Origin of the sequence: Nonomuraea sp. NPDC050022 (genome assembly GCF_044460705.1) — a bacterium.
Lineage (GTDB): Bacteria > Actinomycetota > Actinomycetes > Streptosporangiales > Streptosporangiaceae > Nonomuraea.
Window position 1 is genome coordinate 972155 of sequence record NZ_JBITKE010000001.1, and the last position, 230686, is coordinate 1202840.

General features: G+C 69.7%; 201 protein-coding genes and 1 pseudogene (2 of these 202 cut by a window edge). 99 read left to right on the forward strand and 103 right to left on the reverse strand.

Annotation, left to right across the window (positions count from 1 at the left end; genetic code table 11):
• Nucleotides 1-565: the 5' portion of a TetR/AcrR family transcriptional regulator gene (locus ACIBO2_RS04195; RefSeq protein ID WP_358536744.1), read on the reverse strand. The gene continues 53 nt to the left of window position 1, outside the view; only the first 565 of its 618 coding nucleotides appear in the window; its start codon is at nt 563-565; its stop codon lies off the left edge, out of view.
• A 75-nt stretch (nt 566-640) separates the two neighbouring features.
• Here ACIBO2_RS04195 and ACIBO2_RS04200 point away from each other — a divergent pair, with 75 nt between their 5' ends.
• Entirely contained in the window at nt 641-1063 is a 423-nt protein-coding gene (locus ACIBO2_RS04200; RefSeq protein ID WP_397295285.1) for a hypothetical protein, read from the forward strand.
• Nucleotides 1064-1065: 2 nt separating this feature from the next.
• Here the strand turns inward: ACIBO2_RS04200 and ACIBO2_RS04205 are convergent, their stop codons facing one another.
• Together ACIBO2_RS04205 and ACIBO2_RS04210 are read right to left on the reverse strand one after the other, a co-directional pair.
• On the reverse strand, nt 1066-2235 hold the full coding sequence (locus tag ACIBO2_RS04205) for an FAD-dependent monooxygenase (RefSeq protein WP_397295287.1): 1170 nt from the start codon (nt 2233-2235) through the stop codon (nt 1066-1068).
• Nucleotides 2236-2249: 14 nt separating this feature from the next.
• Nucleotides 2250-2714, reverse strand: coding sequence for an SAM-dependent methyltransferase (locus ACIBO2_RS04210; RefSeq protein WP_358536751.1), 465 nt, complete (start codon nt 2712-2714; stop codon nt 2250-2252).
• A gap of 109 nt (nt 2715-2823) precedes the next feature.
• Between ACIBO2_RS04210 and ACIBO2_RS04215 the strand changes: the two genes are divergently transcribed.
• The 3 genes from ACIBO2_RS04215 (at nt 2824) to ACIBO2_RS04225 (ending at nt 7601) form a co-directional block, all read left to right on the forward strand.
• A complete protein-coding gene (locus tag ACIBO2_RS04215; protein WP_397295290.1) occupies nt 2824-5694 on the forward strand; it encodes a helix-turn-helix transcriptional regulator in 2871 nt (956 codons plus the stop codon).
• 265 nt (nt 5695-5959) lie between these two features.
• A complete protein-coding gene (locus tag ACIBO2_RS04220) occupies nt 5960-6331 on the forward strand; it encodes a YciI family protein (RefSeq protein WP_358536755.1) in 372 nt (123 codons plus the stop codon).
• A 43-nt stretch (nt 6332-6374) separates the two neighbouring features.
• On the forward strand, nt 6375-7601 hold the full coding sequence (locus ACIBO2_RS04225) for an RNA polymerase sigma factor (RefSeq protein ID WP_397295292.1): 1227 nt from the start codon (nt 6375-6377) through the stop codon (nt 7599-7601).
• A 5-nt stretch (nt 7602-7606) separates the two neighbouring features.
• Here ACIBO2_RS04225 and ACIBO2_RS04230 read toward each other — a convergent pair whose 3' ends face one another.
• Complete coding sequence (locus ACIBO2_RS04230) at nt 7607-9124, reverse strand: MFS transporter (RefSeq protein ID WP_397295294.1); 1518 nt, start codon at nt 9122-9124, stop codon at nt 7607-7609.
• Between the two features lie 59 nt (nt 9125-9183).
• Between ACIBO2_RS04230 and ACIBO2_RS04235 the strand changes: the two genes are divergently transcribed.
• Nucleotides 9184-12489, forward strand: coding sequence for a BTAD domain-containing putative transcriptional regulator (locus tag ACIBO2_RS04235; protein WP_397295296.1), 3306 nt, complete (start codon nt 9184-9186; stop codon nt 12487-12489).
• Nucleotides 12490-12600: 111 nt separating this feature from the next.
• Here ACIBO2_RS04235 and ACIBO2_RS04240 read toward each other — a convergent pair whose 3' ends face one another.
• From ACIBO2_RS04240 to ACIBO2_RS04255, 4 genes are all read right to left on the reverse strand, one after another.
• Complete coding sequence (locus ACIBO2_RS04240; RefSeq protein ID WP_397295298.1) at nt 12601-13779, reverse strand: sensor histidine kinase; 1179 nt, start codon at nt 13777-13779, stop codon at nt 12601-12603.
• A 91-nt stretch (nt 13780-13870) separates the two neighbouring features.
• Nucleotides 13871-14905 carry an alpha/beta hydrolase-fold protein gene (locus ACIBO2_RS04245; protein WP_358536768.1) on the reverse strand — a complete coding sequence of 345 codons (1035 nt, stop codon included), beginning with the start codon at nt 14903-14905 and terminating at the stop codon, nt 13871-13873.
• 101 nt (nt 14906-15006) lie between these two features.
• Complete coding sequence (locus ACIBO2_RS04250; protein ID WP_397295301.1) at nt 15007-16815, reverse strand: zinc ribbon domain-containing protein; 1809 nt, start codon at nt 16813-16815, stop codon at nt 15007-15009.
• A 61-nt stretch (nt 16816-16876) separates the two neighbouring features.
• The gene (locus ACIBO2_RS04255; protein WP_397295303.1) at nt 16877-17044 is read right to left on the reverse strand and encodes a hypothetical protein; all 168 of its coding nucleotides are present in this window, start codon (nt 17042-17044) and stop codon (nt 16877-16879) included.
• Nucleotides 17045-17667: 623 nt separating this feature from the next.
• On the opposite strand from ACIBO2_RS04255, the gene ACIBO2_RS04260 reads away from it, so the two are divergent.
• Nucleotides 17668-18360 carry a helix-turn-helix domain-containing protein gene (locus tag ACIBO2_RS04260; RefSeq protein ID WP_358536773.1) on the forward strand — a complete coding sequence of 231 codons (693 nt, stop codon included), beginning with the start codon at nt 17668-17670 and terminating at the stop codon, nt 18358-18360.
• Nucleotides 18361-18577: 217 nt separating this feature from the next.
• The gene (locus tag ACIBO2_RS04265; RefSeq protein WP_397295716.1) at nt 18578-19633 is read left to right on the forward strand and encodes a serine hydrolase domain-containing protein; all 1056 of its coding nucleotides are present in this window, start codon (nt 18578-18580) and stop codon (nt 19631-19633) included.
• 6 nt (nt 19634-19639) lie between these two features.
• On the opposite strand, the gene ACIBO2_RS04270 is transcribed toward ACIBO2_RS04265, so the two are convergent.
• The 11 genes from ACIBO2_RS04270 to ACIBO2_RS04320 form a co-directional block, all read right to left on the reverse strand.
• The gene (locus ACIBO2_RS04270) at nt 19640-20395 is read right to left on the reverse strand and encodes a (2Fe-2S)-binding protein (RefSeq protein WP_358536778.1); all 756 of its coding nucleotides are present in this window, start codon (nt 20393-20395) and stop codon (nt 19640-19642) included.
• A 33-nt stretch (nt 20396-20428) separates the two neighbouring features.
• Entirely contained in the window at nt 20429-22156 is a 1728-nt protein-coding gene (locus ACIBO2_RS04275; RefSeq protein WP_397295305.1) for an ABC transporter ATP-binding protein, read from the reverse strand.
• Complete coding sequence (locus ACIBO2_RS04280) at nt 22153-23004, reverse strand: ABC transporter permease (RefSeq protein WP_397295307.1); 852 nt, start codon at nt 23002-23004, stop codon at nt 22153-22155. Before ACIBO2_RS04280 ends, ACIBO2_RS04275 begins: the two co-directional genes overlap by 4 nt.
• Nucleotides 23001-23960 carry an ABC transporter permease gene (locus ACIBO2_RS04285; RefSeq protein WP_358536786.1) on the reverse strand — a complete coding sequence of 320 codons (960 nt, stop codon included), beginning with the start codon at nt 23958-23960 and terminating at the stop codon, nt 23001-23003. The genes ACIBO2_RS04280 and ACIBO2_RS04285 overlap by 4 nt, the downstream gene beginning before the upstream one ends.
• A complete protein-coding gene (locus ACIBO2_RS04290; protein ID WP_397295309.1) occupies nt 23957-25534 on the reverse strand; it encodes an ABC transporter substrate-binding protein in 1578 nt (525 codons plus the stop codon). Before ACIBO2_RS04290 ends, ACIBO2_RS04285 begins: the two co-directional genes overlap by 4 nt.
• A 320-nt stretch (nt 25535-25854) precedes the next feature.
• Nucleotides 25855-27372 (reverse strand): multicopper oxidase family protein, encoded by a 1518-nt coding sequence (locus ACIBO2_RS04295; protein WP_397295311.1) that lies wholly within the window; start codon nt 27370-27372, stop codon nt 25855-25857.
• A gap of 60 nt (nt 27373-27432) precedes the next feature.
• Nucleotides 27433-27792 (reverse strand): hypothetical protein, encoded by a 360-nt coding sequence (locus ACIBO2_RS04300; protein ID WP_358536793.1) that lies wholly within the window; start codon nt 27790-27792, stop codon nt 27433-27435.
• A 32-nt stretch (nt 27793-27824) separates the two neighbouring features.
• On the reverse strand, nt 27825-29543 hold the full coding sequence (locus ACIBO2_RS04305; protein WP_397295313.1) for a VanW family protein: 1719 nt from the start codon (nt 29541-29543) through the stop codon (nt 27825-27827).
• Between the two features lie 147 nt (nt 29544-29690).
• On the reverse strand, nt 29691-31064 hold the full coding sequence (locus tag ACIBO2_RS04310; protein ID WP_358536798.1) for an MFS transporter: 1374 nt from the start codon (nt 31062-31064) through the stop codon (nt 29691-29693).
• 195 nt (nt 31065-31259) lie between these two features.
• Nucleotides 31260-32132 (reverse strand): F510_1955 family glycosylhydrolase, encoded by an 873-nt coding sequence (locus tag ACIBO2_RS04315; RefSeq protein ID WP_397295315.1) that lies wholly within the window; start codon nt 32130-32132, stop codon nt 31260-31262.
• A 42-nt stretch (nt 32133-32174) separates the two neighbouring features.
• Complete coding sequence (locus tag ACIBO2_RS04320) at nt 32175-33347, reverse strand: NAD(P)/FAD-dependent oxidoreductase (RefSeq protein ID WP_397295318.1); 1173 nt, start codon at nt 33345-33347, stop codon at nt 32175-32177.
• Between the two features lie 77 nt (nt 33348-33424).
• On the opposite strand from ACIBO2_RS04320, the gene ACIBO2_RS04325 reads away from it, so the two are divergent.
• Complete coding sequence (locus tag ACIBO2_RS04325; protein ID WP_358536805.1) at nt 33425-33625, forward strand: heavy metal-associated domain-containing protein; 201 nt, start codon at nt 33425-33427, stop codon at nt 33623-33625.
• Nucleotides 33626-33701: 76 nt separating this feature from the next.
• On the opposite strand, the gene ACIBO2_RS04330 is transcribed toward ACIBO2_RS04325, so the two are convergent.
• Nucleotides 33702-34079, reverse strand: coding sequence for a hypothetical protein (locus ACIBO2_RS04330; protein ID WP_358536807.1), 378 nt, complete (start codon nt 34077-34079; stop codon nt 33702-33704).
• Nucleotides 34080-34333: 254 nt separating this feature from the next.
• On the opposite strand from ACIBO2_RS04330, the gene ACIBO2_RS04335 reads away from it, so the two are divergent.
• A complete protein-coding gene (locus tag ACIBO2_RS04335; protein WP_358536809.1) occupies nt 34334-34474 on the forward strand; it encodes a hypothetical protein in 141 nt (46 codons plus the stop codon).
• Nucleotides 34475-34629: 155 nt separating this feature from the next.
• Here the strand turns inward: ACIBO2_RS04335 and ACIBO2_RS04340 are convergent, their stop codons facing one another.
• A complete protein-coding gene (locus ACIBO2_RS04340) occupies nt 34630-34752 on the reverse strand; it encodes a hypothetical protein (RefSeq protein WP_358536811.1) in 123 nt (40 codons plus the stop codon).
• Between the two features lie 254 nt (nt 34753-35006).
• Between ACIBO2_RS04340 and ACIBO2_RS04345 the strand changes: the two genes are divergently transcribed.
• Both ACIBO2_RS04345 and ACIBO2_RS04350 read left to right on the forward strand, forming a co-directional pair.
• Complete coding sequence (locus ACIBO2_RS04345) at nt 35007-35696, forward strand: helix-turn-helix transcriptional regulator (RefSeq protein WP_358536814.1); 690 nt, start codon at nt 35007-35009, stop codon at nt 35694-35696.
• A gap of 54 nt (nt 35697-35750) precedes the next feature.
• Nucleotides 35751-37163: a hypothetical protein gene (locus ACIBO2_RS04350; protein ID WP_397295322.1), complete on the forward strand. Its 1413-nt coding sequence runs from the start codon at nt 35751-35753 to the stop codon at nt 37161-37163.
• Here ACIBO2_RS04350 and ACIBO2_RS04355 read toward each other — a convergent pair.
• The 6 genes from ACIBO2_RS04355 to ACIBO2_RS04380 form a co-directional block, all read right to left on the reverse strand.
• A complete protein-coding gene (locus tag ACIBO2_RS04355) occupies nt 37125-37826 on the reverse strand; it encodes a HoxN/HupN/NixA family nickel/cobalt transporter (RefSeq protein WP_397295324.1) in 702 nt (233 codons plus the stop codon). The genes ACIBO2_RS04350 and ACIBO2_RS04355 overlap by 39 nt on opposite strands.
• 94 nt (nt 37827-37920) lie before the next feature.
• Nucleotides 37921-38733, reverse strand: a complete 813-nt coding sequence (locus ACIBO2_RS04360) for an amino acid ABC transporter ATP-binding protein (protein WP_397295326.1) — start codon at nt 38731-38733, stop codon at nt 37921-37923.
• Nucleotides 38730-39377, reverse strand: coding sequence for an amino acid ABC transporter permease (locus tag ACIBO2_RS04365; protein WP_358536821.1), 648 nt, complete (start codon nt 39375-39377; stop codon nt 38730-38732). The genes ACIBO2_RS04360 and ACIBO2_RS04365 overlap by 4 nt, the downstream gene beginning before the upstream one ends.
• A 15-nt stretch (nt 39378-39392) precedes the next feature.
• Nucleotides 39393-40229, reverse strand: a complete 837-nt coding sequence (locus tag ACIBO2_RS04370) for a transporter substrate-binding domain-containing protein (RefSeq protein WP_358536824.1) — start codon at nt 40227-40229, stop codon at nt 39393-39395.
• A 250-nt stretch (nt 40230-40479) separates the two neighbouring features.
• Nucleotides 40480-41109 carry a methyltransferase domain-containing protein gene (locus ACIBO2_RS04375; RefSeq protein WP_358536826.1) on the reverse strand — a complete coding sequence of 210 codons (630 nt, stop codon included), beginning with the start codon at nt 41107-41109 and terminating at the stop codon, nt 40480-40482.
• A gap of 35 nt (nt 41110-41144) precedes the next feature.
• Nucleotides 41145-42008, reverse strand: coding sequence for a class I SAM-dependent methyltransferase (locus tag ACIBO2_RS04380; protein WP_397295329.1), 864 nt, complete (start codon nt 42006-42008; stop codon nt 41145-41147).
• Between the two features lie 68 nt (nt 42009-42076).
• On the opposite strand from ACIBO2_RS04380, the gene ACIBO2_RS04385 reads away from it, so the two are divergent.
• From ACIBO2_RS04385 to ACIBO2_RS04400, 4 genes are all read left to right on the forward strand, one after another.
• On the forward strand, nt 42077-42463 hold the full coding sequence (locus tag ACIBO2_RS04385) for a BlaI/MecI/CopY family transcriptional regulator (RefSeq protein WP_358536832.1): 387 nt from the start codon (nt 42077-42079) through the stop codon (nt 42461-42463).
• The gene (locus ACIBO2_RS04390; RefSeq protein ID WP_397295331.1) at nt 42460-43257 is read left to right on the forward strand and encodes a M56 family metallopeptidase; all 798 of its coding nucleotides are present in this window, start codon (nt 42460-42462) and stop codon (nt 43255-43257) included. The genes ACIBO2_RS04385 and ACIBO2_RS04390 overlap by 4 nt, the downstream gene beginning before the upstream one ends.
• Nucleotides 43258-43388: 131 nt before the next feature.
• On the forward strand, nt 43389-44291 hold the full coding sequence (locus ACIBO2_RS04395; RefSeq protein ID WP_397295333.1) for a CAP domain-containing protein: 903 nt from the start codon (nt 43389-43391) through the stop codon (nt 44289-44291).
• 58 nt (nt 44292-44349) lie between these two features.
• Nucleotides 44350-45294 carry a LysR substrate-binding domain-containing protein gene (locus tag ACIBO2_RS04400; RefSeq protein WP_397295335.1) on the forward strand — a complete coding sequence of 315 codons (945 nt, stop codon included), beginning with the start codon at nt 44350-44352 and terminating at the stop codon, nt 45292-45294.
• On the opposite strand, the gene ACIBO2_RS04405 is transcribed toward ACIBO2_RS04400, so the two are convergent.
• Together ACIBO2_RS04405 and ACIBO2_RS04410 are read right to left on the reverse strand one after the other, a co-directional pair.
• Nucleotides 45246-46364, reverse strand: a complete 1119-nt coding sequence (locus ACIBO2_RS04405; protein WP_397295337.1) for a methyltransferase domain-containing protein — start codon at nt 46362-46364, stop codon at nt 45246-45248. The genes ACIBO2_RS04400 and ACIBO2_RS04405 overlap by 49 nt on opposite strands.
• 332 nt (nt 46365-46696) lie before the next feature.
• On the reverse strand, nt 46697-48157 hold the full coding sequence (locus ACIBO2_RS04410; RefSeq protein ID WP_358536846.1) for an Ig-like domain-containing protein: 1461 nt from the start codon (nt 48155-48157) through the stop codon (nt 46697-46699).
• Between the two features lie 230 nt (nt 48158-48387).
• Here ACIBO2_RS04410 and ACIBO2_RS04415 point away from each other — a divergent pair, with 230 nt between their 5' ends.
• Complete coding sequence (locus ACIBO2_RS04415) at nt 48388-48858, forward strand: hypothetical protein (RefSeq protein WP_358536848.1); 471 nt, start codon at nt 48388-48390, stop codon at nt 48856-48858.
• 33 nt (nt 48859-48891) lie between these two features.
• Here the strand turns inward: ACIBO2_RS04415 and ACIBO2_RS04420 are convergent, their stop codons facing one another.
• The 4 genes from ACIBO2_RS04420 to ACIBO2_RS04435 are packed head-to-tail and all read right to left on the reverse strand — an operon-like array spanning nt 48892 to nt 51528.
• Complete coding sequence (locus ACIBO2_RS04420; protein ID WP_397295340.1) at nt 48892-49530, reverse strand: alpha-ketoglutarate-dependent dioxygenase AlkB family protein; 639 nt, start codon at nt 49528-49530, stop codon at nt 48892-48894.
• A complete protein-coding gene (locus ACIBO2_RS04425) occupies nt 49527-50357 on the reverse strand; it encodes a hypothetical protein (protein ID WP_397295342.1) in 831 nt (276 codons plus the stop codon). Before ACIBO2_RS04425 ends, ACIBO2_RS04420 begins: the two co-directional genes overlap by 4 nt.
• On the reverse strand, nt 50354-51040 hold the full coding sequence (locus ACIBO2_RS04430; protein WP_358177807.1) for a 2OG-Fe(II) oxygenase: 687 nt from the start codon (nt 51038-51040) through the stop codon (nt 50354-50356). The genes ACIBO2_RS04425 and ACIBO2_RS04430 overlap by 4 nt, the downstream gene beginning before the upstream one ends.
• 14 nt (nt 51041-51054) lie before the next feature.
• Nucleotides 51055-51528 carry a methylated-DNA--[protein]-cysteine S-methyltransferase gene (locus tag ACIBO2_RS04435; RefSeq protein WP_358536857.1) on the reverse strand — a complete coding sequence of 158 codons (474 nt, stop codon included), beginning with the start codon at nt 51526-51528 and terminating at the stop codon, nt 51055-51057.
• A gap of 106 nt (nt 51529-51634) precedes the next feature.
• Here ACIBO2_RS04435 and ACIBO2_RS04440 point away from each other — a divergent pair, with 106 nt between their 5' ends.
• The gene (locus tag ACIBO2_RS04440) at nt 51635-52036 is read left to right on the forward strand and encodes a hypothetical protein (RefSeq protein ID WP_358536859.1); all 402 of its coding nucleotides are present in this window, start codon (nt 51635-51637) and stop codon (nt 52034-52036) included.
• Nucleotides 52037-52047: 11 nt separating this feature from the next.
• On the opposite strand, the gene ACIBO2_RS04445 is transcribed toward ACIBO2_RS04440, so the two are convergent.
• Nucleotides 52048-52611 carry a TetR/AcrR family transcriptional regulator gene (locus ACIBO2_RS04445; protein WP_397295345.1) on the reverse strand — a complete coding sequence of 188 codons (564 nt, stop codon included), beginning with the start codon at nt 52609-52611 and terminating at the stop codon, nt 52048-52050.
• 68 nt (nt 52612-52679) lie between these two features.
• Here ACIBO2_RS04445 and ACIBO2_RS04450 point away from each other — a divergent pair, with 68 nt between their 5' ends.
• The 4 genes from ACIBO2_RS04450 (at nt 52680) to ACIBO2_RS04465 (ending at nt 57056) form a co-directional block, all read left to right on the forward strand.
• Nucleotides 52680-53849, forward strand: coding sequence for an FAD-dependent monooxygenase (locus tag ACIBO2_RS04450; protein WP_397295347.1), 1170 nt, complete (start codon nt 52680-52682; stop codon nt 53847-53849).
• Between the two features lie 171 nt (nt 53850-54020).
• Nucleotides 54021-54944 carry a thiamine pyrophosphate-dependent dehydrogenase E1 component subunit alpha gene (locus ACIBO2_RS04455; RefSeq protein WP_358536866.1) on the forward strand — a complete coding sequence of 308 codons (924 nt, stop codon included), beginning with the start codon at nt 54021-54023 and terminating at the stop codon, nt 54942-54944.
• The gene (locus ACIBO2_RS04460) at nt 54941-55921 is read left to right on the forward strand and encodes an alpha-ketoacid dehydrogenase subunit beta (RefSeq protein WP_397295349.1); all 981 of its coding nucleotides are present in this window, start codon (nt 54941-54943) and stop codon (nt 55919-55921) included. Before ACIBO2_RS04455 ends, ACIBO2_RS04460 begins: the two co-directional genes overlap by 4 nt.
• Nucleotides 55914-57056, forward strand: a complete 1143-nt coding sequence (locus ACIBO2_RS04465; protein WP_358536870.1) for a 2-oxo acid dehydrogenase subunit E2 — start codon at nt 55914-55916, stop codon at nt 57054-57056. The genes ACIBO2_RS04460 and ACIBO2_RS04465 overlap by 8 nt, the downstream gene beginning before the upstream one ends.
• Here the strand turns inward: ACIBO2_RS04465 and ACIBO2_RS04470 are convergent.
• The 4 genes from ACIBO2_RS04470 to ACIBO2_RS04485 are packed head-to-tail and all read right to left on the reverse strand — an operon-like array spanning nt 57030 to nt 71714.
• Complete coding sequence (locus tag ACIBO2_RS04470) at nt 57030-62555, reverse strand: amino acid adenylation domain-containing protein (RefSeq protein ID WP_397295351.1); 5526 nt, start codon at nt 62553-62555, stop codon at nt 57030-57032. The genes ACIBO2_RS04465 and ACIBO2_RS04470 overlap by 27 nt on opposite strands.
• Nucleotides 62552-68821 (reverse strand): amino acid adenylation domain-containing protein, encoded by a 6270-nt coding sequence (locus ACIBO2_RS04475; protein WP_397295353.1) that lies wholly within the window; start codon nt 68819-68821, stop codon nt 62552-62554. Before ACIBO2_RS04475 ends, ACIBO2_RS04470 begins: the two co-directional genes overlap by 4 nt.
• Complete coding sequence (locus ACIBO2_RS04480; protein WP_397295355.1) at nt 68818-70302, reverse strand: condensation domain-containing protein; 1485 nt, start codon at nt 70300-70302, stop codon at nt 68818-68820. The genes ACIBO2_RS04475 and ACIBO2_RS04480 overlap by 4 nt, the downstream gene beginning before the upstream one ends.
• Nucleotides 70303-70304: 2 nt before the next feature.
• On the reverse strand, nt 70305-71714 hold the full coding sequence (locus tag ACIBO2_RS04485; protein ID WP_397295357.1) for a class I adenylate-forming enzyme family protein: 1410 nt from the start codon (nt 71712-71714) through the stop codon (nt 70305-70307).
• A gap of 145 nt (nt 71715-71859) precedes the next feature.
• On the opposite strand from ACIBO2_RS04485, the gene ACIBO2_RS04490 reads away from it, so the two are divergent.
• From ACIBO2_RS04490 to ACIBO2_RS04500, 3 genes are read left to right on the forward strand one after another with little or no spacing between them, the layout of a single operon-like run.
• Entirely contained in the window at nt 71860-72099 is a 240-nt protein-coding gene (locus tag ACIBO2_RS04490) for an acyl carrier protein (protein WP_358536879.1), read from the forward strand.
• Nucleotides 72092-73336 carry a condensation domain-containing protein gene (locus ACIBO2_RS04495; RefSeq protein ID WP_397295359.1) on the forward strand — a complete coding sequence of 415 codons (1245 nt, stop codon included), beginning with the start codon at nt 72092-72094 and terminating at the stop codon, nt 73334-73336. The genes ACIBO2_RS04490 and ACIBO2_RS04495 overlap by 8 nt, the downstream gene beginning before the upstream one ends.
• Nucleotides 73333-75234 carry a N,N-dimethylformamidase beta subunit family domain-containing protein gene (locus tag ACIBO2_RS04500; RefSeq protein ID WP_397295361.1) on the forward strand — a complete coding sequence of 634 codons (1902 nt, stop codon included), beginning with the start codon at nt 73333-73335 and terminating at the stop codon, nt 75232-75234. The genes ACIBO2_RS04495 and ACIBO2_RS04500 overlap by 4 nt, the downstream gene beginning before the upstream one ends.
• A gap of 8 nt (nt 75235-75242) precedes the next feature.
• Here the strand turns inward: ACIBO2_RS04500 and ACIBO2_RS04505 are convergent, their stop codons facing one another.
• The 3 genes from ACIBO2_RS04505 to ACIBO2_RS04515 all read right to left on the reverse strand — a co-directional run bounded on the left by ACIBO2_RS04505 (nt 75243) and on the right by ACIBO2_RS04515 (nt 78737).
• Nucleotides 75243-75650 (reverse strand): ester cyclase, encoded by a 408-nt coding sequence (locus ACIBO2_RS04505; protein ID WP_358536884.1) that lies wholly within the window; start codon nt 75648-75650, stop codon nt 75243-75245.
• A gap of 208 nt (nt 75651-75858) precedes the next feature.
• Entirely contained in the window at nt 75859-77766 is a 1908-nt protein-coding gene (locus ACIBO2_RS04510; protein WP_397295364.1) for an NAD-dependent epimerase/dehydratase family protein, read from the reverse strand.
• Between the two features lie 38 nt (nt 77767-77804).
• Nucleotides 77805-78737 (reverse strand): methionyl-tRNA formyltransferase, encoded by a 933-nt coding sequence (locus ACIBO2_RS04515; RefSeq protein WP_358536889.1) that lies wholly within the window; start codon nt 78735-78737, stop codon nt 77805-77807.
• Nucleotides 78738-78874: 137 nt separating this feature from the next.
• On the opposite strand from ACIBO2_RS04515, the gene ACIBO2_RS04520 reads away from it, so the two are divergent.
• Nucleotides 78875-80104 carry an RNA-guided endonuclease InsQ/TnpB family protein gene (locus ACIBO2_RS04520; protein ID WP_397295366.1) on the forward strand — a complete coding sequence of 410 codons (1230 nt, stop codon included), beginning with the start codon at nt 78875-78877 and terminating at the stop codon, nt 80102-80104.
• Here ACIBO2_RS04520 and ACIBO2_RS04525 read toward each other — a convergent pair.
• Nucleotides 80087-80791, reverse strand: coding sequence for a PIG-L family deacetylase (locus tag ACIBO2_RS04525; RefSeq protein WP_358536893.1), 705 nt, complete (start codon nt 80789-80791; stop codon nt 80087-80089). The two genes, ACIBO2_RS04520 and ACIBO2_RS04525, sit on opposite strands and share 18 nt — an antisense overlap.
• Complete coding sequence (locus tag ACIBO2_RS04530; RefSeq protein ID WP_358536896.1) at nt 80778-81914, reverse strand: NAD-dependent epimerase/dehydratase family protein; 1137 nt, start codon at nt 81912-81914, stop codon at nt 80778-80780. Before ACIBO2_RS04530 ends, ACIBO2_RS04525 begins: the two co-directional genes overlap by 14 nt.
• Before the next feature lie 75 nt (nt 81915-81989).
• On the opposite strand from ACIBO2_RS04530, the gene ACIBO2_RS04535 reads away from it, so the two are divergent.
• Nucleotides 81990-82799: a lysophospholipase gene (locus ACIBO2_RS04535; protein WP_358536898.1), complete on the forward strand. Its 810-nt coding sequence runs from the start codon at nt 81990-81992 to the stop codon at nt 82797-82799.
• 30 nt (nt 82800-82829) lie between these two features.
• Here the strand turns inward: ACIBO2_RS04535 and ACIBO2_RS04540 are convergent, their stop codons facing one another.
• The 5 genes from ACIBO2_RS04540 to ACIBO2_RS04560 form a co-directional block, all read right to left on the reverse strand.
• The gene (locus ACIBO2_RS04540) at nt 82830-83336 is read right to left on the reverse strand and encodes a hypothetical protein (protein WP_358536901.1); all 507 of its coding nucleotides are present in this window, start codon (nt 83334-83336) and stop codon (nt 82830-82832) included.
• A gap of 195 nt (nt 83337-83531) precedes the next feature.
• Nucleotides 83532-83861, reverse strand: a complete 330-nt coding sequence (locus tag ACIBO2_RS04545) for a hypothetical protein (protein ID WP_358536903.1) — start codon at nt 83859-83861, stop codon at nt 83532-83534.
• 126 nt (nt 83862-83987) lie between these two features.
• Nucleotides 83988-84470, reverse strand: coding sequence for a hypothetical protein (locus tag ACIBO2_RS04550; protein WP_397295370.1), 483 nt, complete (start codon nt 84468-84470; stop codon nt 83988-83990).
• A 250-nt stretch (nt 84471-84720) separates the two neighbouring features.
• Nucleotides 84721-84867: a hypothetical protein gene (locus ACIBO2_RS04555; RefSeq protein WP_358536907.1), complete on the reverse strand. Its 147-nt coding sequence runs from the start codon at nt 84865-84867 to the stop codon at nt 84721-84723.
• A gap of 69 nt (nt 84868-84936) precedes the next feature.
• Nucleotides 84937-86565 carry a CocE/NonD family hydrolase gene (locus ACIBO2_RS04560; RefSeq protein ID WP_397295372.1) on the reverse strand — a complete coding sequence of 543 codons (1629 nt, stop codon included), beginning with the start codon at nt 86563-86565 and terminating at the stop codon, nt 84937-84939.
• Between the two features lie 224 nt (nt 86566-86789).
• On the opposite strand from ACIBO2_RS04560, the gene ACIBO2_RS04565 reads away from it, so the two are divergent.
• Together ACIBO2_RS04565 and ACIBO2_RS04570 are read left to right on the forward strand one after the other, a co-directional pair.
• On the forward strand, nt 86790-87548 hold the full coding sequence (locus ACIBO2_RS04565; protein WP_397295374.1) for a maleylpyruvate isomerase N-terminal domain-containing protein: 759 nt from the start codon (nt 86790-86792) through the stop codon (nt 87546-87548).
• A 36-nt stretch (nt 87549-87584) separates the two neighbouring features.
• The gene (locus ACIBO2_RS04570; protein WP_357942381.1) at nt 87585-88181 is read left to right on the forward strand and encodes a helix-turn-helix domain-containing protein; all 597 of its coding nucleotides are present in this window, start codon (nt 87585-87587) and stop codon (nt 88179-88181) included.
• An 8-nt stretch (nt 88182-88189) separates the two neighbouring features.
• Here ACIBO2_RS04570 and ACIBO2_RS04575 read toward each other — a convergent pair whose 3' ends face one another.
• The 3 genes from ACIBO2_RS04575 to ACIBO2_RS04585 form a co-directional block, all read right to left on the reverse strand.
• Entirely contained in the window at nt 88190-88396 is a 207-nt protein-coding gene (locus tag ACIBO2_RS04575; RefSeq protein ID WP_358536913.1) for a hypothetical protein, read from the reverse strand.
• Between the two features lie 117 nt (nt 88397-88513).
• Nucleotides 88514-90322, reverse strand: a complete 1809-nt coding sequence (gene recQ, locus ACIBO2_RS04580) for a DNA helicase RecQ (RefSeq protein WP_358536915.1) — start codon at nt 90320-90322, stop codon at nt 88514-88516.
• Nucleotides 90323-90326: 4 nt separating this feature from the next.
• On the reverse strand, nt 90327-91499 hold the full coding sequence (locus ACIBO2_RS04585) for an MFS transporter (protein ID WP_397295377.1): 1173 nt from the start codon (nt 91497-91499) through the stop codon (nt 90327-90329).
• Nucleotides 91500-91562: 63 nt separating this feature from the next.
• Between ACIBO2_RS04585 and ACIBO2_RS04590 the strand changes: the two genes are divergently transcribed.
• The 3 genes from ACIBO2_RS04590 (at nt 91563) to ACIBO2_RS04600 (ending at nt 92917) form a co-directional block, all read left to right on the forward strand.
• Nucleotides 91563-92324, forward strand: coding sequence for an SDR family NAD(P)-dependent oxidoreductase (locus tag ACIBO2_RS04590; protein WP_397295379.1), 762 nt, complete (start codon nt 91563-91565; stop codon nt 92322-92324).
• A gap of 28 nt (nt 92325-92352) precedes the next feature.
• Entirely contained in the window at nt 92353-92598 is a 246-nt protein-coding gene (locus ACIBO2_RS04595; protein WP_219526926.1) for a type B 50S ribosomal protein L31, read from the forward strand.
• A gap of 85 nt (nt 92599-92683) precedes the next feature.
• Entirely contained in the window at nt 92684-92917 is a 234-nt protein-coding gene (locus ACIBO2_RS04600) for a DUF3040 domain-containing protein (RefSeq protein ID WP_358536923.1), read from the forward strand.
• Nucleotides 92918-92935: 18 nt separating this feature from the next.
• Here ACIBO2_RS04600 and ACIBO2_RS04605 read toward each other — a convergent pair whose 3' ends face one another.
• Together ACIBO2_RS04605 and ACIBO2_RS04610 are read right to left on the reverse strand one after the other, a co-directional pair.
• Entirely contained in the window at nt 92936-93643 is a 708-nt protein-coding gene (locus ACIBO2_RS04605; protein ID WP_358536925.1) for a maleylpyruvate isomerase family mycothiol-dependent enzyme, read from the reverse strand.
• A gap of 153 nt (nt 93644-93796) precedes the next feature.
• Complete coding sequence (locus ACIBO2_RS04610; protein ID WP_358536927.1) at nt 93797-94402, reverse strand: hypothetical protein; 606 nt, start codon at nt 94400-94402, stop codon at nt 93797-93799.
• A 324-nt stretch (nt 94403-94726) separates the two neighbouring features.
• On the opposite strand from ACIBO2_RS04610, the gene ACIBO2_RS04615 reads away from it, so the two are divergent.
• Complete coding sequence (locus tag ACIBO2_RS04615) at nt 94727-95599, forward strand: sugar kinase (RefSeq protein WP_358536929.1); 873 nt, start codon at nt 94727-94729, stop codon at nt 95597-95599.
• A 161-nt stretch (nt 95600-95760) separates the two neighbouring features.
• Here the strand turns inward: ACIBO2_RS04615 and ACIBO2_RS04620 are convergent, their stop codons facing one another.
• Entirely contained in the window at nt 95761-99024 is a 3264-nt protein-coding gene (locus ACIBO2_RS04620) for a discoidin domain-containing protein (RefSeq protein ID WP_397295383.1), read from the reverse strand.
• A gap of 236 nt (nt 99025-99260) precedes the next feature.
• Here ACIBO2_RS04620 and ACIBO2_RS04625 point away from each other — a divergent pair, with 236 nt between their 5' ends.
• The 7 genes from ACIBO2_RS04625 to ACIBO2_RS04655 all read left to right on the forward strand — a co-directional run bounded on the left by ACIBO2_RS04625 (nt 99261) and on the right by ACIBO2_RS04655 (nt 105962).
• Nucleotides 99261-100247, forward strand: a complete 987-nt coding sequence (locus tag ACIBO2_RS04625) for a LacI family DNA-binding transcriptional regulator (protein ID WP_358536934.1) — start codon at nt 99261-99263, stop codon at nt 100245-100247.
• A gap of 93 nt (nt 100248-100340) precedes the next feature.
• Nucleotides 100341-101690: an extracellular solute-binding protein gene (locus ACIBO2_RS04630; RefSeq protein ID WP_358536936.1), complete on the forward strand. Its 1350-nt coding sequence runs from the start codon at nt 100341-100343 to the stop codon at nt 101688-101690.
• Between the two features lie 5 nt (nt 101691-101695).
• Nucleotides 101696-102562: a sugar ABC transporter permease gene (locus ACIBO2_RS04635; protein WP_357646875.1), complete on the forward strand. Its 867-nt coding sequence runs from the start codon at nt 101696-101698 to the stop codon at nt 102560-102562.
• The gene (locus ACIBO2_RS04640) at nt 102559-103488 is read left to right on the forward strand and encodes a carbohydrate ABC transporter permease (RefSeq protein WP_358536938.1); all 930 of its coding nucleotides are present in this window, start codon (nt 102559-102561) and stop codon (nt 103486-103488) included. The genes ACIBO2_RS04635 and ACIBO2_RS04640 overlap by 4 nt, the downstream gene beginning before the upstream one ends.
• Before the next feature lie 3 nt (nt 103489-103491).
• Nucleotides 103492-105006, forward strand: coding sequence for a glycoside hydrolase family 13 protein (locus ACIBO2_RS04645; protein WP_358536940.1), 1515 nt, complete (start codon nt 103492-103494; stop codon nt 105004-105006).
• A complete protein-coding gene (locus ACIBO2_RS04650; RefSeq protein ID WP_358536942.1) occupies nt 105003-105530 on the forward strand; it encodes a carboxymuconolactone decarboxylase family protein in 528 nt (175 codons plus the stop codon). The genes ACIBO2_RS04645 and ACIBO2_RS04650 overlap by 4 nt, the downstream gene beginning before the upstream one ends.
• A gap of 48 nt (nt 105531-105578) precedes the next feature.
• Nucleotides 105579-105962, forward strand: a complete 384-nt coding sequence (locus ACIBO2_RS04655) for a hypothetical protein (RefSeq protein WP_358536944.1) — start codon at nt 105579-105581, stop codon at nt 105960-105962.
• 31 nt (nt 105963-105993) lie between these two features.
• On the opposite strand, the gene ACIBO2_RS04660 is transcribed toward ACIBO2_RS04655, so the two are convergent.
• Complete coding sequence (locus ACIBO2_RS04660) at nt 105994-108006, reverse strand: hypothetical protein (RefSeq protein ID WP_358536946.1); 2013 nt, start codon at nt 108004-108006, stop codon at nt 105994-105996.
• Between the two features lie 211 nt (nt 108007-108217).
• On the opposite strand from ACIBO2_RS04660, the gene ACIBO2_RS04665 reads away from it, so the two are divergent.
• Nucleotides 108218-108583: a hypothetical protein gene (locus ACIBO2_RS04665; protein WP_397295387.1), complete on the forward strand. Its 366-nt coding sequence runs from the start codon at nt 108218-108220 to the stop codon at nt 108581-108583.
• Between the two features lie 269 nt (nt 108584-108852).
• Here the strand turns inward: ACIBO2_RS04665 and ACIBO2_RS04670 are convergent, their stop codons facing one another.
• Complete coding sequence (locus tag ACIBO2_RS04670) at nt 108853-109377, reverse strand: PadR family transcriptional regulator (RefSeq protein ID WP_358536950.1); 525 nt, start codon at nt 109375-109377, stop codon at nt 108853-108855.
• Nucleotides 109378-109436: 59 nt separating this feature from the next.
• Between ACIBO2_RS04670 and ACIBO2_RS04675 the strand changes: the two genes are divergently transcribed.
• The 3 genes from ACIBO2_RS04675 (at nt 109437) to ACIBO2_RS04685 (ending at nt 112882) form a co-directional block, all read left to right on the forward strand.
• Entirely contained in the window at nt 109437-110195 is a 759-nt protein-coding gene (locus tag ACIBO2_RS04675) for an alpha/beta hydrolase (protein WP_358536952.1), read from the forward strand.
• Nucleotides 110196-110450: 255 nt separating this feature from the next.
• On the forward strand, nt 110451-111644 hold the full coding sequence (locus ACIBO2_RS04680) for a right-handed parallel beta-helix repeat-containing protein (RefSeq protein ID WP_358536954.1): 1194 nt from the start codon (nt 110451-110453) through the stop codon (nt 111642-111644).
• Nucleotides 111645-112120: 476 nt separating this feature from the next.
• Nucleotides 112121-112882 (forward strand): hypothetical protein, encoded by a 762-nt coding sequence (locus ACIBO2_RS04685; protein ID WP_358536957.1) that lies wholly within the window; start codon nt 112121-112123, stop codon nt 112880-112882.
• Between the two features lie 6 nt (nt 112883-112888).
• On the opposite strand, the gene ACIBO2_RS04690 is transcribed toward ACIBO2_RS04685, so the two are convergent.
• A complete protein-coding gene (locus ACIBO2_RS04690; protein ID WP_358536959.1) occupies nt 112889-113707 on the reverse strand; it encodes an NAD(P)H-binding protein in 819 nt (272 codons plus the stop codon).
• Nucleotides 113704-114600 (reverse strand): RNA polymerase sigma factor SigJ, encoded by an 897-nt coding sequence (gene sigJ / locus ACIBO2_RS04695; RefSeq protein WP_397295391.1) that lies wholly within the window; start codon nt 114598-114600, stop codon nt 113704-113706. Before sigJ ends, ACIBO2_RS04690 begins: the two co-directional genes overlap by 4 nt.
• A 199-nt stretch (nt 114601-114799) precedes the next feature.
• On the opposite strand from sigJ, the gene ACIBO2_RS04700 reads away from it, so the two are divergent.
• The 3 genes from ACIBO2_RS04700 (at nt 114800) to ACIBO2_RS04710 (ending at nt 116366) form a co-directional block, all read left to right on the forward strand.
• Entirely contained in the window at nt 114800-115399 is a 600-nt protein-coding gene (locus tag ACIBO2_RS04700; protein WP_397295393.1) for a dihydrofolate reductase family protein, read from the forward strand.
• Nucleotides 115400-115446: 47 nt separating this feature from the next.
• The gene (locus ACIBO2_RS04705) at nt 115447-115800 is read left to right on the forward strand and encodes a hypothetical protein (RefSeq protein WP_358536966.1); all 354 of its coding nucleotides are present in this window, start codon (nt 115447-115449) and stop codon (nt 115798-115800) included.
• A gap of 80 nt (nt 115801-115880) precedes the next feature.
• A complete protein-coding gene (locus ACIBO2_RS04710; RefSeq protein WP_358536968.1) occupies nt 115881-116366 on the forward strand; it encodes a MerR family transcriptional regulator in 486 nt (161 codons plus the stop codon).
• A 238-nt stretch (nt 116367-116604) separates the two neighbouring features.
• Here the strand turns inward: ACIBO2_RS04710 and ACIBO2_RS04715 are convergent, their stop codons facing one another.
• From ACIBO2_RS04715 to ACIBO2_RS04730, 4 genes are all read right to left on the reverse strand, one after another.
• Nucleotides 116605-117600, reverse strand: coding sequence for a LacI family DNA-binding transcriptional regulator (locus ACIBO2_RS04715; RefSeq protein ID WP_397295395.1), 996 nt, complete (start codon nt 117598-117600; stop codon nt 116605-116607).
• A 133-nt stretch (nt 117601-117733) separates the two neighbouring features.
• Nucleotides 117734-120589 (reverse strand): BTAD domain-containing putative transcriptional regulator, encoded by a 2856-nt coding sequence (locus tag ACIBO2_RS04720; RefSeq protein WP_358536972.1) that lies wholly within the window; start codon nt 120587-120589, stop codon nt 117734-117736.
• A gap of 87 nt (nt 120590-120676) precedes the next feature.
• Nucleotides 120677-121567 (reverse strand): serine/threonine-protein kinase, encoded by an 891-nt coding sequence (locus ACIBO2_RS04725; RefSeq protein WP_358536974.1) that lies wholly within the window; start codon nt 121565-121567, stop codon nt 120677-120679.
• Between the two features lie 43 nt (nt 121568-121610).
• Nucleotides 121611-123359 (reverse strand): N-6 DNA methylase, encoded by a 1749-nt coding sequence (locus ACIBO2_RS04730; RefSeq protein WP_358536976.1) that lies wholly within the window; start codon nt 123357-123359, stop codon nt 121611-121613.
• A 76-nt stretch (nt 123360-123435) separates the two neighbouring features.
• On the opposite strand from ACIBO2_RS04730, the gene ACIBO2_RS04735 reads away from it, so the two are divergent.
• The 3 genes from ACIBO2_RS04735 (at nt 123436) to ACIBO2_RS04745 (ending at nt 128747) form a co-directional block, all read left to right on the forward strand.
• The gene (locus tag ACIBO2_RS04735) at nt 123436-124206 is read left to right on the forward strand and encodes a PP2C family serine/threonine-protein phosphatase (protein WP_225290266.1); all 771 of its coding nucleotides are present in this window, start codon (nt 123436-123438) and stop codon (nt 124204-124206) included.
• A 191-nt stretch (nt 124207-124397) separates the two neighbouring features.
• A complete protein-coding gene (locus ACIBO2_RS04740; protein ID WP_397295399.1) occupies nt 124398-125288 on the forward strand; it encodes a CHAP domain-containing protein in 891 nt (296 codons plus the stop codon).
• A gap of 141 nt (nt 125289-125429) precedes the next feature.
• Nucleotides 125430-128747, forward strand: a complete 3318-nt coding sequence (locus tag ACIBO2_RS04745; protein ID WP_397295401.1) for a methylmalonyl-CoA mutase family protein — start codon at nt 125430-125432, stop codon at nt 128745-128747.
• A 55-nt stretch (nt 128748-128802) separates the two neighbouring features.
• Here ACIBO2_RS04745 and ACIBO2_RS04750 read toward each other — a convergent pair whose 3' ends face one another.
• Nucleotides 128803-129114 carry a hypothetical protein gene (locus ACIBO2_RS04750; RefSeq protein ID WP_358536983.1) on the reverse strand — a complete coding sequence of 104 codons (312 nt, stop codon included), beginning with the start codon at nt 129112-129114 and terminating at the stop codon, nt 128803-128805.
• A gap of 137 nt (nt 129115-129251) precedes the next feature.
• Here ACIBO2_RS04750 and tpx point away from each other — a divergent pair, with 137 nt between their 5' ends.
• A complete protein-coding gene (tpx, locus tag ACIBO2_RS04755; protein WP_358536986.1) occupies nt 129252-129752 on the forward strand; it encodes a thiol peroxidase in 501 nt (166 codons plus the stop codon).
• A 102-nt stretch (nt 129753-129854) separates the two neighbouring features.
• Here tpx and ACIBO2_RS04760 read toward each other — a convergent pair whose 3' ends face one another.
• On the reverse strand, nt 129855-130658 hold the full coding sequence (locus tag ACIBO2_RS04760) for an SAM-dependent methyltransferase (protein WP_397295403.1): 804 nt from the start codon (nt 130656-130658) through the stop codon (nt 129855-129857).
• A gap of 165 nt (nt 130659-130823) precedes the next feature.
• On the opposite strand from ACIBO2_RS04760, the gene ACIBO2_RS04765 reads away from it, so the two are divergent.
• A complete protein-coding gene (locus ACIBO2_RS04765) occupies nt 130824-131552 on the forward strand; it encodes a helical backbone metal receptor (RefSeq protein ID WP_358537557.1) in 729 nt (242 codons plus the stop codon).
• A 160-nt stretch (nt 131553-131712) separates the two neighbouring features.
• On the opposite strand, the gene ACIBO2_RS04770 is transcribed toward ACIBO2_RS04765, so the two are convergent.
• The 4 genes from ACIBO2_RS04770 to ACIBO2_RS04785 are packed head-to-tail and all read right to left on the reverse strand — an operon-like array spanning nt 131713 to nt 135994.
• Nucleotides 131713-132873 carry an ROK family transcriptional regulator gene (locus ACIBO2_RS04770; RefSeq protein ID WP_358536988.1) on the reverse strand — a complete coding sequence of 387 codons (1161 nt, stop codon included), beginning with the start codon at nt 132871-132873 and terminating at the stop codon, nt 131713-131715.
• A 3-nt stretch (nt 132874-132876) separates the two neighbouring features.
• Entirely contained in the window at nt 132877-133722 is an 846-nt protein-coding gene (locus ACIBO2_RS04775) for a carbohydrate ABC transporter permease (protein ID WP_397295406.1), read from the reverse strand.
• Entirely contained in the window at nt 133722-134636 is a 915-nt protein-coding gene (locus tag ACIBO2_RS04780; protein ID WP_358536992.1) for a sugar ABC transporter permease, read from the reverse strand. Before ACIBO2_RS04780 ends, ACIBO2_RS04775 begins: the two co-directional genes overlap by 1 nt.
• Nucleotides 134633-135994, reverse strand: a complete 1362-nt coding sequence (locus ACIBO2_RS04785) for an ABC transporter substrate-binding protein (RefSeq protein WP_397295408.1) — start codon at nt 135992-135994, stop codon at nt 134633-134635. Before ACIBO2_RS04785 ends, ACIBO2_RS04780 begins: the two co-directional genes overlap by 4 nt.
• A gap of 397 nt (nt 135995-136391) precedes the next feature.
• Here ACIBO2_RS04785 and ACIBO2_RS04790 point away from each other — a divergent pair, with 397 nt between their 5' ends.
• The 3 genes and pseudogenes from ACIBO2_RS04790 to ACIBO2_RS04800 form a co-directional block, all read left to right on the forward strand.
• A complete protein-coding gene (locus ACIBO2_RS04790; RefSeq protein ID WP_358536996.1) occupies nt 136392-137399 on the forward strand; it encodes a zinc-binding alcohol dehydrogenase in 1008 nt (335 codons plus the stop codon).
• A complete protein-coding gene (locus tag ACIBO2_RS04795; protein ID WP_358177923.1) occupies nt 137396-138181 on the forward strand; it encodes a sugar phosphate isomerase/epimerase family protein in 786 nt (261 codons plus the stop codon). Before ACIBO2_RS04790 ends, ACIBO2_RS04795 begins: the two co-directional genes overlap by 4 nt.
• Nucleotides 138112-139356, forward strand: a pseudogene (locus ACIBO2_RS04800) (MGH1-like glycoside hydrolase domain-containing protein); the annotation flags it as partial. The gene ACIBO2_RS04795 and the pseudogene ACIBO2_RS04800, both read left to right, overlap by 70 nt.
• A gap of 9 nt (nt 139357-139365) precedes the next feature.
• Here ACIBO2_RS04800 and ACIBO2_RS04805 read toward each other — a convergent pair.
• The gene (locus ACIBO2_RS04805) at nt 139366-140469 is read right to left on the reverse strand and encodes a zinc-binding alcohol dehydrogenase (RefSeq protein WP_358536998.1); all 1104 of its coding nucleotides are present in this window, start codon (nt 140467-140469) and stop codon (nt 139366-139368) included.
• A complete protein-coding gene (locus tag ACIBO2_RS04810) occupies nt 140462-141415 on the reverse strand; it encodes a Gfo/Idh/MocA family oxidoreductase (protein ID WP_358537000.1) in 954 nt (317 codons plus the stop codon). The genes ACIBO2_RS04805 and ACIBO2_RS04810 overlap by 8 nt, the downstream gene beginning before the upstream one ends.
• A 105-nt stretch (nt 141416-141520) precedes the next feature.
• Between ACIBO2_RS04810 and ACIBO2_RS04815 the strand changes: the two genes are divergently transcribed.
• Together ACIBO2_RS04815 and ACIBO2_RS04820 are read left to right on the forward strand one after the other, a co-directional pair.
• Entirely contained in the window at nt 141521-142492 is a 972-nt protein-coding gene (locus ACIBO2_RS04815; protein WP_358537002.1) for a glucosyl-3-phosphoglycerate synthase, read from the forward strand.
• Nucleotides 142489-143619, forward strand: a complete 1131-nt coding sequence (locus ACIBO2_RS04820) for a glycosyltransferase (RefSeq protein WP_358537004.1) — start codon at nt 142489-142491, stop codon at nt 143617-143619. The genes ACIBO2_RS04815 and ACIBO2_RS04820 overlap by 4 nt, the downstream gene beginning before the upstream one ends.
• Here the strand turns inward: ACIBO2_RS04820 and ACIBO2_RS04825 are convergent.
• Nucleotides 143591-144385: a universal stress protein gene (locus tag ACIBO2_RS04825; protein ID WP_397295412.1), complete on the reverse strand. Its 795-nt coding sequence runs from the start codon at nt 144383-144385 to the stop codon at nt 143591-143593. The two genes, ACIBO2_RS04820 and ACIBO2_RS04825, sit on opposite strands and share 29 nt — an antisense overlap.
• Nucleotides 144386-144547: 162 nt before the next feature.
• Between ACIBO2_RS04825 and ACIBO2_RS04830 the strand changes: the two genes are divergently transcribed.
• Nucleotides 144548-145105 carry a phosphatase PAP2 family protein gene (locus ACIBO2_RS04830; protein WP_358537008.1) on the forward strand — a complete coding sequence of 186 codons (558 nt, stop codon included), beginning with the start codon at nt 144548-144550 and terminating at the stop codon, nt 145103-145105.
• Here the strand turns inward: ACIBO2_RS04830 and pip are convergent.
• Entirely contained in the window at nt 145050-146021 is a 972-nt protein-coding gene (pip, locus tag ACIBO2_RS04835) for a prolyl aminopeptidase (RefSeq protein WP_397295414.1), read from the reverse strand. The genes ACIBO2_RS04830 and pip overlap by 56 nt on opposite strands.
• An 88-nt stretch (nt 146022-146109) precedes the next feature.
• Between pip and ACIBO2_RS04840 the strand changes: the two genes are divergently transcribed.
• The gene (locus ACIBO2_RS04840) at nt 146110-147021 is read left to right on the forward strand and encodes a threonine/serine dehydratase (protein WP_358537012.1); all 912 of its coding nucleotides are present in this window, start codon (nt 146110-146112) and stop codon (nt 147019-147021) included.
• A 13-nt stretch (nt 147022-147034) separates the two neighbouring features.
• On the opposite strand, the gene ACIBO2_RS04845 is transcribed toward ACIBO2_RS04840, so the two are convergent.
• Both ACIBO2_RS04845 and mscL read right to left on the reverse strand, forming a co-directional pair.
• Nucleotides 147035-147610 (reverse strand): hypothetical protein, encoded by a 576-nt coding sequence (locus tag ACIBO2_RS04845; RefSeq protein WP_397295416.1) that lies wholly within the window; start codon nt 147608-147610, stop codon nt 147035-147037.
• Nucleotides 147611-147690: 80 nt separating this feature from the next.
• Nucleotides 147691-148110, reverse strand: a complete 420-nt coding sequence (gene mscL, locus ACIBO2_RS04850; RefSeq protein ID WP_397295418.1) for a large conductance mechanosensitive channel protein MscL — start codon at nt 148108-148110, stop codon at nt 147691-147693.
• A 224-nt stretch (nt 148111-148334) separates the two neighbouring features.
• Between mscL and glgX the strand changes: the two genes are divergently transcribed.
• From glgX to ACIBO2_RS04875, 5 genes are all read left to right on the forward strand, one after another.
• Nucleotides 148335-150428 (forward strand): glycogen debranching protein GlgX, encoded by a 2094-nt coding sequence (glgX, locus tag ACIBO2_RS04855; RefSeq protein ID WP_358537019.1) that lies wholly within the window; start codon nt 148335-148337, stop codon nt 150426-150428.
• On the forward strand, nt 150421-152643 hold the full coding sequence (gene treY / locus ACIBO2_RS04860; protein WP_397295421.1) for a malto-oligosyltrehalose synthase: 2223 nt from the start codon (nt 150421-150423) through the stop codon (nt 152641-152643). The genes glgX and treY overlap by 8 nt, the downstream gene beginning before the upstream one ends.
• A gap of 1 nt (nt 152644) precedes the next feature.
• A complete protein-coding gene (gene treZ / locus ACIBO2_RS04865) occupies nt 152645-154384 on the forward strand; it encodes a malto-oligosyltrehalose trehalohydrolase (RefSeq protein WP_358537023.1) in 1740 nt (579 codons plus the stop codon).
• A gap of 189 nt (nt 154385-154573) precedes the next feature.
• Nucleotides 154574-155899 (forward strand): hypothetical protein, encoded by a 1326-nt coding sequence (locus ACIBO2_RS04870; protein WP_358537026.1) that lies wholly within the window; start codon nt 154574-154576, stop codon nt 155897-155899.
• Nucleotides 155900-156146: 247 nt separating this feature from the next.
• Nucleotides 156147-157097 (forward strand): hypothetical protein, encoded by a 951-nt coding sequence (locus ACIBO2_RS04875; protein WP_358537029.1) that lies wholly within the window; start codon nt 156147-156149, stop codon nt 157095-157097.
• 225 nt (nt 157098-157322) lie between these two features.
• On the opposite strand, the gene ACIBO2_RS04880 is transcribed toward ACIBO2_RS04875, so the two are convergent.
• Complete coding sequence (locus ACIBO2_RS04880; protein ID WP_397295424.1) at nt 157323-158471, reverse strand: winged helix-turn-helix transcriptional regulator; 1149 nt, start codon at nt 158469-158471, stop codon at nt 157323-157325.
• Nucleotides 158472-158533: 62 nt separating this feature from the next.
• On the opposite strand from ACIBO2_RS04880, the gene ACIBO2_RS04885 reads away from it, so the two are divergent.
• From ACIBO2_RS04885 to ACIBO2_RS04895, 3 genes are all read left to right on the forward strand, one after another.
• The gene (locus ACIBO2_RS04885; protein WP_397295426.1) at nt 158534-159331 is read left to right on the forward strand and encodes an ABC transporter permease; all 798 of its coding nucleotides are present in this window, start codon (nt 158534-158536) and stop codon (nt 159329-159331) included.
• Complete coding sequence (locus tag ACIBO2_RS04890) at nt 159331-160260, forward strand: ABC transporter ATP-binding protein (RefSeq protein WP_397295428.1); 930 nt, start codon at nt 159331-159333, stop codon at nt 160258-160260. The genes ACIBO2_RS04885 and ACIBO2_RS04890 overlap by 1 nt, the downstream gene beginning before the upstream one ends.
• Nucleotides 160261-160462: 202 nt before the next feature.
• Nucleotides 160463-161284, forward strand: coding sequence for an ABC transporter permease (locus ACIBO2_RS04895; protein WP_358537040.1), 822 nt, complete (start codon nt 160463-160465; stop codon nt 161282-161284).
• Between the two features lie 15 nt (nt 161285-161299).
• Here the strand turns inward: ACIBO2_RS04895 and ACIBO2_RS04900 are convergent, their stop codons facing one another.
• The 3 genes from ACIBO2_RS04900 to ACIBO2_RS04910 form a co-directional block, all read right to left on the reverse strand.
• Nucleotides 161300-162895, reverse strand: a complete 1596-nt coding sequence (locus tag ACIBO2_RS04900; protein WP_397295430.1) for an FAD-dependent monooxygenase — start codon at nt 162893-162895, stop codon at nt 161300-161302.
• 400 nt (nt 162896-163295) lie between these two features.
• Nucleotides 163296-164117, reverse strand: a complete 822-nt coding sequence (locus ACIBO2_RS04905) for an oxidoreductase (protein ID WP_358537045.1) — start codon at nt 164115-164117, stop codon at nt 163296-163298.
• A gap of 3 nt (nt 164118-164120) precedes the next feature.
• Complete coding sequence (locus ACIBO2_RS04910; protein WP_397295432.1) at nt 164121-165302, reverse strand: cytochrome P450; 1182 nt, start codon at nt 165300-165302, stop codon at nt 164121-164123.
• A gap of 173 nt (nt 165303-165475) precedes the next feature.
• Between ACIBO2_RS04910 and ACIBO2_RS04915 the strand changes: the two genes are divergently transcribed.
• Complete coding sequence (locus ACIBO2_RS04915) at nt 165476-166180, forward strand: helix-turn-helix domain-containing protein (RefSeq protein WP_397295434.1); 705 nt, start codon at nt 165476-165478, stop codon at nt 166178-166180.
• Nucleotides 166181-166215: 35 nt separating this feature from the next.
• On the opposite strand, the gene ACIBO2_RS04920 is transcribed toward ACIBO2_RS04915, so the two are convergent.
• The 8 genes from ACIBO2_RS04920 to ACIBO2_RS04955 all read right to left on the reverse strand — a co-directional run bounded on the left by ACIBO2_RS04920 (nt 166216) and on the right by ACIBO2_RS04955 (nt 174038).
• Nucleotides 166216-166506, reverse strand: a complete 291-nt coding sequence (locus tag ACIBO2_RS04920) for an MTH1187 family thiamine-binding protein (RefSeq protein ID WP_358537053.1) — start codon at nt 166504-166506, stop codon at nt 166216-166218.
• A 93-nt stretch (nt 166507-166599) separates the two neighbouring features.
• Nucleotides 166600-166923, reverse strand: coding sequence for a hypothetical protein (locus ACIBO2_RS04925; protein WP_357646772.1), 324 nt, complete (start codon nt 166921-166923; stop codon nt 166600-166602).
• Between the two features lie 10 nt (nt 166924-166933).
• Entirely contained in the window at nt 166934-167611 is a 678-nt protein-coding gene (locus ACIBO2_RS04930) for a uracil-DNA glycosylase (RefSeq protein WP_225290308.1), read from the reverse strand.
• A gap of 69 nt (nt 167612-167680) precedes the next feature.
• On the reverse strand, nt 167681-169069 hold the full coding sequence (locus ACIBO2_RS04935; protein ID WP_397295437.1) for a M1 family metallopeptidase: 1389 nt from the start codon (nt 169067-169069) through the stop codon (nt 167681-167683).
• 101 nt (nt 169070-169170) lie between these two features.
• Nucleotides 169171-170070 (reverse strand): carbohydrate ABC transporter permease, encoded by a 900-nt coding sequence (locus ACIBO2_RS04940; RefSeq protein WP_358537057.1) that lies wholly within the window; start codon nt 170068-170070, stop codon nt 169171-169173.
• The gene (locus ACIBO2_RS04945; RefSeq protein WP_358537060.1) at nt 170067-171446 is read right to left on the reverse strand and encodes an ABC transporter permease subunit; all 1380 of its coding nucleotides are present in this window, start codon (nt 171444-171446) and stop codon (nt 170067-170069) included. Before ACIBO2_RS04945 ends, ACIBO2_RS04940 begins: the two co-directional genes overlap by 4 nt.
• Nucleotides 171447-171457: 11 nt before the next feature.
• A complete protein-coding gene (locus tag ACIBO2_RS04950; RefSeq protein WP_358537062.1) occupies nt 171458-172783 on the reverse strand; it encodes an ABC transporter substrate-binding protein in 1326 nt (441 codons plus the stop codon).
• A 7-nt stretch (nt 172784-172790) separates the two neighbouring features.
• The gene (locus tag ACIBO2_RS04955) at nt 172791-174038 is read right to left on the reverse strand and encodes an ABC transporter substrate-binding protein (protein ID WP_358537064.1); all 1248 of its coding nucleotides are present in this window, start codon (nt 174036-174038) and stop codon (nt 172791-172793) included.
• A gap of 128 nt (nt 174039-174166) precedes the next feature.
• Between ACIBO2_RS04955 and ACIBO2_RS04960 the strand changes: the two genes are divergently transcribed.
• Genes ACIBO2_RS04960 through ACIBO2_RS04970 form a run of 3 tightly spaced genes read left to right on the forward strand, consistent with a single transcriptional unit; the run spans nt 174167 to nt 177703 of the window.
• Nucleotides 174167-174673: a PadR family transcriptional regulator gene (locus ACIBO2_RS04960; protein ID WP_358177959.1), complete on the forward strand. Its 507-nt coding sequence runs from the start codon at nt 174167-174169 to the stop codon at nt 174671-174673.
• Nucleotides 174670-175395, forward strand: coding sequence for an ABC transporter ATP-binding protein (locus tag ACIBO2_RS04965; protein WP_397295441.1), 726 nt, complete (start codon nt 174670-174672; stop codon nt 175393-175395). The genes ACIBO2_RS04960 and ACIBO2_RS04965 overlap by 4 nt, the downstream gene beginning before the upstream one ends.
• Before the next feature lie 40 nt (nt 175396-175435).
• Nucleotides 175436-177703, forward strand: a complete 2268-nt coding sequence (locus tag ACIBO2_RS04970) for an FtsX-like permease family protein (RefSeq protein WP_397295443.1) — start codon at nt 175436-175438, stop codon at nt 177701-177703.
• Here the strand turns inward: ACIBO2_RS04970 and treS are convergent.
• Together treS and ACIBO2_RS04980 are read right to left on the reverse strand one after the other, a co-directional pair.
• Nucleotides 177695-179410 (reverse strand): maltose alpha-D-glucosyltransferase, encoded by a 1716-nt coding sequence (treS, locus tag ACIBO2_RS04975; RefSeq protein ID WP_358537071.1) that lies wholly within the window; start codon nt 179408-179410, stop codon nt 177695-177697. The two genes, ACIBO2_RS04970 and treS, sit on opposite strands and share 9 nt — an antisense overlap.
• A gap of 261 nt (nt 179411-179671) precedes the next feature.
• Nucleotides 179672-181306: an asparagine synthetase B family protein gene (locus ACIBO2_RS04980; RefSeq protein ID WP_397295445.1), complete on the reverse strand. Its 1635-nt coding sequence runs from the start codon at nt 181304-181306 to the stop codon at nt 179672-179674.
• 70 nt (nt 181307-181376) lie between these two features.
• Between ACIBO2_RS04980 and ACIBO2_RS04985 the strand changes: the two genes are divergently transcribed.
• The 7 genes from ACIBO2_RS04985 to ACIBO2_RS05015 all read left to right on the forward strand — a co-directional run bounded on the left by ACIBO2_RS04985 (nt 181377) and on the right by ACIBO2_RS05015 (nt 189147).
• Nucleotides 181377-183224 carry a hypothetical protein gene (locus tag ACIBO2_RS04985; protein WP_358537076.1) on the forward strand — a complete coding sequence of 616 codons (1848 nt, stop codon included), beginning with the start codon at nt 181377-181379 and terminating at the stop codon, nt 183222-183224.
• Nucleotides 183225-183240: 16 nt separating this feature from the next.
• Nucleotides 183241-183843, forward strand: a complete 603-nt coding sequence (locus tag ACIBO2_RS04990) for an anticodon-binding protein (RefSeq protein WP_358537079.1) — start codon at nt 183241-183243, stop codon at nt 183841-183843.
• Between the two features lie 121 nt (nt 183844-183964).
• Entirely contained in the window at nt 183965-185347 is a 1383-nt protein-coding gene (gene lysA / locus ACIBO2_RS04995; RefSeq protein ID WP_358537081.1) for a diaminopimelate decarboxylase, read from the forward strand.
• Entirely contained in the window at nt 185344-186633 is a 1290-nt protein-coding gene (locus ACIBO2_RS05000) for a homoserine dehydrogenase (RefSeq protein WP_397295448.1), read from the forward strand. Before lysA ends, ACIBO2_RS05000 begins: the two co-directional genes overlap by 4 nt.
• A 248-nt stretch (nt 186634-186881) precedes the next feature.
• Entirely contained in the window at nt 186882-187343 is a 462-nt protein-coding gene (locus ACIBO2_RS05005; RefSeq protein ID WP_397295450.1) for a hypothetical protein, read from the forward strand.
• Between the two features lie 170 nt (nt 187344-187513).
• Entirely contained in the window at nt 187514-188116 is a 603-nt protein-coding gene (locus ACIBO2_RS05010; RefSeq protein ID WP_397295452.1) for a hypothetical protein, read from the forward strand.
• Between the two features lie 257 nt (nt 188117-188373).
• Nucleotides 188374-189147, forward strand: coding sequence for a TIGR03084 family metal-binding protein (locus ACIBO2_RS05015; protein WP_397295454.1), 774 nt, complete (start codon nt 188374-188376; stop codon nt 189145-189147).
• Nucleotides 189148-189236: 89 nt separating this feature from the next.
• Here ACIBO2_RS05015 and ACIBO2_RS05020 read toward each other — a convergent pair whose 3' ends face one another.
• Nucleotides 189237-190172 (reverse strand): SDR family oxidoreductase, encoded by a 936-nt coding sequence (locus ACIBO2_RS05020; RefSeq protein WP_397295456.1) that lies wholly within the window; start codon nt 190170-190172, stop codon nt 189237-189239.
• Between the two features lie 103 nt (nt 190173-190275).
• Between ACIBO2_RS05020 and ACIBO2_RS05025 the strand changes: the two genes are divergently transcribed.
• Both ACIBO2_RS05025 and ACIBO2_RS05030 read left to right on the forward strand, forming a co-directional pair.
• Complete coding sequence (locus tag ACIBO2_RS05025; protein ID WP_397295458.1) at nt 190276-190848, forward strand: TetR/AcrR family transcriptional regulator; 573 nt, start codon at nt 190276-190278, stop codon at nt 190846-190848.
• A 70-nt stretch (nt 190849-190918) separates the two neighbouring features.
• A complete protein-coding gene (locus ACIBO2_RS05030; RefSeq protein WP_397295718.1) occupies nt 190919-191209 on the forward strand; it encodes a MarR family winged helix-turn-helix transcriptional regulator in 291 nt (96 codons plus the stop codon).
• 48 nt (nt 191210-191257) lie between these two features.
• Here ACIBO2_RS05030 and ACIBO2_RS05035 read toward each other — a convergent pair whose 3' ends face one another.
• Both ACIBO2_RS05035 and ACIBO2_RS05040 read right to left on the reverse strand, forming a co-directional pair.
• Entirely contained in the window at nt 191258-191617 is a 360-nt protein-coding gene (locus ACIBO2_RS05035; RefSeq protein ID WP_358537099.1) for a nuclear transport factor 2 family protein, read from the reverse strand.
• Nucleotides 191618-191716: 99 nt separating this feature from the next.
• Nucleotides 191717-192337 carry a helix-turn-helix domain-containing protein gene (locus ACIBO2_RS05040; RefSeq protein ID WP_358537102.1) on the reverse strand — a complete coding sequence of 207 codons (621 nt, stop codon included), beginning with the start codon at nt 192335-192337 and terminating at the stop codon, nt 191717-191719.
• Nucleotides 192338-192385: 48 nt separating this feature from the next.
• Here ACIBO2_RS05040 and ACIBO2_RS05045 point away from each other — a divergent pair, with 48 nt between their 5' ends.
• The 4 genes from ACIBO2_RS05045 (at nt 192386) to ACIBO2_RS05060 (ending at nt 196205) form a co-directional block, all read left to right on the forward strand.
• Nucleotides 192386-193336 carry an NADP-dependent oxidoreductase gene (locus tag ACIBO2_RS05045; protein ID WP_358537105.1) on the forward strand — a complete coding sequence of 317 codons (951 nt, stop codon included), beginning with the start codon at nt 192386-192388 and terminating at the stop codon, nt 193334-193336.
• 191 nt (nt 193337-193527) lie between these two features.
• On the forward strand, nt 193528-194049 hold the full coding sequence (locus ACIBO2_RS05050) for a hypothetical protein (RefSeq protein WP_358537107.1): 522 nt from the start codon (nt 193528-193530) through the stop codon (nt 194047-194049).
• 102 nt (nt 194050-194151) lie between these two features.
• Nucleotides 194152-195447: a sensor histidine kinase gene (locus ACIBO2_RS05055; RefSeq protein WP_397295461.1), complete on the forward strand. Its 1296-nt coding sequence runs from the start codon at nt 194152-194154 to the stop codon at nt 195445-195447.
• The gene (locus tag ACIBO2_RS05060) at nt 195447-196205 is read left to right on the forward strand and encodes a response regulator (protein WP_397295463.1); all 759 of its coding nucleotides are present in this window, start codon (nt 195447-195449) and stop codon (nt 196203-196205) included. Before ACIBO2_RS05055 ends, ACIBO2_RS05060 begins: the two co-directional genes overlap by 1 nt.
• Here ACIBO2_RS05060 and ACIBO2_RS05065 read toward each other — a convergent pair.
• Nucleotides 196153-196965: a CPBP family intramembrane glutamic endopeptidase gene (locus ACIBO2_RS05065; protein ID WP_358537114.1), complete on the reverse strand. Its 813-nt coding sequence runs from the start codon at nt 196963-196965 to the stop codon at nt 196153-196155. The genes ACIBO2_RS05060 and ACIBO2_RS05065 overlap by 53 nt on opposite strands.
• A gap of 105 nt (nt 196966-197070) precedes the next feature.
• Entirely contained in the window at nt 197071-197487 is a 417-nt protein-coding gene (locus tag ACIBO2_RS05070; RefSeq protein ID WP_358537117.1) for an ATP-binding protein, read from the reverse strand.
• A 233-nt stretch (nt 197488-197720) separates the two neighbouring features.
• On the opposite strand from ACIBO2_RS05070, the gene ACIBO2_RS05075 reads away from it, so the two are divergent.
• Both ACIBO2_RS05075 and ACIBO2_RS05080 read left to right on the forward strand, forming a co-directional pair.
• A complete protein-coding gene (locus tag ACIBO2_RS05075; RefSeq protein ID WP_358537119.1) occupies nt 197721-198542 on the forward strand; it encodes a helix-turn-helix transcriptional regulator in 822 nt (273 codons plus the stop codon).
• Nucleotides 198533-198745: a DUF397 domain-containing protein gene (locus ACIBO2_RS05080; protein WP_357942597.1), complete on the forward strand. Its 213-nt coding sequence runs from the start codon at nt 198533-198535 to the stop codon at nt 198743-198745. The genes ACIBO2_RS05075 and ACIBO2_RS05080 overlap by 10 nt, the downstream gene beginning before the upstream one ends.
• Here ACIBO2_RS05080 and ACIBO2_RS05085 read toward each other — a convergent pair.
• Nucleotides 198742-202110, reverse strand: a complete 3369-nt coding sequence (locus ACIBO2_RS05085; protein WP_397295467.1) for a WD40 repeat domain-containing serine/threonine-protein kinase — start codon at nt 202108-202110, stop codon at nt 198742-198744. The two genes, ACIBO2_RS05080 and ACIBO2_RS05085, sit on opposite strands and share 4 nt — an antisense overlap.
• An 80-nt stretch (nt 202111-202190) precedes the next feature.
• On the opposite strand from ACIBO2_RS05085, the gene ACIBO2_RS05090 reads away from it, so the two are divergent.
• Nucleotides 202191-202628, forward strand: coding sequence for a nitroreductase family deazaflavin-dependent oxidoreductase (locus tag ACIBO2_RS05090; RefSeq protein ID WP_358537124.1), 438 nt, complete (start codon nt 202191-202193; stop codon nt 202626-202628).
• Between the two features lie 147 nt (nt 202629-202775).
• On the opposite strand, the gene ACIBO2_RS05095 is transcribed toward ACIBO2_RS05090, so the two are convergent.
• Together ACIBO2_RS05095 and ACIBO2_RS05100 are read right to left on the reverse strand one after the other, a co-directional pair.
• The gene (locus ACIBO2_RS05095; protein ID WP_397295470.1) at nt 202776-205025 is read right to left on the reverse strand and encodes a hypothetical protein; all 2250 of its coding nucleotides are present in this window, start codon (nt 205023-205025) and stop codon (nt 202776-202778) included.
• Nucleotides 205026-205125: 100 nt separating this feature from the next.
• A complete protein-coding gene (locus tag ACIBO2_RS05100; RefSeq protein WP_397295472.1) occupies nt 205126-206100 on the reverse strand; it encodes a helix-turn-helix transcriptional regulator in 975 nt (324 codons plus the stop codon).
• A 126-nt stretch (nt 206101-206226) separates the two neighbouring features.
• On the opposite strand from ACIBO2_RS05100, the gene ACIBO2_RS05105 reads away from it, so the two are divergent.
• Nucleotides 206227-206622: a RidA family protein gene (locus ACIBO2_RS05105; protein WP_358537134.1), complete on the forward strand. Its 396-nt coding sequence runs from the start codon at nt 206227-206229 to the stop codon at nt 206620-206622.
• A 209-nt stretch (nt 206623-206831) separates the two neighbouring features.
• On the opposite strand, the gene ACIBO2_RS05110 is transcribed toward ACIBO2_RS05105, so the two are convergent.
• The 5 genes from ACIBO2_RS05110 to ACIBO2_RS05130 form a co-directional block, all read right to left on the reverse strand.
• The gene (locus ACIBO2_RS05110; RefSeq protein ID WP_358537137.1) at nt 206832-207047 is read right to left on the reverse strand and encodes a hypothetical protein; all 216 of its coding nucleotides are present in this window, start codon (nt 207045-207047) and stop codon (nt 206832-206834) included.
• A gap of 222 nt (nt 207048-207269) precedes the next feature.
• Entirely contained in the window at nt 207270-208940 is a 1671-nt protein-coding gene (locus ACIBO2_RS05115; protein WP_358537140.1) for a glycosyltransferase, read from the reverse strand.
• Complete coding sequence (locus tag ACIBO2_RS05120) at nt 208937-210895, reverse strand: glycosyltransferase (protein WP_397295475.1); 1959 nt, start codon at nt 210893-210895, stop codon at nt 208937-208939. The genes ACIBO2_RS05115 and ACIBO2_RS05120 overlap by 4 nt, the downstream gene beginning before the upstream one ends.
• Nucleotides 210892-212388, reverse strand: a complete 1497-nt coding sequence (locus ACIBO2_RS05125; RefSeq protein WP_397295477.1) for a glycosyltransferase — start codon at nt 212386-212388, stop codon at nt 210892-210894. The genes ACIBO2_RS05120 and ACIBO2_RS05125 overlap by 4 nt, the downstream gene beginning before the upstream one ends.
• Nucleotides 212385-212822: a hypothetical protein gene (locus ACIBO2_RS05130; protein ID WP_397295479.1), complete on the reverse strand. Its 438-nt coding sequence runs from the start codon at nt 212820-212822 to the stop codon at nt 212385-212387. Before ACIBO2_RS05130 ends, ACIBO2_RS05125 begins: the two co-directional genes overlap by 4 nt.
• A 236-nt stretch (nt 212823-213058) precedes the next feature.
• On the opposite strand from ACIBO2_RS05130, the gene ACIBO2_RS05135 reads away from it, so the two are divergent.
• Together ACIBO2_RS05135 and ACIBO2_RS05140 are read left to right on the forward strand one after the other, a co-directional pair.
• Entirely contained in the window at nt 213059-214168 is a 1110-nt protein-coding gene (locus tag ACIBO2_RS05135; protein ID WP_397295481.1) for a glycosyltransferase family 2 protein, read from the forward strand.
• Nucleotides 214165-215814 carry a glycosyltransferase gene (locus ACIBO2_RS05140; RefSeq protein ID WP_358537152.1) on the forward strand — a complete coding sequence of 550 codons (1650 nt, stop codon included), beginning with the start codon at nt 214165-214167 and terminating at the stop codon, nt 215812-215814. The genes ACIBO2_RS05135 and ACIBO2_RS05140 overlap by 4 nt, the downstream gene beginning before the upstream one ends.
• Nucleotides 215815-215869: 55 nt before the next feature.
• On the opposite strand, the gene ACIBO2_RS05145 is transcribed toward ACIBO2_RS05140, so the two are convergent.
• Nucleotides 215870-217384 carry a glycosyltransferase gene (locus ACIBO2_RS05145; RefSeq protein WP_397295483.1) on the reverse strand — a complete coding sequence of 505 codons (1515 nt, stop codon included), beginning with the start codon at nt 217382-217384 and terminating at the stop codon, nt 215870-215872.
• A gap of 158 nt (nt 217385-217542) precedes the next feature.
• Here ACIBO2_RS05145 and thrC point away from each other — a divergent pair, with 158 nt between their 5' ends.
• The 5 genes from thrC (at nt 217543) to ACIBO2_RS05170 (ending at nt 224827) form a co-directional block, all read left to right on the forward strand.
• Entirely contained in the window at nt 217543-218601 is a 1059-nt protein-coding gene (thrC, locus tag ACIBO2_RS05150) for a threonine synthase (protein ID WP_358537157.1), read from the forward strand.
• Between the two features lie 176 nt (nt 218602-218777).
• Nucleotides 218778-219749 (forward strand): homoserine kinase, encoded by a 972-nt coding sequence (locus ACIBO2_RS05155; RefSeq protein ID WP_358537159.1) that lies wholly within the window; start codon nt 218778-218780, stop codon nt 219747-219749.
• Between the two features lie 456 nt (nt 219750-220205).
• Nucleotides 220206-222320 carry a transcription termination factor Rho gene (gene rho, locus ACIBO2_RS05160; RefSeq protein WP_358537161.1) on the forward strand — a complete coding sequence of 705 codons (2115 nt, stop codon included), beginning with the start codon at nt 220206-220208 and terminating at the stop codon, nt 222318-222320.
• Nucleotides 222321-222970: 650 nt separating this feature from the next.
• The gene (locus ACIBO2_RS05165) at nt 222971-224182 is read left to right on the forward strand and encodes a sensor domain-containing protein (protein ID WP_358537163.1); all 1212 of its coding nucleotides are present in this window, start codon (nt 222971-222973) and stop codon (nt 224180-224182) included.
• 9 nt (nt 224183-224191) lie between these two features.
• On the forward strand, nt 224192-224827 hold the full coding sequence (locus ACIBO2_RS05170; protein ID WP_358537165.1) for a response regulator transcription factor: 636 nt from the start codon (nt 224192-224194) through the stop codon (nt 224825-224827).
• Here ACIBO2_RS05170 and ACIBO2_RS05175 read toward each other — a convergent pair whose 3' ends face one another.
• On the reverse strand, nt 224828-225802 hold the full coding sequence (locus ACIBO2_RS05175) for a hypothetical protein (RefSeq protein WP_358537168.1): 975 nt from the start codon (nt 225800-225802) through the stop codon (nt 224828-224830).
• Between the two features lie 277 nt (nt 225803-226079).
• Here ACIBO2_RS05175 and rpmE point away from each other — a divergent pair, with 277 nt between their 5' ends.
• From rpmE to ACIBO2_RS05200, 5 genes are all read left to right on the forward strand, one after another.
• A complete protein-coding gene (gene rpmE / locus ACIBO2_RS05180) occupies nt 226080-226298 on the forward strand; it encodes a 50S ribosomal protein L31 (RefSeq protein ID WP_225290356.1) in 219 nt (72 codons plus the stop codon).
• 89 nt (nt 226299-226387) lie between these two features.
• Nucleotides 226388-227440 (forward strand): peptide chain release factor 1, encoded by a 1053-nt coding sequence (gene prfA, locus ACIBO2_RS05185; RefSeq protein ID WP_358537171.1) that lies wholly within the window; start codon nt 226388-226390, stop codon nt 227438-227440.
• A complete protein-coding gene (gene prmC, locus ACIBO2_RS05190) occupies nt 227437-228291 on the forward strand; it encodes a peptide chain release factor N(5)-glutamine methyltransferase (RefSeq protein WP_397295488.1) in 855 nt (284 codons plus the stop codon). The genes prfA and prmC overlap by 4 nt, the downstream gene beginning before the upstream one ends.
• A 133-nt stretch (nt 228292-228424) precedes the next feature.
• Complete coding sequence (locus tag ACIBO2_RS05195; protein WP_363998857.1) at nt 228425-229072, forward strand: L-threonylcarbamoyladenylate synthase; 648 nt, start codon at nt 228425-228427, stop codon at nt 229070-229072.
• 452 nt (nt 229073-229524) lie between these two features.
• A protein-coding gene (locus ACIBO2_RS05200; protein ID WP_397295490.1) for a hypothetical protein crosses the window boundary here: on the forward strand, nt 229525-230686 show its 5' portion. 827 nt of this gene lie beyond the right edge of the window; the window shows 1162 of its 1989 coding nt (coding positions 1-1162); its start codon is at nt 229525-229527; the stop codon falls past the right edge of the window.

Sequence of the window (230686 nt, forward strand, 5' to 3'; positions counted from 1 at the left end):
TGGCGTCGGCGACGGTCGTGGCGAAGGCGGGCAGGTCGGATCGGTCTTCGAGCAGCAGGAACAGCCAGGCGAACACCGGCCCGAGCAGCAGCGCGTGCACCACCGCCGGTTCGGGCCGCCGCGCCAGCTCGCCTCGCCCGACCGCCCGGTCGAGGATCTCGACCAGGCAGCGACGTTCGGCGGCGACGAACGTGGCGGCGAACTTGGCCGCCAGAGCCGGATCCGCGTGCACGTCGGCCAGCAGGCCGGGCACCACGCCGGGCGGCGGCGCGGCCAGCTGGTCCACCATGAGGTGGGTCAGAGTGGCGAGGTCGGCGCGGAGTGAGCCCGCGTCGGGAGGCGTGTCGAGCTCCAGGTCGTGCAGCGCCACCGCGAAGATCATCTCCTGCTTGGTGGCATACCGCCGGTAGATGGCGGCCTTGCCCACGCCTGCCCTGGTCGCGACCGTGTCGACCGTCAGCTGCGCGTAGCCGTGCTCGGCGATCAGCTCGCGCGCGGCGGTGGCGATGGCCTTGTCCACCCGGTCGTCCCGGGGGCGGCCCAGGGGCTGCTTTCGTTCCGGCATGCCGGCGAGTATACGGAACTCATAGTTCCGGAAAAGGCTTGCGCGAAGGCGGAAGGAGATCCATTATACGGAACTATGAGTTCCGAAACTGATGTTTCCGTAAGAGGGGTGGTGTGGGCGGGCGGGATCATCATGTTCCTGGCCGCCGCACACCTGCTGATCACCGGGGTGATCAGTGCCCAGCACCTGCCGGACTGGTTCAGCGGTGCGCTGTGGCTGGGCGCGGACGGGCTCGACAGCCTTCGCGATCCGGCACCGGCGGCGGGCGCCTTCTGGATGGTGTGGGGCAGCTTCGCCGTGCCGCTCGGGCTGGTGGGGGCGCTGGTGCTCCGGTTCGGGCGGCTCGGACAGGTGCCGCCACCGTACATCGCGATCGGGGTGGCCGTGTGGGGCCTGGTCGCGGCCGTGGTGCTGGAGCCCACGCCGTTCATACTCGTGGTGATCCCGGCGGGCATGCTGCTCGCCGCCCAGCGCGGGCACCGGGCGGCGACCGCGTGAGCTCAGTGCCTGTCGGCCGTGGCCAGCTCGGACAGGTTCATCGCCATCGTGTGGTGGACCGCCGGAATCCAGTCCAGGGCGCGCAGGGCCGTGTTGCGCAGGACCCGTAGCGGCGAGTTGCCCACCGTCGCGATCTTCGTCATCTTGTGCGTGAAGGCCACCACCTCCTCGGCGACCGGGCGGCGCTCCGCTTCGTACTCGTCCAGGACCGTCTCCGGAGCGCCGTCGCGCAGCACCGCGGTGAGCTTCCCGGCCAGATTCAGCGCGTCCTGGATGCCGGTGTTCATGCCCTGACCGCCGGCCGGGCTGTGGACGTGGGCGGCGTCTCCGGCCAGGAAGAGCCGGCCCGCCCGGTAGTGGTCGGCCAGCCGGTGGTGGACCCGGAAGCGGGAGCTCCAGACCAGGCCGGTGACCATGGACCGGTGAGCGTGGGGACCGCGGGCGTCGAGCAGCGCCTGGATGTCGGCGACAGTGGGATGCTCGGGAGCCTCGTCGACCGTCGCGACGATCCGGTGACGGCCGCCCGGCAGCGGCGCGACCACCGTCACCCCCTCCGGGGCGAAGTACAGCGCCACCTCGTCGGCCGGTCCCGTCCAGTCGAGATGGACGTCGGCCAGGATGAACGACTGGGCATAGGTGTCGCCCGTGAAGGAGATCCCGCTCTGCTCGCGGATCGTGCTGTGCATGCCGTCGGTGCCGACGACGTACGAGGCGCGGATCAGCTCGCCGTCGGAGGTCTTGGCGGTGACGCCGGTGGGCTGCTGCTCGACGATCGAGATCTCGTGCGGGCGATGGACCGTGCCGCCCTGGCTGAGCAGCCGGTTCAGCAGGACCTGCTCGGTGATGTTCTGGGGGACCAGCAGGGTGTACGGGAAGTCGGTCGGCAGCTTGTCGAAGCCCACCGTCAGCAGCACCCGGTCACGGTCGCGGACGGTGAAGCGGGGCACGGTGACACCGGCGGCCACCAGTTCGTCGCTCACGTCTATCGCGCGCAGCACCTCCAGGGTGCGGGCGTGCACGACCGCCGCCCGCGAGGTGTTCGCGCCTTCCGGCGCCTTGTCCACGAGTACGGCGTCCACCCCCTGCCCGGCCAGCGCCGTGGCCAAGGAGAGACCGGCCGGGCCCGCGCCGACGATCAGGACATCCGTACTGGCGGGAAGCTTGGCATTCATGACGTGGAGTCCCCTCAGTAGTAGTTACGCATGAGTTCGGTCGACCAGTGCGGCTGTACGACCTCGCCCTGCGGGCCGAACTCCGCCATGTAGGGCTTGAGATCGAGGACCGGGCTGCCGTCGATGGCGTCCAGACCGCGTACGCGTACGTCGAGGCCGTCGACGCCGAGCAGGCGGCAGCGGGAGACGCCCAGCCGGTTCGGGCGGTTCTTGCCACGCTGGGCGAAGATGCCCACCAGCGGCCAGTCCGGGTTGCCTCTGGGACGGCGGGCCGAGGTGTTCACCGAGGCCGGGTCCACGAGGTGGAACTGGAAGACCACCTCCAGGTGCGAGAACGCCTCCAAACCGGCCAGGGAGTCCGGCGCGAAGCGGCTCCCGTCGAGCCGGATCACGGCCTCCTCGGTGTTCCAGTCGTCGTCGAACGCCTCGGTACGCCCGCCGACGACGGTCCCCACCGGCTGCAGGCTTACATGTTCCATAACTCAGGACCGTAAGGGCCGCGCCGCCCCGGCCGAATCCGTCACGGTGACCGGTACCTGGGAGGGCGGCTCACGGGATTCGGTCGCCGGTTAGGTAGGGTCGGGCAGCATGATCGGCCGACATGCGGAGATCGCCCTCCTGCGGGAGATGATCGCCGAGTCCGGGGCCGGCCAGGGCAACGCCATCGTGGTGTACGGCCAGGCCGGAATCGGCAAATCGGCGCTGCTGGCGGAGATCGCCCGGACAGCCGGCGGGGACCCGCTGGTGCTCCGCGTCACCGGCGTCGAGGCCGAGGCCGAGCTGCCCTTCGCCGCCCTGCACATGCTGCTGGGGCCGGCCCGGCAGCTCATCACGGAGCTCCCGGCCGCCCAGCGGGACGCCTTGCGCGGCGCGTTCGGCCAGAGCGAGGGCGGGGCCCAGGACCGGTTCCTGGTCGGCCTCGCGGTGCTGACCCTGCTCGCCGACCTCGCCGGCGAACGCCCCCTGCTGTGCCTCGTGGACGACGTGCAGTGGCTGGACCGTGCCTCGGTGGACGCGCTGGTGTTCGCGGCCCGCCGGCTGGGCGCCGAGCGGATCACCATGATCCTGGCCGCTCGCGACGACGGTACGGAGCGGCCCGTCGACGGGGTACCCGAGCTGCGGCTCGCCGGTCTCGCCCGGCCCGACTGCGAGGCGCTGCTGGCCGAGGTGGCGGCCGATCTGGTGCCCGAGGCGCGGGACCGGGTGATCGAGGAGGCCGAGGGGAATCCCTTGGCGCTGCTGGAGTTCGCCGGGACCCTCACTCCCGAGCAGCGGGCCGGCCGGCTGAGCCCGCTGCCCCTGCAACCACCCCGGCTCTCCCTGGCCGGCCGCCTCGAACAGTCGCTGCGTGCCGCGATCCGGCTGCTCCCCGAACGCACCCAGCGGCTGCTCCTGATCGCCGCGGCCGAGGACACCGGCGACCTGGACCTCGTCCTGCGGGCGGCACAGAGCTTCGAGGCGGCGGAGGGGTTCGGGGCCGGGGCGGCGGAGGGCTTTGGACCTCGGATGGCGGAGGGTTCCGGGGGTCGGGCGGCTGGCTTCGGGGCCGCGGCAGCGGTGGGCTTCGGGGCCGGGTTGGCCGATCTGGAACCGGCCGAGCGCCGCCAGCTGGTGCGGGTCTCGGAGGATCGGCTGCGGTTCCGCCACCCGCTGGTCAAGACCGCCGCGTATCGCGAGGCGCCGCTCGCCCATCGGGTGGCCGCCCATCACGCGCTGGCGCGGGTCCTCGACGGCGACGAGCAGGCCGACCGCCGGGCCTGGCATCTGTCCGCCGCCGCGGTCGGGCCGGACGAGGAGACGTCGGCCGTACTGGCCGCGACCGGGGACCGTGCCCGGCAACGCGGCAGCCACGCCTCGGCCGCCACCGCGTACGAGCGGGCCGCGCAGCTGACCGTCGACCGGCGGCTGCGCGCTCAGTGGCTGGCCGCGGCCGCCGAGGCGGCGATCGGCACCGGGCAGCTGGCCCGCGCGGGCGCCGCCGCCGATCGGGGACGGCGCCTGACCGGGGATCCCGCGGTGCTGGCCCGGCTGGCCGCCGTACGGGCCGCGGTCGACGCCGAACACGGCGGACCGACGCCGGCCGCGCACACCCTGATCGAGGCCGCGGCGGGCATCGCCGGGAACGCGCCGGACGACGCGGCCTCCCTCCTCGCCACCGCCGCCGGTGAGGCCTGGTTCGCGGGCGACCGCGCCGCGCTCGGGCAGATCACGGAGCTCCTGGCCGCTCTCGGCCCGGGGATCGACGACTCCCTCGCGACGGTGGCCGGAGCGGTACGCGGCATGGAACGGGTGGCCGCGGGAGACCCGGCCGCCGGACTCCCACTCCTGCGCGCCGCCATCGTGCCGCTACGCGCGAGCCTTCCTACGCCCGCCGCCGGCCGGGTCATCGGGACGTACGCCGTGTTCAGCGCCCTGATGACCGGCGACGACGACGCCGCCTGCGAGATGGCGGCCGCGCAGGTGGACACCTACCGCGAACAGGGCCTGATCGGCGCTCTGCCGCACGCCCTCCAACTCCTCACCCAGGCGCAAATCCTCCACGGCCGGCACGCGGAGGCGGCGGCGTCAGGTGCCGAGGCGTGGCAGATCGCGCATGACACCGGGCAGGCCGGGCGGCTGCGCCACCTGCACGGCATCCTGGCCCGCCTCGCCGCCATAGAAGGCGATGACGAGAGGTGCGTACGGCTCGCTCAGCAGGCCGAGGGCGCCGCCCAGGAACGCAACGGATCCGGCTGGGGCGGCTGCGCGTTGACCCTGCTCGACCTCGTACGCGCTCGCCACGAAGCGGTGGCCGAGCGGATGGCGCGGGTCCTCGATGGACCGCTCGGCCACACTGTGATCGTCACCTTCGCCATAGCCGACTACGTCGAGGCCTGCGCCCGCCTGGGCGAGCCGTCACTGGCCACCGAGGCGTTCGCCCGGTTCGACGCCTGGGCGGCGGCCAGTGCCCAGCCGTGGGCCGCCGCCGTCGCGTACCGTTGCCGGGCCCTGCTCGCCCCACCCGGCGAGGCCGAGGCGCACTACACCGCGGCGCTCCAGCGGCACGCCCAGGGCGGGCGGCCGTTCGAGCGGGCCAGGACGGAGTTGCTGTACGGCGAGTGGCTGCGGCGGGGCCGCCGGCGGTCCGATGCCGGAGTGCGGCTGCGTGCCGCGATGGACCGGTTCGCCGCGCTGGGCGCGACCCCCTGGGCCGAACGCGCCCGTACGGAACTGGCCGCCACCGGCGCCCGCGCCGACCTGCCGGAGCCCGGCGGCCAAGCCAGACCACTCGACACGCTGACCCCTCAGGAACTGCAGGTCGTCCGGCTCGCCGCGACGGGCGCCACGAACCGGCAGATCGCCGCCCAGCTCTTCCTCAGCCCGCGGACGGTGGGGTTCCACCTGTACAAGGCGTACCCGAAGCTGGGCGTCTCCTCGCGCACGGACCTGGCGGGAATCGACCTGGGCTGGCCCGCCTGACGGAAACACCACGTGCCGCCTTTCCGCGGTGTGGAGAGGGCGGGATTTGTCGCCTTCCAGAGCTGCGACGTTAAGCTTTCTGATCGGCATGGCGTCCGCGCGTCGGCCACCGCTCAGGGGCCGATCTGATGGGCGAAACGCGGGTTGGAGGGATCGGCGACGTCGCGGCGAGAGATTTCTCCGGGACCGTGTCGATCCGCGGGCAGCTCGTTCGACATGTGGGTGTGAGGGCCGAGAGGCGGCCCCGCCGGATGAGGAGAACGCGATGTCGAAGTACATGCTGATCATGCGGGGCACCGATGAGTCGAACGCGGCCATGATGGCCGACATCGACGAGATGATGGCCACGACCCGCCAGTTCATCGAGGAGATGGTCAAGGCCGGCGTTCTCCTCGCGGCGGAGGGGCTGGATGATCCGGCCCGGGGCGTCGTGGTCGACTTCAGCGGTGAGGCCCCGGTGGTCACGGACGGGCCTTACGGAGAGACCAAGGAACTGTTCGGGGGCTACTTCCTGCTCGATGTCGCCTCGAAGCAGGAGGCGATCGAGTGGGCCAAGCGGGTCCCGGCGGCCCCCGGGTCCAAGATCGAGGTCCGGCGGGTGGCCGGGAGCGACGAGGTCCCGCAGGTCGACCAGTGATCGTCAACGACTGGGCCGGGTGCGAGAGCAACGGCCAGATCTGATGGGTGCGGCTGATGTCGAGGCCGTCTGGCGGATCGAGTCGGCGCGGATCGTCGCCGCGCTGACCCGGTTCACCGGCGATTTCGGGCTGGCCGAGGACGCGGCCCAGGAGGCGGTGGCCGAGGCGCTGGTGTCGTGGCCGCTCGCCTCTCCGGCCAATCCGGTCGGCTGGCTGATGGCCACGGCCCGGCGGCGGGCGATCGACGCGATCCGCCGCCGGACCGCCCTGCAGGACCGATACGCCCTGCTGGCGGCCGACCTGGCGGCCGACTCGGTGGTTGACGACGACATCGATCCCGACAAGATCGATGACGACGTGCTGGCGCTGATGTTCGTCAGCTGTCACCCGGTGCTCTCCCCGGAGGCTCGGGTGGCGCTGACCCTGCGCGTGGTCGGCGGCCTGTCCAGCGAGGAGATCGCCCGCGCGTTCCTCGTACCCGTGCCGACCGTGCAGGCCCGTATCACCCGGGGCAAGAAGACGATCGCGGCGGCCGGGGTGCCGTTCGAGCTGCCGCCGGCCGCCGAGCGCCGGGAACGGCTGGGCGGCGTGCTCAGCGTCCTCTACGTGATCTTCACCGAGGGGTCGACGGCCACGTCGGGCGACCGGTTGTTGCGCCCCGACGTCGCCTACGAGGCGATCCGGCTGGCCCGCACGCTGGCCGCGCTGCAGCCGGACGAACCGGAGGTGCATGGCCTGCTGGCGCTGTGCGAGCTGACGGCCGCGCGTTTCCCGGCCCGGACCGGCCCGGACGGTTCACCGATCCTGCTGGAGGATCAGGATCGGCGGCTGTGGGACTTCTCGGCGATCCGCCGTGGGCTGGCCGCGCTGGCCAAGGCATCGACGCGCGGCCTCGGCCCCTACGGCCTGCAGGCCGCGATCGCCGCCACCCACGCGTCGGCGCCCTCGGTCGAGGCGACCGACTGGGACCGGATCGTGGTGCTCTACGAGGCACTCGGCCGGGTCGCGCCCTCGCCGGTGGTCGAACTCAACCGGGCCGTCGCCGTGGCCATGGCCTCAGGCCCGGCGCGAGCCCTGGCCATCGTGGACGAGCTGATCGCCTCGGACCGGCTCCCCGGCTCGCATTTGGTCCCGACCGTACGCGGCGAGCTGCTGGCCCGGCTCGGACGGCAACCGGAAGCACGCGCCGAACTGGAGCTGGCGGCCCGGCTGTGCGCCAACCAGCGCGAACGCTCAGTGCTGCTGCGCAAGGCGGCCGAGCTGGGCTGAGGGCGTCATGCGGCGGCGAGTACCTCCGACTTGTCCGCCCGCGCGGCGCGGTCGTGGTGGCGGAGCACGGCGATCGTGACGGCGGCGAGGACGAGGAAGACCACCACGCCGACCGCCGCGACCGCGTTCAGCCCGGTGGTGAAGGCGTCCCTGGCGACCTCCAGTACGCCGGGCAGATCCTTGGCGACCGTCACCGCCGCGGTGATGCTGTCACGGGCATCCTCCACCGGCAGCGTGTCCGGCAGCCGGCCACGGTAGACGGCGGTGCCGAGGCTGCCCAGCACGGCCACGCCCACGGCCACCCCGAACTCACCGGAGGTCTCGCCGAGCGCCGCCGCCGATCCGGCCTTCTCCACCGGGGCGGCCGTCATGATCAGGCCGTTGCCCGCGCCCATCGGCACCGCGATCCCGGCGGAGGCGAGGATCAGGCCGGCCACGACCAGCCACGTACCGCCGACGCTGGGCACCTGGGTGTGCGCGAACAGCCCCACGGCGCCGACCACCAGCCCGCCCGCCATCGCGTACGCCGTCCCGAACCGGCGGGCGAGGACCGGGGCGAGCGTCAGCGCGGCGATCATCACGATGTTCTGCGGCACCAGCCACAGCCCGGCGCTCAGGGGCGACAACCCGGCGACCGTCTGCAGGTACGTCGTGGACATCAGCGTGGTGCCCGCCATGACCACGCCGCCGAGCAGCATGATCCCGAGGGTGGCGGCGAACGCGCGGTTGCCGAACAGGCGCAGGTCGAGCAGCGGACTGGCCAGACGGCGCTGGCGGCGGACGAACACCACGCCGACGCCCACACCGATCATGAGCGCGGCGACGGCCGGCGGGTTGACGCCGTTCCTGGCGACGTCCTTGAGCCCGTAGATGAACGGCAGGATGGCGGTCAGCGACAGCGCGACGCTGGCCGGGTCGAGCCGCCCGGCGGCCGGGTCGCGATACTCGGGCAGCAGCGCCCGCCCGGTGGCCAGCAGCAGCACCATGAACGGCACGCCGAGCAGGAACGCCGAACCCCACCAGAAGTGCTCCAGCAGCAGGCCGCCGACCAGCGGGCCGAGCGCCATGCCGACCATGAAGCAGCTGAACCAGATCCCGATCGCGGCGCCCATCTGCTTCGGATCCCGGAACATGTTGCGCAGCAACGCCATCGACGACGGCATCAGGGTGGCCCCCGCGACGCCCAGCAGGGCCCGGGTGGCGATGAGCATCTCGGCGCTGACCGAGAAGGCGGCCAGCACGGACGCGGCGCCGAAGCAGGCGGCGCCGATCATCAGGAGCCGGCGGCGGCCGATCCTGTCGCCCAGTGTTCCCATCGTGACCAGGAACCCGGCCAGCATGAACGAATAGATGTCCAGGATCCACAGCTGCTGCGGCGCGCTCGCGCCCAGACCGGCGCTCAGCCGCGGCAGCGCCAGGTAGAGGACGCTCCCGTCAAGGGAGAGAAGCAGGGCCACCGAGGCCAGGACGCCCAGCCCGAGCCATTCCCGTCGTCCGGCGAGGTTGTTGATCGTGTTTCCCATGCCTTCACGGTGCTGGAGCGGCCTTCAGATCCACTTCTCGTCCGCTTAAGGTGGCCCTTATGCGCTTTGGGGTGCTCGGGCCGCTGGCCGTATGGACCGACCAGGGGGAGCCCGTCACGATCCCCGGGCTGAAGGTCCGCGCGCTACTCGCCGACCTGCTGGTGGAGGAGGGCCGGCCGGTGTCGACCGACCGGCTCGTGGACGACCTGTGGGCGGGCGAACCGCCGGCCAAGTCCGCGGGCGCGCTCCAGGTGCGGGTCTCGCAGCTGCGGCGCGCGCTGGAGGAGGCCGAGCCGGGCGGCAAGAACCTGATCGTCTCGCGCGCGCCCGGCTACCTGCTCAAGGCCGCCGAGGGTACGGTCGACGCGGCGCGGTTCGCCGACCTGCTGGCCCGCGCCGAGACGGCCGAGAGCCCGCGGACCAGGGCGGAGCTGCTGTCCGACGCGCTGGCGCTGTGGCGCGGCCCGGCGTTCGCCGACTTCGCCGACGAGGAGTACACCAGGTCCGCGATCCTCCGGCTGGAGGAGCAGCGGCTGTCCGCCCTGGAACAGCAGGCCGAGGCGCGGCTGGAGCTGGGCGAGCACGGCCTGCTCGTGGGCGAGCTCGGTGACCTGGTGGCCCGCAATCCGCTGAGGGAGCGGCTGCGGGCCGTACACATGCGGGCCCTGTACCGCGCGGGACGGCAGAGCGAGGCGCTGGCCAGCTACGCCGACCTGCGCGAGCGGCTGGCCGAGGAGCTCGGCCTCGACCCCGGGCCCGAGCTGGCCGCGCTGCACCAGGCCATACTCGGCCAGGACCCGGCGCTGAGCAGCCCGGCCGACCGGCCCGTCACGAACCTGCCCGCCTCGCTCAGCGACCTGATCGGCCGGGACGGAGCGCTGGCGGAGGTCCGTACCCTGCTGGAGAGCAACCGGCTCGTCACCCTGACCGGCAGCGGCGGTGTCGGCAAGACCCGGCTGGCGCTGGAGAGCGCCACCCGGCTCGCCGACGCGTACGCGGACGGCGCGTGGCTGGTCGAGCTGGCCCCCCTCGACCGGGGGACGCGCGCTCCGGACCTCGACGGGCGACCCTCGGACCTCGCCGTGCGGGCACCGATTGACGGGCGGGCGGTCGCGGAGAATGCGGCGGCGGCGCTCGACGTCCAGGCGGTGGCGGAGACCGTCGCGGCGGCGCTGGACATCCGGGAGGAGTCCGACGGGACGCCCCTGGTCGACCGGCTGGCCGACGCGCTTCGCTCCCGGAAACTCCTGCTCGTCCTCGACAACTGCGAGCACGTGATCGAGCGGGTCGCCGAGCTGACCGGCCGGTTGCTGCGGGCCGCTCCCGGGCTGCGCGTGCTGGCCACCAGCCGGGAACCGCTGGCGGTGGCCGGTGAGGTGCTGTGGAGCGTGCCGCCGTTGAACGTACCGGCCGGCGCCGACCCCGATGAGGTGGCGCGGTCCGAGGCGGCCCAGCTGTTCGTGGCGCGGGCCGCCGCCTCCGCCCGCGGCTTCACGCTCGACGAGGGCAACGCCGGGGCGGTCGCGCAGCTCTGCCGGCGGCTCGACGGCATCCCGCTGGCTCTGGAGCTGGCCGCGACGCGGGTACGCGCGCTCGGCGTGCACGGGGTGGTGGCCAGGCTCGATGACCGCTTCCGGCTGCTCGCCTCCGGGCAGCGCGGCGCGCCGCCGCGTCAGCAGACACTGATGGCGGTGATCGACTGGAGCTGGCAGCTGCTCACGGAGCCCGAACGCGCCGTCCTGCGCCGCCTGGCCGTCCACGCCGACGGCTGCACGCTGGAGGCCGCGGAGGAGACCTGCGCGGAGGACGGGCTCGACGTGCTCGACCTGCTCGCGCGGCTGGTCGACCGCTCGCTGGTGGTCGTGGCCGACGGTACGGGGGGCATGCGGTACCGGCTGCTGGAGTCGGTGGCCGAATACTGCCTGGAGCGGCTGGCCGAGGCGGGTGAGCTGGATCGGGTACGGCAGGCGCACTCGGCCTACTACACGGCGCTGGCCGTACAGGCTGAGCCGTTTCTCTACGGGCACGCCCAGCGGGAGTGGCTGCTGCGGCTGGACGCGGAGGCCGCGAACATGCGGGCGGCGCTCGACGCGGCCGCGGCGGCGGGGGACGCGGCCGGTGCGCTGACGCTGGTGAACGCGCTGGCCTGGTACTGGGTGCTGCGCGGCCGGCTGGCCGAGGGGCGCCGGTCCCTGGAGTCAGCCCTGGCCATCGGGGACGGCGGCGCTGTTCCTGAGGTGGGGGCTGTTGGTGACGGTGGCGCTGTTCAGGACTTCGGTGTGTCGAGCTCGGCTCGGGCCAGGGCGGGGGCGTGGCGGGCCGGGTTCGCCGTCATGCGGGGGGAGGACATCGACTGGCGGTCCGCCGTGGATCGGGTGGCGGATCCGGGCGTACGGGCCAGGGCCGAGTGGTTTATCGGCTCGTCGGCGCTCGACATGGTGACCGGGCAGGAGCTGGTGACGAGCGCGCTGGCGACGTTCCGGGCCATGGGCGATGAGTGGGGGATCGCCGCGGCCCTGAGCTGCCGGGCGCGGGACGCCTTCACGCGACGGGACTTCGTGGCCCTCGAACGCGACGGTGAGGAGAGCGCCCGGCTGTTCCGGCAGCTCGGCGACCGGTGGGGAGTGCTCCAGGCCACGGAGTGGCTCGGCGGGCTGGCCGAGATGGGGGGCGACGCGGAACGGGCCAGGCGGCTGTTCGCCGACGGGCTGCGGATGGCGGAGGACCTCGGGCTCTGGCCGGAGGTGGCCGGGCGCACCGCGTGGCTGGGCTGGATGGAGCTGGGGGCGGGCGAGTTCGAGCGGGCCATGGAGCTGTGCGGGCGGGCCCTGCACATCGCCTCCGGGCAGGGCCATCAAGAGACCACGATCATGGCCGAGATGGGGCTCGCCTATGCCGAGCGCCGGGCCGGCCACCTCGACCTGGCGGAGCAGCGCCTGAACCACCTGCTCGAAGGGATCGCCAGGGGTCCCGGCGTCGAGCCCGCCCTGCACCTGCCGGACACACTCGTCGAGCTCGGCTTCCTCATCGAGCGGCGCGGCGACGTCGCGACCGCCAGGGACCTGCACCTGGAGGCGCTCACGGCGGCGCAGCGCATCGGCGACCCGCGCTCGGCGACGTGGGCCGTGGAGGGCCTGGCCTCCGCCGTGGCCGCCGGGGGCGGCCACGAACGGGCCGCCCGGTTGCTGGGGCTGGCGGCGGGCGTCCGCGAGCACAACCAGACGCCCGCCGCGCCGTCGGAGGCGGCCGAGATCACGCGGGTCACCGAGGCGGTCGTGGAGGCGTTGGGGGAGGCGGCGTTCGGCATCGCGTACGAGCAGGGCGGCAGGCTGAAACTCGAGGACGCGGCCGACCGGAGCCCGTAAGGCCATCAAGAGCCGGTGAAAGCCATCAGGCCCAGCACCAGGAGCCTGCGAAGCCGTCGAGCCCAGCGCCCGGAGCCTGCGAAGCCATCAAGCCCAGCGCCCGGATCGCGCTCAGCGCAGGCCCATCGGGATCCGGGCCCGAACCGTGAACCCGCCGCCGGACCGTACCCCGGCGCTCAGCTCACCACCGACCACACTGACGCGCTCCCGTAACCCGACCAGCCCCCGCCCGCCACCACGCCCCAGTCCGGGACGGCTGGGTCCGTCCGTGGTGATCTCCACCTCCATCCACTCCTCGCCATGGCGCACATGGACCAGCGTGCGTTCGCCCGCGGCGTGCTTCACCGCGTTGGTGAGCGCCTCCTGGACGACCCGGTAGGCGGCCACCTCCGCGGCCTTCTCCATAGCGCCCGGCTGTCCGTCCTCGACCAGTTCCACCGGCTGCCCGGCGCCCCGGGTCCGCGCCACCAGATCGGGCAGCCGGCTCACTGACGGCTCGCGGCCTTCTCCGTCCGCGTCCGGCGTACCGTCCAGCGCGCCGAGCAGGTAGCGCAGGTCGGTCAGCGCGTGGCGGCCCGTCTCGCTGATCGCCTCCAGGCCGGTCGTGACCCGCTCGGGCTGCCCGGCCAGGAACTGCGCCGCGTCGGCCTGGACCACCATCGCCGTCACGTGGTGGGTGACCACGTCGTGCAGCTCCCGCGCGATCCGCGCGCGCTCCGCCGCGACGACCGCCGCCTCGGCCAGCCGTACCCGCTCCGCCTCTGCGGCGCTCCGCTCCCGTACGACGACACCAGTGGCCCAGCACGCCACCAGGAACAGCAGGAAGGTCGTGTAGTCCAGCGGACGTTCCGGCGACCCCAACTCGTGCAGGGCGACAGCGAGCCCCACGTACGCCACCACCGCGACCACGGCCACGGTGAACGACCGACGCCGCAGGTGGGCGCCCACGCTGTACAACGCGACGATCAGCCCGAGCGCCGCGAACGCCGTGGGATAGCGCAGCAGCTGAAACGCCATGAACGCCCCGCCGACCACCGCCAGACACCCGGCGGGCCACCGCCGCCGCATGACCAACGGCAGGCTCTGCGCCAGAATCAGCAGCACTCCCACCGCGTCCAGCGGCAGGTCCGGCAGGTCCGCCAGATCGACGCCCTGATGAGCGATCCCGGGCACGAACGACAACCCGGCCAACGTCCCCGCCAGCACGACATCCGCCAGCACGACATCCGTCCGTCGACTCCACGGCGCCGCCATCGCCATCAGCCGGAAAGAGGCCGCCAGTCGAGACACGCCCGCCAGCCTAACGGGACCCCGTCCGGCCTGACGCTGTCGCCGACCTCAGGGCGAGAGGCGGGGACCTCAAGACGGGAGGCAGGGGGCCTCAGGGCGAGAGGCGGCGGCTCAGCCAGGCCAGGGCGAGCGGGTAGCGATACTCGATGGCGCCGTGCCCGGCGTCGAAGAGCTCGAAGTAGATCCGCTCATCGGGCACTCCCGCCACCTCCAGCGCCCGCCGGAACGCGGTGGCGCCGAAGTCCAGGAAGTACTCGTCCTTGTTGCCCGCATCCACCCAGATCGCCCGCATCGACCGCAGCGCCTCGGCGTACTCGGGCCGCGCCGCCATGAGCACCGGGTCGCGGGCCAGCCAGCGCTCCCACACCTCGGGTATGACGGCGCCCGTGTCGTCGAACGGCAGGCGGACCGTGCCGTCCTCGTCGGCCGAGTACGCCGCCGCGTAGGCGTACATCTCCAGCAGTTCGAGGTCGCTGTCCCTGGTCCCGGCGATTCTGCTCCGGAAGTCGGACAGGAACTTGTCGTACGAACCGCCGTACATGTCGCGTAGCTGCCGCGCGACGACCGGCAGCCCGGACCGGAAACTGACCTCGAACAGCGCGTCGCCCGCATGAGTGGCCAGCGCCCCGAACACGTCCGGCCGCAGCATGGCGGTGACCATCGCCCCGCCGCCCCCACTGGACTTGCCGGTGACCGCGCGGTGGTCGCGGCCGGCCAGCGTACGGTAGTGGGCGTCCACCCACGGTACGACCTCGTCGCACAGGTAGGAGTGGTAGCGGCCGGTGGCGGGCGAGTCGAGAAACTGGCTGCCGCCCAGCGAGGTCCACGCGTCGACGTAGACGACGATCGCGGGCGGCACGTCACCGGCCGAGAACACGCCGTCGGCCAGCTCCGGGTACGTCCGCCGGAACGGCGTCCGGTTGAACCACATGGCGACATGCGCGGTATAGCCCTGCAGCACATAGATGGTCGGATAACGCCGCTCGGGGTGATCGTCGTACCCCGGGGGGACGTACACGTACAGGGGCCGCTCATGCGGATCCCCAAGGGGGTTGCCGCGCAGCAGCACGCTGTCGATGACGTTGTGGTCGAGGCGACCGGCCAGCTCGTCGGACCAGGGCAGCATGGGCTTCCTCTCGTTGGCCGGTGTCAGCCGGCCGAGATGTCGATCCCCGATGGGCACTTGGAGATCAGCGTCTTGAATTCCCTGTTAGTTCCCTGAAGGGATCAGGCAACTCGGACAGGCGTAGCCTGCTTTGGGCCGCTCCCGTGCTTGGCAAGCGTGAGCACGGGGGTGGCTTTGGCGTGGTGGAAGCCGGTCCGATGGTGGGAGTTCCTGACATGCCCTGTCCGGTACGGCTGGTGCCGTCCCGGCTTGGGTGCATGGCCCGCCGGACGCTGTCCACCGCTGGTGGGCGGTGGGGCGGGCACCGTGCGCCGGTCGGGCACACGGCTGGAGGTCATTGCTTGGTCGGCCGGGTTGTTCGCTGAGTGGCCGGCCGAGGTGTCGTTCAGGTTGTTGATCGGGTTGTTGAGGGTGCGGGTGGGTCGTTTCGGGGTGGGGCGGTTCTTGGCTCTGTCGCGTGCCGCTGGGCGGGGGTGCAGGTCTGCTCGGGTGCGGCGGGCGCGCCGGGCCGCACGGGTGGGCCTGCGGGTGCGGCGGGCGCGGGCGACGTTGCCCTCCACGACGGCGTGGATGGTGCGCACGCCGGTGGAGCGGTGGGTGCGGGTGGCGTTTTGGCCGAGCAGGCCGCGTGCGAGGATCCGCTCGGCCGCTGCCCAGTCCCGGTCACCCGACAGGCCACAGGCCGGGCAGGAGGCCCACCTCCATCCCCGCTCACCGACCCGATCCGGAGCAGGGCCATGCGTGAGCACCGACGTGCCGGCTCCGCAGCGGGGGCAGTATCGGGAGGTGCCACGCGCCGGGACGGTGACCACCGCGATGGAGTGTCTGGCCGCCAGGTGCCGGATCGCCTCGACGATCTTCCCGCGCATCTGCCCCGACAGCCGCGCGTTCACGCTCCCCCGGCGCCCGCGCGCCTCCAGGGTCGCCAGGTCCTCCAGGTAGATGATCGTCGCCCCGGCGCTCACGGCGTGGTCGACCGCCCAGCGTGCCGCCGACCAGGCCAGCGCCTTGTTCAGGTTCCGGATGCGGGCGCACAACCGCTCATGCTCAACCCCGATGCGCTGCCAGGCCGTACGCAACGCGGCGTAGCGGGAATCGGCGGGCGTGATGCCCGCCAGAAGCCTTTCCAGGTGCCGGTGTTTGGCGGCCAGGTGCTCACGCTCGGCCCGCAACCGGTGCAACTTGGCCGACACACCGCTCGCGTCGTAGGTGAACGGCCGCCCATCACTGATCACCCGGCCATCAACCAACTGCCCTGTCACGCCGGCCAGCAGAGTGTTCAGGCCCCAGTCAAAGCCGTACCCGACCGTATGGCCGGCAGCGGGGGCGAAACCGATCGGGATCCGGAACGGCAGGTCAACGCGCACCCGACCCTTGCTCACTCGCGCAGTGGGCGTCAACAACGTCGCCTCCGGCGTGACGGTCGGCGGCAACGCGACCGGCAGCACATGCCACGCCCAGTCCCTGCCGGAGGCGGGAAACTCGACCAGCGGAAGCCGCACCCGCAGTCGGGCGCTACGACTGCCAGAACGCTCCAAGGTCACCAACTGCCGGTCGGCCGCCGCCAAGACCACCTGCGCCGCAACGTCCGGCGGCCCCTCCAACTCGATCAGATCAGCCGGGAACGCGCCATACTCGTCGTGATAAGCGCGAACCTGCCGGGTCCGGTTCCGGATGTCCGCTGCCGTCACCCCGTCCGGCAGCAGCGCGCGCAGCGCGTCCCATTCCGCGCCGGTGCGCGCACCCGTAGCCTGCGGCCAGGTCGCCACGATCGCCGCCACCAGCCGGCGCCGGTACAGCGCCAGCCGCAAGGCACGGGCGGCCTGCTCTTGGGCGCACCGCAGCACCCGATCGCACACATGTACGCCCGAGGGCGGACCCACGCCCCAGCCCAGCCGACGCAGGGCCATCCAGCCCTTCGACGGCAACACCCGCCCATCCGGCCCCACCCCGGACGCCAAAGCGTCCAGATCAACCGGATTCCACCCGGGCGGCCACCAGGCGGGCGGTCAGGTCGCTGGCCAGAGCGGCCAGCCAGGCCACCCGCCGCGCCACAAGCGGCTGAGGAACGACCTCACCACTCGCCTCCACCACCGCCGCATAGGCGGTGCACGAGGCAGTAGCGGTCAGTTCACTCATGCATCGCTCCGTCTCGGGGCAGGCGGAAGGCAAGACGGGCGGAAGGCGGGGTGGGCGGACGGTGACGCCCGCGCTCGGATCGGCCGCCCAGTGAGCACTGCCCGACAGTCGGCGACCACGTGCGGGCGAGGGCGCCGGCCGGGCGGCGGTCGCGACAACGGCCGGGTGGCGGTCGTGGCAACGGCCGCACCGCATGGTCGGCGCGGCCCGATCGCAGGAGAGCTGGTATGCCCCCATGTCTGTCTGCACCCCCGCCCCCCGGAACACAACATCACGATCGGCAACCGAAAGATTACCATCGGTTGGCCCTGGCGGATAGAACAAGTGAACGACAACACTCCGATCTGCCCGCCCGCCAGGCCAGAACCAGCCGCAGCCATCGCATCGCAAGCCTGCAGACTCAGCAACACCGCAGACAACCGAGCCGACGAGAACCCCGCCAACCCACGACGCGCCCTGCGAACCGATCATCGGCCCGGCCGCCGCCGACCAAGAGGAAACCTCGACAGATCATGGCGGATGTTCAGGTTTCCTAGCGAATATGCGCAGCGGTTCATACCCTGCCACCTCCGCTTTGCCGTTGCGCGGACGTCCGGGGCGCCGGGGGTCGCTAGGCTTCCTCCGTGGACAGCGCAGAACTGAAGGACCGGGTACGCGAGCTGCGAGCCGAAGGCAGGTCTCCCAAGGAGATCGCCCGCACGCTGGGGGTTTCGCCGTCGGTGGTGGCCCCGCTCGTCCGGGCCGTGGCGGCCGAGGGCAGCGCGGCGGCGGGGGAGCCCGAGGTGGCCGGCTGCTGGATCAACGTCGGCTGGAGCAACGGCCTGACCGTCGACCCCGCCCGAGGCTGGATCGACGAGAAGCCGGATGCCGACGGGCTGGACGGCAAGGTGTGCGTGCTGGTGGCCCGGCGGCACAAGTGGGACCGGATGACGGTCTGCGGCTACCTCGCCGACGTCTACTGCACGGGCGTCAAGGACCTGATCGGGCCGGACGTCATTGACGGCCGGCAGCTCAGCAGGTTCCGCGAGTACTTCTTCAGCGACTACGCGGGCTGGCAGGAGGCGCCGATCGAGCTGGCTCAGCATCTCGTCTTCGGTTCGGTCGACTATGCCCGCACGCTGGGCCTGGAGCCGTTCGTGACCTTCGACTCGGCCTCCCACGTCCTGGGCACCTGGGAGGGTGGCCCGTCGGCGATCACTTTCGGCCGCGACGGAAGGCCGTTCTACGTCCCGGGCGAGAATGACGAGGCCGGCAAGATCGTCAGAATCTTGGAGCGCGAAGTAGGCCCGACGGGCTTCGACTCTTCCGTTGGATGATCCGGTGGTCTGGAGAGCCGACCCGGCGTGCTGACTCCGGCCTCGCCCAGCCGTAGCCGAACAGCCGCAGTTTGAAAGCTCCCTCCCTCGTGGAGGGGGCTTTCTTCTGTCTAGCTGTCCTCGATATACCCTCCATGGGTATATTTGGGAGAAAACTCGTACAGGGGTGAGCGAAGCGGTGTCGGTCGAAGGGTTCGTTGCGGACGGGTACGAAAGGGTGCGCGAGGTCTTCCAGGACTTGGTGCGCGATGGCCGGGAGACAGGAGCCGGAGTGTCGGTCTGGCGGGACGGTCGCGAGGTCGTCCGGCTGAGCGGGGGCTGGGCCGACGCTGTTCAGGGCCGTCCATGGCGGGCCGACACCCTGGTGCAGCCGTACTCCCTGTCGAAGTCGTTCGTGACGCTCGCCGCCCTGGTGGCGGTGCGTGACGGCGCGTTGGCCCTGGACGAGCCGGTATCCCGGTATTGGCCGGAGTGCGGGGTCAGCGGTAAGGAGCGCACCACGTTGCGTCAGGTGCTCACGCACCGGTCGGGGCAGCCGCGGTTCCCGGCCGAAGCCGCGGGCCTGGACCTGCTGGACGACGCCGGGCTGCGGGACAGCCTGGCGAGGGCGGCGCCGGAGTACGTCCCCGGGACGTCGCTTGGCGAGCATGCGCTGACCTACGGACATCTCGTGGACGGCATCCTGCGCGCCGGCGCCGGGACCACGCTGGGGGAGGTGTTCAACGAGAGGGTGCGGCCCGCGTTGGGGCTGGACGCCTGGTTCGGGGTGCCGGATGACGCGCTGGAGCGCGTCGCCGACCTGGAGTACGCCGACCCGGAATGGCCCCGCCAGTTGCACGCGGCGCCGTGGCTGCGGATCCCCGACGGGACCCTGGACGTCGAGCGGGCGAACTCGCGACCGTGGCGGCAGGCGGTATTCGGCGCCGTCAACCTGCACACCACGGCGACCGCCATGGCCAGGTTCTTCTCCGAGCTGACCAGCGCGGACGGCCCCGTACGCACGCTGCTCGGACCGCGGTTGCACGCCGACCTGCTGGCTTCCCAGGTCACCGACTTCGATGAGGTCTTCGGCACCAGGATCACCTGGACATTGGGCTTCGTACGAGACCGCGGCAAGATCGCCAAGGGTGGGATCGGTGGTTCGGCCGCGTGGTGGTCGCTCAAGCACGGGCACGGCTGTGCCTACCTGACGCGCCGGCTGGACGATCATTCCCGCGCCGCCGCGATCGCCGCGGCGCTGGACGACGACCTGACCGTGGTAGGCGAGGACTGACCTTCCCTAGTGCGGGACGACGCCCTCGACCAGAACCCGCCGATAGTTGGCGATGCGCTGGTCCACGCTGTCCAGGCAGCAACTGGAGCACTTCGTCTCCTCCGCGGAGGTGTAGTACAGGCAGCACGTGTCGCGCAGGTAGAACAGTCCCTTCCGGTCGTCTGCCGTGAGCCGGACGACCTTGCCCAGGCGGTCGAGGTCGATGGTGGACGCGGCCGAGAAGGTCTTGTAGGCGCTCTCCAGCTGATCGACGTCCCCGCCGCGTCTGCTGGCGATGCAGAGGGCCGCCGCGCAGCCGTGCGCCACGCCGCCATGAAGCTGCCGGAGTCCGGCTCGGGTACGAACCCGCATGGCCTGCGCGAGCGGCAGAAGATGGTCGTCCAGGACCCATTCCACCAGGGTGGTCACGGGGGCTTCCGCGACACGGGGCTCGCGCAGCCCGACCGCCTCGAAGCCGTGGTGGGGAGACAGCCGGATGGCGACGTTCCCGGGGCGCATGTCGATCACCACGCCCTCGACGGCCCAGGCCAGCACCGCGGCCGCCGTCACGGTGCCGGCGTACACCGCCATGACCGTGAGCGCGGTCGCGTGATCGGAAATCTGGCCGCTCGCCTGGCGCTCGGCTTCGAGAACCCGGCCCAGCTCCGCCGACCGCGGATCCAGCAGCCGGTCACAGGCGATCCAGTCCTCTCCTGGCGCGAGCCCCTGTTCGAGCCGGAAACGTTCGCCGAAGGACTCCAGTCGCGTGAAGACGTCTGTCACTTGCCGTCCTTGTCTTTCATGTCTGAGCGTCTTTCATGTCTGAGCCGCTTCGAGCAACCGCACGGTGTACGGGTGGGAAGGGGCGCGGGAGACGTCCTCCGAGGCGCCGTCCTCGACGACGATGCCGTTGCGCAGCACGACGATCCGGTCACAGGACTGCACCGCCTCACCGAGGTCATGGGTGACGAACAGGACCGCCAAGCCGCGCTCCGTGGCCAGAGCGCGCAGCGTGGTGGCGATGCCCGCTCGGGTGGAGACGTCCAGCATCGAGGTGGCTTCGTCGGCGATGAGGAGGATGGGGTCGGCGGCGAGCGCTCGCGCGATGGAAACGCGTTGCCGCTGTCCGCCGGACAGCTGACCCGGGAAGCGCTGCAGGAACTCGGCGGTTTCGGGCACTCCGGCAGCGGTGATGGCGTCCCGCACCCTTTGCTCTACTTTCCCGCCTTGCTCCACTTTCACGCCTTGCTCCACTTTCCCGCCGGCCAGCACCAGCGGTTCGGCTACGAGGCTCGCGACCCGCATGCCGGGATGGAGCGCGTCGTATGGGTCCTGGTGCACGAAGCCGATCCGCCGCTGGAGACGGCGCAGCGCCCGGCCGCGTCGTGCGGTCAGGTCTTCGCCGGCGATCTCGACCTGGCCCTCGGAGGGGTGGAGCAGGCCGAGGATGATCCTGGCCAGGGTGCTCTTGCCGGATCCGCTCTCGCCGACCAAGCCGACGATCTCCCCGGCGTGGATGTCGAGGTCCACGCCGCGCAGCGCTTCCACCGTTCTCGAACGGGTCCTGTACGCGTGCCGCACCTGGGTGACGCGCACCACCGGCGGTCCCTGGGCATGCTCGGCCCGCGGCACCACCGGATAGGTCGCTTCGTCCGGGTGATGGCAGGCGACCTGCGCCTCGCCGTACGGACGAAGGCGCGGTTGTTCTGAGGTGCAGCGGTCGGTGGCGAGCGGGCAGCGCGGGGCGAACCCGCAGCCGTCCGGCAGCAGGTCGAGCGCGGGTGCCGAGCCGGGGATGCTGCCCCACGGCACCTGCCGGTCGGCGACCGGTGTGGCGGTGAGCAGGCCGGTGGTGTACGGGTGGGCACGCTCGCGGGACAGTGTGCCGGCGGAGCGGACCTCGGCCAGCCGTCCCGCGTACATCACCGCGGCCCGGTCCGCGTACGGCATGAGCCCGGCCAGGTCGTGCGAGACGATCAGCGTGCTGATGCCGAGCCCGGACAACAGCGCGAGGACCTGCCGCTGGGTGATCGCGTCCAGCCCGGTGGTGGGCTCGTCGGCGATCAGCAGGCGGGGCTCGCCGGCCAGGGCCAGAGCGATCGCGACCCGCTGCCTCTGCCCGCCGGACAGTTCGTGTGGGTAGCGGCGCAGCATGCCGTGCTGGAGGCCGACGCGTTCGAGCAGGTCACCGGGCCGCGCCTGGCCGCCGTGCAAGGTGAGCATCTCGGTCAGCTGTGCTTCGATCCGGTGGACGGGGCTCAGACCGGTCATCGCGCCCTGTGGCACGATCGCCACTTGGCTGCCGCGTATGCCTCGCCAGTCGACGCGGCCGGTCAGCTCGTGCTCGCCGTCGAGCAGGGCGGAGCCGGTCACCGTGGCGGTGCGGGGGAGCAGCCCGAGGAGCGCGCGGACGAGCGAGGTCTTGCCGCAGCCGCTCTCGCCCACCAGCGCCACGATCTCGCTGTCCGCGACGTCGAGGTTGATCCCGTCCACCGCGATCAGGCCGCCGTAGCCGACTGTGAGCTCGTTCAGCGCCAGGGTCATCGGGCGGCCTCTCTCAGCGCGGGGTTGAGACGCTCCTCGACGGCGGTGCCGATGAGGGCGAGGGCGAGAACGGTGAGCGAGATCGCGGCGCCGGGCGGGAGCGCCCACCACAGCCACGCGTCCGACAGGAACACGCCGTTGGTCTGTACCCAGTACAGCGTGGTGCCCCAGCTCGGCGCCGTTGGGTCGCCGAGCCCGAGGAAGGACAGGGTGGCGTCGTAGATGACGGCCCGCATCGCCGTACGCACGAAAACGGGGATGAGCAGCGGGCCGATCAGGTAGGAGCCGTGCCGCAGGAGGAGCCACCAGCGCGGCGCTCCCATGGCGCGGGCCACCTCCAGATGTCCTCGTGACCACGCCGTCAGTACGGCGGCGCGCAGCACCCGGGCGGGGACCGGCCAGAGAATCAGTGCCAAGATCGCCACCCGCATGCCGAACGACTGGCCGAGGAAGGCCGCCGCGAGGATGTAGAGGATCAGCTCGGGCAGCACCAGCATGATGTCGGTGCCGCGCATCAGCGTGGCCGACAGCCAACGTGGCCCGATCCCGGCGGCGCCGCCGACCAGCGCGGCGAGCAGTGTGGTGGCCGCGGCGACGATGAACGCCAGGCTCAACGAGGTGCCCGCGCCCACGATGAGCTGGTCGAGCAGGTTCCTGCCCAGGTCGTCCGTGCCCAGGAGCAGCCCGCCCCCGGGAGGGGCGTACGGCTCCGCGACCCGGGCCCGGCCCGCGTCGTCGGGAAGGGTCATCCCGAACAGGGCGACCCCGAGGACGACCGTGAGGATCCCCGCTCCGATCAGGCCCTGGACTCCGAGTAGCCGGCGGCGTGGTGCGCGTAGGAACATCATCGGCGGGCCCGGGGGTCGAGGAACGGGTACGTGGCGTCGGCCAGCGCGTTCATGAGCACGACCAGCAGCGTCAGTACCAGGAACGCGCCCTGCATCAGCGGGTAGTCACGGGCCGAGATCGCGCCGAACGTCAGCCGCCCGAGCCCGGGATAGGCGAAGACCGTCTCCACCACGATCGAGCCCGCGGCCAGGAAGCCGATCTCCATCATGAGAATCGTGTGCACGGGAAGCAGCGCCGGACGCAGCGCGTGCCGCCGGACGAGCCGCCCGTACGGTACGCCCCGGGCCTGCGCGTGCTGGATGGGTTCGCTGGTCAGCACGGTCAGCAGAGAAGAGCGGGTGTACAGGAACAGGTAACCGAGGCCGGTCAGCGTCAGCGTACTGACCGGCAGGATCAGGTGCAGCAGCACACCCTGGACGGTCACACCCTCGATTCCCGACACGCCGAAGGTCGGCAGCCACTGGAGCTGAACCCCGAACAGGACGATGAGCAACATGCCCAGCCAGAACTGGGGGAGCGAATCCAGCACGATCGCGGTGCTCAGCAGGCCGGAGCCCTTGCCTTCGCGCCTGCGCAGCGCGCCCACCACACCGAGGGTGACCCCGAGCAGCGCGGTCACCACGGTGCTGGTGCCGACCAGCAGCAGCGTCCAGGGGAGCGCCTCACCGAGCGCTTCGGTGACCGGGCGGCCGTCGGACAGCGAGGTGCCCAGGTCGAGGGTGAAGACGCCGGTGAGGTAGTCGAGGAACTGTTCGGGCAGGGGCTTGCCGAAGCCGTACTGGGTGGCGAGCTGAGCGCGTTCGTCGGCGGTGAGCCGGGCCAGCGCCTCAGGGCTGCCGAACAGCTTCAGCGGCCCGCCGGGCAGGGCCCGAGGCAGCGCGAAGTTGAGCGTGAGCGCCACCCCGAGCACCGCCGCGTACTCGCCGAACCGGCCTGCGGTGTATCTCCAGCTCATGAGAGCTGGAAATCGACGAGCGAGAACTTGTTGAGCGCCGCGGAGCCGTTCTGCCACGTCCAGCCGCTGTAGACGTCCTTGCGGAAGGCGTAGGCGCCATTGCGGTAGTACAGGGTGAGGAACGGCAGCTGCTCAGCGATCTGGGCCTGAAGCTGCTTGGCCGCCGCCGTTCTGCCTTCCATGGTGGGGGCCGAGGTCAGCGTCCGGATGACCTCGTCCACCTTGTCGTTCTTGAACCCGACCACGTTGAGCGAGCCGTCCTCCGGATCGGAGGCGAGAAGCTGGGCGATCGATCCGCTGCTCAGCATGACCGGCGCGGACCAGCCCCACATCGACATGTCATAGTTGCGGCCCTTGCTCACGTCGTAGTCGGGCCACACCTTGGCGTCCAGCGAGTCGGGGTCGAGCGCGGTCACCTTCACCGCGACGCCCACCGCCTTGAGCATGTCCCGGATCAGCTCCGCGCTGCGCAGCCGGTCGGTGGAGGTGCTCTGGACCAGCAGCTCGTACGACATCGGCTTGCCGCCGAGCACCCGGATCCCGTCGGCGCCCGGCTTGGCGCCCAGGGCGTCGAGCTCCCGTTCGGCCGCCTCGACGTCGTAGAGGGGAGCGAGCTGATCGGGCTTGACGGGCGAATCCGCGTGAATGAAGCCGGGGTTGCCGGGCGTGCCCTGACCCAGCAGCGCGGTTTTGACCAGGTCGGTCACGTCGATCGCCTTGGCCAGCGCGCGGCGTACCTCGGGCTTGTCGAACGGAGCCCGGCCGGTGTTGAAGGCCAGCAGCGTAGAGGCGAACTCGGTGCCCTTCACCACGCCGATGTTCGGCTGCTTCTCCAGCGCGGAGAGCTGTTGCGGCGGGACGATCTTGGTGGACATGTGCACTTCACCGGTCCGCAGGGCCGCGAACTGCGTTGACTCCTCCGGAATGACCACGATCTTCACGGTGTCGGCCTTCGCCTTGCCCATGGGGTAGGAGGCGTTGGCCGTCAGGGTGTAGCCGCGGGCGTTGTCATACTTGGTCAGCTTGTACGGACCCGTGCCGATCGCCTTGTCAGTCCCGGCCTCGCTGACCTTCGCCACCGATGACCACACGTGTTCGGGCAGGATCGCCATATCGGCCAAGATCCGCCGCGGGAACTCCGGGTCGGGCGCCTTGAGCGTCATCGTCACCGTGTCGCCGGACACGGTTACCTTCTCGATCGGGCGTAGGTCGATCGACGAGTCGCCCTCCATGTGCTTCTTGTAGAAGTCGACGCTGAACGCGACGTCTTCGGCGGTCAGCGGTTTGCCGTCGTGCCAGGTGACGCCCTGGCGGAGCGGCATCGTGAACACCTTGTTGTCGGTGGTCCGCAGCTCCCTGGCCAGCAGCGGCGTCACCCCGTCACCTTGGACGACGACCAGCGTGTCGAAGATCAGCTTCACCAGGTTGTTGCCCGGGTAGCCGGTCTGGTTGGTGAACGGGGTCAAGGTGCCTTCGTCGGACGAGATGGCGATGGTGAGGCTCTTCGCCGCTGCCGGGGCCTTTGCGCCGGGGGGCGGCTGGCTGCCGGTGCCGCAGCCGGCCAGCGCCGTCAAGGCTGCCGCTGTAACGATCAAACTCAGAAAGCGGCGATGCACAGAAACCTCCGGGGGGTATGAGAGGTCGAGACGTCCTCGGTGTCAGGGGCGGCGTTTCAAGCGACTCTATAGGCATTTTCCGTAGATACAAGTGCCAGTTATGTAAACACCGTAATTCGCCGCAGGGGACACCCTTAGTCAGCTGACCTGCGAATATCGAGGGCCGGATGCCGATGCGGCCGCCTGCCAGGCGGCCGCATCGATGTCCACCGTCGCGCAGCGGCTCGCTGACTACGAAGGTTCGTCGTAAGTTGCCCGGAGTCCGATCAGCGGCTCGGTCAGGTCTGCTGGTAGCCGAGCAGCGTCATCATGCCGGACTCGGCGTGATAGACGTTATGGCAATGGATCATCCAGATGCCCGGGTTGCCGGCCTGGAAGTCGACGTCGAGGGTGCTGTTCGGCAGGACGATCGCCGTGTCCTTGCGGGCGCCGCTCGGCAGGGCGAAGGTGTGGCCGTGCAGGTGCATGGGGTGCCACATCATGGTGCGATTGACGAACGACAGGCGAACCCGTTCCCCGGACCGAATCGGCATGATGGTCTTGGGGTCGTACTTGCGGCCGTTGATCGCCCAGTCGTAGGCCATCATGCTGCCGGTGAGCTCCAGCTTGACGGTGCGGTCCGGCTGCTTGGCCGGCAGCCGCGCGGAATCGTCCGCCTGGAGGCCGTCATAGCGGATCACCGTGCCGTCGAGCTCGCGAGGGCGCTGGTCCGCGCGTGGAGTCGAGGACTGCTTGCTGGTACGGATCAGGGCGCGAGCGATGGCGTTCTTGCCTTCGGCCAGCGCGACAAGGGGGAAGACGCCGTCCTTGAGGGTGACGAGCACGTCGTAGCGCTCTCCCATGCCGATGAGCAGCGCATCCGTGTCGGTGTGCCGTACGGGGAAGCCGTCGGTGTGGGTGACGGTCAGGCGGTGTTCGGCCAGGGCGACGCGGAAGGCGGTGTCGCCGCCGGCGTTGATCAGGCGGATACGCAGCCGGGTGCCGGGCTTGGTGGAGAAGGTCGCCGGTTGGGTGGGGACGCGGCCGTTGAGCAGGAAGTGCGGGTAGCGGACGTCGCCCGCGTCGCCGCCGAGCAGCGGGCTCGTCGCGCCCATCAGCATGTGGCCGCCCTTGCCCGGCGAAGGGCTGGACGAGGGATCGCCGCCCATGCCGCCGTGGTTCATACCGCCCATGCCTCGGGAGAGCTCGGCCAGGACGTCCTCCGGGGTTCCGGTGACGCCGTCGAGCCAGTCGTCGAGGACGACGACCCACTCCTCGTCGTAGGCGAGCGGCTCGCGCGGGTCCTCGACGATCATCGGTGCGTACAGGCCGCGGTCGAGCTGGGTGCCGGAGTGCGGGTGGAACCAGTACGTGCCCGGGTCGGGCGCGGTGAACTCATAGACGTACTCCGTGCCCGTTTTGACCGGCTGCTGCGTGACACCCGGAACTCCGTCGGCGTCGTTGCGCAGCGCCAGGCCGTGCCAGTGGATGCTGGTGTCGGCGGGAAGCTGGTTGACCAGGCGGGCGCGTACCGTCTCGCCCGCGTTCACCCGGATCGGGGTGGCGGGGATGCGGCCGTCGTACGCCCAGGTCTGTACGGTCAGGCCGCCGAGGTCGGCCTGGGTTTCGGCGGCGACCAGGCGGAAATCCCTGACAGCGCCCGGGCGGCGGGCCTGCTCGGCGGCGCGCACCTGCGGCCCGGCCGGGGTGACGAAGGAGGTGGAGGGGGCACGGCTCGTGCCGCTACAGGCTGTGAGGACGGCCCCGCCGAGCAGGCCGAGGCCGGTTTTGAGCATGGTGCGTCGATCGATGGTCATGGTGATGCCTCGCTTGGAAGGTCGTACAGGGAAGGGATCGAGAGCTGGTCCGGGGACGCTCTAGATCCGCAACACGACCGTGCGAGTCGGCGGCGGGCCGCGCGGAACCTGTGACCAGAGCCGCAACCAGCGGCCGGTACGAGAGGGCGCGCCGGAGATGCGGCGACGGCTCGACTCCAGCCAGAGCAGGAGCACACCCATGCCGATGATCGCCAAGCACACCCAGCCCGCCATGGTGGGGTGATGGTCGGCGGGAGGCTGCCCGGTGTGGGAGAGGCCGGTGGCCTGCATGGCGGAATGGTGGGTGCTGAGAGACATGCCGGGTTCGCTGAGATGGCCCAGGGAGTGCATCGCCACGACGCCGAGCGCCAAAGCCACGAGCAACATCAGGCGCAAGACCATGCGATGTGCTCGCCTCATGCCTCCAGAATGAGCACCGTCGGAGAGCTTCCTCACTTGCATGTCAGGCGTGGCTCGGCGGCGTAGACGGTGTGGAACTTCTGCCTGCGCACTTCCTTGCCGTCCTTCTTGAAGATGCGCCAGACATCGATCGCGAAGCCCTCCGCGCCGCCCATGGGAATGCAGTCCTTGCCGGAGTCGGTGAGGGAGGGGGCGGTCTTGACGTCGTAGCGGGCCGAACTCTGGGCGGTGACGTCGTAGCGTTTGGTGCTCCAGAAGTCCACGGTGATCGACGTGCTCGTGTAGGAGGTCTTGATCAGCACGCCGTACGGGGAGTCGTTGCGCCAGCGGAAGTCCGGCTGCGGATAGGAGACGGTGGACTCGCGGCCGGCTGGATAGCGGGTGATGTAGTACTGGTGCGCCATGTGCTGCACGTCCTGGAATCCGCCGAAGAACACGGCGTTGAACATCGTGGTGGCGAACTGCGACACCCCGCCGCCGACGTCGTTGACGAACCGGTTGTTCAGGATCATCGGCGCCTCGACGAAGCCGCGCGCCTTGTCGCGCTTGCCGACCAGGCCGTTGAGCGAGAACGTCTCGCCGGGCATGACGACATGGCCGTCCACAATGTCGGCGATGCGGTGGATATTGGTCACTCGTGGCGCGCAACACGGGTAGCGGGTGGTGAAGGTGCTGACCTTCTTCTTGACCTCCAGCTTCCTGGCCTGCTCGGTGGTCAGCCGGGGCTGCGCCTCGGCCACCGGCACCTTCACCTCGCGCTGGCCGGCCGCCAGGGCAGCGGAGACGGCCCCGCCGAAAGCCTTCGCGTCGATGCCCCGGCCGGGACGGGCGGGGAGGACGCGCGGCTTGCCCTTCACGATCTCGAAGGAGGCGTCTTGGGGCTGATGGCTTGCCGGGACGAGTTGTTTCTGCAGGTCAGGCAGGAGTTCTCCGCTGCGGAATGAGGGGCGCAAGCTGCCTTGGCCGTCGGAGACGAAGCGAAGCCCGGCGGCCAACTGGGCGCGGGTCAGGCCGGCTTTCCTGTCGCCGTTGACCAAGGTCAGCGGACTGGCGACCGCCGCGGTGGCCAGGGAGCCCGCGACGCGACGCACCTCGGCCGACGAGATCCTGGGCGGTAGCGTGCGGAGGGGCAGCGCGACCGTAGCGCGGTTTCCCAGGAAGGCCTCGCGGACCAGCCGTGCGCCGGCGTCGCGGTCGAGGGCGCGGCCCGACTTGGCGGGGATCACCTGCGGTTCGAGGCCCTGGTAGCGCACGCCGCCCTCGCGAGGCTTGCGGTCGATTGTCTTGGCCAGAGCGGCGAGTCGGGCGGTGAGGCGGGATTCGTCGGCCGTGATCCGTGGCTGGAGCTCTCTGTCTTCGCCGAACAACGACCGGACGACTCCGGCCGGGCTGCCCGCGCCGTCGAGCGCCGCCTCGAGTGTCGCCGGGATGTCGAACCCCAGCCCGAGCTCGGCGGGGGTCAGCCGAGTCGTCTTGCCTGCCACGGACAGCGCCATCGGTCGGGTGGCCCGCTCGCCGAGCTCACGCTCCAGCCGGGCGCGAGCGTCCGCCTCCGGCAGGCCGCCGACGTCCACGCCGCCGATGCTGGTGCCGGACGGCACCTGACCCCCCAAGGCGATCGCGGGAACGGCATAAGCCGCAGCCATGACGGCGACCGCCGCGACCGCGACGAGTATCCAGCGACGTCGGCGCTTTTCCGCGCGGCCGCTCTTGGGCGCCGCCTGCTGCGCCAGAGCGGCACGCGGGCTCATCGCAAGGCCCTGCGAGATCGTGCATCGACATGGCACATGGCGAGAAGTCTAACTGCCCTACTAGCGCAAGTCGTAGATAGTTAGGAAGTCGGCCACTCGACGACCCGTTCGTTTCGTCGTGCTCTGGAGACGCCTGTCTCGGCGAACTCAGACGGTGCGAACGCAGGCGCACTGGCATGCCGCGAGAGTGCCCTCCGCAGCCTCCGCGACTTCCCGCGTGGCGACTTCGGTCCTGGCGGAAGCAGCCACCGCCGCGGCGCGGCCTCCGGCCTCGGCCTTCCTGATGCGCGGCTGGACCGCCGCTGTCGTACGCTCTCCGACCTGGACCTTCTCGTCGCGCGGCCAGACCGCCAGGGCCGTGACAGCTCCGACTGCCGCCAGGCCCGCCAGCACGGTCCAGGTGATCGTGAAGCCCGCTTGCGTGGCGACCCATCCGGCGATGGGGTAGGTGACCAGCCAGGCCAGGTGGGACAGCGAGAACTGGGCGGCGAAGACCTCGGGAATTCCGGTGGGATCGACCGCCCGGCGAAGCACCCGCCCGGTCGGCGTGACGATCAGCGCCATCCCGCCGCCGATCGCTGCCCAGGTCACCCCGGTCGGCAGTGCTGCGGCTACGCTCGCCGCGGACATCGTGACCGCCGCGCCGACCGCGATTATCAGTACGGCGGCACCGATCAGCATCACGAACCGGTCCGCCACCCGGTCCAGGACGCGCGGGAGGACGAGGGCCACCAGCAGCGTCCCCGTTCCGGACGCGGCGAGCACCCAGGCCACATCGGATTGGGCTCCGCCGAGAACGTCGCGGACGTAGTTCACGGTGTTGACGACCACGATGGAGCCGACGGCGGCGACTACGAGGTTCAGTGCCATGACGCCGCGCAGGCTCGGGGTGGCCGCGAAGGTGCGGATCCCCGCCACGGCCCGGTCCCAGGCGTTCGTGTGTGAACTGGGTCGCGCGTTGGGGATGCGCGTGGACAGGACCAGCAGCGCGGACACGGCGAACCCGACGGAGGTGCCGATGAACAGCAGGTTGAACGACATGAAGGTGAGTGCCACAGCCGCGAGCACGGGGCTCAACAGGCTCTCCATGGTGTAGGCCACCTGCGATGCCGACAGGGCACGGGTGTAGTCGGCCTCCTTGGTCACGATGTCGGGGATGACCGCCTGAAACGTCGGGGTGAACGCCGCTGACGCGGTCTGGAGAACCCCGATCAGGACGTAGATGTGCCACACCTCGGTGACGAACGGCAGCGCGATCACCACCAGAGCGCGCACCGCGTCGAGGATCGTCAGAAACCGACGTCTGGGCAGCCGATCGACGTACGCGGCCGCGAGCGGTGCGACGACCACGTACGCGACCATCTTGATCGTCAGTGCGGTGGCGAGAACCGCACCGGCACGCGGACCTGCGAGCTCGTACGCGAGCAGCCCCAGCGCGACGGTGGCCAAACCGGTACCGAACAGCGCGATGACTTGAGCGCTGAACAGCCGCCGGTAGTCGCGAATCGCGAACAATCCCATGTCCGTCTCCTCCCGGGCAACCGCGGTCACCATCAAGCTATATACCCCTCGGGGGTATCAACATTGAGAGTGTTCTATACAAGGCGGGGGTATATGTCAACCTACGAATTCGAGCTCGGCAACCTCTTCTCCGACACCGACGGCGGGAAGGAGGAAGGGGCGTGAGACCGCTCCGGTCAAACAGCCGGCGATGGGTCAGTTCGCCGGGGCGAAGGCCGTGGTGAAGGTTTTGCCGCCGTCCTTGGACTCCAGGACGGTGCCGTCTTCAAGGGCGGCCAGCAGGCGTTGACGGTCCACGGCCGTGAACGCGGTGGCCTGGCCGGGTAGCTTGCCGACGGCGGTCCAGGTCTTGCCGGCGTCCTGGCTGGTGTGGATGCGGCCGTCGGCCCCCGCGCCCACGATCAGGCCGGTGGCCAGGACGTCCACATGGCTGAGCAGCGGAGCCGTCGTCACCTCGACGAAGTTCACGCCGCCGTCCTCGCTCACCTTCAGGCCTTCCGGGGTGGTCGCGTACAGGCGGGTGGGCTCGTTGGCGCTCATGCCCAGGTCGAGGATCTTGTCTTCGGCGCCTTGCGTCCAGGTGGCGCCGCCGTCTCCGCTGCGCCAGACCTTCGAGGTCTGGCTGTCGAAGGCGTACAGGTTCTCGCCGGCGAGTTGGAGGGAGTGGAAGTCGGCGGAGCCGTCCTGCGAGATCGTCTTCCAGGTGAGCCCCGCGTCGGTGGAGCGGACCAGTCCGAGGTGCGGCGGACGATCCGAGGAGACGTCCTCGGCGGCGGGATGGCCGCTGGCCAGGAAGGTCTTGGGGCCGGTGATCGTGAAGCCCATGTGGTCCTGGTCCCGGTCGGCGACGCGGGCGACGGTGGTCGAGGAGGTGACCGTGAACAGCCCGTAATGCCCGGCGACGTAGAGGACGCCATCGGCCGGATCGACGCCGACGCCGTGGACGTGGCCGACCCCGAGGTCCGGCGACCCGCTCGTTCCGCCGTGCTCCGGAGCCGCCTGTCCGCACGCGACCAAGGCGAAGCTCAGTGCGGCTGCCGAAAGCAGCCGCCGACCCACATGTTGCATGGCCGAATACTACTATCGGCTATCGTAGATAGCGTCCTTGGGTCACCCGACAGTGTTCAGGTGGTCACCCGCGGCGGTGGCGCGCTTGAGGCGGATCAGGTCCTTGGGGGCATTGACGGCGACGGCGCCGACGAGCACGCCGCTCCTGGCGAAGGCGATCGCGAATCGGTTCTCGTCCGGCTCCCCGGTTACCAGGCGGCTCTCGTCGGCCAGGTGCGGCAGTCCGGCGGTCTGGATGCGGGCGCCGTGCATGTGGGTGGCGAAGGAGGGGAGGTCGGCGTACGGCTTGGCGTTCTCCGGGCCGGCAAGGAGGTTGAGGGCGGCGAGGGCGCCCTGGTCGTTGGCGTTCGCCCAGTGCTCGACGCGTACGAGTTCGCCGCCGAACAGGCCGTGCGGCCAGCGCGCGACGTCGCCCGCCGCCACCACGTTGTCGGCGGCGTACAGGGTCTCGTCGCACACCACGCCGTCACTCAGCGTCAGGCCGCTGCCCTCCAGCCAGGTGGTGTTCGGAGTGACGCCCATGCCCGCGATGACCAGGTCGGCGGGCAGCGTCCGGCCGTCGCCCAACCGCACGCTCGTCACCCGGCCGTCGCCCTCGAAACCGGTCACGCGCGTGTCGCCGACCAGCTCGACGCCGTTGTCGCGGTGGTGGCGTGCGAGCCAGCGCGCCGTTTCGGCGCCCAGGACATTCGTCATGGGGTACGGGGAGGCGTCGACGAGGGTGACGCTCAGACCAAGGGCGCGGACGGTCGAGGCCACCTCGCCGCCGATGAAACCGCCGCCGATGACCACGACGCGCTCGTGCCCGGCCTGTAGCTCGGCGCGCAGGGCCAGGGCGTCTTCGATGGTGCGAAGGGTGCGGACGCCGTCGGGGTGGTCGGGCAGGCGGCGCGGGCGGGCGCCGGTGGCGATGACAAGCCCGTCGTAACCGAGCTCGGTGTCGTCGTCCAAGGTGAGGCGCCGGGCGGAGGTGTCCAGACGCACCGCTTGGCGGCCCTTCAGCCACTGGTCGCCGAGCTCATCGGCGCCGGGCAGGGTGATCTCTTCGTCGCCCCTCAGCATGCTCTTGGACAGGGGCGGGCGGTTGTAGGGCAGGTGGCGCTCGGCACCGATCAGGGTGATGTCGCCCGCGAAGCCCTCCCGCCTGAGCGTCTGCACGGCACGCAGGCCGGCCAGGGAGGCACCGACGACGGCAACGGTGTTCAGCGTTCTCATGGTCGCGGACTATACCTATAGGGGGTATATGATGCAAAATACCCCCAGGGGGCTTAACCGAACCACGAGGAGATGTCATGAGCAGCACGTACAAGGTGAGCGGAATGACCTGCGGCGGATGCGCGGGCAAGGTGAAGTCGGAGATCTCCAAGGTGGACGGGGTCACCGACGTTGAGGTGGACCTGACCAGCGGCACGGTCACCGTGGCCGGAACCGCCGAAGAAGCCCTGCTTCGCGATGCCGTCGAAGAGGCGGGCTACGAACTGACCGCCGTTTGATCGGACCGTCCTCGGCTCGTTGGTGAACGGCAGACCGGCCCGGGCGCGCCAAAGCGCCAGGGCCGGTCTCAACTGGTCACCGCCAGCGGACGAACGCCACCATGATGCCCATCGCGCTGTCATAGGCGGCCGGCTCGTTGTACTGGGTGTGCACCCGGATCCGGTCGCCGAGAGAGAAGGACAGGTTCGGTTCACAGGGGCTGAAGTCCGATACCGATCCCATGTACGCCATCAGCGGTGCGTTGGGATGCCCATCCGTGGTCACGGTGTTCGCGCTCGCCGGATGCTCGTCCGTACCGGCTCCCGGTCCCGCCGGCACGTCCATGGATTCCGGCGCGTACCCCGCGACTGACGTGCAGAAGTAGCGGTTCTTGGTCGCGTTCTCCAGGGACACGCTGATGCTGTGGTCGTGGGCGTGGCCGCCGACCGCCACCAGGGTCCCGGCGCGCGCCACGATCGTGGTCCAGTGGGAGTCGGAGTAGCCGGCCGCGAAGAAGTGTTCGTTGCCGCCTTGGAGCAGGCCGAGCCGGTTGATCGAGTCTCCCAGGCCGGGTGGGCAGGTGGCGTCCCAGCGGCTGAAGTTGACGGTTGACGGCGTGGTGGAGCATGCCGCCGGTGTCCATGTTGACGCCGGTGTTCGTCCCGGCGAAGACGAGGTCGGGCATGATGCCGGTGATGTAGCAGTTCTCGCACGGCTTGGCGATCTTCATGCTGCGGCAGCTGGTGATGATGTCGATGAGCGGGTTGCAGTTGCCGTCGAGCGCGATCTCGTTCTTGATCTCGCCCACCTTGCCGCCGGACATGGCGGGAATGGTGATGGGGCCCCAGCGGACGGTCGTGACGTTCTGACCGGCGGGCGGATTCCAGGCGGGGGGCTCGTACGACGCCGCGCCGGCCCTGACAGGCGCGGACATCACCACCAGGAGGAGCACGCTAACCAGCACGACGAGGGTGCGATTTCGCATGTGCGTCTCCCTTGTTTCAGCCAGGAAGTATGAGCCTGCTCAGCGGTTGCCGTTCAGGCCGAAGGCGACGAAATCGGAGAGGAACTGCTTGATCTGCCGGCGGGAGTACCAGTCGGGGTGCTCCAGCCAGAGGGCGGCGATGTGCTGGTTCAGGGCGAGCATGGCCTGCGGGAGAAGGTCCGGGTCGTCGCGGCGGATCGCCCCAGATCTCCCCCGCGGCAGCGAGCAACCGCCGCTGGACCTCGGGGTTCTCAGTGGCCAGCCGCCGTCGTCCGCGCCGCTCGCGGCGCACAGGTTTGACGTCCATAGCGTGAGAATGGGGTCGGTGAATTGGTGTTAATTCACCGACTCATGGTCGTCAATCCCCTTTGATGGGATTGCTGCGCTGGCCATTCCTACTATCTATCATCGTAGTTATGGCTGATACGGCGTCGTGGACGGGAGCGGTGTGGCTGCGGCCGGGCGCTTTGGTGTACATCGGCAGGCTCGGCGACGCGCGCGCTCACGCGCATGCCGCCGTGCAACTGCTTGTCGTCAGCTCCGGCCGCGTCATCCTCACCGACGAGCGGGCAGCCGAGAGGAGCGTGTCGGCAGTGGCGATACCCGCCGGTGTCCCGCACGCCATGCGCGCCGAGGACGCGTTCGGAGCGTCCGTCTATCTCGATCCGGCTCTTCTGGAGAACGAAGGGGAGAGCCTGGTGGCCGGCCTGCTGGCGCTTCCGGTTGATGAGAAGTTCGCCGATGCGGCGCTGGCGTTGCTGAGCGAGGTGCGCGCCGCCTGTCCGGATCGGGTGGTCCGGCAGGTGATGGAGCTGGTCGGGCGGGGCATCGCCGGTCCTTTGCGGCTGCGCGACCTGGCGGCGCGGGTGGCCCTGTCGCCGAGCAGGCTGGGGCATCTGTTCAGTGAGCAATGGGGGTTGCCGTTCACGGCGTACGTACGGTGGGCGCGGCTGCGCGCGGCGATGGACACCGTACGCGCGGGTGGCTCGCTGACAGATGCCGCGCACGCCGCCGGGTTCACCGACGGCGCCCATCTGACCCGGGTGACGCATGCCATGTTCGGACTGGCACCCTCGGTGCTGGCTCGCGGGATGAGCTGGGAGTGAAGGTCAGCCGCTCCGTACAAGCAATCGAGGAGGCGGCGGGGCCAGGCTGACGGCATGACTGATGACATGCCGGACGACGGAGCGCCACAGCGCCTTTTTCCCGCTGCGGTCGTCCTCGTGGTGGCGGCCGGCTTTACCTCGCTGTTCGCCACGTATTGGGACGATGCCTGGCACACCGATATCGGCAGGGACGACGCGCTGATACCGCCGCACCTGCTGCTGTATGGAGCAGTGGCCGTCGTGGGGCTGACAGTGGCGGGCTGGGGTCTGCTCACGCTGTGGCGTACGCGATCGCTGATCGCCGTGCTGAGACAACCTCCGCTGCTCATCGCCGCTGTCGGCGGCGTGGCCACGCTGGCGTCCGCGCCCGTCGACGCACTCTGGCACGACGCCTTCGGCCGGGATTCGGTGCTGTGGAGCCCGAGCCACATGCTGACCGTGTTCAGCACACTGGCCCTGATCGGCGGGGTGCTCGCGGGCATGCGGCCGGACAGCCCTCGACCGCTGTGGTGGGCCGGCGGGGCATTGCTGCTGGGCAGCGCTGTCACGTCGGTGATGGAGTTCGAGACGGACGTGCCGCAGTTCTCCGAGGTGCTGTACTTCCCTGTGCTGCTGGTCGGCTCGATGTACGCGGCCGTGCTGCTGCGGTCGCTGGCACCGCGCCGGCGGCTCGTGGTGGGAGCGGTCGGCGTCTACGTGCTCGCGCGGCTGGTGATCACCGGGCTGCTGCTGGCCCTCGGACGTACCAGCCCCGACCTTCCGCTGGCCGTCGTCGGTCTGGCGGTGATCGACCTGCCGTGGCGGCGGCCCGTGACCGCTTACGCGGCAGGAGCGGCGGGGGCCGCCGTCACTTCCTCCCTGTCCTCCGTGCTGGGCATCGGCAGTGTCAGTCCCGACGCCGTGCTCGTGCCCGCGCTGGTGGTGGCCGCCCTCGGCGTGGTTGTGATCTTGGGGGAGCGCCGAATGCGTGGCGCGGTCGCGGTCGTCGCGCTGCTGCTGCCGCTCGGTCTGACCGTCCTGGATCCACCGCCTGCTTCGGCGCACGATCCCGGACAGGGGCAGGTTGTCGCTACGGCCGTGCTGACCGGCACCTCGGACGGCTCCGGGGGGATGACGCTCACGGTCGAGGGGTGTGGGGGTATGACGCCGCTCAGAGTGGTCGCTCGCCGGGCCGGAGAGGAGATCGCCGGTCCGCTTGGTTCGACACCTGGTGGATGCCGTGGCCAGGTACGGGTCGGCCAGGAGGGCCGGTGGTTCCTGTACGCGGAGATGCGTTATCGGGGCGGCGTGGTCGAGACCTGGCTCCCGCTTGACCGCGAGGTCGTGCGGCAGAGACGTGACATCTACCTTCCAGCAGGTCAGGCGGTGGTGACCGGCGGGCAGATCGCAGCGGGCGCCGGCTTGTATATGGCCGGGCTGGTCATGCTGTCACTGACCGTGTACTTGGCCGGACGAAGCCGCGCGTGATGTTGATCGGAGGTCGGCTTCGGCGGTCACCGGTGGGGCGTACCGCTGTTCGAGCTTGGCGAGCTTCCAGTACGCGACACTGCCCAGCCAGGTCAGGAGGAAGACGCCGACGATCCCGTACCCGATCGTGTTGAGGTCGATGGCGGCAAGAGCGGCCCACGGCTGACGGTCGGCCAGGCCGAGTTGGTCGGCGAGGATGCCGAGCAGTTCGACGGTGCCGACGGCGAAGGCGACGAAGATGGACAGGCCGGTGGTGGAGAGGTTGTAGTAGATCTTGCGGAGCGGGTTGCTGAAGGCCCAGTTGTAGGCGTGGGCCATGAACGCGCCGTCGAGGGTGTCCCACAGCGACATGCCCGCGGCGAAGATCAACGGCAGTGAGATGATGGCCAGCGGAGGGAGTTGACCGCCCGCGGCCGCTCCGGCGGAGACGCCGATCAGGCCGACCTGGGTGGCGGTGTCGAAGCCGAGCCCGAACAGCAGGCCGACCGGGTAGATGTGCCAGCCGGCGCTGATCAGCCGGGTGTAGCGGCCTTTGAGCAGGCGGTTCAGCAGGCCGCGTTCGGCCAGCAGGCGTTCGAGCCGCTCCGGTTCGTAGGCGCCTTGGCGTACCTGTCGCCACATCTTCCAGATGCCGGCGAAGATGACCAGGTTCAGCCCGGCCACCAGGTAACTGCAGAATATTTGCTACTAGATGGCATAGCAGATGAAGCGGTGCTCGCGGTGCCCGGGGTCAGCTCCCCGGGCACCGCGAGGTCGATTACGTTCGCTCCACGTTCTCGGGTGAAGGGCGGCCGTTGTGCGAAGGGCCGATGAGGCGCAGGAACGCCTGTACGCGGGGATGTGCGGGCGCGGTGAAGAAGTGCTGCGGGGGAGCCTCTTCGATGACGTTCCCGCCGTCCATGAACACCACCCGGTCGGCCACATCGCGGGCGAAGGCGGTCTCGTGCGTCACGATGACCATGGTCATCCCGTTTCCGGCCAGGTCACGGATGACCTGCAGGACCTCGGCGTGCAATTCGGGGTCCAGTGCGGAGGTGGGCTCGTCGAACAGGATGACCTGCGGCTCCATCGCCAGTGCCCGGGCGATGGCGACGCGTTGCTTCTGGCCGCCGGATAGCGTGGCGGGGTAGCAGTCGCACTTGTCGCCGAGGCCCACCAGCGCGAGCAGCCGCCGCGCGAGCTCGGTCGCCTCGGCGCGGGGCACGTTCCGTACGGAGATCGGGCCTTCCATGACGTTCTGCAGCGCCGTCAGGTGCGGGAAGAGATTGAACTGCTGGAACACCATCGCCGAATGCCGACGGATCTCGCGGATCCGGGCGGCCCTGGCGCGACGCCCGCCCTGGCGCGTGCCACAGTCGACGTGGTTGCCGCACAGGCGGACGGTGCCGGAGTCGGGCTCTTCCAGCAGGTTGAGGCAGCGGATCAGGGTGGTCTTGCCGGAGCCGGACGGGCCCATGACCACCACGACCTCGCCCGGCCGCACGTCGAGGTCGATGCCCTTGAGCACCTCGTTGTCACCGAAGCGCTTGGTCAGCCCGCGCACGCTCACGATGGGTTCTGAGCTGGTCATGCGTAGGCCTTTCTCATCCGGCGTTCGAGAGCCTGCTGGCCGACCTGCAGGAGGGTGTTGATCAGCCAGTACATGAGTCCGACGATCAGCAGCGCGTCCATGTAGCGGAAGGTGGAGGTGCCGATGCCCTCGGCCACCCTGGTCAGCTCCACCACGGTGACCGCGGAGGCCAGGGAGGTGTCCTTCATCAGGGCGATGAACCGGCTGCCCACGGGTGGCAGGGCGATCCTGATGGCCTGGGGGAAGATGACGCGGCGCAGCGTCTTCCCGTACGGCATGGCCATCGAGGCCGCCGCCTCCCACTGTCCCTTGTCGACGCCGAGGATCCCTGCGCGGAAGTTCTCACTGAGGTAGGCGGCGGTGAACAGGGTGAAGGCGATGATCGCCGACGGGATGGGCGGAATCTCCAGGCCGATCTGCGGCAGCCCGAAGTAGATGATCATGATCTGGATCAGCAGCGGCGTGCCGCGGAAGACCGAGACGTACGCGGTCGCCACGGCGGAGAGGACGCGGTTGCCGGAGATCTTCGCCAGCGTGATCGCAGCACCGAGGACGCTGCCCAGGATGAAGGAGACCACACCGAGGAGAAGGGTGATCACCATGCCGGTGAGGAGATCGGGAAAGGAGTCGACCAGTAGATCCATGAGTACCTTCCCTGCTCAGCTCGCCGGAACCTTGGCCAGTTCCTGCGTCATGTCGAGACCGCCCAGCCACTTGCGGGAGATGGCGGTCAGGGTGCCGTCAGCGATCATGTCGTTGAGCGCCTTGTCGACGGCCTGCTTGAAGCTCGCCGAGCCCTTCGCGAAGGAGATCCCGTTGACCTCCGATTCGAGCAGCGGCCCTGCGGCCTTGACCTTCAGGTTGTTCTTCGCCGCCAGGAACGCCCCTTGGAAGCGTGACGCCAGCACGGCGTCGGCCCGCCCCCGCGCCACCTCGGTCAGCCCGAGTGTGGCGTTGTCGTAGGTCTTGATGTCGGCGTCGGCGATGCTCTTCTTGGCGAAGGCCGCCTGTGTGGTCCCGGCCGTCACCGCGATCTTCTTGCCCTGGAGGTCGGTCAGCCCCGTGATGTCGGAATTGGCGTCGGCCACGAAGATCGAGATCCCGTTGACCTGGTACGGGCGGGAGAAGTCCACCTGCTTGGCACGTTCCGGAGTGATGGTCTGACCGGCGACGACGGCGTCGAACCGGCCGGCCTGAACGCCCGCGATGAAACTCTGGTAGTTGGAGGCGACGAACTCGACCTTGGCGATGCCGAGCCGCTTGGCGAGCTCGTTGGCCACGTCGACGTCGTAGCCAGCGGGCTTGCCGCCGTCCAGGAAGTTCCACGGCGGATTGGCCTGCGTCTGGGCCACCCGGAGGGTGCCGGACTCCTTGACCCGCCGCAGGAGGTCGGCGGCGTCCGCGGAGCTGTGGCCGCACGCCGACAGGGTGATCGTTAGGGCGGTGGACAGGCCTGCCGCCAGCAGGGGTTGAATACGTATCTTCTTCGCCACCATGGGCTCCTTGTCATGCAGCAGTCGCCCGGCTCTAAACCCCCGTGAACCGTGGACATCCCCAGGTTGGGGCTTACATGTCCATGGCGTATACGGTGGGCCATTATGTCCGAAGCGTCAAGTACCCCCCTGGGGTAATTTTGCATTCCTCCTGATCGGAGGGGGTAATTGACGGCTTCTGGTGGTGGTTGGCCTTCGAAGGCACCAAATTTACGGACATCCCGGTGTCCGCCGTCTCATAGCCGTACCCGGGTCACCCGGGAGGCTTCCGGGCGGCCAACCGTTCGACGATGCCGAGCTTGAACCGGTCGTGACGTTCAACGGTCAGGCCGTGATCAGGTAGCCGCTCGATGGGGCGGCGCAGGAAGTGCTCGCCTCCCAGGGGCACGGTCACCAGTTCGATCAGGCGTTGAGCCACCCGGACCGGCCACGCTGACGCGGCCACATGGTCGCCGAGCAGCAGAACGCCGCCGGGCCGGAGTACGCGCACCATCTCGGCGATCGCTCGCCGATCATCAGGGATCGCACAAAGAGAAAAGGTGCCGACAATCGTGTCGAAGCTCTCGTCCGGAAAGTCGAGCGCCTGAGCATCCCCCTCACGCAGGTCCACCTCCCGGCCCAGGGAGGCGGCCTTGCGCCGGGCGATGTCCAGCATGGCAGGGCTCCAATCGATGCCGGTCAGCCGTACGTCCTCCGGGTAGAGGGGGAGGTTCAGGCCCGTCCCGATGGCGACCTCAAGAGTGTCGCCGCCGGCCTGCCCGCAGATCCACGAACGGGTGTCTCCGAACACCTTTCGGTCGAGGAAGGTCATCTGCTTGTCGTAGGAGCCGGAGTGCTTGTCCCAGTAGCGGCGCAACCGTTCGTCGCGTGGCCTCGATTCCATCCATCTCACCTCTCACTGGTCTCAATACCGGGAGCTCATCCGGGGCGTCGAGCGGTGACCAGCCAGGCCGCGCTCCTGAGGAAGACCCCGGCCGCCGTCTCGTGCGAGCCGAGGCGCTCATGGAGGGCGCCGAGCATCTTGGCTCTCGTCTCTTCGTCGGCCTTGTCGAGCAGGCTGCTGACCGGGCCCATCTGGGAGACGAAGTCCAGCACGTCGTTCACGTCGTCCCCGAGTCTCATGGGCTCGTCCACAGGGTCCACGCTGATCTGGGTGTAGCCGACCGTATGCAGGAGGTCGGTGATCCGACTGGATGCCGCCAGGGAGAAGGGCCCCGGGCCGTCGTTGTCGAAGGAACCGGACAGGGGGACGTACGAGGCCAGGACCGCGCCCAGTTCGGTGATCCATTCGTTGTCGAGCGGTTTCCGCCAGCACAGGAACGCCAGACGCCCATCGGGGCGAGTCGCCCGTGCGATGTTGGTGAAGGCCGTTACGGGATCGTTGAAGAACATCACCCCGAAACGGCTGATCACCACATCGACGCTCGCCGCGGCGAAGGGGTGAACCTGCGCGTCGGCCTGTTCGAAGCGCGTGTTGACGAGGTTCTCGCCCTGGGCTCGGCGCCGGGCCTCCTCCAGCAGGGGAGCGGACAGGTCGATGCCGAGTGCCTGGCCCTCGTGCGCGCCCCGAGCGGCCGTGCAGGTGGTCTGGCCGCTTCCGCACCCGATGTCGAGCACGTGGTCCTCGGGGGCGATGGCGGCCGCCTCGAACAGGTGGGAGCTGATCCTTTTCATCATCTCGTCGTAGCGATCCCGATGGGCGACCCAGTGCCGGCCGTCGCCCTCGTTCCACGCTTTGGCCTGCTCGGGGTTGGCGACAGACGCAGGTTCGGTGTGCGACATAGAAGCTCCTCTGATCGGACGATCTACTATCAACGGATAGTACTCACATTAGATAGTAGTATGACGTCGTGCAGGATGAACTGGATCGGGCGGTCGCCGTTCTCGGCCCGCTGGAGGGGCGGCTCATGCGGGCCGTGTGGACTGGAGCGGTCACCGAGCCGTTCGTGGTCCGGGACGTGCAGGGATTGGTGCCGGAGCTGGCCTACACCACCGTGATGACCACGTTGCGACGGCTGGCCGACAAGGGAATGCTGGCGGCTCACGCCGAGCCGGGTCGCCGCGCCCATGAATACCGGGCCGCGGTCACGCCCGCTCAGTTCCTCTCCCAGTCGAGCCGTCGGGCCGCCGCGGGGTTCGTGGACAAGTACGGCGACGCCGCACTGGTCGCCTTCGCCGCCCACCTCGACGACCTGTCGCCCGAGCAGCGGCGCCGCCTGCGGGAGCTGATCGAGTGATCGTCTACCTGTGGCGGCACAACCGCGTCGGCCTGGTGGTGCTGGCCGGACTGATAGGCGTCCGCCTGGTGTGGCACCCCAGCGTTTCCGCCGGGATGACGATGGCCCAGTGCTGGCTCGTCTCCATCGCCGTCGTGGCCGGGGCGAGCCTGCTGGCTGTCGCCGCCCGCGCCACCTGGCTCGGCGTCGCCGCCGCCCGCAGCCTGGCCGCACTCCCGCGGGCGGCCGAGCCGGCCGGTCTTGAGGGCGCGATACGGCGAAGCGGCGTTCCAGGTGTCGTCTGTCTGGCCGGTGCGAATCCGGCGGCCTTCTGCGCCGGAGTGCTGCGGCCACGCCTTTACCTCACCGCCGGGGCCGCCGAGGCGATCCCCGCCGAAGAGCTCGACGCGATCCTCGTCCACGAGGCCGCACACGCGCGGCGCCGTGACCCGCTGCGCCGTCTCATGCTTCGCGCCGCCGCTGACGTCCTGTTCTTCCTGCCGTTGGCGGGATGGTGGTTCGGGCGGCAGAGCGAACGGGCCGAGCTGTCAGCCGACCGGGCCGCGATCGACCGGCTGGGCGCCAAGGCGGTGGCACGGGCACTGGCCCGGATGGACGGCGCCGGCCCCGCACCGGCGACAGCGGCGGCTTTCCACGGCGCAGCCGAGGCCAGGATCGCTCAACTGCTGGGCGACGACCTGCCGATCCGCAAACCGTCCAGGGCCGGAGTGATCTTCTCCCTGACCGGTCTCGTCGTGGTCGTCAGCCTGGTCATGTGCGTCGGGCAGGCAGCGTGGGCCGCCTTGACGGCGTGATGGCACCGGAGCGGGCGCTGGCCAATCGCTTGACATTAATCACAAGGTGAAATGTCCAGTTTTGCGTGACAAGTCCGGTAATGGGGCGACAGAATGCGGGACCACCAGCCGCCCCGCCACTGGAGGAACCCATGCTGAGACCCCTGGGGGTACTCGCCACCGTCGCCAGCCTCGCCGCCTGCACCCCGTCCGCCGACCTGCCGCCGGGCGGAGCGGCCGGAGCGGTGCCCGAGGCGACCGCGCCCGCGGACGGTGCGGCACCGGCGTCGACGCGGGCACAGCCGGCTCCCCGGCCGACCCCTGGATCGGACGAGTGCCACGTGAGCGTGGTCAGGCCGGACGTCTCCGCGCTCAGGATCCGGACCTCGGCCGCCCGCCGTGGCTGTGCGCACCCGGCACTGTTGCGCATCCGAGTCAAGCGCGCCGTCCCCGGCGCCGATCCGGTGGTCAAGAGCGGCGCCACCAGGAAGGGCCGCATCGCCCTGCAACTGCCCTGCGTGCCGGGTACGTACTACGCGCTCGCCACGGACTACCGGGGCGGCACAGCCAGGTCCAAGGCCGTACGGCTGACGTGCGTAACCCCCACCCCCGCAACGCGGGAGACGAAGGCGCCGACGGTTCCTGAGGGGAAGACGTCCATCACGTCCGTCGGCACGGCACTGGAGAACGACGTCGTCCGGCTGACCAACGCCGAGCGGGCCAAGGGCGGCTGCCACCCCCTCAAGCACGACGCGCGGCTGCGCAAGGCCGCGTTCGGGCACTCAGCCGACATGGCGAAGAACGACTACTTCGACCACGACTCTCAGGACGGCCGCGACATGGTCGACCGCATGCGCGCGACCGGCTTCACCGGCTCGGCCTGGGCCGAGAACATCGCCATGGGTCAGCGATCGGCGGCCGAGGTGGTCAAGACCTGGATGAACAGCGCCGGCCACCGGCAGAACATCATGAACTGCTCGTACACCCTCATCGGGGTGGGCGCGGTCAAGGACGCGCAGGGACAGGTCTACTGGACGCAGGACTTCGCCCGCTGACGCATGGGCGTTTCCAGGGTCAGACGGCGAGGGTCGAACCGCGTACGACAAGTTTGGTGTGGAACTTCGCGACATCGAGATCTTCCTGACCCTCTGCGAAGAGCTGCACTTCGGCCGTACGGCGGAACGGCTGCACGTGACGCCGGCTCGCGTGAGCCAGGCGATCAAGAAGCAGGAACGCCGCGTCGGCACCGCTCTGTTCGAACGCGACAACCGCCGCGTGGCGCTGACCCCCATCGGACAGCAGCTCTTCGATGACCTCAAGCCGATGTACCGCGGGCTGCTCGACGGCATCGAACGCGCCGCCCTGTCCGCCCGCGGCAAGTCGAACGTGCTGTGCCTGGGCATGGTCAACGAAAACCCCCAGGACCTGCGCCCACTGTTCGACGCCTTCGAGAGCCGCAACCCCGAATGCGACCTCCAACTCCGCTACGCGGGCTTCGCCGATCCCTTCAGACTGCTGCGCTCCGGAGACATCGACCTGCTGATCGCCTGGTTACCCGTCCGGGAGAGCGACCTCACCGTAGGCCGCGTCGTCTGCACCGAACAGGTCGTGCTCGTGGTCGGCCCCGACCACCGGCTGGCCGAGCGGGAATCGGTGTCGTACGAAGACTTCGGGGACGAGAGCGTCTTCGGCGGAGCCCGGCCGGACTACTGGCGCAACTGGCTTGTCCCCACCTACACCCCCAGCGGACGTCCGATTCGGGTCGGCCCCATCGTCACCACCTCTGCCGAGATGATCCCCCTCGTCTCGAACGGCGAGGCCGTCTCACCGTGTTTCGCACACTCCATCCGCTACCACGCCCGGCCCGACCACATCTACGTGCCCATCCGCGACGCCCCCTGGCCCGCTGGGCGCTCATCTGGCGCACCGCCACCGAGACCACCCTGGTCCGGGACTTCGCCGAGACAGCGCGTGACCTCGGCCCCATCGCCCTTTGATCTCGTACGCAGTTACTGGTGGATGATCCGGTGGTCCGGAGAGTCGAGCCAAATATGCTGACCGTCAGGGGTTACGGTCATTCCGAACCGGTCTTTGTGCGGGCTGCCCCACGACACCCACCGGAGATAGGCGATCTCCAGGCCATCCCAGAGATTACGCGGTCCGCGCTGTAGTACTGCTACGCCTTTGTAATCGGGGGCATAGTGCACCTGAGCCTCGGAATCATCCGACCACAGCGACAGGTGAAATTCCCCGCCTTCTTGGTTTTCGTGCGTGCCGTACACATTCGGCAGCATTCCCGCGATAGCGACATCCGCTCCGGCGGATGAGCGCACTACTCTTCGGGGGTCGAGATAGGTCGTCGACTTTCGATAGACATCCTCGATCTGGGTACGGCGGCGGCGCTGTGCTCGCAGCATCATGAAATCCACCCCGCTGTGAAATCTTCCCACGGCGGTGCCGTCTCCGACGACGACCAGCTTGACCAGATGTCCGCCTTCCCAAGGGGGCATCCAAGGGGTCACGATCACCCCGCCGGGCCGGGTCTGTTCCACCCAGGCATAAGGCACCTCGCGCACCCCGCAGGTGACATGGACGCGATCGTAGGGGGCTCTTTCGGGCCACCCTTTCGCGCCGTCGCCCAGAACCAGCCGGGGCAAGAGACCGGCCCTCTTCAACTGCTCGGTGGCTGTGGTGAGGAGGGTCTGATCGATCTCCATGCTGGTCACGTTCTCGTCGCCGAGGCGACTCGCCAGCAGTCCCGCCGTCCATCCCGTACCCGTGCCGATCTCCAGGACCTCATCCCCGTCGTACGGGTCGAGCAACCGCAGCCCTGCCGCGACCACGGCAGGTGCGGAGGCCGAGGACGTGTAGTCGCCCAGCCCTTGGTCAAGATCGGTGGCGCCGTCGTCCAGTTGCGTGACAATGGCCGTGTTGGAGTATGCGATGTTCAGCCACGTCTCGGGGTCGGCCGTACGGTCGATGAGAAAGCCGGGACCGTCGTCAGGATCGCACCAGGCCCGGTCTGGGATGAACAGATGGCGCGGCACGGCGTGAAACGCGGCCCGCCACTTGTCGTCCAGGCTCCCAAGTTGATCGGTGAGGGCGGTGATGCGTTCATCGACGTTCATTTCGTCCCCAGTTGCTCGTGCTCGCCGGGTTGATCGGGACGGAAACTGTCCGAGCTCGGCTTTGTTTTTGGGTGGCTTGTCCCCCTTATCCATGCCCATTTTAGGAATCTTCTTCCATTCCGCCGGATTTTTTCGCGTCGGCGGTATCGGAGAAATTCGGAACGGATCTCGGGAGGAGTCTACGCCGGGCGTGAGTGTTAAATGGCGGAATTTTGCGACGCGCCTGTGCGGCAGGATTTCGGCTATTCCCTGCCGCACAGGGCTTTGGTGGCTGTCCACGCGGTCTTCGACCGGGTTGTTGCGTAGTGGTCAAGGACCTGAGCGGTCGTCGATCAGTGCGCCGTGCGCGTGCCCTGAGATCCGCCCGCCTCCAACCGCGCTCTAGCCGGGCTCGGGCAGGGCGGCGTACTGAATGTCACGCCGTCGATGAAGTTGCCGAAGGCCGGGCTGCCACCTGTCGCCGACACCGACGCGAAGGCAAAGCGTGTGACGGTCTGGCCCGGAGGTACGACGTACACCCCCGTGTAGTAGCCCCAGGCGGTGTTGTCGTCAGAGATGTCCGGCGAGGAGGCTCCGGTGGGAATCTGCGCCACGGTCGCGCCCGGCGCGCCGATGAGCACCCGCATCACGTCGGTACCGAGGCGGCCTCGGTGATAGAGGCTCCAGGTCATCGGTGTTCCCGGAACGGTGGGCAGGTCCTGGTAGAGCGTGGAGACCTGGTTGGCGTTGAGTTCGGCGAACTGCTGGCCGTCGGCTGAGGGGACTCCGCTCGCGCCGCCCCGCCAGAACTCCAGCTTGTTGTCGGTTGCCGTGGTGTGCCAGCCGACGCTCGGGTTGGTGGAGGCGTCGGGGATGTTCCAGTCGGCTACGGCCACCGGCGGCGTCTCGAAGCTGCCGTTGACCAAGTTGACCGGTTTCCAGGGACAGGGGACGGTGACGGTGACCGTGGCGGTGCTGGTCCCGCAGGCGGTGGTGATGGTGTAGGTGAAGGTATCGGTACCGATGAAGCCCGCGGCGGGCGTGTAGATCACGTTGCCGCCGGAGATCGTCGCGGTGCCGTTGCCGGGTGCGCTGACGTTGCTGATCGTCGGCGCGGTCGCGGTGTCGTTGGCCAGGACGGGCACACTGACGGCCGCGCCCATCGTGGTGGTGGCGCTGTCGGCGACGGCGTTGGTGGGAGAGATGGACTGCCCGTTGACGATCTGGATCGGGGGAGCCGGCGTGTTGTTTCCCAGCTGACCCGGAGCCGCGACGACGCTGCTGATCCCGGTCGGCCGGATGGTCATGCTGCCGCCGACGGTGCCCTGCCTTACCCGGAAGACGATGACCTTCGGGGATGGGTCGGTCTTGATCCCCACTGAGGTGATGGACAGGCTGTTGCCGCTGATGGTGCCGGTCCCCGACTGGCTGACGACATCGGCGTTGGCCAGCAGTGACGACAGGTCCCAGGTGGTGGTGTAGCGGGTGACCAGCAGTGGCCACTGGGCCGTGCGGTGCGTCAGCGTGAGGGTGAAGACGCTGCCCGGTGCGATCTGCCCGCCCCACAACGCTGGGGAGGTGTCGACCGAGACCGACCCGCTGCCCAGCCGGGCGCCGATGATGTTCTTCCAGTAGTAGCTGACGGGGTAGGTCGCCCGCCCCGGCCGGACACAAGGCCCGGTGGCGGCTCGCGTGACAGCCTGCGGCACTTGGGCGGCGGCGTGCGCGCCGGTAGCGGTCGCGACCTGCGTCCCCGACGCGGCCAGCAGCGCCGATACGGCGCAGGCCAGCGCGGACCTGGATCGTTGTGACATCAACCTGAGCTCCCACTCTGTCGTAAGGGATGACCTCGAAGATCGACTTCACAACGGAGATTACTCCTTGTAGTTGATCTATTGCTTTAGGTGATCCTGGGCTTCCGCGTGGCCCGCACGTTGACGCTCTCCGGTAGGCGCCCGGGGCAGCCGTGTCCTTGCGGCATCCGCGCAACCACCGGTGCAGGTTGTTGAATGGTGATCACCCGACGAGCGTTCTGGAGGATGGCATGGTGCTGATCGAGGCAGCTCCAGAGGCGTTACCGAAACAGCGAAGCAGGTGGCCGTTCTTCGTGTGCCTGGCGCTCCTCGCCTCCATCGTCGCCTACATCGTGGTGTTCGAGGTTCCCGAGTGGCGCAACGACGAGAAGCTGGCCCGGCTGGAGGAGCGGGTGAGCATGCTCCAGCTTCCGCCGGACACTGAGCAAGGTGATCCCAGCGTGCAGGGCACGGTGGGTATTCAGGCGGGCAACAGCAATCATTGCGACTATCTGGTCCGCATGTCCCTGCTCACCAAGCAGCCGGACGCCGAGATCGCGCGCTACTACGAGTCCGCCGCCGTCGAGGGTGTCGAGGGTCGCGAGCTCTCCGGCACCGTGTACGTCAACCCGAGCGGATCATGGCGGGACGGGTACAAGGGCGTCATCGTGGAGTTCTTCGACGGATATCACGAAGCCGGGTTCGACATGCGCTGCCATTGACGGAAAGCACCCATGGGTTACGGCGGCACTACGTCATAGACCGGTCACGCGCATGGTGATGTTGAGGCGGCCCGAGGTCAGGCCGGTGGCGGGGTCTCCGGTGCCCGGGTAGACCTTGGGCACGCCGTGGTAGGCGAAGCGCGAGGGGCCGCCGAAGACGAACAGGTCGCCGCTGCCGAGTCGCACGTCGGTGTACGGCCTGCCGCGCGTCTCCGTGTTGCCGAAGCGGAACAGGCAGTCGTCGCCGATGCTCAACGACACCACCGGAGCGGCGGATCGTTCGTCCTTGTCCTGGTGCATGCCCATCTGGGCCTGGTCGTCGTAGAAATTGATCAACGCCGTGTCGGGTGTGTAGTCGTCGCCGGGTTCGCCGTATGCCGCTGTGAAGGCGCGGCGGCCCAGGGTGACCATCCAGGCGGGAAAGCCGGCGACCGGGAGGCCGTTCACGTCGCCCGCCACGCGCGTGTACTTGTACGGCTGCCAGTGCCAGCCGACGCACACCGTCTGCGCTGACATGACGCCGCCTCGGGGGAGCACGGTGTGCCGGATCGGCACCGGGCCCGCCGCCCATTCGCGGCACGCCCGTACCAGGTGTCGCTGTTCGTCGAGCGTCAGCCAGCTGGGCACATGGACCGCGCCTGGCGCGACCTCTCGCATCGGCAGTGGCATCATGCGGGCTCCCGGTGGATCAGGTTGCGGCCGATTCGCCAGGTGGTGCCGTCGGTGTCCGCTCCGCGCATGCCCTCCAGTGTTCCAGGCGGGGCCAGGGCGACGGCTTGCGCGGTGGAGGCGAAGCCGAACGTACGGCCGGGGTCCCAGTCGGTGCTCTGGCGGAGGCGTTCGCTCATCCGGGCCCAGCCGAGTGGCGCCCCCGCCACCACCCACGCGTCTGGCGGGCCCGCCACGAACCGCCTGGCCTGGCGAAGCCACGACGCCGCCTCCTCCGGCCAGTCGACAACCGCCAGCACGGTCCCTTCCCACGCGATGTCCATTTGTGCGCCGCCTTGCCACGGGCTGTCGGCCTGTGTGCCGCTCTCCCACACGCTGTCCGCCTGCGGGCCGCTTTCCCACGCGGCGGCGAACGCCTTCGCGGAGAGTGCGGCGTCGCGGCCGTGACCGATCACGATGGCCGTCACGCGCGGCCGGGCCGCGGTCAGCTGGCTGAGCAGTCCGGCCAGCTCGGCCGCCGTATGCCCGGCCATCGCCTGTTCGGCCGCCGGCTGTCCGGTCCCCGTCCGTTCGGTCATCACCTGATCGGTCTTCCATACCTGGTACGCCTGCGGCAAACAGACCGCGCACGGCCGGTACCCCGCCGCGATGGCCGTCACCTCGTCCGCGAAGAACACCCGCTCCCGCACGTACCCCCCACGCGAGATCGCCCGCAGGGCCGACGGGCAGTCCAGCCGCCCGTACAGCCGCGCCCGCCGGTGCCCGCCCAGCGTCCCGGGCAGCACGCTGACGTACGGCCAGCCGTCGGCCCCGATCAGCGTGTACGTCACGAGGCGTCGTGGAAGACGAGGCCCAGCGTGTGCCGCAACCCCGAGCGGACGGTGCTGACCCCGTGCCGCACCGGCGACGCCGACCATCCGCGCGACGACCGCACCGGCCGGTCCCGGGTGGTGAAGATCAGGCCGTGTCCCTGCGGCAGCAGCGTAACCGTCCCGCGCGACTGCGCCCGGGGACGCTGCTCCACCAGCAGGAACTCGCCCCCGGTGTAGTCGTCGCCCGGCTTGTCGAGCCCGATGACCACTTGCAGCGGGAACACCAGGTCCCCGTACAGGTCGCGGTGCAGGGCGTTCCAGTCGCCCTCCTGGTAACGCAGCAGGATGGGCGTCGGTTTGGTCTGCCCGGCTTCGTGGCACATGTCCAGCCACTCGGCGAAGTCGTCCGGCCAGGGCGCGGGCTGCCCCAGCCGGGCGGCCCAGTCGCGGGCGATGGGCAGCAGGTGCGGGTAGAACGCCGCCCGAAGCTCCGCCACCAGCGGCGGGAAGGGCTCGCGGAAGTAGCGGTACTGCCCGCGGCCGAACCGGTAACGCTCCATGTCGATCGTGGAACGGAACCGGCCGACCTCGCCGTACAGGTTCGCGATCTCCTTGCAGTCGGCCGGAGAGAGGACCGGCGGCGTCAGCGCGCAGCCGTACGCGTTGACCTCCTCGGTCAGGGCCGTCCAGTCGGCCTTCATGATGTCCTCCATGATCAGATGAGCTGCGGCTGCAGCGCGCCTTCGAGCGTGAGCAGCGCGTGCTTGCGTTCGACGCCGGCCGCGTAGCCGGTCAGGGAGCCGTTCGCGCCGACGACGCGGTGGCAGGGGCGGATGACGAGCAGCGGATTCGCGCCGATGGCCGCGCCGACCGCGCGGATCCGGTCGCGTGTCACGCCGATGCTCGCGGCGAGCTCGCCGTACGTCGTGGTGGTCCCGTACGGGACGGCGTCCACGGCGGCCCAGACCCGCTCCTGGAAGGCGGTGCCGCCGGAGGCGTGGTCCAGGTCGAAGGCGGTCCGCTCGCCCGCGAAGTACTCGCGGAGCTGGCGCTCGGCCTCGGCGAACGCGCCAGGGTCCCGCCGCCACTCGGGACGCACGGCACCGCCGAAAGCCACACGGGTCAGTACGGGGTCGCCTACGAGCAGGATCTCGCCCAGTGGGCTGTCGATCGTTGTGTAGATGCTCATACTCTCTACAACACCGCCACCAGCCAGAAAGTCAGCGGTTTTCGGACTTCTGGGCATACCGATGCCCGCCTGTTCGCCGCGCGGACGGGAACGGTATGTTACGCGCGTGCCCTCCACACCGCGTCCGGACGACCGCGTCGCATCCGCCTTCCGATTCGCCACTGAGCTGGTCGCCTGGGTCGCGACTCCGTGGGCTCTGGCCGCTCATTCCGTGCCGCTGGCCGTGCTGTCGGTGGTGGTGCTGATCGGGTTGCCGACGCTGTTCTCCACTCCGGGTGACAAGCGGAATGTGATCGTCGCGGTGCCGGGGGCGGTGACGATCGCGCTGGTCGTCCTGCAGGTCGTGGCCGCCGTGGTGGCGGCGTGGATCGCCTGGCCGGTGTTCGCCGCCGTGCTGGTCTCCGTGCTGGCCGTGGTCACCGTAGTGCTGGAGCTGCCGCGCTGGCGGTGGCTCGTCTCAAACGCTCGCGTTCACGGCGCTGTTGATGATGGCGGTCGTGAACGGTGAGGGTGAGGCCGTCAAGGGCGGAGTCCGTCCAGCAGGACGGTGAGGTAGGCGTCGGCGAGTTCCTGGGACGGCGGCTGAGCACGAGCGACCGCTAGGGCGGTCTGGCCGATCAGAGCCGTGATGATGGCGGGGTCGATGTCGGTGCGGACCGTGCCGTCGCGGCGTGCCCCGTCGACCATCTCCTCGACGGCGCGAACGAGGTCGGCGCGCAGGGCCATGGTAGCGGGTAGCTCCAGGCCGCCTAGCTGGTCGTTGATGGCGTAGTGCGCGGTCTGGAAGGTGATCAGCTCGCGGAGGAAGATCCGCAGGGCCTGCGTGGGCGCGGTCTCGGCGAGGAGGTCGCGGGCGTGCCGCACCACCGGTTCAAGGAGCCGGGACACAGCGGCGTCCAGGAGTGCGTCCTTGCCGCCGAAGGCGCGCACGACAGTCGCCGCCCCCAGGCCCGCCTTCTTGGCGATGGCCTCGACAGTAAGGGTTACGCCCGGCTCGGTCAGTAGCGCGGTGGCCGCGTCCAGGGCGAGCCGGCGATTGCGAACGGCGTCGGCCCGGCGCGGGGGTTCAGTGGATGTTGACAACTGGAATGCTCATTTCACATAATCAACTGGAACGTCCATTTCAGTTATCGTAGCGCGAAGGAGTCTCCATGAACGAGCGGATCCTGATCTCCGGCGCGAGCATCGCCGGCCTGACCCTGGCCCACTGGCTGGCCCGGCACGGCTTCAAGCCCACCGTGGTCGAGCGCGCCCCGGCGCTGCGCCCCGGCGGCAACGGGGTGGACGTGCGCGACAACGCCGTCGAGGTGATCGAGCGGATGGGACTCCTGCCACGGGTCCGCGAGCTCGCCACCGACGTCCAAGGCATGAAGTTCGTCGACGCCGCCGACCGGGCCGTCGCCCGGATCGACACCCGGGACCCGGCCTCCGTCGAGATCATGCGCGGCGACCTGGTGGCCCTGCTGCACGAGGTGACCGACGCCGAGTACTTGTTCGGCGACTCCATCCTCGGCCTGCGGCAGGACGACGACGGGGTGACGGTCACCTTCGAGCACGGGCCTGCCCGCCGCTTCGACCTGGTCGTCGGCGCCGACGGCATGCACTCCAACGTCCGCCGTCTCGCCTTCGGCACCGAAGAGCAGTTCGTCCAGTTCAAGGACCACTACTTCGCCTTCGCCAATGCCGACGCCTCGCTCGGTGAGGACCGCTGGGTGACGATGTTCAACACGCCGGGCAAGATGACTGGAATCTACCGATCCGGCAACCACGCTCAGGCCAAGGCGTACTTCATCTTCCGCTCCGCGCCGCTGGAGTTCGACCACCGGGACGTCGCCGAGCACAAGCGACTGATCGGCGAGGCGTTCGGGGACGACCCGTCCTGGCGGGCTGGGGAACTGCTCGACACGGCCCTGGCCGACCCCGACTTCTACTTCGACGCCCTGGGCCAGGTGCGGATGGACTCCTGGTCCAGCGGCCGCATCACGCTCGTCGGCGACGCCGCCTGGTGCGCGTCCCCCGCCTCGGGCGCGGGCGCGGAACTGGCTCTGGTCGGTGCCTACCGCCTCGCCGGAGAACTCGCCGCCGCAGGCGGCGACCACCGCATCGCCTTCACCCGCTACGACCTCGCCCACCGTCCGCTGGTCGACAAGAAGCAGCAGATCGGTCCTAACGTCCGCCTCATGGTGCCCAAGACCGAAGGCGGCCGGTGCGTCCGCGACGTCGTCGCCCGCCTGCCGTTGATGAAGGCGATCGGCGCGGTGGAGCGCCGGGTGCAGGCCAGGAACGCGCGGCCTCTGCCGGAGTACGCCCCAGCCCGCTAGGTGGTGTGGCTGCGGTCGGGCTGGCCTGGCGGCCCAGAGCGCGCCGGCCGCCGCCGTCGCTTTGACGTCTACAGCAGGGACGGCCTTTCGGTTCGTCACTGAGCAGCCGTAGACGTGATATGTCGGTGTTGTATAGCCTTTCTGGAGGTTCTCCCGGGACTCAAGGGGCCTATGAACAGGCTGGCTGACGAGGACTTGGCGCTGCTGCTGCTGATCCGGTCCTTCGAACGGAAGCTGCTCGCGCTCTTCGAGCGGGGCGAGCTCAACGGCACCACCCACACCTGCCTCGGGCAGGAGTACGTCCCCGTCTCCCTGCGCCCGCTGCTGCATGACGGTGACTGGGTCTTCAGCAACCATCGCGGTCACGGTCACTATCTGGCCCGGTTCGAGGATCCCGAAGGGCTGCTGGCCGAGATCATGGGCCGGAAGGGCGCCGTTTGCGATGGTGTGGGAGGTAGTCAGCACCTGCACCGCGACCGCTACCTGTCGACCGGGGTGCAGGGACAGAGCCTGCCGGTGGCCACCGGGGTCGCCCTGCACCTGAAGCGGCGCGATCCTGGCTCGCTCGCCTGCGTCTACATCGGTGACGGGACGTGGGGCGAGGGGGCGGTGTACGAGGCGCTGAACATGGCGCGGCTCTGGCGGCTGCCGCTGCTCGTGGTGGTAGAGCACAACGGCATCGCCCAGTCCACGCCGACGGAGCTCCAGATGGCGGGGACCATCGCGGGGCGGGCGGCGGCCTTCGGGATCGAGCACACCCGGGTGACTAGCTTGGATATTTCCGAAATAAGGCGGCATCTCGCGCCTTTGGTGGAGACCGTCAGGGGTGGTGCGCCGTTGGTGGTGGAGTTCGCCACGCACCGTCTCGGACCGCACAGCAAGGGCGACGACACCCGCCCGCCGGACGTCGTACACCCCGACTGGTACGCCGCCTACCAGGCCGAACACCCCGACCAGTCGGCCGGCCTCGAAGCGGTGACCCGCGCCCGTGTCGACATGATCGCCGAAGAGGTGGCCGCCCGGCCCCCAGCCGTCTGGAATCCCACCGCCCGGCCCTCAGCCGTCGGGACCCCGGACGTCTGGACCTCCGCGTGAGGGTCGGTGAGAACCTCAACCAGGCCCTGCACGGCCTGCTCGGCGACGATCCCGGCGTCTACGTGCTCGGCGAGGACCTCCTGGACCCCTACGGCGGCGCCTTCAAGATCACCCGTGGCCTGTCCACCCGCTTCCCCGACCGCGTCCTGACGACGCCGCTGAGCGAGGGCGCGATCGTCGGCGCCGCCTCCGGCCTCGCGCTGGCGGGGGAGAAGGCCATCGTCGAGATGATGTTCGGCGACTTCGCCGCGCTCGCCTTCGACCAGATCGTGAACTTCGCCGCCAAATCAAGCTCCATGTACGGCCGGCGCGTCCCGATGCCGCTGGTCATCCGCTGCCCCTCGGGCGGCAACCGCGGCTACGGCCCCACACACAGCCAGAACCTCCAGAAGCACTTCATCGGCGTGCCCGGCCTCTCGCTGTTCGAGATGTCGCCGTTCCATGACAACCGCGCCGTCCTCGACCGCATGCTCGCCCTGGAAGAGCCCTGCCTGCTCTTCGAGGACAAGGTCCTCTACACCCGCCGGATGTACGAGGTGGACGAGCTGTTCTCCTGGGACCTGTTCGAGGACGTGGCCGTGGTGCGGTTCGACGGCGACCTCGACTACGCGGTGATCGCCCCCGGCGGCGTGGCGCACCGGGCCATCGCCGCCATGCGCACGCTGCTGCTCTCCCACGACCTCGCCGGGGCGCTGCTCGTCCCGTCGCGCCTGTACCCGTTCGACCCCACCGCCGTGCTGCCGCTGCTTGGTCAGGTGGGGCTGGTCTGTGTGGCGGAGGACGGCAGCGCGGGCGGCACCTGGGGCAGTCACCTCGCCGCCGACCTGCACACCCGGCTGTGGGGCTCGCTCCGGCGGCCGATCCGCCTGGTCAGCTCGGCCGACAGCGTGATCCCCACGGCCGCCCACTTGGAGCGTGACGTGGTACTGCAGGACAGCACGATCAGCAGGGCCGTACTGGAGGCGCTCGATGGGTGAGATCCGGGTCCCGAAACTGAACAACAACGACTCGGAGTACATGCTGCTGGAGTGGCTGGCGGAGGATGGGTCGCAGGTTCGGTGCGACGACCCGCTGGCGACGCTGGAGACCTCCAAGGCGGTGGAGGAGCTGGTCAGCGAGCAGGACGGGGTGCTCACCCAGGTGGTACGCGCGGGCGCGTCGTGCGCCCCCGGCCAGTTGATCGCCCGGATCGGCCCGCCACCAGCCGCCCTCCCGGAGCCTGTCCCGGCCGTTCTTCCGAAGTTAGTCCCGACCGCCGATGGCGGGCCGATCATCACGACGCCGGCCCGCGCGCTGCTGGACCAACTCGGCCTCGACCCCGCGCTGGTGGCCGGGCTGGATGTCAAGGTGGTACGCCGTACCGACGTGGAACGGGTCGCGGCGGCCACCGGCGCCAGCGCGGCCCCCGAAAACGCGGAGAGCACCACACTCCCCGATAACCCCGAGCGTGCCGCACCCCTCGACGGCGGACAGACCCGCCCGCTCTCCAACCACCAGCGCGCGGTCGGCAGGACCGTGACCCTGTCGCACCAGACCATCCCCGCCGGCTACACCGCGATAAAAGTCGACGTAACCCCCGCCCTGACGACCGCCCGCGCCCTGACCAGACGCCTCCGCAGGCTGGTCGGCCTCCCCGACCTGCTCATCGCCGCCGTCGCCCGGCTGCACGCCGACTTCCCGATGTTCTTCGCCGAACTCCTCGATGACAGAACCGCCCACGTCCATGACCAACCCCGCATAGGGGTGACGATCGACATGGGAACCGGACTCTATGTGCCGGTGATCCGCGACCGCCTGTCCGTGCCGGACATCGCCGAGCGGCTGGCCGAGTTCCGCGGGCTCGCCCAGCATGGCGGTTTCAGCGAGGCGCACCTCACGGGCGGGAACATCGTCGTCACCCTGCATCATGACGCCGACATCATCATGGCCATCCCGATCGTCTTCCCCGGTCAGGCCTGCGCCATCGCCCTCACCTCACCGCAGCCGGAAGGTGAACGGACGGTGGCGGCGATCGGTCTGGCCTACGACCATCGGCTGGTCAACGGCCGGGACGTCGTTCTGTTTCTGCAGGCGCTGAAGGAGACCCTAGAGAGTTCGCCCGAGGGCCTGTAGCCCGACCAGGTCGTCCGGGGTCGCGTCGGCGCTCCGGTCGAGCAGGCCCGGCAGCCGCGATCGCAGCGACACCGCCGCGAGCACCGCCATCGCCACCGCGAACAGCACGTACATCAGCCCCACTCCGCGCCCGGCGCCGGTGCCGATGAGCGCGCCGACGGTCGGGGCGAGCGGGCCGTCGGGGGCGAGCAGCGGGTCGAACACCGCCGCCCCGTACGGTGCCACGAGCCCGAAGCCGAGCGGCAGTGTGGACCAGGCGATCAGCGTGTTCAGCGCGAACACCCGCCCGTGGAACCGCTGCGGCACCTTGACCTGCACGATCGTGGCGTAGACACCGTTCAGCAGCGTCAACCACAGCGACATCCCGAACGCCCCGATCCCGATCGTCACCAGATCCGCCCGCAACCCTGTGACCAGGCAGAACGCCGCCAGCGCCAGCGTGCACCACAGCACCGCCCGCATCCGACCCCGGCCCGGGCCGCCCCAGGCCGTCATGGTCAGACCGCCGAGGAAGACCCCCAGCCCGGACACGAACGAGATCCGGCCCACGTCCTGCAGCGTGCCGAAGGAGAGCACCAGCGGCGAGATCAGCAGGAACAGGGGGGACAGGAAGACGTTCAGCACGGCGAAGTAGAGGAGCATCTGACGGAAGCCCAGGTTGCCCCAGGAGTAACGGAATCCGGCCGCCATCTCCGCCAGCACCGGCTCCTTCCGGCGCCAGGCCATCGCGGCGGGGAAGCGCACCAGCAGTGTCACTCCGATCGCGAACACGTAACTGGCCACGTCGAGCACCAGGATCCCCTCCAGCCCGATCACGGCCATCAGCCCGACGGCCGCGAGAGGAACGAGCAGCTGCGTCATACCTCCGGCCATCTGGACGATGCCGTTGGCGTGCCCGAGGTACCGCTTGGGGACCAGCTGCGGCACCGCCGAGGTGTAGGCCAGCCGCTGGAACGTCAGCGCCACCGACAGCAGCGCGAGGAGCGGATAGACGTGCCAGGTCTGCAGGTTCCCGGTCCAGAGCAGCGTTCCGAAGACGAGCTGGGTGCCGACGGCGGCGGCGTCACCGCCGAGCATGACGGCCCGCCGGTTCCCGCGATCGACGATCGCCCCCGCCAGCGGCGCCACCACCATCCCCGGCACCAGCCCGACCACCGACAGCAGGGCGAACTGCGCCAGCGAGCCCGTGGTCAGATAGATCCAGATGGGGATGGCGAACCCGGTCAGCGCCGAGCCCAGAAGGGATACCAGCTGACCACTGGCGACGGCCGTGAACCGCTTCATGCTGGGTTGCGGGCCGGCGGCGATGGCCGACACCCCGGCCCGCGACACCTCCCGCACCCGCCAACTGGCCCCACTCACCGCCGCCGCGCTGCCTGAACTCGCCGCCTCCGCATCTCCCGAGCCCGCTGCCTCCGCGTCGCCTGAGCCGACCGCCTTCGCGTCGCCTGAGGCCACCGCCTCCGCACCGCCTGATGCGATGGCGATGTGGGTACGGGTGACGATCTCAGCGAGCTCAGCCGCCCGATATTTCAGGAAAAAGTGTCCGGCCTCGTCCAGCTCCACCACGGCGGCCGTGGGCGCGAGGAAGTGCCACTCGCGGTACCGCTCCTCGAAGTACTCGGTCGCCGGATCGTGCTCTCCCGCCACGCTGACGATCGGCGCCCGCAGCCGCTCCACCGAGCTCGCGAACAGCCCGGTGAAGTACTCCTCCGCGGCCTCGCTGTCGCGCCGCATGTTCCTGATGATGTGCCGAGCCTGCCCCGGCTCCAGGTCGCCCATGTCGAGCCCCATGGACATCAGCCAGTTGACGTAGCTGCGGTCACTACGCAGGAACTCGCGCCGGGCCAGCTTGGACAGCAGCGCCATGGGCCCCTTGCCAGGGCGGGCGAAGGGGAAGATCGCCCCGATGTACACCGCTTCGAGCTCGCGGCCCGCCGCCTCCAGCCGTCGCGCGATCTCGACGATCAGTGCCGACCCCACGCCGCAGTGCCCGTACAGCGCCACCGGCCCGCGTACCTTCTCCTGGATCTCGCTCACGCACCGGGCCGCCACCTCGTCCAGGGGCAGCCGCTCCTCGTCCAGGCCGACGTCGTGCCCGGGGATGGCCACCGACCACAGGGCGTATGTCGCGGGCAGGGCGTCGGCGAGCGGCTGGTACACCACCGCCGCGCCCCCGCCGTACGGCACGCACACGTAGGTCAGCTCGGCGGGAGAGGTACGGCGTGGCGTCAGCTCGTGCAGGAGCCCGCGCGAGGCGGTGGCGGTGCCGTCGACGAGCGCGGCCAGCTCCCGGACGGTCGGGTGCTTGAACAGGTCCACCACGGCGATCGGCGCGGCGCCGGGCGGCAGCGCCCTGCGCAGCCTGGCCACCACCTTGATTGCCAGCAGCGAGTGCCCACCGACGTCGAAGAAGTCGTCGTCCACCCCGAAGCCATCGACTCCGGAGTCGTCCGCCCCCAAGTCGGCCATGTCCAGCACCTCGGCCCAGACCGCGGCCACCAGGCGCTCCGCCTCCGTGGCCGGTGGGAGGCGCCGACCCGGTTCCGCGCCGTCCGCCGATGACGTGGGGGAGGGCAGGCGGCGCCGGTCCACCTTGCCGTTGGCGGTCAGGGGCAGCTGGGGGAGGGGGACGAAACGGGCGGGGATCATGTACGCGGGCAGGGTCTCGGCGAGGTGGCCGCGCAGGCGGGTCGGATCCGCCTGGCCCACCACGTACGCCACCAGCTGCGCCTGGGTGCCCGAGCCATGGGTGGTGACCACGCACTCGGCCACGTCCGGGTGGCGGGCGAGGTGGGTCTCGATCTCACCCAGTTCGATGCGGTAGCCGCGGATCTTCACCTGCGCGTCGGCGCGGCCGAGGAACTCGATCGTGCCGTCCGCGGTGTAGCGGCCCAGGTCGCCCGTTCGGTACAGGCGCTCGCCGGTGCGGGGGTGGCTGATGAAGGCGGTGGCGGTGCGTTCCGGGTCACGCCAGTAGCCGGTGGCCACGCCGACGCCGCCGATGTACAGGTCACCGGGTACGCCGATGGGCACGTCACACCGGCCGCGGTCCAGGATGTGGAAGGACTGGTTGGCCAGCGGACGGCCGTACGGGATGGACGACCAGCCCGGCTCCACCTCGCCGATCGGATAGGAGATGGACCAGATCGAGCCTTCGGTGGCGCCGCCCAGACTGATGATCTCGGCCGCCGGGGCGAGGGCGCGGATCCGGTCGGGGAGGGTCAGCGGGATCCAGTCGCCGGACAGCAGCACCAGGCGCAGCGAGCTCAGGTCGGTGCCTTCGTGCTCGGCGTGGTCGACCAGGAGCTCCATGAGGGCGGGGACCGAGTTCCAGACGGTGACACGGTGCTCGGTGACCAGGCGGGCCCAGGCGGCGGGGTCCTTGTCGGCCGACGGCTCGCCCATGACGAGGGTGGCGCCGGTGGCCAGGGCGCCGTAGACGTCGTACACGGACAGGTCGAAGCTGAGGGCCGACAGGGCGAGGATCCGGTCGTGCGGGCCGACGTGGAAGCGGTGGTTGAGGTCGCGGACGGTGTTCAGGGCGGCCTGGTGCTCGATCATCACGCCCTTGGGGGCGCCGGTCGAGCCCGAAGTGAAGATCACGTACGCGAGGTCGTCGGGCGCGGCCGGGCAGTCGGGAAGCGTCAGAGGGGCAGGCGGGCGAGTCAGGAGGGCTGAGGAAGGGGAAGGCAGGGGAGTCACCGAAAGACGGGTCACATCGGTGGGCCAGGTCAGGCCCAGCCGCGGCCGGCTCAGGTCCAGCCACGGCTGGGTCACCGCGACCCGGCACCCGCCGCGTGCCATCAGCTCGAATCGCCGCTGGTCCGGCAGATCGCAGTCGATCGGCAGGTACGCCGCCCCGGCCATGTTGATGCCCAGCACCGCCACGACCTGCTCCCACCCCCGCTCCATCACGACCGCGACCAGCTCCCCGCGCCCGACGCCCGCCGACGTCAGCTCGGCCGCCAGCAGCCCGGCCCGGCGGGCCAGCTCCGCGTAGGTGATCTCGCCGCCGGGATGGGCCACCGCGACGGCGTCGGGCGCCTGCGGCACCCGCTCCTCGAACGGGCGGTGCAGGAGGCCGGGGTCGCCGAGGTCGAGCCCGGTGTCGTTCCACCGCTCCCGCTCCTCTCGCTCCGGCGCGGTGAGCAGCTCGATGGTGGATACAGGGGCCGACGGGTCGGCCACGATCCCGTCTAGCAGGGCGGCGAAATGCCCGGCCATGCGCGAGATCCGCTCGGCCCCGAACAACGCGACGTTGTACACGAACAGGAACGAACCATCGCCACCCGTGTACAGCTCCAGATCGAACCGGGTGGCCCACACCCCCGGCGAGAACCCCTCCACGGTCAACCCACCGGACGACGGCTCGCCGCCGTAGTTCTGCATCGCGAACAGGACCTGGAACAGCGGCGACCGCGACACCTCCCGAGGCACGTTCAGCTCCGACACCAGCCGCTCGAACGGCAGCTCCTGATGCGCGTACGCGTCCATGGCCAGGTCACGCACCCGGTGCAGCAACCCCAGGAACGACGGATCCCCCGACAGATCCACCCGCATCGCGAGCATGTTGATGAAGCAGCCGATCAGCCCGTCCAGTTCCGGCAGCGACCGACCGGCCACAGGGGAGCCGATGGCCACGTCCTCCTGCCCGGCGTACCGGCCGAGCAGCGTCGCGAAGGCCGTCAGCAGCACCATGTACGGTGTGGCGCCGTGCTCCCGCCCGAGCCGCTCCAGCCGCGCCACCAGCGCGGGGTCGATAGTGAAAGCGTGCGCGGCGCCGAGGTAGGTCAGCTCGGGCGGCCGGGGGAAGTCCGTGGGCAGCTCCAGCGGCGACAGGCCGGCCAGCCGTTCCCGCCAGTAGGCCACGTCGGCCGCGTCGCCGGGCCGCTCGCGCTGCCAGGCGGCGAAGTCGCCGTAGCTGACGGGCAGGTCGGGCAGGGGCTCCCGGTCGTAGCTGGTCAGGAGTTCGCGGAGCAGGATGTTCGCCGACCAGCCGTCGGCGGCGATGTGGTGGACGGCGATGGCCAGCACGTGGTCGTCGGCGGCCAGCCGTACCAGCAGAGCCCTGATCACCTGGCCGGTCACCAGGTCGAACGGCTCGGCGAGGAAGCGGTCGACCAGAACCCGTGCCTCGTCCACGTCGTCGGCGGCGGCCACGGTGAGCGGGACGGCGGCGTCGGCCGCGACCGTCACCGTGGGCTGTCCGTCGTCGCCGACCGGGAAGCGGGTCCGCAACGCCTGGTGCCGGGCGGCGACCTGGTTCAGCGCACCGGCCAGCAGGGAGGCGACGAGCGGGCCGCGCAGCCGCCGCACGAACGGGACCGTGTGCGCGGGGTTCCCCGGCGCGTACTGCTCCATGAACCACAGCCGCTCCTGCGCGTACGACAGCGGCGGCGCCTGACCGTCCGGCAGCGCCGGAATCGTCGGCACGCTCTTGCGCCGCCGTAACCGCTGGGTCAGCAGCGCCCGCTGGGCCTCGGTCAGCTCGGTCACAACGCGTCCTCCGGGTCGAGCATGCTGAGCGCCTGTTCGTCGGACAGCCCGGCCACCTCCGCCACCAGCGCCTCCTCGACGGCGCGCGCCAGCTCGGCGACGGTACGGCGGGCGAACAGCGTACGGATCGGCAGCTCCACACCCGCGATCGCCCGCAGCCGGGCCGCCACCCTGATGGCGAGCAGCGAGTGCCCGCCGAGCGCGAAGAAGTCGTCGAACGCGCCGACCTTGTCCGCGCCGAGCACCTCGGCCCAGACGTCGGCGACCAGCTCCTCCGCGTCCGAACGCGGTGGCGTGGCGTCGGTGCCCGCTGCGCGGCCCGGATCCGGCAGCGCGCCCCGGTCGAGCTTGCCGTTCGCGGTGAGCGGCAGCGCGTCGAGCACCACCCAATGAGTGGGGACCATGTACGGCGGGAGCCGCCCGGCCACGTGGTCGGCCAGGTCGGCCGTCTCGCCCACGACATAGGCGACGAGCTCGCCGTCCCTGGCGACCACCGCGGCCTGCCGTACGTCCGGATGCGTCCGCAGGCAGTGCTCCACCTCGCCCGGCTCGATACGGAAGCCCCGCACCTTGACCTGCTCGTCGACTCGCCCGAGGAACTCCAGCAGCCCGTCGGGACGCAGCCGCACCCGGTCTCCGGTACGGAAGTACCGGCCGCCGTCGGGGAGCCGGACGAAGCGCTGGGCCGTCAGCTCGGGCGCGCCGAGATAGCCGCGGGCGACGCCGGGGCCGCCGATGTACAGCTCGCCGGGGGCGCCGGGCGGAGTGGGCGTGCCGTGCGGGTCGAGGATCCGGACCGTGGTGGCCTGGATGGGGCGGCCGATCGGCGGGTGCGGGTCCTCTCCGGTCAGGTCGGCGGCGGTCGCGACGATCGTGGCCTCGGTGGGGCCGTAGGTGTTGACCAGGCGTACCCGGTCGCCGAACCGTCGCCGCCAGCGGGCCACGGCGGTGGCGTGCACCTGCTCGCCGCCGATGACGACCAGGCGGAGGGCCGTCGGCCAGGCGATCTCGTCGATCAGGTCCACGAGGTGGTGGAAGTACGCCGTCGGCAGGTCGAGGACGGTGACGTCGGGCCGTTCGGCGAGCAGGTCGGGGAGGGTGGCGCCGCCGTCGGGCACCAGTACGACGGTGGCGCCGGTGGTCAGGGCGGGGTAGAGCTCTTCGGCGTGGGTGTCGAAGCTGAGGGAGGCCAGCTGGACGACCTGGTCGCCGGGGCCTAGGCCGTACTCGTCACGCATCCACCGGATCCGGGCGGCCAGCCCGGCGTGCTCGACCCCCACGCCCTTGGGGGTGCCGGTGGAGCCGGAGGTGTAGATGACGTAGGCCAGGCCCGGCGCCTGGGCGCGGGGGTCGTCCACGGCGGTCAGACCGTATGCGGCTGCCAGGTCGTCCGCGGCTCTCCGGGCGTCCGAGACGACCGGGCCGGTGCCGCTCGTGCTGGTCAGGTCGTCCGGGACGATCAGGCGGGCGCCGCTCGTGGCGATCATGTGCCGCAGCCGGGCGGCCGGATAGGCGGGGTCGAGCGGCAGGTAGGCGGCTCCCACGCGCCAGATCGCCAGCATCGCCACCACCGCGTCGACCGACCGGCCGAGACGGAGGCCGACTATGTCGCCAGGGCCCGCGCCGCGCCCGGCCAGCTCGGTGGACAGCCGGGCCACCCGCTCGGCCAGCTCGCCGTAGGTCACGCTCTCGGTCCCGCAGACGACGGCCGTCTCACCGGGGTGGGCGGCGACGGCCGCCGCGATCATCTCCGGCACGCCCGGCTCGATGGCCCCCTCGCCACCCGCTTCGATCATCCCGTTGCCAACGTCGCCGCCGGCCGAGGCGATCAGCGCCGAATCGGCCACAGTGAGCATCGGCAGGGCCGACACGGGGGCATGCCGGTTGTCCGGGTCGGCGATCCCGCGTAACAGCACCGCGAACCGCTCCGCCAGCCCCGCCACCGTCTCCGCGTCGAACAGCCCCGCGTCGTACCCGAACGCCACCCGCAGCCGCCCCGGCGCCTGCCACGCCTCCACCACCAGGTCGAACTTGGCCTGCCGATACCCATCGTCGAAGTACGACATTTCCAGATCGTCGGCGAGCCGATCCCGCTCCCCGTCGGGCATCTGGCTGTTCAGCGTCAGCATGGTCTGGAACATCGGCTTCCTGGTGACGTCCCGCTCGATGTCCAGCTCCGCCAGCAGCCGCTCGAACGGCACGTCCTGATGCGCCATCGCCTCCAGTACCGTCCGGCGCGTCCTGGTCAGCAGCTCGTCCAGCGTCGGATCGCCCGACAGGTCGCCGCGCAGCACCAGCGTGGTGCTGAGGTAGCCGACGATCGGCCCCAGCTCCACCCGATCCCGCCCGGCGGTGGGCGAGCCGACCATGATGTCCGTCTGCCCGGTGTGCCGGGCCAGCAGCACCTGGTAGGCCGCCAGCAGCACCATGAACAGCGTGCTCCGCTGCCGCCGCGCCGTCGCGTCCAGCGCCTTGGCCAGGTCGTCGGGGATGTCCAGCAGGTGGAAGTCGCCGCGCGCCGGTCCCGGCGTGTGCGGCCGGTCGGTGTGCAGCGCCAGCGTGGGCGGGTCGGCGAGGCGCTCCCGCCAGTACTCCAGTGCCGCGCTCCCGTCCTGCTCCCGCTGCCAGCGCGCGACGTCCCCATGCTGTACGGCCAGCGGCGCCAGGCCCCCCGACCCGGCGTACAGCCTGGCCAGGTCGTCCAGGAGGACGGTGATCGACCAGCCGTCGGCGATGATGTGGTGCAGCACCACGCACAGCACGTGGTCGTCCTCGCCCAGGCGGATGAGCGTGATCCGGAGCGGCGGTGCCGCACCGAGGTCCAGGGGAGCGTTGGTGCGGGCGGCGACCAGCGCGCGGGCCGCCGCCTCGTCACCCGCGTCGAGCAGCTCGACGTCGGCGGGCCGTCCGGCGTGCTCGACGACGGCGACCGGCCGCCCGTCCACCTCGGGAAAACGCGTGCGCAGCGACTCGTGCCGGTCGAGCAACGCGGTCAGCGCCCGTCGCAGCGCCTCGGGATCGAGAGGGCCGCGGAGCCGGCGCACGATGTACATGTTGTACGAGGCGTCGTCCGGATCCAGCCGATGCAGGAACCACAGCCGTTCCTGGCCCGCCGACAGCGGAGGCAGCGTGCCGGGCGGGCGCGGGGCGAGCGAGAGGCCAGGGCCCTCCGGCAGCCCCTCCAGCGTGGCCGCGAACCCGGCCACCGTCGGCTGCCCGAACAACGTCCGCAACGGCACCGTCGTCCCCGCCGCCGCCAGCCTGGCGATGACCTGGGTGGCCAGCAGCGAGTGCCCGCCCAGGGCGAAGAAGTCGTCGTCCGCGCCGACGTCGCCGATCCTGAGCACGTCGCCGAAGATCTTGGCCATCTGCCGTTCGCGAGCGGTACGCGGCGGGCCGCCCCGCCCCGCCACCGGCCCGGCCGGCTCCGGCAGCGACAGCCGATCGACCTTGCCGTTGGGCGTCATCGGCAACGCGTCCAGCACCACCACGACACCGGGCACCATGTAGGCGGGCAGCCACCCGGCCGCGTGTTCGAGCAGGTCGGTGGGGTGGTCCGGGGTGGTCTCCACCTCCGGCCTGGTCGCCACGTCCGGCGTGGTCTCCACATAGGCGACCAGTTCGTCCCCGCGGACGACGACGGCCGCCCGCCGTACGCCCGGATGTGACTCCAGCGCGGTCTCGATCTCGCCCAGCTCGATCCGGTGCCCGCGCAGCTTCACCTGTCCGTCGCCCCGGCCCAGGAACTCCAGGGTGCCGTCGCCGAGCCACCGGACCCGGTCACCGGTCCGGTAGAGCCCGCCCGCGAAGCGCTCGGCGGTCGCTTCCGGTCGGCCCAGGTAGCCGAGCGCGAGCCCGGCCCCGCCGATCGCGAGATCACCGGGTACGCCGATCGGCACCGGTCGGCCGGAGCCGTCGAGCACGTGGACTCGGGTGTTGGCGATCGGCCGCCCGATGCTCACCCGGCCGGGCTCGGCGGGGACCTCCCAGGCGGTGGACCAGATCGTGGTCTCCGTCGGCCCGTACATGTTGAACAACCGCGCCACCCGCCGCCGCAGCCGCCGGGCCAGCGCGAGCGGCAGCGCCTCGCCGCCCGCCAGCGCCACCAGCCCGGAGGCGTCGAGCCCGGCGGAGAGCAGCATGTTCCAGCCCGAGGGGGTGGCCTGGACGTGCGTGACGCCCGACGCGGAGATCAGCCCGGCGAGCGCGGCACCGTCCCGCACGGTCTCGTCGTCGGCCAGCACCAGCCGCCCACCGGTCACCAGCGGCAGGTACAGCTCCAGGCCCGCGATGTCGAAGGACAACGAGGTGCTGCCCAGCCACACGTCCGCGGGCCCGGAGCCGAGCAGGTGCTCCATCCCGGCCAGTAGGTTCACCAGTGCCGAGTGAGGCACGACCACCCCTTTCGGGCGGCCGGTCGAGCCGGAGGTGTAGAGCACGTAGGCGGCCGACCCGCCATCGGGCCCGACAGTGACGGACTCAGGGGCGGGCTCGGTGGCGGCAGCTGGGAGCCAGGCGTCGGTGTCGGCGGCCGGGAGCCGGGAGTCGTCCAGCGTGAACCGGGCTCCCGAGTCCGCCAGCATGTAGGCCACCCGGTCATCCGGCAGCGCCTGGTCGATCGGCAGGTAGGCGGCCCCCGCCATCAGCACGCCGAGCAGCGTGCCGGGCAGCTCCACCGACCGCCGCCCGCGTACGGCGACCACGGATCCGGGCCCCGCGCCGCGCTCCCGCAGCTCGCCCGCCACCCGCACGGCCTGGGCGACGAGCTCCGCGTAGGACAGGCAGTGGTCGCCGCACGAGACGGCGGTCGCGTCCGGCCGCAGCTCCGCCTGCCGCATGACCAGGTCCACCACGGTCGCGACCGCTACGTCCAGGGCGGTGCTGTTCCAGGTCCGGTCGAGCAGCTCGCGTTCGGCGGCGGGCAGCAGGTCCAGCTCCGACAGACGAGCCTCGGGAGCGGCGACGATCGAGGCGAGCAGGGTCTGGAAGCGGGCCACGAGCCGGGTCACCGTCTCCCGGCCGAACAACTCGGCGCCGTAGAAGAGCGCCCCGTGCCAGCCCCTGCCCGACGGCCACAGATCCATCCGCAGATCCACCATGGCCGGCGGCGCCCCGTGCGGGAACGGCAGGCTCTCCATCCCGGCGAACGACTCCGCCTCCGCGTACCCGACCGCGGAGTTGTGCAGCGCCAGCATCGCCTGGAACAGCGGCGTACGCGACAGGTCGCGCTCGATGTCGAGCGCGGACAGCACCCGCTCGATCGGCACCTCGCGGTGCGTCATCGCCTCCAGCACGGTCCGGCGGGTACGGCGCAGCAGCTCACTGAACGGCGGATCCCCCGACAGATCCCCCCGGAGCACCAGCGTGGAGGCGAACAGCCCGACCATCGGCTCCAGCTCCGGCCGGTCGCGTCCGGCGGTGGGCGAGCCGACCACGATGTCGTCCTGCCCGGCATGCCGGGCCAGCAGCACCTGGTAGGCGGCCAGCAGCACCATGAACACCGTCGAGCGCTCGGCCCTGGCCAGCCGGGACAGCGCGCCGGCGACTTCGGGCGGTAGGTCGAAGTGCACTTCGCCGCCCGCGCTGCCGCGCTGCGCGGGCCGCGGCCGGTCCGTGGGCAGCTCCAGCGGCGTCGCCCCGGCCAGCTTGGCCGTCCAGTAGTCGGCGTCGGTGTGGGAGACCCGCTGGGTGCCGGCGTACTCGGTGTAGCTGACGGGCAGCTCGGGCAGCGCGGCCGGTTCGTCCTCCGTGCGGGCGAGGTAGTAGGCGGCCAGGTCGCTCAACAGCACGTTCAGGGACCAGCCGTCGCCGATGATGTGGTGCAGCACCACGCACAGCACGTGGTCGTCGTCCGCCAGCCGGACCAGCGTGATCCGCAAGGGCGGAGCGGCGGCCAGGTCGAAGGGCGTGTTGACCCGTTCTTCGAGCAACCGCGCGACCTCAGGCTCGCCCGGGGCTGCCCGCTCGGAGGGCTTGTCCGGGGCCGCCCGCTCGGCGCCCGAGAAGGGGACCGCCCGATCGAGGACCACGAACTCCACCGGCACCACCGCCCCAGGCGGGTCGATCACCGCGATCGGCAGCCCGTCCTGTTCGGGGAACCTCGTACGCAACGACTCATGCCGCGCCACCACATCCCCGAACGCCCCCGTCAGCGCCCCGACGTCGAGCGCCCCCCGCAACCGCCGCACCGCCGCCACCCGATAGGCCGCGTCCGACGGATTGAGCCGCTGCAGGAACCAGAGCCGCTCCTGGCCCAGGGAGATCATGGCCGCAGCCCGCCGATGGCCGCCGCCACACCGGTGATCGTCGGATCGTCGAGGAACACGTCGAACGGCACCTCCACCCCGAGCCGTTTCCTGATCCGCGCGCTGATCTGCGTGATGGTCAGCGAGTGCCCGCCGAGGTCGTAGAGGTCCTCGTCCGGCGCGATGTGATCCATCCGCAGGACCTCCATCCAGATCAGCCGCACCTGCTCGACCAACTCCGCGTCGACCTCGTCATGCGCGGGCCCGGCTTCCGGCGGCGCCTCCAGAGTGATCTGGGGAACGACCTGGGGGACAGCTGGGAGCAGATCGGCGAGCCGTACGTCCGGATCAGCGGCGACCGCCCTCAGCACCGCCCTGAGGTGGTCCCCGGCCAGCTCGACATCCCTCCGGGGAATGACGTCCGGGCTGTAGTGCAGCGTCAGATGCAGCCCGTCGTCGCCGTCGACGGCCTGGAGGTGGAGGGCGTTCCTGACCGTATGGCTGGACATCTTCCATTCCACCGACAGCTTCAGCCCGGGGAAGACCTGTTCGGGCGCGCGCCGCCGGAAGCTGATGGACACCGGCGCCAGCGCCACCCTCGGCTTGATCCCGCCCACCGCTCTGGCCACGGGCACCTCGCGGAAGGCGTTCAGCTCGCGCAGTTCGCTCCGGATGCCCAGGGCCAGCTCACGGAAGGAGCCCTCGGCCGAGAACGATGCGAACACCGGCAGCTCGGTGGCGAACAGGCCGATGTCGTCGCGGGTCTCATCGGTCCGGGTCGACATGGCCACGGCCACAGGGGTGTCGGCGTTGCCGTACCGGTGAAGGAGGGCGTGCACGGCGGCCAGGAAGACCTCAAATCTCGTCACACCGGATAAGTCGGGCATATCATCAGTCAGGGTGAGTAGGACGGTCTCGCCGCGCTCGGCCAGCCGCGGCGATCGCGTCACCCCGTTGATCACTACCTGCGGTACCTCGCGCCAGCGCGCCCGCCAGTACGCCTCCGCCTCCGGCGACGGCTTCTCCTCCGCCCCGTACGGCATGGGCAGCGGCGGAAGCGGTGCCCCGGAGTAGGCGGCGGCGAGATCCCGTACGAGCAGGTCCTTGGACATACCGTCGAAGACCAGGTGATGCGCCACGAACAGCAGCAGGTGCCGCGACGACGAGACCTCCGCCAGCGTGAACCGGGCCAGCGGCCCGGCGGACAGCTCGAAGGGCCGCGCGATCTCCCGCTCGATCAGCGCCTCCGGGTCCGGCTCCACGACGAACGCGACCGGCGGGAGCACCCGGGCGGGCACCAGGTGCAGCACGCCGTCGCGCTCCTCGAAGGCGCGGCCCAGCACCGGGTGCCGCGCGAGGACCGCCCGGCACGCCGCCAGCATCGCCGCCCGCTCCAGCGGTCCGTCGAACCACATGGCGAACGGCATGTGGTACGCGGTGCCGGTGCCGTGCAGCACCTCGGTGATCCACATCCCGTGCTGGGCCTGTGACGCCAGGACCATGCTCACTCCTCTGCCATACTGCGCAGTTCTCGCTTGATCACTTTTCCGGCGGCATTCCTGGGCAGCGTGTCCATGCACAGCAGCCGGGTCGGGAGCTCGTGCTGGGCGAGCCGCTCGGCCAGGAAGGCGCGTACGCCGGCCAGCGTCACCGGCTCGCGGGACACCACCGCCGCCGCCACCACCATGCCCATGACCGGATGCGTCACGCCGAACACCGACGCCTCGGAGACGGCCGGATGCTCGTGCAGCGCGGCCTCGACCTGGAGCGTCGAGACCTTGAAGGCGCCCGACTTGATGACGTCGCTCTCCCGGTCGACCAGGTACAGGTAGCCGTCGTCGTCCAGGTAGCCGAGGTCGCCCATGCGTACCCAGCCGTCCTGGAAGGTGTCCTGCCGCTGCTCACGGTAGTAGGAGCGGGAGTGCGCGGCGGCGCGCAGCCACACCTCGCCGGTCTCGCCGGGCGGGGCCGGGTCGCCGTCGGCGTTCATGATCCGCAGGCTGCCGGCGGCGTGCCCGAGCGCGCCCGGCCGGTCGGGGTCGTAGATCATGACGGTCTGGGCGGGGGCCGCCTCGGTCGAGGTGTAGTAGTTCGCGACCGTCGCGTTCGGGAACGCCTCGGTCAGCTCGGCCGCGACCCTCGGTGGCAGCGCGGCGGCGGCCGAGCCGAGCAACAGCACGCTCGACAGGTCGTGACGGTCCTGGACGCGCGCGCCGAGTAGTTCGATGGCCATCGCGGGCACCACGAACACGGTCCCGGCAGCGTACGACTCGATGAGCGCCGCGAAGCGGGCCGGCGTGAACAGCGGCAGAGTGACCACGGTGGGGGCGGCGCTCAGCGCGTGGAGCAGCATGACCTGGCCGGCGTTCGTGCCGATGGGGAAGGCGTGCACGAGATGCCTGGAGTGAGCGAACGGGCGGCGTTTGGGGTGTACGGGCGGCGAGGTGAGGTTCGCGTGGCTGGCCGCCACGCCCTTGGGCTCCCCGGTGGTGCCGGAGGTGTAGAGGATCTGGGCGTAGCCGAGCGGATCGACCTTGACCGGGACCGGGCCGGTCGGGCCGCCGAGCTCGTCGCCGCTCCGGACCAGCGTCGTCGCACCGCAGTGCTTGATCAGGCGAGCCAGCTCCGGCTCGGCCAGGCGGTCCGACAGCGGGACCGCGACCGCGCCCGCCTTCAACACCGCCATCCAGCTGACCGCGTAGTCGAGCCAGTCACGGCCGCCGAACACCAGCGCGACTCGGTCTCCTGGCCGTACGCCCTGGTCGAGCAGGCGGTGGGCGGCGGCGTCAGAGCGCTCGTCCCACTCGCCGAGTGTCAGGCCGCCCGTTCCGGCGACGATGAGGGCCTCGTGGTCGGGGTCGGTGGCGGCTCGTGAGCTCAGCAGAGCAGGGACAGGACGGGCCGACTGAACCACCCCCCAAAATTATTATCGGGATGTCGCAAGACGCTAGAAAAAATGCACAATTGCGTCAACCCCTTACCGCCAGACGCTTGCCGCCGTCAGGCCCCGCGTGACACACTCGCCCCGGATTTCCCTGGAAACGGGAGGGCTTCGCCAGGTGCAGACGGACGGGGATCTACGCGGACGCCTCGCGGACATGGTGGCCGAGGCCACCGACGGCGCGGTCGAGGCCGCCGACGTGCTGGCCGGGGAGACCCGGCTGGCCGATCTCGGCGTCACCTCGCTCGGCTATCTCAGGCTGATCGACGCGGTGGAGGCGGAGTTCGGCATCGAACTCGACATGACCTCGGCCGACAGCCTGGACGAGCTGGTGGACTACTTACGGCTCCATGCTTGAGTCGCCGCTGACCTGGGGGCAGCAGGACATCTGGCGGGCCGTGGTGGCGGCGCGGCCCCAGGAGCACTATCTCAACATCGGCCGGATCTTCGCCGCGCCGAAGCGGCCCGTCACCGTCGAACGCGCCGTCAAGGCCCTGGACGACCTCGTCGCCCGGCACGAGGCGCTGCGCACCCGGCTCAGCGGGCCGCGCGACTGCCCCCGGCAGCGGATCTCGCCCATCGCCCGGCCGTACGTCGAGGTGACGGACGAATCCGCTCAGGTGGTGTGCGACCGGCTGTCGAGCGAGCCGTTCGACTACTGGGAGGAGTGGCCGCTGCGGGTGGCGTTCCTCGTGACCGGCGACTATGTCCGGCATGTCGTGCTGGTGCTCTGCCATCTGGCCGCCGACGGGCACGCGGCCGATCTCCTGGTGAAGGACTTCCGGCTGCTCCTGCTGCGCGACTCGCTGCCCCCGCCGGAGAGCGCCACGCCGCGCGAACTGGCCGAGTGGCAGCGCTCGGCCGAGGGCAAGCGCACGTCCGACGAGGCTCTGGCCTTCTGGACGGCCGAATATCGGCGGATGGATCCCGTGACCCTGGCGGACGTCCCGCGGCGCCCCCGCTTCTGGGAGGCCACGATGACCTCCGCGGCCATCGCCGCGGCGGCGCAGGCCGTGGCCGCCCGCGAGCGGGTGAGCTCCTCGACGGTGCTGCTCACGGCCGCGATCCGGCTCGCCGGGCGGCTCACGGGCCAGCGGTTCTGCGGCATGCGGGTGATCGTCAACAACCGGTTCGCGGCCGAGCGCCGCGACGTGGTCTCCACGATCTCGCAGGAGGGGCTCGTCCTGCTCGACCTGCGTACGCCGGACTTCGGGCAGTTGGTACGGCAGGGCTGGCAAGTGGCCTTACGGGCCTACCGGCAGGCCCAGTTCGACCCGTACGCGATGGAGGAGGCGGTGTCGGACATGGGGCCGGGGATCAGGTCGTTCGGCTGCTTCAACGACCAGCGGCTGGTGCAGCGCGACGAGGCGACAGGTCTGGACGAACGGGCCGTACGCGCCTCGATGGAGCGGACCGACCTGGTCTGGACGGACACCATGGACCGCAACATCTGCGACTTCCGGCTGCACGTCGGCGGCGAGCCGGGGCGGATGGAGGTGTCGCTGTACGCCGACACCGGGCTGCTCGCGCCGCCGGGGATCGAACGCTTCCTGTACGACATGGAGTCGACGCTGGTCGAGGCGGCGTTCGCATGAGCCTGTACGCGGCGGCCACGTCGTGCGCGCAGGGGGAGTCGCTCCGGTTCCACCTGCTCGGGGGCGGCGGCCCGATCACCGTCGAGGACGTGCCGTCGGGGCGGGTCATGCTCCGGGACACGGCCGAGGGCGACACCTGGACGCTGAAGGTGGGCGCGGACTGGCCCAGCTCGCTCTACCGCGCCGTTCTGGGCGCCGAGTCCGCATATTTCGTCGTACGTGCGGCTGTGCCGGCTTCGCCGGTTATGGTGGCGATCCCCTTTCCCACCTGGGAGGCCTACAACCGGCCCGGCGTGCCCGGTGAAGGGCTCTACCAGGCCGAGCAGCCCGATCGGGCGGTCAAGGTCAGCTTCGACCGGCCGGGGGCGGGGCCGCAGATCGAGGAGTGGGAGCTGGGGCTGCTGCGGTGGCTCGGGCCTTCGGGCTACCCGGTCGACTACTGCTCGGGGCTGGACCTGCACGACGGTCTCGACCTGCTGAGCCGTTACCGGCTGCTGGTGATCAACGGGCACGACGAGTACTGGTCGTGGGAGATGCGGGACGCGGTGGAGGCGTTCGCGCGGGCCGGTGGAAATATCGCCATATTCTCCGGCAACACCTGCTGGTGGCAGGTCCGTTTCGAGGACGACCTCCGCACGATGGTCTGCTACCGCGACGCCGTCGCCGACCCCCTCGCCGCCACCGACCCCGGCCGGGCCACCGTCGAATGGCCCAGCGAACCCGTCAACCGCCCGGAGAACACCCTGACCGGCCTCACCTTCCGGAACGGCGCGGGCTGCTGGGTCGACTCACGGGTGATGGCCCACGAGTCGTACACGGCCCGCTTCGCCGGCCACTGGGTGTTCGACGGCACCGGGCTGGCCGACGGCGACACCTTCGGCACGGGCGCGCTCGGCTACGAGACGGACGCCGCCGACCTCGAATGGGTGGACGGGGTGCCGAGGGCGACGGGCCGCGACGGCACGCCACCGTCGTTCGTCGTCCTCGCCACGGCCGACCTGAGCCACTGGCGCCGGTACGGGAAGGGCGGCGCGGCCACGATGGGCGTACACCGCCTCGGCGCGGGGACCGTCTTCAACGCCGGCACCATCAACTGGGGCAACAGCCTCCACGACCCTGTCCTGGACAGAATCACCCGAAACATCCTCGACCGCCTGTCCCACCCCCCAAGCCACCCACCCACCTGGGACCCGATCGGCCCCGCCCCAACCTGCCCATCTCCTCGCGAGCCGTCTTCTCATGGCGTCGATGGTGTCGGCGGCACGCGTGATGGTGTCGGCGGCACGCGTGATGGTGCCGGTGGCACGCGTGATGGTGCCCACGGGACGCGTGCGCTGGCCGCCTGCGACAACCGGCTCTTCGCCGCCTGCTCGGACGGAACACTCGCCGTCCGCGACATCTCCGGCCAGAACCTGCCATGGCGAGTGATCGACGAGACCGACGTGATCGCTCTGGCGGCCCCTCGGGAGGCGCACGGCGGCCCACCCGCCGGCCTGTACGGGGTGGCTCCCGACGGCACGATCCGCTATCGCGACCCCGTCCTGACCAGGTCCACCTGGCAGGACGTCAGCCGGGCCCCCGAGGGCACCACCGGCCTGGCCGCCGTGGACGAGGGCCTGTTCGCCGTCACATCGGCAGGCGAGCTGTGGCACCTCCCGATCCGGCGCCTGGACACCCACGACTGGTCCCGAGCGGGCTCGGCCGGGGGCGCGGTGAGCCTGACCGCGATGAACGGGCGCCTGTTCGCCGCCTCCGCCGACCGGATCCTGACCAGACCCGCTGAGCGACACGAGACCGCCTGGCAGGACCTGGGCCCGGCCGAGGGCCACACCGTCCTCGCCGCCTCCGCCGGACGACTCATCGGCACCGGACCGGGGACCGGCCTCTCCTGGCGGTGAGAGTGGGGTCAGAGGAGACCGAGCCGGCCGAGCATGCCGAGCTGGTCGCTGCTGCCCCACCGTTCCACCAGCTTGCCGTCGGCGAAGCGGCTGATCTGCATGCCGCGGTAACTCACCTTCTTGCCGGTGGCCGGATGTCCCATGAGGTCGCCTAGGTGGGTGCCGCTGATGGTGTAGGCGAAGGCCAGCTCGTCATCGGTGGCGATCAGGTGCTCGACCTCGACGCGCAGGTCTGGGAACGCGGCGCGCATCTCGCCGAACATCGCCTTGTAACCGTCGGGACCCGGCCCTTGCCCGGGGGCGGGATCGTGGTCCACGGCATCGGGCGCGACCACTTCGTCGAAGATGGCGAAGTCGCCGCTCATCACCGCGGTGGCGAAGCGTTGCTGGGCGGCAAGGTTGGCTTCGTAGGTCATGTCTCTCCGTACAGTTGGTCGGCGACGGCCGGTCACGTCCTACGGACAGTGAATCTTCGTACGACTCTGTTTCTGCAGGTTAGGCGGCGAGCGTCTGCAGGGGCGGGTCTTGGACGGGGCGTGTCGCCGGGGATCGCACGGAGGCCGCTTCTACGGACGGTCACTCACGAGGGCCGCTTCTGGGAGCGGTGGCTTTCGTAGACCGCTTCTACGGGCGGTCGCTTTCGTAGGCCAGCCACTGGGCGCAGGTGTGCAGCCCGTAGTCCAGTGTCACGCTCGCCCGCCAGCCCAGCTCGGCGGCGGCCCGCTCAACATCGATCGGCGGCTTCGGCGGGTCGTCTGACGTTTCGACGTCCAGCGGCCGCACCGCCCCTGACACCGCCTCGGCCAGCTCCCGCATGCTCAGTCGTTCCGGGTTGGCGATGTTGAACACCCGCGACACCGGATTCCCCACCAGCGCCGCCAGCACCGCGCGAGCGACGTCCTGGACGTGCACCAACTGCGCGGGAGGGCCCGTGACGGGCGCGGGACGGTTGAGCGACGACCGCAGCACCAGCTCCGCGACCGCGCCCCGCTGCGGCATCCCGGGCCCGTAGGGCTCGCCCAACCGCAGCACCACGGCGCCAACCGCCGCCTCCTCCACTTGCCGTATGGCCCGCACCAGCGGCGTGGCAGCGGGCGCGCCGGCGAGTGGTGGGGAGGGAGCGGCATCCCCGAGCGTGGGTGAGGGGGCGTGCTTTCCGTCCCCGTAGACGGCGCACGAGCTGAGCAGGACGCCGCCGCGTGCGTCGGCGAAGGCCGCTCGCGCCAGGCGCAGCTCCTCCTCCGGGTCGGCGTCCTCGTCCCAGCCGAGCGCGCAGACGTGCACCACCACGGCGGCGCCCGCCTTGGGACCGACCGTTCGGTAGCCGTGGTCCGCGAGCGCGCCCGCCAGGTGGTCGCGGACGAACGTGTCGGCACCCGTCAGAGCCACCACAGGGCGGTCAGCGAAGGCCCGGGGACGGTGTCCGGGCCGGTCGGCCAAGCCCGCCTCCAGGCCCGCGCGGGCCGCCTCATGCCACTCGGGCGCGAGCCGGGCGAGCTCCCGGGCCCCGAGCTCATGGCAGAGCCCGCCAGGACCCATCGTGGCGAGCGCCCGGTCCAGCACGCGCGGGTCGGCACGCATCCCGCCACGCATGTCACCACGGTCCAGCACGCGCGGGTCCACACCGCGCGGATCGGCGTTGTCCCCAGCGACATCCGGGGCACTTTTTCCACCGGTCCAGCCGTGGACGATGCCCATTGTGTAGGCCGTGAGCCAGAGCGGCCAGTGCCGGGTCGCCGCCCTGGTCCGCAGTGACTCGGCGTCGATGCCCAGCCCCGCCAGGTAGTCCTCGCAGCGGATGTCCCGCCACCGCCCGGTCCCAGGGACGCGGACGGCGCACTGGGCCACCCCACGCTTGAAGAACGGGATCACCGGCAGCTCCCCGAGCACCATCTCCTCGGAGGACCGGCCCGCCTGCGAGCCGTCGGGAGAGAAGCCCTGCGGGTCGTCGGGGTAGGAGCCCTGCGGGTCGTCGGCAAAGAAGCAGGAAGAGCGGCGCAGCCCCTGGAAGTCGTTGTCCACCAGACTCGCCAGGTCCTCGTGCTCGGCCAGGCTCGGCACCGCCACGAACACGGGCACCCCCGCCTGACGCAGGTACCGCCCCATGAGCACGTCGTCGGGCCAGGTGTCGCCCCGGTCGCGGGCCCATTCCACGTACCCGCCCGCGACCTGTCTGGGCAGCAGCAGGGCCGCCACCGGCGTGTACTCACCGGCCCCCGGCACCCACCGCGCCCCGGCGAGCGCGCCCTGCCGGACGGCGGCGCCGTTGCGCGAGTTCCAGAAGGCGAACAGGGCGAGCGCGGCGTGCGGCAGGGCGCGGGCGGCACTCTCGGCGCGTTCGAAGAACGTTCTCGAAAGCACCATGTCGTCATGCAGCAGCAGATGGTGCGTGGCGTCCGAAGGGATGCTGGACCAGGCGAGCAGCGAGGTACGGAACGCCGACGGACGCCCCGCCGGATCGGGATCGGTGACGACGTCGAAGACGCCACCGGCCAGCCGGACGGCCGCCTCCCTACGCTGGGGATGCGCCATCACAGCCCCGGTCAACTTCACGTGCCCAGGCATCGGCCTCACGTGCCCAGGCATGCGCCTACCGCGAGCTCGCCCGACTCCAGCAGGTCAAGGGCGTCGCGCCGCTTCCCGCCGTCCCACTGCACCTCGCGGACGACCAGCAGCCCCGAGCCGCACGCCACCAGCACTCCGGCGACGCCGGTGGACCAGACGGGCGCGAGTACGCTGCCGGGCGGCTCTTGGCCGCCGTATTCGATCAGGTCGGCGCTGTGCACGAACAGCTTGCGGCCACCGACGAAGGTGAAGGCCCCCGGATACGGCGCGGCCAGCGCGCGGATCCAGTCGTAGAGGTCGTCGGCCGGCTTGGACCAGTCGATCACCCCGTCCTCCGGACGGCGCTTGTCCCACCACGAGCCGCCCGGGGGCTGCGGTCGTGCCACCACTTGTCCCGCCAGCAGCAGCGGCACGTACTTGGCGAGCAGCTCGATGTTGATCTCGGTGACCTTGCGGTACACCTCGGTGACGTCGTCGCGGCGGCTGATCGTGAACTCCCGCTGCGCGATGAGGTCCCCGGTGTCGGCGCCCTCGTCGAGGAAGAACAGGCTCACCGCGCTCGTCGTGAGCCGCTTGATGATGGTCCACGGCAGCGCGGCGCGTCCTCGGCCCTCCGGCAGGCGGGTGGGGTGCAGGCCGATGGACCCGAGCGGGCAGACCGACAGCAGCGGCTCGCGTACGAGCTGCGACCACCCGGCGATCACGAACAGGTCCATCTCCTTGACCCGCTCGTACGCCTCGCCGTCGTTGATGTCGGCGGTCTCCAGCAGCGGGATCCCGTGTTTCTCGGACGCTTCCCGCAGCGGCGCGTACCCGGAGCGGTGCTGCAGCTTGGGCGGGTAGCCGATCAGCAGCGACGGGGGAGTGCCCTGCGCGGCCAGTACGTCCACGGCGGGTGCGGCGAACTCCATGCCCGTGGCGAACGCGAACGTCTTCACCTGAATTGTGGCGCGGAGACCCGGTCCTTCAGGGCCGGGAGGAAGCGCCACCCCTCCTTTCGAAAACAGTATGGAAAGACTCGGTCACGTTCGGTAATATGTGCGGCGAGTGAGGAAGCTGTGACAGGAGGTGCGCGATGGCGATCCGCCGCTCCGCGACCAAACGCCACGGCCTGCCCACGATCGTGCAACTGCGGCTCACGCCTACCCCGGTCCAGGCTGAGGCGCTGGCGGGGGCGGTGCTGTTGTGCAATCAGGCGGCCACCGTCGTCTCCCGCCTGGCCTGGCAGCACCGCACTTTCGCGGTGGTGGAGTTGCATCGGCTGGCCTACTACGAGGTGCGCGGGCAGGTGGCTGGGCTGGGTGCGCAAGCGGCCGTGCGGGCGATCGCCCGGGTCGCCGGCGCGTATGCCAACCGGCGCGCCAGCAAGAAACGCGCCCACATCTTCCGCGCCCACGGCGCCGTCCCCTACGACGCCCGGCTGATGAGCTTCAACCGGGACGCCCGCACGGTGTCGCTGTGGACCCCCACCGGCCGCGTCACCGTCCCCTGCACCGGCCGGCCGGAAGACCTCAAAACCATCGAGGCACTGCCTCTCGGCGAGGCGGACCTGGTCTGCCGGCGCGGCGTGTGGCTGCTGCAGGTCGCGGTCACGCTGGCGAAGCCGGTGGTGCGTGAGCCGGTCGGCGGCTTTGTGGGGGTGGATCAGGGGGTGGCGAACCTGGCGGTCACCTCCGATGGCGCGGTGCTGCCCGGCCCCGCCCTGGCCGGGCCGATCGGCGGCAACGGCCACGTCCGCACCCTGCGAGAACGGCGCCACCGTCAACGCCGACGCCTGCAGAAGAAGGGCACGGCGGCGGCGCGGCGGGTGCTGCGCCGCCTGTCCGGGCGTGAGCGCCGGCTGATGACCGACCTCAACCACCAAATCAGCACATTCGTGGTGCGCGAAGCCGAACGCACCGGCCGCGGCGTCGCCCTGGAAGACCTTCAGGGTATCCGCGGCCGGGTAAGGGCTCACCGGCTCCAGCGGCGCACCCTGCACAACTGGGCATTCGCCCAGCAGATCACCTTCACCCGCTACAAGGCCGCCCGAGCCGGGATCGCCTTCGTCCTGGTCGACCCCGCCTACACCTCGCAGGCCTGCCCGGAATGCGGGCATATCAGCAGGGCGAACCGGCCGGCGCGGGGCCGGTTCGTCTGCACCAGGTGTGGCCTCGCTGGGCACGCCGACCACATCGCAGCCCGCAACATCGCCACACGCGGCATAGCGGACTGGGCTGCCATCAACCAGCCACACGCTACCGGCCTCCCCTCACCCAGACGGGACCGCGAGAGCAAACCACCAGATTCAGCCAGTGGTAGTTGATAAGACCTCCCTCAGCACCCCGAACGCTTCGGCGTGCGTGACACCGATCTCCGCGCCACGCAGTGTCGCCAGCGCCGTCACCGACTCCTCGCTCCTGATGTGCGGGGAGGGCCGGTGCTGGCTCTGGTAGCCGCGCAGCGCCTCCAGTTTGCGTTCCATATAGGCGCTTATGTCGCAGAAGGCCGTCGATCGCGGCATCGGTTCGGCGGCCCACTGGATCTTCGACATCTCATACAGCAGTACGGTCGGCACCAGCCACTTGCCGAACTGCTGGGCGATGGGCCGGGCCGCCGCGAACCCGGCGCCGAACACCGCCAGATGGTCCTGGTCGTAGTCGGCGAAGCTGGGCAGCAGGAGCAGGTCGGGCCGCCGCTCGTTCAGCGTCCGCTCGAACAGGTCGACCAGCTCCCTGCGCGGCAGCGTGTCCAGCCGCTCGGTCAGGTCCATGTCGCCGTACGCGATGTCGTACGAGAAGCCCAGCGTGGCCCGTACGGCCTCGATCTCCGCCAGCCGCTGCCGATAGCTGGTGGCACCGTCGAGGCCGTAGTGCCGCATGCCGTCGACCGCCAGATACAGGACGTGGACCTCGGCCCCCGCCTCGACCTGCGCGGCGATCAGGCCGCCGCAGCCGAGTACCTCGTCGTCGGCGTGCGGGGAGATCACCAGCACACGGTCAAAGCGGCGCATTCACTGCCCTCCGGTCTTCGCGGGCGCGATAGTACTCGGCGGTGCTCAGGATCAGCTCGTCGAGCGCGATCCGGGGCCGCCAGCCCAGGTCGGTCGCCGCCCGCAGCGCCGGGATCTTGTGGAACGACTCGGCCTCGGCGTAGTACGGCCCGTGCACGCTCCTGCCGTCGACGCTGACGATCGGCGACGGGCTGCCGAGTAACTCCTTCACCCGCTGGGCCAGCTCCATGATGGTGACGGCGTTCGCCGGGTTGCCGACATTGATGATGATGTCATCGCAGTTCAGCGCCGCGTCCATGTAGTCGATGAGGAACCCGGTCAGGTCGCTCGCCGCGATGAACGCCCTGACCTGCTCACCGCCCGCGAACACGGTGATCGGCTTCTCGGCCAGCGCCTGCTGGACGAACGTGGGCATGACGAACCCGCCCGCCCGCGACTGCCGCGCCCCCGCCACGTTGAACGGCCGGATGACCATCCCGCGCAGCCCGTGCTGGCGGCTGTTGGAGACCATCGCCTCGGCCAGCGTCTTGGCGATGGCGTACTCGATGCGGGTGTTGTACTGCGTCGGTACGACGATGTCGTCCTTCTCGTCGAGCACGCCGCTGCGGCCGTACACCTCGGCCGAGCTGAACATGCACAGCGGCGCGTCCGCCCGGATACAGGCGTCGATGACAGGGGCGGTGCTGCCGATGATGTCGTGGCCGAGCCGGCCCGCCCTGGACAGGATGCTCGCGGGGCCGACGTACGAGGCCGCGTGGATGACGCGATCGGCCCCCGCGAAGTCGCCGCCCGCCGCCAGATAGTCCTCCACCCGCTGCCGGACGACCGTGCAGCGAGGGTCGGCGTCGTAGTCCTCGCCGTCGATCACCGCACCCGCGTTGGAGTCGATGATCATTACTCGGTGGCCCGCGGCGAGATACGCGTCCACCAGATGTGAGCCGATAAAACCGAGACCGCCCGTGACGATGACTTCGCCACTTGGAGCTCCCACGGGCCTGCCTTTCCCACGAAGCCGTGATTTCGAGGAAAAACGGTCACTCGGGGCCTGTGCCGCCCCGGTGGCACCTAGCGTGGGATTAAAACAGTTTTCGCCACGCTTGTCACGCATGGCACAAGTTTTCATGGTTTGGCGCAGGCCTCCTGGACCGATCAGCCGGATCGGGCGTACGCTCGCCGCAATTCGGGCACAGGGAGTGACATGGCCACGTCGAGGGAACGCACCTTCACCGGCACCCGCGCCGCGAACGTGGTGCGCGAGTGGCCCCACGAGCAGCCGCGCTACGTCGCCATCCTGGTCCACGGGTACGGTGAGCACATCGGCCGGTACGAGTACGTGGCCGACAGCCTGGTCCGGCACGGCGCCGCGGTGTACGGGCTCGACCATGTCGGCCACGGCAAGTCGGAAGGCGACCGGGTGCTGGTCGTGGACTTCGAGGACGTGGTCACCGACGTACACGCCGTGGAGGAACAGGCCCGAGCCGACCACCCGCGCGTACCGGTCGTGCTGATCGGCCACTCGATGGGTGGCATGATCGCCGCCCGCTACGCCCAGCGCTACGGCGACGGGCTGGTCGCGCTCGTACTGTCGGGCCCGGTGATCGGCGAATGGGAGGTGATCCCCGTCCTGCTCGCCCTTGACGAACTGCCCGACATCCCCATCGACCCGGCCACGCTCTCCCGCGACCCGGCCGTGGGCGTCGCCTACGCCGAGGATCCGCTGGTCTGGCACGGACCGTTCAAGCGGCCCACGCTGGAGGCGTTCGCGACGACGATCGCCACGATCGCCAAGGGCGGCTCGCTCGGCAGCCTGCCGACGCTCTGGATCCACGGCGCCGACGACCAGCTCGTGCCGCTGACCTCAAGCCGTACCGGCATCGAGACGATCCGCGGCGACGACCTGACGGAGCGGATCTATCCCGATGCCCGGCACGAGGTGTTCAACGAGACGAACCGGGACGAGGTTCTGACGGACGTCACGACGTTCATCGACCGCGTCCTCGGCCACTGACTCCACGCTCCTTGATGCCCTGCGGCGGAGTCATCTCACGGGCAGCCACAGGTGTCCGGATCCGCGGGTCCGCGTGAGGTTCACCCGGTAGCAGCCGGCCTTGGGAAAGACGAAGCCCGTGCCCCACTCCTCACCCGGCCGCCGCCAGGACGAGCCCCCGTGCTGCTCGGGACCGAACGTGGGCTTCGCGCGGGTGCCGTCGGGCAGCGCGGCCGTGACCTTCAGCGGCCCTTCACCGGTCATCCGCCACACGATCTTGACCTCCTTGCCCCGGTTGAACGGAACCGGGGCGAACAGCAGCCCCCACACCTCAGCGTCCCGCGAGGTGCCTTGTACCTCGGGAAACCCGTCCTGATAGGTGAGCAGCGGCGTCCCGTGGCACGCCTCCCTGGTGGCGGCGGGCGTCGGCTTCTGTGACACGGCCGGTGTCTCCGCCCTGGTCGGCGTCCCGGCCTCAGTCGGTCTCGGCGACCCGGTCCCGCCCGTGGCGCACCCCGCGACCACTATGAGCACCGCTCCGATTGTCATCCGCCTCATCGAACCTCCTTCGCTCTCACGACACCTACTCCGGAGAGCGGCAAGAGGTTCCTGGTTCAGGTTCGGCGGTTTAGAAGGCCAACGGGCCTCCCGCCCATGGAGCGAGAGGCCCGTACCCAGCTGGTGCCCATACTCGGCTGACGCCCGTACTCAGCTGCACCCGTAGTCGGCTGGCACCTGTATTCAGCTGGCGCCCTACGACGCGTCCTCGCAGCGGACCGTGACGATCGCGAACCACACATGCGAACGCGCGTCCTGGGACGTCACCGACTCGAACACCTCGCACGACGTGAACCCGTGGTTCAACGCGTTCTGCCTGGCAGCGGCCTCGGCGCTGGCGAGCGCGGCGTCCTCCTCGATGCCCTTGCCGAACCCGTCGAACAGCGCGCCGATCCCGGCGTTGATGCTGGTGGAGGCGTCGGCGGAGGCGGGCAGAGCGGCGACGAGGGCACCCGCGACGATGCCGGAACCGGCCAGCGTCGTCGCAGCCAGCGCGACCAGCAGCTTTTTGGTCAGGTACTTCATAGGATCTCCCCGAGCTTCGATCGTTGGGGCTTACGTCTGAAAGGCGTTCCATCCCGTTCCACCGGATGCCTTCGCGATCAGTGCCCGGAGCCGGCGGCGCCCCGTCTCGCGGAAGCGGTCAAGGTCCTATTCCTCTCCCGATTCAAAAATGCGCCATCTCTCCGTGGGCGACTCTCTTTCGAGCCAGTAACCCCAGCTGAAATCATCAGACGCTTCTCGACCGCGCTTTTGCAGCTCGAGTTTCACGGACACCTGTATAACCGTGGTGTACCTGCCTGTGTCATCCGAATCCGGATGCCCCGGCCAGATCGTCATGGCCGTGATATCGGTCCAGTCGCAGAAGGCACTGTCGGCGAAGGACTCCTCACGATCGGCGAATTCTGGGGTGGACAAGCGGCGGGCGACGTCGATGTCCCTCGCCACGACCGCCTGCAGGTAGGCCCTTACCGTGTCTTCGGGAGAGGCGCTATCCGCCGGCGGCCGGATGTCGTGAAGCTTGCGGGGAACGCAGTAGAAGCCAGTGAATTCGCCGATCGCCGGATAGAGCAGGCCTAACGAGGCAGCGAACAGCACTGCTAAGCCAGCGGCGACATAGGTTTTCGGCTTCAAGGCCGCTCCCTGGACCAGTGCTTTTCCGGCACGAACGCCGCATGCATGAGATGTGAGCCGCTCGCGTCACCATCGTTGAGGCATCCCCAGCGCCTTGTCCGCCGGGCCGCCGTACTGACCGTGCGACTGCCCGCAGTCGCCACCCTGTGCCACGAGCGCAACGGGCAGTGACGTCCGCCACGGGGACATCTGCCCCATCGCAAGCATGAAGATCCCTTCACCCAGTCCGCCCCAAGGCCCTGGGAGAGCTTTATGATCGTAAAAAGAAATACCAGATCACGCCCAGGGCAATGAGCCAGATAATGGCGCCGATGCCGCAGACCATCAGGCAGCCTGTGATGACTGTTCGTTTTCTGCCTCGATCGCCCCATTCGTGACGACCACGATCTGGATCCATGCTAAGAGGCTACTTCCCTCTCGCCTCGGATAATTGACCATGACTGTAAGGGAGGGGCATTTGTGGCATTTATCTATTTCCGAGGATGGGAAGGATCAATGCGGAGGGATATTCCTGACCATGAAAGATCTCGAAGCGAGTACGCCGTGTCCGCACGGCCTCCGCCGCCGGCTCCCCGGTCCCATGGTTGCGCGCGAACCTCGGGAACGCGCCTCCTGCTACCTGCACCCGCAGGCGGTGGCCCTTGCGGAAGCGGTAGCCGGTCGGGTGGAGTTCGACCTCCGCCCGGGTCACACTCTGCGAGTCCTGGGGCAGGCGCACGATGCCGTCGGTGACGTTCCGGGAGACGCCCGCGGGATCGACGTCGCAAAGCCGTACGAACAGGTCGGCATGCCCCGTGTCGGTGCGTACGTGCACGACCGCCGAGACCGGACCGACCAGGTCGAGATCGCGGGGGAGCGGTGCGGTGGTGTGGACGAGCACGTCGGAACGGCGCTCCACCTCCCGGTTGTCGCGCTGTCCGGTCTCTTGGGCGGACAGCATCGGACCGCCTGGTGACCGCGTGGGGTGCGCCGGGTCATAGACGAACGTGTCAGAAGAGCTCTTTTCCGGCACCTCCCAGCCGAGCCCCCGGCCGTGGCCCAGGTAGAGCGGAGTGGGCGTGGACTCCGCGGGCGGCCACTGGTCGAAGTCCAGCCAGCGGTTGGCCTTCTGCAGGTAGAGGCGTACCGGTGCCTGGTGCAGTTGGGCGGTGTCGCCGAGCAGGTACGCCGACAGCCACGACACCTGATCGATCAGCACGGCACGCAGCGCGCCCGAATCATGGCCCCATGGGCCGATCGTGATCCGGCTGCGCCGCCCCGCCTCCCGCAGCGCGGTGAAGTCACGCAGCTGCGCGGGCAGGAACAGGTCCCACCAGCCGGTCACCATGCTCGTCGGCGTGGTCATCTCGGCCGCCGCCGCGCGGTGGTCGGTGGCCGCCCAGAAGTCGTCGCCCGGCTCGGCGTGCGCGGCCACCTCGCGCAGGAACGGTACGGGCTTGCCGATCGCCGCCAGGTCGGACGTGCCGATGGGGACGTGCGCCATGGCCCGCCGTACGCGCCGCTGTTGTCGGGGGTCGGGCAGCAGCCCGCCGAGGGGCGCCTCCTCCTGGGTGCCGATCAGCGCCGACCAGGCCAGCGTGTTGTGCAGGCCCATCACGCCGCCCGGATAGAACGTGCTGACGAACTCGCTGGTCGTGATCCCGAGTCCCATCGCCTCCAGCGGCGGATCCAGGTAGGGCCCGACCGCCCACTGCGTGTACCCGAGATAACTGGCCCCCGCCATGGCCAGCCGCCCGTCACACCACGGCTGCGCGCGTAACCAGGCCGCCGTGGCAAGGCCGTCGTCCTTCTCCTGGTGAAAGGCGTGGAAGCGGCCACCGGAGCCGAAGACGCCCCGGGTGTTCTGGACGACGACCTGCATCCCGCGCCTGACCAGCACGCTCGCGAACGCCTTCGCGTCGATCCGGTGCTTTCCGTACGGCGTGCGCATCAACACCACGGGCAGCGGCCCGGCGCCGCGCGGCCGGTAGCGATCGGCGAGCAGCGCCACGCCGTCGGGCATCGAGACCCGCAGATCACGAGTGACCGCCACATCATCGACCACCGCCTCCGGCAGCCCGAGGAACCTGTCGAACAGCCTGCCGAGCACGCTCATGAGAAGTCCTCCCGCTCGACCTCCAGAGTAGAGCTCTGGGGCGGAAGGAACGGTCGCTGTTGGTGAGAAGGATGTTGCTTGAACGGAACCAAGGCGCCTGCGGGCGGTCAGTGGGGTCAGCGAGCTCGCACGCGCACACACGAAGTCGGCCACCGGAACCGTCACGTCCTGGCCGGTGACTTTCCCCTCGCCGCCTTGTCTGCACAGAAGAGAAGGAGGCGTATATGCGAAAGCCCCCACCCACGACCCACGCCGACACCGCCGGTGACGCCTGGCTCGGCGGGGTCGCCCTGCTGGGTCGGGCCTCCGACTACGCGCTGAGCTGCCTGCGCCTCGTCACGTCCGCCGATCTGGACCGTCCAACCCCGTGCCGTGGCTGGGACCTACGGACGTTGCTGGCACATACGAACGACTCGTTCGCGGCACTGACGGAAGCCGCAGCCTTAGGACACGTCGCCCTCGTCCCCCCGCTGAGCGACGACGGTAACGACCGCCACGGCGACAGCCATGGTCACGGTCACGGTCATGACTGCGGCGATGGACGCGATGGCAGCGACGGCGGCGGCGGTGGACGCGACGGTCATGGCGGACATGACGGTCACGGCGGTGGCGGCGACGGTCACGGCGATGACCATGACAGCTTGCGAAACCGCACCGCCAGCCTTCTCCGCGCCTGGGCGGGGTCCAAGGACGCGATGGTCTCCGTCGGCGGTTGCCCGTTGACGGCCGCGCTGGTGTCCGCCGTCGGCGCCGTCGAGGTGGCCGTGCACGCCTGGGACGTGGCCCAAACATGCGGCCACCCCCGTCCCATCCCGGACGACGTGGCGGCCGAGCTCCTCCCGCTGGCCCGGCTCTTCGTCACAGATGCCGACCGTCCGGCCCGTTTCGCCCTACCCCTGAACGCCGCCCCCCGAGCCCCGGCTCAGGACCGTCTGCTCGCCTACCTGGGCCGCGACCCCCACTGGGCTGACAACAGGAAGTAGCTTGACAGCATTAATTGTCGGTGTCAGCGTGGAGCCATGTACGAAGTCGCGGTGATCGAGGACCCGGCCGCCGCCGAGGCGTCGCTGGATCCGGTACGCGCCCGGCTGCTGGCCGAGCTCGCCGAGCCGGGCTCGGCCACGATGCTGGCCGCCAAGGTCGGTCTGGCCAGGCAGAAGGTGAATTACCACCTCCGAGCCCTGGAAAGCCACGGTCTGGTCGAACTCGTCGAAGAGCGGCGCAAGGGCAACTGCACCGAACGCGTCATGCAAGCATCGGCCGCCTCCTACGTCATCTCGCCGACGGCCCTGTCGGCGGTCCAGCCCGACCCGTCCCGTTCCCCCGACCAGCTCTCGGCCCGCTGGCTGCTCGCCCTGGCCGCTCGGCTGGTGCGCGACGTGGGCGCCCTCATCACCGGGGCCACGAAGGCCAAGAGGCGGGTGGCGACGTTCGGCATCGACGGCGAGGTCCGCTTCGCCTCAGCCGCCGACCGTGCCGCCTTCGCCGAGGAGCTGTCCGGGGTGGTTACTGCGCTGGTCAGCAAGTATCACGACGAACAGGCCGAGGGTGGGCGGCCCCATCGGCTGGTCATCGCTATCCACCCATCTGTGGGGAAACAGAGCACTGATGGGTGATCTGTTCGTTAATCAGGGGTTCGCCGACGGATGATCCGGCCGAGATGCGGGTACGGATAGCGGCGCATGAGTGCGAGGGCGGCCCTGTACCCCAGGCCGTACCAGACCGATGAGTGCATGTGCGGCCCTGTCGACGCGGCGGTGAAGCCCAGCGCCGAGACCAGGGCGAGCAGCGTGGTGGCGACGGCCGATCTTCGTGCGGCCGTCGCCCCCACTAACGGCCGCCCACCAGCAGACCGCCATCCGCCACTAACCGCCCGTCACAAGCCGCCACCGCCACCCGCCACAAGCCGCCACCCGCCACAAGCCGCCACCCGCCACGAGCGAACCCGTCACGACGCGAGCGTTTCCAAAACCTGTTCGCCATACTTGGCCAGTTTGTTCTCGCCCACCCCGTTGACCGTCCCCAGCTCCGCCAGCGTCGACGGCGAAAGCGTCGCGATCTCCCGCAGTGTCGCGTCATGGAAGATCACGTAAGCCGGCACCCCCTGCTCCTTGGCCGTCGCCGCCCGCCACGCGCGCAGCCGTTCGAAGATCGGCGCGGCATCGGCCGGCAGCTCCACCACGGGACGGTCCTTACCGGAGGTCTTGGCGGTCTTCGCCCGCGCGGCCCGCTCGGGGTCGCGGCGCAGCCGCACCTCGCGCTGCCCGCGCAGCACGTCGGCGCTCGCGTCGGTGAGCACCAGCGCGCCGTAGTCGGACTCGACGGCCAGCAGCCCCTGCGCCAGCAACTGGCGCACCACCCCGTGCCACTCGGTGTTGCCCAACTCGGCGCCCACCCCGAACACGCTCAGCGAGTCGTGGCCGTGCTGCAGCACCTTGGCCGTCTTCTTGCCGAGCAGGATGTCGGCGATCTGCCCGACACCGAACTTCTGCCCCCGCTCGCGGCGCAGCCGCAGCACCGTGGACAGCACCTTCTGGGCGGGGACCGTGCCGTCCCACGACTCGGGCGGCGCCTGGCAGGTGTCGCAGTTGCCGCACGGCTTGGAGTCCTTCTGCCCGAAGTAGTCGAGCAGCATCACCCGGCGGCACTCGACCGTCTCGCACAGGGCCAGCATCGCGTCGAGGTGGAGCACCTGGCGGCGGCGGTGGGCCTCGTCGCCCTCCATGGCCAGCCGCCGGTGCTGGACCACGTCCTGCAGCCCGTAGGCCATCCAGGCGGACGCGGGCAGCCCGTCGCGCCCGGCTCGGCCGGTCTCCTGGTAGTAGCCCTCGACGGACTTGGGCAGGTCGAGATGGGCGACGAAGCGTACGTCGGGCTTGTCGATGCCCATGCCGAACGCGATCGTGGCCACCACGACCAGCCCGTCCTCACGCAGGAAGCGCGCCTGGTGCGCGGCGCGGGTGCGGTTGTCGAGGCCCGCGTGGTAGGGCACGGCGGCGATGCCGTTGTCGACCAGGAAGGCCGCGATCTTCTCGACTGAGGAGCGCGACAGGCAGTAGACGATGCCCGCGTCGCCCTCGTGCTCGGTGCGCAGGAAGTCGAGGAGCTGGCGCTTCGGCTCGCTCTTGGTGGCGATGCGGTAATGGATGTTGGGCCGGTCGAAGCTGGCCACGAAGTGCCGGGCCTGCTCCAGCCGGAGCCGCGAGGCGATCTCGGCGTGGGTGGCCGGGGTGGCGGTGGCGGTCAGCGCGATGCGCGGCACCTCCGGCCAGCGCTCGTGCAGCTCCGACAGCGCCAGGTAGTCGGGGCGGAAGTCGTGTCCCCACTGCGACACGCAGTGCGCCTCGTCGATGGCGAACAGCGAGATCTCGCCCTTGGCCAGCAGCCGCAGCGTCGTCTCGACCCGCAGCCGCTCCGGCGCCAGGTAGAGCAGGTCGAGCTCGCCGGCGAGGAAGGCCGCCTCGACCCGTTGTCGCTCGTCGAAGTCCTGGGTGGAGTTGAGGAACCCCGCGCGCACGCCGAGCGCCGTCAGCGCGTCGACCTGGTCCTGCATCAGCGCGATCAGCGGCGAGATGACCACCCCGACCCCGGCGCGGACCAGCGCGGGGATCTGGTAGCACAGCGACTTGCCGCCGCCGGTCGGCATGAGCACCAGCGCGTCGCCGCCGTCGACGACGTGATCGATGATCTCCTGCTGCCCGGCCCGGAACGAGTCGTAGCCGAACACGCGGTGGAGAGCCTCGGTGGGGGTATCCATGCGGCTACCTTACGTGTTCGCCGGAGGCCGTTCGCTCTGTTCGCCCACGGCGATCGTAGGCCACCAGGGAAACAGCGCCGAGCCCGCAGGCCGCCGCCAGCGCCACCATCACCGCAGGGTACCCGGCCAGCTGCGCGACGCCCGCCGCGAGCAGCGGGGCGACGGCCTTGGCCACGGTGATCGGCAGGGCCAGGGCCCCGCTCAGCGTCGCGTAGGCGCTGGTGCCGTACCGCTCGGTGAGCAGCGCGGGACGGGCGATCGTGGCCACCCCGAACCCCAGCCCGAACAGGACCACACCGCAGATCGCGCCCGCCACGCTTCGCCCGGCGACCGGCAGCAGCAGCGCGGCGGCGCCCTGCAACCCGAACACGGTCGCGGTGATCAGCGCGACCGGCCACCGCCCCTGCAGTCCTGTGGTCACCAGCCGTCCGGTCACCGACAGCACGCCGAGCAGGCCCGCCACGCTCGCCGCGAAGAGGGGCGAGTGGCCGAGCGCGATCAGGTACGTCACCAGCAGCACGCCCATGACCGACACGGCGCCCGTCTGCGTCAGGAACGCCGCCGCCAGCAGCCAGAACGGCCGCTCCCGCAGCGCCGCCCCGACGACGCCCCGGTCCACGACCTTGGAAGAGGGACGGCTCCGTACCGCCAGGAAGTGCAGGGGTACGGTCGTCAAGGCGTATCCGACGGCCAGGATGACCAGGGCTTGTCGCCAGCCGTACCGATCGACGAGGAAGCCGGTCAAGGGCAGGAAGATGCTGGAGGCGAAGCCGGCCACGACGGTCACGGCGAGCAGGGCCCGCGAGCGTCGAGCCGCGTCGAACCAGGCGACGATCACCGCGAACGCGGCCTCGTACAGCACCATTCCGGAGGCGACGCCGAGCACCACGCAGACCAGGTAGAGCTGGGGCAGAGTGTGCACTTGGGACCAGGCGAGCACGGCCAGCGCGCCGAGCGCGGAGCCCGCCGTCATCAGGCCCCGCCCGCCGTGCCGGTCGAGCCAGCGGCCGATGGGCGGCGCCACGAGCGCCGACACGAGTACGGCCAGCGTTATCGCGCCGGTGAGCTCGGCGACCCCCGCGTGCATATCGCGAGCCATCGGGGTGATGAAGACCGAGAAAGCGTAGTAAAGGATGCCGTATCCGGCGGTCTGGGTGATCGCCAGCGCACCGACCAAGCGAGCAGACGAGGCGATCACGAATGGTTTCGTTCCCGTTCATCAAGCTATGGACACTGTGACATGAATCGCACCTATGTCGTCACAGGTGGCGGCCGGGGCATCGGCCGGGCCGTGGTGGAACGGCTCCTCAAGGACGAGTCCACCGTGGTCGCCGTCGAACGCGATTCCGCCGCGCTGGACTGGGCGGGCCCCCGGGTGATCCCGGTCGTCGGCGACGCGGTGGACGAGACGGTCACCGAGCGGGCCGCCGACCTCGCCCAGGGCGCGGGCCGGCTGTCCGGCTGGGTGAACAACGCCGCCGTCTTCAGGGACGCCTCCGTGCACACCGCCACGACCGCGGAGATCCGCGCCCTGATCGCCGTCAATCTGGACCTCGCCGTCGTCGGCTGCGCCACCGCCGTGCGGCGCTTCCTCCAATCCGGTACGGGTGGCGCCATCGTCAACATCACCTCCCACCAGGCGCGCAGAGCGGTGCCCGGCAGCCTGCCGTACTCCACCGCGAAGGCCGCCATCGAGGGCCTGACCAGGGCGTTAGCCGTCGAGTACGGCAGGCGCGGCATCCGGGTGAACGCGGTGGCGCCCGGTTCGGTGGCGACGGAGAGGTACGCCGAGTTCCTGGCCGCGCAGCCGCCCGAGGTGGCGGCGGGAATCGAGGCGGAGATGGCCAGGTTGCACCCCCTCGGCAGGGTCGCGGGGGCGGACGAGGTGGCCGACGCGGTGGCCTACCTCCTCTCGGACGGCGCCGCCTTCGTCACGGGCGCGACCCTCCCGGTGGACGGCGGCCGCGCGGCACTCGGACTCGATCCAGAGTCGAGGGAATGAAAACCATTGTCGTACGGTTGCAAGGGCCATGAGAAAGAACCTGCACCCCTCGTACCAGCCCGTCGTCTTCCGCGACCCGAGCGTCGGGTTCGCCTTCCTCACCCGCTCGACCCTGACGAGTGACAGGACCGTCGAGTGGGAGGACGGGCACACCTACCCGGTCGTCGACGTCGACGTCTCCTCGGCGAGCCACCCCTTCTACACCGGGCGCGGACGTGTCCTCGACACCGCCGGTCGCGTCGAGCGCTTCAAGCAGCGCTACGGCAAGGTCTGATCGCTACTTCCGCCGGTGGAAGCCCGCATGTGCCGGTTACTAGTGGGTACATGGCTTTCACCGGCGTGGAGTGATGGTGGTCAGAATGAGCCTATCTGGAAGGGAACGCCGCATCCTCGGGGAAATCGAGCAGGCACTTGAGCTGGAAGACCCCGACATGGCGCGGCGGGTAGCCGCAATCAACAAGATCGAGACAGGGTCGGACGCGGGGGCCTACCGCGAGCGCATGCAGTCGTGGGCCGGGGCGCACATCTGGCTGCTCGCGCTGCTCGCGGTGATCGCCGTACTTTTGCTCGTGCTAGCTGTCATCACCGCCTGAGCGAACACACATTTGACCTCAGGCCAGGCACCTCAGGGCCGAGGCGATCCGCGGGTCGAGATCGTGGCCGTCAGGCAGACGCCCCACCGTGGCCTCGACGAACTCCGTCGGCGACAGCGTCGCGCTCAACCCGTCCGTGCGTACCACGACCCGCTCTTCGGCCGTCTGTTCCACCTGGACCTCCGCCTCCTGCTCCGACAGGGCGAACCGGCCGACCGCCACCCGCCAGCGCGTCCGGCCCTCGGCCTCCTCCTCCGTCACCGGCGCGCCGACGTCGTCGGCGTGCGTGGCGTACTCGGAGTCGTAGTGGAAGGCCTGCAACCCCACCGGGTACGGGCCGGCCATCGTGTCGAGCGAGGCGTCCCGGCCGAGCTCGCGCATGCGGCGCCGGGTGTCGGCGTTCTCGGTCCGCCATTCGGCCAGCACCTGTTCGACGGGCATGTCCCGGCGCTGTCGTACGCTCCACTCGTTGAAGTCGTGGAAGCCGTTGACGCCCTCCCTGGCGAGGCGGGCCAGCAGATCCTGTACGTTGCCGTCGAGGCAGGCGTGGTTGTACAACTCCTCACCCGCCAGATGACCCAGGACATCGCGGACGGACCATCCCTCGCAGCGCGACGGCCGCGCCCATCCGGCGTCGTCGAGACCGGCGAAGAAGCGGTCGAGCCTGGCCGCCTCCGCGTCGAAACCGTCGAACGGATCGAACTCTTTCAACAGATCATCAGCCATACCTCGAAGCTACCCGTCGGCTGTCCTCTCTCACGAAAGGCGCGGCGCAGAACGGTCAAGCTCCGGACAAGACGGAAGCCCGGCCCCCATACGGGAACCGGGCTTCCGCTCAGATGTGACTAGCCGAGCTTCCGCTCAGCGGAGTCAGTGAGTTCAGCGGAACCAGCGCGGGACGACCCGCACGTAGTCGGTGCCGCTCGTGGCGCCCTCGAGCTCATCGTCGCCCGCGTACACGGCCTTGAACAGGCCGCTCTTGTAGGCGCGCGTCTGGGCCTCGATCTTGCCGTTCCAGCCGGTACGGTCGGAGGCGACCCACTTCCAGCCGCTGGAGCCGTTGGCCTTGTAGAAGATGCTGACCCGCTCACCGCGGACGCCCTTCCAGCGGTCGTCGTCGTTGACCTGGAGACGGCCGGAGAACCAGATGGTCCTGCCCTTGCGGACCTTCGACGGGTCGGCGCTGAAGCGCGAGATGCGCGTCTCCGCCTTGCCCTGCTGGATCTCGACGGCGAAGAACGCGGTGTCGGTGTCGACGACCTTGCCGTCCTTGCCGAACGCCTGGGCGGTGGCCTTCCACTTGCCGTCCTGGTCGTTCTCGTTGAACGGGACGGAGAAGCGCCAGCTCTCGACCGTGTTGACGTCCTTGGCCCTCAGAGTGCGGGCGCGCGGGTTGACCGGCTCCACACTGAGCTGGACCTTCTCGACGTCCGAGCTGGCGTCGACCTTGAAGAAGGCCTCCGTCTCGCTACCGGCCTTGACCACGACCGGGTTCGGTGAAATGTCCCTGATATCGACGGTCGGAGCCTTCGTCGTAGCCGACGCGGCCCCGGCGCCCGAAATCAGAAGCGTCCCGCCCACAAGGGCAGAGACGAGTCCTACAGCGATGTTCTTCATGAGGGTGCTGATTCCTCTCGTATCCCCGTTTCGGTGAGGCCGGCTCGGGATAGCCAACCTCCACTACTACTTTGAGGCACAAAATGGGGAAAAAGTTCGCTAAAGTTACAGAAAATCTTTGATCACGGTCTTGACCAGGACCGTTACCAAAAAATCCGATTTGTGATTCCCTGACCGACTACAGTCTGCGCCATGACCGACGTCTACACGCTCGGCGAGGCACTGGGGGTCGTGTCCAGTGGCCGGGTACGTCATGAGACCGAAGCCCGGTTGGACGTCACCGGCCCGGAGCTCAACCTCGCCATCGCCCTGTCCCGGCTCGGGCACAGGGTCGCCTACCTGGGCAAAGTCGGCAACGACGAACTGGGCGCCAGGGTCCTCACCGTGCTGAGAGGCGAGGGCGTCGACGCGGCGGACGTCAGAGTCATCGAGGGCGCGCACACCGGACTGCTGCTCAGGGAGGCGCGCGTGGGCCGCGAGCAGCGCCTCACGCACTACCGCACCGGATCGGCCGGTACGAGCCTGAAGCCCGGCAACGTGCCCATCGACCGGATCGGCTCCGCGAAGATGCTGCACGTCACCGGCCTGACGGCGGGACTCGGCAGGGACACCCTGGAGGCGGTCCGTACGGCCGTGAGCGCGGCCAAGACCGCCGAGGTGGCCATCTCCTTCGCCGTCGACTACGTACCGGAGCTCTGGCCGTCGGTACGCGAGGCCGAAGAGGTGCTGAGCGAGCTGGCCTGCGCCTCCCACCTGCTCTTCCTCGGCCAGGACGAGCTCGACCTGGTCAAGCCCGCGCTCACGCCGGAGCGCGAGGTCGTGGTGAACCGCGGCCTGAAGGGCGCGAGCGTACGGGCGGACCGCATGCGCTACGACGCGCCCGGCCTGCAGGTGCCGATCGTCGACACCGCGGGCGCGAGCGACGCCTTCGTGGCCGGCTACATCAGCGCTGCCCTGGACGGCCTGACCCCGCCGGAGCGCCTGCACCGCGGCACGCTACTGAGCGCCGCCGCGGTGACCAGCGCCAGCGACTGGCAGGGCCTCCCCATCAGGGCCGACATCTAGCGCGGCATCCTCTCCCCGAAGAGGGCGTCCCTCTCTTGGGGCCGCCGCCACGACGGGCCGTCTTCTCCCGCTCCCCCGAAGGGGGTATCTCCCAAGGGACACCAGCCACCACGCGACCGTCACAGAGATCGAGACGGTCGCGTGGCGGACCCCCCGGGTGGTCAGGGGTTGACGTTGATCGTGAAGGTAGACGTCGTGTTCTTGATGTTCTGCGCGTTGTTACCGAACCGCAGATTGTTGAACGTCACCGACCCCACGGCCGGCCCCTGCCCCGGCTCTGGCAGCTCGTTGGCCCACACCCCGAAGCCGGACTTGGCGTCGAAGGCGTCACCACTCTTCTGAGCCCCGCTGATCGACACGTTCGTGAAGATCGTGTCCTTGACCGGGTTCTGCGGCTGGTTGCCCACGTAGTTCGTCTGGAACATGATCCCGTGGTAGGTCGGATCGACGATGTCCAGATTGCTGACCCTGATCCCCTGGAACACCTTGGAAGCGGAGAACACCCACATCGCCGGGAACGTCTGCTGCCCCCAGAAGTGGCCGCCGGCCCTGACCAGCGAGATGTTCTCGAAGCTCGTGGGCGGGCTGGCCCCGAACCCGAGCATCGGGATGCCGAAGTCCAGCGAGCTGATCGTGACGCCCGAGTAGACCAGCGTGTCGGCGACATAGATGTTCCGGAACGTGTTGGCGTACCCGCCATAGACCGCCACACCAGCCGCCCGCCAGGTGAGCAGCGAGGTCAGGTTCTCGAAGACGTTGTCCCGCTGCTCGCCGTTGTTGATGTCGATGGCCGAGAACAGCGCGAAGCTGTCGTCGCCCGTCGAGCGGGCCTCGATGTTCGTGACCAGGTTGCCGGTGCTGCCGTTGGTCATGTTGATGCCGTCCGCGAACGTGTCGCGGATGCGTGAGTTCTTGATCGTCATGTTGTCGGTGTTGGTGCCCCAGAGCAGGCACATCTGGTGCTCCACCCAGATGTTGTCGATCACCATGTTCGCCACATTGGCCAGGTCGAAGACCTTGCCGGGGCCGTCGTTGCGCGAGGTGTAGTTGCCGAAGGAGGCGAAGTTCGCGAACGTCGACCCGTTGGCCGTGGCGTCCGCGCGGAAGCCGGTGTCGGTGTTCTCCTGGCCCGCCGGTGAGAGGAACCTGGTGAACCACGGCCCGGCCCCGACGACCTTGACCGCCTTGCCGTACACCTGGAACTTACTGGCCGTCTGGTAGTCGCCGGCGGGCAGATAGACGCCGACGAGCGTGCTGTCCTGGCGCGCCTTGTCGAGCGCGTTCTGCACGTCCTGGTGGGTGAATCCGGCTGGTACGGCATAGTGCGCCGGGTCCGGGTTCGGGATCTGCGTCACCTGCTCCAGGTCGACGAAGTCGATCGTGTACGTCGAGCCGTTGGCCGCGTCCTTCTGCAGCTTGATCTTGTGTCCCGCCTGGACCGTGGTGCCGAGCAGCAGGTTGGCCTCGTCGTAGATGTGTCTCGGCGCCCCGGAACCGGGGGAGTTGCTGGGACCCGCCTCGGGGCCGTAGAGCCAGGCGTAGCGGGAGGTCAGATCGATCGTCTTGAGGAAGGTGCCGTCGACGTAGACGTTCAGCGTCGAGCTGTTCCCGCCGCCGCCCGCCGCGTCCGGGATGGAGAACCTGGTGACCAGCGTGTTCGTGGCCGCCCTGGTGGTGAACTCGACGTAGGAGCCGTTCGTGCCCAGCGTCACCGCCCGGCGTCCGGACGCCTCGCCGGCCAGGTCGCCGACGGTCCTGTTCGGGCCGATGCGGGTGGCGCCGCCGCCGATGGCCGCGTCCTCCGCCTCATAGGTGTCGTACGGCATGTGCGCGCCGCGCCCGACGAACAGCTGCTGCGTGCTGGTGTTGTTGGCCCGCTTGACCGGCAGCTCGTTGGCGTCGTCGGCCAGCACCACCTTGACCGTGTACTTGCCGTTGGCCGCGGTCCAGGTGCCGAGCCCGGCCGGTCCGGCGGTGGCGCCCGGGGCGATCGCGCCGCTGGTCGAGCCGGTCAGCGTCTTGACGACCGTGCCGGACTCGTCGGCGACGGTCAGCGTGATGCCGTGGGAGCCACCGCTGGAGGCCATGGTGCCCTGGTTCTTGATCCCTACCGAGAACGTCACGGTGTCGCCCTGGCCGGGATTGCCCGGCGTCCAGGCCACCGGTGCCGCGATCAGGTCGGCGGTGTCGACGGGTTTGACGGTCAGCGAGGCGGTGGCCGTGTTGTTGCCCTCGTTCAGCTCGACGACCTTGCCGTCCTCGTCGACCTTGGCGCTCACCTGGTAGGTGCCCGCGTCCCGTGTGCCGATGGCGCTCGACACGGTGGCCGAGGCCCCGGCGGCCAGGGCGCCCACGTTCGCGGTGCCCGCCTTGACGGTGCCCAGGTAGAAGTTGACGGAGGTCGCGGCGGAGGGGGCGGTGCCGGAGTTCTTCACGGTGGCCGACAGCGTGACCGCGTCGGTCTCGATCGGGGCCGCCGGCGACGAGGTCAGCCCGCTGACCGTGAGGTCGGGGTTGGCCGACGGGGTGCCGAAGACCTGGAACTCGGCGATCTGCCCGCCGGGCGCGCCCGAGTTCGCGGTGATCTTGAGCTGCACGTCCGCGACCTTGGCCGTCACCGGGATCGTCACGGAGTTCCCGGTGGCCGGGTCGAAGGTGTAGACGGCCTGCGCCACCAGGCTCGACAGGCCGCTGGCGCTCTGCTCGCGGCCGAGCACCTGGATGGTCTGCGTACGCCGGGCCCAGGCGGGGTCGGGGTTGAGCTTGAGCACGATGGAGGTGAGGTCGGCGTTCGCGCCGAGCCGTACGGTCAGCGTGCCGGGGTAGGCGGCGCCTTCCCAGTACGTCTGGACGCTGCCGTCGTTGGCGTTGGCCGCCACGTAGGTGTGGGTGTGCGACGACTCGGTGATCGGCTTGCCGCTCGCCAGGTTCGTCCCGTCACCGGGATCCTCACCGCCTGCCTCGCCGTACACCTCGAACTCGGAGAGCTGACCGGCGGGCCAGGCGCTGTTCGCGGTGATCTGGAGGCGGACGTAGCGCGTGCCGGAGGCGCTGACGGGGATCGTCGCCGTGGGGTTGAAGGTGTAGGTGGCCGCGTCCTTGATGGTGCTGAAGCTCGTCCCGTTCGCGCTGCCCAGCACGGTGAGCGTCTGCGTACGGCTCGGCCAGCCGCTCGGGACCTTGAGCGTCAGCTGGTTCACGGTGGCGGCCGAGCCGAGGTCCACCTGCACCCACTGCGGGAAGGCGTTGTTGGCCGACTCCCAGTAGGTCGCCTGGTTGCCGTCGGTGACGTTGGGGGCGGGATAGACGTCGGTGAAGCTGCTCGCGGTGGCGGTCTTGCCGGCGGAGAGGTTGGTGTCGGCCGCCCACGCGGGGGCGGCCAGGACTCCGATGACTAACGCAAGGGCGGCTAGGACAGCTCTCATGGGGATGGCCCTTCGAGGAAGACGATGGCCGAACCATAAGATGTCCAGCAGATAGCAGCAATATTTCGACGAGATTTCGCAAAGAATTGACTGACAACTGAGGTCTCCTACCCACCAGAACGGCTGGTCAAAGCGCCAGGCGCGCTGAGTATCGGCGGCGACCGGCCGCAAGCAGCAGACGTCGGATCCACGTAAGCGGTTGCAAGCATTTGCGTGATCGGCCTTATAGTTTGCGCATGACGCGACGACTCGCAGAGGTGGCCAAGAAGGTCGGGGTGAGCGAGGCGACCGTGAGCCGCGTGCTCAACGGCAAGCCCGGGGTGTCCGAGGCGACCCGCGAGGCCGTGCTGACCGCGCTCGACGTCCTCGGCTACGAGCGCCCCACCCAGCTGCGCGGCGACCGGGCCCGGCTGGTCGGCCTGGTGCTGCCCGAGCTGCAGAACCCCATCTTTCCCGCGTTCGCCGAGGTGGTCGGCGGCGCGCTGGCCCAGCAGGGCTTCACCTCGGTGCTCTGCACCAGGACGGTCGGCGGCGTCTCCGAGGCCGACTACGTCGACCTGCTGCTCCAGCAGCAGGTCAGCGGCGTGGTCTTCGCCGGGGGCCACTACGCGCAGGCCGACGCCTCGCACGCCCATTACGCGCTGCTGCACGAGCGCAAGCTGCCCACGGTCCTGGTCAACGCGGCCGTCGCCCATCTCGACTTCCCACAGGTGTCGTGCGACGACATCGTGGCCGCCGAGATGGCCCTGGCCCACCTGCGGGCGCTCGGCCACGAGCGCGTCGGCATGGTGCTCGGGCCGAAGGACCACATGCCGTCGCGGCGCAAGCTGGAGTCGTTCCTCGCGGGTGGGGGCGATCCCGAGCTGGTCGAGCACACGATGTTCTCGCTGGAAGGCGGCCATGCGGCGGCCGCGCGGCTGGTCAAGCGGGGGGTGAGCGGCGTCATCTGCGCCAGCGATCCGCTCGCGCTCGGCACGGTCCGGGCCGCCCGGCGCGCGGGGCTGGCCGTGCCGGCCGACGTGTCGGTCATCGGTTTCGACGACTCGGCGCTGATGAACTGCACCGACCCGCCCCTGACCACGGTCCGCCAGCCGATCGACGCGATGGGCCGGGCCGCCGTAGACCTGCTGGTCGCCCAGATCGACAAGGCCGTGGTCCCCGCCGACGAGCTGCTGTTCGAGCCGGAGCTGGTCGTACGCGCGTCCACGGCCCGCAAGGCTTAATCCAGTCGTTATCTTGCAATCCACAGTCGCAATATTGCGGAGATCGGTCGGCGAACCTATGGTGTGGGCACCTCGCATTAGAAGGGTCAGCCCATGCAGAGATCCACAGGACTGTTAGTCGTCACCGTTCTCGGCCTGTCCGCCACGGCCTGTGGTTCGGGCGAGCCCGCCAAGTCGACGGCGGGCGGAGCCGCCCCGGTGTCGATCACGGTGGCCTGCCAGCCGGCGAAGTCCGCGCCCAAGGAGCGGCAGGCTTGGGACGACGACGTGGCCACGTTCATGAAGGCGCACCCCGGCGTGACGGTGAAGAGCACGGACCAGCAGCCGTGTTACGACCCCAAGACGTTCGGGCCCAAGCTGGCGGGTGGCCAGATGGAGACCGTCTTCGTGGTGCCCGTGACGAACTACAACGACGTGATCGGCCAGGGCCAGGCGCTGGACATCACCCCGTACACCAGCGAGATCAAGAACTGGAACGACCTGCGCCCCGACGTCAGGCAGCTGGTCACCAAGGACGGCAAGGTGTACGGCGTGCCGAACGTGCACTACGGCGTGGGCCTGGTCTACAACCGCGCGCTGTTCACCAAGGCCGGGCTCGACCCGAACACCCCGCCCAAGACGTGGGCCGAGGTCCGCGAGGCGGCCAAGAAGATCGCCGGCCTCGGCGCCGGCTACGTCGGCTACGGCGAGTACTCCGGCGGCAACACCGGCGGCTGGCACTTCACCCAGGCCATCTACGGCCGGGGCGGCAGCATGGTGACCGACGACGGCAAGAAGGCCGCGTTCAACTCGCCCGAGGGCAAGGCCGTGCTGCAGAACCTGCACGACATGCGCTGGGTCGACAACAGCATGGGCAACAAGCTCCTGGTCGGCTGGGAGTCGCTGATGATGGCGATGGGCAGCGGCAAGGTCGGCATGATGCTCGGCGCGCCCGACGTGGTCACCGACGTCGTCAACAAGTTCAAGGGCAGCGTCGCCGACTACGGCATCACCGGCTTCCCCGAGGCCAAGGCGTCGCTGAGCGGCGGCGAGGCGTACATGATCAACCCGAAGGCCACCCCCGCCGAGGCCAAGGCCGGACTGGAGTGGGTCGACTTCCGCTTCAACACCGCGGGCAAGGGCCGGTTCGACTTCGCCCGTGGCAAGACGCTCGGCAACCCCGTCGGCGTGCCCGACAACGACGTCTTCGGCGACTCGGCCACCGGCAAGGCGATCAAGCAGGACCGCACGGCGAACGCCACGCTGCCGGTCGCGAACTACCAGCCGTACGTGGACGCCGCCGCCACCATCCCGCCGAAGGCCGAGCCGGTGCACGCCCAGGAGCTGTACGCCATCCTCGACGTGGCCATGTCGGGCGTGCTGAGCCGCCAGGACGCCAACATCGACAGCCTGCTCTCCGACGCCGAGACCAAGGCCAACTCGATGCTGGCGACCAAGGGCTGACCTGAATGCGTGTCCTCAGGCGCAATCTGACGGCCTACGGGTTCCTGTGCGCGGCGCTGGCGTGCTTCGCGGTGTTCGCGTGGTACCCGATGATCAGGGAGTTCGTCCTCAGCTTCCAGAAGACGACCCTGGTCAACCCGCCCACCTGGGTGGGACTGGACAACTTCCTGACCGTCGTCCAGAACCCGTCGTTCGGCAAGGCATGGCTGAACACCGTGGAGTTCACGGCACTCGCCCTGCTCTGCGGCTACGCCGTGCCGTTCGTCATGGCACTGGTGCTCAACGAGTTGCGCCACGCCCGGGCCTACCTGCGGTTCGTGGTCTACCTGCCGGTCATGCTGCCGCCGATCGTCGCGGTGCTGCTGTTCAGGTGGTTCTTCGATCCCGGGCCCGGGCTGTTCAACCAGCTGCTCGACTTCTTCCACCTGCCGGCCCTGGCCTGGCTCGACTCCTCATCGACCGCGCTGATCTCCCTGGTCATCGTCGCGACCTGGATGAACATGGGCAGCGCGACGCTGATCTACCTGGCCGCGCTGCAGAACATCCCGCCCGAGCTGTACGAGGCGGCCGAGCTCGACGGGGCAGGCATCTTCAAGCGGATCAGGCACGTCACCATCCCGCAGACCCGGCTGATCCTGCTGCTCATGCTGATGCTGCAGGTCGTGGCCACCATGCAGGTGTTCATCGAGCCGTACATGCTCACCGGCGGCGGCCCGGAGGACGCCACGATGACCGTCGCCTTCCAGATGTACCAGTTCGCGTTCACGCTCCAGGACTACGGCGCGGGCGGCGCGCTCGGCATGATGCTGATGATCGTGCTCCTCGCTTTCGCGGCCTTCCAGCTCCGGCTCACCCGGGAGGACAAGGCATGATCTCCGTCGGTGCCCGGGCTGCTACCAGGGGACGGCGGGAGAGGAGAGCGCCGAAGCGGATCGAGGTTCAGTTTCGTACGATCGTCTCGCCGCACCAGCTCAACAGCAGGTGGGGCAGGCGCATCTACTGGACCGTCCTGGTCGCGGTCGTCACCGGCTCCACCCTGGTCTTCGTCTTCCCGCTCTACTGGATGATCACCGGCGCCATGAAGACGGGCGAGGAGATCGCCCAGATGCCGCCGACCCTGTTTCCCGCCCACCCCACGTTCGACGCCTTCATCGAGGCGTGGGACCTGTTCGACATCGGCGTACTGCTGAAGAACACCGCGTTCTACGCGCTGGGTGCCTGGCTGTTCTCCATGGCCGTGGACGTCGCGGCGGCGTACGCGCTGTCGAAGCTGCGGCCGATGTTCGGGAACGTGGTGCTGGGCGCGATGCTGGCCACGCTGATGATCCCGCCGATGGTGGTGATCATCCCGCTGTACGTCACGATCGTCGACCTGCACCTGCTGAACAACGCCTGGGGCCTGTGGTTCCCCGCGGCGGCGAACGGCTTCAACATCTTCCTGCTCAAGCGCTTCTTCGACTCCATCCCACGGGAACTGGTCGAGGCGGCCCAGATCGATGGCGCCGGCCCGCTGCGGGTCCTGTGGTCGGTGATCCTGCCGATCTCCAGGCCGATCCTCGGCGTGGTCTCCATCTTCACCATCGTCACCGCCTTCAAGGACTTCCTGCTCCCGCTGCTGGTCATGACCGACAGCGAGAACATGACGGTCAGCGTCGGCCTGTCGCAGACCGCCGGCGCGGTGAGCCAGAACCAGATCATGGGCGGCCTGGTCATCTCCAGCATCCCGATGATCATCGTTTTCTTCATCTTCCAACGGCACATCATGGCGGGCCTCACCGCCGGGAGCATTAAGGGATAGCGCATGTCGCAAACGTGGTGGCGGGGGGCCGCGATCTACCAGGTCTACCTGCGCAGCTTCGCCGACGGCAACGGTGACGGCATCGGCGACCTCGCCGGGCTGCGCTCGCGCCTGCCGTACCTGAAGGATCTCGGCATCGACGCCATCTGGCTGAACCCGTGGTACCCGTCGCCGATGGCCGACGGCGGCTACGACGTGGCCGACTACCGGGGCATCGAGCCGGTGTTCGGCACGCTGGCCGAGGCGGAGGCGTTCATCGAGGAGGCGCACGAGCTCGACATCAAGGTCATCATCGACGTGGTGCCGAACCACAGCTCCACGGCGAGCGCCTGGTTCCAGGAGGCGCTGACCGACCGCGAGGCCAGGGACCGGTTCTGGTTCCGCGACGAGCCGAACGACTGGCAGTCGATCTTCGGCGGACCCGCCTGGACACAGGTCGCCGACGGGCAGTGGTACCTGCACCTCTTCGCTCCAGAACAGCCGGACTTCAACTGGGACAACCCGGAGGTCCACCGCGAGTTCGAGGACGTGCTGCGCTTCTGGTTCGAGCGCGGCGTCGACGGCTTCCGGATCGACTCGGCGGCCCTGCTGTTCAAGTCGGACACCTCCTACGAGGACCTCGACGAGGTGCACGAGGTCTACCGGGGCTGGCGCGAGGTCGCCGACGAGTACGGCGACCGCGTGCTGATCGGCGAGGTGTGGCTGCCCGACCAGGAGCGCTTCACCCGCTACCTGCGCCCTGACGAGCTGCACACCGCCTTCAACTTCGACTTCCTGGCCTGCCCGTGGGAGCCCGCCGAACTGCGCCGGGTCATCGACCTCACACTGACCACGCACGCGCCGGTCGGCGCCCCGCCGACCTGGGTCCTGTCCAACCACGACGTCACCCGCCCGGTGACCAGGTACGGCCGGGCGGACACGACGTTCGCGCACGGCGGGCGCCTGCACGGCGTGCCCTCCGACCCGGAGCTCGGCCACCGCCGGGCCAGGGCGGCGGCCCTGCTGGCCATGGCGCTGCCCGGCAGCGTGTACGTCTACCAGGGCGAGGAGCTCGGCCTGCCGGAGGTCGAGGATCTGCCCGACGACCAGCGCCAGGACCCCATGTACCGCCGCTCGGGCGGCACCAACCGGGGCAGGGACGGCTGCCGGGTGCCGCTCCCGTGGGCGGGCGATGAGCCGCCGTTCGGCTTCGGCGGTCTTCGTACTTGGCTGCCGCAACCTGAGAGCTGGCGCAAGGTCACGGCCGAGGCCCAGTCGGCCGACCTCGGCTCGATGCTCAACCTCTACCGCACCGCGCTCGCCCACCGCCGCGACCTCCTCGGCGATGGCACGCTCAGGTGGCTCACGATGGGGCCGGACGTCCTGGCCTTCACCCGGGAGTCCGGCCTGACCTGCGTGTCCAACCTCGGCACCGCTCCCGTACCGCTGCCGCCGGGCCGGGTGCTGCTGGCCAGCGGACCCCTGGAGGACGGCGCCCTGCCGTCCGACACGACCGTCTGGCTAACATCGCTGGCGTGAAACGCCTGCCGTCCAAGCCACCGGCCCACCTCGACCCCGACGCCCTGGCCCTCTACGAGAAGATCGTCGCGGGCCCACGCGGCACCTCGATGCTCGACGACGCGGGCGGACTGATCGGCCCGTTCAACGCGATGCTGCTCAGCCCGCCGGTGGGCGACGCGCTGCAGGAGCTCGGCGCGGCGATCCGCTACCGCTCCGTGCTGAGCGCCCGCGCCAGGGAGATCGCGATCCTGGCCGTGGCCGGTCACTGCGACAGCGCCTTCGAGCAGCGCGTGCACGAGGAGATCGGGCGCGGGCTCGGCCTGACCGACGACGACCTCGCGGCGCTGCGCACCGGCGCCCCGCTGGACCTGCCGGATCCGGAGGAGGCCGCGGTGCTCGGCGTCACCAGGGCATTGGTGGCACGGGCCGACCTGGACGACGCGGAGTACGCGCGGCTGGGGGAGCGCGTGGTGTTCGAGCTGACCACGTTGGTCGGCTACTACACCACCCTGGCACTCCAACTGCGCGTCTTCCGCGTCTAGGCCGTCGAGCCGTCCGAGCCGTATGTTGAGATCAACGAAAGGGACAACATGCATCGAACGGCCACAACCTGCCTGACACTCGCTTTCGCCGCCATTACCGCCGTCCCCATCTTCGCCGCTCCGGCATCAGCCGCCGCTCCGACCGCAGCCGCGGCCGCCGTCGCGAAGCCGCCGAACGTACGCGCGTGCTTCGACGGGAAGTGCAAGATCACGATCACCAAGGCGGTGAGATTCCGCATCTCCAGCCGGTACGGCTTCACCCGGCTGTCCATCGCGCGAGTCGGTTCCGGCATGGTGAAGGTGCGGGGTACGGGGCCCGGCGTCTCCTCGACAGTGGTGCTCGGCTCGGGCGGCCGGGGGACGATCAACAACCTGTCGGTGAGGGTGTCAGTCACTAAGAAGTCGGCGACCATCCGTCTCGCCCCACGCTGACCCGCGATCGTTTCCCACGTCCGCGGGCCGCTCACCTCTTGATCTCCTCGGCGATCTTCTCGTCGATGTAGTCGGCGAGCCGAATCTCAAGGACCGTGTACTCGCGAATCTCGCCGTCGTCCTCGTACGTCCTGATGCCGTCGCCGAAGCGGCGCCGCACCGCCTTCAGCGCCGGTCCGACCTCGTGGGAGGCCGCCAGAGCCGCGGGCGGCATGCCCAGCAGCACCTCGAGCAGGAGGCCGCAGTCTTCCGTCTCGTCGTCCTCGTCGTCCTCGTCGTGGACGACGAGGACGACCCGGCGCCGGACCTCGGCGGCGATCGTGTCGGCGGTCTCCCGGAGGCCAATCGCCTGCAGGGTCACCTCCGCCTGGTGCCGGGTGTCCCGGTAGATCTCATCGTCCTCCAGCACGGTCAGCAGGGTTGGCGTCGCGGGCGCCGCGGCCGCACCGGCCCGCCTGAGGGCGTACATCAGTCGGTACTTGGTCGACTCATCACGGAACCAGTGCTCGGCGTCTTCCCGGGCTGGGAAGGGAAACGCGCGGAGCGCCGCATGCACCGCCGGGACCGCGGCAGCGCCCCGTTCGCCCAAGGTGGCCGAGGCCAGCACACCGAGGAAGTTGCCGATCCCGGGCAGGCTCGCGATGAGCTCCTCCGTCGAGGACTCGTCCTCGCCGGTGAAATACGCCAGCAACCGCCCGGCAGAACCGCCGCAGTCATGACGGGCGAACATCTGGTAGAGGGCGGTGGTGGCTTTGCCCTCGTCGATCCCCGCCAGCGCGATCACTGCGGCCTCCCGGGCCGCCGGATCCGCACCGTTCACGATCAGGTCCGCCAGCGCGTTCGCCGCCGTCCCGTGCCAGGCTTCGTCGAGGTCACCCGAAACCAGTTCACGGACCGCTGCCACGCTCGCCGCGCCGTCGTCCCAGTGGTGGCGGATGTCGTCGAGCAGGGTCTCCACGTCACCACCGTCCATCACCCAGGAGGGGCGGCCGACGCGTTGCGGCACGAGCCCAGCATGCCCGGACCAGTGGAGAACGTGAACCTGGCCGCCGCGCCCGCCGATCAGCCAGCACCGCCCGTCCGGCGTACCGGCCACATGGGTCAGCTCCCGGGGGCCGGAGGATGTGGGCGGCACGAAGCGGCCGGCGGGTCCACGGCCGTGCAGCCGCCAGAGCGCGGCTGTCCCATCCTGGGAAACCGACATCACCAGGTCCGTGCCGGTGGCGAGCGCCAACGCCCGGACGCGGCCGCCATGCGCCTGAACGCGCCCGAGGCAGTGCCCCGAGCGGGCATCCCACCACGACAGCGAACCGTCTCTCCCGCCGAGCACCACCAGCGGCCGGTCCGGATGCGCCGCGATCGCCGTCGGCCGGGCGGGCGGGGTGAACGAGGTCACGGCCGCCCCGGTCTCCGCGTCGAGAACGACCACCCGGCCGCGACGCGCGGACACCACGAGCCGCCACCGGTCGCAACTGCGCGTCAGCCGCTGATCCGCCGCATCGCCGCCGAAGGCCCACACGAGCCCGGCGTCGCCGTAGGTCTCCCCAGAAGGCCGCCGCCAGGCCCTGATCAGGCCCTCGTCACTGCTCACGACGATCAGGCCGGAGGCGGTGCGTCCCAATGCCAGCGGGGAGTCCGACTCGATGCTGCCGTAGAGGGGGCCGAAGACGCCCAGCCAGCTAAGGTCTCCACACTGCCTGAGCGCCGCCTCTCGGTCCGAGGACGTGAGGAGCCGTCCGCCGTCCCAAGGGAGCTGCCGCCATTCCAGGGCCTCGGCCGTCACTGTCCACAGCGAGGCCGATCCGCCCGCGGTCAATAACTGGGGCCGCTTGGCGTTGCCAATGAACGCGGCGCTCTCCACAGGTCCGCCTTGCAGCCCTCCCACATAGGCGGTCAGCAGGCCATGGCGTAGATCCCACAGCCGGATCTCGCCGGAGCGCGCGCCGGTCGCCCCCATCTTTCCGTCCGGGGAGACCGCGACCGCGGTGACGGCATCGACGTGGTCCTCCGACGCTCCGATGTAAAGATCATCTTCGTTGGGCATCCCCAACGGGTAGCACGTTTCCGGTGTGCCCGGCGAGTCGCAGCCGTGGTGTTCGAGCTGACCACGCTGGTCGGCTACCACACCACGCTGGCGCTCCAGCTGCGTGTCTTCCACCTCTAGGCGTTCTTCGCGTCACTACCCTTGGTAGCTGATCAGTCACATCAGGTCGCTTGACCTGACGGAGACCACCGAAAGGGACACCATGCATCGGATGGCCACAACCTGCCTGGCGCTCGCCGCCGCCGTCATCGTCTCCGGCGCGCCCGTCGCCGCGGCTTCGGCCGCGACCTCGGCGTCGGCGGGGAAGCCGCGCGACGTCAGCGACTGCTTCGACGGGAAGTGCAAGATCACCATCACCAAGCCGGTGAGCTTCCCCCTCTCCAGCACCCTTGGCTTCACCACGCTGTCGATCGCGCGCATCGGCTACGCCGTAGAGGTCAAGGGCACGGGGCCCGGCGCCTCTTCGTCCACGCAGCTGAGCGCGGGCGGCAACGGCTCGGTCGGCGCGCTGACCGTACGAGTGCTGTCGATCACCCACAACTCGGCGACCGTCCGCCTCGCACCCTCACCCCACTGACCGCCCGCGCCCGGCCATCGTCCGGGCGCGGCCTGGCCACGACTGGAATTACTGGAACCATTCGCCGGATGGCGTCGGCATCCCACGTACGACCGGCCCCCGCGGGGGACTCACCAGCGGCTACTGACCCGCAGGCGGCAGCAGCGAGGGCGCGAGATCAGCCGCAGCGATTGCCGATGGCCACGCCCGTGCCGTCAATGCCGCCGAAGGCCCCCAAAGCACTTGTCGCGACCATGCCGCCGGATGGCTGCGGCACACGCTCGCCGCCCCTAGGCGCCCAGCACGGCCAACGTTTCCCGCAGCCAGCCGATCTCGGTCCTGCTGGTCGCGGTAGCGATCGTGAACAGCCCCTTGCGGAACGGGTCGTCGAAGTCGGCGGCCCGCAGGGGCCGGTCGCCGTCCCAGAAGAAGCTGGCCGGTTCGGTGAGGAAGGCCAGTCTGCGTCGCAGCACACTCGCCTGGAGCGCGGGCTCATCGAGGTGGCGAAGGAACGCCAGCATCGTGAACCAGCGGTTCTCATCGGTGATGAACGGCTCAGCCGGTTCGGCGAGCCGCCGCCGCAGCTCGGCGCGCCCGGCGTCGGTGAGCGTGAGCACATGTCTGGGGGCGGCCTGGACGCCGGGCTGCAGGTCGCGTTCGAGCAGGCCGTCGCGCTCCAGGCGTTTGATCGCCGGATAGAGGGTGCCGTCGGCGATGGGGCGGACATGGCCGGTCAAGGCGGCGACGCGTTTGCGCAGCTCGTACCCGTGGAGAGGTTCCTCGTAGAGGAACCCCAGGATCGACAGCTCAATCATGCCGCTATGATACCTCGACAACTTAGTATATCGACGACTAAATATATCGAGGAGAGGGCATGAGAGACGCGCAAGTGCTGCCGGACGGCAGCCGCATCCGCTGGGCCGAGGTGGCCGGGCGGGAGCCGGTCCGGGTTTATGTGCACGGGCTGGGCGCGGCAGCGGCGCCCTACTTCCTGGAGGCCGCGAGCCGACCGGAGCTGGCCGGGCATCGGAGCCTGTTTGTGGACCTGCTGGGGTTCGGGACCAGCGATCGACCCACCACGTTCGGCTACACCATGGAGGAGCACGCGGACGCGCTCGCGACCGCGTTGCGGACGGCGGACGTGCGCGCGGCGCAGGTAATTGCGCACAGCATGGGCGGGACGATCGCGGTACACCTGGCCGAGCGGCATCCGGAGCTGGTGGCCGAGCTGGTGCTGGTGGACGCCAGTCTGGACCCGATCGAACCCGCGCTACGGCCGGGCAGTTCGGGCGTCGCCACCTACACCGAGGAAGACTTCGTACGGCACGGCTGGGACGAGACGCTGGCGCGGGTCGGGCCACACTGGGCCGCCACAATGAGGCTTGCCGGACGGGAGGCGCTGCACCGGAGCTCGGTCCACCTCACGAGGTCGAACGCGCGGGAACAGCTGCGGAGGCTGCCGATCCCGCGCGCCTACCTTTACCCGGAGGCGGACGGCGAGCTCCTCGGGGCGGCCGAGCTGGTGGCCGCCGGGGTACGGCTGATCGGCGTCCCGGACGCCGGCCACAACATCATGATCGACAACGTGGAGGTGTTCACCCGGGAGGTGAGCGGCCTTCTCACGAGATCGTGAGCAGATTGACCGGCCCGCCGAATTGCCGCCCCTCGATCACAACCCCCTTCATTCACCGCAACCTACGGCAGGCACGGCCGCCACCGCCTGGAACGATCCCGGTAGGCACCAAATTTCGGGCAGGTCTAGGGAGTTCTCCCGAGCGGATCGGGATCCTTCCATGAGGCTCGGCACCGGAGACCGCAGGGGCGTCGGGGGACGTTCACACGCCGCGGTCCTCAGGTCATTTCCGGAATGCCCGGAAGGGGATTGCACGTGCCTAAACCACGCCCACGCCAGACCGCGGGGGCCATCGCCCTGACGCTGGCCGCCTCCGGCAGCGCGGTGGTGATCCAGCCGCTGGCCCCGGCCGTAGCCGCAAGGGTGAACGCCACCTGCGTCAACACGGCCGCCGACGCCAGGACCATCCAGGCCGCCATCGACGCCTCCAAGGAGGGCGACGAGGTGGTGCTCAAGGGCCCGTGCCTGATCAACAGGACCATCACTCTCCGCGGCCGCCGGACGTACCGGGGCGACGCCAAGGCCGGAACAGTGATCAAGCAGGCCGACGGCGCGAACCTGCCCGCCATGCTGGCCTCGGAGTCCTGGGTCACCGACCAGGCGTACAGCTCGGATCCCGTACGCATCGAGCGCCTGACGCTGGACGGCAACCGCGACCACAACACTGGCACCGTGGGCCTGATGCTGCGTTCGTGGGACAGCCGGATCTATGACGTGGACATCCTCGGCACACCCAGCGACGGCATCCGCGTCAGCAACCCCTCCAAGAACGGCACCAAGCTGCGCAACACCATGGTCAACAGCGTGATCAGCGACGTCTACATAGAGCGGGCGGGCGGCTCTGGCCTCAAGGTGGTCGACCCCGGCAACGCGGTGACCGACTGGACGTTCCAGCGCTCGTGGATCGGTTTCAGCGGCGAGAGCGGCGTCGACGCGGAGAACTCGGCCGGGTGGACGTTCAGTGACCTGCACTTGTACGCGACGCCGAAGCACGCCATCGACGCCCACCGCTGCTTCGGCACCTCCATCCGCGACAACTACATCGAGGACTTCGGCACCAAGGCCGCTGCTAGGCAGACCTATTACGGCATCCGCTGCGACCTCCAGGGCGAAGCCGGGACCACGATCTCCAACAACCGGATCCACAAATTCGGGCCCCGACCAGCCGTGACCCAGCCCGCGAACACCCGCCAGTCCGGTCGGGCCCCCGCTCCGCAGCAGGACCCCTCCTTCGTCTACCTGGCCCTCGACGCCGTGAACTACGGCACCGGCCACGCCGTAGTGACGGGCAACACCATCCTCGGCCACGGCACCAGACGAGAGACCGGCCTGCTGTTCAGGAGGGGCAGGGGTAACGCGCTGTCCATCGCGTCGACCGGCAATCTGGTCGACAATGTCGGCATTCCGCGCTCGATCGGCTCCGGCGTACGACTCACCAGCGGCTACTGACGCCGGAGTGACCGCCTGGCGTCAACGCGAGGTTGACGCTATCTCAGTGTCAACCTATGGTTGACGCATGACGTGTGCCGGTCGTTTACATTCCGGAAGAATGCCCTGGCGGGGCCCCGCATGAGATGCACGCGCCCGGCCCTCTCCGCAGCCCTCCGCCTCACCCTCGTCACTCTGATCCTGATCGCCATGGTGATCGGAGCGCTGTGACGAAGCGAACGAGGCCGTCCCGCCCGGCGGGAGGTCAGGCGGACGATCACGAGGGCGACGAGAGTCCAATGAGGAGCCCGACGCTGCCCGCCGCTTCACAGACACCAACTACGCGCCACAACTCCGGCTTGACGACCAGATGATGCGCGCCCCACCTTGGCGAAGGTTCCAGGCATTTCGAAATGGGCCGATCGTCGACCATGTCTGGATAGCGTCCTTCTCGCTTGATCATCCATATGCAGGGGGAACGCGTGAGAAGAACATCTATGTACATTGGTGCGCTGGCGCTGGCGAGCACGATGGCCGTGGCCTCGGTCTCACCAGCGGCCTGGGCGGAGGCGAAGCGCGTCACGGCGGCGGTGAGCGCCGACCGTACCGTATGGCTGAACCCCGGGCAGACGTTGAAGGCCGGCGACTCCGTACGCTCGTCCGACGGCGCCTACGTCCTGCAGCAGCAGGAGGACGGCAACCTGGTGCTGTGCCGGGGGAAGACGCCGCTGTGGAGCAGCCAGACCGGCGACAGCCCCGGCGCGTTCGCCGCCATGCAGAGCGACGGCAACCTGGTCGTCTACCGGGGGAGGACGCCTCTGTGGGCGTCCAACACCGGAGACAGCCCAGGCGCTCGCCTCGCGGTGCAGGACGACGGCAACCTGGTGATCTACGACGGCAAGACGCCGGTGTGGAACCGCCATGCCACGATCAGCGTGCTCGCCCCGGGCTACGCGCTCAAGCCCAACCAGTACGTCCGCTCCCGCAACGGCGACTACCAGCTCGTCCAGCAGGAGGACGGCAATCTGGTGCTCTACCGCGCCCGCCGGGCCCTGTGGAGCTCCAAGACCGGAGGTAACCCCGGGGCCGTCACCCAGATGCAGAAAGACGGAAATCTAGTCGTCTACCTGGGCAAGACGCCGCTGTGGAATTCCGAGACCGGAAAAAACCCCGGGGCGCGACTCGAAATGCAGGACGACGGCAATGTCGTCATCTACGACGGCAGGACGCCGCTCTGGTCCACGAAGACGGGAAGGTAGCCGAGGTCACTGCCGGAAGGCGTCGGCGTTGTCGGCGACCCACTCGGCGTAGGTGCGAGGGGGGCGGCCGAGGATCCGCTCCACCTCGCCCGTGATCGGTACCGGCTTCCCGATGCTGTCCGCGAAATAGCTCAGCAGCGAGTCGACCTGCTCCTTGCGCACCCCGTGCGCCATCATCGCCTGCGCGGCCATCTCCGGGCTGATCTCCTCGTACCGCAGCGGCCGGCCCACCACCGAGCCGATGATCTCCACCTGCTCGGCGAAGGACAGCCCCTGCGGCCCGGTCAGCGTGGGCGCCTGGCCCAGCAGTTCGTCGCCGAGCAGCGCCCGTACGGCGACGGCGGCGATGTCCACCTCGTGGATCGGCGAGGTACGGGCCTGGGCGTACGGTCCGCGGACCACGTCTCCGGCCTGGAGCTGGGGCGTCCAGCGCAAGGAGTTCGCGGCGAAGGCGCCGGGGCGCAGATGCGTCCATTCCGGGACGGCGGCCTCCACCGCCATCTCCAGTTCGCGGTGGATCGCGGCGTTGCTGCCCTCCTCCGGGTCCTCCTCCTCGGCGACGACCAGGGCCGAGACGGTGACGACCCGCTGTACCCCTGCCGTCCTGGCCGCCTCCAGCAGGGCGACGGAGCCCCCCGAGATGTTCAGGACGAGGGCGGTCACGCCGTCGAAGTCGGGCTTGGCGCTGTCGCAAGCCTCGACTCCTTCGGGGAAGCGGGCCGTTTCGGGGGTACGGGTCAGGGCGCGTACCTTCACGCCTTTGGCGGCCAGCTCGGCGACGAGCGGACGGCCGATGTTGCCGGTGGCTCCGGATACCAGAATCATGCGGTTCCTCTTTCCAGGTGGGAGAGTTTGTCGGGGTTGGTCACGGCGTAGATGCCGCAGACCTGAGTCCCGTCGGGGACCAGGTCGAGAACGATGACCGCGAACGTGGTGTCACCGGACAGCAGCAGCGCCGACGGATCACCGTTGACGGTCCGGAAGCGGATGTTGAGATCCGCGACAGGATGAAGGGTCGCGTTTCCGACGATCAAGCGGGCGATCTTGTCCCGCCCGTGGAGCGGCCGCAGCCCGGCGGCCCGTGCCTTGCCTCCGCCGTCGGCCCACATGACCACGTCCGGCGCCAGGACCCGCATGAGCGCGTCGAGGTCACCGCCGGCCACGGCCTCGATGAACCGTTCCGTCACTTCCTGGCGGATCCGCGGGTCGGCCTGGTAACGCGGGCGGCGGGCGTGCACATGTTCGCGGGCGCGGTGAGCGAGCTGGCGGATCGACGACGGGCTGCGGTTCAGGATTCCGGCGATCTCGGTGTGGGCGTACCCGAAGACCTCGTTCAGGACGAACACCGCCCGTTCCAGCGGGGTGAGCGTCTCCAGCACCACGAGCAACGCCATCGACACCGACTCGGCCCGCACCGCCGGATCCACGGCATCGGGCTGCTGGGTGATGAGCGGCTCGGGCAACCAAGGGCCGACATAGTCCTCCCGGCGACGGCTGATGCTCTCCTGCCGGGCCAGCGCCCGGTTGACCGCGATCCGCACCAGGTACGCGCGCGGATTGAGGATCTCCTCGCCCGCCTCGCTCCTGGGCGCCCAGGCCAGCCAGGTCTCCTGCAGCACGTCCTCGGTGTCGGCGACGCTGCCCAGCATGTTGTAGACGATCGAGAACAGCAGCTCGCGATGGCCGGTGAAGACGCTGGTCGCCTGCTCGTTCACCATGTACTCCTCCTTCCAGCCACCAGCTTTCCTGGACCCTTTTCCGGGTCCTTTTCTGGGTCACCAACTGAGAGCGGCACTGAACCCAGGAGTGTGACGCGGATACTGGCAAATGTGACCGGCATCTCACTGGACCATGTAAAGAACAGGCGGGCGGCTCCGACTTCCTCATGAACAGGCACCCAACATAGGAGGTAGTGAGATGAGCAAGGTCACCTGTGACATCGCGATGTCCCTCGACGGCTTCGTAGCGGGACCGAACCAGAGTCTGGAGAACCCGCTCGGCGAGGGCGCGGAGCGGCGCCTGCACAGCTGGATGTTCGACGAGCCCGAGGCGCATGCGGAGGTGATCGAGGGCATCACCGCGGCGGGGGCCTTCATCATGGGGCGCAACATGTTCGGCCCCGGCCGGGACGCCTGGGACATGGACTGGAGCGGCTGGTGGGGCGACGAGCCGCCGTACCACGCGCCGGTCTTCGTCCTCACCCACCACCCGCGCGAGCCGTTGCCGATGAAGGGCGGCACGGTGTTCAACTTCGTCACTGAGGGGATCGAGGCGGCCCTGGCCCAGGCCCGCGAGGCCGCCGGAGATCGCGACGTGGCCATCGCGGGCGGCGCGCAGACAGTGAACCAGTACCTGGCGGCGGGTCTGATCGACGAGCTGCGCCTGCATGTCGCGCCGGTGATCCTCGGCAGGGGCGAGCGGCTGTTCGACGGCGTCGGGGACACCAACCTTGAACCGGTTGGCGAGGTGTCGGGCACCGGTCTGGTGACGCACCTGAAGTACCGCGTGGTCCGGTAGCGGAGAGGCTTGCATCCTGTACTGAGGTACAGGTTTACCGTCGAGCTATGACACACCAGGACATAGCCCTTGGCCCGCAGTGGGTCCCCTCGGCGTGCACACTGCCCACCGCTGAGCAGCCGCTGCGGGTGGCCGAGTTCGACGCGTTGTTCGCCGAGATCGTGCGAGCGATCCAGCGGCCGGACCCTACCCGGCTGCGGCTGGAGCTGATCTTCACCCCGGAGAACGCGGCCCGGGCCGCTGAGCTGGCGGCCCGGGAGAACGGCTGCTGCTCCTTCTTCACCTTCACGCTCACCATCGCCGACGGCGCCATGGGCCTGGAGGTTCGGGTGCCCGAGCAGCGGGTCGACGTGCTGGACGCACTCCAGCGGCAGGCCGACGCGGCCGCGCCGTCGGCGTGAACCGGTGGTCGGACCGATCATGAAGAGCCCTTACGAGGGCAGCAGCGCGGGCCAGAGCGTGGTGGCTGACGGGGGCACGCATGTCGCATGAGATTCAGGAGCCCTTCCTGCGCACTGGGCAGGTCGCGGGGCGTGCCGGGGTCAACGACCCGACCCTGCGCACCGCTCAGGTCGCCGAGCGAGCTGGGGTCAACATCCAGACCCTGCGCTACTACGAGCGGCGCGGCCTGATCGCCGAACCGCGGCGCAGCCCTGGCGGGCACCGCACCTACCCGCCCGAGACGGTCACCTTGCTCAGAGTGATCAAAGCCGCGCAGCGGCTCGGCTTCACCTTGGAGGAGGTTTCCGAGCTGCTGGAGACCGGGCGGCGCAGCCACCCTGCGCCTGATCTGCAAGAGCGCGCCAAGCTCAAGCTGGCCGAGATCGAAGCCAAGATCGCCGACTTGCATACCATTCACGACGCCCTCAGCCAGGTGATCGCCGCCCGCTGCGACAGCCTGACCCACTGCGCCTGCCCTGACTGCCCACTGCCCTATGGCCAGCTCGCCGACCAGGGCCATTCATGACAGTGCCGCCCCGCCGCTGACGCCCGAAGACCGTCATTGTCTGCGCCTGCCTCATCCGGGACATGGGCCATCAAAGTCCCTCCTGAGGCGGTTAACCGCCGGGGGTGCGGGGGCCGGCAGGCCTCCGCCGAATGGCGAAGCCCCCAGGAAGGCAGCCCGAGCGAAGAGCGAGGACCTTGCTGGTAAATGGGGGCGTCAGCCCCCGGCAACACAGCCCGACCCTGGGAGGTCCTTGCTTTCAGGCGGATTCGCGGATGACCAGCTCGGTGGGCAGGATGATGGGTTCGGCGGAGCCACCTGTGAACAGGCCCAGCAGCAATCGCACCATGGCTGCCGCCTGTTCGGGCACCGGGTGGCGCACGGTGGTCAGTGGGGGTTCGGTGTACTTGGCGGCCTCTATGTCGTCGAAGCCCACCACGGCCACGTCGTCCGGCACCCGTCGGCCGGCCAGCCGGAGCGACTGTAGGGCGCCTACGGCCATCAGGTCGTTCGCCACGAAGACGGCGTCCAGACTCGGGTCGTCGCCCAGCAACTGGCGCATGGCCACCGCGCCGGACTGCCGGGTGAAGTCGCCCACCGCGACGATGGAGCGGCGGTCGGAGTCGCGCAGGATGTTGCGGTAGCCCGTGAGGCGGTCCTGGCCGCCGATCATGTCCTGAGGGCCGGCGATCGTGGCGATTCGGCGTCTGCCCGCCTCGACCAGGTGGCGGACCGCCGCCTCGGCGCCGCCGACGTTGTCGTTGTCGACGTACGGGATGTTGACGGGTACGGCGGGTCTGCCGTACGAGACGACCGGGACGCGCAGGCGGGACAGTGCGGTGGGCAGGGGGTCGGCGCCGTGCATGGAGATGAGCATGACGCCGTCCACGTGACCGCCCGCGATGTAGCGCTCCACCCGCGCATGGCTCTTGGGGGAGGAGGCGAGCATGAGGACTACCTGCTTGTCGGCCGCCTCCAGTTCGACGCTGGCCGAGCGGATGGCCGTGGCGAACAGCGGGTCCTCCGAGAAAACCCTGGTCGGCGGTTCGGAGACGACCAGGGCGATGGAGTCGGTGCGCTGGGTGACCAGGCTGCGCGCCGCCGGGTTGGGCAGGTAGCCCAGCTCGTCGATGGCGCGCAGGACGGCGTCACGGATGTCCGGCGCCACCGTCGTCTGCCCGTTGACGACCCGGGACGCGGTGGCACGCGAGACCCCCGCACGGGCCGCGACCGCCTCCAGCGTCGGCCGCCTCACAGCCGCACCGGTTCAGCGCGGGCGGCGACTGCGGCCAGAATCGGCCGTACCGTCTCAGCGCGGGTGGTCGCCTGGTCTTGCGCCATGTGGGAGAGCACGGAAGGAATCTACAGTCCGTTCCTAGCCGGCGCGTTCAGGCCGGGTCGTGGCGCAGGCGCTCGACCATCTCGGCCGCCCTCGCCCGCCAGATCGGCTCCTCGACCTGGTCGAGACAGAGCCGGAAGTAGTGCAGCGCCTCGTCGGGCCGGCCCTGCTTCAGGCTGACCTCGCCTCGGGCGTAGAACGTCATCCCCTGGCCATGGCCGTCGCCCGCCTGGGCGAACATGGCCGCGCACCGGTCGAGCGTGGTGGCGGCGAGCTCGTACCGGCCCAGCTCCGAGTACGCCTGGCCGAGCCTGCGTAGCGCCATCCGCTCGCCGGTGCCCCAGCCCAGCTCACGGCTGGCCTCGATGCTCGCCTCGTAGTGCCCGATCGCGGTCTCGACCTCGCCCAGCTCGAAGTGCGCGATGCCGAGCACGCGGCGGAACCTGATCGCGAAGTCGGCGAAGCGCGGGTCGGCCGCCAGCTCCAGGCCGCGCCGGCAGGTCGCTATCGCCAGGTCGTACTCGGACCGGTCGAGGTGGATCCCTGAGGTCGTGACCAGCGCGCTGATCAGCCCGTTGGTGTCCCCGTACGCCTCGAAGAGCGGCAAGGAGCGGGTGACGAGCGTGAGAGCGCTTTCGTGCCGGCCGGAGATCAGCTCGCAGATGGCCAGCGTGGCCAGCGCGTACGCGACCGCGTGCCGGTCGCCCGCCCCCTCGAAGTAGTCGATCAGCAGTCGCAGCTCGGGCTCGGCCAGCGCGGTCCGGCGGCGGTCGGTGAGGATGTCGGCTCTGACCAGGCGGATCAGCATGGTCGTATGGGTGTCGCCGGTCCGTTCGGCGACGTTCTCCAGCAGGCCGATCGCCTCGGCGAAGAAGCCGTGCGCCACGAGGAACGGCGCCAGCCGCTGGGCGAGTTCGGCGGCGGTGACGGGCTCGGCCAGCGCGACGGCGTCGGCCAGCGTCTTGCGCTCGGCGTGCAGCCACGCCCGCTGCCAGCCGCCGTCCACCCGCGCGGACTCCACGGGTGGCGGCACGCTGTCCATGGGCGGCCTCATGGGCGGGGGGTACTCCAGCGCCGCCGCGCGTAATCGGGCCAGGCACTCCTCGACGAACCCCAGGAGCGCGGCGGCCCGTCCGGCCGGGCTCTCCTCCGCCTCCGCGCGCTCGCGGGCGAAGGCGCGCAGCAGGTCGTGCATGCGGTAACGGGGCTGGCCGCTCTCGTCCACCTCGTTCGCCGTGACCAGCCCGGCCAGCGCCAGCGTCTCGACCGCGGATTCCGCCTCGCGCCGCGGTACGCCCATCAGCGCCGCCACGCTCCAGTCCGCGGCGCTCTCCAGCCCGGCCAGCCCCAGCAGGCGGAAGGCGCGGCGCGCGGGCGCGGACAGCACCTCGTAACTCGCCACGAAGTGGGCCCGCACGTTCTGGCCGCCGAGCGCCAGCTCGTCGAGCGGCGCCCCGGTGACGGCCAGTCGCGCGGCGAGGTCCTTCAGCGACCAGGCGGGCCTGGCGGCCAGCCGGGCACCGGCGATCCTGACGGCCAGCGGCAGCCGCCCGCAGGCGTGCAGGATGGCTCGCGCCGCGTCGGGTTCGTCTCGTACGCGCGAGCCGCCCGCCACGCTCTCCAGCAGTTCCCGGGCCTCGCGCTCCGGTGGCACGCCCAGCGAGACCGCGACCGCGCCGGGCAGGGCGATGAGCGGGCCCCTGCTCGTCACCAGTACGGCGCAGCGCGGCGTACCCGGGAGCAGCGGCGCCACCTGGAGCCCGTCGGCGGCGTCGTCGAGCACCACGAGCACGGCCTTGTCGGCGAGCAGCGACCGGTAGAGCGCGGCCCTCTCGGCCACCGTGTCGGGGATCGAGTCGCCCTCGACGCGCAGGGCCCGCAGCAACTCCGCCAGCAGCGCGCCGGGCTCCTGCGGCGCCGGCGAGGCGCCGGAGAGCCGCAGGTAGAGCTGGCCGTCGGGGAAGTCCTCGCGCAGCAGGTGCGCGGCATGTACGGCCAGGGTGCTCTTGCCGACTCCCGGAGGTCCCGTGACGGTGACGATCGGGAGGGCGGTGGGCGTGGTCTCGGGGCGCAGGAGCATGGTGATGGCGGTCAGTTCCTCGGACCGCCCCACGAAGTCGGCGATGTCGGCCGGCAGCTGGCAGATCGCGCCCCGCTGCTCCGGTCTGTTCGCGGACGGCGTGCCGGACAGGACGGCGGCCTGGAGCAGCCGCAGCTCGGGTCCGGGCTCGATGCCCAGCTCGGTGACCAGCGTCTCGCGGGCCTGCCGGTAGGTCTCCAGCGCCTCGGCCCGCCGGCCGGAGCGCGCCAGCGCCAGCATGAGCTGCTGCCAGGCCCGCTCGCGCAGTGGTTGCTCGGCCACGAACACGCGTAACGCGCCGATCACCTCATCGTGCATGCCCAGCTGGAGTCGTAGGTCGGCCCAGTCGGCGCGGACGTCGGCCAGCCGCTCCTCCAGCTCGGTCAGCCGGGGGGTCATGGCGTTGCCCAGCGAGGCGTCCTCGGCGGGCCGGCCGCGCCACAGGGCCAGGGCGTGTTCCAGCCGCCGGGCGGCCGACGCGGGGTCGGATTCGACTCGGGCCCGCCGTACCTCGTCCTCGAACAGGAGCAGGTCGAGCTCATCGGGCGCGGCCTCGAAGAGGTAGCCCGCGCCGCTGGTGTGCAGCCGGGCCTCCGGCTGCAGCGCCCTGCGTAACTGGGCCACGTACGTCTGGAGGTTGGCCACGGCGGACGGCGGCGGATCGTCCCAGACGGCGGCTATGAGGCGGTCACGGGAGACGGTCGTGTTGACGTTGAGCAGCACGGTGGCCAGCACGGCGCGCTGCCTGCCGCTCAGACGGATGTGGCGCCCGGTCGCGTGACGTGCGCGAACGGGACCGAGGACGCCGAAGATGGCATCAGCCAACGGGCTCCGCTCCCTGCTGTAACCATTTTGTGGCGATTGTATGGGGACTTAACAGATTTCTTCCCATGAACGAGCAGAGGATTTCGGCTAGTCACTAAGGACGCGGCCGACCATCCGCGCGTACATCCGGCCCGGACTCGGCGACCTGGCCAGGAAACCGGGCAGCATCGGTAGCCCGACGGCGAAGGGTTCCAGCCGCTCGTACAGCGTGTCGGCGTCGGTGGGACGGTTGCCCGGCGTCTTCTCCAGCAGCCCGGCCAGGAGCGCGCCCAACGCGTCCGGCAGACCAGGGATCGCGGGCGGCCGCTCCTTGACCTGCTTCTCGAAGACCACGTAGTCGGTCGGCCCGGTGAACAGCTGCCGCCCCGTCAGCATCTCGTGCAGCACGCAGCCGAGCGCGTAGAGGTCGCTGCGTGGCTCGGCGACCCCGTGCTGGATCTGCTCGGGAGCCATGTACGCGGGCGTGCCGAGTATCTGGCCGATCCTGGTGAACGTGGTGACGTCGGCGTCGCGCAGCAGGGCCAGGCCGAAGTCGAGCACCTTGACGCTGCCGTCGGGGCAGAGCATCAGGTTGGTCGGCTTGAGGTCGCGATGGCAGATCGACAGGGCGTGGGCGGCCGACAGGACCGCGCACGCCTGGGCCGCGATGGCGGCGGCCCACGGCACGGGCAGCGGGCCGTGCTCGCTGACCACGTCGGCCACCGTGACGCCCTCAATGAATTGCATTACCTGGTAGAGACGCTGTTCGTGGGCGCCGAAGTCGTAGAGCACCGGCGCGCCCGGATGCTCCAGCCGGGCCAGGATGCGGGCTTCGCGGATGAAGCGGCGTTCGAGCTCCTCGTCGGGGCCGCCCGGCAGGTGGAGCAGCTTCACCGCCACCCGGCGATCGAGATGACGATCATGACCCGCGTAGACGGCGCCCATACCGCCCTGACCGAGCGGGAGATGGTCGAGCACATAGCGGTCACCGATGACCATTTGCCCCTCCCAGCCCCGCCTTTTCCCGGAAAAAGCTACACCGTCAGGACTGCGGACGCAGGTGGCCGTCGGTCAGGCCGTCGAGGCCGAGGCGGATCAGCGCCTGGCCGAGGGCCGAGGTCTCGCGCAAGGCGTCTTCGAGCACGGCCAGCTGCCGGAAGGCTTCGCCGTAGGACTTCTGGTCCTTGAGCGACAGGCGGGGCAGGCGGGTGCGGCGCACGTCGAAGCGGCTGGAGCCGGTGGTCGCGCGCCCGCCGGCCGCCCGCAGGTGACCGGCCAGGAAATCGGGGTCGAGCCGGCGCGCGTCGACCCGGTAGAGCGTCAGATGCGGGCCGAGCACGCAGCCGCCCTCGGTCATCACCCGCACGCTGGAATAGGACGCCACCACGTCGCCCGGCTGGATCGGGACGAGCCCCTGCTGCGCCGGAGCCCGGCCGGAGGCGGCGCCGCCGCCTGTCACGTCGTCGGCGGTGAGCATCGGCAGGTCGCCGCCGCCGGTCGCCATCTTGGGCGGCGCCTGCAGCGTGGTCAGCAGACCCTCCTTGATCAGGTCGCCGACCGTGGTGACCGGCTGGTCGATCGGCTCGTCGAGCACCTTGAGATCGGGCGGGGTGGCCGCCGCGGCCAGGAACCGGTCGCGCGCCTCGGTGAAGGCCCGGCCGAGGTCGTCGCGCCGCTGGTGGCGGGCCGGGGTCATGTCCACCTCATCGGCCAGCAGGTCGATGATGCGTACGGTCTGGTCGGAGCGCTCGTCGAGATAGGCCCGCCACGCGGGATCGACGATGGACAGGTCGGCCGTGGCATCGACGATCAGCACGTCGGACGGCGGGCGCTCGCCCGCGGCCGGGCGGCGCAGCAGCCACAGGTCGGAGCCGGTCAGCGCGATCACGGCGCGCAGGGCGCCGGCGCGCAGCAGGTTGGCCCGGATCCGCCGCCCCGCCTTACGGCTGGCCGCGGCCGGGGGCATCAGCACGGCCACCATGCCGCCGGGCCTGACGTGGGTGAGGCAGTGCTGGACCCAGGCCAGCTCCGGCTCCCCGCGCGGCGGCAGGCCGTACTCCCATCGTGGGTCGCCGGTCAGCTCCTCGTAGCCCCAGGCCCGCTCGTTGAACGGCGGGTCGCAGACGACCGCGTCGGCCTTCACGCCGGCGAAGCCGTCGTGGCGCATCGAGTCGCCGGGCACGACCTCCGCCTCGGCGCCGCGCAGCCGCAGCCGCGCGGCGGTGATGACCGCCGAGGTCTCGCTGAGGTCCTGGCCGAGCACCTTGACCGCCCCGGAGTTGAGCAGCAGCGTGCCGACGCCGCAGGCGGGGTCGAGGATCGTCGCGTCGTCGGTGCGGACCAGCCCGACCATCAGCTCGGCCACGTCGTCACGCGTGACCGACAGCTGCCTGGAGTGCGCCTCCAGGTAGCGCTCACAGAGGAATTCGTAGGCGGTGAGCGGATCGTGCTGCTCGGCCAGCTCGGACACCAGCCCGGCCAGCTCGGGCTCCAGCTTGCTATCGCCCGTGGTCAGGAGCACACCGGCCTGCGCGACCAACTCGCCCAGCCGCAAATCGCCGGCGGCTTTCAGGCGTTGCCACACGCGATCACCCAGCGAGACCTGGTAGGACTTCCCATAGCGCCGCAACCATGACTCGACCTGGCGCAGCGAGAACAACGGTTGATTGGCGGTGCCGCCGATGGGCAGTGGGAAGTCGTCGTGGCGGCGGCGCCAGTTGCTCACCGCGGCCCGCCCGACACCGGCGAGCCGGGCTATGTCCCCGGCGTTCACGGTCGGGTCGTGGGTCATGGAGCCCACAGTAGTTCACAAGAGTCTTCAGTGCATCTGCTTGTGAAGTCTTTCAACCAATGATTTACTGCTGGGTATGAAGCACAACATCCGCTATGCCGCCGGATCAGACGTGGGCCGCCGCAGGGAGCAGAACGAGGATTCCGGCTACGCGAGTGGCCGATTGCTCGTGGTGGCCGACGGGATGGGCGGACACGCGGCCGGCGAGCTGGCGAGCTCGGCCGCGATCGCGGTCATGCGCGAGCTGGATGCCACGCTTCCCGAGACGGGCTCGGACCTGGAGGCGGCCCTGGAGGGCGCCGTGCACGAGGCGGCCCGCAGGCTGGTGGAGCTGGCCGACATCGACCCCGCGCGCAGGGGGATGGGGACCACCGTGACCGCCATGCTGTGGGACGGTTACCGGTTCGCCCTTGCTCATCTTGGTGACTCCCGCGGATACCTGCTGCGCGATGGTGCTCTCTACCAGATGACCAAGGATCACACACTTGTGCAGTCCATGGTGGACGAAGGGCGGATAACAGAGGATCAAGCGGCCGTGCACCCGCGCCGGTCGATGGTGCTGCGCGTACTGGGCAGCGAGGGCAGGGCGGAGCCTGACATGGCGCTGCGCGAGTCCGAGCCGGATGATCGCTACCTCCTCTGTTCGGACGGGCTGACGACCGTGCTCGGGCCCGAGGTCCTGCACGAGGTGCTGACCACGGTGACAGACCCGGCGGCGGCCGTCCAGCGGTTGATCGACCTGGCCAACGAGGGCGGCTCACCCGACAACGTGACCGTGATCGTCGCCGACGTGGTGGCACCGGGCGCGGGCGACGAGCAGATCTTCCGGGTGGGCGCGGGCGCCTGAAAACGATCTCACTTCAGTACGGAGTCTCAGGAGTCACATCAGCCACATAGCCGAAATTTCGGCTCATAGGTTGACACTTTCCCATTGTTCGGCGCACAAATGGGACGGCGCTATTACAGTCCATCCTGATCTGCCGGTTTTTCTGGGAGGAGTGGGCTCTGGACCCGATCGCGGAAAATCTGCTGAAAGAGGTGCGTGGGGAAGTCGGCTACCGCGAGAAGGGCGGCCAGCTCACCAAGTTCGGGCAGTGGTACGCGGATCGCGTCAAGGACCCGCAATACCGGGACGCGCCGTGGTGCGACATGTTCATCGCCTGGGCGGCCGACAAGGCCGGGGTCGGTGACTACGTCGGCCAGTTCGCCTGGACCCCCTCGCACGCGTCCTGGTTCATGAAGCAGCGCGCCTGGTCCCAGCAGCCCGAGCCCGGAGCCCTGGTCTTCTTCGACTGGGGCGGCGGCAAGAGCTACAAGGGCATCGACCACGTCGGGATCGTCGAGCGGGTCGACGGCAAGAAGATCCACACGATCGAGGCCAACGTCGATCGCGTCTGGCTCAAGCGCAAGTCCCGTGACACGGACAAGGTCGTCGGCTACGGCTTACCCCGCATGGTGAAGGCCAACGCCACGCTGAACGAGATCCGGACCACCGAGCAGCCGCTGGCCCGCCAGCCGGAGCCGGTGTCGCAGGGATCGCCGATGGACGTCCTGGGGTCCCCGCTGGCCCTGCTCACCATGATGGTGCTCACCACGGTCGTGGTCTCCTTCCGGCTCGCGGGCCGCCGTCGCGGCAGCCACACCAAGGTGGAGACGCGTGCCGCCGTCGGCAAGCCGGAGACGCGTGCCGCCGCCGTCGCGAAGAAGGCCGTCGGGGAGAAGGCCGTCGCGAAGAAGGCCGTGGGGGAGAAGGCCGCCGGGAAGAAGGCCGTCGGGAAGAAGACGAGGTCCGCCAGCTACGCGGAGGCACCGCCCGAGCCGGTCCGGGTGGGTGGTCCGCCCGACCTGGACGCGACTCCCGCTCCGGCCAGAACTCTCGTGGCCGCCCACCGCTCCACCACCCGCCGCAATCCGTACGAGCGGCCCTGACCAGCACAGGTCGCTGAGGACCTCCCGAAACCAGAACCCGGCCCTGTTCGCATGCCAGATCGCTACCCGCCTGAAACCTTGGGATTTAGTAGGACGTCCTAGTATCTTGTATTAGGACCCCTCACAAAGGAGTGATCAGGCGTGCACGTTCCGGCGAACCCTGTCCGTTTCGTGACCGCCGCGGCGCTGTTCGACGGCCATGACGCGGCGATCAACATCATGCGGCGGATCCTCCAGTCGCAGGGGGCGGAGGTCATCCACCTCGGGCACAACCGATCGGTGGACGAGATCGTCACCGCCGCCGTCCAGGAGGACGTCCAGGGCGTGGCGATCAGCTCCTACCAGGGCGGCCACGTGGAGTTCTTCAGCTACCTGGTGGATTTGCTGCGCGAGCGCGGCGCCGGGCACGTGAAGGTCTACGGCGGTGGCGGCGGCGTCATCGTCCAGGACGAGATCGACCTGCTGCACTCCCGCGGCGTCACCCGCATCTTCTCGCCGGAGGACGGCCAGCGGTACGGCCTGCCCGGCATGATCAACAAGCTGATCGAGGAGTGCGATGTCGAGCTGGACGGCGTTCCCTCGGTCGAGGCCGTCGGCTCCGGCGACCAGGCGGCCCTGGCCAGGGCGATCACCCTGATCGAGTCGGGCCGCGCCCCGGCCGAGCTCCTGGACGGCCTGCGCGCCGCTCCCGGCTCGGGCGACAACCGCGCTCCCGTGCTCGGCATCACCGGTACGGGCGGTTCCGGAAAGTCCTCGCTCACCGACGAGCTCGTACACCGCCTGCGCGTGGACAACGACGACAAGCTGCGCGTCGCCATCATCGCGATCGACCCGACCCGCAGGCGCGGCGGGGGAGCGCTGCTCGGCGACCGCATCCGGATGAACAGCCTCGGCCCCCAGACCTACTTCCGCTCGCTGGCCACGAGGGGCGCCGCCAACGAGGTCCCCGTCTGCCTCGACGACGTGATCGCCGCCTGCCGGGCCGCCGGATATGACCTGGTCATCGTGGAGACCCCGGGCATCGGGCAGGGCGACGCCGGGATCGTGCCGCATGTGGACGTGCCCATCTATGTCATGACCCCGGAGTTCGGCGCGGCGTCCCAGCTGGAGAAGATCGACATGCTCGACTTCGCCGAGGCCGTCGTGATCAACAAGTACGAGCGGCGCGGCGCCGAGGACGCCCTGCGCGACGTCCGCCGCCAGATGGTGCGCAACCGCGCGGCCTTCGGGGTGGCGCCCGACGACATGCCGGTGTTCGGCACGATCGCCGCCCGCTACAACGACGCCGGTGTCACGGCGCTCTATCACCACCTGAAGGCTCGGCTGGCCGACAAGGGCCTGCGGGCCGGGCCGGGCCTGCTGGCACCGGTGCGCGGCCGTACGTCTCAGGTGGCCGCCGCGATCGTCCCCCCGGCCCGCGTCCGCTACCTGGCCGAGATCGCCGAGACCGTCCGCGACTACCACGCGGAGACGCTCGCCCAGGCGGAGGTGGCTCGCCGCCGCCAGCAGCTCACGGCCGTCCAGGCCCTCCTGAGCGACGGCGCCGGTACGGGCGTCGGTGCCGCCGGTACGGGCGACAGCGCTGCCGGTACGGGCGACAGCGCCGACGGTAGGCGCGGCGGTGGCCTCGACCCGGGCCGGACCGATAACAGGCTGGCCGAGCTCGCGGCCGGGGCCGAGCGGGAGCTGAGCGACGAGAGCCGCGCGCTGCTCGACGACTGGCCCGCCACCAGGGAGCAGTACTCCGCCGACGAACTGGTCGTGAAGGTACGCGACCGGGAGATCCACACCCCCCTCTGGCGCGAGACCCTCTCGGGCAACCGCATCCCTCGCGTGGCCCTGCCCCGCTACACCGACCATGGCGAGCTGCTCAGGTTCCTGCGGAGCGAGAACCTGCCGGGCCGGTTCCCGTTCACCGCCGGGGTGTTCGCGTTCAAGCGGGACGACGAGGACCCCACCAGGATGTTCGCCGGAGAGGGCGACCCGTTCCGTACCAACAGGCGCTTCAAGCTGCTGTCCGAGGGCCAGCCCGCGACCAGGCTGTCCACCGCGTTCGACTCGGTGACCCTGTACGGCCACGACCCGGACCTGCGGCCCGACATCTACGGCAAGGTGGGCACGTCCGGCGTGTCCATCGCGACGCTCGACGACATGAAGGTGCTCTACGACGGGTTCGACCTGACGAGCCCCAGCACCTCGGTGTCGATGACGATCAACGGCCCGGCTCCGACGATCCTCGCCTTCTTCCTCAACGCTGCGATCGACCAGACCCTCGACCGGTTCGAGGCCGAACACGGGCGCCGGCCGTCCGCGGAGGAGGAGCGCGAGCTGCGCGCGCGGACCCTCGCCACCGTCAGGGGGACCGTGCAGGCGGACATCCTCAAGGAGGATCAGGGCCAGAACACCTGCATCTTCTCCACGGAGTTCTCGCTGCGGATGATGGCCGACATCCAGCAGTGGTTCACCCTTAACAGCGTCCGCAACTTCTACTCGGTGTCGATCTCCGGCTACCACATCGCCGAGGCCGGGGCCAATCCGATCAGCCAGCTCGCCTTCACCCTGGCCAACGGCTTCACCTATGTGGAGGCGTACCTGGCGAGGGGGATGCGGATCGACGACTTCGCGCCGAACCTGTCGTTCTTCTTCTCCAACGGCATGGATCCCGAGTACAGCGTGCTCGGGCGGGTGGCCCGCCGCGTCTGGGCGGTCGCGATGCGGGAGAAGTACGGCGCGGCGGAGCGCTCGCAGAAGCTGAAGTACCACATCCAGACCTCGGGCCGGTCCCTGCACGCCCAGGAGATGGACTTCAACGACATCCGCACCACGCTGCAGGCGCTGATCGCCATCTACGACAACTGCAACAGCCTGCACACCAACGCCTTCGACGAGGCCGTGACCACGCCGTCGGCCGACTCGGTACGCCGGGCGATGGCGATCCAGCTCATCATCAACCGCGAGTGGGGCCTGGCCCGCAACGAGAACCCGCTCCAGGGCTCGTTCATCATCGACGAGCTCACCGACCTGGTGGAGGAGGCGGTGCTGCAGGAGTTCGAGCGGCTGTCGGACCGGGGCGGCGTGCTGGGCGCCATGGAGACCGGCTACCAGCGGGGCAGGATCCAGGACGAGTCGATGCTGTACGAGTCGCGCAAGCACGACGGCTCGCTGCCCATCATCGGCGTCAACACCTTCCGCAACCCGCGCGGCGACGAGCCCCACGAGAAGAAAGTGGAGCTCGCCAGGGGTACGGAGGAGGAGAAGCGGTCCCAGCTCGACCGCCTGCACGCCTTCCATGACCGCAACCGGGCCGAGGCCCCCGTGGCGCTGGCCCGGTTGCGGGACGCCGCCATGACCGATGGCAACGCCTTCGAGGTGTTGATGGAGGCGGCCCGCGTCTGCTCGCTCGGCCAGATCACGGACGCGCTGTTCGAGGCCGGGGGACAGTACCGCCGCAACGTCTGAACCGCCGCAACGTTCTGAACCGCCGCAACGTTCTGACCTGGTGCGACGTTCTGAGTCAGCAGTACTTGGCGCCGTCGAAAATGGCCGGGCCCCTGCCGATGCGAGACTTGATGGTCACTCCCGGCGCCACGGACTGGCAGTTCCCGTCGGCGGCGTGTGCCCAGACGATCTTCATGTTCATCCAGCGGCCGCATCCGTTGTAGGCGTAGCCGGTCTTGCGGATGGTGCCCGTCTGCTGCCAAACCTTCACGCAGGCCGGGACCTTGCCCAGCGTGCTGGCCTGTGCGGGGGCGGCGACGACCAGGCCGGCGGACGCGGCGCCGGCGATGACCAGAGCGGCGACCGACTTGCGGAGGGTGATGTTCATTGCCGTGTTCCTCTCTCGATGTGCTCGATGAGAGGAAGGTAGGTCCGCGGGTGTTGAGGATCTGTTGAGGTTCTGTGGGGTCCCGTGGGCCTCGATAGGATTGCGGGTCGGGGCACTATCGCTAACTGGAGGTATTCATGTCTGACGTCACTTTCAAGGGCAATCCGGTCACCGTGGGCGGGACGTTTCTGAAGCCCGGCGACCAGGCGCCCGCGTTCCAGCTGGTGGGCGGAGACCTCGCTGACACCACGCTGGCCGGGTTCGGCTCCGCGACCAAGGTGCTCAACATCTTCCCGAGCCTCGACACGGGTGTCTGCGCCGCCTCGGTGCGCCGCTTCAACGAGGTGGCCGCAGGGCACCCCGGCGTCGCGGTGCTGTGCGTCTCGGCCGACCTGCCGTTCGCGCAGAAGCGGTTCTGCGCCGCCGAGGGGCTGGACAACGTGACCATGCTGTCGCTCATGCGGGGTCGCGAGTTCCTGCGCGACTACGGCGTGGCGCAGGAGAGCGGGCCGCTGGCCGGGCTGGCCGCCCGCGCGGTGGTCGTGCTCGACGGCGACAACCGCGTCATCTACTCCGAGCTGGTGCCCGAGATCACCCAGGAGCCCGACTACGAGGGCGCGCTGAGCGCGCTCAAGTAGGCCCGACCAGGCCGTGCGCCGGGTCGCCCAGGCGTTCGATCAGGCCGTGCGCCGGTCCGCCCCGGTGCTCGGTCAAGCCGCACACCGGGCCGCCCCCGGGTCTCAGTTCTTCCTGCCCACTCCGCAGAGGATGAGCGACGACTCGGGGCCGGCCGCGAGGTCGATCAGGTCGGCCTCGTCGGGGCGCCACTGCGGCAGCCAGGTCAGGCCCGGCTCGACCAGCTCGAACCCCGCCCACAGCTCCTCGATCCGCCGGCGGGTACGCAGGGTCAGGGGAGCGCTGGCCCGGCGATAGACCTCTGTGCCCTTGCTGACGGCGGCGGCGCGGGCATCGCTCGTGCCGTGGGACATGACGACATAGCTGCCGGGGGCCAGCGATTCGCGGATGGCGGCCATGATGCGCAGGGGGTCGTCGGCCTCGCCGATGAAGTGCATGATCGCGACGAGCAGGACGCCCACCGGCTGGTCGAAGTCCAACGCCCCCACCACGTCCGGGTTTTTCAGCAGGTCGTGGGGATCGCGGAGATCGCCGTCCACCACGGTGATCCCTTCACCGCCCGCCAGCAGCGCCCTGGCATGGACCAGCACGACGGGGTCATGGTCGACATAGACCACCCGCGACTGCGGCGCGACCGCTCTGGCCACCTCATGCACGTTGCCCCGCGTCGGCAGGCCCGTACCGATGTCGAGGAACTGGGTGACGCCGGCGCCGGCGAGGAAGCGTACGGCACGACCGAGGAAGGCCCGGTTGGCGCGGGCGGCGGTACGGACCTCGGGAGCCACCCGCAGCAGCCGTTCAGCGGCTCGCCGGTCGGCCGGGAAATGATCCTTCCCGCCGAGGTAGTAGTCGTACAGCCGAGCGACGTTGGGCGTGTTCGGGTCGAAGCCCAGCGATTCTCGCTCCACCCAGCGATCCCCCGATCGAGAGTTAACGATCTTTTCCCGGGATTCTACGGATTTGTGACCTGCCTTGGGGCGATATTCCCGCACGCTGGGCGTTACTTGGCTTTAGTCCCTTTTGTCGCTTGGGCGGCGGTCTAAGGTGCGAGTGTGAGCCTTGACGACACCGGTATGCCTGTCCCCGTTCCCTCGAACGTCCGGCGGATCGTGTCGCTGGTGCCCTCGCTCACCGAGTCCGTGGCCGCGACCCTCCCCGGGGCGCTGGTCGGCGCGACCGACTGGTGCTCGCACCCGGCCGACCTGGACGTGGTCAGGGTGCGGGGGACCAAGAACCCCGATCTCGACGCCATCCGGCGGCTCGCCCCCGACGTGGTGCTCGCCAACGCCGAGGAGAACCGGCAGCCGGACGTCGACGCGTTGCGGGCGGCGGGCCTCGCGGTGTGGGTCACCAGGATCGAGACGGTGGACGAGGCGTTCCGGTCGCTCGACCGGATGTTCCGGTACGCCTGCCGCACCGGGCGGCCCGGCTGGCTCGACCGGGCGGAGTCGGTGTGGGCCGAGCCGGTGGAGGTGCGCCGGACGGCGATCATCCCGATCTGGCGGCGGCCATGGATGGTGGTGGGACGCGACACGTTCACCGGCGACGTGCTCGCGCGGCTCGGGGTGGGCAATCTCTACGCCGGTCATGCCGAGCGCTATCCCAAGATCCCGCTGGCCGAGCTGGTGGCTCAGGGCGCCGACCTGGTGGTCCTGCCTGACGAGCCTTACGCGTTCAGCGCCGAGGACGGGCCGGAGTCGTTTCCCGGCCACCGGTGCGCGCTGGTGAGCGGACGCGATCTGACCTGGTACGGCCCCTCTCTCGTCCAGGCGCGCGACCGCCTCGTCCAGAGCCTGGGCTGACAGGACCAGGACCGACGGAAGGCTGGGACGACCAGCGGCGTCAAACGACGACCGACCGGCGGCGTCAAACGACGACCGACCGGCGGCGTCAAACGACGACCGACCGGCGGCGTCACACGATGACCGACCGGCGGCGTCACACGATGACCGACGCGCGGCGTCACACGACGTTCGTCGTCGGGGGACTGGCGAAGGCGGCGTCCACGGCGGCGGGGGACAGCACGTGGTCGATGACGATCACCGCGGTTCCCACGATCCCCGCGCGGTCGCCCAGCGTGCTCGTCACGATCTCCAGGTTGCGGGTGGTGAACGGCAGGCTGCGGCGGTACACGCTCTCCCTGATGCCCGTCAGGTAGTGCTCCCTGGTCTCCGCCATGTCGCCGGCCAGCACCAGGACGGAGGGGTTGAGCAGGCTGACCGCCGTGGCGAGGACGATGCCGACCGTGCGGCCGGCCTCCTGGGTGAGGGCGATGGCCGTCGGGTCGCCGGCCTGGACCAGGCGGACGACCTCGCGGCTGGTCTGCCTGTCGAGGTCGGCGGCGAGGGCCTGGCCGCTGGCCAGCGAGGCGACGCAGCCCCGGGAGCCGCAGGTGCAGACGCGGTCGTCGCTCTCGCGCAGGCGGACGTGGCCGATGCTCCCGGCCGCGTCTTCGACGCCGCGGTAGATCCGGCCGTCCAGGACGATGCCGGTGCCGATGCCCGTGGAGACCTTGATGAGGATCAGCGACCGGCTCCGGCGCCAGGAGGACCACCACTCGCCGAAGGCCATCGCGTTGGCGTCGTTCTCGATCAGGATCGGCACGTCGAACGCCTCCCGCAGCGCCGGGCCGATCGGATGGTCGTCCCAGCCGGGCATGAGGAACGACCTGATCACCCGGCCCGAGGCGTGGTCGACCGAGCCGGGCAGGTCCAGGCCGATGCCGCACACCTGGTCCGAGGCGCGTCCCGAGCGGTCGAGCAGGCGCTGGAACGCCTGCCGTACCCAGGACAGGACGGCCTCGGGGCCGCGGTCGATGCGCAGCTCGATGTGCTCCTCGACCAGCGACCGGGCCGCGAGGTCGGTCAGCGCCACCCGTACGTGGCCGGCGCCCAGGTCGGCCACCAGCACCAGGCGCTTCGTCGCGTCGATGTCGAGCACCGAGGGCGGTCGCCCGCCCCCGGAGATGGCGAAGCCGGACTCGTGGATGTATCCGGCCTCGATCAGCCGGTCCACCCGTTCGGTGATCGTCGAGCGGGACAGCCCGGTGTAGGCGATGAGTTCCTTGCGGGTACGGCAGGTGCCATTGCGGATCAGCTGAAGGATCTGCCCTGCCGTCAGCATGGTCTATCCCTTCTCCGCTCCCGCCGTGAGTCCTTCGGTCAGGAGCCGCTCGCCGACGAAGAACACGATCACGATCGGCAGCGTCAGAACCACCGATCCTGCCATGAGAACCGTCGTCGGGATCTCGATACTGCCCGCCAACTGGGAGAGTCCCAGCGAGACCGTCCAGCTCTCCCGTTTCTCGACGAGGAAGAGCAGGGCGAACAGGAACTCGTTCCAGGCGATCATGAACGCGTAGAGGCCGGTGGCCATGAGCGCGGGCTTGGACAGCGGGAGCACCACCCGCCAGATGGTCGACAGGCGCGTGCAGCCGTCGATCGCCGCCGCCTCCTCCACGCTCTGCGGCACGGTCTCGAAGTAATTGCGGAGCATGTATACCGTGACAGGCACCGTCTGCGCGCAATAAACGAGGATCAAACCCAGCAGAGACCCGCGAAGTCCGAGCATCGTAAAGAGCACGAACAGCGGAATGGCCAGCACGATCGCCGGAAACAGGTACACGGCCAGGAACACGAAATGCACCTGCCGCCGCCCGAAGAACCGCAGCCTGGCCACCGCGTACGCGCCCGGGATCGAGATCAGCAGCGTGATCGCCACCGACGAGACCGCCACGATGGCGCTGTTACGCATGAAGGTCAGGAAACCCTGCTTGGTCAATACGTTCGCGTAGGTATCGAAAGTGAGACCGCGCGGCCAGATCGAGCCGGGGTCCAGGATCAGCTCCTGGATGTCGCGGAGCGACAGCGTCACCATGTAGAAGAACGGGAAAGCGGTGATCACGAACAGAAAAAGGATCACCAACGGCTTCAGCACCCGGAACAGAGCGCGCTCGAACCGATCCCTGCTCATCACTCACCCTCTCGCCCTGAGAAGAACCGGAGATACAGGATCAGGAACACGACCAGGACGACCGCCAGCACGATCGCCTGGGCGGCCGAGGCGCCGATGTCGTCGCGCGCGGTCAGGAAGTTGTAGACCCGCACGCTCACCACCTCCGTGCCGGCCCCGCCGCCGGTGAGCAGGTAGACGTCGTCGAACTTGGTGAAGGTGAACACGAACCGCAGCACCGACAGCAGCGCGATGATCCGCCAGAGCTGCGGCAGGATCACATGCCGGAAGCGCTGCGTCGGTGTCGCGCCGTCGACCACGGCCGCCTCGTCCAGCTCGGCCGGCAGCGCCTGCAGCCGGGCCAGGATGAACAGGAAGGCGAACGGGAAATACCGCCACGCCTCGAACGCGATCACGGTGAGCAGCGCCACCGGCACCTGGATGCCGAGAAAGGTGCCCTTGGCCTGGGTGAGGAAGGCGATGGGGGTGCTCAGCCAGGAGTTCACGATGCCGAACTGGGGGTTCAGCATCGTCTCCCACAGGAAGGCCACCGCCACCACCGGCGCCACGTACGGCACCAGGATCGAGGCCCTGACCAACGTGCGGCCCCGGAAGCGGTCGCGCAGCGCCAGGGCGGCCACCAGCCCGATCGCGATCGACAGCGCGGTGCCCGCCACCGTGTAGACGAGCGTGTTGACCAGGGACGTCCAGAATCCCGGCTCGGACATGACGTAGCCGAAGTTGTCCAGCGTGTAGTGCCCGAAGACGCCCACCCGGCGGATGTTGATCAGCCGCACGTCCTGGAACGCCAGCATGATCGCCCAGAGCAGCGGCAGCACCACCACGACGAGCGTGATGATCAGCGTCGGGGAGATCAGCGTCAGCCCCGCCCTGCCCTCCTGCTCCCGTAGTGTCCCGCCACGCCGTCCCGTCACTGCCGGATCCCGCGCTTGATGGTCTCCACGTCGGCCTTGGCCCGCGCCGCCGCGGCCTGCGGGGTGAGCGAGCCGTCCACGACCGCGCTCAGCGCCTTGGGCACGGGCAACTCGCCCATCGTGGCTCCGACCAGCTTGCCCTGCCCCTGGGGGATGCCCCAGCGGGCGAAGGTGTCAGGGCTCTGGCGCAGCGCGTCCAGCACCTCGGCGGGGTAGACGTCCGCGAGCGGCTTCTTGGCGTCGACCCCGGCGGGCAGCTTGTTCCACTTGTCCGCGAAGCTCTTCCGGATCGGGAACTTGCCCTCGGGTGCCATCCCGATCCACCGCTCGTAGCCCTCGTTCATCATGTACGTGACGAACTGCGCGGCGGCATCCTTGGCGGCGTCCCGGGTGACGGCCCAGGAGACGATCTCCCCGTACTGGGCGGGTGTGCCGTCGGGGCCCTTCAGTGCTGTGACCACGCCGGTGTTCTTGGCCAGCCACTCGGGGTCGGTGCCGCACTCGGCGCAGCTGGGCTTCGCGTCGTTACGCAGCCCGGCCAGCTCGTCCAGGATGAACGACGACCAGATGGTCATCGCCGCCTTGCCGGCGAAGTAGGTGGCCCTGGTGGAGTCGACGTCCTGCTTGCCCTTGACCGAGTAGTCCTTCGCCAGCTTCGCGTAGTACGCGAACGCTTTCACGCACTGCGGGGAGGAAAGGGTGACATTTCCGGAATTGTCGACTAGTTGGCAGCCGTTGGCCAGCGCCACATGCTCGAAGCTCTGCGCCGTGAACGAGTCCTTCGGCGCGATGGCCAGCGTGATGCCGGCGACCCCACCCGTGTTGAGCTTCGCGGCCGCCGCCTCCAGCGCCTCGTAGGTGTCGGGCCGCTCCAGCCCGGCCTTCTGGAACAGGTCCTTGCGGTAGAGGATCAGCTGCGCCCACGCGTCACTCGGTACGGCCAGCAGCTTCCCGCCCGCGCTGTCGAGCTCCAGGGCCCGCGCGGAGAAGTCGCTCCTGCCCAGCTTGTCGACGACCTGGCCCGGTGTCTCCGTGTCGAGCAGGTCGTTGGCCTCCAGCTCCCTGATGGAGGCCAGGGGGAGGGCCCCGATCACGTCGGGCAGGTCCCCCGCGGCCGCGGCGGCGGTGACCACCTGGCTGAACTGGTCCTCGGCCACGCCGACCAGCTTGACCTTGATGCCGGTCTTCTGGGTGAAGTCGGCGATGATCTGGTTCTGCACGGTCATGCGATCGTCGAGGTTCTCCTCGGTCCAGACCGTGATCTCGTTGGCGGCCTTCTTGCTGCCATCGCCACACGCGGCGGTCGAGGCCGCGGCCAGCAGCGCGATGGAGAGGACGGCGACTACCTTCTTCGGCATGGCGCGCTCCTACGTCCGGGGATATGCCGCACTTACCCCCATGCGAGAAGTCGCAACTACGTAGGCGATTCCGAGATCCGTCTGTACTCCGTCCGTGTTCCGTCCCGGGCTTTCTGGCGCGTCGATCACGGAAAGCGATCTCCGGGCGGGTTATGTCGGTAAGATCGCTTACCGGAAGGCCGTTGGAGAGAAACCCCTAATTCGCTGGTTGCCGGCGGTGGCCGTCATTTGACTTAAGGGTGCCGGGAGAGCAACTATGGTATAGAAACACCTACTAAACCTTTAAGTTGCGATTGATCATAAAGCGTAAGTGTGGGGAATGCGCGTCATCACCTTTGAAGAGCCAGGCCGTGTCCGCGTCAGCCTGGAGTCGCCCGCCGAGCTTGAACCGGGTTGCGTGCGGGTTCGCACGATCTACTCGGGCGTCTCCGCCGGCACCGAACTGACCGCCTATCGCGGCACCAATCCTTATCTCACCAGAAAGTGGGACACAGAGCAGCGGCTGTTCCTCGACGGCCAGACGCACGCCTACCCGCTGACCGGCTGGGGCTACCAGGAGGTCGGTGAGGTGGTGGAGGCGGCGCCCGATGTCGCCGATCCGCCGGTCGGCCACCTGGTCTGGGGCGTCTGGGGCCACCGGGCCGAGGCCGTGGTGCCCGCCGAGAAGCTGGTCGGCCACGTGCTGCCGCCGGGCGCCGATCCGCTGAGCGGTGTCTTCGCCCGGGTGGGCGCGATCGCGCTCAACGCCGTGCACGCCGCCGACGTGCACCTGGGCGACCAGGTCGCGATCTTCGGGCAGGGCGTCATCGGCCTGCTGGCCACCCGCCTCGCCGTGCTGAGCGGCGCCCGGGTGGTGGCCGCCGACGCGATCCCGGCCCGCCTCGAACTCGCCAGGCGTTACGGCGCGACCGAGACGTTCGACATCGCGTCCGGCTCCGTCGCCGAGTTCGTCCGCAAGCGGATCGAGGGCGCCGACACCGCCATCGAGCTGAGCGGCAGCAACCTGGGCCTGCACGAGGCGATCAGGACCGTCCGCAAGGGCGGCCGGGTCGTGGCCGGCGGCTTCTACCAGGGCGAAGGCATCGGGCTGCGGCTGGGCGATGAGTTCCACCACAACCAGGTGCAGCTCGTCTCCTCCCAGATCGGCGGCGTCGCCTCCTGGCTGGCCCACCGCTGGGACGTCGAACGCCTGCAGCGCACGTTCATGGACCTCATATACGCGGGCGAGGTCGACGTGACCGGCCTGATCAGCCACGTCGTACCCGTCGGCAGCGCTCCCGAGGCCTTCGACCTGCTCGACAAGCACCCGTCCGAGGTGCTCCAGCTCGTCTTCGGCTTCGAGGAGGAGCCGCTGAAGCAGGAGCCTTGGCGAGAAGAGCCACCGCAACAGGAGGAGTCACAGTGAAGCTCGCGGCACAGGAGCAGCTGCTGCCCGGCCGTTCCCTGCAGGAGAAGTTCGCGTTCGCGACCGAGGCCGGGTTCGACGCGATCGAGCTGCGCGGGAAGGGGGACTTCCACTTCGCCAACCGCTTGACCGAGCTCAAGCGGGCGCTGGCCGACGGCGTGGTCATGCCGACGGTGTGCGTGGACATGCCGCACTTCATCGGCGACTTCGACCCCGCCAAGCGTACGGACGCGATTCAGCAGCTCAGATCGCAGCTCACGGTCATCGCCGAGCTCGGCGGCGTCGGGGTGATGACGCCCGCCTCCTGGGGCCAGTTCTCGCGCCGGCTGCCGCCGTTCGAGCCGCCGCGCAGCGCGGCGGAGGACCGTGAGGTGCTCACCGAGGCGCTGGGGGTGCTCGGCGAGCACGCGCAGCGCAACGGCGTGCTGATCATGCTGGAGCCGCTCAACCGCTACGAGAACCACATGGTCAACACCCTCGCCGACGCCGTGTCGTACTGCTCGATGGACTCCATCAAGGTCGTCGGCGACACCTACCACATGAACATCGAGGAGGACGATCCCTGCCGTTCGCTGATCGAGGCGGCCCCCTACCTCGCGCACATGCAGATCAGCGAGTCCAACCGGAACGAGCCCGGGACCGGCCATCTCGACTGGGGCGCGCAGCTGGCCACGCTCGACGCCCTCGGCTATGACGGCTACCTCGCGCTCGAATGCCGCCTGCGCGGCGAGCCCGAGATCGTCCTGCCGCAGACGGCCGCCTTCATCAGGAAGTTCCTGTGATCCTCCGCGACGCCGTGCGCGTGCTGGTGGCCAACTGGGACGGCAGCTACACGGTTCCCTCCCGGCGTCTCTACCCCCACCAGTGGAGCTGGGACTCCGCCTTCGTCGCGATCGGCAACGCCCGCTGGTCCCCGCGCCGGGCCAGGTCGGAGCTGCTGGCCCTGTTCGGCTCGCAGTGGCGCGACGGCAGGGTGCCGCACATCGCGTTCAACCCCAGGGTGCCCGAGGGCGCCTACTTCCCCGGCCCCGAGTTCTGGCAGTCACGGGCCCCGTCCGGGTCGGCGACCTCCGGCATCGTGCAGCCGCCCGTGCACGCCCTGGCCGTCTGGCGGGTGCACCAGGCCGAGCCGGACCCGACCTTCCTGCGCCGGCTCTATCCCCGGCTGGTGGCGCAGCAGCAATACCTGCGCAACGCGCGGCGCTCTCCCGAGGGGCTGATCTCGATCGTGCACCCGTGGGAGTCGGGCATGGACAACAGCCCGGCCTGGGACGTCCCGCTGGCCGCCGTCGACGCGGGGTCCGTCGCGTTCACGCGCCGGGATCTGGACACCGTCAGCGCCGATGAGCGGCCCACCGACCTGGACTACGAGCGCTACATCGCGCTCGCCCGCGCCTACCGCGACACCGGCTACCGCCGGGCCGGCGCGTTCTGCGTCGAAGACCCGCTGTTCAACGCCGCGTACGGCGTGGCGGAGCTGACGCTGGCGGAGATCGCGAAGGTGTGCGGCGGCGACCCGGAGCCGCACCTGCGCGAGGCCGCCGCGGTGACCGCGGCCATGGTCGAGCACCTCTACGACGACGGCCTGTTCCATGCCCGCGACGTGCTCACCGGCTGCCCGATCCGCTCCAACAGCGCCGCCGGGCTGGTGCCGCTCATGCTGCCCGGCCTGCCGCGCGACATCGTCAACGCGCTGATCGGCACGGCGCTCGACCGGTTCGGGCTGAAGGACGGCGTGCTGCCCAGCTTCGCGCCCGCCGCGCCGGAGTTCGACCCGGCGCGTTACTGGCGCGGGCCGAGCTGGATCAACCTGACCTGGCTGGTCTGGCAGGGCCTGCGGGAGCGCCGCCCTGACCTGGCCGACCCGCTGGCCGACGGCATGATCAGGGCGGTCACCGAGTCCGGCTTCCGGGAGTACTTCGACCCGTTCACCCTGCAGGGCCACGGTTGCCGCGACTTCAGCTGGTCAGCCGCGCTCATCCTCGACGTGGTCGCGGAGCACGGCCTGGACGGTATGCCTCCTACGGGCGGCGAGATCGGCCAGGAACTGGGGGGCGTCGGCGAAACCGACGACATCGGTGATCAGGTGCTCGCGTAGCAGGTCGCCCCGCCGCCTGAGCAGCGCGATCGTCTCGTACGACAGCCGCTCCCGGTCCCAGGCGTGGGCCAGCCCGCGCGGCACCCGGCCGATCTGGGCGCAGCGCACCGACAGGCCGTTGTGATGGAACTCCTCGCCCAGCCGCACCTCGTCGGCGCCGTCGGTGTAGAAGGCCAGGTCGATCACCGTGCCCTGCGGCCTGAGCAGCTTCAGCGCCAGAGCGAGGGCGCGGGGCCGGCCGCGGCACTGGAAGACCACGTCGGCGCCGCGGTCGCTGGGCGCGTGCCGCCAGCGCCGCTTCAGTTCGATGGCCGGATCCTCGTCGAAGGCCAGGGTCCCGGCGCCGAGTGCCTCGGCGATGTCCAGCCTGGCGGGGGTCTCGTCCACGACCACCACCTCCGCCGCGCCGTACGAGAGGGCGAAGGAGGCGGTCAGCAGGCCGACCACGCCCGCGCCGACGACGGCCACGCGCCGCCCGCGTACCCCGTCACCCAGGTCCGCGACACCGGGACCGTGCAGGTCGGTGGCCGCGTGCAGCAGCCCGTTCGCGCAGATCGGCCCCATATGGGCGACGAAGACGCCGAGTATCGGGTCGAGGTCGCCGGGCAGCTCCACGAACCGGTCGTTCATCGGGTCGGCCACGTAGCCGGTGCGGTGCCCGTAGGCCATCGCGACCAGCGCGCCCTCGCGCACCGCCCGGGTGCGCGTCTCGACCACCCGGCCCACCTGCATGTACCCGATGCCGCGCACCGGATAGCCGATCGACGGGGTGCCCTCGGCGAACAGCCCGAGCGCCGAATCCCAGGTCGCGGCCAGGTAGGGGTTGCTGCCCTTGACGTAGGTGAGCTCGGTGCCCGCCGAGATCCCGCTGTGCGTGGTGACCACCCGGAACCCGCCCTCCGGCACGGTGCCGAGCTTCTCCCCGACCAGCCTGACCTCGCCGGGCGCCTCTATGCTCAGCACCTCATCCATCGAGCGTCGTCACCGGCTTCCGTGAGGCCGCGGATCGCGCCAGGGCGAGCGCGAGCCGGTGGGTCTTCAGCGCCTCCCGGTACGGCACGCGTACGTCGGCCTCCTTGCCCTGTACGGCGTCGATGAAGGTCCGATCCACCCGCACCTTCGCCGCCCCGCCGTCCTGGACGGTGGTCTCGCCGTCCACCAGCAGCCGGTCCTCGCTCAGGTCGAGCGAGACGCCCTCGGCGTGCACCTCCAGCCCCGCCCGGTGCTTGCGCGCGAGCAGGCTGGTCGCGGCGAGCAGCCCCGCCGCGCCGCCCGCGAACCGCAGCACCGCCGCCGTGGCCCGGTCGACCTCGCCGTCCGTGTCGTTGTCCGCCGGTACGGCATGCACCATCGTCACCTCGCCCACCAGGACTCTGGCCAGGTCGAGGATGTGGATGGCCTGTTCGACCAGCTGGCCGCCCGACATCTCAGGCTTCAGCCACCAACCGACCGGCGGTACCTTGTCCAGCCAGTGGCCCAGCGCCAGCCGTACTGGACGGTCGCCCAGGACTTCGCGGGCCTGGTCAACGATGTCCAGGTAACGCCAATGGTGTCCGACGGCCGAAGGCAGGCCCTGGCGATCAATTTCATCGGCGATCTTTTCCGCTGTCGACAGGTCAAGTGAAAGCGGCTTTTCTACAAAAATCGGCAGATTGCATGCTAGAACATCCTTTTCCGGGTTACCGTGCGCAAAAGGAGGAACACAGACATAGACCGCGTCCAATCCGCCGGCATCCAGAAGGTCGGCATGGCTGTCGTAGGCAGGAGAGCCATGCCGTGCGGCCAGAGCCCCGGCCCTTCGGGGATCTGTGTCGGCGATTCCCGCGATCACCACGTCGGAGAAACCTGACAGGACATCCGCGTGGCGAGCGGCGACATTTCCGGCACCGATGATGCCGATCCGAGTGATGGGGAACACAGACCGGCTTATCCCACATTTACGGAGAATGAAACAAACATGTTCGATGATGCGTCGTCGGGGCAGATGTCGCGAACCTGACCAGATGAGATCGGGGCTAACCGTATGGAGACAGATCTGCGCGCCTTGGCCAGGGTCCAGGACTGGTACGGACCCCACTCGAGCGTCGCAGCCGAGTGGCCGATAGAGGCGCTGCTCCGGATCAAGGGTAGGACCGCGGTCAGCGTCATCCTGCCCGCGCGCGATGAGGAGCGGACGGTCGGCGAGATCGTCACCGTGCTCCGTCGCGACCTCGTCGAGCGGGCGCCGCTCGTGGACGAGATCATCGTGGTCGATTCGAACTCCACCGACGCGACCGCCGCCCGAGCGGCCGCGGCGGGGGCCCGCGTGGTGGCGCAGGGCGCCGTTCTCTCGCATCTGCCGCCGCTGAGCGGCAAGGGAGAGGCGCTGTGGAAGGGACTGGCGGCCTCCAGCGGGGATCTGATCGTGTTCGTGGACTCCGATCTGCGCAATTTCGGCGCGCACTTCGTCTCCGGGCTGCTCGGGCCGCTGCTCGCCGACAACGCCATCCAGTTCGTCAAGGCCGCCTACGAGCGGCCCTTCACCGGCGCCGACGGGGTGTTGTGGCGCGGCGGGGGCGGGCGGGTGACCGAGCTGGTCGCCAGGCCGCTGATCAACATGTTCTGGCCGGAGCTGGCCGGCTTCGTCCAGCCGCTCGGCGGGGAGTACGCCGCCCGCCGCGCGGTGCTGGAACGGGTCCCGTTCGTCACCGAGTACGGGGTGGAGTTCGGGCTGCTGGTGGACCTGCTGGAGCTGGTCGGGCTGGACGCGATGGCCCAGGTGGACCTGGGTGTCCGGGCGCACGGGCACCAGGCCGTGCCCGCGCTCGGCCGGATGGCCGGCCAGATCATGCTCACCGCCTGGTCCCGGCTGGAGCGCCAGGGCCGCGTGCTGTCCGCCACGTCCCCCGACCGCAGGCTGCTGCAGTTCGGGCTCGACGGGCAGGTCGACCTGGTGGACATGTCCGTGGCCGAGCGCCCGCCGCTGGCCTCCCTCGCCGTCGAGGACGTGGCATGAACGTCCTGGTGAACGCCGGACCGTGGCTGCGGGTGCCGCCACCGGGTTACGGTGGGATCGAGAACGTGGTGGCCACGCTGGTCCCCGCCCTGCGCGAGCGCGGGGTGCGGGTGGTCCTGGCCTCCGTGGGATCGAGCACCCTCGAGGTGGACGAGCTGATCGGCGTCTTCGACGACGGCCAGTTCGCCGAGCTGCAGAAGCCGTACAACCAGGTGATGGGCCTCGCGCACGCGCACCAGGCCCGCGTGGCGCGCGAAATCGGCCGTCGCGACGACCTCGACCTCGTCCACGACCACCTGGAGGTGGTCGGCCCGGCCGTGCTGTCCGCACTGGGCGGTCCGCCGGTTCTGCACACCCTGCACTGGGACCTGCGCAAGCACGCCGCCTTCTACGGGGCCTTCCCGCGCTCGATCGCGGTCAACGGCGTCTCGAACTCCCAGCTGGCCCGCGCGCCGGACGCGCTGCGCGCCGCCTCGCTCGGCGCCATCCACCTGGCCACCCCGCTCGCCGACCGCGACCTGCGTACCGAACGCGGCGAGCACTTCGTCGCGATGGGCCGCGTCTGCGGCCTCAAGGGCACGCACGTGGCCGCCAGGCTCTGCCAGAAGCTCGGCCTCCCGCTGGTCCTCGCGGGCCCGGTGAGCGGCCTGAACACCCCCGCCGAGCTGGACGCCGTCGTCCAGGACCCGGACCATCCGCTGAACGGCCACCCCGACGTCCGCTACCACGTGCACGCGGTCACCCCCTACCTCGACGGCGACCTGGTCAGATGGGTCGGCTCCGTGGGGGGCGCGGCCCGCGACCGGCTCTACGCCTCGGCCCGCGCCGCCCTGTTCCCCATTCAGTGGGACGAGCCCGGCGGCACCGCCGTCGTCGAGGCGCTCGCCCTGGGCGTGCCGCCCGTGGGGCTGCGCCGCGGCTGCCTGCCCGAGATCATCGACCACGGCCGGACCGGGTTCCTAGCCGACACCGAGGAGGAGCTGGCCGAGTGGGTGCTGCGGGTGGCGGAGATCGACCCCGAGGAGTGCCGCCGGGAGGCCCGCCGCCGCTTCTCACCGGCCGTCATGGCCGAGCGCTACCTGGAGCTGTACACGGAAATCATGAGAAGCCGCGCGGGAGCACGGTGACGGGACACGACGACGCCCGCAGCACCTTCATCGCCAGCTCCCCGAGGAACACCCGGTGCGGCTGCGCGTCCTCGCTGGCCGCGCAGACCAGCAGCTCACCCGGCAGCCACTCGATCGCCTCCAGCGCCGCGGTCACGTCGTGCCCCTCGGCGATCTCCGTCTCGGCCTCGATCCCGCTCGACTCCCAGGCCAGTCGTACGGCCAGCGCCAGGTCGTCCCCGAGCCGGCCCGGATCGTCCGTACGCAGGTCGAGCGTGATCAGCCGGAGCGGCACTCCGAGCCGGAGCGCGGCCTGCGCGATCCGCTCGACGGCCTCGTCACACTGCGGGCGGTGGACGTAGGCGAGCGTGAGCCGCGAGGGCTCGGCCGGCGGCCGGTGGCCGGCCGGCGTCAGCATCACCGCCTCGGACGCCAGGTGGAGCAGGCTGTCGGACGTCGACCCGATCGAGATGCGCCCGGCCTGCCCGCCGCCCGCCGAGCCGACCACGATCAGATCGGCCTTGATCCGGCTGGCCAGCACCGACAGTCCACGCCCAGCGCCCCTGCTCTCGAACGCGATGTACTCGGCCGGCACATCGCCGAGCTCCTCCGCCGCGTGCGCCAGCCCGGCCTGTGCCTCGACCGCCAACCCTGGGCTGCCCGGCGGGTAGATGGCGGCCACGGTGAGCTCGCCACCGGTGACCCGCGTGATCGCGGCACCCAGGGCGAGCGCGTCGCGTCCGCCTGACTCGCCGGTATAGCCGACGACCACGTGCTCTCCGATCACGACTGCCTCCCTACCCGCTCTGAGCTGGGACTACGCGAGCCTGCCGGACCTCTCCGGGGGGATCGGCCGACTTTCAGCACCTTTGGACGTTAGGGGGAGGCGGCGAGCGGTGATCGTTCCATAGGGTTTATGTCCATTGCCCGTTCACGGATTGGACACCTGTTGTACCGCGACATCGTCGACTTCGCCCTCTCCACGCCCGCGTGGCTGCACACTCTCGCCGAGAAGGGCACCGACGCCGGGCTGTTCCTCTTCGCGGCGCTGTTCGCGTGGTGCTGGTGGCGGGAGAGGAACGCGCCGGCGCGCGACCTGGCCATCACGATCGCCGGACCCGCCGGTGTGGTGTGCGCCTACGTCCTCAGCGAGGTCGTCAAGACCTTCGTCAGGGAGGACCGGCCGTGCCGGGGCGGGATCCCGACGATCGCCGAATGCCCGCCCCCGAGCGACTGGTCGTTCCCGAGCAACCACTCCGTCATCGCCGCCGGCGCCGCCGGGGCGCTCATCCTGGCCTGGCGCGCTCTGGCCTGGGTGGTGCTCCCGCTGGCGGCGGTGATGGCGTTCTCGCGGGTGTTCGTCGGCGTGCACTACCCGCACGACGTCGCCGCGGGCTTCCTGATCGGCTTGGCGCTGGCCCCGCTCTTCACGCTGCTGCTGGTGGGGGCCGTCACGCCGATGGTACGACTGGCGCGAACCCGTCTGTCGCCGCAACGAGCCGACTGACGATGCCCGGCTCGGTGGCGGCGTGCCCGGCGTCGTCCACCACCTCGAACCGCGCCTCCGGCCACGCCTTGTGCAGGTTCCAGGCGGTGGCCATGGGCGTGCACACGTCGTAGCGGCCCTGCACGATGACGGCGGGGATGTGGCGGATCCGGTCCACGTTCGCGATCAGCTGCTCGGGCTCGAACCAGCCCAGATGGGTGAAGTAGTGGTTCTCGATCCGCGCGAACGCCAGCGCCATCTTCTCCTCACCGAACTCGGCGACCAGCTCGGGATCGGGCCGCAACGTGACCGTGCTGCCCTCCCACTGCGCCCACGCCTTGGCCGCGGCCAGCCGCGCCTCGGGATCGTCCCCCTCCAGCCGGGCGCGGAAGGCGGCGATCAGATCGCCGCGCTCCTCGACGGGGATCGGCGCGATGAAGGACTCCCACACGTCGGGGAAGAGACGGGAGGTGCCTTCCTGGTAGAACCAGCCCAGCTCTTCGGGGCGGAGGGTGAAGATGCCGCGCAGCACCAGCTCGGTGGTTCTGTCCGGATGCGTCTGCCCGTACGCCAGGGCGAGCGTGCTGCCCCACGACCCGCCGAACACCTGCCACCTGTCGATGCCCAGGTGCTCGCGCAGCCGTTCCATGTCGGCGACCAGGTGCCAGGTGGTGTTGGCCTCCAGTGAGACGCCCGGGTCGCTGGCATGCGGCAGGCTGCGACCGCAGTTGCGCTGGTCGAACAGGACGATGCGATACAGCTCCGGGTTCCACTGACGGCGGTGTTTGGCGCTGCAGCCGCCGCCGGGGCCGCCGTGGAGCATGACCGCGGGCTTGCCGTCCGGGTTGCCGCAGACCTCCCAGTAGATCTGGTTGCCGTCGCCCACGTCGAGCAGGCCCGAGTCGTAGGGCTCGATGGGGGGATACAGGTTTCTCATGCGCGCTCCCGTGGTCGATTCTTTCCGGAACTTAGCCGATACGGCCTGCTCTCGCCTGGTGCCGGTCACCGAAGATTAGGGTGCGGGTATGGAGCTGGTGACAATTGATGACATCCGGGACGCGGCCCAGCGCATCAAGCCGGTCGCGGTGCGGACCCCGCTGGTGCCCATGGGGGAGGTCTGGGTCAAGCCGGAGAGCCTGCAGCGGGTCGGGTCGTTCAAGATCCGCGGTGCCTACAACGCCGTCGCGGCGCTGCGGCCCGATGGGGTCGTCACCCACTCCTCCGGCAATCACGGCCAGGCGCTGGCGTACGCGGCCAAGCAGTTCGGGGTGCCGTGCGTCGTCGTGGTGCCCGAGGGGACGCCCGAGGTCAAGGCGGCGGCGATCAAGGGGCACGGCGCCGAGCTGGTCGTCGTACCGCCCGAGCAGCGGATCGCCGGGGCCCTCAAGCTGGCCGAGGAGCGAGGGCTCACCATGGTCCCGCCGTACGACCATCTGGCGGTGATCGCCGGGCAGGGCACCATCGGGCTGGAGATCGTCGCGGACCTGCCGGACGTCGAGGTGGTGGTCGTACCGGTCAGCGGCGGCGGACTCGCCTCGGGCATCGCCGCGGCCGTCAAGGCGCTGCGGCCGGAGGTCACCGTGCTGGGCGTCGAACCCGAACTCGCCGCCGACGCGGCCGAGAGCCTGGCGGCTGGCCACGTGGTCCCCTGGGAGCCGGCCCGGACCTTCCGTACGATCGCCGACGGGCTGCGGGCCGATCTGTCGGAGCTGACGTTCGCGCACCTGCGCGAGCACCTCGACGGCATCGTCACCGTGTCGGAGGACGAGATCCGCCACGCCATGGGCCACCTGGCCCGATCGGCCCGCCTGGTGGCCGAGCCGAGCGGAGCGGTCACGACGGCGGCCTACCTGTCGGGGCGCGTCCCAGAGGGCCGGACGGTCTTGGTGCTGTCCGGCGGCAACGTCAACCCGGACCTGCTGCGCGAGGTGGTCTAAGACGTCCAGTTGTTCAGGCGGTCCACTCGTGGCGGGCCAGGAACGACCGGTCACCGGTCGCGTACTCCTGGAAGGCCCGCTGCACCTCCGCCAGCTCGACCACCATCGTCCGCGCCAGCGCCGCCTCCTTGTACTCCAGCTCGTAGCCGGGGGAGACCTGGATGAAGTGGCGCCCGAAGTTCACCAGCGTGACGAACGGGTTCTGCGGCGACATGGTGGCCAGCACGTCGTGCACCAGCCCGAGGTCCGGATCGTGGACGATCATCCCGTCACCGGTGTGGAGCTGCATGCCCTCGTAGACACCGAGCGGCGCCACGTTGTGCACGAGATCACGCTGCGGGTCGTAGCAGACGAGACCATGAGCCCGTGCGACGGTGAACACCTGTGCCGACATCTCGTCCATCGTGTCGAGGTCCATCGTCACCAGGAGATGTCCCGGATAGACCGTGACCTCGCCGGGCAGCTCCTTGGCCACCTCCGGCACCTCGCCCGCGACGGGTTCGGTCTTCTTGACCGCCAGGTAGGCGGCCCGCGCCTGATCCCGGTTGATCGGCGCGGACTCGTCCCAGACCATCAACTCAACGCTCACCCGCTCATCTTGTCGGATTGGGCAGCAGCTGGTGGCACTCACCCCCGCACAAGCGGGAACGCCCGGCTTCATGACCGCGTCTAGCGCGGCTTCTCCGACTCCGGAACCAGCTGTGCCGTGCAGTGAGCGCATCGGCGCGCCTCAAGGGGGATGTCACTCAGACATTCCGGGCACGGCCGGGTCGTCGCGGCCTCGTTCTTGTCGAACAGGCTGATCAGCCGGTTCATCGGCAGCGCGATCAGCCAGTAGACCACCGCCGCGATGATCAGGAAGGTGAGCAGGTGGTTGAGGAAGTCGCCGTACTTGAACTCGCTCCCGTTGACGGTGAAGGAGTATTCGGCGAAGTTCGGCTGCCTCCCTCCGGTGACCGCCCCGATCAGCGGGGTGACCAGGTCGGCGACCAGCGCCTGAACCAGCCCGCTGAAGGTCGCTCCGACGATCACCGCGATCGCCAGCTCGACGATGTTGCCACGCAGCAGGAACTTCTTGAAACCGCCCATGGCATCGTTAATTAGCCGGTCAAGCAACGGTCAAACCCTTCCCTCCCGCTACGAGCATCTATCCATGCCGTCTTCGTGGGCCGCCTCTTGTATCCAGGGAAGCGTGTTAAGCCGTCTGGTGGGAAGGACCTGTGATCAGCCAGGGCCGGACGCCTCCTTCGAGGCCGGGCTTGTCCGGCGGAGCGAGGGAACGGAACATGGGGAAAGACGGCAAGGGAGCCTCGATGATCGAAATCTGGCCGGGAGACCCCTATCCTCTCGGTGCGACATATGACGGGGCAGGCACCAATTTCTCGCTTTATACGGAGGTCGCGGACAAGGTCGAACTGTGCTTTTTCGACGAGGCCAACGTCGAGTCCAGGGTGCCGCTGACCGAGGTCGACGGGTTCATCTGGCACGGTTACCTGCCGGGCATAGGTCCGGGCCAGCGCTACGGCTATCGCGTCCACGGGCCCTACGAGCCGGAGCGGGGCTTGCGGTGCAATCCGGCCAAGCTGCTGCTCGACCCGTACGCGATGGCGATCGAGGGTGGTGTCACCTGGAACGAGGCGGTCTACGGTTACCCTTTCGGCGAGCCCGACGCGCGCAATGACGCCGACTCAGCGCCCTATGTCCACCGCTCTATCGTGATAAATCCGTTCTTCGGGTGGGGACATGACCGGCCGCCCGCCACGCCGTACCACGACACCGTGATCTACGAGGCGCACGTGCGCGGCCTGACGATCAGCAACCCGAAGATCCCCGAGCACCTGCGCGGCACGTACGCCGCGCTCGGCCACCCGGAGATCATCGACCACCTCACCAAGCTCGGCGTGACGGCGCTCGAACTGATGCCCGTCCATCAGTACGTCACCGACGACATCCTGGAGCAGCGCGGGCTGTCCAACTACTGGGGCTACAACTCGATCGGCTTCTTCGCGCCGCACAACCGCTACTCCAGCCAGGGGCAGCGGGGTGGTCAGGTGCTGGAGTTCAAGGCCATGGTGCGGGCGCTGCACGAGGCGGGGATCGAGGTCATCCTCGACGTCGTCTACAACCACACGGCCGAGGGCAACCACCTCGGGCCGACGCTGTCCCTCAGGGGGATCGACAACCCCGACTACTACCGGCTGGTCGACGGCGACAAGCGTTACTACCTGGACACCACGGGCACCGGCAACAGCCTGCTCATGCGCTCGCCCCACGCGCTTCAGATGATCATGGACTCGCTCCGCTACTGGGTCATCGAGATGCACGTCGACGGGTTCCGCTTCGACCTGGCCTCGACCCTGGCCCGTGAGCTGCACGAGGTCGACCGGCTGAGCTCCTTCTTCGACCTGGTCCAGCAGGACCCGGTGTTGTCGCAGGTCAAGCTGATCGCCGAGCCGTGGGACCTCGGGCCGGGCGGCTACCAGGTCGGCAACTTCCCCTCACGATGGACGGAGTGGAACGGCCGCTACCGCGACACCATCCGCGACCTGTGGCGCGGGCAGCCCGCGACGCTGCCCGAGTTCGGCTCCCGGTTCACCGGCTCCAGCGACCTCTACCTCGACGACAGCCGCCGGCCCGCCGCCTCGATCAACTTCGTCACCTGCCACGACGGTTTCACCCTCCAGGACCTGGTCTCGTACGACGTCAAGCACAACGAGGCCAACAAGGAGGGCAACCGCGACGGCACCGACGACAACCGGTCCTGGAACTGCGGCGCGGAGGGCCCGGCGGGCCTGGCCATCGAGTCGCTGCGCGAGCAGCAGAAGCGCAACTTCCTGACCACGCTCTTCCTGTCGCAGGGTGTGCCGATGCTCTCCCACGGCGACGAGCTGGGCCGCACCCAGCACGGCAACAACAACGGCTACTGCCAGGACAACGAGCTGACCTGGGTCGACTGGTCCGACGTCAGGGAGAACTGGCTGCTGCTGGAGTTCACGCAGCGGCTGGCCGCGCTGCGCAAGAAGCATCCGGTCTTCCGGCGCAGGCGCTTCTTCTACGGCAAACCGGTGCGCGGCCTGAACGACATCGCCTGGCTCACCCCCTCGGGGGAGGAGATGACCGACAGCGACTGGAACGTCGGCTACGCCAAGTCGCTGGCCGTCTTCCTCAACGGCGAGGCGATCACCGAGCCCGACCGGCGCGGGCGGCCGATCAGGGATGACTCGTTCCTGCTGCTGTTCAACGCCCACCACGACATGATCACGTTCACGGTCCCCAAGGACTACGGCGAGATGTGGCAGACCGAGATCGACACCGCCATGCCGATCGTGCTCGACGTCCGGATGTGCCGAGCCGGGGAAGGGGTCGCGGTGCCTGGTCGCAGCGTACGGGTGCTCCGTCGTGTCTAGGCCGGTCTCGACCTATCGGGTCCAGCTGACGCCCGACTTCGGGTTCGCCCAGGTGGGGGAGATCGCCGCGTATCTGCGGGATCTGGGGGTCAGCCACGTGTTCCTGTCGCCGATCCTGCAGGCGACGCCCGGCTCGCTGCACGGCTACGACGTCACGGACCACTCCCGGATCAGGGCGGAGTTCGGCGGCGCCAAGGGATTCCGCGAGATGGCCGAGCAGCTGGCGGCACAGGATCTCGGCATCGTCCTCGACATCGTGCCCAACCACATGAACACGATCAACGCCCAGTTCTGGTCCGTACTCGCCGAAGGACCTGCCTCCCCGTACGCAGCCTGGTTCGACATCGACTGGGACGGCGGGAAGGTGGCGCTGCCGGTGCTCGGCGACGACGTCGAGCCGGTGGTCGACGGCGACGTGCTGCGCTACCACGAGCACGTCTTCCCCCATCCCGGGCACTACCGGCTGGTCGACTGGCGTCAGGGGCCGGGCTACCGGCGCTTCTTCGACGTGTCGACGCTGATCGGGCTGCGGGTCGAGGACCCTGAGGTGCTCTTCGCCACGCATGAAGTGATCTTCTGGCTGCTCGACGAGGGCCTGGTAGACGGGCTGCGCGTCGATCATCCGGACGGGCTGGCCGACCCGCGCGGCTACCTCGAACGCCTGCGCGCCAGGTCCGGCGGCGCCTGGACGGTCGTGGAGAAGATCCTGATCGGCGACGAGCGGCTGCCCGAGGACTGGGACTGCGAGGGCACCACCGGCTACGAGGTGCTGAACCGGGTCAACGGCCTGTTCGTCGACCCGGCCGGTGAGGCGCCGCTGGTCGAGCTGTTCACCCGGCTCACCGGCCTGCCCGGCGATTTCCGGCCGGTGGTGGCGCAGGCCAAGCGCGAGGTGATCGAGCTGTTCTTCGGCGCCGAGGTGCGCCGTCTGGCCCGCGCCGCCGGTTGCGCGCCGGCCGCCGTCGCCGAGCTGCTCGCCGCGATGCCGGTGTACCGGGCGTATATGGTGCCGGGCGAGCCGCCGCCGCCCGCATCGGTGGAGATCGTCGAGCGGGCCGCCGACTCATGCTCACCCGCCGTGCAACCGTTCGTCCAGCAGGTCCTGTACGGCCCCGACGACGTGATCACGCGTTTCCAGCAGACCTGCGGGCCGGTCATGGCCAAGGGGGTCGAGGATACGGCGCTGTACCGGTGGTTCCCCCTGTCGTGTCTGAACGAGGTCGGCGGCGATCCGGACCTGTTCGGCGTCTCGGTGCCGGACTTCCACGCCTTCTGCCGTGACCTGCGGCCGTACACGATGACCACGCTGTCCACGCACGACACCAAGCGGTCGGAAGACGTCCGCGCCCGGCTGGCCGTGCTGTCGGAGCTGCCCGGGGAGTGGGCGGAGGCGGTGTCGGAATGGTCGGCGGCCGTGAGCTTCGATCCGCGGCTCGACTACCTGGCCTGGCAGAACCTGATGGCGGCCTGGCCGATCTCCGGCGAACGGTTCGCCGAATACCTGCTCAAGGCGGCACGGGAGGCCAAGACCTCCATTTCCTGGATAAATCCTGATCAGGGGTACGAACAGCGGCTTCGCGACTTTTCTTCGGCGGCCGTGAAGCTGCCGGTGGGCGAGTTCACCGAGCGCATCGACGCCTTCGCCATGGCCAACTCGCTCGGGGCCAAGCTCGTCCAGCTGATGATGCCGGGGGTGCCGGACGTCTATCAGGGCAACGAGATGACCGACTTCTCGCTGGTCGACCCGGACAATCGGCGGCCGGTGACGTTCGGGCGGTCGCCGGTTTCGCGGTGGGACGCGGCCAAGCTCGCCGTGACGACCCAGGCGTTGCGGCTGCGGCGCCGGCTCGACCCCGCGGCGCCGTACACACCGCTCCTGGCGGAAGGGGAGGCGGCGGAGCACCCGATCGCCTTCGCGCGCGGTGACGAACCGCCGCGCGCGGTCGCGGTCGCCACGCGCCTGCCCGTCCGCCTCGCCCGCCGCGCGCAGGCCGCAGGTGCACCGGCCACGGGCTCACAGGCCGCAGACGCACAGACCGCGGATGTATGGCCTGGGGAGCGGGAGATGTGTCTCGGCTGGGGCGGTACCACGCTGACCCTCCCGACCGGAACCTGGCGCGAACTACTGACCGGCGGCGTCTTCACCGGCCGCGTCCCGCTCGCTCACCTGCTCGCCCGATACCCCGTCGCGCTGCTGGAGAGACATGATCTTTGAGGTGTGGGCTCCGAATGCCACGACCGTGGAGGTCGATCTGGACGACGTCCTCGACGGGCGCCGCGCGATGACCGCCGGTGCGGGCGGCTGGTGGGCGGCCGACGTACCAGAGGCCGGGCATGGGACTCGCTACCGGTACGTACTCGACGGCGAAGGCCCGTACCCCGACCCCCGCTCCCGCCGCCAGCCCGATGGCGTCTTCGGGCCCAGCGCCGTCTACGACCACGCGCGCTACACGTGGGCCGACCACGAGTGGACCGGCCGTGACCTGCGCGGCTCGGTGATCTACGAGCTGCACATCGGGACGTTCACCCAGACGGGCACGTTCGAGGCGGCCATCGAGAAGCTGCCGCATCTCGTCGAGCTGTCCGTGGACTTCGTGGAGGTCATGCCGGTGGCCCCGGTGCCCGGCGGGCGTAATTGGGGCTACGACGGGGTGGACCTGTACGCGGTCAACGAGACGTACGGCGGCCCCGACGGGCTCAAGTCGTTCGTCGACGCCTGCCATCGCGCCGGCATCGGCGTCCTGCTCGACGTCGTCTACAACCACCTGGGGCCGTCGGGCAACTTCCTGCACCCCTTCGGGCCCTACTTCGCCGGATTCAGCGGGAGCTATTGGGGCGAGGCGGTCAATCTCGACGGGCCGGGGTCCGACGAGGTGCGCCGCTACTTCATCGAGAACGCCCTGCAGTGGCTGCGTGACTACCACATCGACGGCCTGCGGCTCGACGCCGTGCACGCGCTGCACGACAAGCGCGCCACACACCTGCTGGCCGAGCTGTCCGACCAGGTGGACGCGCTGTCCTGCGCGGTGGGCAGGCCGCTGTCGCTCATCGCCGAATCCGACCTCAACGACCCGCACATGGTCCGCTCCCTCGACGCGGGCGGGCTGGGAATGACCGCGCAGTGGGACGACGACGTCCACCACGCGCTGCACTGCGCGGTGAGCGGTGAGAGTCACGGCTATTACGCCGACTTCACCGACCTGTCCGCGCTGGCCAAGGCACTGACCCGCGGTGTCGTACACGAGGGCGGCTGGTCGAGCTTCCGCGGCCGTACGCATGGGGCGCCGTACGCCGGAGTGCCCGGCCACCGGCTGGTCGCCTGCCTGCAGAACCACGACCAGATCGGCAACCGGCCCCTGGGCGACCGGCTGCCCGTCTCCGCTCTCAAACTCGGCGCCGGGCTGCTGCTGACCTCGCCGTTCACCCCGATGCTGTTCATGGGGGAGGAGTGGGGAGCCGGTACGCCGTTCCTGTTCTTCTCCGACCACGTCGACCCGCAGTTGCGCGAGAGCGAGGGCGGGCGCAGGGAGCAGGAGTTCGACGGCTTCGGGTACGCCTGGGACGCTCCCGACCCCTCGCGTGAGGAGACGTTCCTGCGCTCCAAGCTGGACTGGGATGAGGTGAAACAGGAGGTCCACTGGTCGCTGCTCTGCTGGTACCGCGACCTGATCGCACTGCGTAAGGCGCTGCCCGAGCTGTCGGACCCGCATTTCGACAGCGTCCGGGTGGAGTTCGACCCGGACGGGAAGTGGCTGGTGATGTGGCGGGGGTCGCTGTGCGTCACCGTCAATTTCGGGGCGGACTCGGTGACGTTGCCGGTGTCGGTGGGGGCGGCACTGCTGGCCTCTGATGAACCGGTCACCGGTGGTGAGGACGGGGTTTGGCTGCCTGGGCAGAGCATGGCGATCTTCAGGTCCCCTAGCGGTCAGAAGAGCGGACCTGGATCAGCTGTCTGACCATCCGGCGCCCCGCAGGAGCCGCGACGGACGGATGTCCTTGGCCTGTCCTTTGTTGTCCACAGCCCCGGCTGTTGTCCACAGCCTCGGCCCCATCTGCCGAAACTTATCCCCAGAACGCCGTTCGCCTCCACGCCTCCACCTCCCGATCACCGATCCTGGTGCCCCACCGCACCCCCGGAGGCTCTCGTGAAGATCACTCTCCCCCTGCCTGCCCGCCTGACGTCCCACTTCGTCGTCCCCGTCGTGCATGTCCCTTTCGACATCGAGTCGTTCATGCCATGGCGGGTCGGCAGACCCTACAGACGGGCGGTGAGCGCCGCCCTGGGCAGCCCGCTCCTGACCGTCACCCATCACCGCTCACCCTGGAGACCGGCCGGTGTCACGCTCGCGATCGAGGAGCGCCACCTGCTCCGCCGAGCCCAGCAGCACGTCCTGGTCTCCTCGACAGCACCCCCGCACGCCTTGCCCACCAGCATCCAGGTAGCCCGTGCGGCGGCGCGCGCGGTGGCGCAGGAGTGCGAGGGGCTGGTCATAGATCCGCTGACCGGCATCACACTGCTCACCTGCGATCGACACACCGACATCCCGCCCCCTCCCTCGCCACCACCCAGCACCGACGGCGTCCAACCAACCTCTGGACGGGTGCCCAGGCGAGTAGCCGGGCCAGCTTCTGGATCCGGATCCGGGGCGGTTTCTAGGCCGGTGCCCGGGCCGACCTCTGGGCCGGCGGTCGCTAGGCCGGAGTCCGGGTCGGTCTCTGGGCGGTTTTCCGGACCGATGTCTGGGCCGGTGTCCGGATCGGCTTTTGGGTCGGTCGTCGCCGGGCCGCGGACCGGGGCGGTCGGTCATCGGCGGGGAGAGGGCCCGGTCGCCTTCCCGGCAATCGGTGAGTCGCCCGTGTTCCGCCTGGCCGACGACTGGCTGGGCTGGGACGTGCAGGTGCACGGGGACGCCACCTGCCCGCCGTGGGACCCGGCTGACACCGGCGCCTGCGACTGCCTGCGCGTCACCTCCCGGGGACTGCGTCGCTTCGCCCTGCCCGAGATCACCTTGGACGGCGCAGCCTGCGCTCACAGCCTGTGCGCCACGAGCCTGCTCCGCAGAGTGGCACACCACCTCGTCACCGATCACCTGGCCTTCCTCGCGGCCCACCCGGACGCCACCGTGCGCTCGATCGACGACCACGTGCGCATAGCGACCTCAGCCGGGCACGACGGCTCACCCTTCACCGTCCACCTCACCCCCTACGACACCGACCCCACCAGCCACGGCCGCGTCGGCCGCATCGGCCGGCTCAAGGTCGCCCCGGTTCCAGGCGCGGGCCAGGTCGCCTACCTAAGGGCCGACCCACCCCCGGGCACCGGCCAGGTCACCCACCTCAAGGTGGGCCCACCATCGGGCTTCAGCGGCTCCCTCAACGACTGGCTGTGCGCCACCCACCGCACCGCCCACGACATGCCGACCGTCCTCGGCTGTGACTTGGCGGACCCATTCCAAGTTCTCGCGGCGTAGACCGCCCCACACCTTCCAGGGGGAAGCCCGGACTGCCATCTGTCGCCCATCGTCGGCAGTGACGAAATGGACCCGCCTCAGCCTCAGTGACATAAACCATCCACAACCTTTCAGGAGGAAGCCCGGCATGCGACGTATCGGTCGTCATTTGCAGTGAGCCGACAGAACCGGCCCCAACCCTGGTGGCGTAAACCGGTTCGCACCCTTTCAAGAGGAACCCCGTATGGTTGCCATTCGTAGAACCCATGTGGACGCTTTCGAAGACGTTGACCGTAAATTACGTGAGTCACGCGAGCAGATTCGCCGATTCGACCACCTGACCACTCGGCGGCAGGCGACAGCCGACCAGATCCGGGAGGTCACCGAGCTGACCGGCCAGTTGGAGACACAACTGGCCAAAGAGCAGCACGACGTCGCCCGCCTGGAAGGCCGGCTAGGCGGCTTCCTGGCCCTGCTCGCGGCCCCCGTCGCGGGCTCCAGGGAGGACAGGCTGGCCAGGGAACGAGCCGAAGCCGAGGCCGCCTGGGAGCGGCTGCACGGCCAGCGGAGGCGGCTCGAGGATCTGACCGCCGACCTGGAGGTCACCGACCGCGAACTGGCCTCGATCTCGGGGGCGCGTCAGGTGTACGAGAAACTGCTGGCCGACAAGGAGCGGCTCCTGATCGGGCAGGGCGACGAACACGGTCAGAAGCTGCTCAGGACATCGAAGAAACTGGCCGACACGCAAGCCGACATCAGGGAACACCTCGAAGCTTGGCAAGCAGGCAAGGCCGCGGGCAAGGCGCTGGGCATCGTCCTGACGCTGCTGAGCAAGGCACGCGGCGCGTCGACGTGGGACATGCTCGGTGGCGGTGTACTGGCCGACGCGATCGAACACGGCCATCTGTCGAGGGCGGACCAGGCGGCCTGGCACGCCCAGCGAGCGCTCGACGTCTTCTCCCGCGAACTGGCGGACATCGGGTGGATCAGCGACCTCCAGATGCCCAAGGTGGACACGCGGTGGTTCGTGGACTCGTTCTTCGACAACATCATCACTGACGCACTCAAACACCAGCGCATCAACAAGACCCGCGACGCGGTGGCGTCGATCTCCCAGTGGGTCACCGAGACCGTACAGGCCTTGGCCGGTCGCAGTACGCAACTGGAAGCCCAGCACAGAGCGCTGCTGGCAGAGCGCGAGCAACTACTCGCCAACTGACCCTCTGGCGAGCATCGGGGACGGGCCTGAGGGGAGTGTTGGCGGAGGGTCCGGGGATGGTGCGCGGGGTGCTGGACGGGGGGCGGCGGACGGGCCTGAGGGGAGTGTTGGCGGAGGGTCCGGGGATGGTGCGCGGGGTGCTGGACGAGGGCCGGGGGATGGGCCTGAGGGGATGCCGGACGAGGATCGGCAGGTGTCTGCGTTGCGTCGGGTGCCTGCGTTGTGTCAGCTGCTGGCTTCGGCGGCTGACAGTGCCTCGGTGATGGCGGCCGGGATGTCCAGTACGGGGAAGATGACGTGGCGGATCACCCGGAAACGGTCCACGACCAGGATCAGGCGCTTGTGGCGCAAGGCCTGGCCGGCGCGGAAGGTGGGGAGGCGAAGAGCCGCCGCCAGGCGCAGGTCCATGTCCGAGAGCAGGGGGAACGGGATGCCTTCAGCGGCGGCGAAGGCGGCCTGCTCGTCGGGGCGTTGCGTGCTCACTCCGTGGACGGCGATGTCATGGGCGGCGAACTCGGGGTGCCTGTCGCGGAAGATACGGTTCTCGAGCGTGCAGCCCGCTGCTCCGGGGACTTGATTCCAGCCGGGCGGTAGCGGCGCGGGCATACCCGTCGACGGGTACGCGAACAGGACCGTCGCCCGCGCGTCCGCCACGACATCGAGCGACGTCGTTTGACTCATGGCGACCGATGGACGGACCACCATGTCGCCTGGGTTGCCCGTGCGGTCGATGCCACGCGAGCCATCTGTGCCCTCCGTGCCGTCTGTGGCATTCGGGCTTTTCGGGTCGATGGTGGCTGATGGACGGTTGGCGGTGCTGGTGGGGTCGGTGGTGGGCGGCGGATGGTTGGCTCCGTCGGTCCGGTTGGCGGTGCTGGTGGGGTCAGTGGTGGCCGGTGGGTAGCTGGCGCCGTTGGTCTGGTCGGTGGTGAGTGGTGGGCGGTTGATGACGGCGGGCAGCCGTAGTGGGTCCGGGAGGTGGGTGCCCAGTAGGGCGTGGACGCGGGCGGCTTCCTGGCTTCGCGGGGCCGCTACGCCCGTGAGGGTGCCGTCGCCGAGGAGCCAGCGGTCTGCCCAGTCCTGCATCGTGATCAGCATGGGTGCCAGCGCCCAGCCCGCGTCCGTGAGTACGTACTCGTACCGCACCGGCCCGCTCTGATACGGCTCACGCGTCAGCACCCCGTGCTCCACCAGGTGCTTGAGGCGTTCCGTCAGGACTTTGCGGGAAATGCCCAGCTCGCCCAGCAGGTCGTCGAACCGGCGATGTCCGCGGGTCACCTCGCGGACGATGAGCAGGCTCCACCAATCACCCATCACGGCGGCCGCCTGGGCGATCGAGCAGTCGGCGTCCTGCGAGCGCAGCTCTCTGGCCATTCCCCGACTTTACCGCCAAGTGAGTCTCTGATAGAAACTTAGTCAGTTCCCAAAGGAGACTTATGAGCGTGGCATGGGCGACCCTGAGACGGTCGTGGTTGGTGACCAGGCGGGCCTACCCATGGTCATACTTCATCGGCACCTTGTTGCTGGGCGTCTTCACCATCGGGCTGGCCTACCTGGGGCTGCGGGCCGTGGCGGGCGGGGAGATATCCGCGGAGTTCCGCGGAAAGGCGGGCACTGGCGACTATCTCGGGTACATCGCCGTGGGCGCCGGCGCGTACATGTTCGTCGTCCACGGCATCCTCTGGACCGGCAAGGCGATGATCCAGGAGCAGCGCGAAGGCACCATGGGTGCGCTGTTAGTCGCTCCTGCGCGGCGCCTGCCGTACCTGCTGGGCTTCTCGGCGTTCGCCTTCACCGCGGTGGCGGTCGAGGTGGGCGTGTTGTTCGGGTGCGCGGCATTGTTCGGAGTACGGCCGGCGCCCACGGGGGCGGTGGACGCCGTGCTGGCCGTGGCGGGGCTGGCTCTGGCGGTGTTCGGGATGTCGGCCGTGCTGAGCAACGTGATGATCGTCGCCGGTGAGGCGCACATCACCCAGAACAGTGTGTTCCACGCGATAGCCCTGCTGTCCGGGTTCACCTTTCCGAGGGAGTACCTGCCTGAGGCGTTCCGATGGCTCGGCGAGGTGGTGCCGGTGACGGCCGCCATGGACGTGATCCGCGGCGTCTTCACCGGCGGCACCGGACTGGATCCCGGCCGCTTCGCCGTCGCCGTCACGCTCGGTCTCGCCTACGCCGCCGCCGGATTACTCGCGATGCCCTGGGCGGAGCGCAGGGCCATGGAACGGAGTTTTTGATGATCGAGACCGTGAACTTGCGTAAGGAGTTCGGCGCGAAGGTGGCCGTTGACGGCTTGAACCTGTCGATCCCCGGCGGCCGCGTCACTGGGCTGCTCGGGCTGAACGGCGCGGGTAAGACCACCACCATCAAGATCTTGGCCACCCTGCTCCGGCAGACGTCCGGCACCGTCAGCGTGGGCGGCCTCGACCCGGTCAGACAGCCGCATGCCGTACGCAAGAGGATCAACCTGATCGCCGGCGGCGAGCGCATGGTCTACGCACGGATGACCGGCCGGGAGAATCTCTGGTACTTCGGCCAGCTCTATGACATCCCCACAAAGGTCCTCAAACCGCGCATCGAAGAGCTGCTCGCACTCGTCGGTCTGACAGACGCCGCCGCCACGCGGGTCGAACAGTATTCGCGCGGCATGACCCAGCGCCTGTCCATCGCCCGGGGGCTGATCAACGACCCCGACTACCTGCTGCTCGACGAGCCCACGCTGGGGCTCGACGCGCCGATCGCCCGTGACCTGCGCAAGGTCGTGGCCGGGCTGGCCGAGCGGGGCAAGGGCGTGCTCCTCACCAGCCACTACCTGGCCGAGGTCGAGCAGCTCTGCGAGCAGGTGTACGTGATCGGCGACGGCCGCCACCTCGCGGCAGGCTCGCCGGCCGAGCTGATGGCCCAGACCGGTTGCCATCGTACGGTCCGGGTCACGGTCACGAACCTGTCGCCCCAGATCGAGGCCGCCGTACGGGCCTTCGACAGCCGCGTACGGCTCGCACCGGGTGGGGTGATCGAGCTGAACCATCCGGACGACCTGACCGGGGCGCTGACCACGACGATCATCGAGGCGGGCGGCGCGCTCGGCGGGCTGGAGATCGTCGAGCCGTCCCTTGAGGACGCGATCCTCGCGCTGAGCGACCGCTCCCTGGAGGTGGTCGCGTGATCGGGCCGCACACGAGCTGGTCGCCGTGCCGCACGGGGTTGGGTGTGACATCGACGTGGTGCCGCCTCCGGATGGGCATCACTCCGCCGTGGACCCGCGCGGAGGTCGGTACGACGCCGGCGTGGTGTCGCACCGAGACCGGCACCGGCTGTACGGCCTGTGCCCTCGGCAGCCGCACCACCAGCCGGTGGCAGGTGATGACGTGAGGCACGCGATGAAGGTCATGCGGGCCGAGGCGCTCAAGCAGCATCGCCAGATCTTCGGCAGCAAGCTGGTCCTGTTCTCGATGCTGGTCTGGCCATTGTTGAAGCTCGCCGAGACCTACTACACGCTCCGGCCGCTGGCCGCCACGCCGGGCATCGCCGAGCGCTGGCCACTCGCCGCCGACCCGGAACGGCTGCTCGCCTTCCTGGCCACGGGCGCGCTCGGGTTCACGTTCTTCTTCTCGCTGGTGCAGTCGGCCTGGCACTTCTCCTTCGAGCGTCAGACCGGCACGCTGGAACTCCTCTTCCTGTCACCCGCGAACCGGCTGGTCGTGGTCGTCGCCAACGGGTTCGGCGCGCTGGTGCAGAACGCCTGGCTGTTCGCCTGTTTCGCGGTGGCGATGTTCACGCTGCTGGACGTGGTGAACGTGGCCCACCCGGCCATGTACGCGGTGGTCTTCCTGGCCATGCTGGTGCCCGCGGTCGCGTGGGGGGCGTTCCTGAACAGCCTGCTGATCTTCTCCAGGGACGCCGCCTTCCTCTACACGCTGCTGGACGATCCGATGTGGTTCGCCAGCGGGGTGCGGCTGCCGGTGTTCGCGCTGCCCGGCTGGATCCGGGCCGTCGGTTCGGTGCTCCCGCTCACCGGCAGCCTGGCGGTCGTACGTGGTGCGCTGCTCGACGGCCAGGGCATCGGCGACCTGGCCGGGGAGCTGACCGGGCTGGCCGTACTGTCCGGAGCCCTGCTGCTCGCGGCGGTCGTCGCGCTCCGGCTGGGAGAGGCACGAGCCCAGCGGACCGGACAGCTGCGCCTCTTCTGAGGCGACCGAGGGAAACTAGCGGCTGAGCACCTGCCGGAGTACCCGTTCGAGGGTGGTCGCGGGGTCCGGGTCGGCGTACGGTGAGCGCCAGGCGACGTAGCCGTCGGGCCGGATCAGCACGGCGCCACCCCTGTCCACGCCGTACCTCTCCGCCCAGCAGCCTTCGACGTCCATCAGCTCCTCGTCCACCAGCACGCGCGTGAGCTGGATGCGCAGCCGCTCCTTGATCAGCCGCCCCGCGTCCATCCAATGCTGTCCCCCAGGTCCGGCGATCAGCACGAAACCGGATCCGAACAGGTCGATGGTCGAAATCAGCTGCCCGTCCCAGTCGAGCGGCACGTGCGGGGCGCGACTCCCCGGACGCCCGGTCGGTACGCGCGGATCTTCCAGGATCGACCCGTCATCATCGGGCTCCTCCAGAATCGCCGTCGAGTGGTAGCGGTATCCGATCATGGCGGCCAGGGGGTCTTCGAGCGGTTCCGGGTACTCGGTACGCATCGCGGGAGGCATCCGATGGCCGAGGTTCGCGAGCTGGGCGTCGGCCGTCAGCGTGCCGATGGGACGGCGTTCGGCGTCGTAGGTGTCGAGGAAATCCGGCCCGGCCTGTCCGGTCGCCACCAGCCAGAGTCGCCACGCGATGTCGCAGCCGTCCTGGAGCGCCGTGCTGCCGCCCTGCCCACCGGTGGGCGGCATCGTGTGAGCCGCGTCGCCGGCCAGGAACACCCGCCCGTCGCGGTAGCGGTCGGCCACGACGTGCGCCATGGCGAAGGTGGTCTTGTCGAGCACCCGTACGTCGAGGTCGGGCACGCCGGTCGCCACTCGTACCAGCTCGACGCAGCGCTCCTCGGTGAAGTCGGCCTCGCTCTCACCCTTGGCGGGGTCGTAGTTGACGCCCACCACGTGCGCACCCACGCCCGTGCCGGTCACGATGACGCCGGTGAAGACCTCGTTCTGCAGGTACCAGAGCGTGACCTCGCGCTCCCGTACCAGCCCGGTCAGGTTGGCATCGAACATGATCGAGCACATCAGCCCCAGCTCGCCCTTCCCCGAAGCGGGGATGCCGAGCTGGGCGCGGAGCGGGCTGCGGAAGCCGTCGGCGGCCACCACGTAGTCGGCCCGTACGACACTGTCGACGCCGTCGGCGCGGATGACCGCCGTGACCCCCTCGGCGTCCTGCTCCAGCGAGACCAGCTCGGTGGAGAACCGCAGGTCGGCCCCCAACTCCTCGGCCTTGGCCCGCAGCACCCGCTCGACCTCCGCCTGAGGGGCGCCCACCTGGACGGCGGGCGTGACGTCGGCGAGGAAGGCGAAGTCGTCCTCGTCGCCGGTCACGATCATGTGCGGGTTCGGGTCGGCCAGGTTCGCCGCGATCGCGATGCGCATGCCGTCACCGATGCCCTGCCAGATGTCCCGCAGTGACTGCTCGACCCCGGGCACCGGCCGCAGTAACTCGACGGCTCTGGGGCCTATCCCGAACGCCTTGGGCTGGACCGACGTACTGGGGTGCCGCTCGACCAGCATGACAGGCACGCCACGCCACGCCAGCAGCGCTGCTGCACTCAGCCCGGCGTAACCGCCGCCGACGACAAGAACGGGTACTCGCTCGTGCACTCAACCCACCTCCTGGAACGCGTAGTATCGCGTTATTGGTCGAGCAACACGATATGTCGCGTCTGCGAGGCGGGTCAAGACATATCTCGAAATGTACTAGAGGGCGGTAGTGGGAAACCCCGTGAGGAGTGGACCGGAAGCAGTCGGCTGGGGTCGCAACGGTTGTTCGGCACCGGGCCGGTCAGGGACCGCCCGATGAGGTGGGGTTCCCCGGGTGGTTCGTTACACGACCGCCTCATCTCCTGTGACGGCCCGTGGTGGCTGAGGTCCTTGTGGAGGGATACCTCCTTTGGAGGAGCGGATGGAGGTGGTTCGTGGTGGTTGGGGCCCTTCCGGAGGGATACCTCCTTGGAGGAGAAGAGGGAGACGGTCTGTTGTGGCTGGGGTCCCTGGGAGACCCCTACGGGGGAGGGGTGATCGAGCGGCTCGCCAGTGCGTCGAACTCGCGGTCAGGCAGGGTCCGGTTGAGTTCCAGGAGCTTGTCGGCGAGCCAGCCGACGGCGTAGCGGGTCTGCGGAGCGTCGGATTCGACTGCCGCGCGGATGGTCTCGGCGACGACCCGGGGATCGGAGCCCTCGGCGAGCCCGTTCTCGCTGCGTGCGGCCATCGCCTCGGCCATCGAACGGTAGGCGCCGAGCCCGGAGTGCTCGCGCAGTTGCGCGGCGGTCTGGTCCTCGAACTCGGTCTTGATGATGCCGGGCTGAACGATCACGACGTTGATCCCGAACGGCGCGACCTCCATGCGCAGCGTGTCGGAGAGGGCCTCCAGGGCGTGTTTGGCGGCGTAGTACCAGGCGCCCAGCGGCAGGCTGATCTCGCCGCCGATCGAGGATACGTTGACGATCATCCCGGATCCCTGTTCGCGCATGCGCGGCAGGACGAGCTGGATCAATCGGGCGGGAGCCAGGACGTTGACCTCGAACTGGTCGCGCGCCCGGTCCAGGGGGACGTCCTCGACCGCGCCGTGCAGGACCGTTCCGGCGTTGTTGACCAGAACGTCGATCCGGCCCTGCTCCCGCAGGATCGTGGCGATCGCCCGGTCAAGGTCGGCGTCGCGGCGCACGTCCATCTCCAGAACGTGCCCGCCGGCCTCGCGCAGGACGTCCATCTTCCGTACGCGCCGGGCGGCCCCGTACACGACGTGGCCGGCGCGCAGTAGTTCCAGGGCGGTCGTCAGACCGATACCGGCCGATGCCCCGGTGACCAGACAGACCTTCGGCATGGGTCACACCCCCCAGACGACGGGCAGCGCGTGCACGCCGTAGATGAGCATGTCGGTGCGCAGGGCCACGTCCTGAACCGGGACGGCCAGACGCAGGTCCGGGAATCTGGTGACCAGGGCGGGCAGCGCGACCTGGAGTTCCACCCGCGCGAGCTGCTGACCGAGGCACTGGTGCACGCCGTGGCCGAAGGCCACGTGGCCGCTGGTCGAGCGGAGCAGGTCGAGGGTGTCGGGGTCGGCGAAATGCGCGGGATCGCGGTTGGCCGCCGGTACCGAGATGGTGACCGTCTCCCCGGCCTTGATCACCTCGCCGTTCAGCTCCACGTCGGTCAGGGCCGTGCGGATGGTGAACGGGATGATGCTCGCGTACCGCAGCAGTTCCTCGACCGCGCGGTCGGCGATGCCGGGGTTCGCGCGCAGGGCGGCGAGCTGGTCGGGGTGGACGAGCAGCGCGAACACGCCGAGCGCGAGCATGTTGGCCGTGGTGTCCATGCCGGCGCCCAGGAGCGAGAAGCCGATGTTGACCAGTTCCTCGTCGTTGAGGTCGGTTTCGGTCAGGTCGCTGAGCAGGTCGTCGGTGGGGGCCGTGCGCTTGGCCGCGACCAGTTCCTGGACGAACGCGTGCACCGCTCCGTAGGCCGCCGCCAGTTCCTCCGGTGGGGCGTTCAGGCGGAACAAGTCCAGCGCGTGCTGCTGGAATCGGGCCCGGTCCTGGTACGGCACGCCGAGCAGTTCACAGATCATCTGCGCGGGGACCGGCTGTGCCAGGGCCGTCACCAGGTCCACCGGGCCGATCTGCCGCTCCATCGCGGACAGGTGCTCTTCGGTGATCCGCGTGACCCGCTCGCTCAACTGGCGCATGCGGCGAACGGTGAACTTCCCGGTGAGCAGGTTGCGGTAGCGCGTATGGTCCGGTGCGTCCATGCCGCCGAACATCCCCGGAGGTGGGGGCTGGTCGCTGTCCGGGGCCCCGGAGATCGGCATGTGCCGTAGCTCGGCCCGGACGCTGAACCGCGAGTCGGCCAGCACCGCGCGCACCAGGGCGTGGCTGGTGACCAGCCAACCTTCGTGACCGTCGGGGTAGGCCAGCCGGCTCAGCGGGCGCTGCTCGCGGAGTTCGGCCAATCCCGTGGGCGGGTCGAACGGGTGGCCCGCGCTCCGCTCGGTCGGCAATGTTGCGCTCACCGCGGTCTCCTTGTCGTGTGCTGTGTTTGCGATGAGCGAAACGCTAGGAATGTGGTTCCATCAGAAACAACAAGTCGCGGCGATAAGCCGAGCTAGAAGCGACGCGATCGATGCGTTGACTCTGAAGCTGAACGCACCGGCAGGCGTGATCGCCCGCGCGGAGGAGGGGAGTGATGATGGCAGGAGGCCGTCTGACCTACGAGGAGCGCCAGCGCGTCGCCGCCGGGTTGACCGCGGGCCTTCCGTACGCCGAGATCGCCCGCCGGCTCGGACGGTCCAAGTCCACGATCATTCGCGAGGTCGCCCGCAACGGCGGACACCACCGTTACCGGGCCAACCAGGCCCAGCAGGCCACGCGGTGGCGGGCCCGTCGCCACAGGTCGGTCACGCACGTCGCGCCCGTCGCCCATGCGGACGCGCCCGGGTGGGACCCGGAATCGGTGCGGGATTTCGAGGAGCGTTTCGCGACGATGATGACCCAGACCGGGATCCCGGCCATGATGGCCAGGGTCCTCGTCTGCCTGTTCGTCAGCGACAGCGGCGGCGCCACCGCCGCCGAACTCGTCGCCCGGCTGCGGGTGAGCCCGGCCTCGGTCTCCAAGGCGGTCGCCTGGCTCGACCAGCGGGGGCTGATCGCCCGCGAACGCCAGGGACGGCGCGAGAGATACCTGATCGACGACCACGTCTGCTACCAGGCCTGGCTGGCCAGCCTCCAGGGCATGGTCCTGTGGGCGGACTTCACCCGGCAGGGAGCCCAGCTTTACGGCGTGACCAACCCGGCGGGCTCCCGCATGCACACCGCCAGCCGGTTCTTCCAGCACCTTCACCAGGACATGGCCCAAGCCGCCGAGCACTGGCGGCACGCCCTCGCCGACTAGGCCAGGGTTGACCCGACCCCAGCCAAAGGCACCGGTCAGGACAGGTGGCGTTCGAGGGACTCGATCTTGCTGGTCATGCCGTCGGTGACACCGGCCCTGAGGTCGGCCTTCAGCACCAGGCTGACCCGCGGCGCCACCTCGGCCACCACGTCCACCGCCTGCTTGACCACCGCCATGACCTCGTCCCACTCACCCTCGATGGTGGTGAACATGGAGTCCGTCCGGTTGGGCAGCCCGCTCTCCCGCACCACCTTGACGGCGCGCGCGACCGGCTCGGCGACTCCCTCGCCGACGCCCAGCGGCGTGATCGAGAACGCGACGATCAACTCAATGTCCTCTCAAAGCTCACAGCGCGGGCCACGATGCCGATCGAAGCCAATCGGTGCTCGATCGAACAGACCTCGTGGCCCGCACTGGACTCAGGCGTGCTCGTGGTCGTCCTCTTCCTCTTCCTCGCTGGGACCGTCGGAGGGCTCGACGCCCAGGACGGCCTCGCGCGGCTCGATCTCGTCGATGTGGTCGACGAGCTGCAGGACGTGGTCCGGCTCGATCAGCCACTGCAGGGCGGACGCGCCGGTGTCGTCGGAGTTGACGAGCTCCACCTGCTCGGCCCGCTCTTCCTCGGTGAGGTCGGCGTCGGGATGCCGGATTTCGGCCAGCGCCGCGGCCTGCAGCGCGTCCACGTCGAGCACCTCGACGGTCAGCTCGACCGTCAGGCGCAGGAACTTCTCGTTATCACTCATGGCGAAGATGCTAGGGCAGCTTCCACTCGACAGGACCGGCGCCTTGCTGAACAAGGAGCTCGTTGGCACGGCTGAAGGGCCGGGAACCGAAGAATCCGTTGCGCGCAGACAGCGGAGACGGGTGCGCGGACTCGATGCGCGGCACGCTGCCGAGCATCGGCGCCAGGTTGCGCGCGTCGCGGCCCCACAAGATCGCGACCATCGGCTTGTCGCGGGCGACCAGCGCGCGGATGGCCTGCTCGGTGACCTCTTCCCAGCCCTTGCCCCGGTGGGAGGCGGGTTTGCCGGGCATCACGGTGAGCACTCTGTTGAGCAGGAGTACGCCCTGGTCGGCCCAGGGGGTCAGGTCGCCGTTGGACGGCCGCGGCAGCCCGAGGTCGGTCTCCATCTCCTTGTAGATGTTGAGCAGGCTGCCGGGCAGCGGCCGCACGTCGGCGGCGACGGAGAACGACAGCCCGATGGGGTGACCGGGCGTGGGGTAGGGGTCCTGGCCCACGATCAGCACCTTGACCTCGTCGAAGGGCTGGTTGAAGGCGCGCAGTACGTTGGCGCCCGCGGGGAGGTATTGCCGGCCTTCGGCGATCTCATTGCGGAGGAACTCGCCCATATGGGAGATGCGCTCGGAGACGGGCTCCAGCGCACTGGCCCATCCGGCTTCGACGACTTCGTTCAAGGGACGACTGGCCATGGCTGTTGAGCTTAGCCAGGTCTGGTACGGCTTGCGGTCCGAATCCGGTGGGCGGCCGTACCAGAATGATCACAGCGTGGGCTTGCCCCGCTGGAACAGCCACTGGTCGAAGAGCGTGCCGAGATCCCGGCCCGAGACCCGCTGGGCCAGGGCGATGAAGGCGGCGGTGTCGGCGTTGCCGTACTTGTGGTCGTTGACCCAGGTCCTGAGGATGGTGAAGAACGCGCGGTCGCCGACCGCGCCGCGCAGGACGTGCAGCGTCATCGCGCCGCGGGAGTAGACGGCGTCCTTGAAGAGCCCGGCCGCGCCGCCCGGGTCGGCGGCGGGCGTCTGCCAGAACTCGTCCTCCGGGGCACGGCTGTAGGCCTCGTCGAAGGAGTCCTGGAGCTTCTTGGTGCCCAGCTTGTCCTGCCAGAGCCATTCGGCGTAGGTGGCGAAGCCTTCGTTGAGCCAGATGTCCTTCCAGCGTGTCGGCGTCACGGCGTCGCCGAACCACTGGTGGGCGAGCTCGTGGGAGAGCAGCGGCTCGCTCGGTACTTGGGGGTAGATCGGGCGGGTCTGCGTCTCCAGCGAGTAGCCGACGTCCGACGCGCGGTCGATGATGCCGCCGGTCGAGGAGAACGGGTAGGGGCCGAAGAGCGAGCCGAAGTAGTCAAGGATGGGCTTGTGGCGCTTGGCGAAGTCTCCGGCTTTCGCAGCGTTCCGCGGGTCCACGGCGGTGATTACCCGGAAATTTCCGATCTTGGTGTCGGAAAGTTGGAACTTTCCGATGGTGACGGTCGAGAGGTAGCTGGCCATCGGCTCCCTCTCGTCCCACACGTACGTCGTGCGACCGCCTTGGGACGTCTTCGACACCAGGTCGCCGTTGGCCACCGCGACCCGCGTGCTCGGCACGGTCACCGTGAAGCGGTACGTGGCTTTGTCCGTCATGTGGTGATTGCCGGGATACCAGGTCATGGCCCCCTGCGGCTCGTTGGCGTTGAACACCCCGTCATCCGTACGGATCCAGCCGTCGTGTGAGCCGTCCGGGTCGACGAGGTACGTCGGCTTGCCGTCGTACCGGACCACAACGGAAAAGGGGCGCCCGGAGGCCAGCCTGCCGGGCGGAGTGACGATGAGCTCCGGACCGCTGCGCCGGAACGAGGCCGCCGCGCCGTTCACCACCACGGACCGCACCGCCAGGGTGTCGACGAGATCCAGGTCGAAGCGGCTCAGCTCCTGCGTGGCCCGGGCGGTGATCGTCGCCACGCCGCTCAGCTGATTGGACCCCGGATCGTAGCCCAGCGCGAGGTCGTAGTGCGCGGCGTCGTAGCCCCCGTTGCCCTGCTGGGGGAAGTACGGATCACCCGCGCCCTCGGCGCCGGGGGCCGCGCCCACGCCGATGGAGTCGGCGCCCGCACCGGCTGAGCCGGGGCCGAGGGCGATGAGGGTGGCGACCGCCGCCGCGAGGAGCTTCATGTCTTACCTTCGAGGCCGTCAGAGAGAGCGTTACGGGCGCCCGCCTGCCCCCCTCGGCAGGCGGGTGCCCATGCCCCCGCGTCTGGCTGGCACATGTGGACCTACTTCACCGAACCGGCCATCATGCCCTGCACGAAGTAGCGCTGGAAGGCGAAGAAGAGGACCAGCGGGATGATCAACGACAGGAAGGCGCCCGACGAGAGGATGTCGACGTTCGACCCGAACTGCCGCATCTGCGACTGGAGCTGCTTGGTCATCGGCTGGTTGTCCGTGTCGGCGAAGACCAGCGCGATGAGCATGTCGTTCCACACCCACAGGAACTGGAAGATGCCGAGCGACGCGATAGCCGGCTTGCCGAGCGGGAAGACCACCCGCACGAAGATCTTCAGCTCCGATGCCCCGTCCATCCGCGCCGCCTCCAGCAGGGAGGCCGGGATGCCGACGAAGAAGTTCCGGAGCAGGAAGATCGCGAACGGCAACCCGAACGCCACGTGGAACAGCACCACGCCGGGGATCGTGCCGAAGATGCCGACGCCGCCGTAGAAGATGGCGACCGGGATCAGCGCGATCTGGATCGGCACGATGAGCAGTCCGACCACGACCAGGAACGACAGGTCACGGCCCGGGAAGTCCATCCACGCGAACGCGTAGGCGGCCATCGCGGCGATCCCGATCACCAGGACCGTGGTCGGCACCGTGATGAACACGGTGTTCCAGAAGGAGGAGGTGAAACCGCCGGCCAGGAGGTTCTTGTAGTTCTCGATGGTCAGCTCGGCGGGCTTGGTGAAGATGGTCCACCAGCCCTCGGCGCCGTTGACCGCCGGGGAGCGCAGCGAGACGACCATCAGGCCGAGCGTCGGGACCAACCAGAACAGGCCCAGCAGCACCATCAGGAACTGGACGGCGCCGCCGCCGAGACGGTCGACGACGCGCGTGATCACACTCCGGCGGGGAGCGCCCGCGTAGACCTCGGCAGGAGCCGGGGCGGTTGCCGTGGTCACGTGTCTTCCCTTCTGAATCGGCGGATATTCATGATCATGAAGGGGAGGACCAGGATGAGCAGGAAGATGGCGAGCGCGCTGCCCAGCCCCTGGTTGTTCCCACCGCCGAAGGAGACCCGCCACATCTCCAGCGCGACCACGTTCGACTGCGGCTGGACCGATGGCGGCGCGATGATGAAGACCAGGTCGAACACCTTCAGCGTATTGATGATCATCGTCACGAAGACGACGAGCAGCACCGGCGACAGCAGCGGCACGGTGATCCGGCGGAACACCTGCCACTCCGTGGCGCCGTCGATGCGGGCCGCCTCCAGCGAGTCACGCGGGATGGCCGCCAGTCCGGCCGCGATCAGCACCATGGCGAACCCGGCCCACACCCAGACGAACGCGCCGATGATCGCGGGGGTGATGAGCGTCGGGCCGAGCCAGGTCAGGCCGTGGTAGGCCGCCTGGAAGTTCGACTGCGGCAGCCGTACGACGTAGGAGCCCGCGGCCAGCCCGTCGAAGCGGAAGGAGCCGTCGTCGGCCGTCGTGGCGGTGCCGGCCACCTGGCCGTCCTTGACCGCCTCCACGGTCATGCCGGGCAGGCCCTTCTCGGTGGCGTCGGGCGCGCCGTTCTTGCCGCCGCCGCCCGGGGTGAAGTCGAACCACACCGTTCCGGACAGGGCGTTGCCCGGCGGCGCGGCCTTGGCGGGCTGGGCGGCGCTCGGCATGATGTTCGGCTTGATGCCGACGATCGGGATCAGCACCGGCTGGCCCGACTGGACGGGCTGCTTGGTGACGATCGCGCCCTTGTCCGCCACGACGCCCGACTGGTCGCCCTCGCGGGGCCGCGCGTCCGGGTAGCCCTGGGAGGAGGAGAACGTGTCGTGCACCGTGGTCAGGATGGCGTTGGCGACGCCCTTGCCCGGGTCCTCGTCGTACACGAGCCGGAAGATCACGCCCGCGGCCATCAGCGAGACCGCCATCGGCATGAAGACGATCAGCTTGAACGCGGTCGCCCACTTGATGCGCTCGGTGAGCACCGCGAAGATCAGGCCCAGCGTCGTCACCACGATCGGGGCGACGACCACCCAGATCAGGTTGTTCCTGATCGTGGTGAGCATGCTCGCGTCGGTGAAGATCGTGGCGTAGTTGCCCAGGCCCACGAATCCGCTGCCGGTCGCGTCGAACAGGCTTCGGAAGATCGAATAGACGATGGGATAGACCACCCAGATTCCCAGCAGCAGGGCCGCGGGGAGAAGGAAGGCGATCGCGACCGTCGGCGAAGGGCCGAGGCGTCGTTGCGTGCGGGGGGTTTCAGCCGGTCCGGAGGCGGGCCCGCGCGAGGTGTCGTCCTCGCGCGGGGCCTTCGGGCCGTCCACCTTTTCGGTCACGGCCTTACCTCTTACTTCCAGGCCTTCTTGGCCTCATCTTCGAGCTTGGTCTGCGCGCCCTTGATGTCACTCGGGTTGCGCAGGAAGTCCTGCAGCACCTTCCACTCGCCCTTGCCGTCGGTGCCGCCGAAGGCGCTGGGCGCCAGGTCGGACATGTCATAACGGACGGCGTCACCGGCGGAGATGATCGTCTGCCCGAGCTGCTTGGTCAGCGGGTCCGGGTAGTTGTCGGGGGAGACGTTCTTGTTGGGCGACAGGTAGCCGGGCAGCTTGGCCCAGATCTCGCCGCCCTCCTTGGAGGCGAGGAACTGCAGCAGCGCCATGGCGCCGGGGGAGTCCTTCATCGCGACCGCCACGTCGCCGCCCAGCACGACCGGAGCGGTGTCACCGGCCTTGGGGAACGGGAAGATCTTGGCGTCCTCGCCGACCTTGGCGCCGTCCTGCGTCGCCTGGGTGGCGACGAAGTCGGCCTCGATGACCATGGCCGCCTTCTTCTGGCCGAACACCTTGGTCACGCAGGTCGGGAAGTCGGTCTGCAGCGCGCCGGAGCTGCCGTCGAGGACGAACTCCTTCTTGCCCACGATCTGCTGGATCTTCTGCAGCGCGGTGGCCACGCTGGGGTCGGTCCAGGGGATCTCGTGCTTGGAGAGCTTGTCGTAGTTGTCCGGACCCGCGCTCGACAGGTAGACGTTCTCGAACAGGTCGGTCAGCGTCCAGCCGGAGGCGCCGCAGAGGGAGAACGGCGCCGTGCCGGAGTCGGCGATCGTCTGGGCGGCTTTGACCAGCTCGTCCCAGTTCGTCGGCGGCTGCACGCCCGCGTCCTCGAACGCCGGCGCGCGGTACCAGACCAGCGACTTGTGCGCGGCCTTGATCAGCACGCCGTAGGGCTTGCCGTCGGCGGAGCCCAGCTCCTTCCAGTACGGCGTGTAGTTGGTGTCGATCTCCTTGGTGACCTCGGAGGTCAGCGGCTTCAGCGCGTTCTGCTTGGCGTACTGCTGCACCAGGCCCGGCTGCGGCAGGACGGCCACGTCGGGCGGGCTGCCGCCCTGGATGCGCGGGCCGAGGTAGGCACCGGTGTCCTCACCGGTGGAGGCATAGGTGACCGTGGCGCCGGTCTTGTCGGAGAAAGCCTTGAGCACCTTTTCGAAGTTCTTCTGCTCCTCGCCGGTCCACTTGGCGGCGATCTCGAGCTTGACGCCCTGGAGTGTCTTGCTCCCGCCGTCGCTCGCCGGCGCCGAGCCCGACGCTGTGGGCTGGGTGGTCGTCGGCGCGTTTCCGCAGGCGGCGACCGCTACCGCGAGCCCGGCCAGGATCGCTGCTGCTCTGGCTTTTCGCATGGCTGCCTCACTGTGTGCTGATGATCTCTTGCAGTTCGGACTTCATGGAGACCGCGACGTCGTCGGCGGACTCGGTGTAGGGAGGGCTCAGCGCCTTGGCGACCGAGCTGGCGATCACCAGGCTGAGCTGGTTGTAGTTCGCGCTGACCGGCCGCGCCTTGGCGGCGAGGATGCTCTCCTTGAGTACGGGCAGGTAGGGGAAGCGCTTGATCAGGGCCGGGTCGTCGTAGAGCTCGGTCCACACCGGCGGGAACGAGCCGTCGGTGAGCACCCGCCGCTCGTTCTCCAGGCCCGTGAAGTAGCGGATGAACTCCTGGGCGGTGTGCTGGTGCTTGGAGTAGGCGCTGATGGCCAGGTTGACCCCGCCGAGCGTGCTCGACCCCGGGCCGTTGAGCCCGGGAAGCCTGGTCACCGCGAACTTGCCGCCGAGCTTGGCCGTCGCCGGGCCGTAGGCGTGCGGCCAGTTGCGGGCGAAGGCCAGCCGCCCTTCCTGGAAGGCCAGGCGGGACTCCTCCTCCTTGTACGACAGCGACTCCTTGGGGATCCAGCCCTCGCGCAGGCCCTGGATGAGGAAGTCCAGCGCGATCCTGGCCTTGGCCGGGTCGAGGGTCACCTCCGTGCCGTCGGGGCTGAGTATCTGCCCGCCCGCCGACTGCACGGCCTCGGAGAAGTTCACGGTCAGCCCCTCGTACGCGAGGAACTGCCCGGCGTAACCTCCGATGTCCCGCTTTTTCGTGACCTCTAGGGCTTTTTCGCGAAGCTCCGCCCAGGTGCGCGGCGGTTTCTTGATCAGGTCGGTTCGGTAGTAGAGGAGGCCGGCATTGCTCGTGTACGGCACCGCCCACAGCTTGTTCTTGTAGACCGCGGTGTCCACGACGGGCGGCAGGAGCCTGTCGAGCGGGAAGAGCCCGCGCTCCAGGGGGATGATCCAGCCGTTCTCCGCGAACTCGGCGGTCCACACCACGTCCAGCCCGAGCACGTCGTAGCGGTTGCTCCGGGCCTGGAGATTGGCCACCATCTGCGCGCGCTGCTCGTCGGCGGCCTCGGGGAGTTCGAGGAGCGTCACCTTCTCGGCCGGGTGGGCCTGGTTCCAGCGATCCAGCAGGGGTTGCAGGTACGCCGTCGTGTCGCGTCCGGTGGCGAAGGTGATCGGGCCGGTGCCGCCCGTGCCGGTATCGCCGCCGACCTCGTCACCCGTCGCCGCGCACCCGGCCGCCAGACAGACGGCCAGCACGATCGGCAACGAGCGATGCACCCGATGACCTCCCAGTTCAGAAGGATTACATTCGTGTTAGGTAGATGCATTCATGTTATGCACACATGTAATCTGACGGTCAACGGAGAAGCGCGTAACGCATCCGTAACACAAGGGGGAGGTGGGGCTTGCGGTTGCACCTGCTGGCGCTCCTGGCCAAGGAACCTGCCCACGGGTACGAGCTCAAACAGGCCCTTGAGCAGACCTTCGGCAGCGCCTATCCCTCGCCCAACATCGGCCAGATCTATGTGACCCTCGGCAGGCTGGAGAAGGACGGCCTGGTCAGGGCCGTCGACGTGGAGCAGTCCAACCGGCCGAACAAGAAGGTCTACTACCTGACGGCCAAGGGCCGCGACGTGCTCACCACCTGGGTGGACGAGCCGACCGAGGGTCCCCGGGTGCGCGACGAGTTCTTCATGAAGCTCGTGCTGGCCCCGCTCACCGGCATCGCCGACCGGATGGCCCTCATCAACCGGCAGCGCCGGCACTATCTTTCGCTCATGAGCGACCTCAACGACCTCCTCTCCCGCACGGCGCCCGCCGACACCGTGGCGGTCCTGCTCATCGAGGGGGCCATGCTGCATCTGCAGGCCGACCTGGACTGGCTGGCCCGGTGCCAGGAGGATCTGGCATGAGCGTGATCAAGACCGTCAACCTGGTGAAGATCTACTCCGATGGGGCGGTCCCCGTGCCGGCCGTACGCGGGGTGGATCTGCGGGTGGAGCCGGGCGAGTTCGTCGCGATCATGGGGCCGTCGGGGTCGGGCAAGTCGACGCTGGTGCACATGCTCGGCGGACTGGACGCCCGCACCAGCGGCGAGATCTGGCTCGACGAGAAGCGCGTCGACACGCTCTCGGAGAGCGCCTGGGCGCTGCTGCGGCGCAAGAAGGTGGGCTTCGTCTTCCAGTTCTTCAACCTGGTCGCCAACATGACCGTGGCCGACAACGTGGAGCTGCCGGCGCTGCTGGCCGGAGCCTCGCCCAAAGACGCCCGCGAACGCCGCGAGAGCCTCCTGGGCGCCCTCAACCTCACCGAACGCGCGGACGCCGCGCCCGGCCAGCTCTCCGGCGGCGAGCAGCAGCGGGTCGCGCTGGCCCGCGCGCTGGCCAACCAGCCGAGCGTGCTGCTGGCCGACGAGCCGACCGGCAACCTCGACAGCCGCAACACCCGTGACGTGCTCCGGCTGCTCAGCGACGTGCACAAGGACGGCCAGACCATCGTCATGGTCACCCACGACGCCCGGGTGGCCGCACTCGCGGACCGCCTGGTGTCGCTGTTCGACGGCGAGATCGTCGACGACGGCCGGATCACCCGCAGGCGTACGGGCACGGCCGGCGAGGTGATCGACCTCCGATGAGCTTCAGTGGAATGAGTCTCAGCGAAGTGAGCCTCAGAGAATGAGCACGGCCAGGGCGGGCAGCCGGTGGATCAGGGCCGACCTGCGGGCCAGGCGGGGCCAGGCGCTGCTCACCGTGCTCGCCGTGGCCGGGATCGTGGCCGCGCTGATCACCGCCGTCACCCTGCTGGAAGACGGCACCAACCCGTGGCGCAGCCTGTTCGCCCAGACCGACGGCGCCCACGTGTGGTTCTACACCAAGGACAGCCCCCAGGCCGGGCTGGGCGGCATCGACGGCGTCAGCCAGACCGCGGGGCCCTACAGGTCCGCGCCCGTCACCGTGGTCCAGGACGGCAAGAAGGAGCCCGCGGCGCTGCGCGCGATGCCCGCCACGCCGCCCCGGGTGGCGCACCCGGTCGTGGCCGAGGGCCGCTGGCTCGACCCCGCCCAGTCCGACGGCGTGGTGGTCGAGCGCTCCTTCGCCAGGGCGCTGCGGCTCAAGCTCGGCGACGCCTTCTCCATCATCGCGCTGAGCGGCGAGCGCCACACCCTGTACGTACGCGGCATCGCCGACTCCGCCGAGCAGGGCTTCTACCCCGAGTGGACGCCCGGCCTGGCCTGGGTGCTGCCGGCGACGCTCGACCGGATCGAGCCCATGCTCGGCCGCAGTGAGTGGGTGACCGGCCTGCGCCTGGCCGACCCCGACGCCACCCAGGTCGTCTCCCAGCGCGTCGTGGTCATGCTGGAGGACCAGCTGCAGCGTGTCTACACCTGGCGCGAGGTACGCGCCGCGATGGAGCTCGACAACCGGCTGCTCGGCACGCTGCTGGCGCTCTTCGGCGTGGTCGGGCTGGTCGCCGCCGCCCTGGCGCTGGCCAACGCGGCGGGCGGGCGGGTGCTCGGCCAGCTGCGCGACCTGGCCACGCTCAAGTCAATGGGCTTCACCAGGGGCCAGGTCGCCCTGCTGCTCCTGGTCGAGCACGGCGCACTCGGCCTGCTCGGCGTCGGCGTCGGCACGCTCGCCGGATGGGCGGCGACGGTGGCGGTGCTCGGCACGACCTCCGTCGCGCCCGTGCCCGTGCTGGCCATTGTCGGTGGCACCGCGCTGACCGTGCTCGCCGCGGTCGGAGTGCCCGCCTGGCGTGGCGGGCGCACACCGCCCATCCCCGGCGCCCCGGCGGCGCCGCCGCGCGGCCACCTGTCCCGTCTGGCCAGGCTGGCCCTGCTCGTACGGCTGCCACCCGCGCTCATTCTCGGCACCCGCGACGCCTTCACCAGGCGGCTGCCGGCGTTCCTGACCGCGTTCGGCCTGGCCGTGCCGATGATGATGATCACGATCGGGCTCGGCGTCTGGGCCACGCTCGACAACTTCCTCAGCCACCCCGAGCAGGTCGGCCAGCACGCCAGCCTGTATGTCCGGCCGGGCAAGCTGGAGGCGGCCGACGCCCAGCGCATCGCCGAGTCCGACAGGGCCGTCCAGAGCCTCTACCCGGGCACCGACGTCAACGCCCTGGCCCCCGGCGCGGCCCGCTCGGTCAGGGTGCGGGCCATCGGCAGCTCGGCCGACCCTTACCCGTTTCCGGTCGTCGAAGGCCGCATGTACGGCCAGCCCGGCGAGGCCGTCGCGGGGCAGGGGCTGCTCAACCTGCTCGGCGCCAGGATCGGTGACCGGATCCGGCTGACCGTCGGCGGCTCGCCGCTGATCGTACGGATCGTCGGCCGCACCGTGGAGCCGGACCTCGACGGCGAGGTGCTGTCCGTGGGGCTCGACAGCCTGGCGGCCAAGGACTCCGTGCCGCCCGAGTTCTACGCCCTCGCGCTGCGCCAGGGCACCGATCCGGGCGAGGTGCGCGACAGGCTGCTGGCAGCCTCGGGGGAGAGCCTCGACGTGCAGCGGGTGGTCAACCCGGCCGACCGGCTGTCGGTCATCCGGGTGGTGATCGTGGCGCTGATCGCGGTGTTGGCGTTGATCGGCCTGGCCAACCTGCTCACGGCCAGCGCCCTGGGGCTGCGCGACCACGCCTTCGATCTGGCCGTGCTCAAGGCGATGGGGCTGACCCCGCGGCAGGTGATGGCCACCCTGGTGACGGGCACCGGGCTGCTGGTCGTGCTGGGCATCGTGGCCGGCACGGCGGCCGGCGCCTCGGTGGTGACCGGCCTGATCGACCTCCAGGGCTACACCAGCGGAGTCGGGGCGGGCATCGGCCGCCCGCCCTCGGTCCTCACACTGATCGTCGCCGTGCTGGTCGCCGTGGGCGCGGCGCTCGCGGTCGCGCTCATCCCGGCCCGCCGCGCGGCCCGCGCCCAGGTGCCCGTCACCTCACGCTGAGACGACCTCAGCGGCCTTGAGATTCTTCAGCGCGAACCAGTAGAACCCGTGGCTCGGCAGCGTGAGCAGGTAAGGCAGCTCGCCGATCACCGGGAAGTGCACCCCGCCCCGCGCCTCCACCGGCGTCATGCCCGTGAAGCGGCGCAGGTCGAGCTCCACCGGCTGGGGATACTTCGACAGGTTGTTCACGCACAGCATGACGTCGTCGCCGTACTCCCGGACGTAGGTGAGCACGCTGTTGTTGGAGGACCACATTTCGGTGTAGGCGCCGAGGCCGAACACCGGGTGGCTGCGGCGGATCTCCAGCATCTTGCGGGTGAAGTGGAGCAGCGAACCCTCGCTGCGCTGCTGCGCCTCCACATTGACCGCCTGGAAGCCGTAGATCGGATCCATGACCGCGGGCAGGTAGAGCCGCCCCGGGTCGGCGGAGGAGAAGCCGGCGTTGCGGTCGGGGCTCCACTGCATCGGCGTGCGCACCGCGTCGCGGTCCTCCAGCCAGATGTTGTCGCCCATGCCGATCTCGTCGCCGTAGTACATGATCGGCGAGCCCGGCAGGCTCAGCAGCAGGGCCGTGAACAGCTCGATCCGGTCCCTGTCGTTGTCCAGCAGCGGCGCGAGCCGGCGGCGGATGCCCAGGTAGGCCCGCATGCGCGGGTCCTTGGCGTACTCGCTGTGCATGTAGTCGCGCTCTTCCTCGGTCACCGTCTCGAGCGTGAGCTCGTCGTGGTTGCGCAGGAAGATGCCCCACTGGGCCGTGTCGGGCAGCTTGGGCGTGCGCGACATGATCTCCGAGATGGGCTCGCGCGTCTCCTTCTTGACCGCCATGTAGATGCGCGGCATGAGCGGGAAATGGAAGGCCATGTGGCACTCGTCGCCGCCCACGGTGGGGTCGCCGAAGTACTCGACCACGTCCTCGGGCCAGCCGTTCGCCTCGGCCAGCAGCACCCGGTCGGGGTAGAGGCGGTCGACCTCGGCGCGGACCTTCTTCAGGTACGCGTGCGTCTCGGGCAGCCCCGCGCACGCCGTGCCCTCGCGCTCGAACAGGTAGGGCACCGCGTCCAGCCGGAAGCCGTCGATGCCGAGGTCCAGCCAGAACCTCAGCACCTCCAGCATGGCCTCCTGCACGGCCGGGTTGTCATAGTTCAGGTCCGGCTGGTGGTGGAAGAAGCGATGCCAGTAGTACTGCTTGCGCACCGGGTCGTAGGTCCAGTTGGACTCCTCCGCGCCGATGAAGATGATCGGGGCGTCGGGAAAGCCGGTCGGCTCGTCGGACCACACGTAGAAGTCGCCGTACGGCCCTTCCGGGTCGTGCCGCGACGCCTGGAACCAGGGATGACGGTCGCTCGTGTGGTTCATCACCAGGTCGGTGATGATCCGCAGCCCGCGCTCGTGCGCCGACTCGATCAGATGGACGAAATCCCCGAGGTCCCCGAAGTCCGGAAGGATCTTCATATAGTCGGAAATGTCATACCCGCCATCGCGCAGCGGCGACTCGTACAAGGGCAGCAGCCAAAGGCAGTCGACGCCCAGCCATTCCAGATAGCCGAGCTTCTCCGTGAGACCACGCAGGTCTCCGGTGCCGTCGCCGTTGGAGTCCTTGAACCCTCGGACAAGAACCTCGTAGAACACCGCCCGCTTGTACCAGGAGGGATCCTCCGAGACGAACGCCTCGGAAATCGGCTCCGGTGTTGGGGATGCGTTGATCATATGTCGCTCACAGAAGGAGATGTGGGCAGGACGGAGTCACCGGTTTCCCCGGCGCTAACTAGCTGGTGACCGCGCCGCCTGAGGTCGTCATCCCTGCGAACCTCATGCCCTGAACGGACCGGATTTGTGACCCGGTGCCCGCTTGTGCGGCGCTTACGGGCCGAACACTACCAGCCCGTTGGCTTTCCGGAACCCGCTTGTGCTGTGCTCGAGTTAATACCCATGAGATCACTGTGTAACCGTGATGTTACCGAGAGTTCATCAGAAAGGGGACGACACATCACTGAGATCGTTCTCGAAGTCGCCCAGCCAGAGCCCGAAAAGCACCAGCCCCCGGACCCAGAACCGGTCGTTCCACCCGCTGAACCGGGTCAGCGCGTCAGGGCCGCCCGCGATGACCATGTGCAGCTCATCGGACAGCATTTCGGGCACCTGGGCGGCGACCGTCTCAAGCATGCGGTGCGCGTACGCCCGCGCGGGAGCGGCCGTGGAGCGCAGCGGGACCCGCAGCAGCGGCTGCTTGACCACGTTCGTGGACGGCAGGGCCGCCACCCGCGGGTTGGCGGCGTGCAAGATCTCGCGATAGAAGCGACCCTTGTCTTTTCGGGCCACCCCTACCGACAGCGCCGCGTCGAAGAAGTCGGGGTGGATGAAGGGCGCCGCGAACGACGCCTCGGGGCCGACCAGGTTGACCGCCGAGCGGGCGATGCCCCGCACGGTGCGGGTGTGCAGCACCGACAGCGGCAGCTCGGCCCGGTGCCCGTGCAGCATGGAGGTCGCCGCGGCGAACTGCTCGCGGACCGCCTCCTCCATCCAGGCGCCGGCCGCCGCCGACAGGAACGGCTGCGACGGGGCGCCCAGGCTGAGCGACTTCAGCACCGCGGCCGACCGCTCGGCCTGCGAGGTGGCCTCCAGCGCGGCCCCGCTCACCATGAAGTTCTTCAGCAGCGGGCCGCCGGCCAGGCCGTCGACCAGCACCCGGCCCGCCCGCTGCACCTCCTTGGCGAACGGGGCGTACCAGGCGTGGTGCGGCGTCAGGTATTCGAGCCGGCGCGCCACCTCGGCCGCGTCGCCGGGGTAGTCGTCGGCGGACTGGGTGATCACCCGGTGCGGGATGCCCAGCTCGCGGGTGATCGAGCGGGCGAAGGCGATGTCGGTGTCGGTGCCCTCGTCGGGGCTGGTCGTCCAGGACTCCACGTCGAAGCCGCGTGCTTTCGCCACGCTGGCCAGCAGCCGCGAGTCGTAGCCGCCGCTGACCGGCACCAGCAGCTTGCGCCCGTCGTAGTCCTTGTAGACCTCGTGCAGCAGCTCGACGATCTCGTGGGCGCTGGTCCACCTCTCGTACGGCTCGCGGCGCAGCCAGCGCGGCAGCCCGCGCTCCGTGGCCAGCCGCTCGCCGTCGAACACCAGCGCGCTCGACCCCGGCAGCCGCTTGATCCGCTGGTAGGGCGTCGCCTCGCCGAGCGGGAACGTCACCTGGATGATCGAGGCCCAGGCCGACCAGTCGATCTCGACCGGGACCAGCGACAGCAACGGCTGGATCAGGGACGAGAAATAGATCGCGTCGCCGTGCCGTACGTAATAGACGTCGACCAGCCCGAGCGCGCCCGCGTGCAGCGTGACCCGCGGGCCGTCGCCGATCAGCCCCGGCACCTCGTACGTCTCGGCGATGGACATCCAGCCGTCGAGAGCCGAGGGCCTGCGCTCACCCCAGGAGAACGCGAACGAGCCCCCCGCGCGGTGATAGGGCGGCAGCGGCGTCGAGCTGTACAGGGCCGCCTCGGCCGTCTGGAGCGCCGGTCTGACCCGAGGCCCCGCGGCGGCGAGTTTGCCGAGTATGACGGTGTCGATCCGGCCGAGACCGCCGCAGACATAGGGCCGCACGTTGAACTGCACCGGATCTCATCCCTTCGAGCTGCTTCCCGCAAAAGAGTATCCTTTGCCGGGCTAGGAATCGGAGGTCTCGGTGAGCACTGAGCTGGAGAGCACTAGGCGAGCGCTGCGTGAGGCGATCGCCCAGGCCGAGCACGCGGCCGAGCTGGCCAGGCTGCTGGACGCGGCCCAGGCGCGGCTCGTGGAGGCCGAGCACCACACCGCTGAGGCCAAGGCGCTCGCCGAGCGGCTCACCGACGCGGAGGAGCGGCTGGAGATCGAGCGCGCCGCCGCGGAGAAGCTCCGCAAGGAGCTGGCCGAGCAGCGCTTCCAGGCCGAGGTGGCCAACTGGAAGCTCTCCTCGATCAAGGTGGCCCGCTGGAACCGGCTCGGCGACGCGATCAGGAGCGGCAAGAGCAACCCGGTCCGTCTGGCCCGAGGTCTCAAGGGCGCCGCCAAACCGGTCAAACGACCCACCGCGCCCAAGCGCAAGCCGGTCGCCGCCGCGGCCAAGGACAAGGACGAGCGGCCGGGCGCCGCCTACCAGGCCACCACCTCCGTGCGTACGCTCAACGGCGCCTCGTTCAAGCTCAAGCCGTTCCGCGTGCCCACCGGGCCCAACACCCGCCCGCACATCACCGCCGCGGTGATCGCCGACCCGCACACCGAGGCGCTGCTGCGCTACGAGTGGCGGCAGACGACCGGCTTCACGCCGCGCGACTTCGCCAGGGTGCTGCCGCTGGAGGTGCCGCACCTGCTCGTGGTCGAGTCGGTCACCCAGGGCCCGTGGGCCGAGGAGATCACCGGCGAGCCGGGCGAGGGGCTCAAGGCCCTGCTGGCCTGGTGCGCCGAGCGGGGCATCCGCACGGTCTTCTGGCACACGCGGGGCGACGTAACCCCCTACACGGCCGCCGCCGAGCTGTTCGAGCACCGCTTCACCAACGACCTCACCGTGGGCTGGCCGCGCCTGCACTTCGGGGTGCAGCCGCGGGTGCACAACCCGATCCCGCTCTCGGGCGGCCGCATCGACCGGGTGCTCACGCTCGACCAGCTGCTTCCCGAGCACCTGACCTACCCCGACGTGCTGACCTCCTACCGCTGGCCCGCCTCCGTCGACTGCCCGCCCGGCACCCCGCAGTGGGTGCTGGCCGAGCTCGCGGCCTGCAACACCTCGATCGGCACCGAGCCCGACGCGCGCCGCGCGCACGCGGCCCTGCGCCGCGCCCACGCCACTGGCACGATGTCCGAGCGGACCGACGAACTGCTGGAGGCCATCGGCCTGCCCGCCGTACGCGCCACGCTCAACGTCTCGGTGCTGCTGCCGGTGCCCGACTCGGCGCTGCTGGAGCACGCGCTGGCCCAGGTGGCCAGGCAGTCGGGGGTCACCCAGGTGGTGGTGTTCGCCTGGCGCGGGGCCGAGCAGCGCGTCCGCGAGGTCCTGACGGGCGTCGACGTGGTCTTCCGCGACCTCGACCCGGCCGCCAGCACGGGCGCCATGCTCAACCACGGTCTCGACCTGTGCGAGGCCGACCTGGTCGCGGTCATGGACCCGCGCGACGTCTACGGGGCCCACTATCTGACCGACCTGCGCAGGGCGTTCCTGTTCAGCACGGCCGACATTGTTGGCAAGGCCGCCTTCTACGCCCACCTCCGCAAACCGCAGGCGACCCTGCTCAAGCAGCCGGACGCCGAATACTCCTACCTGCCGGAGATCGCCGGCGCCACGCTCCTGGCCCGCCGCAACACCCTGCGTGAGCTCGGCTTCGCCGACCTCACGGACGGGTGGGACGAGGTGCTGATGCGGCAGTGCCGGGCGGACGGGATCAAGGTGTTCTCGGCCGACCGGTTCGGCTATGTGCGGGTACGCGAGGAGGACCGGTGGCTGCTGGGGGCCGCCCAACTGGTCGAGTACGGCTCCGCCGAGCCACACGCGCTCATCTAGCGTCCAGGGCCGCCCCGTGACGCCGGAGCAGCTTGCCGCGGTGCTGGGGGAGCCTCCGGTGCCGGAGGGGACGTGGGAGCGGGAGGCGGTCTACATCTCGGCCGCCGCCCTCCGTCGCGGCGTACCCCCTGCCTCCCTGGCGGCGCGCGTCTCCGGCGAGGTCCTGGACAACGGCTTTCTGCGGATCGTCGTGGACGTACCGGGGACGCTGGTGGACTCCGTGGAGCCGCTCGACGTACCAGAGGACCTCTGGCCGGACTTCCCCCGCACATGGGCGAACCCGGGCTTCGTCGTCCGTTACGCCCACGCGCGGGCGGCCGCCGTCCAGCGGTGGGCGCGCGACCTGGGCGTCCCGGCCGGGCCCTTCCGCCCAGAGCTGCTGGCCGACCCGCGAGACCGCGCCGTGCTCCGCGTGCTGGCCGAGCTGCCGGGGCGGCGGCTGAGCAGGTCTCCGGGGTGGGAGCCTTACCTGGTACGGCTGGCGACGGCGTACCACGACGCCCATGAGCTGGCCCCCGCCGTACCCATGGGAGACGATCCACCCGCACCGGTGCACACGGCGCGCGTCCGGCTGGCGCGGGCGGTGCTCAAGGTGTTGCCGGGCCCGGAGCGTCTGTGATTGGCAAAATATCCGGCCAAAGGGCGAAAAATCGTAAAAATATCCCTCCTGGAGCTTGATCGCGTCTCGATACGTGGGCAGCGGGTCCGGGCGGTTCGACGGTTCCGATAGCCTCGTTCGGGTGAGTCGATTCGTCCATCCCGCCGGGGACCGGCACGCAGAGATGCTGCCCCACGAGCGCCCACCGCTGGCGCCCGCCGACCTCAACCGGATCAATCCCTCGATCTGGCCGCGAACGTCGAGCCGGACCGATGGCGCGCTCACGATCGGCGGCGTGGACGTCCGCGATCTGGCCCGCGACCACGGCACGCCTCTCTACGTGTTCGACGAGGACGACGTGCGCTCGCGCATGCGCGACTACGCCACGGCCTTCGCAGGCTCCGAGGTCCACTACGCCGGCAAGGCGTTCCTGTGCAAGGAGATCGTCCGCTGGCTCAAGGACGAGGGCCTCGGCCTCGACGTGGCCAGCGGCGGCGAGCTGGCGGTGGCGCTCAGCGTGGGCTTCCCGGCCGCGCGCATCACGCTGCACGGCAACAACAAGTCGGCCGCCGAGCTGTCCAGGGCGCTGGAGGCGGGCGTCGGGCACATCGTCGTCGACTCCTACGAGGAGATAGCCCGGCTCGGGTTCCTCGCCGAGAGGCACGGCACGCGGCCCAAGGTCATGATCCGGGTGACGACCGGGGTCGAGGCGCACACGCACGAGTTCATCGCGACCGCGCACGACGACCAGAAGTTCGGCCTGTCGCTCAACACCGGGGCCGCCGCCGAGGCCGTACGCCGCATTCTCGCGCTGCCCTCGCTGGAGCTCGTCGGGCTCCACTCGCACATCGGCTCGCAGATCGTCGACACGGCCGGGTTCGAGGTGGCGGCGCGCCGCCTGGCCACGCTGCTCGTGCAGATCAAGGACGAGCACGACGTGGTGCTGCCCGAGCTCGACCTGGGCGGCGGCTACGGCATCGCCTACGTCGAGGGTGACGAGGCCCCCGACATCAAGGAGATCGCCGACGGCCTGCGCGAGATCGTCACCAAGGTCTGCACCGACGCCGGGCTGCCGGTCCCGAGGCTGACCGTAGAGCCCGGCCGCACCATCATCGGGCCCGGCGGGATCACCCTCTACGAGGTCGGGACGGTCAAGGACGTCGAGGGGCTGCGCACGTACGTCAGCGTCGACGGCGGCATGAGTGACAACGTGCGCACCGCCCTCTACGGGGCCGAATACACCGCCGTGCTGGCCAGCCGCGAGAGCTCCGCCGAGCCGATGCTCAGCCGCCTGGTCGGCAAGCACTGCGAGAGCGGTGACATCATCGTGCGCGACTGCTTCCTGCCCGCCGACCTCGCGCCGGGCGACCTGATCGCCGTGGCGGCCACCGGTGCCTACTGCCGGTCGCTGGCCAGCAACTACAACTATCTGCCCAAGCCCGCCGTGGTGTCCGTCACCGACGGCGAGGCACGTGTCATCGTGCGGGGCGAGACCGAGGACGACCTGTTGAGGGGGCAGTTGTGAAACCGCTGAAAGTGGCCCTGCTGGGCTGCGGGGTGGTGGGCTCGCAGGTCATCCGGCTGATCCACGAGCAGGGCGACGACCTGGCCGCCCGCATCGGGGCGCCGCTGGAGCTGGCCGGTGTGGCCGTACGCCGGCTGGGCCGCAAGCGCGACGTCGAGGTGGCCCCCGAACTCCTGACCACCGACGCCGAGTCGCTGGTCACCCGCGATGACGTCGACATCGTGATCGAGGTCATCGGCGGCATCGAGCCCGCCCGCTCGCTGATCGTGTCCGCCCTGTCCAGCGGCAAGTCGGTCGTCACCGCCAACAAGGCCCTGCTCGCCGAGGACGGCGCGACCCTGCACGAGGCCGCCCGCACGGGCGGCGGCGACCTCTACTTCGAGGCCAGCGTGGCCGGAGCCATCCCGCTGCTGCGCCCGCTGCGCGAATCACTCGCCGGCGACCACGTCAAACAGGTCCTCGGCATCGTCAACGGCACCACCAACTACATCCTCGACAAGATGGACTCCACGGGAGCCTCGTTCACCGACGCCCTGGAGGAGGCCCAGACGCTCGGCTACGCCGAAGCCGACCCCACGGCCGACATCGAGGGCTTCGACGCCGCCGCCAAGGCCGCGATCCTGGCCGGCCTGGCCTTCCACAGCCGGGTGACGGCGGAAGAGGTGCACCGCGAGGGCATCACCGAGATCACCGCCACCGACGTGGCCTCGGCCAAAGCCATGGGCTACGTCATCAAGCTGCTGGCCATCTGCGCCCGCTCCGACGACGGCCGCTCGGTCGGGGTCCGCGTACACCCGGCCATGATTCCCCGGACGCACCCGCTGGCCGGCGTGCGCGAGGCGTACAACGCGGTCTTCGTGGAGGCGGCGTCGGCGGGCCAGCTCATGTTCTACGGCAAGGGCGCGGGCGGCGCGCCGACGGCCTCGGCCGTGCTCGGCGACCTGGTGGCGGTGGCCCGCAACCGCCTGGCGGGCACGCGCGGCCCCTCGGAGTCGACGTACGCCGACCTACCCGTGCACCCCATGGGAGAGACCGTCACGCGGTGCCACGTGGCGCTGGACGTGGCGGACAAGCCGGGCGTGCTGGCCCGGGTGGCGGACCTGTTCGCCAAGCACGACGTATCGATCCAGACGGTACGCCAGGAGGGCCACGGGGACGACGCCCAACTCGTCATCGTGACCCACCGGGCAACGGACGCGGCGCTGTCGGCCACGATGGAGGGGTTGCGCGACCTCGACATCGTGCGGGCGATCGCCAGCGTGATGCGGGTCGAGGGCGACTTCTGACAAGCATGGTCCTCCCTTGGGGCGCTTCGCGCTCTGAGGGTCGGGCTGTGTTGTGTGGGGGGCTCGGCGCCCCCCACCCCCCACAAAGGCACGGTCCTCGCTGCGCTCGGGCGTCCCTCCACAGGAGGGCTTCGCCCTCCTGAACGCAGGCGGACCTTCGGCCTGAGCGCGTCCGGCAGATATCTGGACCGCCTTGATCAGCCGGGCGTTCCCATGACCTCGGAATTGTTCCGAAGTAGCGTCGCGGTATGGCTACTCCGACCGTGTCTTTCTCCGACCTCTCGAAGCACTCCAAACGAGTGGCAGACACGCTCGACCGAGTGCATCGATTGCATGTCAAGCGCCGCGACGGCGAAGACCTGTACATCACTACGGCGCGGCATGATCGGGAGCGGGAGGAGACGGCCGACGTCGTGTCTCGCCTGCTGGCCGCACTGATCGCGAGCGATGAGGGGGCGCGGGCGGTCGAACGTGCCCTGCCGGTCGTCTTCCCGTGGGCTCGCCATCTTTCGGTTGGCGAGCGTCAGGAATTCGTCCGTGACATCGTCGACGCCACTCGCGACGTCGTCGATCTCGACGTGCATGCCACGTTGCATCGAATTACGGCTGAATGGCGGGCGACTGCCCGAATCCTGGCCGATCCGGCTTTGGCCGCACAGACGGGTCGGCCTCTGCCCGATGAGGAGCACGGCGAGGTATTCACACCGTGAGCCCAAAGCGCGGAGATGACCGGGACGTGACATCGAGCTCGGCTCAGCCCGCAGACCCCCGCCCCAAGCAGGGCCGATGAGGTTCGAGCATCACGATGGGACCGGTATTTGTCTCACGGCAGGAACAAATAGCCCACAACATCTCCGAGGTTTCCCGCGTCGGACTGACTATGACCTCACTTACCGAGCGCACGAGCCACCCGAGAGCCCGCCGATACGGAGCCTGGACCAGTGCCGCCTCCCTGGCCGCCTGCCTGACGGTCGTCCTCGGCGGGGGTATCGCCAACGCAGCCACCGTGGACAGTGGGGCGGCACCGGCCACCGCCACCGCCATCGCGGCGAATGCGGCCGACCGGGTCGACTGGGCGTCCGTTGTGGAGCCGGCTCTGAACTGCCCCAAACCGAGGCCGCGTGCCGCCTGGTACGTCGTGCACGCCCGCGTAGCGGCCGTCGGCGACCTTACCCGTGACGGCAAGCGTGAGACCGTCGTCGTGTCGTCGTGCCCGAGCTCGACGTCGAGCAATCCCTTGATCGCCTTTGTCTACGACGCAGCCTCCAAGCCCTCGACTCCGCGCCTGCTGGGGAAACTCGGCAAGAACCGCTACTTCAAATCCCTGAAGGTCGCGATCCAGGGCGGGCGTGTGCAGCTGCACGGCAAGGCGCTCAGCGACCAGGCCCCCAGGTGCTGTCCAGACCTGATGGTCAGCCAAACCTACAAGTGGGACGGCACGCAGTTCCGCAAGACGGCGGACAAGGCGAAGCGCATCATGTGACCACTCGACCTGGCCCGCGACGCAGGCGCGCAGGCCGGTCGTGAGGTTCACGGCCGTACTGCCCGCCACTGGGCGCTGTCCGGCGGTTGCCGGACAGCCCGTGCCGGAGCGGCCTGGCTGCGCCTGGTCTCGTGGCCGGGCGTCCACGGCTCCCAACCGGTCAGGGGCCGGGATCGAGTTCGGCTTGCCGAGATCAACCTCAGGTAGCTTGACCACCCTAGATCAACTTTATCCGTCAGTGTGTGGAGGTGACACCGATGTTGAACTATGGCCTTGACCTGTCCGGTGTAGAGCTCGACCGGGCTCTGCCCGACTTGGTGGCTGAAGGGGATGAACTTGACGCCCTGGTATCAGCGGAGGCCGACTGGTCGAAGCCGACGCCGGCAGCGGGGTGGACGATCGCCCACCAGATCGCTCACCTCGCTTCAGCCGATGCGAATGTTCTCATCGCCATCCGGACCCCGGAGGCGTTCGACACTGTGCTGAAGCAGGCGGAAGCCGCAGGCAGCCAATACGCCGACCTCGACGCCGCCGCGGGAGCGGCCAAGCCGCGATCGGTACTTCTGGAACAATGGCGCGCCGGTCGAGCCGAGGTGGGGGCGGCGCTACGTGACGTGCCACTGGGCCGTGTGTTCCCGTGGTACGGCTCGCAGTTGACCACGGCGCTCATGGTGCCGCTTCGGCTGATGGAAACGTGGGCTCACGGGCAGGACGTTTTCGACGTGCTGGGTGTCTCGCGCCGCCCCACGGGTCGGCTCCAGCATGTGGCCTCGTTGGGAGTGATAGGGCGAGAGCTGTCGTTCTATGCCGCCCAATTGCCCACTCCGGCAGAGCCGTTCCGTGTCGAGTTGGCCGCTCCCGACGGCCAAACCTGGGTATGGGGCCCAGAAGATGCCGAACAACGGGTTCAGGGCAGCGCCCTCGACTTCTGCCTTCGAGTCACCCAGCGCAGGTCCCGAGCCCAGACTGACCTCACGGCAGTCGGCGAGGACGCGCAGAAGTGGCTTGAGATTGCTCGCGTCTTCCTCTGAAGAGGCTCGGGCCCGCCCTCTTGAACGCAGGCGGACCTTTGCCCTGAGCGCGTCCGTTACCAGGCTCGTCTAGAGAGTGCCGCAGCTGATCAAGCGGATGAACTGCGGAAGTAGTGCCCCTTGTCGAGGTCGTCGATGAGCCCGGGCTGGGTCGGCTGCCACCCCAGTAGCTCGCGGGTCAGCGTGCTCGAGGCCGGGCTGTCGGCCGAGAGGAAACCGGCCAGCCAGCTGAAGTGCTCGCCCGCGCTCTCCGGTGAGACGGCGCCCACCGGGATACCGAGATGTCGGCCGATCACTTCGGCGATGGCGCGGATCGGCACACCCTCGTCGGCGACAGGGTGCAGCGCCGATCCCGCCGGGGCCTGCTCCAGCGCCAGCCGGAACAGGTGGGCGGCGTCGAGCCGGTGCACGGCGGGCCAGCGGTTGGCCCCATCGCCGATGTAGCCGGAGACGCCCTTGTCGCGGGCGATGCCGACTATGGCCGCCATGAAGCCGTAGTCTCCTTCGCCGTGCACCGTCGGGGGGAGCCGCAGGACCGATGAGCGGACGCCGCGGGAAGCGAGGGCGAGCGTCAGTCGCGCGGTGGCCTGACGAGCATGCGGACCGCTGCCCGGCTGCGCCGTATCCGCTGCGGGACCACGACCGTCCTGCTCGGTCGCCATCCGCCCCGGTGCCAGCCCGATCAGCCCGGAGGCGAGGACGAACGGTCGATCAGAACCCGCGAGTGCCTCGCCCATCGCCTCGACGGCGCGACGGTCCGCCTCGACAGCGCTCTGGAAGTTTCCAGAGAAGGCGAGGTCGTGCTTGAACGCGAGGTGGATCACGCCGTCCGACGCGTCGGCCGCACTCCGCAGGCCGTCGAGATCATCGAGTGTGCCGCGGTGCACTTGCGCCCCAGCCTCGGCGAGGGCGGCAGCCGAGGCGTCCGAGCGGGCCAGCCCGGTGACCTGATGGCCCGCGCCGATGAGCTCGGGAACGACGGCGGAGCCGATCCAGCCGGACGCGCCGGTGACGAAAACACGCATGAGAAAACCTCCGGATAAGTCGGCCGAGCGGCCGACTGATGTCAGTTGCTGTCATCACAGTAGCAAGTAATGTCAGTCGCTGTCATCACGGTACGATCGGGGCATGGGGCGATGGGAGCCGAACGCGCGCGGCCGGCTGGTGCAAGCGGCAATGGAGCTCTACGGCGAACGCGGGTACGAACAGACCACGGTGGCCGAGATCGCCAGCCGGGCGGGGCTCACGGAGCGAACGTTCTTCCGGCACTTCGCCGACAAGCGCGAGGTGCTGTTCTGGGGCGGGGGCGAGCTGCAAGAGCTCCTCGTGAGCTCCGTCGCAGATGCCCCTGATTCCACGGCGCCGATCGACGCGGTCGCCGCGGCCTTTGAGGCCGCCGCCGCTCAGCTTCAGGAGCGCCGCGAACATTCCCGGCAGCGCCAAGCCATCATCGCCGCGAACGCGGAGCTTCGAGAGCGTGAGCTGATCAAACTCGAGTCGTTCGCCTCGGCGCTCGCCGACGCCTTGCGCCTGCGCGGTGTCGCGGACACGGCCGCGAGCCTGGCCGCCGAGGCGGGGGTCGCGGTCTTCAAGATCGCATTCGTACGCTGGCTCGCCACCGGCCAGCCAGACTTCCCGCAACTCATCCGAGAATCATTCGACGAGCTGAAGGCACTGACCGCGGGCGCGGGGGTCACCTAGACCCTATGCGCTGCGGCGGTTCGCCGGGCAGCCCTACCAGCAACGCGGCTGGTCCACGTCCCGGGTTCTGCTGATGCTGGCCGTCAACGAAGCGGGCACGCCGCGGATGGGCGACCTCAAAGACCGGCTCGGCGTCACGGGCAGGTCGATCACGTCCCTGGTGGACGGCCTGGAAGACGAGGGCCTGCTACGACGGCGCACCGATCCGGCCGACCGCAGATCCATCCGCCTGGAGATCACCACCAAGGGCCGCGAACACCACAGGCCGAGCTCGTCGAAGGCCAGCCGCTGCAGGAGCGCTACCACTGCGGCGCCGAGGCCCTGCCCCCACCGGTCGGCCCGAAGCGCGAAGCCGATCTGACCACTGTTCTGCGGCGGATGGCTATTCTTCGCGTGCGCCCGCCATCGATTACATCGGTGTTTGGTGGATGAGGACGACCCGCCAGCCTTCGGGGGTGTGGCGATATGCGGTCGTCGCGTGCCACGAGGTCGTCTCTTCGCCTGTGGTGCTGGTCAGTGTGTAGGCGACAATGGCGCCGGAGTCGCCGAGCAACTTGACGGTGGCGTCGTTTGCCTGGCTGTGCCGGTCCGGATTTCCGCTGCCTTGGGTGTACATCTGGAGCACCTGCTGCCTGGATACAACGCCATAACTGCCCATGGCTATGAAGTCGTCGGCACAATACTCCGCGAAGAACTTCTCGTCGTAAGCCGCGTCAGCGTTCAGCATTCGCTGCTCGATTTCCAGCAGCGTCTTTTCGATCTCGCTCATCTTGCCTGCTCCTCCAGTTGTGCCCTGCTGCCAGAGTGGTGGTGGGGGACTGCACGGCTCAGGCTGCCAGCCATACCTGACATCTCTCGGCAGGTACTCTCACCTGGACAGGGGCAGCCGGACGGGCGGCGGAAGCGGCGTCGGGACCGGGTTGGCCTGGAACGACTGGATCATCAGGGCCGCGAAGCGGCGCGACGCCGCCACTCTCATCTCGGGTGACTCGGCGCGGATGCCGTCGTTCGCCATCAGCGCCAGGCTGATGTCCTCCAGCACGAAATCCTTCCGCAAAGGGCCTGCTTCCTTCGCGCGCCGCACCAGTTCGAGCAGTCGGCGCAGCGTGCGAGCGTGCTCCGCGGCGAAGTCGCCCGATTGGGGGAGTCGCGAGGTGAATGCGCGGGCGAAGCCTCGGTCGAGGGCGTGCACCTCCATGAGCCTCTCGATCACCAGACAGAACCCGCGCCACGGGTCGCCCGCCGCCATGCCCTCCTCCACGATCGCCGAGCAAGAAGCCATCTGCTCGGCGAAAGCTTCGGCCATCAGCGCTTCCTTGGTCTGGAAGTGCCGGTAGACGGTCGCGACACCGACCTCGGCGCGCCGGGCGATCTCCCGGATCGGCACGTCGAGGCCCTCGGTGGCGAAGGCCGCGCGAGCGACCGCGAGGATGCGCTCGCGGTTGTCGCGGGCGTCCGAGCGGAGATGGGTTATCACTTGGGCCGTCATCGCTCTCACTTTAGCTAAACGGAGGGGGTGCTCCGTTACGTTCGGCGCATGAGAGCGATTCAATTCACTGAGTACGGCCCGCCCAGCGTTGTGCACGTCGCCGAGGTGGCGGCGCCGCACGCCGGACCGGGCGAGATCCGCATCGCCGTACGGGCCTCCGGTGTCTCGCCCGGGGAGACGTACATCCGCTCCGGGGCGCTGCGTGACATGGTGCCCACGACGTTCCCGTATCGGACCGGATTCGACGCCGCGGGCGTGGTCGACGAGGTCGGCGACGGCGTCACGGGCGTGAGCGTCGGCGACGAGGTGTTCGGCATGGCCGACACGCTCGCGCGCGGCGTCAATGCCGACTTCGCGGTCCTGGCCGCCTGGGCGCCCAAACCGGCCGCGTGGAGCTGGGAGGAAGCGGGCGGCGCCGCGGGCAGCGTCGAGACGGCCACCCGGGTGCTCGACCGGCTCGCGGTCGATGCCGGGCACACCGTGCTCGTACAGGGCGCGGCCGGTGCGGTGGGGACCGTCGCCGTCCAGCTCGCGGTCGCCCGCGGCGCCACTGTCATCGGTACGGCGAGCGAGCACAACCACGACTTCCTGCGTTCTCTCGGCGCGGAGCCGACGACGTACGGGGCGGGGCTCGTCGAACGGGTCCGCGCGCTGGCGCCGGCCGGGGTGGACGCGGTGTTTGACTGCGCTGGAGGGGCGCTGCCAGACCTCATCGCCATCGCCGGTGACACGGCGCGCGTGGTGACGATCGCCGACTTCGCCGCGGCGGCTCACGGCGTACACATGTCGCACGGAGCGCCGGCCGAGGAGACGGGTACGGCCGTGGGAGCCCCCGCCGACCCGCAGGCGGTGCATGGCCTCGCGATCGCGGTCAGGCTTGCCGGCGAGGGCCGGCTGCGGGTGCCGGTCGCGGCGGCGTTCCCGCTCGCCGAGGCCGCGGCCGCGCACGAACTGAGCGAAAGCCGCCACGCGCGCGGAAAGATCGTGCTGGTGAACTGAATCGTGCTGGTGAACTGATCGGCCCCCGTGGCCGTTCACGACAACCGGTCACGGGCCCGATGCTGCTGCTCAATGGGCCGAGACCCAGCCCCACGGCGGCGGCGGTGCGCCTGCTCGTAATCCGGCAAATAGTCAACAACCGATCCGAACTATCACTAAGGTGATCAAGTCAAAGATCAAGGAGGAACCTGGTGAAGCAGACGATCGCCCGGCGGATCGGCCGTTCAATGCTGGTGGTGGCGCTGGCGGGAGGCGTCGTGACGGCCGGCGTCGCATCCCCGGCGCTCGCCGCGCGGAAGGCGACACTGGGGCCGTACGGGTACGGCAATCTGAAGCTTGGTATGAACGCCAAGGAAGCTATGAGGACCAAGCGGATCGTCCGCAAAGCGGTCGGCGACTCCGCCCGATGCACGGGTTGGGACCTCAAGGAGAACCCGTACGGCGAGTACCGGGTAGGGGTGTACGTCTCCAAGAAGCGCGGTGTCTCCATGATCGTCGCGCCGCCTGGCCTGAAGACACCGCAAGGCATCGGACTCGGCTCCAGCAACGCGCAGCTGAAGGCCGCATACCCCGGTCTGCGCCGTGGCCCGGGTGGGTATCCGACCGCCACCGTGCCGGGCAACAAGAAGGCGTTCTACATGTTCTATGTGTCGCACAACAAGGTGGCCGACATGAGCCTGGTTCTGGCCACGCAGGACTGCGTCAGGTACTAGCCCTCGTAGCCCCCGCGTCGTTCGCCGGGCAATTGGAGAGGAACGTCCGCTCTATCCTGGGACTCCGTTTCGGCTGAACGGTCACGGAAGGTCGAGGGACCCTTGAAACAGCGGACTTTCCTCGCCGCCCGCATCGACCAATGGTCCCGCGAGCACCCCAGGATGCTGGATCTGACACTGGCCGGCTTGATGTGGCTGGTTCTCGGCCTGTCGAGTGCTCTTGCGGGGCTGCCCGCCTTTCTCGTCGGCACTGCGGCCATCCTCCCTCTCGCCGTACGGCGGCGCTTCCCGACCGCGGTCCTCGCCGGGTCGGCCACGGCCTTCGCCGTTCAGCTCGCGGTGGTGCCGATTCCGTTGCCGGCCAACGTCGCGCAGGCGATCGTCGTCTATACCGTCGCCGCGCACGTCGCGTCCCTGCCGATCCGCCTGCTCGCCCTCGGCGCCGCTCTCGTGGGCAGCGTGCTCGCCGGCTTCCGGTGGAGCGTCCCGCCTGAATACCTGACGAACGTGCTCAAGAACGCTGTGTTCCTGGGGATCCTGTTTGTACTGATCTGGGTCATCGGCAACCTTGTCCGCGGTCGTCAGGCCAACATGCGCGCGCTGCGTGAGGCCAGTGCCCGACTTGAGGAGAGCCGGTTGCAGCGGGAGCGGTACGTCGCGCAGCGGAAACGTGTTGTCGCGGCACGGGAGATTCACGACATCCTTGCCCACTCCCTCACCGTCGTGATCGTGCAGGCTGACGGCGCCGAGTACGCCGCCGAGCACGCACGGCCCTGGGACCGCGCGGACGCGGGAAGGGTCTTCGCGACGATCGGGCGTACCGCGCGGTCGGCCCTCACCGAGGTGCGTGGCGTCATCGAGGTACTCCGCGACGCCGACCCGGACCTCGACGGCGACGGTGACGGCGACGGGGCGGGCGAGCTGAGTGGGGCCGAGTTGTGGCAGCTCGTGGACTCGGTACGGGCGGCGGGCCTCGCGGTGGACGTCGACGCCGAGCTGGCCGTGTTCGACGATGTGCCCACCGCGATACGGTTTGCCGTACTCCGGGTCGTTCGGGAGTCTCTGACGAACGTGTTGAAGCACGCCGGCCCGCAGGCCACAGCGCACGTGATCGTCGCGAGGACACAGGAAGGGATCATGGTTCGAGTCGAGGACGACGGTGTGGGTGTCGGTGCCCGTCGTGCCGACACGATCGCGGGCCACGTTTCCGAACCTGCCGAGACGATCGCGGGCCACGCTTCCGAACGTTCCGGCTATGGCCTCGACGGGATGCGGGAGCGGTTGCGCGCCCTGGGTGGAGTGCTGGAGGCTGGCCCACGCCGTGACGGCGGATTCGCGGTCGATGCCGCGATCCCCGTAGCCGTTCTGTCGCCCGCGGGTCGCGCGGAAGGCGCGTGATGAGTCCCGATCGTCTCATCCGCGTCTTCCTGGTGGACGATCAGGAGCTGGTACGTACCGGGTTCGCGATGATCCTCGACGCCACCCCGGATCTGCGGGTCGTCGGATCGGCCGCCGACGGGCAGACGGCCCTCGACGCCCTGCGGCGGCCCGAGCACCGCGCGGACGTCGTCTTGATGGACATTCGCATGCCGGGCATCGACGGCGTGGAAACCACCCGGCGGCTGCTGGCCAGGCCCGACCCGCCACGCGTCGTCATGCTGACGACCTTCGACGACGACGAGCTGCTCGTCGCGGCTCTTCGAGCTGGCGCGGCCGGCTTCCTGCTCAAGGACGCGGGGGCGGCGGAACTATTGACGGCGATCCGGGCGGCCGCCGCCGGGGAGGCGCCGGTCGCGCCGAGGCTCGTACGTCGCTTGATCGACTCGTTCGTCCTCGCGCCACCGGCGACCGCGCCCGCCGAGCATCCGCCCGCCACCGCGCCCGCCGAGCGCCTCCCCGCCGCCGCGTCCGCCGAGCGCCCGCCCGTCACCGCGTCCAGGCTGGGGCGGCTCACCTCCCGCGAACGCGAGATCCTCGCCTCGGTCGGCTTGGGACTCACCAACGCGGAGATCGCCGCGCGGCTGCGACTGGCGGAGTCGACCGTCAAGACGCATCTCGGCTCCGTACTGCGCAAGCTCGAACTACGCGATCGTGTGCAGGCGGTCATCCTCGCGCAGACGCATGGGCTGACCGGCGACTCGCGGCGGACCGACTGATCCCGATGGCGAGGGCGCAGGCCGCTGTGCCGACGAGTACGAACAGCCCGGTGTCACCGGCCAGGTATTCGCGGACCACCACGGGTTGCTCAGTCGAGACCACATGCTCCAGCAACAGGGCAAAGGTGGCGTTGTGCGCGAAGTGCGCCAGCACCACCGGCCACAGGCTGCCGGACATGACGCGCAGGTACCCGAAGAGGAACGAGAACGCGATCACCGAGCCACTGAACAGCAAGAGCACCAGGCCGCGGTTCCCGTCGGTGTGGTAGTACGGCGTGAACAGGATGTACGGCAGATGCCAGGCGATCCAGACAAGCCCGACGACGAACATCGCTGAGCGCTCGCCCAGGTACGCGAGCCGTGGCTGCAGGTAGCCCCGCCATCCGATCTCTTCGGCGAACGCCAGGATCGGCCCGGTGATGGACACGGCGATCACCGACTGCGGCCACTCGCCGTGCGGCGCGGTGAATCGGCCGAAGCCGAGCGCGACGGCGCCCGCGGTGGCGAGCAGGCAGACGCCGGCGGTGGTGGCGACTGTGAGCGGCCAGGTACGCAGGCCGAGCCGCCCCATGCCGAGCCGGCGCCATCCGTCTCTGGAGTATCCCTCTCGCGTGACGACGAGCAGCATCGCCAGCACGACGAGCAGGGGCGACAAGGCGAGGACGAGCCCATCGGCGATGTTGGCGGTGCCCAGCGAGATCGTGAGCGCGAGGACGATGAAAACGATCGACGAAGCGCGATCGGAGAGCCGTTCGAACACGGACAGACCTTCCTTCGGGGAGTTGGCCCGGCCAAGTGTTCAAGAACGCGCCACCGCCGCCATCCACCCACGGTCCGAATTTCGGCCCAGCCTCCCCTCACGGGACTAGCACCTCAGGTCGGCCCACACCACGCGATGGCCCGCTGAATTGACGAACGTCCCCCAGTTCCCGTCGGACAGTTCCCGCACAATGTGAATGCCGCGCCCCGACTCGATCTCCGGAGAGGCGTATTGGGGAATGTGCGGTTCGGACGCGAACGCGCCCGGGTCGGTGACCTCGATGCGAAGAAAGCCGGGGCCGCGACTGGCGATTACCGTGACCCATTCGCGGTGCGCGCCGCCCTCCACGTGAGTGCAGGCGTTCGTGACCAGCTCGCTGACGACCTGTTGCGCGTCAAGCAGCACGGCATGGCCGGTCGTGAGCCAGCACGTCATGGCCGCCCGGGCCTGCTTCGGAGCCTTGTCGCCACGGCGTAGCCTGGTCGCTCCGATGAGGGTTACCGCCTCTGTTCGCATGAGCATGAAATCCCCGAGTTTGTCCTGTTGCTACGTTTGCTGCCTGCACACAAGATCGCTTTTCTGGCGTATGAGCCAGCCTCAATTCACGCGGATGTCTCTCGAAAGTCACCTCTCACGGTGCCAGCGAACGGCTACGTTAAGTGAGTGATCGGCGGGACAATCACCGCACAGATTGGGCACAAGATGTGTGTGTCGTCCTGTGTGGTTTCGTGGCGACAGAACGGCGGAGGTGCTTGGTGAGCGTTGGTGAATTCGACCCGGACGCTGGGCCGCTGGCTTGGTTCGGATACGAGCTGCGGAAATTCCGTATCGACAAAGGGCTGACCATCGATCAACTCGCGAACAGGGTCGGTTTCAGTCCGAGCCTCGTCGGTAGCGTCGAGCGGGCCGCCAGAAACCCGAGCAAGGACTTCACCGAGCGTTGCGAGGAGGCGCTGGGCCTGTCCGGCGAACTTCTCGCCCGCTGGCCGAGCATAAGCCGGGAGCGAAGCCCCAAATGGTTCCGCCCGTGGCTGGAGATCGAGCAGGGCGCCACGACCTTGCGGACATGGGAGCCGCTCATCGTCCCAGGGCTGCTTCAGACCACCGATTACGCGCGCGCCATTTTCACCGGCAAGCCAGGTACAACCCCCGAGCAGGTAGAAGAGGCGCTAGCGGCTCGAATGGAGCGGCAAGCCATCCTCGCGCGCTCGAAGCCGCCGATGTTTTGGGCTGTTCTGGATGAAGGAATCCTGTACCGTCCAGTTGGAGGCGAGACGGTGACTCGCCTCCAGTTCGAACATCTCATCGTATTGGCTGAAAGCACGCGAATCACCATTCAAGTGCTTCCCTACTCCGCCCTGTCCACCACTGGCCTCCTCGGTGGGTTCATGCTGGCGAAAGTCAACGGAATGCCGGAGGCTGCCTATCTTGAGTCGGCTGGACAAGGCCAAGTGCGGGACGCACCTGACGAGGTCGCCGCGCTGAGTGTTAGATACGACGCGATATGCGCGGAGGCGCTTCCGCAGCATGTGTCGCTCAAGGTGATCAAAGAGAGACTGGTGACAGCATGGAGCTGAACGAAGAACTGAGGACTGCGGCCTGGCGCAAATCCTCATTCTCCGGTGACAACGGCGGAAACTGCATCGAGGTCGCTCCGTTGAGCGGTGGGCGGGTCGCGATGCGGGACACCGAGCGTCCCGACCTGGAGCCGTGGGTCGTCAGCGGCTCAGTCTGGGCAGCCTTCGGCAAGGGCTGGCGAAACGGCGAATTCGACTTTTAGCAGACCTTTCTAAACGGCTGGTCGGGCAGATAGCGGGTCCATTCGGCCTCGGTCAATGATCTTCCGGCCCGTGCGCACACCGCCTTCATCAAGGGTTCGATCGCCACTGGAAGCCTGGTCAGACGGCCCGCCCTGCCCATGGCCACAAGTTCGGCGGAGTCGGCGGAGAAGGCGATCGATCGTGCGTCGTCCGGAAGCTGGATCTCGGGCCCGGTCCGTCGGCCCAGCCGTACGTCCCAGACGGTCAGCGACTTCTGCTGGGAGGCGAATGCGAACAGTTGGTCGTCGGGGGAGAACGCGGCGGTCCACGCCGCCTGGCCTACCCGCAACCAGTCGCCGACCTGCGCGCCCGTGCTCGTGTCCCAGATGCCTACCTTGCCGGCGAAGTTCGCCGCGACCAGCTTCAGATCGGCGCTGAACCAGACCTCCTCCGCCGTGCCGGAGAACAGGAGCCTCGGTCCGAACGCCCGCCCGGACTCCAGGTCGACCAGGCGCAGCAGGCTCGCGTCCAGGCCGATGAGACGCCCGTCGGCGGCGACCGTCCAGCCGAGCAGGCGTGGCCTGGCCACCTGCTTGAGGCGCCGGCCGCCGGGGACCTGCCAGAGCGTGAAGGTCTTCTCGTCGGCTGTCCAGAGCCCGGCCGGAGCCGGCACCGCACCGTCCGAACCGGCGGGCGTCGGGACCTTCGCCAGTTCGCGCCGGGTGGCGGTGTCCCAGACGGTGACGTCGTCGCTGCGTTTGATCGCCAGCCGTCCGCCGTCCCGGCTGAAGGAGAGGTCGGCGTCGTAGCTCTGGAACGCCCCTGCCTCGAAGCCCCTACCGTTCAGCGTGATCTTGGTGGAGTCCAGCGTGTGGGTGGCGAGGAGCTTGCCATCGACGCTGAACTGCATCTCGTCCAGGGCCTCTTTCCCGGCGAAGTACGGCTGGAGCGTGACGACCGTGTCCTCGCTCAGGTAGCGCAGCCCGGTCGGACCGAAGGCGACCGCGGACACCGGGTCCACTATGGCGCGTTCGAGCATCAGCGGCTCGTCGGCGTTCAGATGATAGAGCCTGATCGTCGAGCCGATCCCCGCGAGCACCTTGCCGTCCGGGCTGAACACCGGCACCGCCATGCTGTCCCAGTCCGTGATCGCGGTGATCTCCTTGCGGGTACGGGTGTCAAAGACGGTCAGGCCGGTGTTGCCGCCGACGGCGAGCAGCCGTCCGTCGCGGCTGAACGCCGAGAAGGGGAGACAGTCGGAGCAGATGCCGGGAAATCCGGGCTGTTCCTTGCCGGACGGGAGCGCCCAGCGCTGGCTTCCGGCCACGGCGTAGTCGCCGCCCGGGTGGATCGCGGCCCTGGCGAGCGCGGGCAGCATGGTCGTCTTTCCGGTACGCGGGTTGTAGACGGTCTTCCCCTGCCCCCAGTCGATGATGAGGAGGCCGCCGCTGAAGCTGAGCTCCAGGTCGCCCATATCGGAGGCGGGCTCGTGCAGGCCCATGGGCTTGCCGCTGGCCAGGTCCCAGAGCCTGACGCTCTTGCTGTCGCCGACGGCCAGCAGTCGCCCGTCCTCGCTGACCGCGGCCTTGCGCAGGGGCGCACTGGCCATGCCGAGCCCGCTGAAGCCGCCTGTCCGCCTGCCGGATGACACATCCCACACCCTGACCTCGTCGGGGCTGACGCTGATCAGCGACCGGCCGTCGGCGCTGAGGGCGCGGACCACGTCGGGGCCGGTGTCCGGGTCGCGAAAGGCGGCGCGGCCCTGGTCGGCGACCGAGGCGAACAGGCTCGACCGGGCCTCGGCCGTGGGGGACAGGCGCGCGGCCGTGGCGCTGAGCAGCATGCCCAGCACAGGGTTCGCGCCTCTCACGGTGTCGGCCACTCCGGCCAGCCGCGCGGACTCGGCCGTGTCGCGCTGCTCGGCGAGCAGGACGCTCTGCCGTACGGCCAGACCGCCCGCCACCAGGGCCAGTGCCAGGAGCACGGCCAGGCAGATGGACAGGAGCCTGGTTCTGCGGGACCGGCGTCTGGTGAGCGCGGCGGCCGCCGAGAGGAAGTCCCGTTCGCCGGGGGTGAGGGTGATGTTCCGGCGCTCGGCCGCGGCCCAGCGCAGCGCGTCGTCCAGCGAGCTGCCGTGGAACAGGTCGGCGTCCCGGCGTCCGTGCTCCTGCCAGCGTTCGGCGGCCGTCCAGATCTGGCGGTGCATGACCAGGCCGTCCCGGTTCGTGGCGATCCAGGTGCGCAGCCGGGGCCAGGCCAGGGGGAGGGCCGGACGCAGCAGCCGTACCGGATCCCCTTTCGAGACCAGGTACGTGAACGCGTCCAGCACCCGCTCGATGTCGTCGGGGAGCTCGGACCTGCGTAGTTCGCGCAGCGCCAGCTCATCCTTGGCCGTCACCGTGACCAGCCGCAGGAACAGCTCGGGGACCAGCTCCTTGTCGGCGGGGGAGAGCGCGGTGTAGGCGTCCTCGGCGATGACGCCGAGCGCGGGGTCGTCGGCGGCGGCCCCGACCTGCTCGCCGTCGGCGGTGATCCCAACCCGCCGGCCGTCGCCGGCGCCCAAGGCGAGCAGCCGCGAGGTGTCGAGGTTGCCGTCGCCGTTGACTAGGCCGAGCAGCAGTTCGCGCGCGGTGGGACGGCTGGCCGGTTCCTTGGCCAGCGCCGCGCGTACCAGGTGGCGCAGCGAGTCGGGCAGCGCGTCCAGGTCGGGTTCGTGGGAGAGTACGCGGTGCATGACCGCGCCCAGGGCCTCCGCGGTGAACGGGTCCTCGCCGGTGGCGGCGTACAGGATGACCGCGCCCCAGGCGAACACGTCCGCGGCCGTCCCCGCCCGCTGTCCCGAGAACACCTCCGGCGCCATGTAATTGGGCGTGCCCGCCACCACTCCCGAGGCGGTGAGCGACATCTCCAGCGTGCGGGCCACCCCGAAGTCGATCACCCGGGGCCCGTCGGGGCCGAGCAGCACGTTGTCGGGTTTGAGGTCACGGTGTACGACGCCCGCGTCATGGATGGCGGTCAGCGCGGTGGCGATCGCCGTGGCCAGCCGGTGCAGGTCGTCGCCCCGGAACACCCGCCCGGCCTTCCGCAGGCTCGGGCCTTCGACGTACTCGCTGACGATGTACGGCCTGGGCCCGTCGAGATGGACTCCGAGCACCTTGGCCGTACAGAACGAGGCCACCCGCTGCGTCGCGACCGCCTCCTTGGCCATGCGACCACGCAGCGCAGCCTGGTTGGCCGGGTCACCGTGAAGCACCTTGACCGCGACCCTGGCCCCCGCCGGATCGTAGGCCTCGTAGACCACGCCCTGCCCGCCCGCCCCGATCCGCGCGGCCAGCCAATAGTCGCCGAGGCGCTGCGGATCCCCGTCGAGCAACGTGCTTCCCATGCCCGGTTGGACTACCGGTCCGACCAGATGGTTGCGGGGGGCTTGACTTAAACCCCAGTTCAGGGAGAAGCCTGTCCGCTATGACGGAAAACAGCGAAGAAGTGCTCGACAGCCCGACCGGCTGGGTGGCCGACCACATCCGCCGATACGTGGAGACGGACGGCCGGGACGGCCACATGTACCAGGAATGGCCGACGCTGCTGCTCAGCACGCGCGGCCGGAAATCCGGCAAACTGCGCCGCACGGCCTTGATCTACGGCCGGGACGGTGACCGTTACCTGCTGGCGGCGTCCAATGGCGGGTCGGACAGCCATCCGGCGTGGTATCTCAACCTGGTCGCCGACCCCGAGGTGACGGTGCAGGTGCTCGCGGATGTGTTCCCCGCCCGAGCCCGCACTGTCACCGGTGCCGAAAGGTCGTCGTTGTGGCGGATCATGGCGTCGGTGTTCCCGCTCTACGACACCTATCAGGGGAAAGCCGAGCGAGAGATCCCCTTGGTGATCCTGGAGCGTAGATAGGTGACTTGAGGCGTCGGATAAAAATGCGGCCCCTTGCGGGGCCGCCCAGTTGGCCGTAACCAACTTCGTGTACCTCCAGCGTAGCCACCACCGGCGCGGCTTGGCTCCATGAAAGGGGCCGTTCCAGGTGGCCGGCGCGTCGGGGAGCTACGCCGGTCGGGCAAGTCGGGCGAAGGACAGGACGACGACGGTCGACAGGAGCCAGCCCAGCATGCTGGCCAGGTTCAGGAGCGTAAAGGTGAGGGCGCCGGCTGAGCTGCGCGTCTCGGGGTACCAGGTGGCGCGCTGGCCCAGTGAGAGGAGCGGGATGACGGTGTCCACCGTGTAGAACACGGGATCGAAGCAGCGTACCTGCCCGTCGCCGCACGGTCCGGGCCGTGCGGCGAGCCGGGCCGGCGTCGCGGTGCCGTCCGTCGCCGTCGCCGCCGACGTCCCGCTCACGGTGACCAGGCGGCCGTCGACCGCGTACACATTGCCACGGGGGTCTGTGGCGCGCAGCGTCTGCTGGACCGCGGGAGTCAGCATCATGACGCCGACCAGGGCGAGCAGGGCGCCCAGCAACCACAAGGTACGGCCCGGACGGTAGCCGTAGCCGACGGTGACCCCATACAGAAGATCCCGCAGGTCGCGGAGCCGGCGGCGTGGTGAGCGGCCGCCTGGTGGCTGCTCCTTCCTGGCCTGCTTGCGCTGCTCGATGAGCAGGCGCTCGGCCTCGGCGGGATGGCCGTGCTGGCGGAACACCCTGGCCGCCTGCTCGTACGGTCCCGCGTCGAACGGGACCATGGCGCGCAGCCAGTCGCGACGCGTCCGCCAGTCCCAGGGGCCGTCGAACCGGTCGTACACGAATCCGGCGATCGCCGAATGCCGCGGCCACCTGGCCGGGTCGTCGGCGAGCACAGTAGTGACCGCGCCCGTCAGGTCCATCGACTTTGGGACGTCCCTCCAACGCAGGTGAATGCCGCCGCGGACCGTGGCCGACACCGCCTCGATCCCTTCGGTGAAGGTGCCGTCGGCGCAGTCGAGCCGCCCTTCCACGACGCACCGGTTCAGCGACACGCGGCCGTCGGCGGTGAACCCGCCGGTGAGCTGTATCGACCCTCTGACCACCACCCGCTGGAGCGAGAGCGCCTCCCCCTCGGGGTTGTGCAGCCGCGCGCGGTGGGCGTCCACGATGCCGCCGACCGTCGCCGAGCGGAACAGCAGCCTGCCACCCGTGGTCTCCACGTCCCGCAGGTCCACCGCACTGTCGACGACCACGCCCCCCGCTGAGATGAGCGAGCCGTTCTCTGGCCCACTCCACCGGGTTCCCCGGAGGATGAGGGATCCCTTGATGTGGGCCCCAGACAGCTTCAGCATGCCCTGGACCGCCACTCCCTCTTCGAAGACGAGACTTGACCGCAGCTCGGCGTTCGTCAGGTCGACGGCGCGCCCGCCGGCGACGGCGAACTCGCACCCCTTGCGGATCTGGATGGTGCTGAAGGACCCCATGGACAGATCCACGCCGCCGCCGAACCGGCATTCGCCTTCGACGCTGAGATCTCCGCCCACGAAAAGGCCCGGCGCGCTGATCGAGGTCCCGCCGTCGCGCTGGCTGGAGTAGCCCGCACCTGTGACCGTTTCGCTGGGTTCGAAGTCGGCGTTGCGGATGAGGAACTTCCCGGCGACCCTGGCGTTGCTCATGGTGAGGCGGCCGTCGATCAGGGGACGGCGGCCTGTCTGGTCGTCGATGAGGAAGACGCTGCCGCCTATCTGGGCGTCGCCCAGATCCAGGGCCAGTCCGCGGTCCGGCCGGGTCAGCCGGGCGCCGGTCAGGTCCAGCGAGCCCGCCAGCTCGACGCCGAGGAGCCGCATCCCGCCGCGCGCCTCGAAGCCGTGCAACAACCGGATCGTCCCGCCGACCCGCATCCGGTCGGCCTGTACGGCCCGCATGTCGGCGTCTATGACGGTGTCCAAGCAGATCAGGCGACCGCCGATCTCCGACTCGCACAGCCACACCGCCGCGCTGCAGGAGGTACTGGCCGAGGTCCACAGGCCGCCGCTGATCCGTGACCTGGACAGATCCAGGTCACGGCGTACGCACAGCCCGTTGGCGAGAATGCCGGGCACCGCGCAGCCGTCCAGCACCAGCAGGTGCAACTCGGCGCCGTCCAGGGCGAGCGGACGGTCGAACACGCAGTTCACGAAGCGCAGGGGATAGGGCACCTGCATGCCGCTCAGGTCGAGGTCGCCGGCGATCCTCGCCCCCTCGATGGCCAACCCGCGCGGGTCGATGTCCGCGCTGCCCCGCCGGCACAGCTCACGCAGCAGACGGCCCTGGACGACGAACTCCTCGCCGTCCTGCGCCCGAAGGACCTGACCGGTCGCACAGGCCCGGAATAAGGTTGCCTCATCAAGCATGTGATCAGCCTATTGAGCGCGACCCCGGCGGGCATGGGCGGAGCCGGCGGTGTACGCCTGTCTCAGGCCGAGTGATCGGGCCCGCGGAAGGCGACAGCTCTCAGGAGGAGACTTCGTAGCGGGTGGCGATCGCGGTGGCCCGGTTGCGCAGGGAGGTGCGCAACCACTGTGGGGCCAGGGCTTCCGCGCTCGTGCTGAGCTGCCACAGCGCCCATTCGGCGTGTCTCGCGTCTTGGAAGGTCACTTCCAGCCGCAGCCAGCCATCTGGGTCGGCCTCTTCGGCACGGACGGCCAGCGCGGTGCCCAGCAACTCCTCCCGCCGCGCCGGGTTCATCCGTACCAGCACGGTGACTTGGTCGCCGCCGGCCCGAAACCGGGTGCTGCGTTCCTGCCAGGCCCGGTCCAGGTCGACCCGGTCGGGTCGCTGTGCGGGTTCGGCGAGTTCCTCGGCGGCCAAGATCCGGGACAGCCGGTACGTACGGTCCGCGCCAGACCTCGTGGCCAGCAAATAGCCCCGGTCGCGTATGGTCACCAGGCCGATCGGGTCCACCGTGCGCCACTCCGGGCTCTGGTCCATGGCCGCGTAGTGGATCCGCAGCTTGTGTCCGGCGAACACCGCGCGCAGGACCTCGGCCGCTATGGCGTCAGGCACCTCCTCAGCGACCAGCCGACGCGAGAGCAGGTCGGTCTCCGGGTCGATGAGCAAGCGCTCGGCCGCGCCGGCCGCGGTGTCCCGGTAGCTTTCGGGCAGCGCGTCCACCACCTTGAGCATCGCCGAAGCGAGCGCCGAGCCGAGGCCGAACGCCTGCGCGCCGCGCCGCGATCCGGCGACCAGCAGGGCAAGGGCCTCATCAGGGTTCAGACCGGTGAGCTCGGTACGGAAGCCGGGCAACAACGCGAAACCGCCGTGCCGGCCGCGTTCGGCGTAGACCGGGACACCGGCCGCGGACAGCGCCTCAATGTCGCGCAGCACAGTACGGGTGGATACCTCCAGCTCGCGGGCAAGCGCGGCCGCGGACAGCCGACCGTGCTGGCGCAGCAGCAGCACCAGCGAGACCAACCGGTCGGCGCGCATACAAGAACTTTAGCGAAATACACGACACAGGATGTCGTGATTTGTTGGGAGGCTCATCAAGCGCGAGCGGCTACCGAGCCGATCGACGCACATGATCTCGACGAATCGAATGGAGCTGATATGGCAATGGAGCGAACAGCCGTCAACCCGTGGGCGTGGTCGGTGGAGATGGGCTACAACCAGGGGGAGATCGTCTCCGGGCACACCCGGACCCTCTACTGCTCCGGACAGACCGCGATGAGCGATGACGGCAAGCCCCAGCATGACGGTGACATGGCGGCGCAGTTGGCGCTGACCCTCGACAACCTGGAGGCCGTGCTCGGCGAGGCCGGCATGTCGCTCGCGAACCTCGTCCGGCTCAACGTCTACACCACCGACGTCGATCTGCTTTTCCAGCACTATGGCGTGCTGGCGTCACGGTTGGGCGCCGCCGGGGTGGCACCGTCCACCACGATGCTCGGGGTGACACGGCTGGCGATCCCCAGTCTGATGATCGAACTTGAGGGGACCGCCGTCGCGTGATGCGACCTCGCCGCCTCCGGCAGGCTGCCGGAGGCGGCACGGGTAGCAGGCAGGTGGGAACCGGCATCGGCCCTAGCCGGAGAGTGCGGCGGGCGATGAGGCATCGCCTACGCCTAGGCATACGCGTAGCTGGCACGAAGTGGTAACCAACAGGCCGAACTCGATGTTGTGAGCAGAGCCGCTGCGCTAGCAAGCCTGCACGTGGCTGGTTAGGCGCTGGCCGCGTCGCGCCAACGCGCGAGAATCGCCGCGTCGTCGGGGTCTTCTCCCCGCTGCTCCTCTTCGGGTTCCGCCCACGGCAGCCACATCTCGTAGCCTGGGTCGCCCGGCTGCAGATCGCGAGTGCCGTGCACTTTGGCCCCGTCGGGCAGTGTGTCGACGGTAGGAACGCGCAAGACGTCGCCTGGCAACAGGACCACGCTCATGGCCGCTCCTTTCATGGTCGACAACTCGCGTGTGCTCCTCAACGTAGCTTGTCAGGCCTCGGACTTCGGTTATTTCGCCGTCCATCCGATCCGGCCCAGGGGGCGGGGAGCTCGAGGGGCGGCAGCCCCTCGATGGGGTTTGGGGCGCAGCCCCAATAGACACAGTCTGAGCTCCAAAGGCGCGAAGCGCCCCCCATTAGAGAAGGCCATGCAGTTAGGGGGTTAGCTGTCGGGAAAGGCCAGGTTGCGGACTCGCTTGACGGCGCGTTTGAGTACCGTGCGGTCCTGGACGCGGGACAGGCGGACCGCCTCGCGGCGCCACGACTCGGCCTTCTCGCGCCACCGTTCCGCGTCCCTGCGGCCCTTGCCCGCCTCCCTGCGGAGTTGAGCGAGTTCGGCCTGCATGAGGGTGGTGCGCTTGCGCAGGCGGGTGAGTTCCTTCTCGTACTGGGCCGTGACGCGGTCCAGTTCGGGGACGGGGCGGCGGCGGGGTGGGTAGATCGGGGGGCGGCGGGTGAAGCCCCAGGTGTCGCCGTCCACCCATTCCAGGCCGAAGACCTCGTCCAGGACGGTGTCCAGGTGTTCGCCGGGGCGGGCCACCAGGGCGGCGCGGGAGAGGGCGGCGGTGCGTTCGAGTCTGGCCACGGTGACGCCCTGGTCGGTTTCGTCGAGGGCGACGCACAGGGCGCCGCCGTCGTGCTCTTCCAGGTGGCCGACCAGACGCTCAAGGGCGTCGCGAGCCGGGACCCAGCCGGGCGGCATGAGGAGGCGGAACGGTGACACGACGCCAGAAGGGTCCGAGGCCAGCCGTACCCGGGGGTCGTGTTCGAAAGTGGCGTGGATGAGGCGGAGGTCCAGGTCGGGGTCGCGGAGCGGGGAACGGCGGCCGTCGCCCAGCGCGGACCAGGGGCCGGTGATGGTGATCGCGACGTCCGGCAGCGAGCCGGCCAGCAGGGCGTCGACCGTCGCGCGGACGTCCTCGTAGCCCGCCGCGGGGACGACCGCGTCCACGTACGGGACGAGCCACTGCCGGCCCGGGTCCGTGCGTAGATAGCGCCGGTACGGTACGCGGTCCGCCACGTAAGGGTCGTTGTACCGCTTCAACGACAGGAAATCACGCATGGCCGTCGGCAGCCCGATGTGCCACACGCGCGAGTCCGGGTCCGGTACGTACACGGCGCCCGCCTGCGTGAGCCGGTAGCCGAGTTCCGTGTCCTCCGCCAGCACCAGGGAGGTGTCCAGCCCGCCGATCGAGCGCAGCAGCGCGGCGGGGTAGGAGGCGGTGGCGCCGACGTGGATGCGGGTGGCCAGGGAGTTCGGGGCGGTGCGCAGGCCGTCGTGGTCGAGAATGATCTTCTCGGCCCAGTCATGGCGGTGCGGGGAGAGGGGGAACAGCTTGTCCTCGTGCCCGTCCTCCAGCGCCTGGCGCACCTCGCCGGGGGTGGGCAGCACGTCGCCGGCGGTGAAGTCGATCCAGCCCAGCACGACCAGGTACGGGGCCAGGTGGTGCCAGCGCAGCTGGGCCTCGACGTGGTGGCGATGGGGCACCATGTCGGCGTCCAGCACGAAGACGATCTCGCCGGTGGCGGCGTCGACGCCGGTCTGGACGGCCCAGGCCCGGCCCCAGCCGCCGGGCGGGCTGGTGATGAGGCGGGTACGCGCCGGGACGAGGTCCGGTAGGCGCACCGGCACCGCGCTGCCGTCGTCCACGACGATGACGTCCATGAGCTCGGCCGGATAGCTCTGCGCCGACAGCGCGGCCAGGGTGAGGTCGAGGGTCTCCTGGCGGTCGTGGGCCGGGATGACGACGGTGACGGTCAGCTCGGGCGTCCACTGGCCGAGGAGGGGCGGAGTGAGGACCCCGTAGTCGTTGCGGCGGATACGAGGAGTCACGGTAGTTCCATGAGAAGGCTGGGGTGGAAGCCGCGCCACTGGTTCCTGTTGCGCTGCAGGAACGTGCCGATCGGCTCCTGCCAGGTGTGGTTGGCGGCGGGGCCGCGGCGCAGGATGTAGCCGAGCCCGTGCGTACGGTAGATCTGCCCGCCGGCCGCCTGCAGCGCCTCCTGGAACTGGGTGTCGACCGAGCGGCGCAGCGGCCGGAAACCGCCCACCGCCTGGAACGCCGAGCGCTCCACCAGGATCGTGCCGCCCGCGACGAAGCTGGTGATCTGCTCGGTGATCTGCTTGCGGTGCACGGTGACGTCGATCGACGACAGGTAGACGAATTCCGGCACGGTGCCCACCACCTGGGCTCCCGAGTAGGAGTGCGCGAGCAGCAGGTCGGCCAGGAAGTCGGGGCCGTACCAGTCGTCGTCGTCCATCTTCAGCAGGAACGAGCCCGAGGCCCGCGCGGCCGCGTCGTTGAGCACCTGGCCGAACACCGCCTGGTGGTCGGCCTCCAGGACGGTCAGCGGGCCGTCGAAGGCGGCGATGGCGGCGGCCACGTCCGGATGGCCCTGGGGCACGCCGTGCAGGGCGAGGATCACTTCGAGCTGGGCGTCGCGCTGCCGGACGACCTGGTCGAGCGCGAAGCCGACCATGTCGGTGCGCCGGGTGGCCAGCAGTACCGAGGTCAGCGGGGGAGCGGGGGCGGGGGCGCCGAGCTGCTCCCAACGGGCCGCGACGCCGTGGGTGCGCAGCGCCTCGCGGCGGAGCCGGATGCTGTGCTCCTCGCGGCGGAGCTCGTCGGAGAGGTCGGGATCGGACATCAGCAGCCGGGCGAGCTCGTCGCCGAGTGCGCCCGCCCACCGCGGCACCGTGTCCGCGATCAGTGGCACGCCGGCCGCGGCCAGGCCCGTGAGCACGCGGACGGCGGCGAGGGGGCCGCTGTGGGCGTGGTGCCAGTCGATCTCCACGCCGCGCAGCTGCCTGAGCCTGCCCACGTCGGCGTCCGTGACGCCGCCCGACTCGGCGAACGCCGTCACCATCTTCCCGTCGAGCACGACCGACCAGCGGCCGTCGCGCTCCACCAGGGAGGCCAGGCCGCGGGACGGGGTGGTGACGAAGCCCTGCGGATTCACCAGCCGTTCGTCGACCGGGGGGATCATGGACGGCTGACCGAGCACGTCGGGGTCGGCCAGGGACAGTCCGGCGCCGCCGGGACGGCCGAGCCGTTCCCAGCTCGCGGACCGTGCGGTCGGCCGCTCGATCGGCGTCTGCGACCCGGACCAGTCGGCCACGGCCGTGTCGTCCGCGCCCACCTCGGATCCGGACGATGATCCGGAAGCCGTTCCAGAAGCTGTTCCGGCAGCCGCGAGTGTGGCGAGTGTTTCGGAAGCGTCGACTGTGCGGAGCACGACGTCGCTGCCCGGGGCGCCGACCCGTTCCGGCACCGGCCCGGTCACCTCGGCGGGCGTCGCGTTCGGGTCCCCGGGACGCCAGGCGGCCGCGCCGACGCCCGCGATCGCCGCCGCGGGCGCCGTGATGACGTCGAGCCGGTGCCCGGCGAACGCCCGAGCCGTCGCCGTCACCGTACGGCCGGCGGGTGTGGGCGCCGAGAACCGCGCGTCCACCACCCACACCCGGTCCTTCGGCTGGTAGACCCGCAGATCCGTGAGCGAGCGCCAGCGGTGCGCGGGCGTCGGGGTGGGCACGGGGGCCGGATGGGAGGCGGGCGTGTCGAGTACGGCCACGACCACCCGCCGGGCCTCCGGCAGCAGCTTGTGCAGCGTGGCGGCCCGGCGCAGGTCGGCGGGGGTACGGGCGAGCACGAGCACCTCGTGCACCCGTTCCGTGTCCACCGACGGCTCCAGCAGGTCCCGGTCCAGGTCCACGGCGGTGACGTCGTGCTCGACCCCGGCCAGGAAGATGCGCGCCTTGGGCATCTCGGCCAGCAGCTCGCGGATCATCCGGCGCTCCGCAGGTGCCTGATGAGCGAGGTCAGCGGTCCGGTGGCGGCGGTGTCGGGGGCGGGGTCGGCCGACAGCCGGTCCACCTCGGCCGCCAGCCGGTCGATCTCGGCGCGCAGCTCCTTCACCTCGTTCTGCCGCTTGCCGGCCAGCGCCCGCCACTTGGCGGGGTCTCCGGCCAGCGGCTCGGCCTGGTCCTCCGTGGCGAAGCCGTACTCGGCCCCGCTCACCCAGACCGACCCGAACATCTCGTCCACCAGGTCGTCGGTCCCCCCATGGAACAGGGCCGCGCGGGAGAAGGCCGCGGTGCGCTCCAGCCTGGCGGTCACGACGCCGGTCTCGGCCTCGGCGAGCGCGGCGCAGACGAGTCCCAGGGTGTCCTGTTCCGCCAGCCGTACGAGCCGGGACAGCGTGTCGGCGCCCAGCACCCAGCCGGACGGGAGCGTGAGCAGGAAGGGGGAGGGCGCGGCCGAGTCGGGGGCGGCCGTCACGAACGTGACGCGCGGCTCGTTCCGGTAGAGGTTGTGGATGAGGCGCAGGTCGAGCAGTGGGTCGTCGAGGCTGTCGCGGCGCTCGTCCGTCAGCTTGTCCCAGGGGCCGACGATCGCCACGGCCGTGTCGGCGATCGTGCCCGCCAGCGCGGAGTCCACGCCCGCGCGCGTCTCCTCGTAGCCGGTCGCCGCCACGACGACCTGGATGTACGGCACGAGCCAGCGGCGTCGCGGATGGCCGCGCAGCCAGCGCAGATCGGGGATCAGATCGCCGAGGAACGACCAGTTGTGCCGGTGTACGTCCTTCTCGCGGCGCATCACGGTGGACTGCCCGACATGCCAGGCGCGCGCCTGCTCGTCGGGGATGAACACCGCCCCGGCCTGCGCCAGCCGGTAGCCCAGCTCGGTGTCCTCGGCCATGTTCAGGGTCCGGTCGACGCCGCCCGCGTCGCGCAGCAGGTCGGCGCGTACGGAGGAGGAGGCGCCGGTGTGCAGCAGGTACGCGCTCGAACCCGCGTCCTTGAGCATCCTGGTGGACTCCAGGGTCGCGCGGGTGTACTCGGTCCGGGTGCCCTCTTCGCCCAGCGCCGCCACGAACCGGGTGTCGCCGATCACGACGGCGTGGTCGATGAGGTGGTGCCAGCGCATGTGCGCTTCCAGGTGGTCAGGAGCCAGGACCATGTCCGCGTCTAGCCAGTGGATCACGTCGCCGGTGGCGGCCAGCCGGCCGGTCTCCCTGGCCGCGCCGCGTCCCCAGCTCTCGCTCACCCGGACGACCCGGACGCCGGGCAGCTCGATGGGCGGCTCGCTGCCGTCGTCGGCGACGACGACCTCGACCAATCGGGCCGGATAGGTCTGCTCCGCCAGCGCGGCCACGGTCCGGGCGAGTGCCGTGGCGCAGTTGTAGGCGGGGATCACCACGGAGACGGTCAGCGCGGGCTGCCAGGCGCCGATGGCCGGCGGATCCAGCGTGCCCCAGTCGTTGTGCCTGATCCGCGTCATACCGGATCCTTGGCCAGCGCGCGGACTTCCTCGCGCAGCTCCTCCACCTCTCGCGCCCGCGTCATGGCGTTGACCCGGTCCTCGCCCAGCGAGGCCAGGATCGCGCCGAGGTCCTCCTCGCGCCGCGTCGCCGACTGCTCGATGGCCTCGGTCAGGCGGTCCAGCCGCCCCTCGACGCGCTTGAGCGCGGTGGCGGTCTTGGCCAGCTCGGCCTCGTGCTTCTTGGCTCGCAGGTCGATGCGCTGGGCCTTGCCGTCGAGGCGTCGTACGGTCAGCACGAGCACGGCGAGCCCGGCCAGCGTGACGGCGAACGCCCCCGAAGCGGCGGCGGCGCCGAGCGTGAGCAGATCGGTGAGGACGAGCAGCACGAGCACGGCGACGCCCAGAACTCCGAGGATTGCGGCGGTCGCTGCCAGGCGGCGGGGCGAGAACATCCGCGCATACCTTTCGTAGTCATGACGTATCTGGTGGCAATGGGATATTGACACCTTAATAAACATTCGCCACTACCGTGCCATAGCTTCCTGGACAAAAACTGGGAGGATCCTGCTAGTTCAGCCAGATCGCCGTCTGCACCGGCATCAACCCCTAGGGTGAACTCAACATCTCAGATGGTGTCAGACCGGCGTAAGGTAGGCGCCGACTGAGTCCCCGTCGGTCGAGGAGCACCATGTCCGTCACCCCCTGCGGCTTCGCGCGTACCCCGGAGAAGGGGCTCGCCCGCCTGCATTGGAGTGAGGGCCGCCCCGCCGAGCTGCCCGGGGCCTTCACCGGATGGGCCGTCGACGGCCATGAGCCCGACGTGCCCTCCCTGCGTCCGCTGCGCGGCCTGGAGATCGAGTGGCCCGATCACGAGGTGCCACTCGCCGGGCTGGTCCGGCTGGCGGCGGCGGGCGTGCCGCTGACCGCCGACGACGCCCCCGCGTGGGTCCCCCCAGAGCTGGCGGCGCTGCTCACGGACCGCGACTGGCTCGCTCACACCGGGACCGGCCCCAGGTCGCTGGCCGACTTACGCCGCGAGGAGCACAGCGTCCGGCTGCGCCGCCTGACCCACCGCCTGCCGCCCTCGCGTACGCCGCGGATCAGCGTGGTCATGTCCACCAGGCGCCCGGCGCTGGTCGCCGGGGCGCTCGCGCAGATGGCCCGGCAGCGCGACACCGACATCGAGGTACTGCTGGGCCTGCACGGCGTCCCCTTCGAGCAGGTACGGCAGGCGGTCGAGAGCTGTCCCCTGCCCGTGAGCTGGGTCGAGGCCCCGGCCACGACGCAGTTCGGCGAGGTGCTGAACGAGGCCGCGGCCCTGGCGGCCGGTGACTACGTGGCCAAGTGGGACGACGACGATTGGTACGGTCCCGACCACCTCGCCGACCTGATCATGGCGGCGTCCTATTCGGGGGCCGACATCGTGGGCACGACGGCCGAATTCTTTTACCTGGAACCGTTGCACGCCACGATCAGACGCACCACGTTCGCCAGCGGCGCCGCTTATCCGAGCGAGGTCTCCAGCGATCATGTGGCCGGCGGCACGATTCTCGCCTCAAGAACGATATTTCAGGACCTGGGGGGATTTCCGGCTCAGCCGCGGGCGGTGGACAGAGACTTCCTCAAGGCCGCCCAGGCGGCCGGGGCCGGCATCTACCGCACCCACGGCCTCGGCTACATGCTCCGGCGCACGCTGAGCGACCAGCACACCTGGCAACTCCCGCTCGCCCACTTCCTGAAGGTCGCCACGAACCAGTGGCGCGGCTTCCGCCCGAGCCTGCTCCTGGAAGCGGCATGAGGGCCGAACCTGCTCCTGGAAGCGGCACGAGGGTTCGCGGCAACGACTACCGGATGCTCGAACCGCCGGAGAGCTACACGCCGACGCTGCGGGTCAGCGTGGTCGTGCCCGCGTACGGCGGCCAGGACAAGCTCGACCTGGCCCTGGCCGGGCTCGCCCGGCAGACCTACCCCGCCGGGCTGATCGAGGTCATCGTCGTCGACAACGGCAGTTCCCCGCCCCTGCGGCTGCCGGCCGAACGCCCCGAAGGCACCCGGCTGATCGTCTGCCACGACCCGGGCCGGGCCGGCGCGCGCAACGCCGGGCTCGCCGAGGCCACCGGCGACGTGATCCACTGGCTCGACTCCGACGTCGTGCTCACTCCCGGCTCGATCGAGGCGCACATGCGCTGGCACCATGCCGCGCCCTATCTGGCCGTGACCAGCTACATCAGGTTCACCGACGCGCCGCTTCCCGCCGAGCTGCCCGACGACCTGGAGAAGGCCTTCGAGCCGGCCGAGCCGCACGCCTGGATCGTCGACCTCATCGAGCGGACGAACGGCCTCACCGACAACACCCAGCGCCCCTTCAGCCTGCACGTCGGCGGTGCGACCTCGGTCAACGCCCGGCTGGTCGCCGCCGCCGGGACGATGGACGACGAGCTGATCCTCGGCCAGGACACGGAGATGGGCTACCGGCTCTACCAGGCCGGGGCGGTGTTCGTACCGGAGCCCAAGGCCCGTGCCTACCATCTCGGGCCGACCATGCGCATGCGCGACCAGCGGCCCATCGACCGGGTGAGCTACGCGTTCGTCGCCGACCGCATCCCCGCCTACCGGTGGCTCCGCTCGCACCCCTCCCGCCAGTGGAAGGTCCCGTACGTCGCGATCGTCGTCGACGGCACCGCCGGCTACGAGCAGGTCCGCGCCACGGTCGACGCCCTGCTCGCGGGCACCATGCTGGACCTGTCCGTCGTCGTGGTCGGTCCCTGGGACTCCCTCGGGCGCGAGCGCCGGGCCCCGCTGAAGGACCCCGACCTCGACCTGGTGCTGGTCCACGGCCACTACCTGCACGAGGGCCGGGTACGGCTCGCGGTCTCCGGCGAGGTCGACCCGGGCGTGCCGTACGTGCTGCGGCTGCCCGCCGGCTGGGTGCCGGGGGAGGACAGCCTGGCCAGGCTGCTCGACCTGGCCCGCGGCGAAGGGCTGGGACTGGTGAACGTCCTGCTCCACGAGTCCAAGGACGGCGTCGTGGCCGCCCGGCTGGAGCGAGCCTCCTCCTTCGCCCGTGCGCGGATCGTCCTGCGCCCTGAGGAGGAGCTCGACGACGCGGTGGACGACGTGGCGGGCGTCGCTTGGGTGGAGGGCGAGACGTACGGGTTCGCCGAGGAGGCGGCGGAGCTGCTCGGCCGCCGCAGCGCCTACCGGGCCAGGCTCAAGGCGGAGGCCGACGTGGCGCGGCTGACCAAGGAGGCCGAACGGCTGCGCGCGCAGGTGACCAAGTGGCGCGACGAGGCGGGGCGCTGGCGCAAGAGCGCGGTGGAGCTGCGGCGCGACGTCAGCACGCTGCGGCGCCAGTTGGCCGCCGCCAACCGCGCTCAGCAGAGCATGAAAGTCCTGCTGGCCACCACGGTCAAGCGCGCCCTGGGCAAGCGGCTGCGCGGCTAGCGTCCTCGGGGAGAGGCAGCGCGGCTGGCCGGGCTTGGGGCGAGAGGCCGCGTGCTCAGCTGGGCCGGAGCGCGGACTTGAGGCGGCCCAGGAGGGTCCGTTCCTCGGTGACGGGAACCGTGACGATCGGCGGTAGCGGCGCGGCGGGCTTCTGTGGCGCCGTCTTCGGAGCCGTGGTCTTCTCGGCTGTGGGTTTCGGCTGCGGGGCCGGGGGCCAGTAGCGGTCCGGGTCCTCGTGCCGTACGCCGTGCGTGGTCTGGATGATCTCGTCGAGATCGTCGCCCGGCGCGGCGAGCAGCAGGGCGCGGCCCAGGGCCGAGGTGCGTTCGAGGCGGGCCGCGCGGCCGTCGGGCAGGTCCACGACGAGCACGCCCGTCAGGTCCTTCTGCACCGTCTCGATCATCCGTTCCAGCGTCGCCTTGTGCAGCGGCACGTCGATCGGGCCCCGGTAGCGGAACGGCGCGGGCGCCGGTGTCGGGGCCGCCTCGTCGATCAGCCGGATCCGCTCGTCGTGGGCGAACAGGTCGCGCATCAGCCGCATCTCGAAGAGCGGGTCGCTGAGCACGGCCCGCCGCCCGTCGTGCAGTCGCGCCCACGGGCCCACCAGCGTCACCACGACGTCCTGAAGCTTGCCGTCGAGCGCCGCCGCCACCGCCTGCCGGACCACCGCTTCCGAGGTGTCCGTGACGTCCAGGACGATCTCCACGTACGGCACGAGCCAGCGGCGGCCCTGATCCTTGCGCAGGTCGCGGCGGAGCGGAACCCGGTGCGCCAGGTACGGCTCGACGGCCCGCACGGCGCGATCCCTGTCACGGTGCTGAGCGGGCAGCCCGAGGTGTACGGCCTGCGCTTCCATGTCCGGGATGAACACGACGCCGTGCATGGCCAGCCGGTAGGCGAACTCGGTGTCCTCACCGCGTACGACGTTCGGATCGAGACCGCCCACGGCGTGGAAGACCTCACGGGGAAGGGCGAAGGTCGGTCCCGTGCACACGTGGTAGGGATTGCGGCTCTTGCGGAGCCCGTCGGTCTTGGCGATCGTCGCCTCGGTGGAGCTCGACACGCCCGACGCCAGGTCGAACACGTCTCCCAGGTGTCCCGCCCGGAAGACCTGCTCGGCGGTGATCGTCGGCACCTCGATGAAGCGCTTCATCCCGATCGTGACCAGATAGTCGGTCACGTGGTGCCAGCGGGCCAGGGCCTCGATGTGCTCGCGGCAGGCCACCATGTCGGCGTCGAGGCGCTGGATGATCTCGCCGTCGGCGGCCTTGGCGCCGGTGTTGACGGCGTTCGAGATGCCCCAGCCGGTCTTCACCGGGACGATCCGGGTGTTGACCGGCCGGATCTCCGGCAGCCGGATCGGTGGCTCGCTGCCGTCGTCCACGACCAGGACCTCCATGAGGTGGTCCGGGTACGTCTGAGCGGCCAGCGCGGCCAGCGTCAGCTCCAGATGGGGCCCGCCGTGCGCGGGTATCACCACGCTCACGGACAGGGCCGGTGACCAGGTGCCGAGCTCTGGCGGCGACAGCGGAGAATAGTCGTTCTGCGTCATGGCAGGACGCGCGTTCATGGTGGTGACCCCCCTGCCGGGGACCTTACCGGGAGATGCTGAGAATTTCCTGAAATATGGGTTGTTGCGGCTGAGGCTCGGCGGCCCGGGACTCGACTCCGTGAACACCGCCGGGACCCCGTACACTCGGTGCCCAAGACCGCAGGTAGGGAGTCAATATGAGCAGGTCGTGGCGTGGCCTCATCGAGGAGTACCGAGAGCGCCTTCCGGTCACCACGAAGACGCCCGTCATCACGCTGCTGGAGGGCGGCACGCCGCTGGTGCCCGCGCACCGCGTCTCCGCGCTGACCGGGTGTGACGTCTACCTCAAGGTGGAGGGCGCCAACCCGACGGGCAGCTTCAAAGACCGTGGCATGACGATGGCCATCAGCAAGGCCGTCGAAGAGGGGGCCAAGGCGGTCATCTGCGCCTCCACCGGCAACACCTCGGCCTCGGCCGCCGCCTACGCCGTACGCGCCGGGCTCACCTGCGCCGTGCTGGTGCCACGCGGCAAGATCGCGATGGGCAAGCTGGCCCAGGCGCTCGTCCACGGGGCCACGCTGCTCCAGGTCGAGGGCTCGTTCGACGACTGCCTGGAGATGACCCGCAAGCTGTCGTCCAGCTATCCGATCGCGCTGGTCAACTCGGTCAACCCGTTCCGGCTGCAGGGCCAGAAGACGGCCGCCTTCGAGATCGTCGACACGCTCGGCGACGCGCCCGACATCCACTGCATCCCGGTGGGCAACGCGGGCAACATCTCGGCCTACTGGATGGGCTACCGCGAATACGCCGCCGACGGGATCGCCACCAAGGCGCCGCGCATGTTCGGCTTCCAGGCCAGCGGCGCGGCTCCCATCGTCAACGGCGGGCCCGTCGCCCATCCGCACACGATCGCCACGGCCATCCGCATCGGAAATCCCGCCTCCTGGCAGCTTGCCACGGCGGCGCGCGACGAGTCCGGGGGCGCCATCGAGTCGGTCACGGACCGGCAGATCGCGGCCGCGTACAAACTGCTGGCCCAGGAGGAGGGCGTCTTCGTCGAGCTCGCCTCGGCGGCCAGCGTCGCCGGTCTCCTTCAGGCGCACGCGCGCGGGCTCATCGAGCCCGGGCAGCGCATCGTCTGCACGGTCACGGGCAACGGCCTCAAGGACCCTGACTGGGCGATCGCCGGCGCGCCGGCTCCGGTCACCATCCCCATCGACGTCCACGCCGCCGCGGCCGCCCTCAACCTGGGCTAGAAGCGCCGGGGCTCGTACTGCGTGCGGGGCGCATGCCGTGGCCCGCGCTCTACTTGCCATACGGATGCTTTGCCATACAGAAGCGTTGCCGTACGGGAAGCTTTGCCGCACGGATGCTTTGCCGTACGGAAAACAGGCCCGTCGCCGCTGAAGGCGGCGGGGGAAAGATCAGGCGAATGAGCACCGTTGACATCCGTGTGCCTGCCACGTCGGCGAACCTGGGCCCCGGCTTCGACACCCTGGGCCTGGCCTTGGGCCTGTACGACGAGGTCCGGGCCACGCTGACCGGCGAGCGGGGCGTCCACGTCACCATCGAAGGACAGGGCGAAGGCGAGCTCGACCTCGGCGAAGGACACCTGGTCGTCAAGGCCATGCGCAGGACGTTCGACCGCATGGGGGCCGCCCAGCCAGAGGGCATCCGGCTGCACTGCCTCAACCGCATCCCGCACGCCCGCGGCCTGGGTTCGTCCTCGGCCGCGATCTGCGCGGGCATCCTGGCCGCCCGAGCGCTGGCCCGGCCCGGCGAATCCACGCGTGCGGAAACCGGCGACGGGGGGCCGCGCGCGGCCGGATTCCCCGACGGATACGGCCTTTCCGACGACGAGGTGTTCGCCCTGGCCACCGAGATGGAAGGGCATCCGGACAATGTCGCGCCATGCCTGGCCGGAGGCTTGACGATTGCGTGGACCGACCACTCCGGATCACCGCGTATGGTGAAACTGCTCCCGGATGTGCGCATCCGGCCTGTCGTGTTCGTTCCGGCGACGCGTCTGGCCACGGAGACCGCACGGGGGTTGTTGCCGAAGGACGTGCCCCACAAGGACGCCTCTTTCAACGCCGGCAGGTCTGCGCTGCTGATCGCGGCGCTGACTCAGCGGCCGGAGCGCGGGCTGCTGCTCGCCGCCACCGAAGACCGACTTCACCAGAAATACCGTGCGCCTGCGATGCGGGCCAGTGCGGATCTGGTAGAACGTCTCCGTGCAGTGGGCGTGCCTGCGGTCGTTTCGGGAGCAGGTCCCACAGTTCTTGCGTTTTCGACATCGGATTCGCAGGATTTGATCGCGCCAGAAGTGGGTAATGACTGGCACATCCAGCTTATGGACGTCGACCCGGTTGGTGCGAACGTTCAGTTCCCCGAGACACGCTGATGCCTCTTTAGACCTTCAGGGAATAGCCGTGTGCGCTGGTGATGTTAGGCTGATAGCCGCACCAGATGCCCCCTTGGTGGGTGCGTGCTTGTCAGCCACACATCGCTGCATAATGCTGCACGTCGCGAGGCGTGTGCGGCGCGGCTGTCTCCCCGGAATCCGTTGCCTCCGGTTGGCCCACACCCGGTTGGCCCAACGTGAGGCGGCGACGACGGGGGTCTGCGCGTTCGAATCACCTCGACATCTGGCTGGCGACAGCAATCTGAGGGGTGTCATCCACGCGTCACTGTCCTGTGGCCGCTTGGACGTGCCTCTCCCCAAGAGTGGCGGTCGTCCCCAGCGGCGGCCGAAGATCGCAACGTGCACCCCGACCCGGTCTGTCCCGCCGGATCGCAAGCACCTCCGGGACGCCCGGCAGAACAAAACCGGCGCCCGACCCCTGGGAAGGACCTTTAGTTGAGCGACACCACCGAACTCCTCTCCGACGCACCAGGCTCACCTGCGCAGCCCGCGTCCGGCGACACCCCCACCCGCGCCGCGGCCAAGCCCCGTGCGCGTCGCTCCGGCACCGGCCTGTCCGCCAAGGTGCTGCCCGAGCTGCAGAAAATGGCCGCTGAGCTGGGCATCAGCGGCACCGGGCGCATGCGGAAGAGCCAGCTCATCGCGGCCATCCAGGAGAAGCAGGGTGGCGGCACCGGAGAAGGCGCGCCCGCTGCCGTAGCCGAGGCCCCGGCCGCCGCCGACGCGGCGCCCGCCGCGGAGCGGCCCACCAGGGCACGCCGGGAACGTTCCCGCCCCAAGACCGTTGAAGAGCCCGTCGCGCAGGCTCCCGAGCCGGTGGCCGCGGCCCCCGAGCCCGTGGCCGCCGCCGCCCCGGCCGAGCCGGTCGTGGAGCAGGCACAGCCCGCCGACACCCAGCTCGACCCGCGTGGCGACCGTGGTGAGAGCCGCCGTGAGCGGCGCACCAGAGGCGAGCGCCGTGAGCGTGGTGACCGTGGCGGCAGCGACCGTTCCGGCAACGACCGCGGTGAGGGCGGCCGCGATGTTCGTGACGGTCGCGACAGCCGCGACGGCCGTGATGTTCGCGACAGCCGCGACAGCCGTGATGTTCGTGACAGCCGCGATGGCCGTGACAACCGTGACAGCGGTCGTGATGGTGGCCGTGACGGCGGTCGTGACGGCGGTCGCGTGGACCAGCGTGAGCGCGTCGCCGACGGCGGCCGCGGCGCCGACCCGCGTGGCGGCAACGACCAGCGCGGTGACCAGCGCGGCGACTCCCGCAACGATCAGCGGGGCGACTCGCGCAACGATCCGCGCGGTGCCGGCGACGACGACGACCGCGGCGGTCGTGGCAGGCGGGGCCGGTTCAGGGAGCGCAACCGCGGCCGTGGCCGTGAGCGCTTCGAGAGCAACGAGCCCGTGATCGGCGACGACGACGTGCTCATCCCGATCGCCGGCATCCTCGACATCCTCGACAACTACGCGTTCGTCAGGACGAGCGGCTACCTGCCCGGCAGCAACGACGTCTACGTCTCGCTCGCCCAGATCCGCCGCAACGGCCTGCGCAAGGGCGACGTCATCACCGGCGCCGTCCGGCAGCCGCGCGACGGCGAGCGCCGCGAGAAGTTCAACGCCCTGGTCCGCCTCGACACCGTCAACGGCATGGACCCGGAGCAGGCCCGCAACCGGCCCGACTTCAACAAGCTCACGCCGCTCTACCCGCAGGACCGCCTGCGCCTCGAGACCGAGCCGAACATCCTCACCACGCGGATCATCGACCTCGTCTCGCCGATCGGCAAGGGCCAGCGCGGCCTCATCGTCTCGCCGCCCAAGGCCGGTAAGACGATGGTCCTCCAGGCGATCGCCAACGCGATCACCCGCAACAACACCGAGTGCCACCTGATGGTCGTGCTGGTGGACGAGCGGCCTGAAGAGGTCACCGACATGCAGCGGTCGGTCAAGGGCGAGGTCATCCACTCGACCTTCGACCGTCCCGCCGAGGACCACACCACGGTCGCCGAGCTCGCCATCGAGCGGGCCAAGCGCCTGGTGGAGCTGGGCCACGACGTGGTCGTGCTGCTCGACTCGATCACCCGCCTCGGGCGCGCCTACAACCTCGCGGCTCCCGCGAGCGGGCGCATCCTGTCGGGTGGTGTCGACTCGACCGCGCTCTACCCGCCCAAGCGCTTCTTCGGCGCCGCCCGCAACATCGAGAACGGCGGCTCGCTGACGATCCTCGCCACGGCCCTGGTCGAGACCGGGTCCAAGATGGACGAGGTCATCTTCGAGGAGTTCAAGGGCACCGGCAACATGGAGCTCAAGCTCAGCCGCTCCCTGGCCGACAAGCGCATCTTCCCCGCGGTGGACGTCGACGCGTCCAGCACCCGTAAGGAAGAGATCCTCATGGCCAAGGACGAGCTCCAGATCGTCTGGAAGCTGCGCCGGGTGCTCCACGCGCTCGACATGCAGCAGGCGCTGGAGCTGCTCCTGGAGAAGATGAAGGAGACCAAGTCCAACGCCGAGTTCCTCCTGCAGGTCCAGAAGACCACGGTGAGCAACGACCGCGACTGACGCTGGTGAAAGGGCGGCAGAGTTCTCTCTGCCGCCCCTTTCTCTTTGTACGGCCTTCTTTCTTTGGTACGGCATGCGTCACGGGCCTCAGGGGGGTCTGGGGGCCTCTGGGGACACGGCCGCTGCCTCCACCAGGGGCGGCCTGCGAGGACGGGCCGTCTTCGTCTGCTCGGCCGGAGGCGGGTGTCCCTTCGTAGGGGTTCCGGCGATGACGGGTCGTTCTTCTCCTCTCCCGGACCGGAGGGGTGTCTCTGGTTAGGGCCCCCGGCCGCGACGGGTCGTCTTCGCTCCCTCCCCCTGAGGGGCATCCCTCGTTAGGGACCCCAGCCACGACGGACCGCCTTCTTTCTTCCCCCCGGAGGGGATATCCCTGCGAAGGACCCCAGCCACCCATGGACCGTCACAGGGATCGAGGCGGTCGTGTGACGGGGCACCCGGGGAGCCATCGCACGGGCACAGCCGCCGATCCGCAGCAGGGGGCAGCCTGTTGTGACGAGGCGGTGAGATCGGCCACTGGGGATAACCCCACCTGAGGACGGAAGTCCGCCACATTCTCAGCGGCCCGTTGGACGGGCACCCTTGATGGCATGGTTGCTGTGCCGTTGAGGGAGCGCGTGCCGTTGGGGCCCCGGGGGCCCATTGGCGTTGTGGTGGATCCGGCCACGTGGCGGGCCGTGCCCTACATGCTGGTCAGTCTGGCCTTCGGGGTCGGCTGGTTCGCCGTGCTGGCCGTGGCGGTGCCGTTCTCCCTCATGCTGGTGGTCCTGTGGGTGGGCATCCCGCTGGTGCTGCTGACCATGTTCACGTGGCGCGGAGCGGCGATGCTGGAGCGCCGGGTGCTGTGGGCCGCGCTGGGCGTACGGATCGCCGATCCCTACCGCGCCCGGCCCGAGCGGGGGATCGGCGCCCACGTGGGGTGGTTGTTCAAGGATCCGGCCACCTGGAAGGACCTCGGCTATCTGTTACTGCTGTTTCCGCTGAGCCTGGTGGAGTTCGTGGTGTCCGCTCTGTCATGGGTGGGGACCCTCACGCTGATCACCGCGCCCTTCTGGCACGCGCAGGGTGAGGTGCTGCGATTCAACGACGCCCTGGCCCTCGACAGCTGGCCGGGGGCGGTGCTCGGTACGATCTTGGGCTTCTGCATGCTGGCCGTGACCGCCTATGCCGTACGCGGGATGGCCTGGCTGCACGGCACGCTGGCCGTGGTGCTGCTCAGCGGGAGCGAGGAGGAGCGACTGCGGGCCAGCAGGGCCAGGGGCATCGACGCGGCCGAGGCGGAGCGCCGCAGGATCGAACGCGACCTGCACGACGGCGCCCAGCAACGGCTGCTGTCCGTAGCGGTGGACCTCGGACGGGCGCAGGCCAAGCTCGACCACGCCCCCGAAGAGGCCAGGCTGCTGATCGCCCAGGCGCACAGTGGCACGAAGGCCGCGATAGCCGAGCTACGCGACCTGGCCAGGGGCATCCATCCGGCCATCCTGAGCGATCGGGGGCTCGACGCGGCGCTGTCCGGGCTGGCCGCGCGGGCGCCGGTGCACGTGGACGTGGCGGTCGAGCTCGGCACGGCCGACGAGCGGCCGCCCCCGGCCGTGGAGAGCATCGCCTACTTCATCGTGGCCGAGGCCCTGGCCAACATGGCCAAACACTCGGCCGCCACCGAGGCGTCCGTACGGGTGGCCAAGGAAAACCGGCAGGTGATCGTCGACGTGTGGGACAACGGCATCGGCGGCGCCCTGGTCAGCGCGGGCGGCGGCCTGGCGGGGTTAGCCGACCGGGCGGCCACCATAGACGGGGTGCTCATCCTGCACAGCCCCGTCGGCGGTCCCACCCTCGTGCGCGCGGAGTTGCCCTGCGAGTGGTAGGCATTGCACATGCGCGTGGTCATCGCCGAGGATTCCGTACTGCTCCGCGAGGGGCTGGCCCGGCTGCTCGCCGACGGAGGCATCGAGACCGTCGCGGCGGTCTCCGATGGGTCGTCCCTGATCACCGCGGTCAAGGAGCACGCGCCCGACCTGGCGATCGTCGACGTCCGGATGCCGCCGAGCCACACCGACGAGGGCCTGCGCGCCGCGCTGAAGGTGCGGGCGGCCAGACCGGACTTCCCGATCCTGGTGCTGTCGCAATACGTCGAGGAACGCTATGCGGGCGAGCTCATCGGCCCGGCCGTCGGCTACCTGCTGAAGGAGCGGGTGGCCGACGTGGCCGAGTTCCTGGAGGCCGTGCGGCAGGTGGCGGCGGGCGGCACGGTCATCGACCCCGAGGTGGTGATGCAGCTCCTCAGCAGGCAGCGGCGTGGCGCCCCGCTGGACACGCTCTCCCGGCGCGAGCGCGAGGTGCTGGCGCTGATGGCCGAGGGCCGCTCCAACACGGCCATCGCCGCCCGGCTGGTCGTCACCGAAGGGGCCGTGGAGAAGCACATCTCCGGGATCTTCGCCAAGCTGGCCCTCGGGCCGGCGCCCGAGGACCATCGGCGAGTGCTCGCCGTACTCACCTATCTGGGCCGTTGACTACCTGACGTCCACGAACTCCTGCGGCGACAGCGCGCTGCGGGTCCTGCTCGTGCCGGGCGCCTTGACGCGGAAGTAGCCGTCCTTCTTCATGGCGAAGGATTTGGCGTACTTGCCGGTCGAGTTCGTCTTCACGAAGCGCAGGAGCTTGTACGTCTTGGTGCCCTTGGTCTTGAAGTAGACCTCCAGCTTCTTGTTCGGATACCCCTTGGAGCCGCGATAGACCTTGCCGGAGACCGTGACGGAGGCACCCTTCCGTACCTTGGCCGGGGCCTTGATCGTGATCCTGACCTTGGCCTTCTTCGAGGCGCCGCCCACCGGGGCGACGACGGTGAAGGAGCTGACGCCCTTGAGCGACTGGCCGCCGCGGTTGGCGTACACCTCCAGCGTCCAGTCGCCCGGAGGCGTGTCGTCGCTGAAGAACGTGCTGCCGCGGTAATAGCCGTCGGAGCCGCGCTCCAGGTCGCCCAGGTCGTAGGACTCGTTTGACTCCTCACTGATGAGCTTGGCGGAGACCGACTCCGCGTCGGTCACCGAAGCCTTCACCGAGACCTTGACGTCCTTGCCCTTGATCAGGCGCACCGGGTTGGGCGTGACGCCGCCGCTGGTGATGCCCTGTTTGCCAGCGACATTGAGGACGAAGGCATTGTTTCCGGTGCCCGAGGCACGCGGGACACTGACGTTCAGCTTCCAGTCGCCGGCGGGGTCGTCCTTGCCGATGCCGAACCTGCCGGTGATCGTCGTCTCAGTGGCCTTGCTCGTCGGAGACGGCCGGAAGTCGAAGTCCACGTCCCGTCCCGACTTGCCGGGCGGAGTGATGCTGCCGGTGACGGCCGCCGTGACGGTCGCCGGGTCCTTCAGTCTGAGAGTGACGCTGACTTCGATGTCCCGGTCGACCGGGATGAACGCGTCCGACGTGGCAGCCCCGTTGAAGTCGCTTCCAGCACTGGCCGCTCGCGCGGCCGAGAGGTTCACGCATCCGAGGAGAAGCGCGGCCCCCGTAGCGGTCGCGAGTAGCGACCGCAGCCCCTTCTTCATCTGATCGCAGTCCTTATGGGAAAAAAGTAATGGTTTGTGCGCGGGAGCCTAATGTGACGACAGTGAGTCCGCTATAAGGTTCCGGGAATGCCCGGTGGCCTGGGACGGTTACAGCATCTGGCACACTGGTAGCTGACCCGCAGCGGTTCCGGCTCCCGCCCGCGTTTGATCGCGACATCTGGCGACCCGGCGACCGCACCTCGAAAGGACAGCAATGAAGCCCGACATCCACCCCGCCTACAACGTGACCCAGGTCTCCTGCACCTGTGGCAACACGTTCACCACCCGCAGCACCGCCAAGAACGGCGTCATCCACGCCGACGTGTGCTCGGCCTGCCACCCGTTCTACACGGGCAAGCAGAAGATCCTCGACACCGGCGGCCGGGTCGCGCGCTTCGAGAAGCGCTTCGGCAAGAAGTCCTCGGGCAACTAGCTTCACCGACGCCGACCCGGACGCACTCACGTGCGCCGGGTCGGCGTTCTTGGTGAAGAGACCGTTACACCCCAGACGAAGGACGCACGGTGAATCTCGACGAGTTGCTCAAGGAGTATTCCGAGCTGGAGCTGCAGCTCGCCGATCCCGCCGTGCACGCCGACCAGAACAAGGCCCGCACTCTCGGCAGGCGTTACCGGCAGCTGACCCCGATCGTGGGCACCTACCGGGAGCTGGCATCGGCCCGCGACGACCTGGTCGCGGCCAAGGAGCTGGCGGGCGAGGACGAGGGCTTCGCCGCGGAGGCGGCCGAGATCGAGGAGCGCATCCCGCGCCTCGAAGAGCGGCTCAAGCACCTGCTCATCCCGCGTGACCCCAACGATGACAAAGACATCATCATGGAGATCAAGGCGGGTGAGGGCGGCGAGGAGTCCGCGCTGTTCGCCGGCGACCTGCTCCGGATGTATCTGCGTTACGCGGAGCGGCTCGGCTGGAAGACCGAGATCATCGACACCCAGCACTCCGACCTGGGCGGCTACAAGGACGTCACGGTCGCGATCAAGGCCAAGGGCGACGAGGGCGTGTGGTCCAGGCTCAAGTTCGAGGGCGGCGTACACCGTGTGCAGCGGGTGCCCGTCACCGAGTCGCAGGGCCGCATCCACACCAGCGCCGCGGGCGTGCTCATCTACCCCGAGGCCGAGGACGTCGAGGTCCAGATCGACCCCAACGAGCTGCGCATCGACGTCTACCGCTCCAGCGGCCCCGGCGGCCAGAGCGTCAACACCACCGACTCGGCGGTCCGGATCACCCACCTGCCCACGGGCACCGTGGTCTCCTGCCAGAACGAGAAGAGCCAGCTCCAGAACAAGGAGTCGGCGCTGCGCATCCTGCGCGCCCGGCTGCTGGCCATCGCCCAGGAGCAGGCGGAGGCCGCCGCGCAGGCCGAACGCAAGTCGCAGGTGCGCACGGTCGACCGTTCCGAGCGGGTTCGCACGTACAACTTCCCGGAAAACCGCATCTCCGACCACCGAGTCGGCTTCAAGGCGTATAACCTCGACCAAGTTCTCGACGGCGAGCTCACCGCCGTCACCCAGGCCCTCATCGACGCCGAAATGGCGGAGAAGCTCGCACAACACTCATGACATTTCTGCTGGACGAAATCGCCCTCGCCACCGCACGGCTGGCCGAGGCAGGTGTGCCCTCACCGCGTACGGACGCGGAGGAGATCGCGGCCTTCGTCCACGCCGTGCGCAGGAGCGAGCTGCACACGGTCAGGGACGCCGACTTCGACGCGCTCTTCTGGGAGGGCGTCGCCAGACGCGAGGCCCGCGAGCCGCTGCAGCACATCACCGGCCACGCCTATTTCCGCTACCTGGAGCTCGCGGTCGGGCCCGGCGTGTTCGTACCCCGGCCCGAGACCGAGGTCATGGCGGGCTGGGCCATCGAGACGCTGCGCGCGATGGACGTCGCCGCGCCCCTGGTCGTCGACCTCGGCACCGGCTCGGGCGCGATCGCGCTGTCGATCGCCCAGGAGGTCGCGCTCTCCGAGGTGCACGCGGTCGAGGTCGACCCCGGCGCGTACGGCTGGGCCAAGCGCAACATCTCCGAACACGGCCAGGGCCGCACCCACCTGCATCCGGACGACCTGGCCGAAGCCCTGCCCGAGCTCAACGGCAAGGTCGACCTGGTCATCTCCAACCCGCCCTACATCCCTCCTGGCGCGATTCCGCGTGACCCCGAGGTGCGCGACTACGACCCCTCGCGGGCCCTCTACGGCACCGGGGACGACGGTCTGGGCGAGGTACGCGCCGTCGAACGTACCGCGCGCCGCCTGCTGCGGCCTGGTGGCTGGGTCTCCGTCGAACATGCCGACGAGCAGGGCAGGGCCGTCTACCTGACGTTCCCTGAGGACAACGGCTGGCGGGACGTACGACTGCGGCAGGATCTGACCCGCAGGGACCGCTTCGTCACGGCCAGACTTGGCCAGGACTAGGATGCACGCGAGCGGCGCGGCCTTCTCCTGACGGCGAGAGGTCGCGAAGTGACCGAATCGCGAAGTGACCGAATGAGGAGGGGGGAGCCTCGAGAGCGCCGCTCCCCGCCGAGCGGAGCGAGGCGATAAGACCGTGGGAAGACGCTTTGACTGCACGGACATGGAGCAGCGGGCCGAGGGCCTGACGGAGGCCGCCTCCGCCGTACGCCGCGGCGAGTTGGTGGTGCTGCCGACCGACACGGTCTACGGGATAGGCGCCGACGCCTTCACCCCCGCGGCGATCACCGCCCTGCTCGAGGCCAAGGGCCGCGGCCGCGACATGCCGCCACCGGTCCTCGTCGGCACCGTCAGGGCGGCCAACGCCCTGGTCGACGACCTGGGACCGTACGGTCAGGACCTCATCGACGCCTTCTGGCCCGGCCCGCTCACGCTCGTCTGCAAGGCCAACCGGGCGCTGTCCTGGGACCTGGGCGAGACCAAGGGCACGGTCGCGCTGCGCATGCCGCTCCACCCGGTCGCGCTCGACCTGCTGAAGGAGACCGGCCCGATGGCCGTCTCCAGCGCCAACCGCTCGGGCGCCCCGGCGGCCATGACGGCGGCGGAGGCCGAGGAGCAGCTGGGTGAGTCGGTCGCGGTCTACCTGGACGGCGGCAAGACCACGGACAACACACCCTCCACGATCCTGGACCTGACCACGGCGGTGCCGCGGATGCTCAGGCGGGGGGCGATCCCGGTGGAGAAGCTACGGGGCATCATCGGCTACGTCGCCACGGACGACTGACCGCGGGGCCTGGCGGCCTGGTCCGTTCACGCGGCCCGTCTGTCCGCCTGGTCGGTCCGCCTGGTCGGTCCGGCTCATCGGCCTGGTCGGTACGGACTGTCTGCCTGGTCGGTCCGGCTCATCGGCTTGGTCGGTACCGACTGTCTGCCTGGTCGGTCTGGCCGCGCGGCCCGTCAGAATGTCAGTCCGCCTGTTTTATCCGGCAGCCCAGCCCAGCCCTGTCCGGTCCGCCCGGCTGGCTCGCCTGCATGCCCGCGTCGCCCGGTCTGTCCGGTTGGGCCTATCCGGCTTGTCTGGTCTGCTCGTCCGGTCGGTTGATGCATTCGTTCGTACAGCCGGCGTGTACGGCTTGGACGGACGCCTGACGTATACCGTCTGATTATCCCGGCTGCGGTGATGCCAGCAGGCCCTTACGGTGAAGTCCGGAGCGGCGAGACGTCCGGGAGTGACCCATGGGCAAGTTCGACGGCATGGATCCCAAGCTGGTCCGTGATCTGCTGGCCGAGGTTAAGCACGCGGTCACGCAGATGCGGTCGGTCGAGGGCCGTGTCGGGCAGGTCATGAGCGGGGCGGGTCTGGCCACCCAGACCACCCATCGCCCGGTCCAGGTGGCCGACGCCGCCGAGGTGATGGTCCGCGACGTGACGGCCCGGCTTGGGCTGCTGGAGAAGAAGGCCGATCACCCGCGGGTGGGGGATCAGGCCAAGGAGGCCGCGCCGACGGTGGGCAGCGACGCCAAGGACGGCGACGAGCCCAAGAAGGACCGAGGCGATGAGCGGTCCAAGTACGAGAACCCGCGAGCGGACGACGGCACCCCTGCTGACAAGCCGGACGCCAAAACCGGCGAGGACAAGCCCGATGCGAAGACGGGCGATAAGCCTGATGCCAAGGCGGACGATAAGCCTGACGCGAAGACGGGCGATAAGCCGGATGCCAAGACGGATGACAAGCCGGACGCGAAGACGGGCGAAGACAAGCCTGATGCTAAGGCTTGCGATGACGACAAACCGGATGCCAAGACCGGTGAGGACAAGCCGGACGCCAAGACGGGTGACGACAAACCGGATGTCGACAACATCACGCCCGACACCGGTGACGATCCCAAGGACGACGACATCGCCAGTAGGCGAGATCGCGGTGCCGACTCCGACAGCGGGATCATCGACACCCCGGCCAAGGACCATCACCACGATGACCCGCACAAACCGCGGGTCATCGTGGTCGACGGTGTCAAGGTGCTCCAGGTGCCCATTGATCCGCCCACGGCCGAAGAGCTGCGGGCGCTGCTCGACGACATCGAGAAGGTGCAGCCCGCCGAGATGCCCTCGGTCTCCGGCGACGCGTCCACGAACGGCACGGACGTCAACGCCTGGGCCAACGACGGCAGCGACGTAGTGTCTATCGACGCCAAGCCGTTGGACCCCGGCGCGGTGTCGACGGTGGTGGACCATGCGCGCGACATCCAGCCGGCCGAGATGCCGAGAGTGGAGGTCCCGGCGGGCGAGTACGGCACGGGCGAGTGGGCACCCAGGCACATCAGCCCCGACGGCCAGCCGGGGACGATCGACCCCGGCAGCACAGCCTCATCCACGGGCCACCACACCCCATCAACTG

Bases quoted from the DNA above. Each gene is read 5' to 3' on its own strand.
- ACIBO2_RS04200 (WP_397295285.1), top strand. From the start codon at position 641: ATGAGTTCCGAAACTGATGTTTCCGTAAGAGGGGTGGTGTGGGCGGGC.
- ACIBO2_RS04205 (WP_397295287.1), bottom strand. From the start codon at position 2,235: ATGAATGCCAAGCTTCCCGCCAGTACGGATGTCCTGATCGTCGGCGCG.
- ACIBO2_RS04210 (WP_358536751.1), bottom strand. From the start codon at position 2,714: ATGGAACATGTAAGCCTGCAGCCGGTGGGGACCGTCGTCGGCGGGCGT.
- ACIBO2_RS04215 (WP_397295290.1), top strand. From the start codon at position 2,824: ATGATCGGCCGACATGCGGAGATCGCCCTCCTGCGGGAGATGATCGCC.
- ACIBO2_RS04220 (WP_358536755.1), top strand. From the start codon at position 5,960: ATGTCGAAGTACATGCTGATCATGCGGGGCACCGATGAGTCGAACGCG.
- ACIBO2_RS04225 (WP_397295292.1), top strand. From the start codon at position 6,375: ATGGGTGCGGCTGATGTCGAGGCCGTCTGGCGGATCGAGTCGGCGCGG.
- ACIBO2_RS04230 (WP_397295294.1), bottom strand. From the start codon at position 9,124: ATGGGAAACACGATCAACAACCTCGCCGGACGACGGGAATGGCTCGGG.
- ACIBO2_RS04235 (WP_397295296.1), top strand. From the start codon at position 9,184: ATGCGCTTTGGGGTGCTCGGGCCGCTGGCCGTATGGACCGACCAGGGG.
- ACIBO2_RS04245 (WP_358536768.1), bottom strand. From the start codon at position 14,905: ATGCTGCCCTGGTCCGACGAGCTGGCCGGTCGCCTCGACCACAACGTC.
- ACIBO2_RS04250 (WP_397295301.1), bottom strand. From the start codon at position 16,815: ATGGCCCTGCGTCGGCTGGGCTGGGGCGTGGGTCCGCCCTCGGGCGTA.
- ACIBO2_RS04255 (WP_397295303.1), bottom strand. From the start codon at position 17,044: ATGAGTGAACTGACCGCTACTGCCTCGTGCACCGCCTATGCGGCGGTG.
- ACIBO2_RS04275 (WP_397295305.1), bottom strand. From the start codon at position 22,156: ATGACCCTGGCGCTGAACGAGCTCACAGTCGGCTACGGCGGCCTGATC.
- ACIBO2_RS04280 (WP_397295307.1), bottom strand. From the start codon at position 23,004: ATGATGTTCCTACGCGCACCACGCCGCCGGCTACTCGGAGTCCAGGGC.
- ACIBO2_RS04285 (WP_358536786.1), bottom strand. From the start codon at position 23,960: ATGAGCTGGAGATACACCGCAGGCCGGTTCGGCGAGTACGCGGCGGTG.
- ACIBO2_RS04295 (WP_397295311.1), bottom strand. From the start codon at position 27,372: ATGACCATCGATCGACGCACCATGCTCAAAACCGGCCTCGGCCTGCTC.
- ACIBO2_RS04300 (WP_358536793.1), bottom strand. From the start codon at position 27,792: ATGAGGCGAGCACATCGCATGGTCTTGCGCCTGATGTTGCTCGTGGCT.
- ACIBO2_RS04305 (WP_397295313.1), bottom strand. From the start codon at position 29,543: ATGAGCCCGCGTGCCGCTCTGGCGCAGCAGGCGGCGCCCAAGAGCGGC.
- ACIBO2_RS04310 (WP_358536798.1), bottom strand. From the start codon at position 31,064: ATGGGATTGTTCGCGATTCGCGACTACCGGCGGCTGTTCAGCGCTCAA.
- ACIBO2_RS04315 (WP_397295315.1), bottom strand. From the start codon at position 32,132: ATGCAACATGTGGGTCGGCGGCTGCTTTCGGCAGCCGCACTGAGCTTC.
- ACIBO2_RS04320 (WP_397295318.1), bottom strand. From the start codon at position 33,347: ATGAGAACGCTGAACACCGTTGCCGTCGTCGGTGCCTCCCTGGCCGGC.
- ACIBO2_RS04325 (WP_358536805.1), top strand. From the start codon at position 33,425: ATGAGCAGCACGTACAAGGTGAGCGGAATGACCTGCGGCGGATGCGCG.
- ACIBO2_RS04335 (WP_358536809.1), top strand. From the start codon at position 34,334: ATGCTGCGGCAGCTGGTGATGATGTCGATGAGCGGGTTGCAGTTGCCG.
- ACIBO2_RS04340 (WP_358536811.1), bottom strand. From the start codon at position 34,752: ATGCTCGCCCTGAACCAGCACATCGCCGCCCTCTGGCTGGAGCACCCC.
- ACIBO2_RS04345 (WP_358536814.1), top strand. From the start codon at position 35,007: ATGGCTGATACGGCGTCGTGGACGGGAGCGGTGTGGCTGCGGCCGGGC.
- ACIBO2_RS04350 (WP_397295322.1), top strand. From the start codon at position 35,751: ATGACTGATGACATGCCGGACGACGGAGCGCCACAGCGCCTTTTTCCC.
- ACIBO2_RS04360 (WP_397295326.1), bottom strand. From the start codon at position 38,733: ATGACCAGCTCAGAACCCATCGTGAGCGTGCGCGGGCTGACCAAGCGC.
- ACIBO2_RS04365 (WP_358536821.1), bottom strand. From the start codon at position 39,377: ATGGATCTACTGGTCGACTCCTTTCCCGATCTCCTCACCGGCATGGTG.
- ACIBO2_RS04370 (WP_358536824.1), bottom strand. From the start codon at position 40,229: ATGGTGGCGAAGAAGATACGTATTCAACCCCTGCTGGCGGCAGGCCTG.
- ACIBO2_RS04375 (WP_358536826.1), bottom strand. From the start codon at position 41,109: ATGGAATCGAGGCCACGCGACGAACGGTTGCGCCGCTACTGGGACAAG.
- ACIBO2_RS04380 (WP_397295329.1), bottom strand. From the start codon at position 42,008: ATGTCGCACACCGAACCTGCGTCTGTCGCCAACCCCGAGCAGGCCAAA.
- ACIBO2_RS04395 (WP_397295333.1), top strand. From the start codon at position 43,389: ATGCTGAGACCCCTGGGGGTACTCGCCACCGTCGCCAGCCTCGCCGCC.
- ACIBO2_RS04405 (WP_397295337.1), bottom strand. From the start codon at position 46,364: ATGAACGTCGATGAACGCATCACCGCCCTCACCGATCAACTTGGGAGC.
- ACIBO2_RS04410 (WP_358536846.1), bottom strand. From the start codon at position 48,157: ATGTCACAACGATCCAGGTCCGCGCTGGCCTGCGCCGTATCGGCGCTG.
- ACIBO2_RS04415 (WP_358536848.1), top strand. From the start codon at position 48,388: ATGGTGCTGATCGAGGCAGCTCCAGAGGCGTTACCGAAACAGCGAAGC.
- ACIBO2_RS04420 (WP_397295340.1), bottom strand. From the start codon at position 49,530: ATGATGCCACTGCCGATGCGAGAGGTCGCGCCAGGCGCGGTCCATGTG.
- ACIBO2_RS04430 (WP_358177807.1), bottom strand. From the start codon at position 51,040: ATGAAGGCCGACTGGACGGCCCTGACCGAGGAGGTCAACGCGTACGGC.
- ACIBO2_RS04435 (WP_358536857.1), bottom strand. From the start codon at position 51,528: ATGAGCATCTACACAACGATCGACAGCCCACTGGGCGAGATCCTGCTC.
- ACIBO2_RS04450 (WP_397295347.1), top strand. From the start codon at position 52,680: ATGAACGAGCGGATCCTGATCTCCGGCGCGAGCATCGCCGGCCTGACC.
- ACIBO2_RS04455 (WP_358536866.1), top strand. From the start codon at position 54,021: ATGAACAGGCTGGCTGACGAGGACTTGGCGCTGCTGCTGCTGATCCGG.
- ACIBO2_RS04465 (WP_358536870.1), top strand. From the start codon at position 55,914: ATGGGTGAGATCCGGGTCCCGAAACTGAACAACAACGACTCGGAGTAC.
- ACIBO2_RS04475 (WP_397295353.1), bottom strand. From the start codon at position 68,821: ATGATCTCCCTGGGCCAGGAGCGGCTCTGGTTCCTGCAGCGGCTCAAT.
- ACIBO2_RS04480 (WP_397295355.1), bottom strand. From the start codon at position 70,302: ATGGTCCTGGCGTCACAGGCCCAGCACGGGATGTGGATCACCGAGGTG.
- ACIBO2_RS04495 (WP_397295359.1), top strand. From the start codon at position 72,092: ATGCTTGAGTCGCCGCTGACCTGGGGGCAGCAGGACATCTGGCGGGCC.
- ACIBO2_RS04500 (WP_397295361.1), top strand. From the start codon at position 73,333: ATGAGCCTGTACGCGGCGGCCACGTCGTGCGCGCAGGGGGAGTCGCTC.
- ACIBO2_RS04505 (WP_358536884.1), bottom strand. From the start codon at position 75,650: ATGACCTACGAAGCCAACCTTGCCGCCCAGCAACGCTTCGCCACCGCG.
- ACIBO2_RS04510 (WP_397295364.1), bottom strand. From the start codon at position 77,766: ATGGCGCATCCCCAGCGTAGGGAGGCGGCCGTCCGGCTGGCCGGTGGC.
- ACIBO2_RS04520 (WP_397295366.1), top strand. From the start codon at position 78,875: ATGGCGATCCGCCGCTCCGCGACCAAACGCCACGGCCTGCCCACGATC.
- ACIBO2_RS04525 (WP_358536893.1), bottom strand. From the start codon at position 80,791: ATGCGCCGCTTTGACCGTGTGCTGGTGATCTCCCCGCACGCCGACGAC.
- ACIBO2_RS04530 (WP_358536896.1), bottom strand. From the start codon at position 81,914: ATGAAAACTTGTGCCATGCGTGACAAGCGTGGCGAAAACTGTTTTAAT.
- ACIBO2_RS04535 (WP_358536898.1), top strand. From the start codon at position 81,990: ATGGCCACGTCGAGGGAACGCACCTTCACCGGCACCCGCGCCGCGAAC.
- ACIBO2_RS04540 (WP_358536901.1), bottom strand. From the start codon at position 83,336: ATGAGGCGGATGACAATCGGAGCGGTGCTCATAGTGGTCGCGGGGTGC.
- ACIBO2_RS04545 (WP_358536903.1), bottom strand. From the start codon at position 83,861: ATGAAGTACCTGACCAAAAAGCTGCTGGTCGCGCTGGCTGCGACGACG.
- ACIBO2_RS04555 (WP_358536907.1), bottom strand. From the start codon at position 84,867: ATGGATCCAGATCGTGGTCGTCACGAATGGGGCGATCGAGGCAGAAAA.
- ACIBO2_RS04560 (WP_397295372.1), bottom strand. From the start codon at position 86,565: ATGAGCGTGCTCGGCAGGCTGTTCGACAGGTTCCTCGGGCTGCCGGAG.
- ACIBO2_RS04565 (WP_397295374.1), top strand. From the start codon at position 86,790: ATGCGAAAGCCCCCACCCACGACCCACGCCGACACCGCCGGTGACGCC.
- ACIBO2_RS04570 (WP_357942381.1), top strand. From the start codon at position 87,585: ATGTACGAAGTCGCGGTGATCGAGGACCCGGCCGCCGCCGAGGCGTCG.
- recQ (WP_358536915.1), bottom strand. From the start codon at position 90,322: ATGGATACCCCCACCGAGGCTCTCCACCGCGTGTTCGGCTACGACTCG.
- ACIBO2_RS04590 (WP_397295379.1), top strand. From the start codon at position 91,563: ATGAATCGCACCTATGTCGTCACAGGTGGCGGCCGGGGCATCGGCCGG.
- ACIBO2_RS04595 (WP_219526926.1), top strand. From the start codon at position 92,353: ATGAGAAAGAACCTGCACCCCTCGTACCAGCCCGTCGTCTTCCGCGAC.
- ACIBO2_RS04600 (WP_358536923.1), top strand. From the start codon at position 92,684: ATGAGCCTATCTGGAAGGGAACGCCGCATCCTCGGGGAAATCGAGCAG.
- ACIBO2_RS04605 (WP_358536925.1), bottom strand. From the start codon at position 93,643: ATGGCTGATGATCTGTTGAAAGAGTTCGATCCGTTCGACGGTTTCGAC.
- ACIBO2_RS04615 (WP_358536929.1), top strand. From the start codon at position 94,727: ATGACCGACGTCTACACGCTCGGCGAGGCACTGGGGGTCGTGTCCAGT.
- ACIBO2_RS04620 (WP_397295383.1), bottom strand. From the start codon at position 99,024: ATGAGAGCTGTCCTAGCCGCCCTTGCGTTAGTCATCGGAGTCCTGGCC.
- ACIBO2_RS04625 (WP_358536934.1), top strand. From the start codon at position 99,261: ATGACGCGACGACTCGCAGAGGTGGCCAAGAAGGTCGGGGTGAGCGAG.
- ACIBO2_RS04630 (WP_358536936.1), top strand. From the start codon at position 100,341: ATGCAGAGATCCACAGGACTGTTAGTCGTCACCGTTCTCGGCCTGTCC.
- ACIBO2_RS04635 (WP_357646875.1), top strand. From the start codon at position 101,696: ATGCGTGTCCTCAGGCGCAATCTGACGGCCTACGGGTTCCTGTGCGCG.
- ACIBO2_RS04640 (WP_358536938.1), top strand. From the start codon at position 102,559: ATGATCTCCGTCGGTGCCCGGGCTGCTACCAGGGGACGGCGGGAGAGG.
- ACIBO2_RS04645 (WP_358536940.1), top strand. From the start codon at position 103,492: ATGTCGCAAACGTGGTGGCGGGGGGCCGCGATCTACCAGGTCTACCTG.
- ACIBO2_RS04655 (WP_358536944.1), top strand. From the start codon at position 105,579: ATGCATCGAACGGCCACAACCTGCCTGACACTCGCTTTCGCCGCCATT.
- ACIBO2_RS04660 (WP_358536946.1), bottom strand. From the start codon at position 108,006: ATGCCCAACGAAGATGATCTTTACATCGGAGCGTCGGAGGACCACGTC.
- ACIBO2_RS04665 (WP_397295387.1), top strand. From the start codon at position 108,218: ATGGCCACAACCTGCCTGGCGCTCGCCGCCGCCGTCATCGTCTCCGGC.
- ACIBO2_RS04670 (WP_358536950.1), bottom strand. From the start codon at position 109,377: ATGATTGAGCTGTCGATCCTGGGGTTCCTCTACGAGGAACCTCTCCAC.
- ACIBO2_RS04675 (WP_358536952.1), top strand. From the start codon at position 109,437: ATGAGAGACGCGCAAGTGCTGCCGGACGGCAGCCGCATCCGCTGGGCC.
- ACIBO2_RS04685 (WP_358536957.1), top strand. From the start codon at position 112,121: ATGTACATTGGTGCGCTGGCGCTGGCGAGCACGATGGCCGTGGCCTCG.
- ACIBO2_RS04690 (WP_358536959.1), bottom strand. From the start codon at position 113,707: ATGATTCTGGTATCCGGAGCCACCGGCAACATCGGCCGTCCGCTCGTC.
- sigJ (WP_397295391.1), bottom strand. From the start codon at position 114,600: ATGGTGAACGAGCAGGCGACCAGCGTCTTCACCGGCCATCGCGAGCTG.
- ACIBO2_RS04700 (WP_397295393.1), top strand. From the start codon at position 114,800: ATGAGCAAGGTCACCTGTGACATCGCGATGTCCCTCGACGGCTTCGTA.
- ACIBO2_RS04705 (WP_358536966.1), top strand. From the start codon at position 115,447: ATGACACACCAGGACATAGCCCTTGGCCCGCAGTGGGTCCCCTCGGCG.
- ACIBO2_RS04710 (WP_358536968.1), top strand. From the start codon at position 115,881: ATGTCGCATGAGATTCAGGAGCCCTTCCTGCGCACTGGGCAGGTCGCG.
- ACIBO2_RS04725 (WP_358536974.1), bottom strand. From the start codon at position 121,567: ATGGTCATCGGTGACCGCTATGTGCTCGACCATCTCCCGCTCGGTCAG.
- ACIBO2_RS04730 (WP_358536976.1), bottom strand. From the start codon at position 123,359: ATGACCCACGACCCGACCGTGAACGCCGGGGACATAGCCCGGCTCGCC.
- ACIBO2_RS04735 (WP_225290266.1), top strand. From the start codon at position 123,436: ATGAAGCACAACATCCGCTATGCCGCCGGATCAGACGTGGGCCGCCGC.
- ACIBO2_RS04750 (WP_358536983.1), bottom strand. From the start codon at position 129,114: ATGAACATCACCCTCCGCAAGTCGGTCGCCGCTCTGGTCATCGCCGGC.
- tpx (WP_358536986.1), top strand. From the start codon at position 129,252: ATGTCTGACGTCACTTTCAAGGGCAATCCGGTCACCGTGGGCGGGACG.
- ACIBO2_RS04765 (WP_358537557.1), top strand. From the start codon at position 130,824: ATGCCTGTCCCCGTTCCCTCGAACGTCCGGCGGATCGTGTCGCTGGTG.
- ACIBO2_RS04770 (WP_358536988.1), bottom strand. From the start codon at position 132,873: ATGCTGACGGCAGGGCAGATCCTTCAGCTGATCCGCAATGGCACCTGC.
- ACIBO2_RS04775 (WP_397295406.1), bottom strand. From the start codon at position 133,722: ATGAGCAGGGATCGGTTCGAGCGCGCTCTGTTCCGGGTGCTGAAGCCG.
- ACIBO2_RS04785 (WP_397295408.1), bottom strand. From the start codon at position 135,994: ATGCCGAAGAAGGTAGTCGCCGTCCTCTCCATCGCGCTGCTGGCCGCG.
- ACIBO2_RS04805 (WP_358536998.1), bottom strand. From the start codon at position 140,469: ATGGATGAGGTGCTGAGCATAGAGGCGCCCGGCGAGGTCAGGCTGGTC.
- ACIBO2_RS04815 (WP_358537002.1), top strand. From the start codon at position 141,521: ATGGAGACAGATCTGCGCGCCTTGGCCAGGGTCCAGGACTGGTACGGA.
- ACIBO2_RS04820 (WP_358537004.1), top strand. From the start codon at position 142,489: ATGAACGTCCTGGTGAACGCCGGACCGTGGCTGCGGGTGCCGCCACCG.
- pip (WP_397295414.1), bottom strand. From the start codon at position 146,021: ATGAGAAACCTGTATCCCCCCATCGAGCCCTACGACTCGGGCCTGCTC.
- ACIBO2_RS04840 (WP_358537012.1), top strand. From the start codon at position 146,110: ATGGAGCTGGTGACAATTGATGACATCCGGGACGCGGCCCAGCGCATC.
- mscL (WP_397295418.1), bottom strand. From the start codon at position 148,110: ATGGGCGGTTTCAAGAAGTTCCTGCTGCGTGGCAACATCGTCGAGCTG.
- glgX (WP_358537019.1), top strand. From the start codon at position 148,335: ATGATCGAAATCTGGCCGGGAGACCCCTATCCTCTCGGTGCGACATAT.
- ACIBO2_RS04880 (WP_397295424.1), bottom strand. From the start codon at position 158,471: ATGGCCAGAGAGCTGCGCTCGCAGGACGCCGACTGCTCGATCGCCCAG.
- ACIBO2_RS04885 (WP_397295426.1), top strand. From the start codon at position 158,534: ATGAGCGTGGCATGGGCGACCCTGAGACGGTCGTGGTTGGTGACCAGG.
- ACIBO2_RS04890 (WP_397295428.1), top strand. From the start codon at position 159,331: ATGATCGAGACCGTGAACTTGCGTAAGGAGTTCGGCGCGAAGGTGGCC.
- ACIBO2_RS04905 (WP_358537045.1), bottom strand. From the start codon at position 164,117: ATGCCGAAGGTCTGTCTGGTCACCGGGGCATCGGCCGGTATCGGTCTG.
- ACIBO2_RS04915 (WP_397295434.1), top strand. From the start codon at position 165,476: ATGATGGCAGGAGGCCGTCTGACCTACGAGGAGCGCCAGCGCGTCGCC.
- ACIBO2_RS04925 (WP_357646772.1), bottom strand. From the start codon at position 166,923: ATGAGTGATAACGAGAAGTTCCTGCGCCTGACGGTCGAGCTGACCGTC.
- ACIBO2_RS04930 (WP_225290308.1), bottom strand. From the start codon at position 167,611: ATGGCCAGTCGTCCCTTGAACGAAGTCGTCGAAGCCGGATGGGCCAGT.
- ACIBO2_RS04935 (WP_397295437.1), bottom strand. From the start codon at position 169,069: ATGAAGCTCCTCGCGGCGGCGGTCGCCACCCTCATCGCCCTCGGCCCC.
- ACIBO2_RS04950 (WP_358537062.1), bottom strand. From the start codon at position 172,783: ATGCGAAAAGCCAGAGCAGCAGCGATCCTGGCCGGGCTCGCGGTAGCG.
- ACIBO2_RS04965 (WP_397295441.1), top strand. From the start codon at position 174,670: ATGAGCGTGATCAAGACCGTCAACCTGGTGAAGATCTACTCCGATGGG.
- ACIBO2_RS04970 (WP_397295443.1), top strand. From the start codon at position 175,436: ATGAGCACGGCCAGGGCGGGCAGCCGGTGGATCAGGGCCGACCTGCGG.
- treS (WP_358537071.1), bottom strand. From the start codon at position 179,410: ATGATCAACGCATCCCCAACACCGGAGCCGATTTCCGAGGCGTTCGTC.
- ACIBO2_RS05005 (WP_397295450.1), top strand. From the start codon at position 186,882: ATGGCTACTCCGACCGTGTCTTTCTCCGACCTCTCGAAGCACTCCAAA.
- ACIBO2_RS05010 (WP_397295452.1), top strand. From the start codon at position 187,514: ATGACCTCACTTACCGAGCGCACGAGCCACCCGAGAGCCCGCCGATAC.
- ACIBO2_RS05015 (WP_397295454.1), top strand. From the start codon at position 188,374: ATGTTGAACTATGGCCTTGACCTGTCCGGTGTAGAGCTCGACCGGGCT.
- ACIBO2_RS05020 (WP_397295456.1), bottom strand. From the start codon at position 190,172: ATGCGTGTTTTCGTCACCGGCGCGTCCGGCTGGATCGGCTCCGCCGTC.
- ACIBO2_RS05025 (WP_397295458.1), top strand. From the start codon at position 190,276: ATGGGGCGATGGGAGCCGAACGCGCGCGGCCGGCTGGTGCAAGCGGCA.
- ACIBO2_RS05035 (WP_358537099.1), bottom strand. From the start codon at position 191,617: ATGAGCGAGATCGAAAAGACGCTGCTGGAAATCGAGCAGCGAATGCTG.
- ACIBO2_RS05040 (WP_358537102.1), bottom strand. From the start codon at position 192,337: ATGACGGCCCAAGTGATAACCCATCTCCGCTCGGACGCCCGCGACAAC.
- ACIBO2_RS05045 (WP_358537105.1), top strand. From the start codon at position 192,386: ATGAGAGCGATTCAATTCACTGAGTACGGCCCGCCCAGCGTTGTGCAC.
- ACIBO2_RS05060 (WP_397295463.1), top strand. From the start codon at position 195,447: ATGAGTCCCGATCGTCTCATCCGCGTCTTCCTGGTGGACGATCAGGAG.
- ACIBO2_RS05070 (WP_358537117.1), bottom strand. From the start codon at position 197,487: ATGCTCATGCGAACAGAGGCGGTAACCCTCATCGGAGCGACCAGGCTA.
- ACIBO2_RS05080 (WP_357942597.1), top strand. From the start codon at position 198,533: ATGGAGCTGAACGAAGAACTGAGGACTGCGGCCTGGCGCAAATCCTCA.
- ACIBO2_RS05085 (WP_397295467.1), bottom strand. From the start codon at position 202,110: ATGGGAAGCACGTTGCTCGACGGGGATCCGCAGCGCCTCGGCGACTAT.
- ACIBO2_RS05090 (WP_358537124.1), top strand. From the start codon at position 202,191: ATGACGGAAAACAGCGAAGAAGTGCTCGACAGCCCGACCGGCTGGGTG.
- ACIBO2_RS05095 (WP_397295470.1), bottom strand. From the start codon at position 205,025: ATGCTTGATGAGGCAACCTTATTCCGGGCCTGTGCGACCGGTCAGGTC.
- ACIBO2_RS05100 (WP_397295472.1), bottom strand. From the start codon at position 206,100: ATGCGCGCCGACCGGTTGGTCTCGCTGGTGCTGCTGCTGCGCCAGCAC.
- ACIBO2_RS05105 (WP_358537134.1), top strand. From the start codon at position 206,227: ATGGAGCGAACAGCCGTCAACCCGTGGGCGTGGTCGGTGGAGATGGGC.
- ACIBO2_RS05110 (WP_358537137.1), bottom strand. From the start codon at position 207,047: ATGAGCGTGGTCCTGTTGCCAGGCGACGTCTTGCGCGTTCCTACCGTC.
- ACIBO2_RS05120 (WP_397295475.1), bottom strand. From the start codon at position 210,895: ATGATCCGCGAGCTGCTGGCCGAGATGCCCAAGGCGCGCATCTTCCTG.
- ACIBO2_RS05125 (WP_397295477.1), bottom strand. From the start codon at position 212,388: ATGACGCGGATCAGGCACAACGACTGGGGCACGCTGGATCCGCCGGCC.
- ACIBO2_RS05130 (WP_397295479.1), bottom strand. From the start codon at position 212,822: ATGTTCTCGCCCCGCCGCCTGGCAGCGACCGCCGCAATCCTCGGAGTT.
- ACIBO2_RS05135 (WP_397295481.1), top strand. From the start codon at position 213,059: ATGTCCGTCACCCCCTGCGGCTTCGCGCGTACCCCGGAGAAGGGGCTC.
- ACIBO2_RS05140 (WP_358537152.1), top strand. From the start codon at position 214,165: ATGAGGGCCGAACCTGCTCCTGGAAGCGGCACGAGGGTTCGCGGCAAC.
- ACIBO2_RS05145 (WP_397295483.1), bottom strand. From the start codon at position 217,384: ATGAACGCGCGTCCTGCCATGACGCAGAACGACTATTCTCCGCTGTCG.
- thrC (WP_358537157.1), top strand. From the start codon at position 217,543: ATGAGCAGGTCGTGGCGTGGCCTCATCGAGGAGTACCGAGAGCGCCTT.
- ACIBO2_RS05155 (WP_358537159.1), top strand. From the start codon at position 218,778: ATGAGCACCGTTGACATCCGTGTGCCTGCCACGTCGGCGAACCTGGGC.
- ACIBO2_RS05170 (WP_358537165.1), top strand. From the start codon at position 224,192: ATGCGCGTGGTCATCGCCGAGGATTCCGTACTGCTCCGCGAGGGGCTG.
- rpmE (WP_225290356.1), top strand. From the start codon at position 226,080: ATGAAGCCCGACATCCACCCCGCCTACAACGTGACCCAGGTCTCCTGC.
- prmC (WP_397295488.1), top strand. From the start codon at position 227,437: ATGACATTTCTGCTGGACGAAATCGCCCTCGCCACCGCACGGCTGGCC.